This window comes from Streptomyces sp. KMM 9044, assembly GCF_024701375.2.
Taxonomy (GTDB): Bacteria; Actinomycetota; Actinomycetes; order Streptomycetales; family Streptomycetaceae; genus Streptomyces.
The window spans coordinates 6,544,645-6,775,330 of sequence record NZ_CP113910.1; the positions used below are offsets into that span (position 1 = coordinate 6,544,645).

Genomic DNA, 230,686 nt, shown 5'->3' on the forward strand with positions numbered 1-230,686 from the left:
GGGGCCTCGGCCGGGCCGCCGCCCTGGAGCACCCCAAGCGATGGGGCGGCCTCGTCGACCTGCCCGTGAGCGGCCCGGACCGCGGCGTCGACCTGCTGCTCGATGTCATCGCCGCGGGCACGCAGGAGGACCAGGTGGCCCTGCGGGGCGGCACGGCGTACGGCCGCAGGCTCGTGCAAGCGGCTACCGGTGGCAAGGCGGCCGTACGGGACTGGAAACCGCGCGGCACCGTCCTCGTCACCGGAGGCACCGGCGCGCTCGGCGCCCACGTGGCCCGCTGGCTGGCCGCGCGTGGCGCCGAACACCTCGTCCTCACCGGTCGGCGCGGCGAGGGCCGGCACCTCGACGACCTGCGGCGCGAACTCACGCCATACGGCACCCGGCTCACCGTGGCCGCCTGCGACACCGCCGACCGCGAGGCAGTCGCCGACCTGGTCACCCGCCTTGCCGACGAGGGTGGCCCCGTGCGCTCCGTCGTGCACGCGGCAGGGGTGAGCGTCCTCGGCCCGGTCGCGGAGACCGACGTCGAGGACCTCTCCGCGACCCTCTCCGGCAAGGTCCTCGGAGCCGACCACCTCGACGACGTACTGGACGCCGCCCAACTGGACGCCGTCGTCTACTTCTCGTCGATCTCCGGCACGTGGGGAGTCGCCGACCACGCCGCCTACGGCGCGGCCAACGCGATCCTGGACGCCCGCGCCGAACGCCGCCGCGCCGACGGCGCCCCCGTGCTCTCCGTCGCCTGGGGCCCCTGGGCGGGCGGCGGCATGATCGCCGAGGCCGTCCAGGACGACCTGCGCCGCCGGGGCGTTCCCGTCATCGAACCGGCCGCCGCGATCACCGGCCTGCAGCAGGCGCTCGACCACGACGACACGGCCGTCGCAGTCGCCGACGTCGACTGGCGCCGGTTCGCCGAGGTCTTCACCTCCGTGCGCGGCAGCGCCCTGCTCACCGAACTGTCCGGCCTCCGCCCCGCGACGCCGGACGCGGAGACCGGCCGGGACGGGAACGACGGTACCTCCGCCGCGCTGCGCGAGATCGGCGGCCTCGAACCGGCACGCCGCACCGCCGCCCTGCGCACCCTGGTCAGCACACATGCGGCCGCCGCGCTGGGACACGCCGACGCCGGAGTGGTCAGCGCCGAGGCCGCCTTCAAGGAACTGGGCTTCGACTCCCTCACCGCCGTCGCCCTCCGCGACCGGCTGCAACGGGCCACCGGCCTGAAACTCCCCACCACCGTCGTCTTCGACCACCCCAGTATCTCCGCCCTCGCCGTCCACCTCGACGACCGCGCGTTCGGCGGTGGGCAAGGGGACCACCCGGCCGCGGCACTCACGGCGGACAGCTTCCGCGCGCCCGGCAGCGGTAACGCCCCCGAGGACGACGCGATCGCGATCGTCTCGATGGGCTGTCGCTTCCCCGGCGGCGTCCGTACCCCCGAGGACTTCTGGCGCTTGGTCACCGACGGCGTGGACGCCATCACCCCGCTGCCCACCGACCGCGGTTGGGACCTCGACGCGCTCTACGACCCGGACCCCGACCGGGCCGGCACCAGCTACGTCCGTGACAGCGGCTTCCTGGCGGGTGCGGCCGGGTTCGACGCCGGGTTCTTCGGTATCTCGCCGCGTGAGGCGATCGCGATGGACCCGCAGCAGCGCCTCCTGCTGGAGACCACCTGGGAGACCCTGGAACGCGCGGGCATCGACCCGAAAGGCCTGCGGGGCAGCGACACCGGTGTCTACGTCGGTCTCACCGACCAGGAGTACGCCACTCGGTTGCGCGCCGCGTCGGGCGACAACGAGGGATACCTCGCCACCGGCGCGGCAGCGAGCGTGGCGTCCGGGCGCATCGCCTATGTCCTGGGCCTGGAGGGTCCGGCGGTCACCGTCGACACGGCCTGTTCCTCGTCCCTGGTCGCCCTGCACCTCGCGGTCCGCGCCCTGCGAGCCGGTGAGTGCCGCCTCGCGGTGGCTGGCGCCGCCACCGTGATGTCGGGACCGGGCGCGTTCGTCGCCTTCAGCCGTCAGCGGGCCCTCGCCCCGGACGGCCGCTGCAAGCCCTTCGCGGCCGACGCGGACGGCTTCGCCCTCTCCGAGGGCGTGGGTGTGCTGTTGCTGGAGCGGTTGTCGGATGCGCGGGCCAAGGGTCATCAGGTGTTGGCGGTGGTGCGTGGTTCGGCGATCAATCAGGACGGTGCGTCGAACGGTTTGACGGCTCCGAACGGTCCTTCGCAGCAGCGGGTGATTCGGGCGGCGTTGGCTGATGCGGGGTTGTCGGGTGCGGATGTGGATGTGGTGGAGGCGCACGGTACGGGGACGAAGTTGGGTGACCCGATCGAGGCGCAGGCGCTGCTGGCGACCTATGGGCAGGAGCGGGCCGGGGACCGGCCGCTGTGGCTTGGGTCGGTGAAGTCCAACATCGGTCATACACAGGCCGCTTCGGGTATGGCCGGTGTCATCAAGATGGTCCAGGCGATGCGACACGGCACCCTGCCCAAGTCCCTGAGAGCGGACCGCCCTTCCCCGATCGTGGACTGGTCGTCGGGTGCGGTGGAGTTGTTGGAACAGGCACGGGAGTGGGGGGAGAGCGACGGTCGGCCGCGCCGGGCGGGGGTGTCGTCGTTCGGTATCAGCGGTACCAACGCTCACGTCGTCCTGGAAGGGGTGGCCGAGCCCTCCGTTGTCGCGGAGAGGTCCGGGAGCGTCGCAGTCGTCCCGCCTTGGCTTCTTTCCGCCCGGACTCCGGCCGCGCTGGCGGAACAGGAGTCCAGGCTCGTGGAGTTCGCCGCGGCCGGCTCTCTCGATCCGGTGGATGTGGCGTGGTCGTTGTGGCGGTCCCGGTCGGTGTTCGAGTGCCGGTCGGTGATGGTGGCGGGTGAGCCGGTGTCGTCCGGGGCGGCGCTGAGTGCGGCTGCTTCCACGGTGTTTGTGTTTCCGGGGCAGGGGTCGCAGTGGGTGGGGATGGCGGTGGGGTTGTTGGATGCTTCGCCGGTGTTCGCGGCTCGGTTCGTGGAGTGTGGGGCTGCTCTGGAGGGGTTTGTCGAGTGGTCGTTGGTGGATGTGGTGCGGGGGGTGGAGGGTGCGCCCGGGTTGGACCGGGTGGATGTGGTGCAGCCGGTGTTGTGGGCGGTGATGGTGTCGTTGGCTGCGTTGTGGGAGTCGTTCGGGGTGCGGCCGGCTGCGGTGGTGGGGCATTCGCAGGGGAGATTGCTGCCGCGGTGGTGGCGGGTGCGTTGTCGTTGGTTGATGGTGCGCGGGTGGTGGCGTTGCGGTCGCGGGCGATTGTGGCGTTGGCGGGTCGTGGGGGGATGGTGTCGGTCGGCCTTGATGCTGAGGGTGCGGCTGGGCTGGCGGGGCGGTGGCCGGGTCGGGTGTCGGTGGCTGCGGTGAACGGGCCTGCCTCCACTGTGGTGTCGGGTGATGCGGGCGCGCTGGACGAGCTGGTGGTGTTCGCGGAATCGGCGGGTGTCCGGGTGCGGCGGATCGAGGTGGATTATGCGTCGCATTCGGCTCATGTGGAGTTGATCGAGGGGGAGTTGGCGGAGGTTCTGGCGCCGGTGGTGGCGTTGGAGCCGGTGGTGCCGTTCCTGTCGACGGTGACGGGCGAGTGGATCGATTCGGCGGAGACCGATGCCGGGTACTGGTACCGGAACCTGCGGCAGACGGTGTGTCTGGAGCCGGCGGTGGCCAGGCTCCTCGCGGAGGGGCACGGCGCTTTCCTGGAGATGAGTCCCCACCCGGTGCTGACGGTGCCGGTGACCGAGACCGTCGAAGCGGCCGGCGCGGATGCCGTGGTGGTGGGTTCACTGCGCCGGGGTGAGGGCGGCCTGGAGCGCTTCTCTCTCTCCCTGGCGGAGGCGTGGGCGCATGGTGTGTCCGTGGACTGGACGCCGGCCTTCGAGGGGCTGTCCCCGCGCCGGGTGGATCTGCCGACCTACGCCTTCCAGCGCAGCCGTTACTGGCTGGACGTACCCAAGGCCAAGGCCAAGGCCGAGGCGGTGACGGATCCGGTGGAGGACGAGTTCTGGCGGACCGTCGAGGAAGGCGATCTGAAGGAGCTGGCCGGCACCCTGGGCATCGAGGACGGGCTGGAGACCGTGATCCCTGCCCTGGCCGCCTGGCGGAACACACGCCGAGAACGGAGCACCCTGGACGACTGGCGTTACCGCGTCGCATGGCGGCCGTACACGGCTCCCGAGGGCGGTGCCCTGGACGGCGAGTGGCTGCTCGTCGTGCCCGAGGCGCTGACCGGCGACGACGTCACGGCGCGGACGCGACGCGTCCTTGAGGAGTCGGGAGCGGGTGTCGTACCGGTCGTCGTGCCGGAGCAGGCGGACCGGGCGGTCCTCGCCGAACTCCTGGACGCCGCCGCAAGCGCGGGAGCCCCGCCCGCAGGTGTGCTGTCGCTGCTGGCCCTGGACGACGAACCGGACAAGCGCAGCGCCGGTGTTTCCTCCGGACTGCTGGCATCCATGGCGTTGAGCCAGGCGCTCACCGACACCGCGCTCCCCGCCGGACTGTGGACGCTGACGCGCGGAGCCGTCGCGGTCGACGACGAGGCCGTACGGGACGGTCATGAGGCGCCGAACAGCGGCCAGGCCGCAGTGTGGGGCCTGCTCCGGGTGGCCGCGCTGGACGACCCCGAGCGCTCCGGCGGGCTGGTCGACCTCCCCGCGGACGGTTCGGCCGAACTGCTGTCGCACCTGCCCGCACTGCTGGCGGCGGGCCACACGACCGGTGGGGACAGCGAGTTCGCGCTCCGGGCCGGTCCCGTGGGCGTGCGTGTCCGAAGGATGGTGCGCTCGCCCCTCGCCGGCGCGGGCTCCGTCGTCCCACCGGTGTGGAGGCCCCGCGGCACCGTCCTCGTCACCGGCGGCACCGGCGCGCTCGGCGCCCACGTGGCCCGGGAACTCGCCTGTGAGGGCGCGGAGCACCTGGTACTGACCAGCCGGCGCGGCCCGGACGCACCCGGCGCGGCGGAGGTGGAGCGCGAACTCACCGGCCTCGGCTGCCGGGTGACCGTCGCAGCCTGTGACGTCGCCGACCGTGACGCGCTCGCCGCGCTCCTGGAGAGCATCCCCGCCGATGCTCCGCTGACCGCGGTCGTCCACACCGCGGGCGCCGTCGACCAGGCGCGGCCGCTCACCCGAGTCGACGTCGAAGAGGCCCTCGACCTGATGGACGCCAAGGTCGTCGGCGCCGAGAACCTGCACGAACTGCTGGCAGGTCGTCCCCTGGACGCCTTCGTGCTCTTCTCCTCCGGCGCCGGCGTGTGGGGCAACGGCGGCCAGGCCCCGTACGCGGCCGCCAACGCCCACCTCGACGCCCTCGCCGAACGGCGCCGCGCCGCGGGCCTGCCCGCCACCTCGATCGCCTGGGGTGCCTGGGCGGGCGGCGGCATGGTCGACGCCGAGGTGGGGGAGCAACTGCTGCGACGCGGCGTGCCCGCGATGGAACCGCGGCTCGCCGTGCGTGCCCTGCGGGAGTCGGTGGCGGCGGGTGACACGGCCGTCGTGGTGGCGGACATCCGCTGGGACCGGTTCGTGCCCGCGTACTGCGCCCACGGACACCGCCCCCTCATCGACGAGATTCCCGACGTGGAAGCCATGCTGACCACGCGTCAGGCCGAGGACGCCGCCGTGGAGAGCCGGGACGGGGCCATGACGGCACTCCGCGGTGAACTGGCCGCGCTGCCCGAGGCCAAGCGCAGGCGCAGGCTGACCGACCTGATCCGCACCCACGTCACAGCGGTCCTCGGCGCCGGGGCCGGCGACGGCGTCAAACCCGGCCGGGCATTCCGCGACATGGGCTTCGACTCGCTCACCGCCGTTGAACTCCGCAATCGGCTCGGGGCCGCGCTCGGCACCGGACTCTCCGTCACGCTCGTGTTCGACCACCCCACGCCGAACGCGCTCGCCGACCACCTGGGCGCCGAGCTCTTCCCCGCGGACACAGACGTAGGCGCCCTCGACCCCCGGCTGAGGGAGATCGAGGCGGCCCACCGCGCCACCACCGACCCGGCCGCCCGGCAGGAGCTCACCGATGCTCTGCGCGGCCTGCTCGACACCTGGGCGCCACCCACCGACGAGCCCGTCCACACGGTCGTCGACGAGGAGCTGGTCGGTGCCTCCGACCAGGACATGTTCGACCTGATCGACAAGGAACTCGGGATCTCCTGAGCGGTCCCCCCGACACGACTTCCCGATTCTCGAAGGGCTGACTGGCATGGGCAACACGGGTAACACTGGCAATGCGGGCAACATGGGCAATCCTGGCAACGTGGGCACGACCGAGGACCAGCTCCGCGACTACCTCAAGCGCGTCACCACGGACCTGCGCAAGACCCGCAGCAGGCTCACCGACCTGGAGTCGCGGGCGCACGAGCCCATCGCCATCGTGGCCACCGCCTGCCGCATGCCCGGCGCAGTGCGCACCCCGGAGGACCTGTGGCAGGTCGTCGCCGACGGCGTCGACACGGTCTCCGACCTGCCGTCCGACCGCGGCTGGGACATCGAGGCGGTCTACGACCCCGACCCCGACCGCGTCGGCACCAGCTACGTCCGTCAAGGCGCCTTCCTGCACGACGCGGCCGAGTTCGACGCCGGGTTCTTCGAGATATCGCCGCGTGAGGCGACCGCGATGGACCCGCAGCAGCGTCTCCTCCTGGAGACCACCTGGGAGGCGTTCGAGCGGGCCGGCATCAACCCGACGGACCTGCGCGGCAGCGACACCGGCGTCTTCGTCGGCGCCAGCAACCAGGCGTACGCCATCGACGGCACCAACGCTCCCGAAGGCGTCGAGGGCCACCTGCTCACCGGCGGGTCCGCGGCCGTCCTCTCCGGCCGCATCGCCTACAGTTTCGGCTTCGAGGGCCCGGCCGTCAGCCTCGACACCATGTGCTCCTCCTCCCTGGTCGCCCTCCACCTGGCGGTACGGGCCCTGCGTTCCGGCGAATGCTCGATGGCCGTCGCGGGCGGCGCCACCGTCATGGCGACCATGCGCAACTTCGTCGAGTTCAGCCGGCAGCGCGGTCTGGCCGAGGACGGCCGCTGCAAGCCCTTCGCCGCCGGAGCCGACGGCACCGGCTGGGGCGAGGGTGTGGGTGTGCTGCTGTTGGAGCGGTTGTCGGATGCGCGGGCCAAGGGTCATCAGGTGTTGGCGGTGGTGCGTGGTTCGGCGATCAATCAGGACGGTGCGTCGAACGGTTTGACGGCTCCGAACGGTCCTTCGCAGCAGCGGGTGATTCGGGCGGCGTTGGCTGATGCGGGGTTGTCGGGTGCGGATGTGGATGTGGTGGAGGCGCACGGTACGGGGACGAAGTTGGGTGACCCGATCGAGGCGCAGGCGCTGCTGGCGACCTACGGGCAGGAACGCCACGGCGACGATCCGCTCTGGATCGGCTCCCTCAAGTCCAACATCGGCCACACACAGGCCGCATCCGGTGTCGCGGGCGTGATCAAGATGGTCGAGTCGCTCCGGCGCGGCACCGTCCCCCAGTCGCTCCACGGCGAGGAACTCACCCCGCACGTCGACTGGTCCTCCGGCACCCTGCGCCTGCTGACCGAGGCCGTCGACTGGCCCGAGACCGGGCGGCCCCGCCGCGCCGGCGTCTCCTCCTTCGGCGGCAGCGGCACCAACGCCCATGTCGTCCTCGAACAGGCACCGGCTCCCGAACCCGCAGTCGAGAAGGAGGAAGCGTCCGACGCCGTCCTGCCCTGGGTGCTGTCGGCCCGCTCGCAGGCCGCGCTGAAGGAGCAGGCACGGCGACTGGCCGACCGTGTCGAGTCCGCCGATCTGTCCCCCGCGGACATCGCACACTCCCTGCTGGCCGGTCGTGCCGCGCTGGAGGAGCGGGCCGTCGTCGTCGGCTCCGACCGCAACACACTGCTGAACGGTCTGCATGCCCTGGCCCGCGGTGAACAGCCCGCGACTGTCGCCCGCGGCCTCACCGAGAGCCCCGGTGATGTGGTGGATGCGGTGTTTGTGTTTCCGGGGCAGGGGTCGCAGTGGGTGGGGATGGCGGTGGGGTTGTTGGATGCTTCGCCGGTGTTCGCGGCTCGGTTCGTGGAGTGTGGGGCTGCTCTGGAGGGGTTTGTCGAGTGGTCGTTGGTGGATGTGGTGCGGGGGGTGGAGGGTGCGCCCGGGTTGGACCGGGTGGATGTGGTGCAGCCGGTGTTGTGGGCGGTGATGGTGTCGTTGGCTGCGTTGTGGGAGTCGTTCGGGGTGCGGCCGGCTGCGGTGGTGGGGCATTCGCAGGGGGAGATTGCTGCCGCGGTGGTGGCGGGTGCGTTGTCGTTGGTTGATGGTGCGCGGGTGGTGGCGTTGCGGTCGCGGGCGATTGTGGCGTTGGCGGGTCGTGGGGGGATGGTGTCGGTCGGCCTTGATGCTGAGGGTGCGGCTGGGCTGGCGGGGCGGTGGCCGGGTCGGGTGTCGGTGGCTGCGGTGAACGGGCCTGCCTCCACTGTGGTGTCGGGTGATGCGGGCGCGCTGGACGAGCTGGTGGTGTTCGCGGAATCGGCGGGTGTCCGGGTGCGGCGGATCGAGGTGGATTATGCGTCGCATTCGGCTCATGTGGAGTTGATCGAGGGGGAGTTGGCGGAGGTTCTGGCGCCGGTGGTGGCGTTGGAGCCGGTGGTGCCGTTCCTGTCGACGGTGACGGGCGAGTGGATCGATTCGGCGGAGACCGATGCCGGGTACTGGTACCGGAACCTGCGGCAGACGGTGTGTCTGGAGCCGGCGGTGGCCAGGCTCCTCGCGGAGGGGCACGGCGCTTTCCTGGAGATGAGTCCCCACCCGGTGCTGACGGTGCCGGTGACCGAGACCGTCGAAGCGGCCGGCGCGGATGCCGTGGTGGTGGGTTCACTGCGCCGGGGTGAGGGCGGCCTGGAGCGCTTCTCTCTCTCCCTGGCGGAGGCGTGGGCGCATGGTGTGTCCGTGGACTGGACGCCGGCCTTTGAAGGGCTGTCCCCGCGCCGGGTGGATCTGCCGACCTACGCCTTCCAGCGCAGCCGTTACTGGCTGGACGTACCCAAGGCCAAGGCCAAGGCCGAGGCGGTGACGGATCCGGTGGAGGACGAGTTCTGGCGGACCGTCGAGGAAGGCGATGCCGACGGACTCGCCCAGGCTCTCGGCCTGAACACCACCGACGGCCTCGGCGACATCATTCCCGCGCTCTCCGCATGGCACCAGGGGCGGCGGGGCCGCGCCCGGCTCGACAGCTGGCGCTATCGGGTCGTGTGGCGGCCGTACGAACTGCCCGGGACAGCCACGCTCGACGGCACCTGGCTGCTCGCCGTACCCGAAGAACACCTGACGTCCGCGCTGGTCACCGATGTCACCCATGCCCTGGACCGCGCGGGCGCGACCACCGTTGTCCTCGGCATGGCCGCGGACGACCTGGACCGCGGGCGGATCGCCGCACGGCTGGCCGACACCGAGTCCGCCTCCGTGCGGGGCGTCGTCTCCCTGCTGGCCCTCGACGAGCGCCCGGCCCCGGCCCACTCCGGCGCGACCGTGGGCATGGTCTCCTCACTGCTCCTGATCCAGGGTCTGCTGGACGCCGGCATCGAGGCCAGGACGTGGTTCCTGACCAGCGGCGCCGCCACCACCGGCAGCGGTGGTGACACCGTCGCCCACCCCTTGCAGGGTGCTCTCTGGGGACTCGGCCGGGTGATGGCCCTGGAACAGCCCCGGCACTGGGGCGGACTCGTCGACCTCCCCGGCGAACTGGACGACGACAGCGCACGCGGGCTCATCGCCGTCCTCGCCGCCCGGGGCGACGAGGACCAGATCGCCCTGCGCGGCCGGAACGCCCACATCCGCAGGCTGGTCCGCGCGCCCCTCGCCGGCCGCGCCGCGCCGCGCACCTGGCGCACCAGCGGCGCCGCGCTCGTCACCGGAGGCACCGGCGGACTCGGCGCCCACACCGCCCGGCTGCTCGCCCGCAACGGCGCCGAGCACCTGGTGCTGACCAGCCGGCACGGCGCCGAAGCACCCGGCGCGGCGGAGCTGGAGCGCGAACTCACCGGCCTCGGCTGCCGGGTCACCATCGCCGCCTGCGACGTCGCCGACCGGGAGGCACTGCGCCTCCTCGTCGAACAGGCCGAGTCCGACGGGCCCGCCATCCGCACGGTCGTGCACACCGCGGGTGTCGGCATGCTCGCCCCTCTCGCCGAAACCGACCTCGACTTCTTCGCCGAGGGTGCCCGCGCCAAGCTGCTCGGGGCGGCCAACCTCGACGAGATCTTCGACCACGACCGGCTGGACGCCTTCGTCCTGTACTCGTCCGTCGCCGGTACCTGGGGCAGCGGCGACCACGGCGCCTACTCCGCGTCCAACGCCTACGTCGACGCCCTCGCCGAGCACCGCAGAGCCCGTGGCCTGACCGGTACGTCCCTGGCATGGGGCATCTGGAGCCCCGAAGGCGGCGGCATGGCCGTCAACGTCGTACGTGAGCAGCTGCGCTGGCGCGGCATCCCCTTCATGGACGCCGAACTCGCCGTCGCCGGCCTCCAGCAGGCGCTCGACCACGACGAGACCTTCCTCGCCGTCGCCGACATCGACTGGGAGCGCTTCGTCCCCGTCTTCACCGCGGCGCACCCCCGGCCGCTGCTGCACGAGGTCCCCGAGGTCGCCGAGGCGATGAAGGTCGACGAGGCCGTCCTCGACCGGGCCGCCGACCGCCGCGGCGGACTGCGCGCGGAACTCGCCGCCCTGCCGGCCGCCGAACGCGACCGCGCCCTGGCCGACGTGGTACGCGGCCAGGTCGCCGCCGTCCTCGGCCACAGCGACAGCAACGACATCCCCCCCACCCGGGCCTTCCGCGAACTGGGCTTCGACTCCCTCACCGCGGTCGAACTGCGCAACCGGCTCAACGAGGCGACGGGGCTGGCCCTGCCCGCCACCATCGTCTTCGACCACCCCAACATCCGCGACCTCGTACGCCACCTGCGCGGCCTGCTCGTCGACGACTCCGCCGACGAGCAGGCCGCCGTACTCCCGGCCACCGCGGCGGACCGACGGGCGCACGAGGACGAGCCGATCGCGATCGTCTCCATGGGCTGCCGCTTCCCCGGCGGAGCGCACTCGCCCGACGACTTCTGGCGGCTCGTCCTGGACGAGACCGACGCCATATCGTCGCTCCCTGCCGACCGCGGCTGGGACCTCGACGCGCTCTACGACCCCGACCCCGACCGGGCCGGCACCAGCTATGTCCGCGAGGGCGGGTTCCTGCACGACGCGGCCGAGTTCGACGCCGGGTTCTTCGGTATCTCGCCGCGTGAGGCGATCGCGATGGACCCGCAGCAGCGGCTCCTGCTGGAGACCACCTGGGAGACCCTGGAACGCGCGGGCATCGCGCCCGACAGCCTGCACGGCAGCGACACCGGAGTCTTCGTCGGCGTCTCCCACCAGGGCTACGGTGCGACCGGCGACGTACCGGACGGCCTCGAAGGCCATCTGATCACCGGCACCGTCACCAGCATCGCCTCCGGCCGTATCTCCTACACGCTCGGCCTGGAAGGCCCCGCCGTGACCATGGACACCGGCTGCTCCTCCGCACTCGTCGCCATGCACCTGGCCATGCGCTCCCTGCGGTCCGGGGAGTGCTCCCTCGCCCTGACCGGCGGCGCCGCCGTCATGGGCGAGCCGATCGGGCTGGTCGGCTTCAGCCGCCAGCGCGGTCTCGCGATGGACGGCCGCTGCAAGGCGTTCGGCGCGGGTGCCGACGGCATGGGCATGGCCGAGGGTGTGGGTGTGCTGTTGCTGGAGCGGTTGTCGGATGCGCGGGCCAAGGGTCATCAGGTGTTGGCGGTGGTGCGTGGTTCGGCGATCAATCAGGACGGTGCCTCCAACGGTCTCACCGCCCCCAACGGCCGCTCCCAGCAGCGGGTGATTCGGGCGGCGTTGGCTGATGCGGGGTTGTCGGGTGCGGATGTGGATGTGGTGGAGGCGCACGGTACGGGGACGAAGTTGGGTGACCCGATCGAGGCGCAGGCGCTGCTGGCGACCTACGGGCAGGAGCGGGCCGGGGACCGGCCGCTGTGGCTTGGGTCGGTGAAGTCCAACATCGGTCACACGCAGGCCGCTTCGGGTATGGCCGGTGTCATCAAGATGGTCCAGGCGATGCGACACGGCACCCTGCCCAAGTCCCTGCACGCGGCCGAGGTCTCCCCGATCGTCGACTGGCCCGCCGGTCAGGTCGCGGTCCTCACCGAGGCCCGTCCATGGGAGCGGGACGACAGGCGCCGCGCCGGCGTCTCCTCCTTCGGCGTGAGCGGCACCAACGCCCACATCATCCTCGAAGAGGACGGTCCGCTCCCCGTGGAGGAACCGGCGCGGACCGCCGGTGACCGCCTGGGCGCGGTGGCTCCCTGGCTGGTCTCCGCCCGCTCGGAGAAAGCCCTGCGCGCCCAGGCCGCGCAGTTGCTGACCCACCTGGAGAGCACGGGCGACGACCTGGTCGACATCGCCCACTCGCTGCTGACCGGTCGTGCCGCGCTGGAGGAGCGGGCCGTCGTCGTCGGCTCCGACCGCGAGAGCCTCGCCGCCTCGCTGCGCGCCCTGGCGGCCGGAACCGCCGACACGAACCTGACCCGAGGCACCGCGCAGCGCGTCGGTGACGCCGTCGACACGGTGTTTGTGTTTCCGGGGCAGGGGTCGCAGTGGGTGGGGATGGCGGTGGGGTTGTTGGATGCTTCGCCGGTGTTCGCGGCTCGGTTCGTGGAGTGTGGGGCTGCTCTGGAGGGGTTTGTCGAGTGGTCGTTGGTGGATGTGGTGCGGGGGGTGGAGGGTGCGCCCGGGTTGGACCGGGTGGATGTGGTGCAGCCGGTGTTGTGGGCGGTGATGGTGTCGTTGGCTGCGTTGTGGGAGTCGTTCGGGGTGCGGCCGGCTGCGGTGGTGGGGCATTCGCAGGGGGAGATTGCTGCCGCGGTGGTGGCGGGTGCGTTGTCGTTGGTTGATGGTGCGCGGGTGGTGGCGTTGCGGTCGCGGGCGATTGTGGCGTTGGCGGGTCGTGGGGGGATGGTGTCGGTCGGCCTTGATGCTGAGGGTGCGGCTGGGCTGGCGGGGCGGTGGCCGGGTCGGGTGTCGGTGGCTGCGGTGAACGGGCCTGCCTCCACTGTGGTGTCGGGTGATGCGGGCGCGCTGGACGAGCTGGTGGTGTTCGCGGAATCGGCGGGTGTCCGGGTGCGGCGGATCGAGGTGGATTATGCGTCGCATTCGGCTCATGTGGAGTTGATCGAGGGGGAGTTGGCGGAGGTTCTGGCGCCGGTGGTGGCGTTGGAGCCGGTGGTGCCGTTCCTGTCGACGGTGACGGGCGAGTGGATCGATTCGGCGGAGACCGATGCCGGGTACTGGTACCGGAACCTGCGGCAGACGGTGCGTCTGGAGCCGGCAGTACGGCGGTTGGCGGAGTCGGGCCATGGTGCGTTTGTGGAGATGAGTCCGCATCCGGTGCTGACGGTGCCGGTGACCGAGACCGTCGAAGCGGCCGGCGCGGATGCCGTGGTGGTGGGTTCACTGCGCCGGGGTGAGGGCGGTCTCGACCGGTTCTGCCTCTCGTTGGGCGAGGCGTGGACGCGGGGAGTGTCCGTGGACTGGGCGCCGGTCTTCGAGGGGCTGTCCCCGCGCCGCGTGGATCTGCCGACGTATGCCTTCCAGCGCAGCCGCTACTGGCTCGAGCCCACGGCCCGGGAGACCGTCGTCGACGGGAACCCGGGTGTGCTCGACGACGGCTTCTGGAACAGCGTCGAGAGCCACGACCTGGACTCCCTCGCCGAGAGCCTCGGCATGGAGGACGTGCGGTCGCTGGCCGAGGTCGTGCCCGCGTTGTCGTCGTGGCGGCGCGACCGGATCAACCGCTCCACCCTGGACGCCTGGCGCTACCGGGTCGCCTGGCGGCCCAACACCGGGCGAGCCGCACGGGCCGCAGACCTCACGGGCACCTGGCTGGTCGTCGTCCCCGCGGGACACGAGTCCGACCCCCTCGTCCGACAGGTGTCCGCGGCCCTCGACGAGCGGTCGGCCGGAGCACGCCTCCTCGTCGCCGGGGGGCCCGCCGCCGAGCGCGACCGTATGGCCGACTTGATCCGGCAGCAGACCGACGGCACCGAGATCGGCGGAGTACTCTCGCTGCTCGCCCTGGACGAGTCCCCCTGGTCCGCGGAAGGCGTCCTGCCCACCGGCCTGGTGCTGACCGCCTCCCTGCTCCAGGCGCTCGGCGACGTCCGGCTCGACGCGCCCGTCTGGTGCGCCACGCGCGGTGCCGTCTCCGTCCACCGCCGCGAGCGGCTGAACCACCCGCTCCAGGCGATGACCTTGGGTCTCGGCCGCATCGCGGCCCTGGAGTACCCTCAGCGCTGGGGCGGCCTGATCGACCTGCCCGACACACTCGACGACCGTGCCGCCTCCCGGCTGGTCGACGGGCTGTCCGGGACCATGGAGGAGGACCACCTCGCGGTGCGCGGATCGGGCATCTTCGCCCGGAGGCTGGTGCGCGCCGGTGAGGGACCGCGCCCCGAGGGCCGGTGGCAGCCGTCCGGCACCGTCCTCGTCACCGGAGGCACCGGCGGGCTCGGCCGCCACGTCGCCCGCTGGCTGGCCCGCGGCGGCGCCGAGCACCTGGTGCTCGCCTCACGGCGCGGCCCGGCCGCCCCCGGCGCCGACGAACTCGTCGCGGAACTGGCCGAACTGGGCACCCCCGCGACGGTGGTCGCCTGCGACGTCGCCGACACCGACGCGGTACGGCGGCTCGTCGACGACCTGCCCGGCGGCGGCACCCTCACCGCGGTCGTGCACACCGCGGGCGTCATCGACGACGGTGTCATCGACGCGCTCACTCCACAGCGCGCCCACGGCGTCATGCGCCCCAAGGCCGATGCCGCACTCGCTCTCGACGCCGCCACCCGCCACCTCGACCTGGACGCGTTCGTGCTGTTCTCGTCCATGGCCGGCACCCTCGGCGGCCCCGGACAGGGCAGCTACGCCGCAGCCAACGCCTTCCTCGACGCCCTGGCCGCCCGCCGCCGGGCCGAGGGACTGCCCGCCACCTCCGTCGGCTGGGGTACGTGGGCGGGCGGCGGCATGGTCGGGGAGGAGGTCGCCGAGCGGCTCCGCCGCGACGGCGTGCCCCCCATGGACCCCGACCTGGCCATCGCCTCCCTGCAGAAGGCCCTCGACCAGGACGAGGAGTTCCTGATCGTCGCCGACGTCGACTGGAAGCTCATCACGGTCCGCGCGTTCGCCGCGCTGCGCGAGGTCTCCGAGGCCCGCAAGGCCGTCGCGACGGGCGGCGACGAGAAGAAGGAGGCCGACAACGCCGACGGGCCGCCCCTCGTGCGCCGGCTGGCCGCGCTGGCCCCCGCCGAGCGCCGCGCCGCGCTGCTCGCCGAGGTACGCGCGCAGGCCGCCGCCGTCCTCGGGCACGCCGACCCCGACGCCGTCCCCGACGGGCGTGCCTTCCGGGACCTCGGCTTCGACTCGCTGACCGCGGTCGAACTACGCAACCGGTTCTCCGAGGCCACCGGGCTGCGACTGCCGGTCACCCTCGCCTTCGACCACCCCTCCGCGAACGCCCTCGCCACCCATCTGGACCAGGAGCTGTTCGCCGCCGACGCGACCACCGAACCCCTGCCGCAGCTGCCGACGGCCGCCGTCGACGACGACCCCGTCGTCATCGTCGGCATGAGCTGCCGCTTCCCCGGCGACGTCACCTCCCCGGAAGACCTGTGGCGACTGGTCGCCGAGGGCACCGACGCCATCACCCCCTTCCCCGCCGACCGCGGCTGGAACGTCGACCACCTCTACGACCCCGACCCCGACCGCACCGGCCACTCGTACACCCGGCACGGCGGATTCCTGCACGACGCGGCCGAGTTCGACCCCGCGTTCTTCGGGATCGCGCCCCGCGAGGCCGTCGCCATCGACCCGCAGCACCGGCTGCTCCTCGAGACTTCCTGGGAAGCGTTCGAACGCGCCGGGATCGAACCCGACCGGATGCGCGGCGCCCGGGCGGGAGTGTTCATCGGCTCCAACTACAACGACTACGGCAGCCGAGCCCGCCGAGCCCCCGAGGGACTGGAGGGCTACCTCGCCACCGGCAGCGCCGGCAGCGTCGCCTCCGGCCGTATCGCCTACACCTTCGGCCTGGAGGGGCCGGCCGTCACCGTCGACACCGCCTGCTCCTCCTCCCTGGTCGCCCTGCACCTCGCCGCGCAGGCACTGCGGTCCGGAGAGTGTGAACTCGCCCTGGCCGGCGGCGTCACCGTGATCTCCACCCCCGACACCTTCGTCGAGTTCAGCAGGCAGCGCGCCCTGTCGCCCGACGGACGCTGCAAGCCGTTCTCCGCCGAGGCGGACGGCGCCGGCTGGGCCGAAGGCGTCGGCCTGCTCCTGCTGGAGCGCCTCTCCGACGCCCGCCGCCACGGGCACCCCGTGCTCGCCACCGTCGCCGCGACCGCCGTCAACCAGGACGGCGCCTCCAACGGCCTGACCGCGCCCAGCGGACCGGCCCAGCAGCGCGTCATCCGGCAGGCGCTGGCCTCCGCCGGGCTCTCTCCCAAGGACGTGGACGCCGTGGAGGCGCACGGCACCGGCACCACCCTCGGCGACCCCATCGAGGCCCAGGCCCTGCTCGCCGTCTACGGCCAGGACCGGCCCGCCGAACGCCCGCTGTGGCTGGGCGCGCTGAAGTCCAACATCGGCCACACCCAGGCCGCGTCCGGCGTCGCGGGCGTGATCAAGATGGTGATGGCGATGCGGCACGGCGTGCTGCCGCGCACCCTGCACGCCGAGGACCCCTCCCCGCACATCGACTGGTCCTCCGGCGCCGTACGCCTGCTGCACGAGGAGCGTGACTGGACGCCCGGTGACACCCCGCGCCGCGCGGGCGTCTCCGCCTTCGGCGTCTCCGGAACCAACGCCCACGTCATCCTCCAGGAACCGGACAGCCCCGCGCCCACGGAGCCGCGCCCGGCCGGCACAACCTCCGGGGCCCTGCCCTGGCTGCTGTCCGCCCGCGGCACCGCCGCACTGCGCGCCCAGGCCCGCCGCCTCCTCGACCACATCGCCGCCCGCCCGGAGACGGAGCCGGCCGACCTCGCCCTGTCCCTGGCCACCACCCGCGCCCACCACGACGACCGGGCGGGCGTCGTCGCCGACGGCACCGACGCCCTCGCCGAGGCGCTCACCGCCCTCGCCGAGGGACGCGAGAACCCGCTCCTCGTCACCGGCCGGGCCCGCGGCGGCAGGACGGCCTTCCTCTTCTCCGGTCAGGGCGCCCAGCGGGCAGCCGCCGGCCGCGCGCTGTACGAGCGCTACGAGGTGTTCGCCGACGCCCTCGACGAGGTCTGTGCCCACCTCGACGCCCACCTCGACCAGCCGCTGCGGGACGTGATGTTCGCCGAGCCGGGCACCCCGCAGGCCGCCCTGCTCGACCGCACCGCCTACACCCAGGCCGCGCTCTTCGCCGTCCAAGTCGCCCTGTACCGGCTCCTGGAGAGCCTGGACGTACGGCCCGACGCGCTGCTCGGCCACTCCGTGGGCGAGATCGCCGCGGCCCATGTCGCGGGCGTCCTCACCCTGGAGGACGCCTGCCGCCTCGTCGCCGTACGCGGCACCCTGATGGGGGACCTCCCGGCGGGCGGCGCCATGGTGTCCGTCCAGGCCGGCGAGGACGAGGTGACCCCACTGCTCGCCGCCCACGAGGGCCGGGCCGCCGTCGCCGCACTCAACAGCGCGCTCGCCACCGTCCTGTCCGGCGACGAGGACGCCGTCCTCGCGGTCGCCGCCGAACTGGCCGCCCAGGGCCGCAAGACGCACCGCCTCAAGGTCAGCCACGCCTTCCACTCGCACCACATGGACGGCATGCTCGACGTGTTCGCCGCGCACACCGCGGAACTCGGCCACGCGACCCCCGCCGTACCGGTGGTGTCCACCCTCACCGGACGCCCCGTCACCGCCGACGAACCCTTCGACGGCGCCTACTGGGTGCGTCAGGTCCGTGCGGGCGTCCGCTTCCGCGACGGGATCCGCGCCCTGGAGGAACAGGGCATCACCACCTATGTCGAGATCGGACCGGGTGACGTCCTCACCGCGCTCGCCGGCGACTGCGTCGAGGGCGACGCCACCCTCGTGCCGACCCTGAGCCGGGACACCGAGGAAGGAGCGTCACTGACCTCCGCCCTGGCCCGGCTGCACACCCACGGCCACCGCGTCGACTGGGACAGCTGGTTCGCCCCCACCGGAGCCCACCGCACCGACCTGCCCACCTACCCCTTCCAGCGACGCACCTACTGGCTGGAGAGCACCGGCGCCGACACCCTCCGCACCGACCTGGAACAGGTGGGTCACCAGCTGGTGACCGCGGCCGTCCCCCTCGCCGACAGCTCCGGAGTCGTCCTGACCGGAACCGTCTCCGTCCAGGACCGGCCCTGGCTCGCCGACCACGCACTCGCCGGCCGTGTCCTCTTCCCCGGCACCGCCTTCCTCGACCTCGCCATGGAGGCATGCGCCCACGTCGGAGCCGCCCGCATCACCGACCTCACCCTGCAGACCCCGCTGGTCCTCTCCGAGCACGCGGGCGTCCACCTCCAGGTCGCCGTCGGCGCACCCGACGGCGACGGCAACCGAGCCCTGACCGTGCACTCCCGGCCCGCCACCGGCGGCGACACCGCCCAGGACCCCTGGACCCGGCACGCCGCGGGCACCCTCAGCGACACCCCGGCAGCCACCGCCGCACCCCTGGGCGCCGCCTGGCCGCCGCCGGGCGCCACGCCCGTCGACGTGACCGGCCTGTACGAGCGCATCGCCGAGGGCGGCTTCGTCTACGGCCCGGCCTTCCGCGGCCTGCGCGCGGCCTGGCGGGACGGCGACACCGTGTACGCGGAGATCGCCCCCGAGGACGGCGAGCACCTTCAGGGCACCGACCGCTTTCGTGTGCACCCCGCCCTGCTGGACGCGGCCCTGCACACGGTGGCTCTCGCCGCCGCCGGCGACACCGGCACGGTCGTCCCGTTCACCTTCTCGGACGTCACCGTGCACAGCGTCGGATCCACCGCCCTGCGCGTCCGTCTCGTCCCGGCCGCCGAGGAGCACGCCTACCGGGTGACCCTCCTCGACGGAGCCGGAATCCCGGTCGCCGACATCGACACCCTCGCCCTGCGCCCCGTCGACACCAGCGCGCTGCCGGCCGCCCCCGGCCGCGGGGCGCTGCACCGGATCCGCTGGACACCCGTCGCCCTCGGCGCACCCCCCGCCGGACCACGGCACCTCGTCGGCAGCGCCGTCCCGCCCGCCGCACCGGCACTCGCGGACGCCCTCCACCACGCCGACGCCGCCGCGCTCCTGACGGCCGTGGCCGACACGGCCGTACCCCCGACCGTCCTCGCCGCGCTGCCCGACACCGGCGAGGACACCGATCTCGCCGTCGCCGCCCGGCACACCTCCCACCACGCCCTCGGCCTGGTCACGGACTGGCTCGCCCACGACGGCCTCGCCGGCTCCCGGCTGGTGGTGCTCACCCGGCACGCCGTCAGCACCTCACCCGACGACGCGCCGCGCACCGACCCCGCCCAGGCGGCCGTCTGGGGCCTGATCCGCGCGGCACGCGCCGAGAACCCCGGCCGCTTCGCCCTCGTCGACCACGACGGCAGCGCGGCCTCGCTCGCCGTGCTGCCCGCCGTACTGGCCCTGGGCGACAGTGAGATCGCCCTGCGCGAGGGCACCGCACTCACTTCCCGCCTCACCCGCACCACCCCGGCGGACACACCCGTCGGCACCTCGGCGGGCACACCCGGCGACGGCACCGTCCTGGTCACCGGGGCCGGGGGAGTCCTCGGCCGGCGGATCGCCCGCCACCTGGCCACCGTCCACGGCGTCCGCTCCCTGGTGCTGGCCGGGCGACGCGGCGCCGCCGCCGACGGCATGACCGAACTCCACGAGGAACTCACCGGCCACGGCGCACACGTGACCGTCGCGGCCTGTGATGTCGCCGACCGTGCCGCCCTGACCGCGCTGCTCGACGGCATCCCCGCCGACCGTCCGCTGACCGCGGTCGTCCACACGGCCGGCGTCCTCGACGACGGCATCGTGCAGTCCCTCACCCCCGAGCGCGTCGACACGGTACTGCGCGCCAAGGCCGACGCGACCGTGCTGCTGGAACAGCTCACCCGCGACACCGGCGCCGCACTCGTGCTGTTCTCCTCGCTCGCGGGGACACTCGGCGGCGTCGGCCAGGGCAACTACTCGGCGGCCAACGCCTTCCTCGATGCCTTCGCCGCCCGCTGTGCCGCGCACGGACGCCGCGTCCAGTCCCTCGCCTGGGGCCTGTGGGCCGAACGCAGCGGCATGACCGGCAAGCTCGGCGAGGCCGACCTGCGCCGCATCGCCCGCAGCGGACTGCGTCCGATGGACACCGCCGACGCGCTCGCTCTGCTCGACGCCGCACTGCGTTCCCCGGAGCCCTGGTACGCGCCCGCCGACCTCGACCCGGTCGCCCTGCGCGCCTCCGACGGCTCCGTGCCCGACCTGGTCTGCGACCTCGTCGGGGCCCGCACCGGACGCCCCGCCGCCCAGGAGGCCGCCACACCCGCGGCGCCCGCCGAGGGTGAGCTGCGCGCACGCCTCGCCGCACTCGCCCCGGGTTCCCGGCACGACGCCGTCCTGGACGCCGTGCTCGCCCAGGCCGCCCTGGTCATCGGCCACGACAGCCCCGACTCCATCGACCCCGAAGGAGGCTTCCTCGACAGCGGATTCAACTCGCTCACCGCCGTCGAACTCCGCAACCGCATCGGTGCCCTCGCGGGCGTACGACTGCCCGCGACGCTCATGTTCGACCACCCCACGCCGCAGCGGCTCGCCGCGCATCTCCTGGAGCGCATCGCCCCCGCCGACCTGCCCGCCGCGTCCCCGGTACTCGACCAGCTCGACGCCCTGGAGGCCCAGCTCACCGGATCAGCGGTGGACGCGGCCCTCCAGGACAGGCTCCGCAGCCGGCTGCACGGCCTGCTGGCCCGGCTGGACGACGTCCCGGCGCCCACCGCGCCCGCCGACACCGCGGGAACGCCGGCGGCAGGGGCGTCCGCCGACGAAGTCTCCGACGACGAGCTGCGCGCCTTCCTGGAGGGCGACCTCGACGAGGCCTGAACCGACAGGCCGGGCCGTCCGGGCCCTGACACACCGTCAGGACCCGGACGGCCACCACCTCCCACCCACCACCTCCCACCCACCACCTCCCACCCACCACCTCCCACCCACCACCTCCCACCCACCACCTCCCACCCACCACCTCCCACCTGGATGGAACAGTGAAGGCTCTCGTGCTCGCGGGGGGATCCGGTACGCGCCTGCGACCGATCACCCACACCTCCAGCAAACAGCTGGTCCCGGTCTCCAACAAACCGATCCTCTTCTACGGCCTCGAAGCCATCGCCGCCGCGGGCATCACCGACGTCGGCGTCATCGTCGGCAGCACCGCCCCGGAGATCCAGGCCGCCGTCGGCGACGGCTCCGCCTTCGGCCTGGACATCACCTACATCCAGCAGAGCGAACCCCTCGGGCTCGCCCACGCCGTCCTCGTCGCCGAATCCTTCCTCGGCGACGACGACTTCGTCATGTACCTCGGAGACAACTTCGTCCTCGACGGCATCAGCGACGTCGTCGACGAGTTCCGCAAGGACCCGCCCGACGCACAGGTCCTCCTCACCCGCGTCAGTGACCCGACGGCCTTCGGTGTCGCGGTCATCGACGACCAGGGCAACGTCGTCGACCTCGAGGAGAAGCCCCGCGAACCGCGCAGCGACCTCGCCGTCGCCGGCGTGTACCTCTTCACGACCGCCGTCCACGAGGCCGTCCGGGCCATCCGGCCCTCCCCCCTGGGCGAACTCGAGATCACCGACGCCCTCCAGTGGATGATCGACCAGGGCATGACCGTGCGCTCCACGGTCATCACCGGCTACTGGAAGGACACCGGCAACGTCACCGACATGCTGGAGGTCAACCGCACCCTCCTGGAGCGCCTCCAGCCCCGCGTCGACGGCTTCGTGGACGAGGAGAGCGAGATCATCGGACGCGTCCGGATCGAGGCGGGCGCCGAGGTCCACCGCTCCCGCATCGTCGGCCCCGTGATCATCGGCGCCGGGAGCATCGTCACCGACTCCTACATCGGTCCTTCCACGTCGGTCGCGGAGCAGTGCCACATCTCCCACAGCGAGATCGAGTACTCCATCGTGCTGCGAGAGTCGTCCTTCGACCGCATCCGCCGCGTGGCCGCATCCCTCGTCGGACGCAATGTCAAGGTCACCCTGGCACCCCGGCTGCCCGCCACCCACCGCCTCGTCATCGGCGACCACGGGCAGGTCCAGATCTCCTCATGAACCCGATCCGCCTGCTCGTCGTCACCGCCGTCGACGTCGAACGCGACGCCGTCGCGCGCGGCCTCGGCCCCACCGCGCCGGTCCGCTGCCCCGGTCTGCCGGGCCGCGAGATGATCAGGATCAACCACCCCTCGGGCAGCACCGGCCAAGGTGTCGCCTGCGGACCGTCGCCCGTCCGGCACCAGCCGTTGAGCGCGGACCTGGTGGCCGGGGGAGTGGGCCCGGCCGCCGCGGCGGCCGCCACCGACGCGGCTCTCACCGTGGCGGCCGTCCACCGGGACCCGTACCACCTCGTCATCTCCGCCGGCATCGCGGGCGGGTTCGCGCCCGTCGCCGCCCCGGGCTCCGTCGTCGTCGCCGACCGCGTCATCGCCGCCGATCTGGGCTGCGAGACCCCCGACGGGTTCCTGTCCGCCGACAGCCTCGGATTCGGCGTCTGCGAGCACCCGTGCGCGCCGCATCTGGCCGCGGCCGTCGCCCGTGCCCTCGGCGCCGTCCACGCACCCGTGCTGACCGTCTCCACCGTCACGGGAACCGCGGAACGCGCACACGCCCTGCGGCGGCGCCACGCCGCCGCCGCCGAGGCGATGGAGGGCTTCGGCGTCGCCGAGGCCGCCGCCGTCCACGGTGTCCCGCTGCTGGAGATCCGCACCATCTCCAACGCGGTCGGCCCCCGTGACCGCGCGGCCTGGCGCGTTCCCGAAGCCCTCGCCGCCCTCCGGGACGCCTTCGCCGCCCTGACCACCCTGCTCTCCCTCGGCGCCCCGCCCCCGTACACCTGAGCCCGCCAGGGCCCCGGACCTCCGTGCGCGCGATACGGCCGTCCGGGTACCGCCCGACCCCCGTCGCCTCCCGGTCACCGCTCCTGCCTGCGTGAACGGCGACCGAGCAGGATTTCCAAGGGTTTCCCCAGAGAACCCCGCCGGGGGCCGAAAAAGGATCGCGGCCCGGGTCATGCTGTCCCCACCGCACGAGGAGCACACCGCCGGCCGGGCCGCCACCGGGTGCCCGGCCGCTGCACACGGCCCCGCGCGGACACCCGTCCCATCACCGAAACCGCATACCATGGGGGCAGTCCATGACGAAGGAAGCGCAGCTTCGGGACTACCTCAAGCGGGTCACCCTCGATCTCCACAACACCCGCCGCAAGCTGAGGCAGTTGGAGACTCGCGAGCAGGAGCCCGTCGCCATCGTCGGCATGAGCTGCCGTCTGCCCGGCGATGTGCGCACCCCCGACGAGTTCTGGGACCTGCTGGTCTCCGGGACCGACGCGGTGACGGACTGGCCCGCCGACCGCGGCTGGCCCACGGCACCAGGGACACCGGCCGGCACCGGGGGCGGGCGCCACCGCGGCGGCTTCGTGCACGACGCGGACCGCTTCGACCCCGCCTTCTTCGGGATCTCCCCGCGCGAGGCCCTCGCCATGGACCCCCAGCAGCGCCTGCTGCTCGAAGTGGTCTGGGAGGCCTTCGAACGCGCCGGTATCGACCCCCTCACGCTGCGCGGCAGCCGCTCCGGCGTCTTCGTCGGATGCAGCGACCAGGGCCACACCTCCGGCCTGCGCGACGTGCCCGACGACGTCCGGGGCCACCTGCTCACCGGCAACTCCATGTCCGTCCTCTCCGGCCGCGTCGCCTACGCCCTCGGCCTGGAGGGCCCCGCCGTCACCGTCGACACCGCCTGTTCCTCCTCCCTCGTCGCCCTGCACCTGGCCGCCCAGTCGCTGCGCTCCGGCGAGTGCTCCCTCGCGGTCGTCGGCGGCGTCACCGTCATGTCCAGCCCCGGCGCCTTCATCGAGTTCGACCGGCAGGGCGGCCTCGCCGGCGACGGCCGCTGCAAGGCGTTCGCCGACGACGCCGACGGCACCGGCTGGTCCGAGGGCGCCGGAACGATCGTCGTCGAACGGCTCTCCGACGCCCGCCGCAACGGCCACCGGGTACTCGCCGTCCTGCGCGGCAGCGCCGTCAACCAAGACGGTGCCTCCAACGGACTCACCGCCCCCAACGGACAGTCCCAGCAACGCGTCATTCTCGCCGCGCTCGCCAACGCCTCACTCGCCCCGCAGGACGTGGACGCCGTCGAGGCGCACGGCACCGGCACCAGCCTCGGTGACCCCATCGAGGCCCAGGCGCTCCTCGCCACCTACGGTCAGGGCCGTCCCGACGACCGTCCGCTGCTGCTCGGCTCCGCCAAGTCCAACATCGGCCACACCCAGGCGGCTGCGGGCGTCGTCGGTGTCATCAAGTCCGTCCTCGCCCTGCGCCACGGCGTCCTGCCGTCCACCCTGCACGCCGAACGCCCCTCCACCCACGTCGACTGGAGTGCCGGTCACGTCCGGCTGCTCACCGAGGCCGTCGACTGGCCCGGCTCCGACCACCCGCGCCGTGTCGGCGTCTCTGCCTTCGGTGTCTCCGGCACCAACGCCCACGCCATCATCGAACAGGCCCCCGAACCCGCCGGTGACGAGCCCGTCCCGGATGAGGCGCCGCGTGCCGCCCTCCCTGTGCTGCCCTGGCTCCTGTCCGCCCGCGACGAGGACTCCCTGCGAGCCCAGGCACACCGCCTGACCGCTCATGTGACCGAACACCCGGACACTGACCCCTACGACCTGGCCGCCTCCCTGGCCACCACCCGCACCGCCCACCCCCACCGCGCCGCCCTTCTCGGCGCCGACCGTGCCGAACTCGTCGCCGCGCTGGCCGCGTTGGCGGACGGCGACTCCGCCGCCCAGGTCACCACCGGTACCGCGGGTGAGGGCCGGACGGCGTTCCTGTTCTCGGGTCAGGGTGCGCAGCGTGCGGGGATGGGGCGGGAGTTGTACGAGGCGTTCCCCGTCTTCGCGGATGCTTTCGATGCGGTGTGCGCGCGTGTCGGCTCCGAGTTGCGGGATGTGGTGTTCGGTGATGACGCGGGGTTGTTGAATCGTACGGAGTGGACGCAGCCCGCGTTGTTCGCGGTCGAGGTGGCACTGTTCCGGCTGGTCGAGTCGTTCGGGGTGCGTGCGGATTTCGTCATCGGTCATTCGGTCGGTGAGATTGCCGCGGCGCATGTGGCGGGGGTGTTGTCGCTGGAGGACGCGTGCGCCTTGGTCACCGCAAGGGGCCGGCTGATGCAGGAACTGCCCTCCGGCGGGGCGATGGTGGCGGTGGAGGCCACCGAGGACGAGGTTCTCCCCTTGCTGGACCCGGCGCAGGTGTCGGTCGCGGCGGTGAACGGTCCGCGGTCGGTGGTGATCGCCGGTGTCGAGGCCGCCGTGAGCGAGGCCGCCGGGGTACTGAAGGCGCGGGGCCGACGTACCTCCCGCCTCCGGGTCTCGCACGCGTTCCACTCGCCGTTGATGGAGCCGATGCTCGGCGCGTTCCGTGAGGTGGCGGAGCGGATCACCTATGGAGCACCCGTCATCTCCGTCGTGTCGAATGTGACCGGACGTGTGGCCACCGACGGTGACCTGACGTCGGCCGAGTACTGGGTGCGTCACGTTCGTCAGGCGGTCCGGTTCGCCGACGGTGTGAGTGCTCTGGCGGCCGAGGGCGTGACGCGGTTCCTGGAGATCGGCCCCGACGGCACTCTCACCGCCCTCGCCCAGAACTGCCTGTCGGACGGGCTGTTCGTCCCGCTGCTCCGCAAGGACGGTACGGAGAGCGGGACCCTGGTGACGGCCCTCGCGCGCCTGCATCTGGGAGGTGGGGCGGTGGACTGGTCCGCCTTCCTCCCCGGGGCCCGCCCCGTCGAACTGCCCACCTACGCCTTCCGACGCGACCGCTACTGGTTGGAGCGCTCCTACGCGGAGGACGGCTCGGCCGTCGACGCCTCTGGTCCGTACCACCGCGCCGTCTGGCGCCCTGTCGTCGGCCTGCCCGAGGCGGCCCGGCTGTCCGGGCGCTGGCTCGTCCTGCGTCCCGTCTCCCTGCACGGCGACGACGGATGGGACGGCGCGCTGACGGCCGCCCTGCTCGACGCGGGCGCCGAGCTGGTCACGGTCGATCACCACCCTGGCGACGCCCGTGCCGAGTTCGCCCGGCGTATCGCCGCCACGGCCGGCGACGCCCCGCTCGCCGGCGTTCTCTCCCTGCTCGCACTGAATGGGCGAGAGGGCAGGGACGTGCCCGACGGCGTCGCCTCCACCGCCGCGCTCGTGCAGGCCCTCGGTGACGCCGGTGTCACGGCCCCGCTCTGGACACTCACCTGCGGAGCCGTCACCGCTGCGGAGGGCGATTCGGCGCCGGACCCGGACCAGGCCGCTGTCTGGGGCCTCGGCAGGGTCGCCGCTCTGGAGCACCCCGACCGCTGGGGCGGCCTGATCGACCTGCCGCACGCGCTTGACCGGCGGTCCACCACACGTCTCGTCAGCCTGCTCGCCGACGGCGCGACGGGCGGTCCGCGCGAGGACCAGGCCGCCGTCCGTGCCGGTGGACTCCTCGGCCGCCGCCTCGTTCCCGCGCCTGTGCAGTCCGAGGCGGCCTGGCGGCCCGCCGGAACGGTCCTGGTGACCGGCGGCACCGGTGCTCTCGGCGCCCGGGTGGCCCGCTGGGCGGCCCGGAACGGCGCCGCCCACCTGCTCCTGGTGAGCCGCACCGGTGCCCAGGACCCGGGCGCCGACGCCCTGCACGCCGAACTCCGCGAACTCGGCGCCCAAGTCACCTTCGGCGCACTCGACCTGACCGACCGTGAGGCGCTGCGGGCACTGCTCGACGCTCACCCGGTGGACGCCGTGGTCCACACGGCCGGAGTACTGCAGGACGGGGTCCTCGACGGGCTCACCCCGCGTGCGCTGCGCACCGTCTTCGCGGCGAAGGCCGCTGGGGCACGGAACCTGGACGAGCTGACCCGGGACCGTGACCTCTCCGCCTTCGTCCTGTTCTCCTCCTTCGCCGGCACCGTCGGCTCCGCCGGACAGGCCAACTACGCCGCCGCCAACGCCGTCCTCGATGCCCTCGCCGAGCGGCGCCGGGGCGAGGGGCTGCCGGCCACGTCGATCGCGTGGGGCCCGTGGGCGGGCGGCGGCATGGCAGCCGACACCGACGCCGAGGGCCGCCAGCAGCGCGGCGGCGTCGGCCTCCTCGACCCCGAGCAGGCGCTCGACGCGCTCGAGGCCTGCGCCACGGACGGTCCGGCCGCGGTCCTCGTCGCCGACATCGACTGGGCACGCTTCGGTCCCGCCTTCACCGCCGTCCGCCCCAGCCCGCTGCTCGCCGAGGTCTACCACGCTCCGGAAGCTCCTCGGACCACGGCCACAGCCACCACCGGACTGCGGGTCCGCCTGGCCGGCCTCACCCCCGAGGCCCGACAGCGTGAACTGCTCACCGAGGTCCGCACCCGGGCCGCCGCCGCACTCGGCTACGACGGTCCCGGGCAGGTGGGTGCTGAGCGGGCGTTCCGTGATCTGGGTGTGGATTCGTTGATCGCGGTGGAGTTGCGCAACGTCCTGGCGGCTGCCACAGGTGTCACTCTTCCGACGACGGTGGTCTTCGACCATCCCACTCCGCTGGCGCTGGCGGAGTTCTTGTACGGGGAGTTGTTCGGTGCGGACGGTGCCGCTGCGGCGGTGTCGGACGTGGCGGCCGTGGCGGTGCTGGACGAGCCGGTGGCGATCGTCGGTATGGCGTGTCGTTTCCCGGGTGGTGTGGAGTCGCCCGAGGATCTGTGGGCGATGCTGGCGGACGGCCGGGACGGCATCGGTGACTTCCCCACCGACCGTGGCTGGAACCTCGACCTCCTCTTCGCCCCGGATCCTGACAACCCCTACGCCAGCCACACCGCGCGAGGCGGCTTCCTCGACGGTGTCGGTGGTTTTGATGCGGAGTTCTTCGGGGTGTCGCCGCGTGAGGCGTTGGCGATGGATCCGCAGCAGCGGTTGTTGTTGGAGGCGTCGTGGCAGGCCGTGGAGCGGGCGGGTGTCGATCCTCGGTCGTTGCGTGGTTCGCGGGTGGGTGTGTTCGCGGGGACGAACGGTCAGGACTATCCGGCGTTGTTGAGCGTGTCGGAGGGCGACTTCGGCGGATACGTGGGCACCGGCAATGCGGCGAGTGTGGCCTCGGGCCGGGTGTCGTACGTGCTGGGCCTGGAGGGTCCGGCGGTGACCGTCGACACCGCGTGTTCGTCATCGCTGGTCGCCCTGCATCTTGCGGTGCAGTCGCTGCGCAGCGGGGAGTGCGATCTGGCATTGGCCGGGGGTGTGACGGTGATGTCGACCCCGGGTGCTTTCGTGGAGTTCAGTCGTCAGGGGGGTCTGGCGGGTGACGGTCGGTGCAAGGCGTTCGCGGATGCGGCGGACGGGACGGGGTGGGGTGAGGGTGCGGGTGTGCTGCTGGTGGAGCGGTTGTCGGATGCGCGCCGTCATGGGCGTCGGGTTCTTGCGGTGGTGCGTGGTTCGGCGGTCAATCAGGACGGTGCGTCGAACGGGCTGACGGCGCCGAACGGTCCGGCTCAGCAGCGGGTGATTCGTGCTGCGTTGGCGGGTGCGGGGGTGTCGGCGTCCGAGGTTGATGTGGTGGAGGCGCACGGTACGGGGACGCGGTTGGGTGATCCGATCGAGGCGCAGGCGTTGCTGGCGACGTACGGCCGGGAGCGGGTCGAGGGCCGGCCGTTGTGGCTGGGTTCGGTGAAGTCGAATGTGGGTCATACGCAGGCGGCTGCGGGTGTGGCCGGTGTGATCAAGATGGTTGAGGCGCTGCGGCACGGTGTGCTGCCGGCGACGTTGCATGCGGATGAGCCGTCGTCGCAAGTGGACTGGTCGTCGGGTGGGGTGCAGCTGCTGACCGGGCAGCGGCCGTGGCCCGAGGTGGAGCGTGCGCGTCGTGCGGGTGTGTCGTCGTTCGGTCTGAGCGGTACCAACGCCCACGTCATCCTCGAAGAGGCGCCTGCCGAGAGCGTCGAGCCGACAGAGCCGACAGAGAACGCCGGGCTGCCCGTGATCCCGTGGGTGCTGTCCGGTCGCAGCGCCGAGGCCCTGCGTTCCCAGGCCGCCCGCCTGTTGGACGTCGTAAGGTCCGCGCCCGAGGCCGACCCCATGGAGATCGCCTCGGCGCTCGCCACCACGCGCACCGCGTTCGAACACCGGGCCGTCGTCCGGGGCCGTGACCGTACCGAACTCGTCGCCGCGCTCGCCGCGTTGGCGGACGGCGAGCGGACCCCTCATGCCGTGAGCGGGATCGCGAGCGAGGGCCGGACGGCGTTCCTGTTCTCCGGTCAGGGTGCGCAGCGGCCCGGGATGGGCCGGGAGCTGTACGAGGCGTTCCCCGTTTTCGCGGAGGCCTTCGACGAGGTGTGCGCGCATGTCGGTTCCGGGTTGCGGGATGTGGTTCTCGGCGATGACGCGGAGCGGTTGAACCGCACCGAGTGGGCGCAGCCGGCGCTGTTCGCGATCGAGGTCGCTCTGTTCCGGCTGGTGGAGTCCTTCGGGGTGCGTGCGGACTTCGTGGTGGGGCATTCGATCGGTGAGATCGCCGCCGCGCAGGTGGCGGGGGTGTTGTCGCTGGAGGACGCGTGCGCCCTGGTGGTGGCGCGTGGCCGGCTGATGCAGGAACTGCCGTCGGGTGGGGTGATGGTGGCGGTGGAGGCCACCGAGGACGAGGTCGTCCCGCTGCTGGATGCGGCGCGGGTCTCGGTCGCGGCGGTGAACGGGCCGAGGGCGGTGGTGATCGCCGGAGTCGAGGCGGCCGTGAACGAGGTCGCCGAGGTGCTGAAGGCGCGGGGCCGACGTGTCTCGCGTCTGCGGGTGTCGCACGCGTTCCATTCCCCGCTGATGGAGCCGATGCTCGACGCCTTCCGTGAGGTGGCGGAGCGGATCACCTACGGAAGACCCGCCATCCCCGTCGTGTCGAACGTGACCGGACGCCTCGCCGCCGAGGGGGAGTTGGCGTCGGCCGAGTACTGGGTGCGGCATGTCCGTCAGGCGGTCCGTTTCGCCGACGGAGTGAGCGCCCTGGCGGCCGAGGGCGTGACCCGTTTCCTGGAGATCGGCCCCGACGGCACCCTCACCGCCCTCACCCGGACCGTGCTCGGTGACGTCGACGACGCGGTCTGCGTACCCGTCCAGCGCAAGGACCGGCCCGAGGCCGACGCGCTGACCGCCGCGCTGGCCGCACTGCACGCCGCCGGAGTACCGGTCGGCTGGAACACGGTGCTCGGCGCGGTGCGGCCCGCCTTCCCGCTTCCCACCTACGCCTTCCAGCGCACCTGGTACTGGCCCGAGCCACGGCGTGGTGTGACGGGGACGGGTACCGGTACGGCCTCCGTGGCGACGGCCGGGGAGGCCGCGTTCTGGCAGGCCGTGGACCGTGGTGACGCCGAAGAGCTGGCCGGCGTGCTGGACCTCGACGGCACCGAACTGGAGAGCGTCGTGCCCGCGTTGTCCGCGTGGCGGCGTGCCGAGGCGGAGCGGACCACCGCGGACGCCTGGCGCTATCGGGTCCGCTGGGAGCGGCTCGCACCGGCCGAGACCCGCACGGCCGACGGGCGGTGGCTGCTGCTGCAGGCCGACGCCGACGCCGGCTCCGTCCTCTCCGGCATCGAGGAGTTCCTGCCGGGACTCGAACGCGTGATCTGCACCGACCTCGGGCGCGCCGCCCTGGGCGAGGTGTTCGCCGCGGCCGTCGCCGACGGCGCGCCGATCGCCGGCGTGCTGTCCTGCCTGCCCGGTGTGAAGAGCGCCCTCACCCTCGTGCAGGCGTACGGCGACGCGGCGGTCGCCGCGCCGCTGTGGCTCGTGACCAGCGGTGCCGTCGCCGTGGGCGGCGGCACCGAGGCCGCCGTCGATCCACGACGGGCCGCCGTATGGGGACTGGGCCGGGTCGCCGCGCTCGAACACCCCGACGTGTGGGGCGGACTGCTCGACCTGCCCGTCCGGCCGGACCGACGCACCCTCGCGCGGACCGTCGCCGTGCTCGCCGCCGGCGACGAGGACCAGGTCGCCGTACGCGGAACCGACGCGTACGCCCGCCGTCTGACGCCCGCTCCCGCCCTCGGCGCCACCGGCGTGTGGGCGGCTCCGGAGCGCGTCCTGATCACGGGTGGCACCGGTGCTCTCGGGGCCCGCGTCGCCCACTGGGCCGTCGCCCGCGGTGCCCGGGAGCTGGTGCTGACCAGCCGTCGGGGTGCGGACGCGCCCGGCGCGGACGACCTGCGGGGCGAACTCGCCGGGCTGGGCGCACGGGTGACCGTCGCCGCCTGCGACATGGGGGACCGGGACACCGTGGCGCGGCTGCTGGCCGCACACCCCGTCGACGCCGTCGTGCACTGCGCGGGTGTCCTCGACGACGACGTGATCGCCTCGTACTCGCCCGACCGGCTCGCCGCCGTGCTGCGCGCCAAGGCGGACGCCGCCGACCACCTGGACGAACTGACCCGCGACAGCGGCCTGTCGGCGTTCGTGGTGTTCTCCTCCATCGCCGGCGTGTGGGGCAGCGGAGGGCAGGCCGGCTACGCCGCCGCCAACGCCCACCTGGACGCGCTCGTCGAGCGTCGGCGCGCTCGCGGCCTGACCGCCACCTCCGTCGCCTGGGGCCCGTGGGGCGGCACCGGCATGGCCGCCGACGAGGCCGCCCAGCACCTGCTGAACCGCCGCGGCCTGCGCCCGGTCGACCCCGACGCCGCGCTGACCGCGCTCGACCGTGCCCTGACCGCCCAGGACACCACCGTCGTCGTGGCCGACGTCGACTGGGCACTGTTCGCGTCCGCGTTCACCACCGGACGCCCCAGCCCCCTGCTCGCCGCCCTGCCCGGGGCGGCCGTCGAAGCGGCGGCCGACACCGCCGTCGACGCGGCCGGTGCCGCGCTGCGGGACAGGCTCGCCCCGCTCTCCACCGAGGAGCGCGAAGCCGACCTGCTCGACCTGGTGCGCCGCAGGGCCGCCGCCGCGCTCGGCCACACCGACCCGGCCGCCGTCGCCGTCGGCCGGGCCTTCCGCGAGATGGGCTTCGACTCGCTGACCGCGGTCGAACTGCGCAACGCCCTCACGGCCGAGACCGGCATCACCCTGCCCAGCACCCTCGTCTTCGACCACCCCACGCCGCTCGCCGTCGCCGCCCGCCTGCGGGACGAGCTGTACGGGGCCGAGCGGGAGCGGCAGGAAGCCCCGGTGCGGGCGACCGACACCGACCCCGTCGTCATCGTCGGCATGGGATGCCGGCTGCCCGGCGGCATCGACGGCCCGGACCAGTTGTGGGATCTCCTCGCGGCCGGCGGTGACGCCGTCGGAGCCTTCCCCGAGGACCGCGGCTGGGACCTGACGGGCCTGCTGGAGGCCAGCGACACCCTCTCCGGGGGCTTCCTGGCGCGGGCGTCCGCGTTCGACGCCGCGTTCTTCGGGATCAGCCCCCGCGAGGCCCGGGCCCTCGACCCGCAGCAGCGGCTCGTCCTGGAGACCTCCTGGGAGGCCCTGGAACACTCCGGGATCGCCCCCACCGCGCTGAAGGGCTCCCGCACCGGCGTCTTCGTCGGAGCCGGCAGCTCCGGCTACGCCACCGGTCTGACCGAGATTCCCGAGGGGCTCGGGGGACATCTGCTGACCGGTCAGGCGGGCAGCGTGATCTCCGGCCGGATCGCCTACTCCCTAGGCCTGGAAGGCCCGGCCGTCACCGTCGACACCGCCTGTTCCTCCTCCCTGGTGGCCCTGCACCTGGCCGCGCAGTCGCTGCGCGGCGGCGAGTGCGACCTGGCGCTCGTGGGCGGCGTCACCGTCATGGCGGACCCGGGCGCCTTCGTCGAGTTCAGCCTTCAGGGCGGCCTCGCGCCCGACGGCCGCTGCAAGGCGTTCTCCGACGACGCCGACGGCACCGGCTGGGCTGAGGGCGTCGGCGTACTCGTCGTGGAGCGGCTCTCCGACGCCCGCCGAGCCGGTCACCGCGTGCTGGCCGTGGTGGAGGGCACGGCCGTCAACCAGGACGGCGCCTCCAACGGCCTGACCGCCCCCAACGGCCCCTCCCAGCAGCGTGTCATCCGGCAGGCGCTGGCCTTCGCAGGGCTCTCCCCCCGGGACGTCGACGTGGTGGAGGCGCACGGCACCGGCACCACCCTCGGCGACCCCGTCGAGGCGCAGGCGCTGCTCGCGGCATACGGTCAGGAGCGGCCCGAGGACCGGCCGCTGTGGCTCGGCTCGGTCAAGTCCAACCTGGGGCACACCCAGGCCGCGGCCGGAGCCGTCGGCATCATCAAGATGATCCTCGCCCTGCGCAACGACACCCTTCCGCGCACCCTGCACGCCGGGCAGCCCTCGTCCCGCGTCGACTGGGACAGCGGGCGGATCCGACTGCTGCACGAGGCCGTCGCCTGGCCCGCCGGTGAGAACGTCCGCCGCGCCGGGGTCTCCGCGTTCGGCGTCTCCGGCACCAACGCCCACGTCATCCTCGCCGAACCGCCCGCGACGCCGGACGCGTCCACCACGCCCACCCGCGGACGCGGGGACACCGACCGCGCCGCCCTGCCCTGGCTGCTCGCCGCGCGCAGCGCGCCCGCCCTGCGCGACCAGGCCGGCCGGCTCCTCGCCCACCTCGAACAGCACAGCGGCCTGGACGCCGCCGACGTCGCGCACGCTCTCGCGTTCACCCGCGCCCAGCTGGAGCACCGCACCGCCGTCACCGGCACCGGCCGCGACGCCCTGCTGGCCGGACTCCGCGCGCTCGCCGACGGCCGGACACACCCCGCCGTCGTCACCGGAAGCACCCTCACCACGGGCGGGACCGCGTTCCTGTTCGCCGGCCAGGGCACCCAGCGTCCCGGCATGGGCCACGGCCTGTACCAGGCGTTCCCCGCGTATGCCGACGCCTTCGACGCCGTCTGCGGCCACTTCGAGGGACTGCTGCCGCGCCCGCTCGCCGAGGTCGTGCACGGGGACGACGCCGACGCCCTGAACCACACCGAGTACGCCCAGCCCGCCCTGTTCGCCGCCGAGGTCGCCCTCTTCCGGCTCCTGGAGTCGTTCGGGGTGCGCCCCACCCACCTGCTCGGCCACTCCGTCGGCGAGATCGCCGCCGCCCACGTGGCCGGGGTGCTCACCCTGCCCGACGCCTGCCGCCTGGTCGCCGCCCGCGGCCGGCTGATGCAGAACCTGCCCGAGGGCGGCGCGATGATCGCCCTGCAGGCGGCCGAGGACGAAGTGCTGCCGCTGCTCGCCGGACGCGGGGACGTCCTCGGCGTGGCCGCCGTCAACGGCCCCCGCTCCGTGGTCGTCTCCGGTGACGAGGACGCCGCGCTCGCTGTCGCCGCGCACTTCGCCGCACAGGGCCGCAAGACCACCCGTCTGCGGGTCAGCCACGCCTTCCACTCCCCGCGCATGGAGCCGATGCTCGACGACTTCCGGGCCGTCGCCGTCGCCGTCGAGTACGCCGAGCCGCGCATCCCGGTCGTCTCCGACCTCACCGGCCGCCTCGCCGGGCCCGGCGACCTCACCGACCCGGAATACTGGGTACGGCACGTGCGGCACGCCGTACGGTTCGCCGACGGCGTCACCGCTCTGGAGGAACGCGGCGTCGTCCGCCTCCTCGAACTCGGCCCCGACACCACCCTGACCGCCCTCGCCCAGGGCGGCTGGCAGGGCACCGCCCCGCTCGCCGTGCCCACCCTGCGCGACGACCGCGACGACCGCGACGAGGCGGAGACGCTGCTGGCCGCCGTCGGCGCCCTGCACGCCCACGGCGCACCCGTCGACTGGCACGCCGTGCTCGCCACCACCGCACCCGGCGCCCGCCCTGTGGACCTGCCCACGTACGCCTTCCAGCACCACCCCTACTGGATCGAGACCACCCCCTCCGCGGGTGATCCGGCCGCCGCCGGACTCATCGCCGCCGGTCATCCGCTGCTCGGCGCGGTCGTCCCGTCCGCCGTCGACGACACCCTGCTGCTCACCGGTCGCCTCACCGCCCGCACCACGGGCTGGCTCGCCGCGCACCGCCTCGGCGGCACGGCCGTCGTCCCGAGCACCGCCTTCCTCGAACTCGCCCTCGCCGCCGGCGCACACGCCGGCCGCCCGCAGATCCGCGAACTCGTCCTGGAACGCCCGCTGGCCCTGCCCGAGTACGACGGAGTCGCCCTGCAACTGCGCGTCGAGGCACCCGACGCCCGCGGCGACCGTGCCTTCGCCGTGCACGCACGCCCCACGGCCGACGCCGGCGCCGAGTGGACCCGGCACGCCGCCGGCGTCCTCACCGCCGAGACCGGACCGGACCCGGCCCACGACCTCGCGGCCTGGCCGCCGCCGGGTGCGGAGGAACTCGCCACCGACGGCCTCTACGTTCGCCTGCGTGAGGCCGGACTCGACTACGGGCCCGTCTTCCAGGGCTTTGTGGCCGCCTGGCGGGACGACACCGCCGTGTACGCCGAGGTCGCGCTCCCCGAGTCCGCCTCCGCCGACGCCGCCCGCCACGACCTGCACCCGGCGCTCCTGGACGCCGCCCTGCACCCGCTGGGCCTCGGCGCGTTCGACGGCCTCGGCGATGGGCGCATGCTGTTCTCCGCCGGCCAGGTCCGGCTGTTCGCCACCGGCGCCACCACCCTGCGCGTCCGTCTGGAGCGCACCGGCCCCGACACCCTCGCCCTCACCGCCGCCGACGCGGTCGGCGAACCCGTCCTGGCCATCGGCTCCCTGCTGCTGCGCCCGGTGCCCCGCGCATCCCTCACGCCCGCCACCGCACCGGTGCCCGGCGGGGAGAGCGCCCCGGCCACCGAGCAGGTCCGCCGCCGCGCCGCCCGCACCCAGCCGCCCGGCAGCCTCCTGGAACGCCTGGCCGGCCGGCCCGCCGCCGAACGCGAACGCTCCCTGCTCACCACCGTCCGCGACCGTGTCGCCGCCGTGCTCGGACACGCCGGCCCCGACGACGTCGAACCGGCCCGGCCCTTCACCGACCTCGGCCTCACCTCGCTGACCGCGGTCGAACTGCGCAACGGGCTCAGTGCCGCCCTCGGCGTCACCCTGCCCGCCACCCTCGTCTTCGACCACCCGACCCCGGCCGTACTCGCCCGGCACCTCGCCGACGACCTGTTCGGCACCGCCGGCGACGGCACCCCCGTCGCCGCCCGCCGCGCCGTCGACGACGACCCGATCGCCATCGTCGGTATGGCCTGCCGCTACCCTGGCGGCATTGCCGGACCCGAGGACCTGTGGGACCTGGTACGCGCCGGAGCCGACGGCATCTCGCCGCTGCCCACCGACCGCAACTGGAGCCCCGAGCGGCTCTACCACCCCGACCCCGACCATCCCGGCACCGTCTACACCCGGGAAGGCGGCTTCCTGCACGACGCCAGCCGCTTCGACCCCGCGTTCTTCAGCATCTCGCCCCGCGAGGCCCTCGCCATGGACCCCCAGCAGCGCCTGCTCCTGGAGGTCTCCTGGGAGGCCCTGGAACGCGCGGGTGTCGACCCGGCCGTGGCCCGCGGCTCCGCCACGGGCGTCTTCGCCGGCGTCACCTACCAGGACTACGTGACGATCCTCGCGGCCTCCGACGACAACTTCGAGGGCTACGTCGGCACCGGCAACTCGCCCAGCGTCCTGTCCGGCCGCATCTCCTACGCGCTCGGCCTGGAGGGCCCGGCCGTCTCCGTCGACACCGCCTGCTCCTCCTCCCTCGTCGCCCTGCACCTCGCCGCGCAGTCCCTGCGCCAGGGCGAGTGCGACCTCGCCCTGGCCGGCGGAGTCACCGTGATGTCGACGCCGGGCTCCCTCATCGAGTTCAGCCGGCAGCGCGCCCTCGCCGAGGACGGCCGCTGCAAGCCCTTTTCCGCGGACGCCGACGGCGCCAGCTGGGCCGAGGGCGTCGGTGTGATCGTCCTCGAACGGCTCTCCGACGCCCGCCGGGGCGGCCACCAGGTACTCGCCGTCATCCGCGGCTCCGCCCTCAACCAGGACGGCGCCTCCAACGGACTGACCGCCCCCAACGGCCCCTCCCAGCAGCGCGTCATCCGGCAGGCCCTCGCCACCGCCGGACTCGCCCCGCAGGACGTGGACGTCGTCGAGGCGCACGGCACCGGCACCACCCTCGGCGACCCCATCGAGGCCCAGGCCCTCCTCGCCGCCTACGGCCAGGACCGCGCCGAGGACCGGCCGCTGTGGCTCGGCTCCCTGAAGTCCAACATCGGGCACAGCCAGGCCGCCGCCGGCGTCGGCGGCGTCATCAAGATGGTGATGGCCCTGCGCGAAGGCGTCCTGCCCCGCACCCTGTACGCCGACAACCCCACCCCGCACGTCGACTGGACCGCCGGACATGTCCGCCTGCTCACCGAGGAACGCCCCTGGCCCGACACCGGCCGCGCACACCGCGCCGGAGTCTCCTCCTTCGGCATGAGCGGAACCAACGCCCACGTCATCGTCGAACAGGCCCCCGACATCCCCGACCGGACCGCCACGCGGGCCGCGCTGCCCGCCGTACCCGTGCTGCTCTCCGCCCGCACCCCCGCCGCGCTGCGCGCCCAGGCCGCCCGGCTCCGCGCCCACCTGCGCGCCCGGCCCGGCACCCCGCTCACCGACCTCGCCTACACCCTCGCGGTCGGCCGGGCCGCCCTCACCCACCGGGCCGCCTTCCTCGCCGACGACGTCCCCCGCCTCGACGAGGCCCTGGCCGCGCTCGCCGCCGACGGACCGCTCACCGCGCCCGCCCTGGTCGCCGACGCCGTGCCGGGCGGCGCCGAACCTGTCCTCGTCTTCCCCGGACAGGGCGCCCAGTGGGCCGGCATGGCCCGCGAACTCCTCGCGGGGTCACCCGTGTTCGCCGACTGGATCGACCGCTGCGAACGGGCACTCGCCCCGCACGTCGACTGGTCGCTGACCGCCGTGCTGCGCGGCGACGCCGACGCCGCCGACCTCGCCCGCGTCGACGTCGTACAGCCCGCCCTGTGGGCCGTCATGGTCGCCACCGCCGCCCTGTGGCGCGCCCACGGCGTACGCCCGGCGGCCGTCGTCGGCCACTCCCAGGGCGAGATCGCCGCCGCCTGCGCCGCCGGAGCTCTCAGCCTGGACGACGGCGCCCGCGTCGTCGCCCTGCGCAGCCGCGCCATCACCCGCATCGCCGGAACCGGCGGCATGATGTCCGTGCCGCTGTCCGCCGAGGACACCCGCGCCCGCATGGAGCCCTGGGCGGACCGCCTGGCCGTCGCCGCCGTCAACGGGCCCGCCACCGTCGTCGTCTCCGGCGAGGCCGAGGCCCTGGACGAACTGCACGCCGCCCTCACCGCGGACGGCGTCCGCGCCCGCAAGGTCGACGTCGACTACGGGTCGCACTCCGCGCAGGTCGAGGCCATCCGGGACACCGTCCTCGACGCCCTGGACGGCATCACCCCGCGCGACGCGGAGATCCCCTTCCGCTCCTCCCTCACCGGCGACTGGCAGGACACCACCGGGCTCGACGCCACCTACTGGTACACCAACCTGCGGGAGACCGTCCGCTTCGAGGAGGCCGTACAAGGCCTGATCGCCGCCGGGCACCGCACCTTCATCGAGGTCGGCCCGCACCCCGTGCTCGCCGTCGGGCTGCGCGACACCCTCGACGCGGCCGGTGTGGACGGTGCCGTCCTCGGTTCCCTCCGCCGCGACCAGGGCGACCTCGGTCAGTTCCTCACCGCGCTCGCCGAAGCCCACGCGCACGGCGTCGACGTCGACTTCGAGACCGTCTTCGGCGGCACCGGCGCCGTCCGCACCGACCTGCCCACCTACCCGTTCGAGCACCAGCGTTACTGGCCCACCCTCCGCGAGACCGCCGCGGCCGGTCACGCCGACGGCGCGCCCGACGCGGACTCCGTCGAGGCCCGTTTCTGGGAGACCGTCGAGCAGGAGGACCTGCAGAGCCTCAGCGACGCCCTCGACCTGGCCGCCGACGCCCCCCTCAGCAGCGTCCTGCCCGCCCTGTCGAACTGGCGGCGCACCCAGCGCGAACGCGCCACCACCGACGCGTGGCGCTACCGCGTCTCGTTCAGCCCCCTCACCCCGGGCCCGGCCACCCTCACCGGCACCTGGCTGCTCCTCGCCCCCGCCGACACCACCGGGCACGCCCGCATCGCCGACGCCGTCGCCGACGCACTCTCCGCGGGCGGCGCACGCACCGTCCGGCTGATCACCGTGCCCGACGGTGTCCCCGACCGGGCCGCCCTCGCCGGCCTGCTCACCACCGCCGAGGACGCCGCACGCCCCGCCGGTGTGCTCTCCCTCCTCGCCCTGGACACCCGCGCCCACCCCGACCACCCGGCCGTCCCCGTCGGGCTCGCCGGCACCCTCGCCCTGGTCCAGGCCCTCGGTGACCTCGGCATCGACGCCCCCCTGTGGTGCGCCACCCGCGGCGCCGTCGCCGTCTCCGGCGCCGACCCCGCGCCGGACCCCGCCCAGGCCCTCGTCTGGGGCTTCGGCCGGGTCGCCGCCCTGGAGCACTCCGACCGCTGGGGCGGCCTCATCGACCTGCCCGCCGACCTCGACGCCCGCAGCGCCACCCGCCTCGCCACCGTTCTCGCCGACCCCGGCCACGAGGACCAGATCGCGCTGCGCGCCACCGGCGCCCACGGCCGCCGCCTGGTCCACGCCCCCGGCGCCGACGTCCCCGCCGAGCCTTGGCGTCCCCGCGGCACGGTCCTCGTCACCGGTGGCACCGGCGCCCTCGGCGGCCACGTCGCCCGCTGGCTCGCCGACCGCGGCGCCACCCACCTGGTGCTGGCCGGCCGCCGCGGCGCCGACGCGCCCGGCGCCACCGGCCTGCGCGACGAACTGGCCGCCCGCGGCGTCGACGTCACCCTCGCCGCCTGCGACGTGTCCGACCGCGCCGCCCTCGCCGGGCTGCTCGCGGACGTGCCCGCCGACCGGCCCCTCGACGCGGTGTTCCACGCGGCCGGGTCCCTCGACGACGGCGTGATCGACTCGCTCACTCCCGGCCGCATGGACCCCGTCCTGCGTGGCAAGGCCACCGCCGCCCGTGCCCTGCACGAGCTGACCCGTGACCTCGACCTCTCCGCCTTCGTGCTGTTCTCCTCCACGGCGGGCGTCCTCAGCGGCGCGGGCCTCGGCAACTACGCCCCCGGCAACGCCTACCTCGACGCCCTCGCCGCCGAGCGCCGAGCCGCCGGACTGCCCGCCACCGCCGTCTCCTGGGGACTGTGGGCCGACGGCGGCATGGTCGGCGACGCGGCCGGCGACCGCATGCGGCGCCACGGAGTCCACCCCATGGACACCGCCGCCGCCTGCGAGGCCCTCGGCCACGCCCTCGACCTCGGCGACACCCACGTCGTCGTCACCGACCTGCGCTGGGACACCTACGCCCCGTCCTTCACCGCGCCCCGTCCCAGCCACCTGCTGGACGAACTGCCCGCCGCCCGCCGGGCGCTGGACACGGCGCGCCAGGACAGCGCACCCGCCACCGCCGACGCCTCCTCGCTCCACACCCACCTGGCCGCCCTGCCCGACTACGAACGGACCGGAGCCGTCCTGGAGATCGTGCGCGGCCATGTCGCGGGCGTCCTCGGCTACCCCGCCGCCGACGCCGTCGAACCGGAACGCCCCTTCACCGACCTGGGCATCGACTCGCTCAGCGCCGTCGAACTGCGCAACGGCATGAACCGCATCACCGGCCTGCGCCTGCCCAGCACCCTCGTCTTCGACCACCCGAACTGCCGCGCCCTCGCCGACTTCCTGCTGGCCGAGGTCGCCGCCGACACCGTGCCCGCCACCCCGGACGACACCCCACGCCGCTCCGCCGCCATCGACGACGACGTCGCCATCGTCGCCATGGGCTGCCGCTTCCCCGGCGACATCCGCACCCCCGAACAACTGTGGCGGATGCTCCTGGAAGGCGAGGAGGGCCTGGTGCCCTTCCCCCAGGACCGCGGCTGGGACCTCGACGCCCTGTACGACCCCGACCCCGGCAAGGTCGGCACCGTCTACACCCGGACCGGTGGATTCCTCAGTGACGCGGGCGGGTTCGACCCGGCGTTCTTCAACATCTCGCCCCGCGAAGCCGTCGCCATGGATCCGCAGCAGCGTCTGCTGCTGGAGATGGCCTGGGAGACGTTCGAGCGGGCGGGCATCGACCCGAGTGCGCTGCGCGGCAGCCGCACCGGAGTCTTCGCCGGCACCAACGGGCAGGACTACACCGGCATGCTCGCCGCCTCCGGCGAGGACTTCGAGGGCTACATGCTGACCGGCAACGCCGCCAGCGTCGTCTCCGGCCGGTTGTCGTACACCTTCGGTCTGGAAGGACCGGCGGTCACCGTCGACACGGCCTGCTCCGCCTCCCTGGTGGCCCTCCACCTGGCCGCGCAGTCGCTGCGCAGCGGCGAGTGCGACCTCGCCCTCGCCGGCGGTGTCACCGTCATGGCCTCACCCGGTCTGTTCGTGGACTTCAGTCGTCAGCGGGGTCTGGCGGCGGACGGTCGGTGCAAGGCGTTCGCTGATGCGGCGGACGGGACGGGGTTCTCGGAGGGTGGTGGTCTGCTGCTGGTGGAGCGGTTGTCGGACGCGCGGCGTCTTGGGCATCCGGTGCTGGCGGTGGTGCGTGGTTCGGCGGTGAATCAGGACGGTGCGTCCAACGGTTTGAGTGCGCCGAACGGTCCGGCTCAGCAGCGGGTGATCCGTGCGGCTCTGGTGGATGCGGGGGTGTCGGCGTCCGAGGTTGATGTGGTGGAGGCGCACGGGACCGGTACCACGCTGGGTGATCCGATCGAGGCGCAGGCGTTGTTGGCCACGTACGGCCGGGAGCGGGATGCCGAGAGGCCGTTGTGGCTGGGGTCGGTGAAGTCGAATGTGGGTCATACGCAGGCGGGTGCGGGTGTCGCGGGTGTGATGAAGATGGTGCTGGCGATGCGGCACGGGGTGTTGCCTGCGACGTTGCATGTGGATGCGCCGTCGTCGCATGTCGACTGGTCGTCGGGTGGGGTGGAGTTGCTGACCCGGGCGCGTGAGTGGCCGGAGTCGGTGGAGCGTCCGCGTCGTGCGGGTGTGTCGTCGTTCGGTATCAGTGGGACGAACGCGCATGTGGTGCTGGAGTCCGTCCCCGGAGAGCCGGTGGCGGAGGAGTCGCGCGGGGTGCCGGGTGGTGGTCCGGTGCCGTGGGTGGTCAGTGCCCGCAGCCGGGACGCCCTGCGCGCCCAGGCCGCACAACTCCTCGACCACATCGGTGAGTTCACCGACTTCACCCCCGCGGACCTCGGCCTCTCCCTCACCGCGACCCGCGCCGCGTTCGAGCACCGAGCCGTCGTACTCGGCGCCGACCGCGCCGCGCTGACCGACGGGCTGCGGCTGGTCGCCACGGGCGAGACCGGCCCGCACACGATCACCGGCGTCCAACGCGGTGAAGGGAAGACCGCCTTCCTCTTCTCCGGTCAGGGGGCCCAGCGCCCGGGGATGGGCCGTGGCCTGTACGAGGCCTTCCCCGTCTTCGCGGACGCCTTCGACGCGGTCTGCGCCCATCTCGGCGACGACCTGCGCGGCCTCGTGTTCGGCGACGACGCCGAGCGGCTGAACCGCACCGAGCACGCCCAGCCCGCCCTCTTCGCCTTCGAGGTCGCCCTCTACCGTCTGCTGGAATCCTGGGGCCTACGGCCCGACTTCGTCGCCGGGCACTCCGTCGGCGAGATCGCCGCCGCCCACATCGCCGGCGTGTTCTCCCTGGACGACGCCTGCGCCCTGGTCGCCGCCCGCGGCCGACTGATGCAGGAACTGCCGCCCGGCGGCGCCATGTTCGCCGTGGAGGCGGCCGAGGACGACGTACGGCCGCTGCTGGAGGGCCACCCGGACGCGGGCATCGCCGCCGTCAACGGGCCCCGCTCCGTGGTGGTCTCCGGCGCCGAGGACGTGGTCGCCGGCATCGCCGCGCGGCTCGCCGCCGACGGGCGCCGCACCACCAGGCTGCGGGTCAGCCACGCCTTCCACTCACCGCTCATGGAACCCATGCTCGACGCCTTCCGCGAGGTCGCCGCGAGCATCTCCTACGCTCCGCCGCGCATGGCCGTCGTCTCCGACGTCACCGGCTGCGGCGCCGCCCCCGGCGAACTGGAGGACCCGGAGTACTGGGTGCGGCACGTGCGGGAGGCGGTCCGCTTCGCGGACGGCGTCGGCTGGCTCGCCGCGCACGGCGTCAGCCGGTTCGTGGAGGTCGGCCCCGACGGCACCCTGACCGCCATGGCGCAGAGCTGCCCGACGGACGACGAGAACACCCTGTTCGTGCCGTCGCTGCGCAAGGACCGCGACGAGCGCGAGACGCTCCTGGACGCCGTCGCCCGAGCCTTCGCCCACGGCATGTCCGTGGAGTGGCCCCGCCTCTTCGACGGCACCGGCGCCCGCACCGCCCAGCTGCCCACCTATCCCTTCCAGCGCCGCCGGTACTGGCCGAAGCCGCCCGTGCTGCTCGGCGACGTCACCGCCGCGGGCCTCGGCACCAGCGGTCACCCGCTGCTCGGCGCGGCCGTGGAACTGGCCGACGGCGCCACCCACGTGTTCACCGGCCGGTTCTCGCTGGGTTCCCACTCCTGGCTGAAGGACCACGCCCTCACCAGCACCGCCCTGTTCCCGGCGACCGGCTTCCTCGACCTGGCCCTGCACGCGGGCGCCCGCACCGGCTGCGAGCAGGTCGCCGAGCTGACGATCCTGGCCCCGCTCACCCTGCCCGCGCACGGCGGGGTGCAGGTCCAGGTCCGCGTCGAGGAACCCGACGCCACCGGGGCCCGCCCGCTGACCGTGCACGGCCGCCCCGACGACGCCGAACCCGGCACCCCGTGGACCCTGCACGTCGGCGGTCTGCTCACGGCCGCCGACGAAACGGCGGCCACCCCCTACGACTTCACCGCCTGGCCGCCCGAGGGCGGCGAGGAAGTGCCGCTCGACGGTTTCTACGAGGCGTTCGCCGACCGCGGCCACCTCTACGGCCCGCTGTTCCAGGGACTGACCCGGGTCTGGACACGTGGCGAGGAAGTCTTCGCCGAGGTCGAGCTGCCTGCCGACGCCGCCCCCGCGGCCGACGCCTTCGACCTGCACCCGGCACTGCTCGACGCCGCCCTGCACGCGGTGATGTTCGTGCCGATGAAGGACGCCGGACGGCTGCCCTTCTCCTGGAGCGACGTGCGCCTCGACGCCGTCGGGGCGTCCGCGCTGCGGCTGCGGATGGTCCAGGAGGGCCCGGAGGCCGTCGGCCTCGCCCTCGCCGACCAGGCGGGCCGGCCGGTCGCCTCCGTCGGCTCGCTCACCCTGCGCGAACTCAGCGGCGACCTCGCCGGCTCCACCTTCGGCGCGCCCGGCACCCGGGGCCTGTACGAACTGGACTGGCTGCCGGTCACCCCCGGCGGCACCGGCACGCCCGCCCCGTCGACGGTGACGGTCGTCGGCGCGGACGAGGCCGACGAACTGGCCGCCGCCCTGCGCGCCGCCGGGCACACCGCGCGGTCCGTGCCCGGCCTGGACGCCCTGGCGGACGCCGACGAGGTGCCCGACACCCTCCTGTACGCCGTGCCGCTCGTGGCCGCGACGGGCGAGGGGACCCTGGGCGGCACCCTCGCCGACGCGGCCCGAACCACCGCCGGCGAGGTGCTGGCCCTCCTCCAGCGGTGGCTGGACGACCCGGCGTTCGCGCACGCCCGGCTCGCCGTCGTGACACGCGGCGCCGTCCCGGTCGGCCCCCGGCCGGCGGACCCGGCGCAGGCGGCGGTCTGGGGCCTGGTGCGGGCCGCCCGCACCGAGAACCCCGGCCGGTTCGTCCTCGCCGACACCGACGGCACCGACGCCTCCACGGCGGCGCTGCCCGCCGCACTCGACGACACCGCGTTCGAACTCGCCGTACAGGACGGCACGGTGACCGTGCCGCACATCGTGCCGCTCGACGCCGGCCGGGCCCTCGCCGCGCCGGCCGGCACGGACACCTGGCGGCTCGCGGTGGAGAGGCAGGGCACGCTGGAGGGGCTGCGGCTCGCGCCCTGCCCGGAGGTCACCGCCCCGCTCGCCCCGAACGAGGTGCGCCTCTCCCTGCGCGCGGCCGGCGTCAACTTCCGCGACGTCCTCACCACGCTCGGCATGTACCCCGGTGACGCCACCGGGATCGGCCTGGAGGGCGCGGGCGTCGTCACCGAGGTCGGCGCCGACGTCACCGGCCTCGCCCCCGGCGACCGGGTGATGGGCATGTTCGCCGGAGCCTTCGGGCCCGTCGCCGTCGCCGACGCCCGCATGGTCGCGCGGATCCCGAAGGGCTGGAGCTTCGCGGAGGCCGCCACCGTCCCGATCGTGTACCTCACCGCGTACTACGCGCTGGTCGACCTCGGCGGGCTGAAGCCCGGCGAGAACGTCCTCGTGCACGCCGCGGCCGGAGGCGTCGGATCGGCCGCCGTACAGCTCGCCCGCCACCTCGGCGCCGAGGTCCACGGGACCGCGTCGCCCGCCAAGTGGGGCGCACTGCGGGCCGCGGGTCTCGACGACGACCGCCTCGCCTCCTCCCGCGACCTCGGCTTCGAGCAACGGCTGCGCGAGGCGACCGCGGGCCGCGGCTTCGACGTCGTCCTCGACTCCCTGGCCCGGGAGTTCGTGGACGCCTCGCTGCGGCTGCTGCCGCGCGGCGGCCGGTTCCTGGAGATGGGCAAGACCGACGTCCGCGACCCCGCCCGGGTCGCCGCCGAGCACCCGGGCGTCGACTACCGCGCCTTCGACCTGGTCGAGGCCGGGCCCGACCGGATCGGCGAGATGCTCGCCGTCCTCGTGGACCTCTTCGAACGCGGCGTCCTCAAGCCGCTGCCGATGGCCGTGTGGGACGTGCGCCGCGCACCCGAGGCGTTCCGCTTCCTCAGCCAGGCCCGGCACATCGGCAAGGTCGTCCTGACCCTGCCGGCCGCGCCGGACCCCGCGGGCACCGTGCTGCTCACCGGCGGGCTCGGCGGGCTCGGCCGGATCACCGCCCGCCATCTCGTCGCCGAGCACGGCGTACGGCATCTGCTGATCGCCGGGCGGCGTGGCCCCGACACGCCGCAGGCGGCCGCACTGCGCGCCGAACTCGCCGCCCTGGGCGCCGAGGTCACCGTCGCCGCCTGCGACATCGCCGACCCCACCGCGCTCGCCTCGCTCCTCGCGGGCATCCCCGCCGACCGGCCGCTGACCGCCGTGGTGCACTCCGCCGGCGTCCTCGCGGACGGTGTGCTGTCCTCGATGTCACCCCAGCGGCTCGCCGAGGCGTTGCGGCCGAAGGCCGACGCGGTGGCCGCCCTGCACGACCTCACCCGCGACCTCGACCTCGCCCGGTTCGTGGTCTTCTCCTCGGTCGCCGGAACCTTCGGCGGCGCCGGACAGGCCAACTACTCGGCCGCCAACGCGTTCCTGGACGCCTTCGCCCACCACCGGCGCGCCCAGGGCCTGCCCGCGGTGTCCCTCGCCTGGGGCACCTGGCTGCCGGACGCCGGCATGACCGGGGAACTCAGCGATGCCGACCGCGAACGCCACGCCCGTACCGGCATGGTGCCGCTCGACGCCGGCCAGGGCATGCGCCTGCTGGACGCCGCCGCGGACTCCGACCGGGCCGCGCTGCTGCCGATGGACATCGACCCGGCCGCCCTGCGCGAACACCACGACGTCCTGCCGGTGCTGCTGCGCGGCCTGGTACGCACCCCCGCCCGACGCCGGGCCGGCACCGCCGCGGGACCGGCGCCCTCCGCGACGGCACCGCAGCCGCTCGCCCAACGGCTGGCACCGTTGTCCGCCGCCGATCGCGAGTACCTGCTCCTGGACGTGGTCGCCGAACAGGCCGCGGCCGTCCTCGGACACGGCTCGGCCGCCGACATCGACCCCGAGCAGACCTTCAAGGAACTCGGCTTCGACTCCCTGACCGCGGTCGAGCTGCGCAACCGGCTCGGCGCGGCCACCGGCCTGCGGCTGCCCGCCACCCTGGTCTTCGACTACCCGACCGCCCTCGCCCAGGTCCGGTACCTGCTGGGCGAGCTGTCCCTGCCGGAACCTCCCGGCGCCACGCAGTCCCTGCTCGGCGAGATGGACCGCCTGGAGAGCGCACTGCTCGGCTCGGACGTGGCCGGCGAGGACCGGGAGAAGGTCTCCGCCCGGCTGCGTGAGCTGCTCTCCCGCTGGCAGGGCGAGCCCGTCGCCCCGGCCGGCACCCCCGCTGGACAGGCCGACACCCTCGCAGGACAGGACGACGAGGAACTGGCCCTGGCCGAGACCGCGGGCGACCTCTTCGACCTGATCGACCGAGAGCTGGGGGACGCGTGAGCACCCCGCCGGTCCCGCACGCACCCGACGCCCCGGCTCGCCCGGTTCAAGGAAGTGACACACGTGGCTGACGACGACAAGTACGTGGAATACCTCAAGCGGGTCACGGGCGAACTCCGGCAGACCCGCCGCAAGCTGCGCGAGGTCGAGGACCGGGGCCGTGAGCCGATCGCCATCGTCGCGATGAGCTGCCGTTTCCCCGGCGGCATCCGCACCCCCGAGGATCTGTGGCGCCTCGTCGACGAGGGCGGCGACGCCATCGGCGCACTGCCCGACGACCGCGGCTGGGACATCGAGGACCGCTACGATCCCGACCCCGACCGACCCGGCACCTTCTCCACCCGAGAGGGCGGCTTCCTGCACGACGCAGCCTCCTTCGACGCCGCCTTCTTCGGCATGAGCCCCCGCGAGGCACTGGCCACCGACCCGCAGCAGCGGATCCTGCTGGAGGCCTCCTGGGAACTCCTGGAGCGCGCCGGGATCCGCCCGCAGACCCTGCGCGGCAGCGCCACCGGCGTGTTCGTCGGCGCCGCCACCGCCGGCTACGGGCAGGGCCCGGTCGAGATCCCCGAGGATCTGCACGGCCTGATGCTCGCCGGGAACGCGACCTCCGTCGCCTCCGGCCGCATCTCCTACGTCCTCGGCCTCGAAGGCCCCACCGTCACCGTCGACACCGCCTGTTCGTCCTCCCTGGTCGCCCTGCACTGGGCGGTGCAGGCGCTGCGCGCCGGGGAGTGCGACCTCGCGATGGCGGGCGGCGTCGCCGTCATGGCCACCCCCGGCCTGCTGTTCGAGTTCAGCCGCCAGCGCGGGCTCGCCCCCGACGGCCGCTGCAAGGCCTTCGCGGACGCCGCCGACGGCACCGGCTGGTCCGAGGGCGTCGGCCTGCTCCTGGTCGAACGCCTCTCCGACGCCCGCCGCAACGGGCACCCGGTCCTCGCCGTGGTCCGCGGCTCCGCCGTCAACTCCGACGGCGCCTCCAACGGGCTGACCGCACCCAACGGGCCCGCCCAGCAGCGCGTCATCGAACAGGCCCTCGCGAACGCCGGTATCACCGCCGCCGACGTCGACGCCGTCGAGGCCCACGGCACCGGCACCACCCTCGGCGACCCCATCGAGGCCCAGGCGTTGCTCGCCACCTACGGCCGCGCCAAGGACACCGAGCGGCCCCTGTTCCTCGGCTCCCTGAAGTCCAACCTCGGTCATACCCAGGCCGCCGCCGGAGTCGCGGGCGTCATCAAGACGGTGATGGCGCTCCAGCACGGCCGACTGCCCCTCACCCTGCACGTGGACAAGCCGTCCACGCACGTCGACTGGGACGCCGGTCACGTACGGCTGCTCACCGAGCCCGTCGACTGGCCCCTCACCCCCGGACGCCCGCGCCGCGCGGCCGTGTCCTCCTTCGGCATCAGCGGCACCAACGCGCACACCGTCCTGGAGGCCGCCCCCGAGGAGCCGGAAGAGGAGGCCCAGGAGACCGGGACGGCCCCCGCGGCCGCCGTACGGCTGCCCCTCGCCCCGTGGCTGCTGTCCGCGCGCGGCGCCGAGGCCCTGCGCGGCCAGGCGGCCCGCCTGCTCGACCACACCGACGCCCACCCCGGCGACGACCCGCACGTCACCGCCCGTGCTCTCGCCGCGACCCGGCAGTCCTTCGAGCACCGCGCCGTCGTCCTCGCCGAGGACACGACCACAGCCCGCGACGCCCTGCGGGCCCTCGCCGCGGGAGAGGAACACCCCGCCGTCGTCACCGGCCGCACCCTGCGCGGCGCGACCGCCTTCCTCTTCCCCGGGCAGGGCGCCCAGCGGCCCGGCATGGGCCGCGACCTGTACGCCGCGTTCCCCGCGTACGCCCGCGCCTTCGACCAGGTCTGCGCCCACCTCGACCCCGAACTCGGACTGTCCCCCAAGTCCCCCAAGTCCCCCAAGTCCCTCAAGTCCCTCAAGAACACGGTCCTCGGCGCCCCGGACGACGAGGCACTGCGGGGGACAGGCCTCGCCCAGCCGGCGCTGTTCGCGGTCGAGGTCGCCCTCTTCCGCCTCCTGGAGTCGTGGGGCATCGCCCCCAAGTACGTCCTCGGGCACTCCCTGGGCGAACTGTCCGCCGCGCACGTCGCCGGAGTGTGGTCGCTGCCCGACGCCTGCCGTCTGGTGGCCGCCCGCGGCCGGCTCATGCAGGCCCTGCCCGAGGGCGGCGCCATGGTCTCCGTGGAGGCCGCCGAGGACGAGGTGACCGCGCTGCTCGCCGGGCACGCCGACGCCGTGTCGGTCGCCGCCGTCAACGGCCCGCGCGCCACCGTCATCTCCGGCGACACCACCGCCGTCGAGGCCGTCGCCGCCGAACTCGCCGCCCGCGGCCGGACCACCCGCAGGCTGCGCGTCTCGCACGCCTTCCACTCGGCGCGCATGGACGCCGCCCTGGACGACTTCCGTACCGTCGCCGAGAGCGTCACCGCGCATCCGCCGCGCCTCACCCTCGTCTCCAACCTCACCGGCGGCCCCGCCACCGCCGAGGAACTGGCCTCCGCCGACTACTGGGTGCGCCACCTGCGCCACACGGTCCGCTTCGCCGACGGCGTCGGCTGGCTCGCCGCCCACGGCGTCACCCGCTACCTCGAACTCGGCCCCGACGCCACCCTCACCGCGCTCACCCGCTCCTGCCTGCCCGACGACACCACCGACCGGGTCTGCGTGCCGCTGCTGCGCAAGGACCGTCCCGAACGCGACACCCTGCTCGCCGCCGTCGCCGCCGCCCACGCGCACGGCGTCCGCGTCGACCTCGACGCGCTGTTGGGCGGCGACCCGGCCGACCCGCGCATCGCCCTGCCCACCTACGCCTTCACCCGGGACCGCTACTGGCTGCCGCCCGCCCTCACCACCGCCGACGTCACCGGCGCCGGCCTGACCGGAACCGGGCACCCGCTGCTCGGCGCCGTTGTCCGCGTCGCCGACGACGACCGGGTGCTGCTCACCGGCCGCCTGTCCACCCGCGCCCAGCCCTGGCTCGCCGACCACACCGTGTCCGGAACCGTCCTGCTGCCCGGTACGGCGTTCGTCGAACTCGTCCTGCGCGCCGGCGACGAGGTCGGCTGCGGCCTCCTCGACGACCTCACCCTGGAAGCCCCGCTGGTGCTCCCGGACACCGCCGGTGTCCAGCTCCAGATCGCCCTCGGCACCCCCGACCCCACGGGCCACCGCCCCGTCACCGTGCACTCCCGTCCCGACGCCGACGACGACTCCCCGTGGACCCGGCACGCCACCGCCGTCCTCGCCCCGGCACCCGCCGCCACCGAGGCCGAGCCGGCCGCATGGCCGCCCGCCGACGCCCGGCCCGTCCCCCTGGACGGCTTCTACCAGGCACTCGCCGACCAGGGCTACCAGTACGGGCCCGTCTTCCAGGGCCTGCGCGCCGCCTGGCAGTCCGGTGACATCCGGTACGCCGAGGTCGCCCTCCCCGAGGACCAGCACCGCGACGCCGCCCGCTACGGACTGCACCCCGCACTCCTCGACGCCGCCCTGCACGTCCAGCTCGCCGGCGGTGGCGACGACGCCGGTGAACCGGGCGCCGTGGGCCTGCCGTTCGCGTTCAGCGGCGTCACCCTGCACGCCGTCGGCGCCACCGGCCTGCGGGTCCGCCTGGAGACCGGCACCTCGGGCGCCGTACGTCTGCACCTCGCCGACGGCACCGGACGCCCCGTCGCCACCGTCGACTCCCTCGTCAGCCGCCCGGTCGCCGTCGGCGCCCTCGACACCGCACGTCCCGCCGACGGCGCCCTGTACGCGGTGCGCTGGACCGCCGCCGAACTCCCGGCCACGCCGGGGACCGACGGCTGGCGCCTGGCCGGGGACGCCCCGGCGGGCCTGCTTCCCTCCTGGCCGCGGCTCGACGCCGACGAGGACTCCTGCGCCGCCGCCGTCCTGCCGTACGCCTCCCGCCCCGACGAGACCCCCGCCGGCATCGCCGCCCGCGCCCTCACCGCCCTGCAGACACTGCCGGCCGACCCGCGCACCGGCGGTGCTCCGATCGTCGTCGTCACACGCGGCGCCGTCGCCGCCGACGACGGTGAGGACGTCACCGACCTCGCCGCCGCCGCCGTGTGGGGCCTGGTCCGCGCCGCACAGACCGAGAACCCCGGCCGTCTCGTCCTCGCCGACCTCGACGACACCGACGCGTCCCGCGCCGCGCTCACCGCCGCCGTCGCCACCGGCGCACCCCAGTTCGCGCTGCGCGAGGGCAGGCTGCTGACCCCGGCGCTGGTCCGCACGCCCGCCGCCGACGCCGCACCCGCCTGGGACGCCGACGGCACGGCCTTGGTCACCGGCGGCACCGGCGCGCTCGGCGCCCTCGTCGCCCGCCACCTCGTCACCGCCCACGGCGTACGCTCCCTGCTGCTGCTCTCCCGCAGCGGCCCCGACGCCCCGGGCGCCCGCGACCTCGCCGACGAACTCACCGCCCACGGCGCCGTCGTCCGCGTCGAGGCGTGCGACGCCGCCGACCCCGACGCCCTCGCCGCCGCCCTGGCCGCGCTGCCCGCCGACCGGCCGCTGCGCGCCGTCGTCCACACCGCGGGCGTCCTCGACGACGGCGTCCTCGGCTCACTCACCCCCGACCGGCTCGCCCCCGTGCTGCGTGCCAAGGCGGACACCGCGCTCGCCCTGCACACGGCGACCCGCCACGCCGACCTCACCGCCTTCGTCCTGTTCTCCTCCGCCTCCGGCCTCCTCGGCGGAGCCGGACAGGCCAACTACGCCGCCGCCAACACCGTGCTGGACGCCCTCGCCCACCACCGCCGGGCGACCGGCCTGCCCGCCACCTCCCTGGCCTGGACCCTGTGGGACCACGACAGCGGCATGACCGGCGGGCTCGGCGAGGACGACCGGCGCCGCATCGCGGCCTCCGGGCTGCCCGCCCTCGCCCCCGACCGGGCTCTGCGCCTCCTCGACGAGGCCGTCACCACCGGCGAACCCCTCCTCGCGCCGCTGCGCACCGATGCCGCCGCGCTGCGCTCCGCCGCCGCGACCGGACGCCTGCCCGCCCTGCTGCACGGCCTCGTCCCGGCACCCGCCCGCCGCGCCGCCCGCTCCGCCGACGCCGACTCCTCCGCGCTCGGCCGCAGCCTGGCCGGACTGTCCGGACCCGATCAGGAACGGCTGCTCTCGGACCTGGTGCGCCGCCACGCCGCCGTCGCCCTCGGCCACGGCTCGGCCGGCGCGGTCGACGGCGAACAGTCCTTCAAGGACCTCGGCTTCGACTCGCTCACCTCCGTCGACCTGCGCAACCGCCTCAGCGCCGAGACCGGCCTGCGGCTGCCCGCCACGCTCGTCTTCGACCACCCCCGCCCCAGCGTCCTCGCCCGCCACCTGGCCCGGGAACTCGCGGGCACCACCGAGCAGTCGGCCCCCAGCACGGTCGCCGCGGCCGACGACGACCCGGTCGTCATCGTCGGCATGGCCTGCCAGTACCCCGGCGGTGTCAACTCGCCGGAGGACCTGTGGCGGTTCGTCTCCGAAGGCGGTGACGCCATCGGAGCCTTCCCCACCGACCGCGGCTGGGACCTGGACCGGCTGCCGGGCCTGCAAGCCGGATTCCTGCACGGAGCCACCCACTTCGACGCCGCCCTCTTCGGCATCGCACCCCGCGAGGCCCTCGCCATGGACCCCCAGCAGCGACTGCTCCTGGAGACCTCCTGGGAGGTCCTCGAACACGCCGGGATCGACCCGCTGTCCCTGCGCGGCAGCCGCACCGGCGTCTACGTCGGTGCGATGGGCTCCGGCTACGCCTCCGGACTCTCCGACATCCCCGAAGGCATGGAGGGCTACATCGGACTCGGCGTCTCCGGCAGCGTCATCTCCGGCCGGGTCGCCTACACCTTCGGTCTGGAGGGGCCGACCATGACGGTCGACACCGCCTGCTCCTCAGCCCTGGTCGCCCTGCACCTCGCCGCCCACGCCCTGCGCCAGGGCGAATGCACCATGGCCCTGGCCGGCGGGGTCACCGTCATGGCCACACCCGGCACCTACACCGAGTTCACCGCCCAGAACGGCCTGGCCGCCGACGGCCGCTGCAAGGCCTTCGCCGCCTCCGCCGACGGCACCAGCTTCTCCGAGGGCGTCGGCATGCTCCTGCTGGAACGCCTCTCCGACGCCCGCCGCCACGGTCACCGGGTACTGGCCGTGGTCCGTGGCTCCGCCACCAACCAGGACGGCGCCTCCAACGGCCTGACCGCCCCCAACGGCCCCTCCCAGGAACGTGTCATCCGCCAGGCGCTCGCCTCGGCCGGGCTCTCCCCGGCCGACGTCGACGCCGTCGAGGCGCACGGCACCGGCACCACCCTCGGCGACCCCATCGAGGCCCAGGCCCTCTTCGCCACGTACGGCCGCGAACGGCCCGAGGGGCAGCCCCTGCTGCTGGGCTCCGCCAAGTCCAACTTCGGGCACACCCAGGCCGCCGCGGGCGCCGCCGGCGTCATCAAGATGGTCATGGCCATGCGCCACGGCGAGCTGCCGCCCACCCTGCACGTCGACGAACCCTCCCCGCACATCGACTGGTCCGGCGGAACCATCGACCTGCTCACCGAGGCCCGCCCCTGGCCCGCCCAGGAGGGCCGGCCGCACCGTGCGGGCGTGTCGTCCTTCGGCATCAGCGGCAGCAACGCCCACCTCGTCCTGGAGGAGGCGCCCGCCCCCGAGCCGGCCCCCGGCCGGCCGGCACCATCCTTGCTGCCGCGCGTCCACCCCGTCTCGGGGCACACCCCCGAGGCGCTGCGCGCCCAGGCCGCCCGGCTGCGCACCCACCTGCTGAACCACGACGACGACCCCCGCGACATCGCCCACACCCTCACCGCCGCCCGCCACCCGCACCCGCACCGCGCCGCCGTCGTCGCCACCGACCGCGAGGAACTCCTCACCGGTCTCGCCGCCGTCGCCTCCGGCGAAGGCGCCGCGCACGTGGTCACCGGCACTGCCGACGGCGGCCGCCTCGCCGTCCTGTTCAGCGGCCAGGGCGCCCAGCACCCCGGCATGGGCCGCGACCTGTACGCCGCCCACCCCGTGTTCGCCGAGACGTTCGACACCGTCTGCGCCGAACTCGACCGTCACCTCGACGGACCGCCGCTGCGCGACGTGGTCCTCGCCGCCGAGGGCAGCGACGAGGCCGCGCTCCTGGACCGCACCGCCCACACCCAGGCCGCCCTGTTCGCGTTCGGCACCGCCGCCCACGCCCTGGCGACGTCCTGGGGCATCCGCGCCGACGTGTTCGCCGGACACTCCATCGGAGAGGTGACCGCCGCGCACGCCGCCGGGGTCTTCGACCTCGACGACGCCTGCGCCCTCGTCGCCGGCCGCGGCCGGCTCATGCAGAACCTGCCCGAGGGCGGCGCCATGGCAGCCCTGGAAGCCACCGAGGCAGAGGCCCTGCCGCTGTTGGAGGGCCGCGCCGACCGCGTCGCGATCGCCGCGGTCAACGGACCGGTCTCGGTGGTCGTCTCCGGCGAGGAGAAGGACGTGGAGGAGATCGCCGCCGAGTTCACCGCGCGCGGACGCAGAACCCGACGCCTGCGGGTCAGCCACGCCTTCCACTCGCCCCTGATGGACGCCATGCTCGACGACTTCCGCGCCGTCGCCGCCCGGGTCCGCTACACCGTCCCCGCCGTGCCCGTCGTGTCCGACCTGACCGGCGCCCTTGCCACCGGCGACGACCTGATCACCCCCGACTACTGGGTCCGTCACGTCCGCCAGGCCGTCCGCTTCGCCGACGCGGTCCGCGCACTGGAGACCGACGGCGTCACCCACTGCCTCGAACTGGGCCCCGACGCCACCCTCACCACCCTCGTCCAGGACGGCATCACCGACCCGGCGACGATGACCGCCGTCCCCCTGCTGCGCCGCGGCGTGCCCGAGAACCGCGCCGCGCTGCTCGCGGCCGCCACCCTGCACGCCCACGGACACGGGAAGGCGCCCGCCGCCCAGGACGACGCCGAAGCCCGGCCCGTGGCCCTGCCGACGTACGCCTTCCAGCGCGAGCGCTTCTGGCTGGAGCCGTCCGCGCCGCCCGCCGCGCGCACCCACGACAGCGCGTTCTGGGAACTCGTCGAGGCCGCCGACCCCATGGCCCTCGCCGCGCGGCTCCACGTCGACACCGACGCCCCGCTCAGCGCCGTCCTGCCCGCCCTCGCCGCCTGGCGCGACGAGGACCGCAAGGACGCGGAGATCGGGCGCTGGGAGCACCGCGCGGTGTGGCGGCCCGCCGCCGACGGCAGCGCCGCCACCCTCACCGGTACCTGGGTCCTCACCGTCCCCGACCGCGTCCACGGCGGCCCCTGGGCGACCTCCGTCGCCGAGGCACTCACCTCGCACGGCGCCCACGTCCACGTCCTGCCCGTCGACTGCGCCACCGCCGACCGCGCCCTCCTGGCCTCCGCCCTCACCGCCCTGCGGCAGGACGACGGGCCGGCCTGGACGGGCGTGCTGTCCCTGCTCGCCGCCGACACCGCACCGCTGCCCGGCCACCGGGCGGTCCCGGCCGGCCTCGCCGCGACCGCCGCCCTCGTCCAGGCCCTCGCCGACGGCGCCGCGGGCACGGACCCGGTCCGCCTGTGGGCGCTCACCGCGGGCGCGGTAGGAGTCCTCGGGAGCGAGGCGCCCGCCGAACCCGAGCAGGCAGCCGTGTGGGGCCTGGGCCGCACCGCGGCCCTCGAACACCCCCAGCTGTGGGGCGGACTGGTGGACCTGCCCGGCGGCACCGGCACCGAGGTCACCGCCGACATCGCCCGCCGCCTCGCCGCGGCCCTCACCGACGGCGCCGAGGACCAGATCGCCGTCCGCCCCTCGGCCACCTTCCTGCGCCGCCTCGAACACGCACCGGCCGGCGCGCCCGCACCGACCACCCCCGACTGGACCGGGACCGTCCTGCTCACCGGCGCCACCGGAGCGCTCGGCCTGCGCACCGCCACCTGGCTCGCGGCCCGGGGCACCGCACGCATCGTCGCCGTCAGCCGCTCCGGGCCCGGCTCCGAAGGCGCCGCCCGCCTTCAGGAAACCCTCGCCGGCACCGGTACCGAACTCGTCCTCGCCGCCTGCGACACCGCCGACCGGGACGCGCTCGCCGCGCTGCTCGCCGAACACCCCGTCGACGCCGTCGTGCACACCGCGGGCGTCCTCGACGACCGGCTCATCGACGGCATGGACCCCGCCGCCCTGGACCGCGTCCTGCGGCCCAAGCTGGCCGCCGCCCGCAACCTGGACGAGCTGACCCGCGACCGCGACCTCACCGCGTTCGTCCTGTACTCGTCGGTCTCCGGCACCCTCGGCACCATCGGCCAGGCCAACTACGCGGCGGCCAACGCCTACCTGGACGCCCTCGCCGAACAGCGCAGGGCCGCCGGACTGCCCGCCACCTCGCTGGCCTGGGGACCCTGGGCCGGAGGAGGCATGGCCACCGCCGTCGCCGACAGCGAGGCGCGGATGCGCCGCAGCGGCGTCAACCCGCTCGAACCCGAGCGGGCGGCCGACGCCCTCGGCCGGGCCGCCGCGCGGGCCGACGCCGTCCTCGCCGTCGCCGACATCGACTGGGCCCGCTTCGCGCCCGGGTTCACCACCTCCCGGCCCAGTCCGCTGCTCGCCGAACTCCCCGAGGTCCGCGACCTGCCGGCCCAGCGCCCGGACACCACCGCGGCAGCCCCGCACGCCCTGCGCGAGCGGCTCGCCGGGCAGTCCGCCGCCGAGCGCGACCGCACCCTCACCGCCCTGGTACGCACCGAGGCCGCTGCCGTCCTCGGCCACACCGGTACTGACCGCGTCGGCGCCTCGACGGCCTTCAACGCCCTCGGCTTCGACTCCCTCATGGCCGTCGAGCTGCGCAACCGGATCGGCGCCGCCACCGGCCTGGCCCTGCCCGCCACCCTCCTGTTCGACCAGCCGAACGCCACCGCGCTCGCCGCATACCTGCGCGGTCGGCTCACCGACGACACCGACGCCGCCGGAGCCGTCCTCGCCGGACTGGACTCCCTGGCGACGCTCCTGGCCGCCCTGCCCCAGGACGACACCCGACGCGACCGCATCGGCTCCCGCCTGCAGTCCCTGCTCGGGCACTTCACCGGCAGTACCACCACCACCGCCGTCACCACGGCCGGCACCGGTGACGACATCGGCGACCGGATCCGGTCCGCGGACGCGGACGAGATCTTCAGCTTCATCGAGAACGACCTCGGCATCTCCTGATGGCACGGCCACGGGACCTGAGAACGGGTGAAACCATGAGCGATGAGGACAAGCTCCTCGGCTACCTGAAAAAGGTCACGGCCGATCTCCACCAGACGCGCCAGCGCCTGGCCGCGGCCGAGGCCCAGCAGCACGAATCCATAGCGATCGTCGCGCTGGGCTGCCGTTTTCCCGGCGGTGTGAGCGACCCCGACGACCTGTGGCGGCTGCTCGACGAGGGTGCCGACGCCATGACGGAATGGCCGCGCGACCGCGGCTGGGACACCGACGCGCTGTACGACCCGACGCCCGGCACTCCGGGCCGCAGCTACACCCGCGTCGGCGGATTCGTCGACCGGGTCGCCGACTTCGACGCCGGCTTCTTCGGCATCTCCCCCCGCGAGGCCGTCGGCACCGACCCGCAGCAGCGGCTCCTGCTGGAGATCTGCTGGGAAGCCCTGGAACGCGCCGGGATCGACCCGCTCGCCCTGCGCGGCAGCCGTACCGGCGTGTTCGCCGGTACCAACCTCCAGGACTACACCACCCTGCTCAGCCTCTCCGACAACGCGGGGGACGACGGCGTCGGCAACTCCGCCAGCGTCCTGTCCGGCCGCGTCTCGTACACCCTCGGCCTGGAGGGCCCGGCCGTCTCCGTCGACACCGCCTGCTCCTCCTCCCTGGTCACCCTGCACCTGGCCGCGCAGGCGCTGCGCGCGGGCGAGTGCGACCTCGCACTCGCCGGGGGCGTCACCGTCATGTCGACGCCCACGGTCTTCCTGGAGTTCAGCCGCCAGCGCGGTCTGGCCGCCGACGGCCGCTGCCGCGCCTTCGCGGACTCCGCCGACGGCACCGCCTGGGGCGAGGGCGCCGGAGTCCTCGTCGTCGAACGGCTCTCCGACGCCCGCCGCCACGGTCACCCCGTCCTCGCCGTGCTGCGCGGCTCCGCCGTCAACCAGGACGGCGCCTCCAACGGCCTGACCGCCCCCAACGGCCCCTCCCAGGAACGCGTCATCTGGCAGGCGCTCAACTCCGCGAAGCTCGCCCCCGCCGACGTGGACGCCGTCGAGGCGCACGGCACCGGCACCCGCCTCGGTGACCCGATCGAGGCGCAGGCCCTGCTCGCGACGTACGGTCAGGACCGGCCCGCGGACCGGCCGCTGCTGCTCGGCTCGGTGAAGTCGAACATCGGCCACACCCAGGCCGCCGCCGGTGTCGCCGGCGTCATCAAGATGATCCTGGCCCTGCGCGCCGGACGCCTGCCCGCCACCCTCCACGTCGACCGGCCCAGCCGCCATGTCGACTGGTCCGCCGGCCACGTCGAACTGCTCACCGAGGCCCGCCCCTGGCCCGCCCCCGGCGACCGTCCGCGCCGCGCGGGCGTGTCCTCCTTCGGCGTCAGCGGCACCAACGCCCACGTCATCCTCGAACAGGCCCCGCCGGCCGACCCGGACGACACCGCCACATCCGCCGACGACGCCCCCCGCGCCCGCGCCTTCACCGTCTCCGGCCGTACCGCCGCCGCCCTGCGCGACCAGGCCGCCCGGCTCGACGCCCGGCTGCGCACCGCCCCGGACGGCGCCGTCCGCCCCGCCGACCTGGCCTGGTCCCTCGCCGCCACCCGGCCCGCACTCGAACACCGCGCCGTGGTCGTCGCCGCCGATCACGGGACACTCCTGCGCGGCCTGACCGCGCTGGCCGACGGCGCCCCCGACCCCGCCGTGGTACGGGGCGTCGCCGACACCGACGGCGACCCGGTCTTCCTCTTCCCCGGTCACGGCCCGCAATGGGAGGGCATGGCAGTCGAACTCCACTCCTTCGACGCCCGGTTCCGCGCCTTCTTCGACGAAGCGGCCGCCGCCGTCGAGGAGTACACCGACTTCCGCGTCCTGGACGTCCTGCGCCGCGCCCCCGGTGCGCCGCCGCTGGACCGTCTCGACGTCGTCCAGCCCGCCCTGTTCGTCACCTGCGTCGCCCTCGCCCGACTGTGGATGGCGTGTGGAGTCCGCCCCGCCGCGGTCGCCGGGCAGAGCCTGGGAGAGGTCGCCGCCGCCCACATCGCGGGGGCCCTCACCCTTCAGGACGCCGCTCGCGTCATCGGCGTCCGCTCGCGTGAACTCATGGCCCTCGCCGGCCGCGGCGGCATGGTCGCCGTTCCGCTGCCGCTCGCCGAGGTCGAGCGGCTCATCGCCCCGTACGACGGCCGGATCTGCGTCGGCGGCGTCACCGGTCCCCGCTCCGTCACCGTCGCCGGCGACACCGAGTCCCTCGCCGCGCTTCTCGCCCGCCTCACCGGCGACGGCATCCAGGCCCGCCGCGTCCCGATGGACTACGCCTCCCACTGCCCCCAGGTCGAGGAGGTCCGCGACGCGCTGCTCGCCGGATTCGCACCGCTCCGCCCGCGCCCTGCAGAGATCCCCTTCCACTCCACCGTCACCGGCGCCCGCATCGAGGACACCACCACCCTCGACGCCTCCTACTGGTACGACAACGCCCGTCGCACCGTTCGCCTCGAACCCGCCGTGCGCGCCCTCGCCGACGCCGGACACCGCGTCTTCGTCGAGGTGGGCCCGCACCCCGTGGTCACCTCGGCCGTCGGCGACATCCTCGACGACCTCGACATCACCGACGGCGTCGTCCTCGGCACCCTGCGCCGCTCCGACGGAGGCACGCAGCGGTTCCTCACCTCCGTGGCCGCCCTCGCCGTACGCGGTGGATCCCCGGACTTCGGCGCCGTCCACGACGAGCCCGCCCGCCGCGCCGACCTGCCCGTCTACGCCTTCCAACGCCGCCGGTACTGGCCCGCCTTCACCCCCGCGGAGAGCGTCGGCCCGGCCGACGCCATCGCGGACACCCCCTTCTGGCAGGCCGTCGACTCGGGTGACGTCACCACCCTCGCCACCGCGCTGGCCCTTGACGAGGGCACCGTCGCCACGCTGGCTTCCGCCCTCGCCGGCTACCGGCGGCGCAGCGAGGAACGCGGCACCGCCGACCGCTGGCGCTACCGGATCACCTGGCACCCGATCGAGGACAGAACCGTCCCCGCCCTCACGGGCCGCTGGGTCCTCGCCGTCCCCGGCGGCCAGGAGGACGGCACCGAGGCAACCGCCGTCCAGGCCGCCCTGACACGCGCGGGCGCCACCTGCGTCCCCGTGGTCGTCGACGCCACGGCCGGCCGCGCCGCCCTCGCCACCGCCCTGGGCGGGGCCGTCGCCGGAGCCCGCGGCCTCGTCTCCCTCCTCGCCCGGGACGGCACACCCCACCCGGCACACCCCCTGCTGCCCACCGGGTTCGCCGTCACCGTCGCCCTCGTCCAGGCGCTGGACGACCTCGACGCCCGCCTGCCGGTGTGGTTCCTCACTCGGGGCGCCGTGGCCGTCTCCGGCGCCGACCCCGCGCCGGACCCCGCCCAGGCCCTCGTCCAGGGCTTCGGACGCGTCGTCGCCCTGGAACAGGCCGACCTGTGGGGAGGCCTGGTCGACCTGCCCGAGCGGCTCGACGCGCGCACCGCCGACCGCGTCGTCGCGGTCCTCGCCGGAACCGACCACGAGGACCAGGTCGCCGTGCGTGCCACCGGGGCACTCGGCCGCCGTCTGGAGCGCGCCGCCGTCGGCGGCCTGCCCGGCCGCCGCCGCTGGGACCCGCGGGGCACCGTCCTCGTCACCGGTGGTACCGGCGCCCTCGGCGCCCACGTCGCACGCTGGCTCGCCCGCACCGGCGCTGCACACCTCCTCCTCGTCAGCCGTTCGGGGCCCGACGCCGAAGGGGCCGCCGCCCTGCTCGCCGACCTGACCGCCGCCGGGGCCCACGCCGACATCGTCGCCTGCGACGTCGCCGACCCCACCGACCTCGCCGCCCTCCTCGCGTCCATCCCCGAGGAACGGCCCCTCACCGCCGTCTTCCACACTGCCGCGGTCCTCGACGACGGCGTCATCGGCTCCCTCACCCCCGAGCGCCTCGCCGAGGTCCTGCGGGTCAAGGTGGGCGGAGCACTCAACCTCGACGCCGCCACCGCGCACCTCGACCTGTCCGCGTTCGTCTTGTTCTCCTCCTCCTCGGGCGTGTTCGGCAGCCCCGGCCACGGCAACTACGCCCCCGGCAACGCCTACCTCGACGCCCTCGCCGAGGACCGCAGGCTGCGCGGCCTGCCCGCCACCGCCGTCGCCTGGAGCGGCTGGGCCGACGGCGGCATGGCCTCCGGCGCCGTCGGCGAACGCCTCCAGCGCCACGGCGTACGCCTGATGGACCCCGCCGTCGCCGTCACCGCCCTGCAGGCCGCCCTCGACCAGGACGACACCGCGCTCGTGGTCACCGACATCGACTGGGAGGTGTTCGGCGCCGAACTCGACAAGGGCCGCCCGCGCCGCCTCTACGCCGGCCTCCCGGAGATCGAGCTGCTGCGCGCCCGGCGCCCCGCCCCCGCCCCCGCCCCGAGCAGCTCCGACGGCGGCAACGAACTCCTCACCCGGCTGGCCGCGCTCACCGACTCCGACCGCCGCCACGCCCTGCTCGAACTGGTCCGCGCGCACATCGCGTACATCCTCAACCACCCCAGCCCCGACGACGTCGAACCCGCCCGCGCCTTCCGCGAACTCGGCTTCGACTCCCTCACCGCCGTCGAACTGCGCAACACCCTCGGCGAGGCGACCGGCATGCGGCTGCCGAGCACCCTCGTCTACGACTATCCGACCCCCGCCGCGCTCGCCGAGCACCTCGGCGGGCTGCTCGCCCCGGCCACACCGGCCGCATCCGGCGGCGCCGTCGCCGTGGCGCGCGGCGAGAGGGCCGAGGACCCCGTCGTGATCGTCGGGATGGCCTGCCGCTTCCCGGGCGACGCCGACACCCCCGAGCGGTTCTGGCGGCTCCTGGCCGACGGCACCGACGCGATGGGCCCCTTCCCGCAGGACCGCGACTGGGACCTGGACGCCCTGTACGACCCCGAGCCCGGCAAGGCCGGCCGTACCTCCACCCTCGTCGGCGGATTCCTCGACGGCTTCGCCGACTTCGACCCGGGTGTCTTCACCATCTCGCCGCGCGAGGCACTGGCCATGGATCCGCAGCAGCGTCTGCTGCTGGAGATGGCCTGGGAGACGTTCGAGCGGGCGGGCATCGATCCGCGTGCGCTGCGCGGCAGCCGCACCGGAGTCTTCGCCGGCACCAACTACCAGGACTACACCTCCCGCCCGATCGACCCGGGTGACGAGGCCGGCGCCCACCTGGGCACCGGCACCTCCGCCAGCGTCCTGTCGGGCCGGTTGTCGTACACCTTCGGTCTGGAAGGACCGGCGGTCACCGTCGACACGGCCTGTTCCTCCTCCCTGGTGGCCCTGCATCTTGCCGCGCAGTCGCTGCGCAGCGGCGAGTGCGACATGGCGCTCGCCGGTGGTGTGACGGTGATGTCGACCCCCGGTCTGTTCGTGGACTTCAGTCGTCAGCGGGGTCTGGCGGCGGACGGTCGGTGCAAGGCGTTCGCCGATGCGGCGGACGGGACGGGGTTCTCGGAGGGTGGTGGTCTGCTGCTGGTGGAGCGGTTGTCGGACGCGCGGCGTCTTGGGCATCCGGTGCTGGCGGTGGTGCGTGGTTCGGCGGTGAATCAGGACGGTGCGTCCAACGGTTTGAGTGCGCCGAACGGTCCGGCTCAGCAGCGGGTGATCCGTGCGGCTCTGGTGGATGCGGGGGTGTCGGCGTCCGAGGTTGATGTGGTGGAGGCGCACGGGACCGGTACCACGCTGGGTGATCCGATCGAGGCGCAGGCGTTGTTGGCCACGTACGGCCGGGAGCGGGATGCCGAGAGGCCGTTGTGGCTGGGGTCGGTGAAGTCGAATGTGGGTCATACGCAGGCGGGTGCGGGTGTCGCGGGTGTGATGAAGATGGTGCTGGCGATGCGGCACGGGGTGTTGCCTGCGACGTTGCATGTGGATGCGCCGTCGTCGCATGTCGACTGGTCGTCGGGTGGGGTGGAGTTGCTGACCCGGGCGCGTGAGTGGCCGGAGTCGGTGGAGCGTCCGCGTCGTGCGGGTGTGTCGTCGTTCGGTATCAGTGGGACGAACGCGCATGTGGTGCTGGAGTCCGTCCCCGGAGAGCCGGTGACCGGAGAGCCGGTGGCGGAGGAGTCGCGCGGGGTGCCGGGTGGTGGTCCGGTGCCGTGGGTGGTCAGTGCCCGCAGCCGGGACGCCCTGCGCGCCCAGGCCGCACAACTCCTCGACCATGTGACCGGGCACCCCGGTGTTCCGCTCGCCGACACGGCCCTGGCCCTGGCGACCACCCGTACCCCGTTCTCCCACCGGGCCGTCCTCGTCGGCGCCGACCGGGACGCACTCGCCGCCCAACTGCGGGCGCTGGCAGACGGAGCGCCGCTGCCCGGCACGGTCACCGGCACCGCCCGAACCGGCGGCAGGACCGCGTTCCTGTTCACCGGACAGGGCGCCCAACGGCCGGGAATGGGCCGCGAACTGCACGCGGCCCACCCGGTGTTCGCCGAAACCTTCGACGCCGTGTGCGAGCGCGTCCCCGGACTGCGCGAGGTGGTCCTCGGCGACGACGCCGAGCGGCTGAACCGCACCGAGCACGCCCAGCCCGCCCTCTTCGCCTTCGAGGTCGCCCTCTACCGTCTGCTGGAATCCTGGGGCCTACGGCCCGACTTCGTCGCCGGGCACTCCGTCGGCGAGATCGCCGCCGCCCACATCGCCGGCGTGTTCTCCCTGGACGACGCCTGCGCCCTGGTCGCCGCCCGCGGCCGACTGATGCAGGCGCTTCCGGCCGGTGGCGCGATGGCGTCGGTCTCGGCCACCGAGGAGGAGGTGCTGCCGCTGCTCGCCGGACGCGAGCACGAACTCGGTATCGCCGCCCTCAACGGGCCCGCCGCGACCGTGGTCTCCGGCACCGAGACCGCCGTAGCCGAGATCTGCGACCACTTCGCGACATCCGCCAGACGCGTCACCCGGCTGCGGGTCAGCCACGCATTCCACTCACCGCTGATGGACCCGGTGCTCGACGACTTCCGAACCGTCGCCACCGCGATCTCCTACGCCGAGCCCCGTGTGCCCGTGGTCTCCGCCCTGACCGGCGAGCCCGCGACGCCCGGCCTGCTCACCGACCCCGAGTACTGGGTCCGGCACGTGCGCGAACCGGTCCGCTTCCACGACTGCGTGACGCGGCTCCACGGTCTCGGAGCCCGCCGGTTCCTGGAAACCGGACCCGACGGTCCCCTCAGCACGCTGGCCGAGACGGTCCTCGCCGAGACGGCGCCGGACACCGCGGACGAGGCGCTGTTCGTCGCGGCCGTCCTGCGCGACAAGCCCGAGACGGACCGTCTGCTCATGGCCGTCGGGGCGCTCTTCGCGCACGGCGCCGAACCCGACTGGACCGCACTGCTGCCGGGCGCCCGCACCGTGCCGCTGCCCACCTACGCCTTCCAGCGGCAGCGGTTCTGGCTGCCGACCGTGGCCCCCGCGGGCGACCCCGCCGGTGCCGGCCTGCGCGGCGCGGACCACCCGTTCCTCGGCGCCGAGGTCACCCGCGCGGGCTCCGACGACCTGCTGTTCACCGGGCGTCTGTCCCTGCGCAGCCATCCCTGGCTCGCCGACCACACCGTTCTCGGCCAGGCCATCCTGCCCGCCACCGGCTACCTCGACCTCGCCGTGCACGTCGGCGACCGCGCCGACTGCGGCCACCTGAGCGAACTCACCCTGCTCAGCCCGCTCGTCGTCCCCGCCGAGGGCACCGTCGACCTCCAGGTCACCGTCGACGCCGCCGACGAGACCGGGCAGCGCGCCTTCGCCGTGTGGTCCGCGCCCGCCGGGAACGACGGCGACTGGCAGCGGCACGCCCAGGGCACCCTGGCCCCACGTCCCCCGTCCGCCCCCGCCGACGACCTGGCCGCCTGGCCGCCGCCCGGCGCCGAGCAGGTCCCCGGCCAGGACCCCTACGTGGCGTTCGCCGCCGCCGGGTTCGCCTACGGGCCCAGCTTCCAGGGCCTCGGCACCGTGTGGGAGCGCGGCGACGAGGTGTACGCCGAGGCCGCGCTGCCCGAGCCGTACCGGGAGGACGCCGCGCGGTACGCCCTGCACCCGGCGCTGCTCGACGCCGCGGTCCAGGCGCTCCTGGTCCGTCGCCCAGGCCTCCGGGGCGACGACGAGGCGACGGCGCCCATGCTGCCGTTCGCCTGGACCGGACTGACCCTGCATGCCACCGGTGCGACCACGCTGCGGGTGCGGCTCACCCCGGCGGGCCACGACCACGGCTACCGGGTTCTTGTCACCGACACCGCCGGGCAGCCCGTCGCCACCGCCGACGCGATCACCCTGCGCACCGTGTCCGCCGCACCCGGCACCGGGGCCGGCCGACCCGAACTGCTGCGCCTGGACTGGCAGGAAACCCTCGCGGCCCCCGAGCCGCCGCTCCCGCAGACGACGCGCTGGATCGTGTTCGGCACCGGCGACGACCGGGTGGCCGCCGCACTCGACGCGGCCGGCGTCCACCTGGAGACCTACGCCGACCTGGAAGCCCTCGGCAAGGCCGTCGACACCGGCATGACCATGCCCGACGTGGTCCTCGTGGCTCCCGCGCCGTACCGCACGGGCGGCCCCGGCATGCCCGAGACGGTCCGCGGCCACCTGACCCGTGCCCACGACCTGATGTGCGGCTGGCTGGCCGACGACCGGTTCACCGACTCACGGCTGGTGTTCGTCACCCGGAGCGCGGTGAACGCGGGCCCTGACACCGGGACCCCGGACGTCGCGGGCGCCGCCCTGTGGGGCATGGTCCGCTCCGGCCAGGCCGAACATCCGGGCCGCTTCCAGCTGGTGGACCTGCCCGGTGACGCCGAGGACGCCGACGGTACGGCCCTGTTCGCCGCCGTCGCCCGCACACGCCCGCACAGCGCGGTCCGTGACGGCCGTGTCCTGCACCCCGACGCCACACCCGCCGCCACCGGCGCGGGCACCCCGGACCTCGCCGCGGGTACGGTGCTCGTCACCGGCGCCACCGGCACCCTCGGCCGGTCCGTCGCCCGCCACCTCGTCACCCGGCACGGCGTACGGTCCCTCCTGCTGGTGTCACGGCGCGGTCCCGCCGCCGACGGCGCCGACACCCTCGTCGCCGAACTCACCGCACTGGGCGCCCAGGTGTCCCTGGAGACCTGCGACGTCGCCGAACGCGCCGACGTGGAGCGCCTGCTGACACGGCTGCCCGCCGACGCACGGCTGACCGGCGTCGTCCACGCGGCCGGGGTCGCCGACGACGCCGTCCTCACCGCTCTCGACGGCGGCCGCTTCGACACCGTGCTGCGGCCCAAGGCCGACGGGGCCTGGCACCTGCACGACCTCACCGCCCGCCTCGACCCGGCCGCGTTCGTGCTGTTCTCCTCCGCCGCGGGCACCTTCGGCGCCCCCGGCCAGTCCAACTACGCCGCCGCGAACGCCTTCCTCGACGGTCTCGCCGCGCTCAGGCACTCCCGCGGCCTGCCGGCCACGTCGGTCGCCTGGGGCCTGTGGGACGACGACAGCGGCATCACCGCCCGCCTGTCCCACGCCGACCGGAGCCGCCTGGCCCGCGGCGGTCTGCGCCCCCTGGCCACCGAGGACGCGCTAGGCCTCCTCGACGAGGTCCTGTGCGCCACCGAACCGGCGGTGATCGCCGTCGCCACCGGCTCCGGCCGGGCCGGAGTGCGGGCGCTGCTGAGGCCGGCCGCCCCGGCAGCGGCCCGGCGGACCGCCGCCGGCTCCTCGGGACCGGCGGCCGCCGTGTCACTCCTCGCCGGCCGCGGCCCCGAGGAGGGCCGAGCCCTGATGCTCGGCATGGTGCGCGACCTCGCCGCCACCGTCCTCGGACACGCCACCGCCGACGAGGTGGAGGCCGACCGGCTCTTCACCGAGCAGGGCTTCGACTCCCTCACCGTCGTCGAACTGCGCAACCACCTCGCCACCGCGACCGGTCTGAAGCTGGCCCCGACCCTGCTGTTCGACCACGCCACCCCGGAGGCCCTCGCCACCCACCTGCACCGGAGGCTGGGCGAGCAGCCGTCCCAGGACTCGGGCACGGCCCGGACGGCGATCGCCGGGCCCGAGGCACGGGCCGAGGACACCCTCGGCGGCCTGTTCAAGAAGGCATGCCTGGACGGCCGCGTCGACGACGGCTTCACGCTGCTCCACGCCGCTGCGGGACTGCGGCCCACCTTCACCTCACCGGAGGAGCTCGACACCCTCCCCGGCGCGATCCGTCTCGCCACCGGTGACGCCACCGCGCCGCTGGTCTGCTTCAGCTCCTACGTCGCCCTCGCCGGAGTCCACCAGTACGCCCGGTTCGCCTCCGGCTTCCGCGGCCGACGCGACGTGTGGGCGCTGCCCACGCAGGGCTTCGGCACCGGGGAGGCGCTGCCCGTCACCTTCGACGCCGTCGCCGACCTGCACGCGGACGTCGTGGACCGCACCGTCGGCGACGCCCCGGCGGTCCTGCTCGGCTCGTCCTCCGGCGGCATCCTCGCCCTCTCCGCCGCCCGGCGGATGCAGGAGCGCGGGTCCGCGCCGGCCGCCGTGGTCCTGCTGGACACCTACATGCCGCGCGCGGACTCCCCGTTCCTGCGCTTCTCCCAGCAGATGCTGGGCGGCATGTTCGAGCGGGAGTCGATGTTCGCCCACATGGACTCCGACCGGCTCACCGCGATGAGCTGGTACGTGGCGATGATCGGTGAGTGGGAGCCGGGCCCCCTGGACTGCCCCGTCCTGCTGGTGCGTTCCAGTGAACCCCCGGTGCCCGCGGAACCCGGAACGTCGATGCGGCCCGAGGAGTGGCAGACGTCCTGGGACCGGGCCCAGACCGTCCTGGACGTCCCCGGCAACCACTTCACCATGATGGAGACCTACGCCCGCTCCACCGCCGAAGCCACCGACGACTGGCTCACCGACCGCGGCGTCTGACCCACGCCTGCCCCACGCCAAGGGCCCGCCTCTTCCTGACAGAGGGCGGGCCCTTGGCTCTGCGTGTGGTTCTGGGTGCGCACGGCAGGCTGGCAGCACATGGTCAGACGGTTCACCCGGTGTCCGCCACGACACCCGAGCGCGACATCGGTCGGGTACAGCACCGGTCGGGTACGGCACCGATCGGTGCCGTACCCGACCGGGTGGCCTGGAAGTGCGGGCCCGCCTCAGTCGGCGAGCAGTTCGTTCCTCAGGCGGCGGGCCAGCTCCTCCGGTGTCGAGAAGTCGAAGATCACCGACGTCGGCAGGGAGAGCCCGGTCGTGGACTCCAGCGCGTTGCGCGCGGTCAACGCGGTCAGCGAGTCGAACCCGAGGTCGCGGATCCGTCCCGTGTCCGGGACCTGCCCGGCCGAGGCGAGTCCGAGGGCCGTCGCGAAGTGTCCGCGCACCAGGCGCAGCAGGGTCTCCTGCTGCTCGGTGCCGGTGAGGGCCGCCAGCCGGTGGCGCAGCCCGCCCGGATCGGTGACCGTGTCGCGCGCCGGACGCAGGCCGACGCCACCCGCCAGGCCGCGCAGCAGCGCGGCAGTGGCGCCGAGCGGCCCCGCGCCCCGCGGCGCGGACAGGTCGGGGCGGCCGGCGGTGAGCGCGGCCCGTCCGGTGGCGACGGCCGAGGCGAACAGGTCCGCCGCCTCGTCCGAGGCACCGGCGGGTCCGCGCACCGACACGGCCGCCACGCCGGCCCGCCGCAGGGCGCGGGCCCCCACGTCGAACACCGCGGCCACGGCCGAGTCGACCAGCCCCGCCGAGGCGGGTGCGGGTGTCGCGAGCACGACGGAGGCGACGCCCCGCCCGGCCGCCGACCGGACCAGCTCCAGCGCCGGGCCGACCACGGGACGCAGCGCGGCGTCCACCTCGGCCCGTGTCCCGGTCGTCGTTCCGTCGGTGGCCACGGCCGCGGTGAACAGCACCGTGCGGGGGGCGCCGTCGAACAGGGCCCGCACCGCACCGGCGGGGTCCACCGGGTCCCAGCGCACCAGCTCCGCCGTGCCCGCGGACGCCGGCAGTCGGTCGGCGGCGTTCTTGGCGAACGGGCCCGTCAGCAGCGGTCCGTGTGTCCCCGGTCCGGCCCCGTGCCCGGTCCGTGCCAGGAACGCCTCGGCCGGACCGTGTCTGTCGCTCCCGGCGAACAGCGCGGTCCGCCCGGGGGAAGACACCTCCGGGGAACTCACCGGGACACGGGCCGCGCGCGGGGCCCGGACCTCCCCGCCACGGAGCATCAGCCGTGGTTCGCCGCAGGTCACGGCGGACTCCACGCGCTGCCAGGAAGGCCCCACGGCGTCCGTCTCGACCAGCACGAAACGGCCCGGCGCCCGGTCCTGCGCGGCTCCGACCAGACCCCACACGGCTGCCGCGCCCACGTCCGGCGAACTGTCGTCGCCGGTGGCGACCGCGCCCCGGGTGACGACGACCAGCAGGCTTCGCGCGAGCCGGGGATCGGTGAGGTGCCGTACCCATTGCAGGGCCTCGAAGACCGCCGCGCGCACCGCGTCGGCCGGGTCCGTGTCCCGCGGTCTCGGGGGACCGGCGGAGACGAGCAGCACGTCCGGGACGGGAGCGCCCTCCTCGACCGCCCGTATCAGCGACGGCAGGTCGGGCGGGGCCTCGCAGTGACGCCCCGCCGACAACAGGCCCGCACGGACACCGAGCGGATCGGGGCCGACGACCGCCCACCGGTCGGAGCGGTCCGCCCGCAGCGGCGGGTCGCACAGGGCCCAGGTCTCCTCGAACAGGCCGTCCTGTTGGGCCGCCGAAGCGGCCCGCACGGCACGCTTCTCCCACGGCGCGCATGTCACCGACCGAGCGGTCAGTACCGGATCCCCGGCACCGTCGGCCGCGGTCACGTCCCAGGTGCCGTCCGCCGACTGTCGCAGACCCACTCGCAGCACGGACGCGCCCACGGCGTACAGCGACACATCGCGCCAGCGCACCGCCACCACGTCCGCGGCGTCCTCCCGTGTGTCCTCCCCTGTGCCCTGCGCCGTCTGCCGCACGGCGCAGGCCAGTGCCGTGTCCAGCAGCGCCGGGTGCGGGGCGAACCGGGCCTGTGCCGTCGTCCGGTCCGGCAGCGCCACCTCGACGAAGACCTCGTCGCCGCGCCGCCACACCCCACGCGGCGTCCGCGCGGTGTCCGGTCGGCCGGCACCGGTGCCCCCGCCCGTCCGACGGGCGCCCTGCGGCGGCCACACCGTCCAACCCGTGTCCGGCTCCGGCCCGGCGACGGGTGCCACCGACGCCACCGCGTGCCGGGTCCACGGGCGTCGTGCCGCGTCGCACGCGTCCCGGCGCCCGTGCACCGTCACTTCTCGTACGCCGTGGGAGTCGGGGGCACCGACCCCCACCCTCAGCTGCACGCCCTCGTCCCGCGGCAGCACCAGCGGCTCGTCCGCGGTCAGCTCCAGCACCCGGGCGCAGCCCGCCCGGCCCGCCGCGTGCAGCACCAGGTCCAGCAGGACGGCCCCGGCGACCACCGTCGTGCCTTCGACGCGCCGCAGGAGCGAGGGATCGGACCCGGTCACGGTGATCCGTCCGGTGAACGCCAGCTCGTCCCGTCCGGGCAGTTCGACCGTGGCGGACAGCAGGGGGTGCCCGGCGTCCTGAAGCCCCATATCGCCGGCGCCGCGGTACCGGGCCGGTTCCCCGGCCGTCCGTCGGGACCCGCGCCACAACAACCGGGCCGGCAGATCGGCCAGCAGTCCGCGGGCGATCTCCCCGGCCGGGTCGCGGGGCACCTCGGCGATCTCGTGGATCTCGTCCGGCAGCTTGTACGGCGGCAACCGCCGCCGGCAGGCGGCCAGCACCGTCTCCACATCGATTCCGCCCGACTCCGGCACCGGCAGCACGTACGCCACCGGTATCTCGCCGAGAGCCTCGTCGGGGGCGCCCGCCACGGCCGCGTCCGCGACCCCGGGCGCCTGGACCAGCGCCTGTTCGACCTCGCGGGGGTGAAGGTGCTCGCCTCCGCGGGTGATGAGTTCCGTGAGCCGGCCCGTGATCGTCAGGTGCCCGTCCGCGTCCTGCCGGCCGAGGTCACCCGTGCGGTACCAGCCCTCAGCCAGCACGGCCGCGGTCTCCTCCAACCGCCCGTGGTAGCCCAGCATCAGCCCCGGACCGGACACCCGGATCTCGCCCTCGGCGCCCCGCTCCACCTCCTCGCCGGTGCGCGCGTCCGTCAGCCGAAGTGTCAGCCCGGGCAGTGGCACCCCGCACGAGCCCGGCACGTGCGGGCCCTGCGGCAGGTTCGTGGTGATCGCACCGCCGGTCTCCGCCGAGCCGTAACCGTCCAGCAACGCGACGCCGAAGACGGACCGGAACTCCTCGTGCAGGGGCTGCGGGCACGACGACCCCGCGACCAGGCACACCCGCGGCCGTGGCGGTCGCGCCGCCCCGGACCGCGCCAGCTCGACCATCCGGCGGTACATCGCCGGCGCGCCCACGAGGAAGGTGGCGTCCTCCTCGCGTACGCGGTGCAGCACCTCCTCGGCGTCCGGGCCGTCGGTGAGGCAGGCCGTGGCGCCGACCGCGACGACGCCGAGCACGCACACGTTGTGCGCCACGACGTGGGACAGCGGCATCGGGCACACCAGCCGGTCCTGCGGCGACATGCCCAGCAGGGGAGCGCCGCAGGAGGCCGTCGTCCACAGCGACGTCCGCTGGGTGGCCACGACTCCCTTGGGATGTACGGTCGTTCCGGACGTGTACAGCAACCAGGCGGGCTCGTCGAGCCCCAGGTCGTCCCGGGGCGGGTCGCGCAGCGACCACGTCGACGCCAGTTCCTCCCAGCGCGGCAGCTCGGCGTCGACGGCCGCAGCGAACCCCGGTTCGGAGTCGTCCCCGACCAGGATCACCGTGATCCCCGGTCGGTCCGCGAGCACCCGGCGCACCTGTGGCAGCCGTACCGCATCCGTGATCACCACCTGGGCCGCGCAGTCGTCCAGCACCCACGCGAGTCCCGGGCCGGTCGTCAGCGGGTCCAGCGGTACACCGACGGCACCGGCCCGGGTGACGGCGAGACAGCTCTCAACCGCTTCCACCCGGTTCGGCAGGCAGATCACCGCCGACGCGCCCCGCGCGAGCCCGAGGCCCACCAGATGGCCGGCGACCCGTGCGGTACGCCGTTCCAGCACGGCCCAGGTCACCGAGCGGCGGGCGTCCTTGAACGCGGTCCGCTCCGGCTGCCGGGCGGCGTGTTCGGCGAGCAGTTCGTGCAGCGGGCGGATCAGCTCCGCCCGGAGCGCCGCGTCCGCGGTCACGAGATCCCCTCACGCACCCATCGCGCGGTAGCGTCGCACGGCCAGCGCGCGTCCCACCACCGCGATCAGCACGGACCAGGCCAACGACACCAGCACCGGATGCTGCGTCGGCCAGGCGCCCGTGGCCGTGAGTCCCGGGTTTCCGAACAGCTCGCGTGCCGCTTGCACCGTCGCGCTCAGCGGGTTCCACTCCGCGGCCCAGCGCAGCACCGTCGGGAGCGTCGAGGGCGCCACGAACGCGTTCGACAGGAACGTCATCGGGAACAGCCACAGGAAGTTGCCGCTGGCCGCGGCCTCCGGGGCGCGCACGGTCAGCCCGATGACGACGCCCACCCACGACAGCGCGTATCCCATGAGCAGGAGCAGGGCGAAGCCCGCGGCGGCCCGCAGCACCCCGTGGTGGATGCGCCAGCCGACCAGCAGCGCGCAGAGGATCATCACGGCGACCATGACGGTGTTCTGCACGAGGTCCGCGAGGGTGCGGCCGGTGAGCAGCGCGCCGCGCGCCATGGGCAGGGAGCGGAACCGGTCCACCATGCCGCTCTGTACGTCGTTGGCCAGGCTGATACTGCTGTTGCTGGCCGTGGAGAAGGCGATGGTCTGTGCGAAGAAGCCCGGCATCATGTACTCGCGGTAGGCCGCCGGACCGTCCGCTCCGGGCAGGGCGAAGGACCCCGCGAAGATGTACGCGAAGAGCAGCACGAACACGATGGGCTGCACCAGGCTGAGGACGAGCACCTCGGGTATCCGCAGCGTCCGGACCACGTTGCGCCGCGTCACGACCAGGACGTCACGCACGGACTTGGCGGCCGTGCCCGGCTTCAGCTCGGGTACGGCCGACGCCGTTGCCGACACTGTCATCACTCCTTCTCGCTCGGCGCGCCGACGACGAGCGCCGCGCGCCTGGTGTCCCGACGGGTGTCCTCGGTGAGGGCGAGGAAGACCTCGTCCAGCGTGGGACGGCGCAGCGCGATGTCGGTGATCTCGATCCCGTCGCCGTCCAGCGCGGCGACGGCCTCCGTCAGCAGTCGTACGCCGCCGTCGACGGGCACGGAGACCGTGCTCCGAGGCCGGTCCACGTCCGGGGCACGGATGCCGAACCGGGCCAGCATGGCCGCGGCGGTGTCGAGCTGTCCGAGTCGGGAGACCGTCACCTCGATGCGCTGTCCGCCCGCCTGCGCCTTCAGCTCGCGCGGTGTGCCCCGGGCCACGATCCGCCCGTGGTCGACGACCGCGATGTCCCTGGCCAGCCGGTCGGCCTCCTCCAGGTACTGGGTGGTCAGCAGCAGTGTGGTGCCCTGCCCGACGAGGTCCTCGATGGCGTCCCACAGCATCAGTCGGCTGGTCGGGTCCAGCCCGACCGACGGTTCGTCGAGGAACATCACCGACGGTCGTACGACGAGGGCGCCGGCCAGGTCGAGACGCCGCCGCATCCCGCCCGAGTACGTGCTCGACACCCGGTCGGCCGCGGCGGTCAGGTCGAACTGGTCCAGCAGTTCGTCGGTCCGCAGGCGGGCCGTCCGGGACCGCAGACCGTACAGTTCGCCGATCATGCGGAGGTTCTCCCGGCCCGTCAGCCGGTCGTCCACGGCCGCGAACTGGCCCGAGAGCCCGATCGACAGCCGGACCCGGTCCGGCTCGCGCACCACGTCGTGGCCGGCCACGGTGGCCGTGCCCGAGTCCGGGCGCAGCAGGGTGGTGAGCAGCCGTACCGTGGTGGTCTTGCCCGCTCCGTTGGGGCCGAGCAGTCCCAGCACGCCGCCTTCCGGCACATCCAGGTCTACTCCGTCAACGGCCCGGATCTCACCGAAGGTCTTCACCAGACCCGTGGCGTGAATGGCGCCCGCCATGGGCTCTCTCCGTCCTTGTGCAGGGATGGGGGTGGCAGTGCGTGCGGGGCTGGGCGCGTGTGTCCGGGGCACCGGCCCGCGCGAGCCCCGGACACACGGGCCGGGGCTCAGGTCGCGGCGATCAGCTTCAGCTCGGGGTGCGCGGTGCCGCCCGCGATCGCCGTGGACGAGATGTGCGAGACGATGCGCTCGTCGACCGGGTCGTTCGCCGGGTCGTCGTGCACCAGCAGGTGCTCGTACGTCGTGGCACGCTGCGCCGGAACCCGGTCCGCCCCCCGGATCAGGGTGATCAGTTCGCCAAGGTTGGAGCGGTGCTTGGCGCCGGCGGAGGAGACGACGTTCTCCTCCAGCATGATCGAGCCGAGGTCGTCCGCGCCGTAGTGCAGGGAGAGCTGGCCGATCTCCTTGCCGGTGGTCAGCCAGGAGCCCTGGATGTGGGCGATGTTGTCCATGAAGAGCCGCGCGATGGCGATCATGCGCAGGTACTCGAAGAGCGTGGCCTGCGTACGGCCCTTCAGGTGGTTGTTCTCGGGCTGGTAGGTGTACGGGATGAAGGCGCGGAAGCCGCCGGTGCGGTCCTGGACGTCACGGATCATCCGCAGGTGCTCGATGCGCTCGGCGTTGGTCTCGCCGGTGCCCATGAGCATCGTGGACGTGGACTCCACGCCCAGCCCGTGCGCGATCTCCATGATCTCCAGCCAGCGCTCACCGGACTCCTTGAGCGGGGCGATGGCCTTGCGGGGGCGCGCGGGGAGCAGCTCGGCGCCGGCGCCGGCGAAGGAGTCGAGACCGGCCGAGTGGATCCGGGTGATCGCCTCCTCCACGCCCACCTTGGAGATCCTGGCCATGTGCTCGACCTCGGACGCGCCCAGGGAGTGGATGACCAGCTGCGGGAAGGCCTTCTTGATGGCCGCGAAGTGGGTCTCGTAGTACTCCACCCCGTAGTCCGGGTGGTGCCCGCCCTGGAACATGATCTGGGTGCCGCCCAGCTCGACGGTCTCCGCGCAGCGGCGCAGGATGTCGTCGAGGTCGCGGGTCCAGCCCTTGTCCTTGTCCTTCGGCGGGGCGTAGAACGCGCAGAACTTGCACGCCGTGACGCACACGTTCGTGTAGTTGATGTTCCGCTCGATGATGTACGTCGCGATGTGCTCGGTCCCGGCGTACCTACGGCGGCGTACGGCGTCGGCGGCGGCGCCGAGCGCGTGCAGGGGTGCGTCGCGGTAGAGGTCGAGCGCCTCCTCGGGGGTGATCCGCCCACCCTCGGCGGCACGGTCGAGGACGGGCTGGAGCGGGGACTTCGGAGGTCGGGACATGGTGGCCGGGCCTTTCGGTGACGGGGTACGGATCAGGAGGGGCTGAGCAGCCGGACGGCGACGTCGGGCGGGAAGCCCTCGGCCCCGCCGCCCACCCGGCGCGCGAACTCGGCGATGCCGGCGAGCTGCGCCTCGCCGAGTCTGAAGTCGAGGGCCGTGGTGTAGTAGCGCTCCAGCGTCGCGGCATCGAACTCCTCCCACTGGGCGGCTTGTTCGCACACCTTGGACACCTCCGTCATCGACAGGTCGCGCGAGGCCAGCAGATCGGCGTGGACCCGGCGCGCCAGCTCCGGCTCGTGGGCCAGGAAGTCACGGCGCGCGGCGAACACCGCGAACACGAAGGGCAGTCCCGTCCAGTCCTTCCACATCCGGCCCAGGTCGTGCACCTGCAGACCCATCCGGGGTGCCTCGTACAGGGCCGCGCGCAGGGCGGCGTCACCGATGACCACCGCGGCCTTCGCCTCGGCCATCATGGTGCGCAGATCGGGCGGGCAGACGTGGTACTCGGGGTGCACACCGACGCGCTCGGCGAGGAGCAGCTGTGCCAGCCGCACCGACGTACGGCTGGTGGAACCCAGCGCGACGGGCTGACCGTCCAGCTGCTCCAGCGGCACCTGGCTGATGATCAGACAGGACATGACGTCGCCGTCGCTGCCGACGGCGATGTCCGGCAGGGCCACCAGGTCGTCCGCGTGCCGCAGGTACTCCAGCAGGCTGATCGGCCCCATGTCGAGGTCACCGGCGGCGAGCGCGTCGTTGAGACCGTCCGGCGTGTCGGTGCGCAGGTCCATGTCGAGGAGGCTGCCGGTGCGGGCCAACCCCCAGAACAGCGGGAGGCAGTTGAGGAACTGGATGTGGCCCACCCGGGGACGGCGTCGGCGCGCCGACGCCGACTGCGCGTTCATGGGTGCGAGTTGCTCGGTCATCGTGCACAACTCCCGGAACGAGTCGAGGGGGAAGACGGGTCAGGCCCGGCGGGCCGTCGCGGCGAAGTGCTCGTGGAGCACGGCGAGCACCTCGGCGGGACGCTCCGAGAGGAAGAAGTGTCCGCCGGAGAAGACCCGCAGGTCCGACCCGGCCTCGGTGTGCTCGCTCCAGGCACCGGCCTCCTCCAGCGACGTGCGCGGGTCGGCGTCGCCGGTGAGGACGGTCACCGGGCAGCGCACCACCGCACCGGGAGTGCAGCGGTAGGTCTCCACGGCCCGGTAGTCGCTGCGGATGGCGGGCAGCACCATGCGCAGCAGTTCCTCGTCCTGGAGGACCTGGGCGTCGGTGCCGGACAGCCTGCGCAGCTCGGCGATCACCCCGTCGTCGTCGAGGGTGTGCACGTGCTCGTCGCGGGTGCGGGACGGGGCGCGGCGCCCGGAGGCGAACAGCTGGACGGGGCCCCGCCCGAGGCGCTCCAGGCGGCGCGCCACCTCGAAGGCCACCAGCGCGCCCATGCTGTGCCCGAAGAACGTCAGCGGACGGTCGTCGGCCCAGCCCGTCAAGGCCGAGGCGACCTGGTCGGCGAGGTCGGCGACCGAGGCGGGACCCGGTTCATGCCGTCGGTCCTGACGGCCGGGGTACTGGATGGCGGCGACATCGACACCGGGGCTGAGCGCGGTGGCGACCGGCACGTAGAAGCTGGCCGAGCCACCCGCGTGCGGGAAGCACACCAGCCGATCGGCGGCGTCGGGAGAGGGCCGGAACCTGCGGATCCACAGGTCGTCGGCGGTGGGGGAACTCATGGGACGTGCGTGTCCTTCCCAGGGGGCGAGGTGCTGTGACCCGGCCGCAGGCCGGACGGGGGCGGCCGGGAGAGCGCGGAGCGGAGGGGGACGTCACCGGGGCGACGAGCCGATCGCCACGGTGACCTGTCCGGGAGGGCCGGCGTCAGTCGTCGGCCACGGGCCCGTACACCTCGACCCCGTCGGAGACACGGCGCACGTGAATGCACTCGCCGGGGCACTCCTTGACCGAGTCGACCACGTCGGCGAGCACCTCCACGGGGATCAGGGCCGTCGCGCCCGGCGCCAGGAGCAGCTCGTCCTCGTCGTCCTTGACGTAGGCGAGCCCGTCGGTGTCCAGCTCGAACACCTCGGGCGCGTACTGGGCGCAGATTCCGTCACCGGTACACAGGCCCTGGTCGATCCAGACTTCCAGGTCCTCGTCGTTCGTCGTCTGCGTGGACATAAACACCTGCCTGGCGGGTCGTCATGATGCGGACACGGTGCGCGCACCACGGTTGAACGGCGGCGCGCGCACCGTGTACACGAGGGGAGTCGTGCACGTCGTGCACGAGGGGAGTCGTGCACGACGTGCACGAAAGGGTTCCCGGCCTCGGGGCCTGCCGGGGTCAGACGCGCATCGGCTGCGGAGACTCCCGGCGCGCAGGGTCGGGGCGGTCGTACTCCCGGATGATCTCGTACCGGGTGTTCCGCTCCACCGGGCGGAAGCCGGCGTCGCGGATGAGGTCCAACAGGTCCTCGCGGGTCAGCTTGTTCGGCGTGCCGTAGTTGTCCGCGTCGTGGGTGATCTTGTACTCGACGACCGAGCCGTCCATGTCGTCCGCGCCGTGCTGAAGGGCCAGCTGGGCGGTCTGGACACCGTGCATGACCCAGAACACCTTGACGTGCGGGACGTTGTCGAAGAGCAGCCGGGAGACGGCGAACGTCTTCAGGGCCTCGGCGCCGGTCGCCATCTGCGTCCGTGCCTGCAGCCGGTTGCGGATCTTGCCGTCCTTCATGTCCACGAAGTCGTGCTGGTAACGCAGCGGGATGAAGACCTGGAAGCCGCCCGTCTCGTCCTGCAGCTCACGCAGCCGCAGCACGTGGTCCACCCGGTGCCGGCGTTCCTCGATGTGGCCGTAGAGCATGGTGCACGGGGTCTTGAGACCCTTCTCGTGCGCCAGGCGGTGGATACGGGACCAGTCCTCCCAGTGGGTGCGGTGGTCCACGATGTGCTGCCGGACCTCCCAGTCGAAGATCTCGGCGCCACCGCCGGTGAGCGACTCCAGACCGGCGTCGATCAGTTCGTCCAGGATCTCCGAGGCGGTCAGTCCGGAGATCGTCTCGAAGTGGTGGATCTCCGTCGCCGTGAACGCCTTCAGGCCGACGTTCGGCAGCGCCTTCTTCAGCTCCCGCAGCGAACGCGGGTAGTACCGCCACGGCAGATTCGGGTGCAGACCGTTGACGATGTGCAGTTCGGAGAGGTGCTCGTTCTCCATCGCCTTGGCCAGCCGGACGGCCTCCTCGATGCGCATCGTGTACGCGTCCTGCTCGCCCGGCTTGCGCTGGAACGAGCAGTACGCGCAGGACGCGGTGCACACGTTCGTCATGTTGAGGTGACGGTTGACGTTGAAGTGGACCACGTCACCGTTCTTGCGGGTGCGCACCTCGTGTGCCAGACCGCCCAGCCATGCCAGGTCGTCCGACTCGTACAATGCGATGCCGTCCTCGCGGGACAGCCGCTCACCGGAGAAGACCTTCTCCTCCAGCTCGCGCTTGAGCCCAGCGTCCATGGCCGGGAACCTCCTCGTTCAGTGCCTGGCGGCACACGTGGTGAGTGTGAGCACGCGATGCGGCCCGACTCGTCGACACGCCCCGGGACGTATCAGCTTGGGAAGAACAACGGACCGCCCGTTCCGCCCGGGCGGAACGGAACGGAGCCGCACCACGCGAACGGCTTCCGCTGAAGCGGCCGGCCACAACAGACCCGGGGGAACCGGCCAACGATCCGGGACCCACGGGCCCTGGCCGGGAACGGCGGGCACCGACGCCGCGTCGGTGGGGCCTGCCCATCCTCGCGGAGGGCGGTCTGGGGAAAACCCCACATCCGCAACGGGTTTGCTGAGGGCTTCCGCCGCCGCCCGCCGACGAAGAAGGTAGCGCCCGCCCATGACGACACCACTGACCCTCGCGCACTCGCCGTGCCCCAACGACACGTTCGTCTTCCACGCCTGGACCGAGGGACTGCTTCCCGGCGCCCCGGACGTGCGGCTCACCTTCGCCGACATCGACGTCACCAACGGCCTCGCCCGACGCGGCGAACTCGACGTCCTCAAAGTCTCCTACGGCGTGCTGCCGCACATCCTCGACGACTACGTGCTGCTGCCGAGCGGCGGCGCCCTCGGCCACGGCTGCGGCCCGCTCGTCCTGACCGCCCGACCGGGCGAACCCGCCGCCCTCTCCGGGGCCCGCGTGGCGGTGCCCAGCACCACCTCCACGGCCTACCTGCTGTTCCGGCTGTGGGCGGCCGATGCCGTGCCCGGCGGCATCGGTGAGACCGTCGTCCTGCCCTTCCACGAGATCATGCCCGCCGTCCGCGACGGCCTCGTGGATGCCGGACTCGTCATCCACGAGGCACGCTTCACCTATGACCGCTACGGCCTGCACTGCACGGCCGACATGGGTGACGAGTGGGAGAAGCACACCGGCCTGCCCATCCCTCTCGGTGCCATCGTCGCCCGCCGCTCCCTCGGCGAACCCCTGCTGAGCCGCCTCACCGACACCGTCCGCGCCTCCACCCGCGCCGCCTGGGACGACCCGGCCGCGTCCCGCGCCTACGTCCTGCGGCACGCGCAGGAAATGGAACCGGCCGTCGTCGACCAGCACATCGCCCTGTACGTCAACGAGTTCACGGACCGGCTCGGCGAGGAAGGACTACACGCCGTACGCACCCTCCTCGACCAGTCGGCCGAGCTCGGCCTGATGCCCCGCGTCCGCGCCGATGCACTGGACCCGACCCGCCGCCTGTGAGCGGCGCTCCGCGGGAACAGCCTCAAAGGGCCTGCCGCCTCCAAGTCCTGCCACAACGCTAGAAGTTCTCTTAGAGCCCTCGGTCGGCACCCCGAGAACGGGCGGAACCCCTCCCATAATCGGCCCCTGGGGCAGACCCGGGACCGGTGAGGCCTGCCCTGCCCCACGAGGGCGTCGGGCGGCGCGCCCGCCCCTCACCGGCCCCCGCGCCCCTCGGTGCTGGGGCCGACACCATGCCCCGTGCCCCACCGGCGAGCCAGCGTGCCCGCCGCCGAAGGGAGACCGATCCGTGAGCGAGGACAGGCTGCACGACTTCCTGACCCGAGTCTCCAGCGACCTCCAGCGCACCCGCACCAGGCTGCGCCAGGTCGAGGGCAGGGCCACGGAACCGATCGCCGTGGTTTCCATGAGCTGCCGCTATCCCGGCGGGGTGCGCACCCCCGAGGACCTGTGGCAGCTCGTCGACAGCGGCACCGACGGCATCTCCACGTTCCCGGACGACCGAGGCTGGGACCTCGACGCCCTCTACGATCCCGACCCCGAACACCCCGGCACCGTCTACACCCGGGAAGGCGGCTTCCTCCACGACGCCGCCGACTTCGACCCCGCCTTCTTCGGCATGTCACCCCGCGAGGCTCTCGCCACCGACCCGCAGCAGCGCATCCTCCTCGAAATCGTCTGGGAGAGCCTCGAACGCGCCGGACTGCGCCCCGCCGACCTGCGGGGCAGCTCCACCGGCGTCTTCGCCGGGGTCATGTACAACGACTACGCCACCCGTTTCCCCGAGCCGCCCCCCGGCGTCGAGGGCCACCTCGGCAACGGCAGCGCGGCGAGCATCGCCTCCGGCCGCATCTCCTACACCTTCGGCTTCGAGGGCCCCGCCCTGACCGTCGACACCGCCTGCTCCTCCTCCCTCGTCGCCCTGCACCTCGCCGTGCAGTCCCTGCGCCAGGGCGAGTGCGACCTCGCCCTGGCCGGCGGTGTCGCCTTCATGTCGACTCCGGTCACCTTCCTGGAGTTCAGCCGTCAGCGCGGACTCTCGCCCGACGGGCGCTGCAAGTCCTTCGCCGACGCCACCGACGGGACCGGCTGGGGCGAGGGAGCGGGTGTCCTGCTGCTCGAACGCCTCTCCGACGCCCGCCGCAACGGCCACCAGGTGCTCGCCGTGGTCCGCGGCTCGGCCGTCAACCAGGACGGCGCGAGCAGCGGTCTCACGGCCCCCAACGGCCCCTCCCAGCAGCGCGTCATCCGGCAGGCGCTGGCCTCCGCCGGGCTCTCCCCGCAGGACGTGGACGCCGTCGAGGCGCACGGCACCGGCACTGCCCTCGGCGACCCCATCGAGGCCCAGGCCCTCCTCGCCGCCTACGGCCAGGACCGCCCCGCCGAACGCCCGCTGTGGCTCGGCTCGCTCAAGTCCAACATCGGGCACACCCAGGCCGCCGCCGGCGTCGGCGGCGTCATCAAGACCGTCATGGCCCTGCGCCACGGCGTCCTCCCGCGCACCCTGCACGTCGACGCGCCCACCACCGAGGTCGACTGGACCGAGGGCAACGTACGTCTCCTCACCGAACCCGTCTCCTGGCCGCACACCGACCGGCCCCGGCGCGCCGGAGTGTCCGCGTTCGGAGTCTCCGGCACCAACGCCCACGTCATCCTGGAAGAGGCCCCGCCCGCCGACCCGCAGACCGGGGAGACGCACGAGGCGGCCCCCGCCCCCGAGCGCCCGGTGCCGGCGGTGATCCCGTGGATCCTCTCCGCCCGCACCACCGACGCCCTCAAGGCCCAGGCAGCCGCCCTGCTCACCCACCTCGACGGCCACCCGCACACCGACGACCTGGCCGTCGCCCGCACCCTCGCCGACCGACGCTCTCTCTTCGAACAGCGGGCCGTCGTCCTCGGCACCGGCCGCGACACCCTCGCCGCAGGCCTGCGGACCCTCGCCGAGGGCCGCGTGTCCCAGGACGTCGTCACCGCCACAGCCAGGCGGGGCGGCAAAACGGCGTTCTTGTTCTCGGGGCAGGGTGCGCAGCGGCCGGGGATGGGCCGGGAGTTGTATGAGGCGTTTCCTGTCTTTGCGGATGCTTTCGACGGGGTGTGTGGGTTTGTCGGTTCCGGGTTGCGGGATGTGGTGTTCGGCGGGGGTGCCGGGCGGTTGGGTCGTACGGAGTGGACGCAGCCGGCGTTGTTCGCGGTCGAGGTGGCTCTGTTCCGGTTGGTGGAGTCGTTCGGGGTGCGTGCGGATTTCGTCATCGGTCATTCGGTCGGTGAGATTGCCGCGGCGCATGTGGCGGGGGTGTTGTCGCTGGAGGATGCGTGTGCTCTGGTGGTGGCGCGTGGCCGGTTGATGCAGGAGTTGCCCTCGGGTGGGGCGATGGTGGCGGTGGAGGCGGCCGAGGACGAGGTTGTCCCGTTGCTGGACGCGGCGTTGGTGTCGGTCGCGGCGGTGAACGGTCCGCGGTCGGTGGTGATCGCCGGTGTCGAGGCGGCTGTCACGGAGGTTGCGGAGAAGCTGAAGGCGCGGGGTCGGCGCACGTCCCGTCTGCGGGTGTCGCACGCGTTCCACTCGCCGTTGATGGAGCCGATGCTCGGCGCGTTCCGTGAGGTGGCGGAGCGGATCGGCTACGGAACCCCTGTCATTCCCGTGGTGTCGAACGTGACCGGACGTGTGGCCGTTGAGGGGGAGTTGGGGTCGGCCGAGTACTGGGTGCGTCATGTCCGTCAGGCGGTCCGGTTCGCCGACGGTGTGAGTGCTCTGGCGGCCGAGGGCGTGACGCGGTTCCTGGAGATCGGCCCCGACGGCACTCTCACCGCCCTCGCCCAGAACTGCGTACCCGACGCGCCGAACCTGCTCTTCGTTCCCGCCCAGCGCAAGGACCGCGACGAACCGACGGTGGTGATCGCCGCGCTGGCCGCGCTGCACACCACGGGCAGGACCGTCGACTGGGACGTTCTTCTGCCCGGCTCCCAAGCGTTGGTCGATCTTCCGACCTATCCGTTCCAGCGGCAGCGCTACTGGCTGGATCCGGTGGCGGACCGTTTCGGACACCGTGGGGAGCACCCGCTGCTGTCCTCCGGGATCGGTGTCGCCGATTCCACCACCGTGGTGGCGACAGGGCTTCTGTCCGGGCGCACGCAGCCCTGGCTCGGCGACCTCGCCACCGGCGGCGGCACCATCGTGGCTCCGTCCGTCCTCACCGATCTGGCCCTGCACACCGGACGCAGCCTCGGAGCGCATCACCTCACCGAGCTGCATGTCGACGAGCCGCTGCGGCTTCCCGCGACCGGTGAGACCGAGGTGCAGACCGTCACCGAAGCGGCCGACGGCGACCGACGCCGGACCTTCGCTCTGTACGCACGCCCCTACGACCCGGACGCCGACCTCTCCGACGATGCCCGGCCCTGGACCCGGCACGCTCACGGCACTCTGGCCGTGGGCCCCGTCGACCCCACTTTTGCGGACACGGACGAGGTCGGGGCCTGGCCCCCGCCCGGCGCGACGCCTGCCGACCCGGACGAGCTGTACGACGCCCTCCACGTCCCGGTGGACGAGGCCGGGCGGGTCGTGACATCCGTGTGGCGCCTGGGCGACGAGGTGTTCGCCGAAGCCGCCCTCCCCGAGACGATGACGGCCGAGGCGGCCGGTTTCGTCGTGCACCCCGCACTTCTGGACGGCGCCCTCCTGACGCTCCGCGCGCTCGGCCGGCCCGTTCCGCATCTCGTGTCCTGGTCCGACCTCACCCTCCACGCGAGTGCCGCGACAGCGGTCCGCCTGCACGTCGTCCCGCTCTCGCCGACGGAATGCGCGCTCCGTATACTGGACGTCACCGGTGCTCCCGTACTCACCGCGCGAAGCGTCGCCGTCCTGCCGTTCGACCACGAGCAACTCCCCGGGAGCGTGCGGAAAAGCGGCAGCGACCTGTACACGGTCACCTGGATCCCGGCCGACGCCCCCTCACTCCCCGAACCGGCCTCGACGACCCGCCACACCGGCCCCGACGGCCTCATCGCCGCCTCGACCGCCTCGGACACCCCTTACCCCGAGCTGGTCGTCGTCCCCTGGCAGACGCCCGCGTCCGACCCGGAGACCGCTCTCGTGCCCGGCGTCCACGACGCCACAGCGCGTGCCCTCACCCTGTTCCGGCACTGGCTCACCGACACGCACGCGGCCGGCTCCCGCCTCCTGCTGCTCACCCGGGGAGCGGTGGCCGCACACGCCGGCGAGACCGTGACCGACCTGTCGGCCGCGGCGGTCCGGGGACTGCTGAAGTCCGCCGCATCGGAGAACCCCGGGCGGTTCCTGCTCCTCGACACCGACGTCACCCCCACCGACGGCCAGCTCGCGGACGCCGTACGGCGCGGCCACGACGAACTCGTCCTCCGAGATGGGAAGTTTTTCGCTCCTTCACTCAGCCGAGTGAGGGACACCCCACCGCACCCGGCTGCCATGGTCTTCCCCACGGACCGGACCGTCCTCGTCACCGGCGGCACGGGGGCAGTGGGTTCCGCCGTCGTCCGTCATCTCGTCACCCGGCACGGCGTCCGCCATCTGCTTCTCGTCACCCGGCGCGGTCCGCAGACCCCGGGTGCCGCCGAGCTGGTCGACGAACTCGCCGCCCACGGTGCCCGGACCACCGTCGTGAGCTGTGACGCCGCCGACCGAGACGCCCTTGCCGATGTCATCGACGCCCTGCCGCCGGAGTATCCGATCGGCGCCGTGGTCCATGCCGCCGGAGTCCTCGACGACGGCGTCATCACCTCCCTCACCCCCGTGCATCTGACCCGGGTGCTGCGGCCCAAGGCCGACGCCGCGGTCAACCTGCACGAACTCACCCGTGACCTCGGTCTGTCGGCGTTCGTCATGTTCTCCTCGGCCGCCGCCACGCTCTCCAGCCCCGGACAGGGCAACTACGTCGCCGCGAACGCGTTCCTCGACGCCTACGCCGCCCGCCTGCGCGCCGACGGCCACCCGGCGGTGTCCATCGCCTGGGGCCTGTGGGAGACCGACAGCGCCATGACCCGCGGGCTCGCCGACGCCACGCACAGGCGTGCCGCCCGCAGCGGCGTGGACGCCCTGCCCACCGGTGACGCCCTCGTCCTCTTCGACCGTGCCCTGACCCACACCGAGGGCACCCCGCTTCCGCTCTGCCTGGACCGCACCGCACTGCGCCGCGCCGCCGACCGACTGCCCCCGCTGCTGCGTTCCCTGACCGGCCGCCCGGCCCTGCGCGAGGCCGCGGCGCGGCCGGCCGCCGGCGCTGCCTCGCCGCTCGGCCTGTCCCATCTGCCCGAGTCCCGGCGGCGGGACGCGGTCGCCGATCTCGTACGGACCACCCTGGCCGCCGTGCTCGGACACGCGCCGGAGACGCCGATCCGTCCCGACCTCCCGTTCACACAGCTGGGCCTCGATTCCCTGACGGCGCTCGAACTGCGCAACTCGCTCTCCCACGCGACCGGCACCACCCTGCCGGCGACCCTCGTCTTCGACCACCCCACCCCCGAAGCCGTGATGGATCTCCTCCTGGCCGGCCTGGCTCCTGTGGAGCGGGCCGGCGATCCCCTGTCCGCCTCCACCACGCCCCACAGCGCCGAGAGTGCCGCGCTCGCTGACGACCCCATCGCCATCATCGGCATGGGCTGCCGCTTCCCGGGCGGCGTCGAAACCCCCGAACAGTTCTGGGACCTCCTCCTGCAAGGCGAGGACGCCATCGGCGACTTCCCTGCGGACCGCGGCTGGGACAACCTCACCGCCCTCGCCGTTTCGGACAGCACCGGCCCCGGCACATCGACGTTCACCCGTCGTGGTGGCTTCCTGTCCGGTGTGGGTGGTTTTGATGCGGAGTTCTTCGGGGTGTCGCCGCGTGAGGCGTTGGCGATGGATCCGCAGCAGCGGTTGTTGTTGGAGGTGTGCTGGGAGGCGGTGGAGCGGGCGGGTGTTGATCCTCGGTCGTTGCGTGGTTCGCGGGTGGGTGTGTTCGCGGGGACGAACGGTCAGGACTATCCGGCGTTGTTGAGTGTGTCGGAGGGTGACTTCGGCGGTTACGTGGGCACCGGCAATGCGGCGAGTGTGGTGTCGGGGCGGGTGTCGTACGTCCTGGGGCTGGAGGGTCCCGCGGTGACGGTCGACACCGCGTGTTCGTCGTCGCTCGTGGCGTTGCATCTGGCCGCACAGTCGCTTCGGTCGGGGGAGTGCCACATGGCCCTCGTCTCGGGCGTCACGGTCATGTCCACACCAGCTGCTTTTGCCGAGTTCAGTCGTCAGGGGGGTCTGGCGGGTGACGGTCGGTGCAAGGCGTTCGCGGATGCGGCGGACGGGACGGGGTGGGGTGAGGGTGCGGGTGTGCTGCTGGTGGAGCGGTTGTCGGATGCGCGCCGTCATGGGCGTCGGGTTCTTGCGGTGGTGCGTGGTTCGGCGGTCAATCAGGACGGTGCGTCGAACGGGCTGACGGCGCCGAACGGTCCGGCTCAGCAGCGGGTGATTCGTGCTGCGTTGGCGGGTGCGGGGGTGTCGGCGTCCGAGGTTGATGTGGTGGAGGCGCACGGTACGGGGACGCGGTTGGGTGATCCGATCGAGGCGCAGGCGTTGCTGGCGACGTACGGCCGGGAGCGGGTCGAGGGCCGGCCGTTGTGGCTGGGTTCGGTGAAGTCGAATGTGGGTCATACGCAGGCGGCTGCGGGTGTGGCCGGTGTGATCAAGATGGTGCTGGCGTTGCGGCACGGGGTGGTGCCGGCGACGTTGCATGCGGATGAGCCGTCGTCGCATGTGGACTGGTCGTCGGGTGCGGTGGAGTTGCTGACGGAGGCGCGTCGGTGGCCGGAGTCGGTGGAGCGTGTGCGTCGTGCGGGTGTGTCGTCGTTCGGTCTGAGCGGTACCAACGCCCACGTCATCCTCGAAGAGGCGCCGGTGCAGAGCGTCGCCGAGCAGGTGGAGTCCGCAGTGCCGCCGGTGGTTCCGTGGGTGCTGTCCGGTCGCAGCGCCGAGGCCCTGCGCTCCCAGGCCGCCCGCCTGCATGCCTACGCGCAGACGAACCCGGAGTTCGACCCCGCCGCCGTGGCGGCCGCCCTGGTCACGACCCGGACGCCCTTCGAGAACCGGGCAGTTGTCCGAGGGCATGACCGTGCCGGACTTCTGGCGGGCCTCGACCGCCTGGCCCAGGGCGAGCCCGCTGCGAATGTCGTCGAAGGGTCGGCTCCGGGCTTCGGCAAAACGGCGTTCTTGTTCTCGGGGCAGGGTGCGCAGCGGCCGGGGATGGGTCGGGAGTTGTATGAGGCGTTTCCTGTCTTTGCGGATGCTTTCGACGCGGTGTGTGGGTTTGTCGGTTCCGGGTTGCGGGATGTGGTGTTCGGCGGGGGTGCCGGGCGGTTGGGTCGTACGGAGTGGACGCAGCCGGCGTTGTTCGCGGTCGAGGTGGCTCTGTTCCGGTTGGTGGAGTCGTTCGGGGTGCGTGCGGATTTCGTCATCGGTCATTCGGTCGGTGAGATTGCCGCGGCGCATGTGGCGGGGGTGTTGTCGCTGGAGGATGCGTGTGCTCTGGTGGTGGCGCGTGGCCGGTTGATGCAGGAGTTGCCCTCGGGTGGGGCGATGGTGGCGGTGGAGGCGGCCGAGGACGAGGTTGTCCCGTTGCTGGACGCGGCGTTGGTGTCGGTCGCGGCGGTGAACGGTCCGCGGTCGGTGGTGATCGCCGGTGTCGAGGCGGCTGTCACGGAGGTTGCGGAGAAGCTGAAGGCGCGGGGTCGGCGCACGTCCCGTCTGCGGGTGTCGCACGCGTTCCACTCGCCGTTGATGGAGCCGATGCTCGGCGCGTTCCGTGAGGTGGCGGAGCGGATCGGCTACGGAACCCCTGTCATTCCCGTGGTGTCGAACGTGACCGGACGCCTCGCCACCGACGGTGACCTGACGTCGGCCGAGTACTGGGTGCGTCATGTCCGTCAGGCGGTCCGGTTCGCCGACGGTGTGAGTGCTCTGGCGGCCGAGGGCGTGACGCGGTTCCTGGAGATCGGCCCCGACGGCACTCTCACCGCCCTCGCCCGGGACTGCGTACCGGACCACACCGACGACGCGCTCTTCGTCCCGCTGCTCCGCAAGGACCGAGACGAAGTGGACTCCGTCGTCAGCTGTGTCGCCGCCGGGTTCACGGTGGGCGTACCCGTCGACTGGGCCGCCATGATCGGCACGCGTCCCATGGCCGAAGTCGACCTGCCCACGTATGCCTTCCAGCGCGAGCGGTTCTGGCCACAGACGAAGCGCGGTGCGCAGGACTTCGCATCGTGGGAGCCGACGGAACCGGAAGAGGCGCGCGAGCTGGCGAACGCGCTGGACATCAGTGAAGACGTCGTCCAGGACGTCCTGTCAGGGCTTTCCGTCCGGCGTCGGGAACGGACGGTGCGGGCCGAGGTCGACGGCTGGCGGTATCGCGTCGGCTGGGAGGCGGTGTCCCCTGCTCCCGGATCTGTACCTGCCGGGCGGTGGCTCGTGCTGCACCCGGCCGGAGGCTTGACGCGGCTCGACACCGTCACCGCAGCCCTGCCCGACGCCCTGGTCCTGCCCGTCCCCGATCAGCACGACCGGGTGGAGCTCGCCCGAGCCATCCGCGCCGCTCTCACAGGAGTGGACGCCGCCGGAGTGGTCGTCCTGCCCGACACCGTCGCGCAGGCGCTCATCGCCACACAGGCACTGGGTGACGCCGAGATCGGCGGGCCCGTGTGGTGGATCACCCGTGGAGCAGTCGCACAGCACGACGACGACGGCTCCCCGCATCCGGAGCAGGCCGCCGTCTGGGGGCTCGGACGGGTGATGGCGCTGGAGCACCCCGACCGTTGGGGCGGCATGATCGACCTGCAGCAGAACCCGGACCGGGACGTGGCCGGCCTGGTCGCGGCGGCACTGGCCTCCGCGACGGAGGACCAGCTCGCGTTGCGCGACGACTGTGCCTTCGCCCGGCGCCTGCGACAGGATCCGGCGCCTCGGGCCGCCACCGGTCAGGGTTGGAAGCCCTCCGGACGAGTCCTGGTCACCGGGGGCACGGGAGCCCTCGGCGCCCACGTGGCACGCTGGCTCGCCCGAAACGGCGCGAGCGAACTGGTTCTCACCGGCCGTCGAGGACCCGAGGCTCCCGGAGCCACCGAACTCGCGTCAGAAATACGGGAGTTGGGGGCGCGTGAGGTGAGTGTCGAGGTCTGCGACATGGCCGACCGGGCATCGGTCGCCGCGCTCCTCTCCCGGCACCGCGTCGACGCCGTCTTCCACGTGGCCGGTGTCCCGGACCACAAGCCCTTCGACGAGATCGACAACGCCTATCTGGCTGCGGTGTTGGGGGCGAAGGGGTGGGGTGCGGTGTATCTGGACGAGTTGACGCGGGGCTGGGATCTGGATGCGTTTGTGGTGTTTTCCTCTATTGCGGGTGTGTGGGGGAGTGGGGGCAGGGGGCGTATGCGGCGGCGAACGCGTGGGCTGATGCGGTGGTGGAGGCTCGGTGTGGTCGTGGGTTGGTGGGGGCTTCGGTGGGGTGGGGGCCGTGGTCGGGTGGGGGGATGGTGTCGGATGTGGGTGCGGTGGAGTTGGGGCGTCGTGGGTTGCGGGTGATGGATCCGGGGTGTGCTCTGGTGGGGTTGGGGAGTGTGTTGGAGGGTGGTGGTGGTGCGGTGGTGGTGGCTGATGTGGAATGGGAGCGGTTCGTTCCCGCGTTCACCAGTCGTCGTCCCAGCCCCCTGCTGAGCAGCCTCCCCGGCCTCAACGGCACCGAGACCGACTCCGCCGGTGAGAAGACGACGGGGGACGCCCGCGCCGCCCTGACCGCCCGCCTCGCGGGCCGGCCCGAGACGGAACGCCGCCGGGCTCTGCGGGAACTGGTCTGTGAGCGGGCCACCCTCGTGCTGGGTCGCACCGCCGACGCCTCCATGGACGTCAACCGTGCCTTCCGGGACGTCGGGTTCGACTCCCTCACCGCTGTGGAACTCCGCAACCGGCTCAACGCCGAGACCGGTCTGCGACTGCCGTCCACCCTCGTCTTCGACCATCCGACACCGCGCCACCTCGCCGACCACCTGCACGACGAACTCTTCGCAGGGCCGGAAGCCGCGCCGGGTGGGTCCGCAACACCCGCCGGGTCCTACGGCAGCGACGAAGCGCGTTTCCGCAGCACCCTCGCCGCCATCCCGTTCTCCCAGTGGCAGCAGAGCGGTCTGCTCACGGCGGTGCTGACACTGGCGGAGTCCGACGCGTCCGGCACGCCCGAGGACGACGGGGACTCTGCCCACGGTGCGATCGGCGAGATGGATGTCGACGCACTCGTACAACTGGCCCTGGGCGACTCCACTTCCTGAGGCACCGTCCCACCCCCTCCTTCTCCCCGGCCGCCCGCGTACGGGCCCACGAACCAGTGGAGCTGAGCATGTCCACCTCCGAAGAGCGTGTCGTCGCCGCGCTGCGCGCGTCCCTGACCGAGAACGAGCGCCTGCGCCGGCACAACGACGAACTCGTGCGGACGGCGACCGAACCGATTGCCATCATCGGCATGGCCTGTCGCTTTCCCGGCGACGTCACCACCCCGGAACAGCTGTGGGACCTGGTCGCGGCCGGCGCCGACGCCGTCACGCCCTTCCCTGCGGATCGAGGCTGGGACACGACCGGTGACGCGTCCACGGCCACCACACACCAGGGCGGATTCGTCACCACGGCCGCCGATTTCGACGCGGGCTTCTTCGGGGTGTCGCCGCGTGAGGCGCTGGCGATGGACCCCCAACAGCGCCTGATCCTGGAAACGTCCTGGGAGGCCCTGGAACACGCGGGCCTGGCTCCCACCTCCGTGCGCGGCAGCCGCACCGGCGTCTACGTCGGCTGCAGCAACCAGAACTACGGCGCCGTCTCCGGCGACGACCTGCCCGAAGGCATCGGGGGCCATCTGCTCACCGGCAACGCGGCGAGTGTGGTGTCGGGGCGGGTGTCGTACGTCCTGGGGGTGGAGGGTCCCGCGGTGACGGTCGACACCGCCTGCTCGTCCTCGCTGGTGGCCCTGCATCTGGCCGTACAGGCCCTGCGAGCCGGAGAGTGCGACCTCGCCCTCGCCGGCGGCGTCACGGTCATGTCCACACCAGCTGCTTTTGCCGAGTTCAGTCGTCAGGGGGGTCTGGCGGGTGACGGTCGGTGCAAGGCGTTCGCGGATGCGGCGGACGGGACGGGGTGGGGTGAGGGTGCGGGTGTGCTGCTGGTGGAGCGGTTGTCGGATGCGCGCCGTCATGGGCGTCGGGTTCTTGCGGTGGTGCGTGGTTCGGCGGTCAATCAGGACGGTGCGTCGAACGGGCTGACGGCGCCGAACGGTCCGGCTCAGCAGCGGGTGATTCGTGCTGCGTTGGCGGGTGCGGGGGTGTCGGCGTCCGAGGTTGATGTGGTGGAGGCGCACGGTACGGGGACGCGGTTGGGTGATCCGATCGAGGCGCAGGCGTTGCTGGCGACGTACGGCCGGGAGCGGGTCGAGGGCCGGCCGTTGTGGCTGGGTTCGGTGAAGTCGAATGTGGGTCATACGCAGGCGGCTGCGGGTGTGGCCGGTGTGATCAAGATGGTGCTGGCGTTGCGGCACGGTGTGGTGCCGGCGACGTTGCATGTGGATGCGCCGTCGTCGCAGGTCGACTGGGCGTCGGGCTCGGTACGACTGCCGACCGAACAGCAGCCATGGCCCGACACCGGCCGTCCGCGCGTGGCAGGTGTCTCGGCCTTCGGGGTCAGTGGCACCAACGCCCACGCGATCCTGGAACAATCCCCCCTTCCGGAAGTGCCAGATGAGCCTCTGGTCGCTCCCGCGGATTCCGCACCCCTCGTATGGCCGTTGTCCGGCCGCACCGAGGACGCCCTGCGTGCCCAAGCCCGCGCCCTTGCGGCCTTCGCCGACCGACACCCCGAGGCCGCCCCGAACCGGACCGGTCTCGCCCTCGCGACGACACGCACACACTTCGAGCATCGGGCGGTCGTTGTCACTGACGATCCCACTCGCCTCACCGAAGCACTGAACGGTCTCGCCGACAGCGTCACCTCGGCAGACACCATGGTCGGCCAGGACCGCGGAGAGTCACGACAAGCGTTCTTGTTCTCGGGGCAGGGTGCGCAGCGGCCGGGGATGGGCCGGGAGTTGTATGAGGCGTTTCCTGTCTTTGCGGATGCTTTCGACGCGGTGTGTGGGTTTGTCGGTTCCGGGTTGCGGGATGTGGTGTTCGGCGGGGGTGCCGGGCGGTTGGGTCGTACGGAGTGGACGCAGCCGGCGTTGTTCGCGGTCGAGGTGGCTCTGTTCCGGTTGGTGGAGTCGTTCGGGGTGCGTGCGGATTTCGTCATCGGTCATTCGGTCGGTGAGATTGCCGCGGCGCATGTGGCGGGGGTGTTGTCGCTGGAGGATGCGTGTGCTCTGGTGGTGGCGCGTGGCCGGTTGATGCAGGAGTTGCCCTCGGGTGGGGCGATGGTGGCGGTGGAGGCGGCCGAGGACGAGGTTGTCCCGTTGCTGGACGCGGCGTTGGTGTCGGTCGCGGCGGTGAACGGTCCGCGGTCGGTGGTGATCGCCGGTGTCGAGGCGGCTGTCACGGAGGTTGCGGAGAAGCTGAAGGCGCGGGGTCGGCGCACGTCCCGTCTGCGGGTGTCGCACGCGTTCCACTCGCCGTTGATGGAGCCGATGCTCGGCGCGTTCCGTGAGGTGGCGGAGCGGATCGGCTACGGAACCCCTGTCATTCCCGTGGTGTCGAACGTGACCGGACGCCTCGCCACCGACGGTGACCTGACGTCGGCCGAGTACTGGGTGCGTCATGTCCGTCAGGCGGTCCGGTTCGCCGACGGTGTGAGTGCTCTGGCGGCCGAGGGCGTGACGCGGTTCCTGGAGATCGGCCCCGACGGCACTCTCACCGCCCTCGCCCGGGACTGCGTACCGGACCACACCGACGACGCGCTCTTCGTCCCGCTGCTCCGCAAGGATGCCTCCGAGCACACGGCCGTGCTGCGGGCGATGGCCCGCTTCCACGTCGACGGCGGAGAGGTCGACTGGAATGTCCTGCTCGGCAGCGGCGACGGTGCCCCGGCGGTGGACCTGCCCACCTACCCGTTCCAACGCCAACGCTACTGGCTCGCCCCGAACCAGTCGGCGCCCGGTGTCCCGGCCGGCCCCGCGCACGCCTCCGCGGTGATCGACGACGCATTCTGGGCCGCTGTCGAGTGCGAGGACCTTCCCGCGCTGGCGGCGGATCTCGACCTCGCACCGGACATCCTCGGCCCGGTGGTTCCGGCCCTCTCGAAGTGGTACAGGCAGCGACAGGACCAGGCCATGGTCGACGCGCTGCGGTACGAGGTGTCCTGGAAGCCTCTGACCAGGGACGACGAGATCACCCCTGCCGCCGGTGCCTCTCGCACCGGGAACTGGACCGTCCTGGTACCGGCCGACCTGGACGTCGCCTCGCACGGCGCGGTGAACAGCCTCGTCGCGGGCCTCCGCAAACAGGGACTCACCCCGCACGTCGTCGAGGCGGATCTCGTGGACCCGGAGGCGCTCCGACTCGCTCTTGGCGAGACCGGCGCCTCGGACGGCACACGGGCGGCGGACGGGATCCTGTCGTTGCTGAGCCTCGACGAGTCCGCCGATCCGGTCGTGGGGACAATCGCCGCGCTCCGCTCGCTCGCAGAGCCCGAACCTCTCGGTACACGACTCTGGGTCCTCACCCACGGGGCCGTCGCCGTCGGAGGTCCTGATCGTGTCACCCGCACCTCACACAGCGCCGTATGGGGACTGGGCCGCGTCGCGGCTCTGGAACACCCGGACATCTGGGGCGGGTTGATCGATCTGCCCGCGCAGGTGGACGACCGCGTGAGCGCACGTCTCGCCGTCGCACTCACCCGCCTCGGGCCGGATGAGGATCAACTCGCCATCCGGACTCACGGCCTCTTCGGCCGCCGACTGTCCCAGGCCGCGCCACTGCCGCAGCTCACGGCCGACGGCTGGGAGCCGCGCGGTACGGTGCTGATCACCGGCGGAACCGGCGCTCTTGGCTCACATGTGGCCCGCTGGGTGGTGGCGCGCGGCGCCCGTGACCTGCTCCTGGTGAGCCGCAGCGGCGAAGCGGCCCCCGGCGTCGCCGAACTGCGCGCGGAACTGCAGGAGGCGGGGGCCCAGGTCACCCTGGCAGCCCTGGACGTCTCCGAACGCGACGACCTCGCCGCGCTCTTGGCCGAACATCCTGTCGACGCGGTGTTCCATACGGCCGGCGTTCTGGACGACGGCACGCTGCTCACGACGGATGCCGGTCGTGTCGAGCGGGTCATGGGCCCCAAGGCCACGGCGGCCCTTCTGCTGGACGAGCTGACCCGGGACCGCGACCTCTCGGCGTTCGTCCTCTTCTCCTCCCTGGCCGGAACGCTGGGCAGCCCGGGACAGGGCGCCTACGCCGCCGCCAACGCCGTCCTCGACGCCCTCGCCGAGCGGCGCCGGGGTGAGGGTCTGCCCGCCACGTCGATCGCGTGGGGCCCGTGGGCGGGCGATGGTATGGCCGCCGATTCCGGGGGCCGACGTCGTGGCGAGGGCGCCGTGACCGCGCTCGCCCCGGGGTTCGCCCTGTCCGCGCTGGGCGCGGCTCTCGACGGCGACATCACCACCCAACTGGTCGTGGACGCCGACTGGAACCGTTTCATCCCGGCGTTCACCACGACTCGCCCCAGCGCACTCCTCACCCCCATGGCCCCGCCTCCTGCCGCCGGCCCCGCGCCCGGTGGCAGCGCGCACACCGGTGCGGCCGGGGACGACCTGCGCTCCCGCGCCGCGGGCCTGTCGAGCGAGGCCGGGCAACGCCTCGTACTCGACGAGGTGCAGAAGCTCGCGGCGATGATGCTGGGGCATACAGGTCCCGGGCAGGTGGGTGCTGAGCGGGCGTTCCGTGATCTGGGTGTGGATTCGTTGATCGCGGTGGAGTTGCGCAACGTCCTGGCGGTTGTTGCGGGTGTGGCTCTTCCTGCGACGGTGGTGTTCGATCATCCGACTCCACGGGCGCTGGCGGAGTTCTTGTACGGGGAGTTGTTCGGTGCGGACGGTGCCGCTGCGGCGGTGTCGGACGTGGCGGCCGTGACGGTGCTGGACGAGCCGGTGGCGATCGTCGGAATGGCGTGTCGTTTCCCGGGTGATGTGGAGTCCCCGGAGGATCTGTGGGACATGCTGGTGGATGGCCGAGACGGCATCGCCGACTTCCCTACCGACCGAGGCTGGGCCGCCATCGAGCACGTGTACGACCGCTACGCACAGGGTGACGGCGGAACCACGGAGTTCACCCGTCGTGGTGGCTTCCTGTCCGGTGTGGGTGGTTTTGATGCGGAGTTCTTCGGGGTGTCGCCGCGTGAGGCGTTGGCGATGGATCCGCAGCAGCGGTTGTTGTTGGAGGTGTGCTGGGAGGCGGTGGAGCGGGCGGGTGTTGATCCTCGGTCGTTGCGTGGTTCGCGGGTGGGTGTGTTCGCGGGGACGAACGGTCAGGACTATCCGGCGTTGTTGAGTGTGTCGGAGGGTGACTTCGGCGGTTACGTGGGCACCGGCAATGCGGCGAGTGTGGTGTCGGGGCGGGTGTCGTACGTCCTGGGGCTGGAGGGTCCCGCGGTGACGGTCGACACCGCGTGTTCGTCGTCGCTCGTGGCGTTGCATCTGGCCGCACAGTCGCTTCGGTCGGGGGAGTGCGATCTGGCGTTGGCCGGGGGTGTGACGGTGATGTCGACGCCAGGTGCTTTCGTGGAGTTCGCGCGTCAGGGGGGTCTGGCGGGTGACGGTCGGTGCAAGGCGTTCGCGGATGCGGCGGACGGGACGGGGTGGGGTGAGGGTGCGGGTGTGCTGCTGGTGGAGCGGTTGTCGGATGCGCGCCGTCATGGGCGTCGGGTTCTTGCGGTGGTGCGTGGTTCGGCGGTCAATCAGGACGGTGCGTCGAACGGGCTGACGGCGCCGAACGGTCCGGCTCAGCAGCGGGTGATTCGTGCTGCGTTGGCGGGTGCGGGGGTGTCGGCGTCCGAGGTTGATGTGGTGGAGGCGCACGGTACGGGGACGCGGTTGGGTGATCCGATCGAGGCGCAGGCGTTGCTGGCGACGTACGGCCGGGAGCGGGTCGAGGGCCGGCCGTTGTGGCTGGGTTCGGTGAAGTCGAATGTGGGTCATACGCAGGCGGCTGCGGGTGTGGCCGGTGTGATCAAGATGGTGCTGGCGTTGCGGCACGGGGTGGTGCCGGCGACGTTGCATGTGGGGGAGCCGTCGTCGCATGTGGACTGGTCGTCGGGTGCGGTGGAGTTGCTGACGGAGGCGCGTCGGTGGCCGGAGTCGGTGGAGCGTGTGCGTCGTGCGGGTGTGTCGTCGTTCGGTCTGAGCGGTACCAACGCCCACGTCATCCTCGAAGAGGCGCCTGCGGATCCGGCTCCTGAAGAGTCCGGGACAGGTGACGGAGCCGTGCTGCCCTGGCTTGTGAGCGCCCGGAGCGCCGAGGCCCAGCGGGCTCAGGCTGGACGGCTGCTCACCGTACTCAGGGAGCGCCACGACTCTGCTTCTGTGGGACTGGCCCGGGCACTCGCGTCCACCCGTACTTCGTTCGAGCGGCGAGCCGTCGTACTCGCTTCCACACAGGAGGAGTTCGTCGAGGAACTGCAAGCCCTGCACCTGGGCGAGACCGGCCTGCGCACGGTCACGGGCGTTACCCGGGAGGGCGGCAAAACGGCGTTCTTGTTCTCGGGGCAGGGTGCGCAGCGGCCGGGGATGGGCCGGGAGTTGTATGAGGCGTTTCCTGTCTTTGCGGATGCTTTCGACGGGGTGTGTGGGTTTGTCGGTTCCGGGTTGCGGGATGTGGTGTTCGGCGGGGGTGCCGGGCGGTTGGGTCGTACGGAGTGGACGCAGCCGGCGTTGTTCGCGGTCGAGGTGGCTCTGTTCCGGTTGGTGGAGTCGTTCGGGGTGCGTGCGGATTTCGTCATCGGTCATTCGGTCGGTGAGATTGCCGCCGCGCATGTGGCGGGGGTGTTGTCGCTGGAGGATGCGTGTGCTCTGGTGGTGGCGCGTGGCCGGTTGATGCAGGAGTTGCCCTCGGGTGGGGCGATGGTGGCGGTGGAGGCGGCCGAGGACGAGGTTGTCCCGTTGCTGGACGCGGCATTGGTGTCGGTCGCGGCGGTGAACGGTCCGCGGTCGGTGGTGATCGCCGGTGTCGAGGCGGCTGTCACGGAGGTTGCGGAGAAGCTGAAGGCGCGGGGTCGGCGCACGTCCCGTCTGCGGGTGTCGCACGCGTTCCACTCGCCGTTGATGGAGCCGATGCTCGGCGCGTTCCGTGAGGTGGCGGAGCGGATCGGCTACGGAACCCCTGTCATTCCCGTGGTGTCGAACGTGACCGGACGCCTCGCCACCGACGGTGACCTGACGTCGGCCGAGTACTGGGTGCGTCATGTCCGTCAGGCGGTCCGGTTCGCCGACGGTGTGAGTGCTCTGGCGGCCGAGGGCGTGACGCGGTTCCTGGAGATCGGCCCCGACGGCACTCTCACCGCCCTCGCCCGGGACTGCGTACCGGACCACACCGACGACGCGCTCTTCGTCCCGCTGCTCCGCAAGGATGCCTCCGAGCACACGGCCGTGCTGCGGGCGATGGCCCGCTTCCACGTCGACGGCGGAGAGGTCGACTGGAATGTCCTGCTCGGCAGCGGCGACGGTGCCCCGGCGGTGGACCTGCCCACCTACCCGTTCCAACGCCAACGCTACTGGCCAACGGCCACCGAGCAGGGTGCGGCGCCGGCGTACCCGTCGCTCTCCGAGTGCGATGCCTCCTTCTGGGCGGTCGTCGAGGAGGGAGCGCCGGAGCTGGCGGACACGCTCGGGGTCTCGCAGGAGGCGATGAACGCCGTTCTTCCCGCGCTGACTGCATTGCGCCGCGAGCAGCTGGAACGCGCCGAGGTCGAGGGCTGGTGTTATCGCGTCGACTGGGAACCAGTGGTTGTGCCGGACGAAAGACCCGTCACCGGACGGTGGTTGCTCCTACAGAAGCCCGATGACATGCCGCTCGCGGGGCTCGAACAGTTCGTTCCGGGGCTGGAGCGGCTGACTTGCGACGCCTTGGACCGCAAGGGGCTCGCCCGTCTCCTGGAGCAGGCCGTCGAAGGTGAGGAGCCGGCCGGCGTGCTCTCCTGCCTGTCCCTGCCCTCGCCCGGGGGCGGCCGGCCCGCGTCGGAGGCCGGCCGCGCCGTGGAGAACGTGATGGCGCTGGTTCAGGCGCTCGGCGACGGCGGGGCAGCCGCACCGCTGTGGGTCGTCACGCATGCGGGGTTCGGGCCCGGCCGCGCGCCCGACGAACCGGCGCAGGCCGCCGTCTGGGGGTTCGGCCGGGTGGCGGCGCTGGAGTGCCCCGACCGCTGGGGCGGTCTGGTCGATGTGCCGCCGCATCCGGCTCCCGATGAACTCGGCTCCCTGGCCTCGGTGTTGTCCCACGCGGGCGAGGACCAGGTGTCCGTGCGCGGTGCGGCGACATACGCCCGCCGTCTCCGCCCGGCCCCGTTGCCCGCCTCGGCTCCGACCGCCACCCGGGACACGGACCACAGGATCCCGCAGCGGCTCCTGGTCACCGGTGGCACCGGTGCGCTCGGGGTACGCGTCGCCGAATGGTTCGCCGGGCGCGGGAGCACGCAGCTCGTGCTGACGAGCCGGAGCGGCCCGGACGCCCCCGGCGTGGCCGACACGGTCGCCCGGCTACGGGCGGCGGGCGCGGAGCGGGTGGAGGTCGTCGCGTGCGACGTCGCCGACAGGCTCCAGGTCGCCGCGCTGCTCGACGCGCACCCCGTCGACGGGATCGCGCACGCGGCCGGCATCCTCGACGTCGACCCGATCGACGCCACGACCCCCGACGATGTGAATCGCGTGTTGGGGGCGAAGGGGTGGGGTGCGGTGTATCTGGACGAGTTGACGCGGGGCTGGGATCTGGATGCGTTTGTGGTGTTTTCCTCTATTGCGGGTGTGTGGGGGAGTGGGGGCAGGGGGCGTATGCGGCGGCGAACGCGTGGGCTGATGCGGTGGTGGAGGCTCGGTGTGGTCGTGGGTTGGTGGGGGCTTCGGTGGGGTGGGGGCCGTGGTCGGGTGGGGGGATGGTGTCGGATGTGGGTGCGGTGGAGTTGGGGCGTCGTGGGTTGCGGGTGATGGATCCGGGGTGTGCTCTGGTGGGGTTGGGGAGTGTGTTGGAGGGTGGTGGTGGTGCGGTGGTGGTGGCTGATGTGGAATGGGAGCGGTTCGTTCCCGCGTTCACCAGTCGTCGTCCCAGCCCCCTGCTGACCAGCCTCCCCCAGGCGGCGGAAGCGCTGGCCGCGCTCGACAGGCCGGGCCCCGGCACGCCACATGAGGCGCACGGTTCCGGCGGGGTGCCTTCCGCCCTCGTCGAGCACCTCGCCACCCTGTCGCCCCAGGGGCGCACCACCGCGCTCCTGGACCACGTGCGAAGGGCCGCGGCCAGGGCCCTCGGGTATGCCGAGACCACCGCCGTCGCCCCCGACCGCGCCTTCCGCGACATGGGGTTCGACTCGCTCACGGGAGTAGAACTGCGCAACGCCCTCCTGGCCGACACCGGTCTGCGGCTGCCCGCGACGCTGGTGTTCGACTATCCGACCCCGGCCGTGCTCGCCCGGTATCTCGACGGCGCGCTGGCGGGAGAAACCGGCTCCGTCACGACCATGCTCGCCCAGGTGGAGAGCAGCATCGCCCGCATCATGAAGACCAATCCGGACCAGGACGTACGGACCTTGCTGGGGACCCGGCTCAGGGCTTTCCTCAGCGAGATGGAGGACACCGGCGCCGTCGACGGTGACGACGCGGGCGGCCCGGCTCTCGGCGCCCGGTTGGACGACGCCAGTGACGAGGAACTGTTCGACCTCATCAGCCGCGAGCTGGAGCAGTAATGGCGCGAGCCGACGCCGGGAAGCCGTGAGTGGCAGGTTTCCCGGCAGTCGCGGCCGAAGGACCTGGTGATATGAGTCAGCGGCCGCGCCGGAAGAGGTGCGGCCGCTGGACAGATGTGGTGGATGCCACGGCGGACCTGCTGCCGCCGGGAGCGTGTCGTGCGTGTTCTTCGCGCGGTGGGGAGTCGCCTACTTGATGAATTCCGGCAACACCCGCGGCGGCCACTGGCCCACCGTCAGCATGCCCACGGAGTGGGCGCGCGCCACGAGGGCGGCCCGGTTCGGTGCCTTGAGCTTCCGCAGCATGAGGCCGACGTGGTACTCGACACCTTGCCGGCTGAGGTAGAGCCGGGCGGCGAGCTGCACCGTGGAGGCGCCACTGGCGACCCCTTCAAGGACCCGCGCGTCCAGCTTGCTGAGCAGTGCCTCCCGGGAGCCGACGACGGCCTCGGGCTCGCTGCCGGTCGTGCCCTCGTCGGGCCGCACCTGCACGACGATCCCCGCGAGGTGCCCCGTGGTGTTCTGCACGGCGATGCCGGTCAGCTCGCCGGAGAAGGCCCGGCCCGAACAACCCATACCGACCATGCGCTCGGCGAAGCGGTTGGAGCGTCCCTCCGAGAGGCGGTTGAAGTGCCGGTTGAGCAGCGAGGGAGAGCTGGGGTGCAGCAGCTCGTAGAGATTCCGTCCACAGGTGTCGGCCGGGCTGCGGCCGAACTGGCGGGAAAAGGCGGGCTCCGCTGCCACGATGTGCATAGCGGTATCGATCTGTGCCGTGTATACGCGGCGGCTGTCCTCTCCGCGTGGGCGCACATCGTGCGGAGGCCGGTTGGGGGCTAGGCCAGGTTGCGATTCCGCCGTTCTGTCCCTGTTGTGCGAGGTGCCTTCTATTCGCGTGGTCAATGCGCCGCACCGTCTTTCTGCATTCCGATGTGGGGGTTCGCTCCGAAGGGTCTGAGCAGAGATGGTCAATGTTGGATCGATATCTGGCCTATCTGGGTCGATCCTGATCGCACCTGATCAATTGTGGTCGAGCCTAAGGATGCGTCTGCGGAGGGTCAAGCAAACTTTTGCGTGACTGCAAAACATTGTGGTTCGGTGGTTCGGTGGTGCGGTGGGCGGGTCGATATTCGGCCACGGTTGGCGTTTATCGCTGCTGTCCGTTTGTGAGGGGGTTCACAGTGGCTGGTCGTCCCCGAGGACCTTGAGTGCCTTAATGAGGTCGGAACGTCCAGAAATATCAAGTTTCCGATAGGATCGGGTCAGATGTTTCTCCACCATGCGTGACGACGTGCCCAGCCGACTGGAGATCTCGGAGTTGCTGAGGCCGGCCGCGGCCAGCTCCGCGACCTTTCGTTCGGACGGCGTGAGCCGATGCCCCGCCTGTTCGGTGCCCTTCGAGCCGCCGCCCGTCAACTGCTCGCGAATGCTCCTCGCGAGACTGTGGACTCCGTATTCGGCGGCCAGCTCCTGTGCCCGTTTCAGGGCGGCGGTCCGCCTGGTGCGACCCGTTTCCCCATGGGTCCCCAGCGCGTACAGCGCACGACACAGCTCGTAGCCGTTGCTGCCCTTCTCCAGGACCGCGACGGCCTCTTCGAGGCACTCGAAGCTCTCCTGGCCGACGGTGATCCTGCCCAGGACCACGAGAGAGCGGCCGACACCGGCGGGCGCCCCCCAGGCGCGGGATCGGTCCACGTCCGTCCGGGCCACGGCCAGGGCTTCGTCATGTTCGCCCAGCCGGTGGTGCATGAGTGCGGTGCGGGACGGCCACGGCAGGACGATCGGGTTGCTCCAACCGATCTGCTCCGTGCGCAGGCCTGCAATCCGGTAGTGGTAGAGCGCGCCGCGGGGCTCGTTGCGCCGGGCGGCCAGGGAGCCGCGGGCCATGTGCAGCAGCGCCGTCAGGTACTGGTTCTCGGCGTCCAGCCGGTGATGTGTCAGAAGCCGCTTTGCCAGCTCCGGCTGGCCGGTGGCGAGCGCGACCCTCGCGAGAGCCCCCACGCACATGGTGGGCAGACCACTGGTCTCGGGCCCCGCGAGGGCGTCGGCCCGCAGCACCTTGTCCCCGGCGTCGGCCGGATGCCCGTCGGCCAGCGCGACCACGGCCTGTTCGCACCGGATGACGGCCTGCTCGACGTCACCGCCCCGGCGCTGAGCCAGCCGGTACGCCTCGTGCAGCCAGCCGGCCGTGCCCTCCGTCCGTCCGGCCGCGGCCAGAACGGTCACCGCCAGCGGGATGGTGGAGTGGACGTGCTCGGGTGCGGGCGGTTCCTGTTCCAGGAGCCGGGCGGCAAGGCCCGCCAACCGGTCGGCGGGGGCGGCGTTGGCGAGGAAGGCTATGTACATCAGGGAGGTGACCAGCTCTCTTTCTCCTCTGGTGCCCAGCCGGGGAGACGGCCCGAGGTCGCGGAACCTGCGCAGCGCCCGCGTGATGTGCGCGGGGTCCTGCGCCGAGAGGATGTGCTCGTGTGCCTCCAGGCGCAACATCAGTTCCTGCTCCACCCAGTCGTCGCTGTGGCAGCGGCTCAAGGTGTCGGCGACCTCGGCCCGGACGTCGTCGATACGGAAGGTCGGCGGGTCCATCTGCAGTGGCCCCAGCCGTGCCACCGCGTCAGCACGCTCCATAACCGATTCGAGCAGGGGTACGGCCTCCACGATGTGCCGCACCGAGGCGGCGGTGGTGAAAGCGCGTTCGGCTGTCGCCAGGTCGACGAGCAGCCGGGCTCGGTCGCGCCCGGAGAGCGAGCCGTCCAGCAGAGCGCGTCGCAGATATCGGGCCGAGTCCCGCGGCGAGCCGCGACGCAGGGCGCTGTCCGCGGCGGTCCGCAGGATCCGCACCGCCCGTTGGCCCCGCAGGTTGCTTGCCGCCATCAACTGTTCCGCGGCGAGTTCGGCCGGATGGCCGGTGCGGTGCAGCAGTTCGGCAGCCGCCTTGCGCATCGCGGTGCGTTTCTGGGGCGGCATGTGCTCTTCGAGCAGGTCCCGCAGCACGGTCCCCGAGGTGAGTCTGCAGGAGTGCGGATCCACGAGACTGGCGAGCCGTAACACGTCGATCGCCTCCGCCTCCTGTGCCTCGTCGACTGCGGCGAGGCATGCCACGAACCGCGAGTCCGCGACTGCGCCGAGCACGGTCAGCGCGTACGCCGCCCGCCGTACGTGATCCGGCTGCGACCGCAGGAACGCGGCCAGGCGCTGTCGTATGCGTTCTGGGCGCAGGGCGGCGACGATGGCGGCGTGCGCCGAGGTGGGACGCAGCCCCAGGTACAGCGCCTCGTCCAGCAACGCCCGCAGCAACAGGGGATTGCCGCCGGAACGCGTGGCCACCGTCTCCACGAACGCCGCGTCGGCCGCGCCCCCGAAGCCCTCCTCCACCAGCGGGCGCACGCTGTCGCGGCCGAGCGCCGACAGCTCCACTGTCCGGTCGGCGGCCTCGTCCGCGGACGGGGGAGAGTCCTTGGCGGGCGTGAGCAGTTGTCGAACGTGCTGCCGGGTGCCACCCACGTCGCCCGGCAGCACGGAGAAGACGAAGAGGATCCGCTGCTGCCGACGCCGCGCCAGGGATACGGCCAGTGCCTGGAGCGACTCCGTGTCCGCCCACTGGAGGTCGTCCACCATGAGCACCACCGGCCGGTCCGCGGACATGGAGTCCAGTAACGCCGCCAGCCACCGGGGCGCCTGCCGCCGACACGGCGCGGAACACGAGAGAACCGCCGAGAGCATACGGTCGGAGTCCGCCGACAGGCCGGACGGGATCGAGGACGACGCGCCCTCGGGCAATGAGGCGGCCGCGTCCCGCAGCCAGCGGTCGCTGCCCTCGCCCGGTCCCAGCGCCGAGTCCACCAACTGCCGGACCACCCCGAGTCCGAAGCCTTCCTCGGCCTCCGAGGCCTGGGCCCTGAGCAGCAGTGCCCCCTGCTCACCCGCGAGCGCCGCCAGGGCCTCCAGAAACGACGATCTGCCCACGCCCAGAGGGCCGCGTACGACCAGGAGTGAACCCCGCCCGCTCCTGGCCCGGAGGAGAGCCTCGGTGGCCTGCGCCAGCTCCGACTCGCGTTCCCAAAGCATCGTGCTGCTCCTCGGAATCGCCCATGCAGAAGAAATCCGGAATTGTCCGGGGGGGATGACCCACTTGTCCTTGAAATCTTGAGCGTCAGCAGATCATGGGGAGGGGGGTGTCAGCAAGGGAAAACGGACAGACGATCAATCGTGATTCGAAAATACCACTGTGTGTCAATTTGGGGGTGAGAGTCCAAAAACGATCGGCGTGACGGCCGGCCGGGAAGGTGGTAGGTTCGCTTTTGTGTCCTGGAGGGCCTTCCCTCTCGCATGCCCCAGAAGAACGCGAGGAATGGGCCAGTGCATCGCGCGTAGACCCGCCCCGCAATGAACTGGAGGGGTTGAATCGTTTCGGGGTGTCGGTGGCTGCGGCGATCCCGTGGGTCGACACCAATTCATCTGGTAGCCCACTACCTGACGAAAAATGCGACAGCGGCTGCAACGGATACTGGACGGCTGAGGCGCGGACAACGGGATGACCGTCAGGTGCCTCGGCCTGGATGGTGCTACCGCTCGTGGACGGCGGCCCCGTCCATTTCCGACATCTCCAGGGCGGTGCGCAGTTCCCGCCTCCCCGACAGACCCAGCTTGCGGTACGCCGAGGTGAGATGGGCCTCGACCGTCCGCTGCGTCACGAACAGTCTCTCCGCGATCCACGCGTTGGACCTGCCGTCCGCCGCGAGGCGGGCCACCTGTGACTCGCTCTGTGTCAGCGTGTCCAGCCCCCGGGAAACCGGCTGGCGCGGCCGGGCGCCGGTGGCGAGCAGAGCGCGGTGGGCGTCGGCGTGCAGGGATCGGGCGCCGATGGCGTACGACTCCTCCCAGCCCTGGCGCGCTACCTCGCGGGCGGCCTTCCGGTATCCGAGCCGGTGGAGTGCCACTCCCCGGGCGACCCGTACCCGCGCCCGCAGCAGTGCCGCCCGGGTGCCCACGAGTACCTGCTCCGCTTCCTCCAGCAGGGGCGGCCGCTCGTCCTCGGACACGGCCGCTGCCCACAGACCGAGCCCCGCCCCGAGGACGCACGGCAGGTCCGCGGACCGGGCCGTGGCGACGGCCTCCTCGGCCAGTGAGAGGGCCGCGTGACTGTCGCCCAGGGCCAGATGAGCGTGCCCCGCCCAGTACCACCACGACGAGACGGACGGGTTGGTGCGCTGCCACGCCGTCTGCCTGCGTCCGCACTCCAGGAGATCCTCCAGGGCCTGCTTCGGTTCCTGGCGCACCAGGTGCAGTCGGCCCCGGGCGCAGAGGAGTTCGTTCCACTGCCAGGAGTCCGGAAGCGGGTCGTGCAACTCCGCCTCCAGAGAGGTGAACTCCGCCGGATCTCCGACGTCGACAAGGGTGTGGAACCGGACGGCCAGCGACAGCGCCCGTTGTGGGCTGCCGAGCTCGACCGTGGAGTTCCCGAGGGCGCTGGCGGTGGTGCGCAGTGCCGCGTCGAGAGAGCCGAGCCGCAGGTGGGCTTCCGCGCTGAGCGTGAGCAGATCGGGACAGGTACGGTCGAGCGGCGCGTCGGTGGCCTCGATCAGTTGCCGGCAGACGAGTTCGGCCTCATGCGGCCGATCCGCGTAGAGGAGCACGGCGGCGGCGCAGGCGAGGTGGTCGGGGGCGTCCGTGGCCGGTGTGCCGTGGCGGCACACCGTGCGGGCCGCGGCGAGCGAGTCCGCGACACGGTTCGCACGTGTCACCGAGAGGAGGGCGCGGGCCACGAGGAGGGCGCGCTCGTCGGGCGTTTCGCCGGGCAGCGAGAGGTCGAAGGACGCGGTGCCGAGCAGCTCGGCGATGGAGGCCCGGTTGGCGGTGGCCGCCAGCAGCACCTGGGCCTCCAGCAGATGAGGGGCACTGGAGGCGGAAAGGGACGCCGCCGCGTCGGAACGGTACTGGGCGAGCAGCTCCAGCGCGCGGGCCACCTGTCCCTGCCGGGTCAGCGTCCCCGTGAGCGCGCCGAGCGTCCGCAGCCGCAGATCGGAGTAGGGGGCCGACTCCAGCGCCGACGTCAGGTGGCGGATGCTTGCCTCCGGGTCCACCCACGTCTCCGCCAGGCCCAGTTCGGTCAGCAGGCCCGGGTCGCAGTCGCTCTCGGTGCCCTCCGGCACGCACGCCCGCAGCAGCTCCACCGCTCGCTCCGGCGAGAGGTGGAGCATCGCCTCCCGGGCCGCCTCCCGCAGCACGACCCGCGCCCACGGCTCGGCCGCTGTCGTCGGCGCCCGGCGCAGATGCTCGGCGACGTCCGCGGCGCTCTCCCCGCCGTCGTGCAGCAGCCGGGCGGCCCGGCCGTGCGCGGCGGCGCGTTCCTCGTCCGACATGTCGGCGAGCACCGCGTTGCGTATGAGGGCGTGAGCGAAGTACCAGTTCGTGCTGTCGGCCGCGGTGATCAGCCCGAGGGAGATCAGGACGAGCAGTGAGCGGTCGAAGACGGAGTTGTCCAGATGGGCCAGCCGTGCGCATGTCTCCAGGGAGGCGCCGTCGCCGAGCACGGCCAGTGCCCGCGCTCCCTGGACGGTCGCCTCCGGCTGCCGGTGCAGCAGCCTGGTCACCCGCAGCCGCACGGCGGGAACGTCCTGCTCATCCACCGGCGTGAAATAGTCGGCGGTGAGCGGGAGTTCCTCGTTCCGCAGCTCCATGAGGAACTGCGTCACCGTCAGCGGGTTTCCGTTCGTGGCGGCCAGACACGCGTCCTGGAACGCGAGGCACGTCTCCGCCCCGATGAGCTGCCGGGTGAGCAGACCGACACCGTCGCGGGTGAGCGGGCGGAGCCGCAGGACCTGGCACAGCGGGGACGCGGCCACCTCGTCGAGTGCCGGGACGTCGGTTCCGCCGCGCCGGGCGAGCACCAGGAACACCGGCAGTCCGGCCAGCCGACGGGCGGTGTGCGCGAGGAACCGCAGCGACGCGTGGTCGGCGTCGTCCGCGTCGTCGACGACGATCAGCAACGGTCCGCGAGAGGCCGCGGACCGGACACACCCGTGCAGTTCGGTCAGGACGCTGAAGGACGGGTTGCCCGTATCCAGGTCGTACCACGCCAGCGAGGGCGAGCCGGTCTCGATGTCCCAGCCACTGGGTATGCCGGGCCGAGGAGCCACGGGCAACCCGGCGGGTCCGCCGTCATGCAGCTCGGCGAGCAGGGCGAGCGCGGTGCTCAGGGGCAGGCGATGCCCCTCCCGCCCCGCCCGGGTCCGCACGACGCGCAGATCCAGGGAGCGGGCCTGCGCTGCCAGCCCGCACAGCAGAGTCGTCTTGCCGATGCCGTCCGGGCCTTCGAGGATCACCAGGGCGGGGGCGCCCGCCGCGGTTCGCCGGGCGAGCTCACCGAGGACAGTGAGCTCGCGCTCGCGCTCCACCGGCTTCGGGCGGGATCCGTGCGGCCGTGCCTCCGGAGAACCGCTCGCGCACGCAGTGGTCATCAAGCGTGTCCCTCTCTCCCGGGGTGCCGCCGACGCCACCGGGACATCTGCGCCCAAACCTCGGACACCGTCCATGGGGACCACGGGTGGTGTCCGGCCAAATACTGTCCGGCCAAATACTGTCCGGCCAAGGTCATCTTTGCCTATACGGGCCTAGCAGATCTCCTAGAGTCTCGTGATTCCGTCGGCGTTACGTGATCTTGTGTGGCAGGGTCTCTCGGTGTGGAGCTCTCCGTGGAACAGGCCGCAGAGTTGCGGGAGTTGGTGAACAGTCGGGATGTACCCGCCGACATGGCGACGCGGGGCCGGATCGTGCTGTGGTCGGGCGAAGGCCGTCGACGCAAGGACATTGCCGAGCCGCTTGGCGTATCGCTGCCGACGGTGGACCGCTGGAAGCGGCGTTATGCCGAAGTCGGACTGGCCGGGCTGGAAGGCGACCGGCCCGGCGGGGCCCGGGAACAGGTGCCGGCGCGGGTGCGGGCCCGTGTGATCGCGTTGACCCGCATGACGCCGCCGGATGGCACGGGGCTTTCGCACTGGTCCACACGCGAGTTGGCAATATCTGAAGCGGACCGAGGGCATCTGCGTGTCCTGGCACTACATCGCGCGGATCTGGCGCGAGGAGCATCTCAAGCCGCACCGGAACGGCACCTTCAAGATCTCGAAGGACCCCGCGTTCGCGGAGAGGGTCGCCGACGTGATCGGCCTCTATCTTGCCCCACCTGGTGGCGCGGTGGTCCTCTCGATCGACGAGAAGACGCAGATCCAGGCGCTGGACCGGACCCAGCCGGTGCTGCCGGTCGCCTTCGCGGCGAGCGAGAAGCGCACCGCCGACTACGTCCGTCACGGCACCACGAACCTGTTCGCCGCCCTGAACGTGACCACCGGCGAAGTGATCGGCGAGTGCGGGCCGACCCGGAACGGCAAGGACTTCCTGGCCTTCTTGAAGAAGGCCGTCAGACCGCACGCCGAGAAGGACATCCATGTCGTCCTGGACAACCTCTCGACGCACACCACCCCGGAAGTCAAGGAGTGGCTGGCCAAGAACCCGCACGTCCACTTCCATTTCACTCCCGTCGGGTCCTCGTGGCTCAATCAGATCGAGATCTGGTTCGGAATCCTGACCCGGCAGTCCATCCGCCGAGGCACCTTCTCCAGCGTCAACGTCCTGATCAAGCAGATCCGCGACTACATCAACTCCTGGAACGAGAGCGCGAAACCGTTCACATGGACCGCGACCGCCGGCGAGGTCCTCGCGAAGGTCGAACTCGTCGCGACCAACGTGAAGAAACTCGTCAATAACAACTCGAACTGACATGAACAGGATCACGAGACACTAGTTCCGATAAATGGGAGGTACTTGAACTCTTTATAATTCCTCCGTGCAGCCTCCATGAGCGGCCCTGTCGCTCGTGCCGCGGTGGGCAGCCGCGCAAGGCCGCACCGATGTGAGGACCTCCGCTCCGTGTGTGACGCGGTGATCTCTTCTCGGCCGCCTCAGTCCCAGGCCACCGGCAGCCTGTCGACGCCGTAGTGCACGGCGCGGTCGCGCAGCGGCACCTCCTGGGCCGGCGTCGCCAGCCGCAGCGTCGGGAACCGCTCGAAGAGGCCGCGCAGCCCGATGCGCAGACTGGTCCGGGCCAGATGCTGGCCCAGGCACTGGTGGGCGCCGAAGCCCAGCGCCAGGTGCTTGCGGGGGACACGGGTGACGTCCAACTGATCCGGGGAGCTGAAGACCTCCGGGTCACGGTTGGCGGCGGGCAGGGACAGCACCACGGTCTGGCCCGCCTTGATCGTGGTGCCGCCGATCTCCACGTCCTCCAGCGCACACCGGCTCGACCCCATATGGGAGATCGTCAGATAGCGCAGCAGCTCGTCCACCGCACCCGTCTCGTACAGCTCCGGCCGCTCGCGCAGCAGCGCCAGCTGGTCCGGGTGCTCCAGCAGAGCGAACGTGCTCAGGGAGAGCATGTTCGGTGTGGTGTCGAGCGAGCCGCCCAGGGTGAGAACCCCCAGGTTGACCAGTTCGTCCTCGGTCAGCTCGCCGGTCGCCGCCAGCCGCCCGAAGAAGTCCTCGCCCCGTTCGGCCATCCGCTCCCTCACCATCGGCCGGATGAGCCCGTCCATCGACTCCAGGTGATGGATGAACTCCTCCAGCGTGTAGGTGAGCGTCATCAGTGCCGAGAGGTGCTCCTGGATGCCGTCCATCAGCTCCGGGGAGACGCCCATCAGCGAGCACACCGAGCGCAGGCTGGCCTTCTCCGCGAAGTCGGTCAGCAGATCGGCGGGTGAGCCCGCGGCCGCCATCTCCTCCAGCGTCTCGTCGACGATGCGCTTCAGGTGGGGCTCGTACTGCTGGATGCGCCGCAGCGTGAAGTGACCCGCCAGCAGCCGCCGGTACCTGGTGTGTTCCGGGGCGTCCATCTTCGCGAACGACCCGGGGAGCGAGGGCTGCGGCGCGTACTCGGTCATCGGGAACGGCGGCGCGACCACGTGCGCGAGCAGTTCGTTGCGGTGGCTGAACCGGTCGTCGGCGAGGATCTGCCGGACCAGGTCGTGCCGCGTCACCAGCCAGCCGGAGGTGTCCTTCGGTGCCACCTGGAACGTGACGGGACTGACCGGCTGCTCGGCGCGCAACCGGGCGTACTCGGCGGGCGGGTCGAACGGGCACTTCCCCCGCTCCGAGGGAATCACGGGAGGCTCGGGCCTGGTCTTCATGAGGTCACTCCATAGGGCGGCGCGAAGCGAGAGACGAGTCGGGAAGGGACGACGGACGCGGACGCCTCAGGTGCGTTCTACGAGCAGCGGCAGATGCCGTGCGCCGAAGACGTTGGTGCCGTGCCAGGCGAGCCGCGCTTCGGGGTCCACGGTGATGCGGGCGTACCGGTCCAGCAGGGCCTCCAGCGCGATCCGGCCCTCCAGCCGGGCCAGCGGGGCCCCGATGCAGTAGTGGATGCCGTGCCCGAACGCGGCCTGGCGGGCGTTGGCGCGGTGAGTGCGGAACTCGTCCGCCTGTTCGAAGACCTGCTCGTCGCGGTTGGCCGAGAGCAGCCACAGGTACAGCAGAGAGTCCGTGCCGACGTCCAGACCGGCGATGTTCGTCTCGGCCGTGGTGACCCGTTCGATCCGGGTGAACGGCGGGCGCAGGCGCAGCGCCTCCTCGATCACCGCGGGCACCAGCGAGCGGTCCGCCCGCACCCGCGCGAACAGATCCGGATCCCGGTCCAGACAGATCAGCGCGTTGCCCAGGAGCACCGACGTGGTGATGTGCCCGGCCAGCAGCAGCAGGGTCGCGAAGCTCGCGATGTCCTCGTCGTCGAGCCGCTCACCGTCGACCTCGGCGCCGACCAGGGTGCTCAGCAGGTTCCCGTCCGGCTCCTTGCGCAGGGCCTCGATGAAGCCCTGGAGGTAGGCGGAGATGGTGACCGCGGTCTCCTCCATCCGGCGCACACTCTCCGGGTCTTCCGGATCGGTGGACAGCAGCTGGTCCGCCCAGCCCTGGAAGCGGTCCCGGTCCTCGACCGGCACCCCCAGCATGCGTGCGATGACCGTCACCGGCAACGGGTTGGCGAGCGTGTCCACCAGGTCGAAGGCGCCCTCGGGAGCGGCGTCCAGCAGTTCGCCGGTCAGATCGGTGATCCACGGTTCGAGACCGGAGATCAGCCCCGGGGTGAACGCCCGGCTCACCAGACGGCGCATCTTGCCGTGCAGGGGCGGATCGAGCAGCAGCAGCGTGCCGCGCGGGGCCTGCTTCTCGCCGCCCGACAGCCGGCCCACCGTGTCCGAGGAGAACGTCGCCGGATCGGCGAGGATCCGCTGCACGTCCGCGTGCCGGAAGACATGAACCCTGCCGGCGCCGTCCCGCCACGCCGGCTGCTCCTCGCGCATCCGCGCCGCCCACGCCAGCAGCGTGGCGCCACCGTCCGGCGCCACGGCCGGCTCACGCTCGGTCCAGGAACCGGCCTCGGGTGTCGGGTCGAGCACGTCCGAGGTGCCTTGCTGCGCCACCCGGATTCCCCTTTCGCAGATGTCGTACGACGGTTCCGGACGGCGCCGTGCCACTGCGGCGGCGCCGTCGCCTTCCGTCCGCCGATCACTCCAGCACGGCGGCCCCGTGGCGGACCAGGGAAGGCCGTGCAATCTAGGGATTCACCGAGTACCGGCCGCCGCGGTCGATCGCCGGGCCGCCGCGCCGGTGCCGAATCTCTAGAGGAAATCCCAGACAGCGGTCTCCCGGCGGCCGAACCCCCGCTCCCGCACCGCAAGATGGGCTCGCCCCGGCATCCCACCGGACCGGCACGCACGCAGGAGGCCTCCCATGGACATCGCGATCGACCACGACAGGTGCATCGGCGCCGGTCAGTGCACCCTCATCGCCCCCGAGGTCTTCGACCAGCGCGACGACGGACTGGTGCTGTTGCTGGTCGAGCGCCCGGACGACGCTGGGCTCGACGCCGCCCGGGAGGCCGTCGAGTGCTGCCCGATGAGTGCCCTTTCCGTGGGCGAGGACCGTAGGCCCCCGGCCTGAGCGCCGTCCCGGGCCGCCCCCTGAGGAGGAGATCAACCGATGCGCGTCCTGTTCGCCGGCCTGCCGGAGAAGTCGCACGTCCTCACCATGGTTCCGCTCGCCTGGGCTCTGACGGCCGCCGGGCACGAGGTGCTGATGGCCAACGCGCCGTCCCTGACCGACGCCATCACCGGCGCCGGACTGGTGGCCGCCCCGGTCGGCAGCGACCACTACCTGCACCGCGACATGGCCGTCGCACGCGACTCGCAGGACGCGGACGTCGCCAACTGGAGCCGTCTCGGCTACGGCGACGTCGACCACGCGAGCCTGCTCGCCCGCTACAGGATCAGCGTCCCGTACGGGTTCGCCCGCTACAACGACCCGATCCTCGACGACCTCGTCGGCCTCGCCCGTGACTGGCGGCCCGACCTCGTCGTCCGCGACCCCATCGCCTACGCGGGCGGTATCGCCGCCCGCGCCTGCGGCGCCGCCCACGCCCGTCTGCTGTGGTGCGCCGACGTCTACGGCCAGGCCCGCGCCACGTTCGTCGAACTCGCCGAGGACATGCCCGAGGACCAGCGCGCCGATCCGCTCACCGACTGGATCGACGAACGCGGAAGCGCCTACGGCGTGCGCTGCGACGAGGAACTCCTCAACGGACAGTTCACCATCGACACGCTGCCCCCGAGCCTGCGCCCTCCCTCCGACCTGCGCCGGCTCTCCATGCGGTACGTGCCCTACAACGGCGCGTCCGTGCAGTGGCCCTGGCTGCGCGAGAAGCCCAAGCGGCCCCGGGTGTGCGTCACTCTGGGCCGTACCAACACTGAGGCCTACGGCGGCGACTACGTGGCCGTGGCCGACATCCTGCGAGCCCTGTCCCGGCTCGACGCCGACATCGTCGCCGCCCTCATGCCCGAACAGGCCGAGAAACTCGGTGACCTGCCCCCCAACGTCCGGGCCGTCGGCGGCCTCGCCCTCAGCACCCTGCTCCCCAGCTGCACCGCCGTCGTCCACCACGGGGGCTGGGGCACCTTCTCCACCGCCCTGGTCAACGCCGTGCCGCAGCTCGCCCTGTCCACCCTGGTGGCCGACCAGGAACTACGCGGCCGGACACTGCAGGACAGCGGGGCCGGACTCCACGTGCACCACACCGACGCCGACGCCGACCGGGTCGCGGACCTCACCCGGCGCCTCCTGGAGGACCCCTCCTACGCCGCCGAGGCACGCCGTCTGCGCGACGAGTCGGCCGCCATGCCCACGCCACACGACCTCGTCCGGGAACTGGAACGCCTCACCGCAGCCGGCTGAATCCCCCGGTGCCGGCCCGACCCCCATTCGCCCACCCTGAGGAAGGAGGACGGCGCACCCCTCGGCACGCCCTGAGACGCGCCGCACCCAGATGAGTCAGACGCGCATTCTGGTGACCGGCGGTGCCGGCTTCATCGGATCCCACTACGTCCGGACCCTGCTCGGACCCCTCGGCCCCGACGACGTCACCGTCACCGTCCTCGACTCCTTCACCTACGCCGCCAGTCTCGCCAACCTCGACCCCGTCGCGGACAGCGACCGCTACCGGCTCGTCGTCGGCGACATCTGCGACAGCGCTCTCGTCGACAGCCTGATGGCCGAGCACGACCAGGTGGTGCACTTCGCCGCCGAGTCCCACGTGGACCGCTCCCTGGCCAGCGCCACCGAGTTCGTGCGCACCAACGTGCTCGGCACCCAGACCCTGCTGGACGCGGCCCTGCGCCACGGCACCGACCGGTTCGTGCACATCTCCACCGACGAGGTCTACGGCTCCATCCCCGAGGGCTCCTGCTCCGAGGAACAGCCCCTGCACCCCAACTCCCCGTACGCCGCGTCCAAGGCAGCCAGTGACCTGGTCGCCCTGTCCTACCACCGCTCGCACGGCCTGGACGTACGCGTCACCCGTTGCTCCAACAACTACGGGCACCACCAGTTCCCGGAGAAGATCATCCCGTTGTTCGTCACCAGGCTCCTCGCCGGTGACCGGGTTCCCCTCTACGGCGACGGCCTGAACGTGCGCGACTGGCTTCACATCGACGACCACGTCCGCGCCGTCGAACTGGTCCGCACGGGCGGCAGGGCCGGCGAGATCTACAACATCGGCGGCGGCACCGAACTCGACAACCGCAGCCTCACCGAACTCCTCCTCGAGGCCTGCGACGTCGGCTGGGACAGGGTGGAGTACGTCATCGACCGCAAGGGCCACGACCGCCGTTACTCCGTGGACTGGCGCAAGGCCCACGTCGAATTCGGGTACAAACCGCAGAAGGACTTCACCGAGGGCCTCGCCGAGACCGTCGCCTGGTACCGGGACAACCCGCAGGTTCCGGCAGACGCCGCCCGTCCCGATCCGCGGAACGGGACCGCCCCGTGCTGACATGGCGCACCCTCGGCTCCGTGCGGGCATCGGCCGACGGCCACGACGTCACCCCGTCGGCGCCGAAGGTGCGCCAGGTGCTGGCCCTGCTGCTCGCTCGACGCAACACCGTCGTACCGCTCGACGCCCTCACGGCCGAACTCTGGCCGGGCCGCCCGCCCCGCAGCGCCACCGCGACCGTGCAGACCTACGCCTACCAGCTGCGCAAGGCGCTGCACGGCGGCGACGGACCCGGCTCGGGCGAGGAGGGGCCACTGGTCACCCACGCCCACGGCTACCTGCTGCAGGTCGGGCCCGGGGAGTGCGACGCGGAGGAGTTCGCGCTCCTCACCGGCCGGGCCCGGGCCGCACTCGCCGACGACGACCCACCGGGCGCCGCCGCGCTGGTCGAGCGGGCCCTGCTGCTGTGGGACGGACCGCCCTTCGCGGACGTCCCACAGGGCCCGGCGCTGCACGGACACGTCCTGCGCCTCGAAGAACTCCACCTTCAGGCCGAGGAGTTGCGCGTCGCGGTCGGCCTGCGCCTCGGCCGGCACCGTGAGCTCGTCGGTGAGCTCAAGGAACTCGCCTGGGCCCACCCGCTGCACGAGTGGTTCCAGGGCAGCCTCATCATCGCCCTGGAACGGTGTGGCAGGCGCAGCGAGGCGCTGGACGTGTACCAGCGGCTGCGCGCGATGCTCCGGGACGAACTGGGCCTCGATCCCTCGCCCGGTCTCCAGAACCTGCGCCAGCACGTGCTGACCGATCGTGTCAGCACGGCCGACCTGGACCTCCTGCCGGGCTGATACCGCCCGCCGGGGCAGCCGGTTCCGCTCAGGTCCGCCGTCGGTCGACGGCGGATCCGCCGTGGTGCTCCACGGCTGCCCGCCACAGGTCCGCCACCATGTCGCGGGGCGTGCACCTCGGCTCCCAGCCGAGCACCGTGCGTGCGGCCGACACGTCCACGGCCATCCAGTCCGTGTCCGTCAGCGGACGCGGCCCCGTGACGGAACCCTCCACCAGCCGGGCCGGCCGCCCGCTGAGCGTGATCAGCAGGTCCACCATGTCCCGGACGTGCTGCGAGGCCCCGCTCGCGATGTTCAGCACGTGCCCGCCGGCGCCGGGGACGCACAGCGCGGCCACGACGGCCCGCGAGACATCCTGGGCGTCCACGAAGTCGCGGACGCTGCGCAGCGGTGACACCCGCACCTGCGCGGGCCGTCCGTCCGCGGCGTCGTCGAGCAGCTGGGCGGCCACCTGTCCGAGGAGGCTGCCGCGCGGGGTACCCGCGCCGATCACGTTCGACAACCGCAGTACCACCGCGTCCACGGTGCCCTGCTCGACGGCCCGCAGTACCGCGCGGCTGCCCTGCAGCTTCGTGCGTCCGTAGTCCGTCGTCGGTTCCTCCGGCGAGGACTCGTTGAGCCACACCCCGTTGGGCTGCGGCGTGTACTCGTGCACGGAACCCAGCTGCACCAACCGCGGCCGGGGCTCGGCGACGGCGAGAGCCGAGAGCAGCCTGTCCACCAGCAGCCGGTTGTTGCGGCGCATCCCGTCGGCGGTGGGGGACCAGACGTCGCCGGCGGCGTTGACGACGGCCACCGGCCGTTCCGCGTCGATCAGTTCGGTCAGGGCCCCCGGCCCGTCGGCGACCAGGTCCATGGGGTGCAAGGCCCAGGACGCGGGTGTCTTTCGCGGATGACGGGACACGGCGAGAATCTCGTGCCCGGCACGCTCCAGCGCGGCCCCCACCTGGCGGCCCACGAATCCGGTCGCTCCGAGGAGTACCACCCGGCCGGTCCCCGTGTCCGGGCCGTCCGGCCGTTCCAGCGCACCGATCTCCGCCATGCCACCGCTCCTTCCGGGCCCGCTGCCCGCACGTCTGTCGGCCTCTTCGCCCGCACGAGGGTCGGCCTCTCAGGCCATGCGACGCGGGCACACGGACCTCACACGCCCACTGAAGCAGCCGTGGATCGAGGACTCCTCCAGGCTCCGTCGACTCCATCCGCCCACCGCCGGAACTCGACCGGTTCTCGATCACGACGTTCTACGATGTGATCATCATGAAGGTTCGAGAGATGGCTGTGCCGGACGCCTACCACATCACGCCGCATCAGTTCCTGGATGAACGCGGCAGCTTCTACGAGTCGTTCCGGCACGACCGGCTGGCCGAGCAGATCGGCCGCCCCGTGCCGGTGGCGCAGGTGAACTACTCGGTCTCGCGCCGCCGCACCCTGCGCACCCTGCGCGGGCTGCACGGCATGCTCCTGCCGCCGGGCTAGGCCAAAGTGGTGTGCGTGGTGCGCGGCGCCGTCCTCGACATCGTCGTGGACCTGAGGGTCGGATCCCCGACCTGGGGCGTGCACGAGGCGAACTGGATGTCCGCGGAGTCGGGCGAAGCGCTCTTCGTCGCCGAGGGCCTGGTGCACGGCTTCCTCGCCCTCACCGACGACACCTGCGTGTCGTATCTGTGCTCCACCGAGTTCGTGCCCGGCACCCAGGTGGACATCGACCCCCTCGACCCCGAGCTCGCCCTGCCCTGGCGCCTGACGGAGATGCCCCTGATGTCGGTGAAGGACTCGTCGGCGATCACCGTCGCCCAGGCCAGGGACACCGGACTCCTGGCCGACTACGAGGACTGTCTGACGCACTACGCGGCGCTCCGCGAGGCCGCCTGCTGACCAGCGCCGCGCCGGGAACTCCCGCAGCCGCGGGCGGCGCCCGCCCACCCGACCTCCAGGAGAGCCGATGCCGTCCAGTACACCCGAGCCCGCCCAGCACTACGCCATGCTGCTGTTCGGGGACTTCGGCCACATCGCTCCCACCCTGGGCGTGACCCGCGAACTCCTCGCCCGGGGCCACCGCGTCACCTACGTCGTCGACGAGACCTTCGCCGCGGTGGTCGAGGAGAGCGGCGCCCGCGCCGTCACCTACGCCTCCGCGCGCGGCGACTTCTACCGCGCCGCCGACCCGAGCCCCGACCGGCTCGCCCGCGACGGCTACAACCTCCTCCTCGACACCATCCGCACCGTGTTCCCCCTCGCCCAGGACGCTCTGGCCGCCGATCTGCCGGACGTCGTGCTCTACGACTTCGAGACGGTCGCCGCCGGCCGGGCCGCCGCCCGCGTCCTCGGCGCCGTACCGGTGCAGGTCTGCCCGAGCCACGCGGCCAACGAGACGTTCTCGCTGCGCGCCCAGATGTGGGACCCCGGGCATCCACTGATGGCCCGAGGTGCCGAGGTGATCATCGAGTTCATGGGCAAGCACGGCATCGGCCTGGATGAGATGGGCCGCTACGGCGCCGAGTGGGACGAGCGCAACCTGGTGTTCCTGCCACGCGCCTTCCAGATCGAGGGCGACAGCTTCGACGAACGGTTCGCCTTCGTCGGCCCCACCTTCACCGAACCCGCCCAGGACCTGTGGTCCCCGCCCGCCGACGGACGCCGCACCGCCCTCGTCTCGCTGGGCACGGAGTCCGGGGACCGCGGCGGCTTCTTCCGGCTGTGCGCGGAGGCGTTCGACCCCGCCGACTGGCACGTGGTGATGACACTCGGCCGTGGTAGCGACCCCTCGCTCCTCGGACCGCTGCCCGCCCACGTCGAGACACACCCCTGGCTGCCGCATCCCGCCGTGCTGCCGCATGCCGACGTGTTCGTCTGCCACGCCGGGATGGGCAGCCTCATGGAGGCACTGTTCTACGGCACTCCCGTGGTGGCAGTGCCCCGCGCCCACGAACTCGCTCTCAGTGCCGGGCGGTTGGAGCAGTGCGGAGTGGGCCGCAGCCTGCCCAGGGCCGGACTGACCGCCCAGGTCCTCGCGGAGTCGGTGGCCACGCTGCTCACCGACCCCGAGGGGCCGGCCGCCCGCGCCCGGATGCGGCAGGGCGTGCGCACGGCGGGCGGTGCCGTCCGAGCCGCTGATCTGCTGGAGGCCTGGGCCGCCGCCCGCCCCGTGCCCGCGGCCGGCTGAACGTCCCGCGGTCGCCGAACGGGGCCCGGGGCCGTGTGGGACGCACCAACAGCGTCCTGCACGGCCCCGGGCCCCGTTCGCGTGCTCAGTGGGGCAGCGTCACGTACTCGATCACCGTGTCGATGCTGTGGTCGATCATCTCGTCGGTGAGCCCCGGGTACACCCCGATCCAGAAGGTCCGCTCGGTCGTGATGTCGCTGTTGGTGAGCGGCCCGCTCACGCGGAACTCGCGTCCCTCGTAGGCGGGGTGGCGGGTGAGGTTGCCGGCGAAGAAGCGCCGGGTGGCCACCTTGCTGGTCTCCAGGTGGTCGATGAGCGCGCCCGGCGCGAACGGCGCGTCCGGCCGGACCGTGATGGCGAAGCCGAACCAGCTCGGGTCACTGCCCGGCGTCGCCTCCGGAAGCAGCAGGTGCGGCAGCCCGTCCAGGCCCTCCCGCAGCCGGGCCCAGTTGTGCCGGCGAGCTGTGCCGAACTCGTCGATCCGGCTCAGCTGCTGAAGCCCGAGCGCTGCGGAGATGTCCGTCGACTTCAGGTTGTAGCCCACGTGGGAGAAGATGTACTTGTGGTCGTAGCCCTCCGGCAGCGACCCCATCTGGTGCTCGAAGCGCTTGAAGCAGCGGTTGTCCTCGCCCGGCTCGCACCAGCAGTCGCGACCCCAGTCGCGCATCGACTCCACGATCCGGGCCAGAATCAGGTTGTCCGTCACCACGCAGCCGCCCTCGCCCATCGTGATGTGGTGGGCAGGGTAGAAGCTCTCCGTCGCGAGATCTCCGAAGGTCCCGGTCAGCTGCCCCTGGTAGGTGCTGCCCAGGGCGTCGCAGTTGTCCTCGATGAGGAACAGGTCGCGGTCCTCGGCGAGTTGGGCGATCTCCCGCACCTGGAAGGGGTTGCCCAGCGCGTGCGCCATCATGATCGCCCGGGTGCGCGGGCCGATCGCCTGCTCCACCCGCTCCAGTGAGGCGTTGTAGGTGTGCAGTTCGACGTCGACGAAGACGGGTGTCAGACCGTTCTGCAGGATCGGGTTGACCGTCGTGGGAAATCCGGCGGCGACCGTCACCACCTCGTCGCCCGGCTTCAGCCGGTCCTCACCCAGTTGCGGCGAGGTCAGACTGCTCAGCGCCAGCAGGTTCGCCGACGAGCCGGAGTTGGTCAGATGGGCCTTGCGCAGACCGAAGTACTTGGCCAGGGACCGCTCCAGCCTGCGCGAGCTGACGCCCGCGGCTATCCGCATGTCGAGCGCCGCTTCCACGAGCGCCACCCGGTCGTCCTCGGTGAGTACCGCACCCGAGGCCAGCACCGCGGTGACACCCGGCACGAACCCCGACGAGACGGTGGAGCGGTGGTACTCACGCACCAGGTCGAGGATCTCGGTCTTGTCGTTCCCCATCGGCTGATGGCCTCCTGTGTGTGCCGGTGGGGACGAGACGGACGGCCGGCTTGCAGTCGAAGCGGGTCCCCACGCCCGTATCGATCGATCGGGGGAACCCCAGACCAGCACGTATGCCCGGCCGCTGGCCAGGAAGGCCGGGCAACTCTAGGGATCCACCAAAAGCATGGGGGGTCCTCGGCATCCCTCGCCGAGGCATCCCCGCGCAGGGTCTAGGGATTTCATCACTGCCGGTCCCGCACGCTGGAAACGACCGGCCGCGGGCCCCGCAGACACTTCTGGAGACGCGTGATGAGACATGGCCCATCGGGCGCCCCCGAGCGCACGGTCGTCCTGCGCGGCCAAGGCCCGTCCGGCGCGCGGGTCCGGCTGGGCGTCCACGACCTGGTGAACGGCACCTTCGCCACGCTGTGGACCTTCTACTACCGGCAGACGCTGGACGACGGCGCCCTCCAGGACTCCCTGCGACGCACCCTCGCCCACTATCCGCTGCTCACCGGCCGCCTCGAACGGGATGCGGACGGCGGCCTCAGCATCGTGTGCAGCGACGCCGGCGCGCTCTTCGAGGTGTCCCGCTCCGACCACGCCATGCAGGACCACGGGCCCGACCGACCCGTCGGACAGGACCTGCGCCGTTACGTCCGCTCCGTCAACCCCTTCCGCGTCGTCGGCCACAACACTCCGCTGCTCACCGTCAAGGTCACCCACATGCGCGGCGGAGGTTCTGTCCTCGGCGTCTCCATCAACCACAGCATCGTCGACGGCGGCGGGACCTTCGGCTTCCTGCTCCACTGGTCCCGCGTCCACGCGGGTCAGGACCAGGCCGCACCGCCGTACGACCGCCACTTCCTCGACGGCCTCGCCGAAGAAGCGCATCCCGCGCCGGATGATCCCCAGTACGCCGTGGTCACCCGCCGGAAGAAGTTCGGCTTCTTCTGGACGGTCAACGCCCACGCCCGTCATGTACGCACACTCACCGTCAGGTTCCCGGTCCGGGACGTACTGGCACTGCGGGAGGCGGCACGGGACGGGCAGGACCGGGACCGGGCGCCCGCCTCCAGCGGTGATGCTCTCGGCGCCCATCTGTGGCGGGTCCTCGGCGCTCTGCGTGACCGGGCTCCGGACGCCGAGGAACGCCTGGGGGTCGTGGTCGGCCTGCGGCAAACGCTCAAGGAGCGCCTGCCGGACGGCTACGGAGGCAACGCCGTGTCCAACACCACGGCCGTGCTCCCGGCTCGCGAGCTGCGCGAGGAACCCCTCGCCCACGCCGCCCAGGCGGTGCGGGACGCCGTGGATCGCGTCACCCTGGCCCGGGTGTGCCAGGAGACGGCGTTCCTGGACGCCCAGCGCCGGGCCGGACGCTCCCGACGCGTGCTCAGCCGGATGACGCTGGACGCCTTCGAGGGCACGGTCGCCCTGAACAACATGAGCCGGCTTCCGGTCTACGCCGTCGAGTTCGGCACCGGACGACCCTTCTGGTTCGAGTATCCGGCGAGCCTCATTCCCTGGACCGTCCTCGTCACGCCCACCCCGGACGACGACTACAGCCGCGATGTCCACCTCAGCGTTCCCCGCGACGCCGCGGACGCCCTGCGCGGCCCTGAGTGGTCCGCGCGTCTGCGCGACCCCGCCGGCTGCCTCGACCTTCCCTGACTACGGGCCCCGTTCCTCCACCGTTTCCCTGCGTGGCGTCGGCTCTCTATGCCCCCGCGGCCTTGCGTAGTTCCGCCACGCGATCGGTCCGCTCCCACGTGAAGTCGGGCAGTTCACGGCCGAAGTGGCCGTACGCGGCGGTCTGGGCGTAGATCGGCCGCCGGTGCCGTCACCGCGAGCGCGGTGGGGGCGATCATGCCCTTGCGGTCGTGCGCCCGGACGTGGAAGACCACGGCGCCGCAGAAGTACAGGAACACCCCCGCGCCGGCGGTCACCGCCAGAGGCGGCAGGGGCAGCCCGACGAGCAGGCCGGCCGCTCCGGCGATCTCCAGCAGCGGCAGCCGCGGCAGGGTCTGCGCAGGTCCTCGACCAGGTGCCGGGCCAGGCGGAGTTGGGTATGGGCTGCGATGACGAGCCAGGTCCAGCGGTCCGCGGCAGCCGGCTCACGAAGCTTGGGTGTGGTCCAGCCCAGAGTCTGCTTGAGCATGCGGAAGGTGTGCTCCAGGTCGAATCTGCGCAGGAAGGCCTGCCAGAGGCGGTCCACATCTGCGGCGCTGGCGCCGGTGGCGGACCACCACAGCCAGATCGGCTTGGGATTGCGGTCGCCGCGCAGGTGGTCGACCTGCAGACGGATGACGGTGCCTTCGATGACCGGCAGCTGGGCGAGGTGGCCGGCCCAGGCCGAGCGCCGGGTCAGCAGCGGGTGCAGGCGGTCCCAGGCGGTAGCGAGGGCCTGTCCGTAGTGCATGGTGTCGCTCACCGTGGTGCGGGACGGGACAGGATGGGTGCTCGGATCCTCGAAGCCGAACCCCTCTCCATGCCGGGGCTTGCGTCCGCGCTTGCCCGCGGGCTGGGGCGGCGGCGGAAAGAACAGGACGCGGTCAGAACGCATCCGGCCCAGCACTTCCACGGGCAGATCGGCCAGCAGAAAGGCCAGACGGTCTCGCACGGTCGGGCGCCCACGTCCGCAAGATCGCCCACGATCTACGACTGGACCGCAGCTGGCGCGGCGGCCGCAGTAGCCGGATGCAGCTGCTATAAGGGCCGAGGCATCGCGGGCCGGAAGGAGCGTGGCTGCTGGACGGGCGCCTTCGGCGACGCTATACGGGCGGGGAACTCAGTTCTCGTACTCGTCCGGGTCGAAACTGTCGTACGGATCTTCCTGTACGGATCCTGCTTCGCCGTACTCCTTCTCGTACGCGTTCTCGGCCGCGGCCCGGCGCGCCATGGCATCGGACCATGCGCGGGCCCAGATGCGCAGGTCGGCGATGGTTTGTTCGTCGAGTCCGTACGCGGCGAACTCGGTGTCGTCGATCCAGTCGGCGCCGACCAGGCGGGCCTGGAGTTCGGCGGGGCCGAAGAGGGTGTCGGGGCGGGCGTGGCGACGGCCGAATTCTTCCAGGTCGGCGGTGGTCCAGCGGTGGGAGGCGGCGTAGACGTCGATGAGGTCGCGGGCGGCGCCGCGTTCGGCGATGGCTCGGACCTTGGTGCCGATGACGTCCTGCTCGGACAGGACGGGACCGTAGGAGGTCGGGACGGTGGGGTGCCAGAAGACCTCCTTGAGGATGTCGACCTCGCACTCCTGACCGCTGTCGGGATCGGTGACCAGGAAGCGGGCGGAGAGCGGGGAAACCTCGATGGTCTCGGCCCGTCATCCGAGCCGGGTCAGACCGTCGACCAGGTAGTGGGCGATGTCGGCCATGGGGGCAGGGTTCTGGGTGGCGACGTCCAGATCCTGGCTGGGGCGGTCGACGAGCTGGTGCGCCTGGACGGCGTAGCCGCCGGTCAGCACCAGCGGGTAGGGCGAACCGAGGGCGAGGACGTCTTCGAGGAGCCGGGCGTGCAGCTCCGGCATCGGTGGTTTCTTCACGCGGCGGTGGCCTGGCCGGCTTCACGCAGCTCGGGGAAGGCGCCCTCCCAGGCGTCGCGGACGGCGGTGCCGATCAGGGTGCGCAGAGTCGGCCATAGCTCGATCAGCAGGTCGGCGTTGAGGAAGCGGCACAGGTCCTCGCGCATGCCCTCGGACAGCACCGTGCGGTACAGGCTCATCCGTAGCCGCGGCCGGTCCAGGTCGAAGGAGCGCAGCCCGGACCAGGCCACCGTCAGCGGCAGCTCGACCACGCCGTGCACCGGTCCGCGCAGCTCGTCCAGGGAGCCGGGCAGCCGCCGGACGAACTTGATTCGGTACGGGTCGGCGACGCCCGGGGCGAGTGCGACGGCTTCGGGGAGCGACATGGCGTCGATTATCCCCGATCGACGCCCGTTGGCAGGAACGGTCTGACATCCAGGCCCAGATTGCTCGGGGATTTGGTGAAGCGTGCGCAGGCTTCACCGCGAGCCTGGCCCCTGGACCCGGGGGCTTGGGGCGGCGGAGGCCAACCTCCGTGGCCGTGCGTCAAGGCGCGCTCTGCCCTGACGGTCGCCCTGGCGCCGGGGCGCCGCTGGACGTGACCGAACCGGCCGCGGCGGACGCCGGAAGCGCGCCTCGTCCGGCTCATCCTCACGGCCGCCGCCGCGCTGGACGACCTCACCGGCGATGCCTGGGACACGGTGGATGACCGGCTGCGTTTCTCTCGTGGCGAGGGTTGCGGCCTGGGCCGGACATGAACCTCAGCTGACCCGCCCCACCCGGGGTACGGAAGGGCCCGCACGGCAAGCGTCGGCAAGCCGTGCGGGCCCTTCCGCGTCATCCCCTGCTTCGCGGACGCACACGTCCTAGTGGGGTGTATCCCGCCTCCCCGGATGGGAGATGAGTGGGAGACAAGTGGGAGATGATCATGGCGTGGTGCTGCAATCAGGCGCTAGAAAATGCTCGATAGCGCTACCTGCGCGGCCCTGGTTCAGCCCGCCGACTCGGCCGCGTGCGGGCTCAGGGCACCCACGCCGACCAGGACGATGATGACGATGCCGAGCACGATGCGGTAGTAGACGAACGGCATGAAGCTCCTGGTCGAGATGAACTTCATGAACGAAACTATGTCGACGTGTCCTGAGCGGCTTTGACCTGCTGGTTTCCACCATTTTCAAGATCGAACGGTAGAGCGGTGGGAGATGGCGCCTTTCCAGTGCCCTCCCTCGCCGACCACGAACGGCGCAGCCACCTGCTTTGCAGCGGATCGGCAATCTCCAGCTCCATGGCAGGGCAACGTGCGAGTGGAGACCATCCACGCCGGCGATCTCGCGGCCCCTGCGGGTCTCCACGGCGATGCGACTGTGTCGATCTTCGTCCAGCCACTCCTTGCCGCCGTGACGAAGCAGGTACAGCCGCTTTCCGGTGTTCGTGGTCGCGGGGAACCGGCCCCTGCCCCGCGGCCAAACTGTCCGACAAGGCACTGGCCGCAGTGCGCGCCCCGGTCGCTCACCAGTCCGGATGAGATTTTCGGCAAGGGCAGGACGCGTGAGGCCGACTGGGACGACAACGGTGCCCCGGATGAGCTGATCGGCACGCGAAGAGCTGTGCCGCGGTGACCCGCATGCCCTGGCGGTCGCCGGAGGCGCTCCAGCGGTCACCGCACTCCAGCGGGCGCTGGCCGCGGTTCTGCGTCTGCCCGCCGGGTGATCCCCGCACCGGGGCACCGCTGCTCTGGCACTCGTGCCCGTACGGGGCGGTGTAGCCGGTGGTCGGGTGCACGGTCGCCTCAGGTCGTCGGTACCGTCGGCTAGCGTGCGCGGTATGCGCTACTTCAATACGGCCGGGCCGTGCGTCCCCACGCGTCACTACATGGTGTCGGCCCAGGAGCGGCTGCCCAGGGCCCGCGGGTACATCGAGCAGGGTCAGTACTTCGTGGTGCACGCGCCACGGCAGACCGGGAAGACGACGGTGCTGGCGGCGATGGCCCGGGAACTGACGGCCTCGGGCCGGTACGCGGCGCTGCACTTCTCGTGCGAGAGCGCGGAGGTGGCCGGTGAGGACTACGGCCAGGCCGAGCTGCTGGTGCTGGAGGCGATTCGGCGGTCCGCGGAGTCCGCCGGGCTTGCTGATGAGCTCGCGCCCTGCGTCTCCTGGCCCGACGCGGTGCCCGGGTCCCGGCTCACGCGGGGGCTGGCTGAGTGGGTGCGGAGCTGTCCGCGTCCGCTGGTGCTGTTCTTCGACGAGATCGACGCGCTGCGGGGGGAGAGCCTGCGCAGTGTGCTGCGTCAGTTGCGCGATGGCTTCACTGTCAGCCGTGGCGGGTTCCCGCATGCGGTGGTGCTGTGCGGGCTGCGGGATGTGCGTGACTACAAGGCGGCCTCGGGCGGGGATCCGGGGCGCCTTGGTACGTCGAGTCCTTTCAACATCAAGGTGGCGTCGCTGCGGTTGGGCGACTTCGCCGAGGCCGAGGTCGCCGAGCTGTACGGGCAGCACTCCACGCAGACGGGGCAGGATTTCACGGTGGATGCGCTGGAGCGTGCCTTCAGCTTTACCCAGGGACAGCCGTGGCTGGTCAACGCGCTGGCCCGGGAGGTCGTCGAGGAGATGGGGGTGCCGTCGGACACGCCGATCACGGCCGAGCACATGGAGGAGGCGAAGGAGCGGCTGATCCTGGCGCGTGCGACGCATCTGGACTCGCTGGCCGCCAGGTTGGGCGAGGACCGGGTGCGGCGGGTGATCCAGCCGGTGATCGCGGGCGAGCTGCTCCTGCCGACGGACACGTACGACGACGATCTGGCATACGTGCGCGACCTGGGGCTGGTCGCTCCGGACGCGCCGGTGCGGGTGGCCAATCCGATCTACCAGGAGGTCATCGTCCGGGTCCTGGGAAACAACACGGAGAGCCAGGTCGTCGACGCCCCGAGCAGCTTCCGGCTCCCGGACGGCCGGATCGACATGGACAAGCTGCTGTGCTCCTTCGCCGAGTTCTGGCGGGAGAACGGCGAGATCCTGGCCACCGCCTCGACCTACCCGGAGGCCGCAGCACAGCTGGTGATGATGGCCTACCTGCACCGGATCGTGAACGGGGCGGGTTTCATCGACCGGGAGTACGGGGTCGGCCGGCGGCGCGTGGACCTGCTGGTCCGTCAGCCGTACACCGCTGCCGACGGTTCTCGGGCGGTGCAGCGCGAGGCGCTGGAGCTGAAGGTGTGGCGCCAGGGCCGCACCGACCCCCTCGCCGAGGGGCTGGCACAGCTGGACGACTACCTGGACCGCATGGAGCTGTCCACGGGCACCCTCGTCGTCTTCGACACCCGCCCGCAGGCAGCCCCGGTCCACGAGCGCACCGCCTTCTCGCAGCAGACCACGCCCTCCGGACGCACCGTCACCCTGCTACGTGCCTGACGGCCGGGAGACCCCAGCCAGGAGCGCCCCCGGATCTTCCTCCCGTGGCCGTGTTCCCGGAGCAGCACGGGTTCGGTGCGGGAGCCGAGACCTTCGGCGCCCTGCACCGGCCGGGGCGCCGTCCGGGGTTCGCCTTCGAGCTCGGCTACGAGGTCCATGACAGGACGGTCCGGGTGGTTCAGACCTCCCCGCTAGCTCTCCCGAGCTGACCATGAGTACCTCATTGGGCCGGCCGGTCCGTGCGGCCCGCGCGATGTGGGCGCAGCATCTGCCCGATCACGTCTTCGGCTACCAGGCCCATGCCCCCTGGACCAGCGAGTTCGAGCAGCACCGCCGCTTCGCCGCCCGTCGCATCGTGCCAAGGCGTCTCGCCTGACGATGTCAGGCAGGGGGCGCAAGGCAAGCAGCTCTGTAAGTGCGCTCCCCATCTCGACGATCGACCGGCTGTGAGTTCGGGTCTGACTCAAGCATCAAGGAAGGCTGAGATCTGACTTCGGACCGCATCCGGAGGCCGAATCTGGCGCACGCACTCCGCGGCCTCCACTGGACTTCCGAATACGTTCCGAATACTATGGATCCATGACCATCGCAGCAGACCTCCCCGCGGCGACTCGGCGCTCCTCGGACCTGAGTAAGCGCTCCGCCGAGGTCTTCGCCGAGGCCGAGGACCACCCCGTGACGGTGACCCGGCGCGACGGCGAGGCTCTGGTCCTGATGTCACAGCGCGAGGCCGAGGGCCGTGCCCGCTTGCTGAACTTTGCCGCGCAGCTCATCACCGTCACCCTCGACGACCGCGGCTCGCTCGCCGAGCGGATGTCCAAGGCCTTCCCTTGGATGCTCGCGCTGTCGCCGGCCGACCGGGAGTCCTGCGCGCAGGACCTCGTCGATGCGGCGCGCGCGTCGTTCGCCACCGACCAGCCGCACCTCGCGATCGCAGAGCTGACCTCCTGGAAGGAGACGGCCACGGCCGTCGCGGCCGGGCTCAGCAGCGGCAGCGCCGGTCTGGAGTGGCTCGACGACGATGAGACCGTGGAGCGTCCCTAACCGTGGCGGCCGCCAGGAAGGGCGAGCTGGTTCCTCGCCCTCCGAAGAAGATCGAGTACGAGATCCGCTTCGCCACAGCCGACGCGCAGAAGGGTTGGCGCGACCTCGTCGCGACGATCCGCAACCCCATGACGGAGACCTGGGACTTCCTCACGCGGACGCCACTGTCCACGACGCCGACGAACTATCGGCTCAAGGGTGAGCTCGGCGTCATCGGGCGTGGCGGCGCGACCCATGAGCGGTGGCAGCACACACCGACTGCGAAGGGCACCGCGCGCATCTGGTTCTACGTCCACGAGCGCACGGTCTTCCTGGAGCAGGTGCACACGAGCCACCCGAACGAGACGAAGTAGGCCAGCTTCGCAGCGTCGCGCATCGTCGGTGAGCGCGCATCTGAGTGGGATGATCGCTGTGTGACTGCCGCGGCTGGGCACTTTGAATTCACCCGAGGGTGGCGCGGCCTTGGGAAGGGGCGACTCGACCTCCCGATCACTCCGCGGATGGGAAGCCTCTGCGTGAAGCGGCTTCGCCAGCTTGAGATCTTGAGATACGGAGCGGGCGAGAACAGCGCCAGCCTGTGCCGTTCGGAAAGCCGTCGTCGCAGGTGGCATCGGTGACGGGTCATCGGCTGGCAGCATGTCCGGGTGATCATGTCCTTGCTGTACAAGGTGACCCGAAAGTTGCTCTGCTTCCCCTCGATGCTGCTCCGCGGGGATGCGGCGAGATGGGCGCTTGGGGGCGACGACCGGTTGGCCGCGACTCCCAGCGTGTCTCGGAGCCCTGTGTCAACATCCGCTTGGTTGGTGGTGCCCGGCCCGTACGATGGCGGTATCTCGGGATGAGCAGGGAGGTGCGATGACCGCGATGTATCCGGAGTATGCGCAGTGGCTGCGCCAGGTGCGCAGCTCGATGAAGCTGCCCAAGGCGGTCAAGCTGCTGTTCGACCAGGGGCGCCTGTACATGTCGCCGGTGACGGAGGCGCACAGCGAGGCGGATGATTCGATCCGGTTGCAGCTGGCGGAGCAGTTGGGAGGGGAGTCCGGTCTGCACGTCACGCGGGACAAGGGCGTACTGCCGGAGAGGGACGGTTACACGCCCGAGCCCGATGTGCTGGTGGTCGACGCAGGTGCGCTTGGTCCGGGTGATGCCTTCGTCGACCAGAAGCATGTTCACTTCGTGGCCGAGAGCGTGTCCCGCTCGACGGTCGGGCAGGACTATGGGCGCAAGCTCAACCAGTATGCGGCGCGCGGGATTCCCACGTACCTGATCGTCGATGTGTTGACCGGGGAGTGTGTGCTCTACCAGGCGCCGAAGGGCGACGAGTACACCTCGGCGGTGCCCTACCGGTTCGGTGAGGAGATCGATTTTTCCCTCGCGGGAGTTGCGGTGACAGTGCGCACCGACTTCAAGAAGATCCGCTGAAGCCGCTTCTTCCCGGCCTTGATCCGGTGCGGTTCCCCGGCCCTGCTGGTTGGCTGGGGCCGCCGGCCCCGGCACCGCGCCGGTGTCACGTATCCCACGCTCCTCCGTTCGGCGGACCGGGCGGTTTCCGTAGCGTCCACTCGCGCTGTCCGATCGCATGCCCGGGAACCCGTGGCAAGCTGCCCCCGCCCCCAAGGCCACCGCTCGTATCTCGACCTCGCTGGTCGTGTGCGGTGGCGCTGAGTATGACTTCGATGGTGTGGGTGCGGTCCGGTACGAACTCCGGTCCGGGCGGCGTGCCAACGGCGCCGGTGCAGAGGGAGCCGTGAGCGCCGCGGCGACGACTTCGTGAGGCCCGCACACCATCCCACCTCACCTGCACGCTTCACGATGCATGGGCCGCACTGCTGGCTCGACGCACCGACACTCGCTGACAGTGGGGTGGCCCGGCCGAGCCTGCCGCCGGGCCACCCCGCGGCAACTGATCCGTCCGCCCCGGGTAGAGCCCAGAGTCCCGGCGTCGCATACTCAGGTTCACCAGTCGGGGCGAGCGATATCGGGGGAATAGTGCACGGTCGGAACAACCCCCTCCCGCCAGTATTGCTCGACTTTCGTCGTTCTGACCAACTGCCATGCCAAGTCTGCGCTGGCTGCGGCTGCCCGGGGTGTGTCAATTTAACGGCTGGTCTTGGTTGTTGAGGTTCAGTTGTTGGCCGGGGTGAGCCGCAGGGCCCCGGCGAGTGTCGGGAACATCCTGTTCTGGGGTGTTGATCTGGAGGGTGGGCCCGGGAAGCAGGTGAACACGGCACCTGTGGATCATGGAGTTCTCTACGCTTCAAGATCCACGAAGGTGCCGTGTTCGTTCCTCCATCATCCCCTGTCGCTGCCCCCGCTTGCGCGGTGCCCCGCCTGGAAGCCCTCGGCGAGGGAGCCGCCAAGGACCAAGTCCACTGCCTGGTCGCCGAGTTCGAGTCGGTCACCGATCCGAGAGGGGCGCGCGGGGTGCGCTACCGGCTCTCCTCGCTGCTGGCCCTGATGGTCTGCGCTATGACCCCGTCCGGACACGACTCGATCACCGCGGCGGCGGAGTGGTGCCGACGCGCGACGCCGGAGGAACTGGCCGCCTTCGGCCTGCCCTACCATCCGCTCCTCGGCCGCTACCGGGTGCCGAGTGAGAAGACTCTGCGCAGTGTCCTGGGACGCCTGGATCCCGGCGAGATCAGCGCGGCGGCCTATGGCTACCTTCGGCCCTTGCTGTCCCCACGGCCCCGCCGGCCGGAACCGGTCATGCCCGACGGCGGCACCGAGCGTGAACAGCGCCGGGCCCACCGGACAGCCGCCCACGCCGATCCGGTACGCATCCGGCGGCGGGCGATCGCGGTGGACGGCAAGTGCCTGCGCGGCGCCCGCCGCCCGGACGGCAGCCGGGTCTTCGTCCTGTCCGCCGTCCGTCACGGCGACGGCGTCACGCTCGCCTCCCGCGAGATCGGCGCGAAGACCAACGAAATCCCCGAGTTCGCCCCTCTCCTCGACGGAATCGACGACGCAGATCTCGCGGGGACGATCGTCACCGCCGATGCACTCCATGCCCCACGCGACCACGCCACCTACCTGCACGAACGCGGCGCTCACTACCTGCTGACCATCAAGAACAACCAACGCGCACAAGCCCGTCAGCTCCACGCCCTGCCCTGGAAGAAGATCCCCGTGATCCACCGTGACGACGCCCGGGGCCACGGCCGACACGAGCAGCGGCTCGTGCAGGTCGTCACCGTCGACGGCCTGCTCTTCCCGCACGCGGCCCAGGTCCTGCGCATCCAGCGCAGACGCCGCCTCTACGGCGCGAAGAAGTGGTCCAGCGAGACCGTCTACGCCATCACCGACCTGCCCGCCGAGGAAGCGAACGCCGCCGAGATCGCGTCCTGGGCTCGCGGGCACTGGACCGTGGAAAACACCGTCCACTGGTGCCGCGATGTCACCTTCAACGAGGACAAGTCCCAGGTCAGGACCCACAACGCGCCCGCCGTACTCGCAGCCCTCCGCGACCTGATCCGCAGCACACTCAAGCTCGCGGGTTACATCAACACCGCCGCCGGACGACGAGCCCACACCGAACGCCCCCGCGTCCTCGCCCTCTACGGCATCACATGATCAAACCGGACGATCCAGGCACTCGCCGGGGCCCTGGGGTCTCGGCCGAGCCGATCCCGAGTTTCTGGGCGACCGCCCTCAAGGCGGCCGACTCGTTCGGATAGTCATTACGGACCTCGGCGACCATACGGACCGCTCGTTTGCGCAGCTCAGGGGGATAGGAGGAGGGGCGTGCCATGACTCAATCCTTACATGGAATCGAGTCTCCACCGAACCCGGAACGGTTCACACACCGTAGAGGCGGTCCGCCTGCAAGAACCCGCCGACCATATGCGCCCTCTATTCACCTCATCGAGTTATTTACGTTGATTCCTCCACCTATCTGCTGATTGGTGCCCTGATGATGTCCGACGAGAGAACCCCGTTTCCTGGGGTCCTCCATGGACGAAAGGACATACGCATGCGAGGCAAGCAGGCGATCGGTGCGGGCATTCTGACGCTGGCCCTGGTATCCGGAGCCGGGTGGGCGGCCCAGGCCACCCCCAGTGAGTCCGCCACCGGCCAGGCCACAGCGGCCAAGGCACCGGCACGGGCCGCGGCCGTGGACGGCTATCAGATCGTCCGGCTCCCCAACGCCGACGTGCCCAACTTCCAGCGCCGGACCGTCTACTGCCCGGCGGGTAAGCAGGTCATCGGCGGCGGCGCCGAAGCCCAGGGCAACGGCGCAATCCTGGTCGGCAGTTTCCCCACGGACGACGGTCGCGGCTGGATCGCACTCGGCCGCCAGGACGGCTACTCCACCGTCGGCATCAGTGTGTACGCGATCTGCGCCAACCCCTGACCGGCAGACCCTGAGAAGCCATCCGCTTACCACTCGGCAGACTTGACCAGTCGAGCACGGTTCCTGATCGGGTGATCTCTCGGAGGCCAGGGCATAACGGCAGGGCCTCCTGGTAGCTCGGGGTTGCGATCCCAACCAGGCAGCACCACAGGGCCCCGGCGTTTGCCCGGATCGCCCCGGCCTGGGCCGGTTGATCATGCTGGCGGGCCCCGGAAGCAGATGAACACGGCACCTGTGGATCATGGAGTTCTCTACGCTGCAAGATCCACGAAGGTGCCGTGTTCGTTCCTCCATCATCCCCTGCCGTCGTTCCCGTCTCTCCGGCGCCCCGCCTGGAGGCCCTCGGCTCGGATGCTGCGCGAGGCCAAGTCCGCGGCCCGGTTGCCGAGTTCGAGCCGGTCACCGATCCTCGCGGGGCGTGCGGGGTGCGCTACCGGGTCTCCTCGCTGCTGGCCCTGGTGGTCTGTGCGATGACCCCGGCGGGCCATGACTCCATCACCGCGGCGGCGGAGTGGTGCCGACGTGCGACGCCGGAGGAACTGGCCGCTTTCGGTCTGCCCTACCATCCGTTGCGCGGCCGCTACCGGATCCCGAGCGAGAAAACCTTGCGCACCGTTCTGGGGCGGCTCGATCCCGGTGAGGTCAGCGCGGCCGGCTACGACCACCTGCGGCCCCTGCTGTCCCACTCTCCCGAGCCGCTCATGCCCGACGGCGGCATCGAACGCGAACAGCGCCGCGCCCACCGGGCGGCCGCCCGCGCCGAACCGGTGCGCTCCCGGCGCCGGGCGATCGCGGTGGACGGCAAGTGCCTGCGCGGCGCGAGGCGCCCGGACGGCAGCCGGGTCTTCGTGCTCTCCGCCGTCCGGCACGGCGACGGCATCACCCTCGCCTCCCGCGAGATCGGCGCGAAGACCAACGAGATCCCCGAGTTCCAACCCCTCCTCGACCAGATCGACGACGCGGACCTCCAGGGGGCGGTCGTGACCGCCGATGCCCTCCACGCCCCACGCGACCACGCCACCTACCTGCACGAACGCGGCGCGCACCACCTGCTGACCATCAAGAACAACCAGCGCGGCCAAGCCCGTCAACTCCACTCCCTGCCCTGGAAGAAGATCCCCGTCATCCACCGCGACGACGCCCGCGGCCACGGCCGCCACGAACAGCGTCTCGTCCAGGCCGTCACCGTCAACGGCCTGCTCTTCCCCCACGCGGCCCAGGTCCTGCGCATCCAGCGCAGACGCCGTCTCTACAGGGGCGAAGAAGTGGTCCAGCGAGACCGTCTACGCCATCACCGACCTGCCCGCCGAGGAGGCGAGTGCCGCCGAGATCGCGTCCTGGGCTCGCGGGCACTGGACGGTGGAGAACACCGTCCACTGGTGTCGGGATGTGACCTTCAACGAGGACAAGTCCCAGGTCAGGACCCACAACACGCCCTCGGTCCTCGCCGCCGTCCGCGACCTGGTCCGCGGTGCGCTCAAGCTTGCCGGGTACGTCAACACCGCCGCCGGACGCCGAGCCCACACCGAACGCACCCTCGTCCTCAGCCTCTACGGCATCACATGATCAAACCGGACGACCCGGGCAAACGCCGGGGCCCTGGGGTCGGGGGTGTGGTGGTGTCGCCCAGGGCCAGTGTGGCCGTCGGTGTGCTCGGGGTGTAGGTCGGTCAGCCGAGTGCGGGTGGGCGGTGGACGGCCACGAACAGGCCCTGGTAAGCGTCACGCCGGGGCCAGTTGACGGGCAGGTGGGCGGTCAGCTTGATCCTCGCGGTGCGGGCCAGGCGGGCGGGGACGTGGGCGAGGTGGGCGCGGAGGGTGGCGGTGGTGGCCTTGGCGTGGAAGACGGAGGTCAGGGAGCCGGCGGCCCGCAGCAGGTTGTGCGACATCGTCCACAGGGTCAGCCAGGCGGCGTTCGCCTGGAAGTGACCGGAGGGCAGGTGGGCGGGGGCGGAGGATTTTCCGTCGGCGATCGCCTGCTCGACGATCGCGTGCTGCCGGTGGTGCAGTTCTGCTTCCAGCATGCCGAAAGGGCTGTCGGCGAAGATGGGGTGGTAGCGCCAGGAGTCGAACAACTCGCCCTGCCCGGAAGGTGTGTGGGGGTTCAGGCGTCGTACCTTGCGCACGATGAGGCGGGCTGTGACCTGTTCGTTCTTCCTGCGGCCGGTGAACGTGGTGTACTCGATCTCGGCGACCTCGGCATCCGAGATCATCTCGCCGGTGTCGGGATCCACGAAGGCGTCGGGGTATCGGATCGGTGTCCAGGCGTCGTCGTCGATGCGGCCGATCGCGGTGGCGTTGGACGGGTTCATGCCCGTGGTCAGGGAGAAGTGGGCGCCGGCGGTGCGGCAGGCGGCGGCCACATCGGCGGTGTAGAACTTGCTGTCCGCGCGGACCATCCGGATGCCCGTCCCGCCGGACTCGCGGGCGATGGTCAGGGCCTGGGCCACGAAGCTCTTCGCGCCGCGGACGTCTGCGGCCTTGCCGCGGCGCAGGCGGACCGCGCCGATCACGGGCCGGGCGAGCGGGGTGGACAAGGTGGCCACGATGGGGTGCAGGGTGCGTTGTCCCTTGAGGCGGCCGTGCTCGGCGCCCTGCTTCGCGTAGCCGTGGACCCGGCGGTGGGTGGGGTCGATGTCGATGAACATGAGCTCGCCCGCGCCGGGCAGCAGCGGGGTGTGCCGGGCCGGGGAGGCCAGAAACTCGCGGTGAACCCGGTTGAGTTGCTGGTTGTGGCCATGGGTGAAGGGCCGCGGGAAGGTGCCGGGGGTCGACGGGGCGCGTATGCCGGTGAAGGCCCTCGCCATCGCGCCGTGCCGCAGCCGGTCGGCATCATCGATGGAGTCGGCACCGGCGCACATCGCGCCCAGCAGCGACATCACCTTGGCCGCCGCGTGCGCGCCACCGCTGTTGTCGGCGCCCTCGATGCGAACGCCGGCAGCGAGCTCGGGCAGCCCGGCCCGCTCGGCGAGCGCGACCAGCGGCGGCAGCCCCGCGTCAGCGATCAGATTCGGCTCGTCGAAGAGCGCGGAGACATGGACGGCGGCATGGGAAGATCGCATCTTGGAAGAGCCTTGTCATCGTGCGTGCTGGAAGCCTCAAGAACTCCCATCATTGCAGCTCACAAGGCTCTTCCTCGTTCCCGGAGAAGTTGTCCACAGATGTCAGCCGGTGGATCCGGGATCAGAACCCCAGGCTGAACGACGACGGACTCGAGTTCTACTACCGGGACTTCTACGACGGTCTCGGCGAAGAGAACATGAACAAAATCTTCGCGACAAAGCGCGCCGGGCACGACGGGCGGACCCGCATGGTCGCCGCCCACGTCAAGCCCAAGCAGTGGCTCGACGTCGGCACGGGACACGGGCACTTCCTGGCCGACGCCAAGAGGATGCTGCCGGACATCGAGTTCGACGGGCTCGACCGGACCGACGGAGTGCTGATAGCCCAGCAGAAGTGCAGGCTCCGCAAGGCGTACCAGGGCAGCTTCGTCGACCTGGCCCCCGGGTTCGCCGCCGAGTACGACGTGATCAGCATGTACCACTACCTGGAACACACCGCGGACCCCAAGGCGGAGATGGCCGCCGCGGCGGCGGCCCTGCCCTCGGGCGGGTACCTGGCCATCGAGCTGCCCGACCCGGAGTGCGCCTGGGCCAAGCTCCTCGGCAAGTGGTGGATCTCCTGGCTGCAGCCCCAGCACCTGCACATGATCCCGATCGCGAACCTGCGCGCCGAGCTGAAGTCCCTGGGGCTGACCGTCGTCTCCGAGCAGCGGGCCGAACCGCACAACGGGCAGGACGTCGTCAGTGCCGCGGTCCTGGCGATCAATGCCGGGCTGATCGGCGGGGAGGACCTGGCGTGGCGACCGGCCCCACCGACCCGCGCCCGTGCGCTGCTGCGCAAGATCACCTTCAACGCGAGCGTGCCGGTGCTGGCGCTGGCCTATCTGGTGGACCGGGTCTCCGCGGCGGTCGGAGGCGGTCGCGGTCTGTCGAACACGTACCGGGTGCTCGCCCGCAAGGCATCCTGACGGGGCGAGGGGTGGCCGGGCGGCCGGCCACCCTCGCCCCTCCGTACGCTCACCCAGTGTGCCGAACCTGTCACCCGGCATGTCGACCGCGTCGAGTCCAAGCCGGTGACCAGCAGCTTTCCGATTTCGCCGGGTGCGGGCTTGACCTTGACACCGTGACAACCTTTCTACTGTGGTGCAGGAGGTGGTCCCGATCAACACGACCAACGTGACCGCGCAGCACACCCGCTTGATCAACGCTCTGGGTGCCGGGGACTCTTCGGTCCGGCTTCAGGCGGCCCTGGCGGCCGGCTCGAACCCCGACCCCGTCTTCCTGGAGACCCTCGTCGAGCGGTGCGCGGTCGAGCCCGACTTCTTCGTGCGAGACATGCTCTCCTGGGCGCTGATCCGCCTCTCGCCGGAGATCACCCTGCCCCGCATCCGCAAGGAGCTGGACTCCGAGCGCAATCAGGCCCGCAGTCAGGCGCTGCACACGCTGTCCAAGATCAACGACAAGAGCACATGGGCCTGGATCACCCGCGACATGCCGCGCGACGCCGACGACGAGGTCGCACGGACCGCGTGGCGCGTGGCGGTCGTCCTCGTACCGGAGGACGAGAGGAAGGCCCTGGCCGAGGAGTTGGTCCTGCAACTCGGCCGCGGCGACCGCAGCGTGCAGCTGAGCTTGAGCCGGGCCTTCGTCGACCTCGGTGAGGTGATCAAGCCCGTCCTGGAGAAGGCCGCAACCCACCCGGACCCGGACGTGGCGGCGCACGCCCGTGCCACCGAACTGCTCCGCAAGAACCCGGAGACCGGCTTCGACGCGGCGATCGAAGAGGCGAAGCGCATGGTCAGGCTCGGCCCGGACCGCGCGGCCGAGGCCGAGGCGGCCATCCGGGCGGGGGAGACCCCGGAGTCCGCGGCGGCGGCCGAGCAGACCGAGCCGGCCGAGCAGACCCGGGCCGCCGAGTCCGCTGAGAACTAGGTCCTGTCTGAGATTCAGATCATGAGTTAGGTGGATCGCCTGCGCGCGGAGGCTCGGTCTTGATAGGTCATGAGTCATGGCGCGAGGCGATCTCACCGATGAGCAGTGGTCCCTGGTTGAACCCCATCTCCCGTATGCCGCGGTCGGGCCCATCCCTGATCTGCGAAAGTACTTCAACGCGGCGATGTGGCGGTTCCGCACCGGGGCTCCCTGGCGTGATCTGCCGACCGAGTTTGGGCCCTGGCAGAGTGCGTACGACCGCTTCCGGATCTGGGCGAAGCGGGGCATCTTCCAGCAGGTGATGGAAGCGATGATCGCCGAGGCTGCCGCCCGTGACCAGGTTGACATGGGTCTGGTCAGCGTGGACTCGGCAACCTCCCGCGCTCACCACCATGCCGCCGGGATGGTCCTCGATCCCGAGCAGCCGGCGGCCCTTGAGGCCGCCGCCGAAGCGGAAAAGGGGGCGGCAAGGAGGGACAACAGCCGCAGGACGGACAAGGTGATGCCCAAGGCGAAGACGAGGCACGCACCGAGCGGCGACGGATCCGCAGACGGCGCCGGGCCCGGTTGAAAGCCGCTGAACTGGGACGTTCCCGAGGCGGGCTGACCAGCAAGATCCATGTTGCGGCCGATCGCCGGTGCCGGCCGCTGGTGTTCGTCCTCACCCCTGGACAGGCGGGTGACAGCCCGCAGTTCACCGCGGTCCTCAAGCGGATTAAGGTCCGCGGCCCCGTCGGACGCCCCCGGACCCGGCCGGACGCCGTGGCCGGGGACAAGGCGTACTCCTCCCGGAAGAACCGCCGCTACCTACGCATACGCGGGATCAAGGCGGTCATTCCGGAGAAGGCCGACCAAGCCGCGAACCGCAAGAAGCGCGGCAGCGCCGGCGGCCGACCCATCTCCCACGACGCCGAGCTGTACAAGGACCGCAACACCGTGGAGCGCTGTATCAACCGGCTCCGCAACTGGCGTGGCATCGCCACCCGCTATGACAAAACCCCGCAGAGCTACGAAGCCGGACTCCATCTCTGCGGCGCGATGCTCTGGATCCGCAGCATCACACCGCACTCATGATCCGAATCCCAGACAGGACCTAGGCGCGAAGAACACGCCCGCGCGGCGTCCGAAGTCCCGACCGCTGCCGTCGGCATGCCCAGCCAGCCATGCGGAATGATAGATAACTGGTATCATTGACTCATGCTGTATAGGACTCCCACCCTCGACGCTTCAGACCTCAAGGTCCTGCACGAGGTGGACGGCCTGCGCGTGCAACTGCGTGACGCGGTGCAGCAGGCGCCGATGAAGTGGACGCAGGATCTGCGCAAGGCGCTGACCGCGAGCGCGATCGCGGCGTCGAACACGATCGAGGGCTATCAAGTCGACGCGAAGGACGTCGCGGACCTGATGGACGGCGAGCGTGAGGTCGACGCCAGCGAAGAGAACAAGGCGGAGACCCTCGCATACCAGCAGGCGATGACGTACATCCAGTCACTCCACGACGTCACCGACTTCCGGTACAGCAAGGAGTTGCTCAACGCGCTGCACTGGATGCTCCAGGGCCACCACCACCCGCTGCGCACCGCCGGGCAGTGGCGCAAGACGTCGATCCGGATCACCGCGCCCGGCGACGAGCTCGCCACCGACTACGACGGCCCCGACCAAGAGCTCGTGCCGGGCCTGATGGCCGAGCTCGTGGACTGGCTCAACGACGGCGACACCGAAGGGCACGTCCTGATCCGTGCGGCGATGGCCCACCTGAACCTCGTGAAGATCCACCCATGGTCCGACGGGAACGGCCGTATGTCCCGCTCCCTGCAGACCCTGCTGATCGCCCGCGGCGGTGTCCTCGCGCCCGAGTTCTCCTCGATCGAGGAGTGGCTCGGGATGCCCGGCAACACCTGGGAGTACTACAAGGTGCTGCGGGAGGTCGGCGGGCCGGTGTACTCGCCCGAACGCGACACCCTGCCCTGGATCAAGTTCAACCTGCGCGCCTACCACGAGCAGGCCCAGCGAGTGCAGCACCGGGTCGACCGCTCGAACCGGGTCTGGATCGAGCTGATGGAGCACGCCGAGGGGCACGGGATCAGCGAGCGGCAGGTCACGGCCCTCCACGAGGTGGCCATGGTCGGCCGGGTACGCCGCTCACGCTACGAGCGGCAGGAAGCGATCAACACCCAGCAGGCCACGCGGGACCTGCAGGCGTTGACAAAGGCCGGCGTGCTGACCGCGATCGGACAGACAAAAGGTCGCCACTACGTCGCGGGCCCCCGCTTCCCGGGGAACGTCATGGCGACCGCCCGACGCCCGCACCGCATCATCAACCCCTACGCGAACACCTAGAAGACTCATGAAGATCTTGCTGAGGGGGCGTCCGGCCGTAGGCCGGGCGGCCCCTCGGTCTATGCGGTGGCCGGGTTGATCGTCCAGGTTCCGTTGGTTCGGGTGAGTCCGAGGTTGATCAGTCGGCGGAGGTTGAGGGCGGCTGCTCGGGTGTGGAGCCAGGTGTCGTTCTTGATGGTGCCGCGGTAGCGGAGTTTGCGGTTGCCGTGCTGGACGAGCCAGGCGACGGCGCGTTCGACCGGTGGTCTGAAGCGGCGGTAGTCGGCCTGCCAGTCGGGATCGGTGGCGGCCTGGTGGCGGGCAGCGGCGAGCAGGTCGTGGTGCGGGCGGATGGTCAGGGGGCTTCACCCCGGATCGTAGACACCTTGGACACTGGACCTTGAGGGTCCAGAGGAAGAGATGTCACTGATGGTGATGAAGGTGTACTCGGCGGAGTTCAAGACGGATGCTGTCGCGCTGTACCTGTCGGACCCGAAGAATACGTTCGAGGGCGTGGGCAAGGACCTGGGGATCAGCCGGGAGACGCTGCGCAACTGGGTGCGCACCGAGCGGGGCCGCAAGGGCCACACGGCGGGCACCAGCGGCTCGCCGCGGGCGGCACAGACTGCCGAGGTAACCTCCGACGATGTGCTGATAGAAGAGAACAAGCAGCTCAGGGCCCGGATCAGGGAGCTGGAAACCGAACGGGAGATCCTGCGGAGGGCCGCGAAGTATTTCGTCGGCGAGACCAACTGGTGAGCCGTTTCCAGTTCGTTGATGATCATCGAGGCGCGTTCGGCGTCAAACGGCTGTGCCGGGTCCTGGAGGTCTCCAGGTCCGGGTTCTACCGGTGGCTGAAGGCCGCCCCGGCCCGCCTGGCGCGAGCCCGGGACGATGCCCGCCTCGCGCGGCGGATCCGGGAGATCCACAAGGAGTCCGACGGCACCTACGGCATCCCGCGCATCACCGCCGAGCTGAAGGCCGCCGGGAGCGACGTCAACCACAAGCGCGTCGAGCGGGTGATGCGCCGCATCGGCCTCCAGGGCGTGCACCTGCGCAAGAAGGTCCGCACCACGATCCCCGAGCCGGAAGCGGCCCCGGTGCCGGACCTGCTGCGGCGCGACTTCACCGCCGACGAACCGAACACCGGGTACGTCGGCGACATCACGTATCTGCCCATCGGCGATGGTCAATTCCTCTATCTCGCAACGGTGTTGGACCTGCATTCCAGGCGGCTCGCGGGCTGGTCGATCGCCGACCACATGCGCACCGAGCTGGTCACCGACGCGCTCGAAGCCGCCGCCCGCACCCGGGGCGGCAGCCTCGACGGGGCGGTCTTCCACAGCGACAACGGCGCGCAATACGCGTCGAAGGAGTTCGCGAAGGTGTGCCGCCGGCTCGGTGTGACCCGCTCGCGCGGCGCGGTCGGCACCAGCGCGGACAACGCCGCCGCGGAGAGCTTCAACGCAACCCTGAAAAGAGAGACCCTGCAAGGGAAGAGGCACTGGTCAGGAGCACGCGAGGCCCGCCTCGCGGTGTTCCGGTGGGTCACCCGCTACAACACGCGACGCAGGCACTCGGGGCTTGGCTACATCAGCCCGATCGCCTTCGAACAGCGATCAGCTACGCTGGCCTCTGCCGCATAGCAAACGGTGTCCACGCTTCAGGGGAAGCCCCCCTGGACGAACTGCGCAGGGCCCTGGCCTGATGAATGAGGTGCCTGCCGGCTGGAGGATCGTCCGGCTGGCCGACGTGCTGAGCGAACCAATGGTCAACGGCCGGTCCCCGCGCCCCGGCGAGGGCGGACTGCCCGTACTGCGCATGCCGGCGCTGCGGGCAGCGACCGTGGACTTCACCCAGTCCAAGAGCAGCGACCGCAGACGACGGCGGCCGTCGGCCGCGGCGGGCAGTGTGTTCGATGCCGACGAGGAAGTCGGCGGGGATCTTGCCGCGGTGGACTGGGCCGGGACTCACCTCGGGCCGCAGAGTCTGCAGCTGGACCGGGCGAAAACCACCTTCTTCTCCAGCATCAGCCACGAGTTCCGGACCCCGCTCACCCTGATCATGGGGCCGGTGGAAGAGCTCCGCACGCGGTTCGACGGGGGCGACTCCCGGGCGCCCGACGAACTGGAGGCCTTCCACCGCAACGGCCTCCGACCGGGCAAGCTCGTCAACAGCCTGCTGGACTTCTCCGACTCTGCTGCTCAATTCGGCGAGCGATCACGTGCCATGCTTTCAGGGCTCGGCCGCGCCCGGCCTGCCTGCATCTGCGACGCGCTCTGAAGGCCGTATCGGCACGGCGTCATCACGCCGGGTAATTGCGCAGCAGAGTCTTCTCCCGTATCAAAGTCGGCCGGATACAGGCCAGATACGAGCCGGTTGACCTGTCGGCGGTCACCGCCGAGTTGGCCAGTGTCTTCCGCTCCGCGGTGGCCAGGGCCGGTCTTGCCTTCGAGGTCGACTGCCCCTCGCTGGACCAGCCGGTGCACATGGATCGGAGCATGTGGGAGAAGGTCGTCCTCAACCTGCTCAGCAACGCGCTGAAGTTCACCTTCGAGGGTTCCGTCCGCGTCTCGGTCCGCGCCGATGGCGGTCATGCGGTGCTCACGGTCGCCGACACCGGCATCGGGGTGCCCGCCGAGGAGATGCCCAGGCTGTTCGAACGCTTCCACCGGATCGAGACCGCCCGCTCCCGGTCCAACGAGGGCAGCGGTATCGGCCTGGCTCTGGTCAGGGAGCTCGTGGGACTGCACGGCGGCTGTCCCGGATACCCCATCAGGGCAGTGGCGCCCCGGCTGGCCGCGTGTCTTGCCCCTCGAGGTGGTGAAGGGCGGTGTCGAGAAGCTGTTCGAGGGCGGCCGCGGTGTCGTCTGGCAGCCGGTCGTGCAGCCTGGAGTGCTCGGCCGTGGCCGCCGCCAGCACTGACCGCGCGAGCGCCTCGCCCTCGGAGGTGAGCTGCACCCACGTGCTACGGCCGTCGTGGACGTCCGCCTCCCGGTTGACGTACCCCGCTTGTGCCAGCCGGAGGATGACGTTGCTGGTGCCGCCGGAGGACAGCCCGCAGGTCGTGGAGAGGCTGGTCGGCCTCAGCCGGTGGTCCGGGGTGCCGAAGAGGGTCAGCAGCACGTCCGCGTCGGCTGTTGTCAGGCCGGCGTCGGATGCGGCATGGCGGGTGGCCGCGTTCACCACCTGCGCCAGGCGGGCAGCCTTCTGGGCCAGCCGGGTCAGCGGAATCACGTGTCCGGCCGGGGCGGTGTTGTCCATCTCTCTCCTTCCGTGCCACGAAACAGCGCAGTCGCGCGTGCGCACCGCACCGACTCACTACAGCACCGCGCCGCCAGGGTGGAACGGCGGTCGGCCACTGGCACGGCTCCGGCGAACGGGAGGCAGGGCTGCCGGACGCGTCGGCACGGCGCACGACGGGCGTGCCGCGAGCTGTCGAGCGCACATCCGCCCGCGAGCGGGACGGCCGAGCCGCGCAACGACCGATTGATGGTCGTCGCATCCCGAGATATTGTCTCACTGGAAAGCTTTATCAAAAGGCTTTGACGGGGGAGGGAAGGGGCATGGCTTTACCGGAGGACCTTCGCCGGCTGGACGAGCATGCGCAGTTGTACCTCTTATGCGGCGGGCATTTGACCCGCAATGGGTTACTCTACGGGGCTGTCGAGAGCAACGAGGACGTCGACGGACGACTGGGAGCCATCGTCGCCGCCGCCTTCGACCGGGCCCTGGACGAGGCCGACCGGCCGGACTCCGACCCCGCCGAGCGCGGACCTCGGCACGAAGTGCCGGTGCTCGTCACCAACCTGACCGCCGCCCTGCAGGAAACGACCATGGGCTCGCGCTTCCCGAGCGGTTTCGTCCTGGACCAGGGCAGTGAGTCGAGAGACCGGTTCCGGGCCGCGGAGCTGCAGCTGCGCGGCAGGACGAGGACCGCCGAGTCAGACATACTGCCTGCCATCGAGCCCGAGTTGCAGGGCCCGACCGTCGAGCTGTGGGATCCTCGGCTCGGCGCCGGCGGCTCGGAAGGCGGCGCCGCTGCCGCTGTGGCGGCCGGCCTGGGGCCCGTGGCACACGCCTACGGCGCCGACGGCCTCCTCCCCGTCCCCGCCTCCACCTGCGCCTTGTTCGGGCTCACGCCTCCCGCGCCCGCACCCCGCTGGGTCATGCCGTGGGCGACCTGGCGCGAAGCAGCCGGACGGCCGGGGCGCCCCCACCCTACGGCGCTGCGTCGGCTGCACCTGCGCATGAGGCCAGACGTTCTTCGACCGCTGTCCCGGCACGACCATCGAGCAGGCCTGCAAGAAACGCAGGGGCTTCTCGGCGGACCGCGGTCGCATCATCGGGATCGGGTCCCTGGCCGGCCCCGGCGGCACCGGGCAGGGAATGGTGTGGCTCATGCCGGTCGGCGCCTGGGGGATGCAGATGCAGTACCTCCTGTGCACGGTCACGTCCCGGCTGCGCGTCCTGGCCGCACGAGCCGCTGCATCGGCTCGACATTGAGTGCACCCTGCTCGGCGACGTCGGCCCCGAGTGCCAGTACCAGTACCGGGCAGAACGCGCGGCGTGGGGCACGTACGACGGCCAGTCCCCCGGGGCCGGGTTCATCGAACCGCGGATCGCGGCCCCGCCGCTCGGTGGGCGGGCCGCGTGGTAAGCCCTCTTCCAGCCCGTGGGGGAGCTGCTCACCGGTACCGCGGCCCCGCAGGAGGCGGTCAGCCGTGCGAGCCGTTGCACGCGTGCTCCTCCGCCACGCGGAATCCGACCGCACGCCGGCCCAGGTCCCCGACGCCGACGGCGGCTCCGCCTCCTTCTGAGACAACTACCGCCGGCCCGGTGCCGGGCATCCTCGTCGCCCGCATCGCAGGGGAGACCGAGCCCTGCGGACCGGTCGGCAGCAGCTGAGCTGCGCCGGCCCGCCGCCGCCGAGTGTCCGAGAAACACGTAACCGGTGGGCGACTGAGCGTTTCGCGCTGTTGCCCACCGTACGACGCCGCGGCCGTCGCACCCCATGAGCGCCAGACGGGCGGCCCGGTACGAGCTGTCAGGAAAGGTCACGCAGACCATGAACACGGTCAGGTCCACGAGGGTGCCCGGCAAGGCGAGTCATCCTGAACCGCTGTCGGCGCCGCGGCTCACCGCAGTGCGTCTCGTGCCCGTCGCGGCGCTGCGGGAGGGCGACTCCCCGCGCGCCTGCACCGACAACCCCGAGCACCTGCAGATGCTCGCCGCGGCGGAGAGCTCGTTGCCCCCGATCGTCGTGCACCGCGCCACCATGCGCGTCATCGACGGCATGCACCGTCTCAGGGCTGCGGTGCTGCGCGGACGGACCGAGATCGAGGTCCAGTTCTTCGACGGCAGCGAGGAGGACGCCTTCGTGTTCGCCGTCGAGAGCAACACCCGGCACGGGCTTGCGCTGACGTTCGCCGAGCGCTCCGCCGCCGCCGTCCGCATCCTGCGCTCGCACCCCCACTGGGCGGACCGGGCGATCGCCTCGGTGACGGGGCTCTCCGCCCACACGGTGACCGGTTTGCGGCGTGGCGGAGCTGTCGACCGGGAGGCGTCACCGCCGGTTCGGCTCGGCCGGGACGGCCGTGTGCGTCCTCTGAACACGGCGCATGGCCGACGCGAGGCGGGACGGCTGCTGATGTCCTCCCCGGACGTGTCCTTGCGGGAGATCGCCCGGCGGACCGGGATCTCCCCGGCCACGGTCCGGGACGTACGCGACAGGGTGCTGCGTGGCTTGGATCCGGTGCCGGAGCGGATGCGCGCCGACGCGCGCCCGGTCCGCCCGGCACCTCGGCAGCTCCCGCAGCGGGAGACGCCGGCCCGTGGCGCGGCGCCGGCCCCGGACCGGGATCTGACGGCCGTCTACCAGAACCTGTGCCAGGACCCGGCCCTGCGGCACAGTGAGAAGGGCCGTCTGCTGCTGCGCCTGCTGAGCGCCCTGGCACTGCCCGTCACGGAGTGGCGGAGCATCGCCGATGAGGTGCCCGCGCACCGGGCCGGGGCGGTGGCCGACCTCGCCACGGAGTACGCCAGGCTCTGGCGGGAGTTCGCGGACCGCGCCCGGGCGGGCGCCCCGGACTCGCCGGCCGCTCAGTAGCCCACGGCGCGGATGCGCGGACCGTACGGCGCCGCGTCGAGCCAGTGGCCGGCGCGCGACCAGAGGGGGGATGCGGTCGCCGCAGCCCACTGGAGCCAGCGTTGCCCGCGCCGGGCCGCCAGCAGGTGTTCGAGGGCCGCGCCCGCCGCGTGTACGTTGGCCTCCGCTGCCGCGCGCCGGACCCGTGCGTACTGCTCGACGCTGCCCGCGCGCACCGCGCGCGCGGCGGCGACGGCGTCGCTGATGCCGGAGTTCATGCCGCGTGCGCCGAACGGCGGCAGCAGGTGGGCGGCCTCGCCCGCCAGGAGGATGCGCCGGTGGGCGTCGGTGAAGCGGGCCGCGAGGCGCTGCTGGAAGCGGTAGACCGAAGACCAGGTGATCCGCGGGTCGGGGACCTCGGGAAGCACCCGGGGCAGCCACAGGTGCGCCTGGGCGACGAGCTGCCGGCCGTCATCCCCGTGAAGGCACTGGACGTCGACGCGCCACCCGCCCCGGAACGGCACGAGGAGGACGTTGCGCCCTCCGACGCCAGGGTGTCGGTAGTGGAACACCCGCTCGGCGAGGTCCGGCCGGATGCTGTCGGCGACGTCGACGACGACGAACTCGGTCGTCGAGGTCGAGCCCTCCAGGGCGATGCCCGCCTGCGTGCGCAGCCTGGACCGGGCCCCGTCCGCCGCGATGACATGACCGACGTCGTGGGTCGCGCCGCATTCCGTCCGCAGCCGGACCCCGTCCGGCGTGCTCTCCACGTCGCGTACGAGATCGCCCCAGACCGACCGGATGCCCGCCGCGTCGCAGGCTCGGCGCAGCAGGTCCTCGACCACGGTCTGCGGCAGGCTGGTGAACGGCACGGCCGCGGTGGCGCCGTAGGAGTGGACGTGGACCTGACGGCCGGCCCACAGGGTTCGTTTGGTGCGCCACACCAGCCCTTGGGCGCAGACCCTGTCACCCAGGCCGCGGCTGATGCGGTCGAAATGGTCGAGCGTGGCGCGGTGCACGAAGATTGCCCGGCTGCCGGGGCGCACGGCGGTGCGCGGCTGCGCTTCCAGCAGGACGGGGTCCAGACCGAGGGAGTGGGCGGCGAGCGCGGCGGTCAGGCCGACGGGCCCGGCGCCGACTACGGCGACGGCGCTCATGACGCCGTCCTCAGCCGCCGCCGTCCCACGGCGGGGGCGCTGCCGGGCCCCTGCCCCGGCGACACGCCGACGGGGTTGAACGCCTCCGCCACGTGGAGGGGGAACTCGCCGTCCGGAGGCAGCAGATGGCTCCCGGCCACGGCGGGGAGGACGCCGCGGCGTCCGGGGCGCTCGGACCGCCGGGCAGTCGGCTGGGTCCGGCGGTGCGGGACGCCGCTCGCGGCGACGGACCGGCCCGGCGGAACAAGGCGGCTGGTGACGGCGGCGAGCGGCCCGTCGTTGCGCGGGAGCCGACCGATCACCACCGTGCGGGGTACCACCGTGCCCTCTGGCGCCGCCGGCTCGGTGCGGATGAGCCACGGCGGAGCCGGCGTCGGATGCAGCAGCCGGTGACCGCCGATACGGAGGGACGCCGGCGTCCGGGGCGGCACCTGCAGGCGCAGCGGGTGCCCATGGTGGTGCTCGGGGAGATCCGCCGTCATCCCCCGGTCGGGGTGCAGCCGGCGCGTCAGGGCGGCGGCGCAGTTGCGCGCGGGGACTGCGCGCAACTGCGGGCAGCCGACCGGCTGTTCCAGGTGAGCGGGCATGGCGTGAGATCTCTTCCGTCGGGAAGCGGAAGCGGGAAGCGGGAGGCCGAGGCCGCTCCGCGAGGGGCCTCGGCCACAGGAGGTGTCAGGAGGAGGGGCTGTAGTTGCCCGGGGCGCGCCGCTGGGCGATCGCGAGCCGGTTGTAACTGTTGATCGCCACGATGACGAACAGCAGGTGGGAGAGCTGCTCGTTGCCGAAGACCTTCTGTGTGCGCTGGAAGACGTCGTCCGGGATGTGACCGTCGTGGACGAGCGTGACGGCCTCGGTGAACTCCAGGGCGGCGCGCTCGCGTTCGGTGAAGAAGGGCGTCTCCTCCCACGCGCTGAGGGCGTAGATGCGCTGCTCCGTCTCGCCGGCGTTGCGCGCGTCGATGCTGTGCATGTCGATGCAGAAGGCGCAACCGTTGATCTGCGACGCGCGAATGCGGACGAGCTCGAGCAGCGCACTCTCCAGACCGGCCTGCTGGGCGGACTGAGCGGCCGTGGAGGCCAGGCGGTGCATGGCGGAGTAGGTGCGCTCGGAATGCGCGTTGCAATCCAGGCGCTGGCTGTTCTCGGTGGTCATAGCCGGGATCGTAGGAGCGGCTGTGATCGGGTGGCCAGTGCTCGCCTCCTGCAGTTGAACAGTCGGTTGTTCGCCATTTGACGCTTGACAGAAAGGTGTCTCACAGAAAAGGTAAATCGCGAGCAGGGCGGGGAGGCAGAACGCTGGCACGCCGCTTGCCTGTCTCAAGGGTCCGCTGCGCCCGCTCCCGGTTCCGCTGCGCCCGCCGGCAGGGCGATTCCCCCGACATCACCGACTCGTACCTCCTGTATCCGGCGCCGCGCCGCGCCCAGTACCCGTACGCCCGGCGCCTGGTGGCGCCGACCTGACGAAATGGCTGGACGTACATGACTGACCTGGCAAACGACCAGGGCTTGATCAAGTTCCGTGACTAGCTGTTTCTCAACCGTCGGGTGTTCGATGGGGTCCCGTACGGTGTCCTGGATCAGGTGACGGAGTCCGGGAGTGGGCATGAGGACGGGGCCCTGTTCATAGCGTGTCGGTTGTCTAAGCCAGCCACGCGAGGAACAAAGCCCCGTCATGCAGAACGCTACCGTCGTCCTGTCCGATCGTCCGTTGCCCGACCTGCGGTTCGCCGCGGAGTGTGACTGCCTCGCTCACTTGTACGGCAATGCCGGGGACCGGCCGCTGCGGGCCCGCGTCTACGCGACCGATCTGACGGACGAGGAATGGCAGATCGTCCGGCGGGTGATGCCTGTGCCGGGCTGGCTATGTGGCCGCGGGGGCAACCCGGAGGGTTTCTGCCACCGCGAAATGATCGATGCGGTGCGGTACTTCGTCGACAACGGCATCAAGTGGAGGGCGATGCCGGCCGACTTCCCGCCCTGGTCGGCCGTCTACGCATTCCAGCATCGCTGGCACACGGACGAGCTCCTGGACGTACTGCACGAGAGGCTGCGGGAGCAGGTACGCATCGTGGAAGGGCGGGACGATCCCGAGCCGAGTGCGGCGATCGTCGATTCCCAGTCCCTGCGCGGCGCCTCCACCCTGACCGGGGAGCGGCGCGGGTACGACGGGGCGAAGAAGGTGTCGGGTTCCAAGCGTCACATCGCCGTGGACTGTCTGGGTCTGCTGCTGGTGGTGATGGTCACCGCCGCGGACCTGCAGGACCGCGACGCGGGTGTGGCCCTCCTGGAACGGGTGCGTTCCCTTTTCACGCGGGTGCGTCTGGTGTGGGCCGACAGCGGCTATGCGGCGCCCTGGTGGATTGGGCCCTGCACGCCCTCGGCATGAAGGTCGAGGTGTCCCGCCGCGACGACAGAGCTGGCTTCGTGGTGATCCCGAGACGTTGGGTGGTCGAGCGCACGTTCGCCTGGCTGGTGAACTGCCGTCGCCTGGTGCGTGATTACGAGCGCACCGCCGCCGCCCACGAGAGCTACGTGAGGTGGGCCATGGTCACCCTCATGACCCGCCGCCTGGCCGCCGCGGACCACGAGGCGGCCGCCGGACGGGCCCGGCCGGTGTGAGCGCCCGTCATCCTGCCGCGGTGAACTCCCGGCCGTCGGCGCTGGTCAGCCAGTCCCGCTGGACGAGCCGCTTGAGCTGACAGCGCACACCCTCCTGCCGACTGCGGCCGGCCCCCTCACCGAACAATGCCTGGGCCACCTCCCGAGCCCGCACCGGTTCCCGCGCTTCCCTCACGAACTCGACGATCTTCGAGTAGAGGCCGGGCAGCCTGCTGGGATCGGAGTCCTCCTGCCGTTGCGGCACATACCGCGACTCACCTCCGGCTCCGGTTCCAGCGTCGGCACCTGCGCCGGCAGGGCTCTCCACCTCCGCGTCGGCCGGCGCCTCCCTGTTGTCGGACGGGCTGCGGGAAACAGCAGCCTCACCGGCATCACCGCGCAGTTCCTGTTCGACCTCGTCCCAGATCTCGCTGCCGATACGCCGGCGGGCGATCTCCCTGTCCACCTGGGCCGCTTCCTCCTCCAGAGCGGTGATCCGCTGCCGGAGCCCGACGGCACGGGCTTCGAAGGCGCGCAGTCGGCGCGTCATGACAGCGGCGGGCGTGGGCACAGCAGAACCTCCGGGCTCGGCAACGAAGACACCACCACCCTGCACACCCGCCCACGAAGATCACAAACCGCAAACATGCAGCTCAGACACCTGATCGGTTGAGAAACAGCTAGGTCCTGTCTGGGATTCCGATCATGAGTGCGGTGTGATGCTGCGGATCCAGAGCATCGCGCCGCAGAGATGGAGTCCGGCTTCGTAGCTCTGCGGGGTTTTGTCATAGCGGGTGGCGATGCCACGCCAGTTGCGGAGCCGGTTGATACAGCGCTCCACGGTGTTGCGGTCCTTGTACAGCTCGGCGTCGTGGGAGATGGGTCGGCCGCCGGCGCTGCCGCGCTTCTTGCGGTTCGCGGCTTGGTCGGCCTTCTCCGGAATGACCGCCTTGATCCCGCGTATGCGTAGGTAGCGGCGGTTCTTCCGGGAGGAGTACGCGGGGCTTGACCCCGGATCGTGGACACCGTTTGCTATGCAGCAGTGGCCAGCGTAATCGATCGTTGTTCGTAGGTGATCGGGCTGATCTGGCCGAGTGCGGAGTGTCTTCTTTTCGTGTTGTAGCGAGTGACCCACCGGAACACCGCGAGGCGGGCCTCGCGCGCCCCTGACCAGCGTTTCCTTCTCTGCAAGGTCTCCCGTTTCAGGCTTGCGTTGAAGGATTCGGCGGCGGCGTTGGTGTGTCCAGAAGGTGATTGTGAGGTTCTGATGTAGAAGACGGGAACGAACAGTTGCCATGCTGTTGTGGAGATGAAGGTAGGTCCTTCGGCATCGGCATGCAGGTGCAGGTGTCAAACCACCATGAGCTGCTGCGGTGAATGAGCCGTGGTGGTGAGCGTCATGGAAAAGCCGTACTAAATATGGCAGGTGTGGGCTGAGAAGGCGAACGCAAGTGAACCGCCGATGACGTGTCGTAAAGCTTAGACGACATCAAAACCAGGGCCTCAATGCTGTCCTGGGACAAGCCAGACGGGAACCTGTTTACTGGTCTGGCGGTGTCCGGCATGAAGGTGGCGCGAGCTCAGTCTGGGCTTCACAACGGAACTGGAGAACTCCTCGACGCGAAACCGCGATCCATGGGTTGACGTGGCTCGCGAGAGGGAGAGGCGCAAGTGGCGAAGAGTCATGAGGGCCGGAGTACCGGTCGCGCGTCGGGAGGGCGGAACGTCCCGTAGTAGTGATGAAACCTCCGTAATAGGGGTGGAGCGAAGGGGACGTGTTGTTGGGTGTCGATCGGCGATCAACCAGCGATGGGAGGAATCGGATGGTCGAGACAAGGCCAGCGGACAAGCCGTTTGATATTCCGAGGCGGCTGGTCTGGAACGCATACCTGAAGGTCAAGGCCAACAGGGGAGCGGCTGGGGTGGATGGGCAGTCTTTAGCGGAGTTTGAGCAGGATGAGAAGAACAACCTGTACAAGCTGTGGAACCGGCTGTCCTCGGGAAGCTACTTCCCTCCACCCGTGAGAGCGGTTGATATTCCCAAAGCCGGCGGTGGGATTCGGAGCCTTGGGGTTCCGACCGTGGCCGACAGGATCGCCCAGACGGTAGTGGCTATGACATTGGAGCCTGAGGTGGAGCAGATCTTCCATCAGGACTCGTATGGCTACCGCCCGAGGCGGTCCGCGCTGGATGCGGTGGAGACGTGCAAGCAGCGGTGCTGGAGGCATCCTTGGGTGATCGACCTTGACATCCAGGGCTTCTTCGACAACGTGCCGCACGGCCCCATCAACGCGGCAGTGGAAAGGCATACCAATCTTCCGTGGGTTCTGCTGTATGTGAAACGGTGGCTAGTCGCCCCCGTACAACAGCCCGACGGAACGCTCGTCAGGCGGGAAAAGGGGACTCCCCAAGGGTCTGCTATTTCACCATTGTTGTCGAATCTGTTCATGCACTGAGTCTTTCCCGGTAAGCGCCCGTCGCTCGCTGTGATCGCGAAGCTGACGCTGCGGCCCGTGCGGTCCCCAAGTCGGGGCAGACGTAAGGCCCCTGGTAGAAACGATCTTGCGACAAATTGTTCTGACCGAGGGGCCTCACGTGTCGACCAGTGTCACATATACCGCGGTGCTCGATGTGAAGCGGTCCACCGCCGAGCACCTGGCCCGGTTGCTGCGCGATCACCGCATCGCGGCCGGAACCCGCAAGGGCAGGCGTGCGCTGGGCTGCTTCCGCCAGGCGGTGTTCGTCCTGCGCTGGTTCATCGACGGCACCCGCCTTTCCCAACTTGCCTGCGACAACGGCCTGTCGGCCTCCACCGCCTACCGCTACCTCCACGAGGGGCTGACTGTTCTGGCGGCTGGGGCACCGGACCTCGCGACCGCGCTGGAGCGCGCGAAGGCGGCCGGGCTGACGCACCTGAACCTGGACGGCACCGTCATCCGCACCGACCGCGTCGCCGCCCCCGGCCCCAACGGCGCAGACCTCTGGTGGTCCGGCAAACACAAGCACCATGGAGGGAACGTGCAGGTCATCGCCACCCCGGACGGCTGGCCGATCTGGGTCTCACCGGTCCGCCCGGGCAGGGAGCACGACACCACCTGCGCCCGCCACCACGGCCTGGTCGACGCCCTCAACCGGATCGCCGCCGAACTGGACATGCCGACCCTCGTCGACCTCGGCTACGAGAACGCCGGCGACGGCTTCCGCCACCCGCACAAGAAGCCCGCCGGAGGCGAGCTGACCGAGGCCCAGCAGACCTACAACAAGGTCATCCGCGGCATCCACGGCGTCTGCGAGCGCGCCAACTCCCTGCTCAAGACCACCTTCAAGGCCCTACGCCGGGTCAGCCTCGACCCCAGCCGCATCACGAAGATCGCCGCAGCAGCCCTCGTCCTGCTCCAGTTCGAATACGACCGCACCATCTGAACGATCACACAACGTCATGATTCATTACTGGGAAAGGCTCACTGGTCGACACGTGAGGCCCCTCGGTCAGAACAATTTGTCGCAAGATCGTTTCTACCAGGGGCCTTACGTCTGCCCCGACTTGGGGACCGCACGGGCCGCAGCGTCAGCTTCGCGATCACAGCGAGCGACGGGCGCTTACCGGGAAAGACTCACTGTGCCAGTGAGAAGCAGGCGATTTTCGTCCGCGACATCATCGAGGGCAGGCTGCTGCAGTTCGGATTACGTCTCCATCCGGAGAAAACCAGGGTGGTGTACTGCAAACAGGAAGGTCGTGAACGGGAGTTCCCGGTCACGAAGTTCACGTTTCTGGGGTATACCTTCCGTCCTCGGGCTGCCCGCTTGCGGGATGGGAGGCTGAAGACCGGCTTCCTTCCCGCAGTGAGCGAAACAGCCATGAAGTCCATGGCGAGGACTATCCGGAGCTGGCGACTGGGGCGCTGTACCGAGCTGAGCTTTCAGGAGATCGCCGCGATGATCAACCCCGTCGTGGCGGGATGGATCAACTACTATGGGCGCTTCTACAAGTCCAGGTTGATCAGGTTTCTGGAACAGCAGATCAATCCGTTCCTGGTGAAATGGGCCCGGAGGAAGTACAAACGGTATCGTCGTGCTTCAAGAAAGGCCCGGAGAAGGCTGGCTGAGATTGCCTCAGCATTCCCGGGCATGTTCGCTCACTGGAAGCATGGCGCGTTGCCCACTGGTTCAACAATGGGAGCCGTGTGAGTCGCGAGGTTCACGCACGGTTCTGAGAGCGGCGGTGGGTGAAATTCCCGCCGCCGACTCACCTCCGCCGAGGTTCCGACCGCCCCACGTGATCTGGTCACGCCGAGTTCGCGGCACACGTTCGCGAACTCCTTCGACGCATACTGGGCGCCGTTGTCGCTGTGGAATATCGCCCCGTCAAGAGTTCCGCCGCGGGTACGGGCCGCAGCCCGGAGCGCATCGGTGACCAGCTCGGTGCGCATGTGGTCGGCGATCGACCAGCCCGCCAGCCGTTTCGAGCAAAGGTCCAACACCGTTGCCAAATACAGGAATTGGCCGTCGCCGATGGGCAGGTAAGTGATGTCGCCGACGTACCTGGTGTTCGGCTCGCTCGCGGTGAAGTCACGCCGCAGTAGATCGGGCACCGGCGTCGCGGACGGCTCGGGGACGGTAGTGCGGACCTTCTTACGCAGATGCACGCCCTGCAGGCCGATCCGGGCCATCACACGCGCGACCCGCTTGTGGTTCACCTCGATCCCGGCGTCCCACAACTCGGCCGTGATCCGCGGGACGCCGTAGGTACCGTCGGACTCCTTGTGGATCTCCCGGATCCGCCGGGCCAGGCGGGCGTCGGACCGCGCCCGCTCGATGCGGGCCGGGGCGCCCTTCAGCCACCGGTAGAACCCGGACCGGGAGACCTCCAGGACCCGGCACAGCCGCTTGACGCCGAACGCGCCGCGATGATCATCAACGAACTGGAAACGGCTCACCAGTTGGTCTCGCCGGCGAAATACTTCGCGGCCCTCCGCAGGATCTCCCGCTCGGTCTCCAGCTCCCTGATCCGAGCCCTGAGCTGCTTGTTCTCCTCTTTCAGCACATCGTCGGAGGGTACATCAACGGCCTGTACCGCCCGCGGCGAGCGACTCGCGGCCGCCGCACGGCCCTGCCGGGTGCGCTCGACCCGCACCCAATTCCGCAGCGTCTCCCGGCTGACGCCCAGGTCCTTGCTCACGCCCTCGAACGTGTTCTTCGGGTCCGACAGGTACAGCGCGACAGCATCCGTCTTGAACTCCGCCGAGTACACCTTCATCACCATCAGTGACATCTCTTCCTCTGGACCCTCAAGGTCCAGTGTCCAAGGTGTCTACGATCCGGGGTGAAGCCCCGCGCTAGGGTTTCCGGGACAGAGGAAATGGCACACTGCCGACCAGGGGAACGAAACACCATGGGACACGGAGCACGCAAGCAACTGGCGAAGCTGCTCGATGCCTCGGAGCGATGCGGGGACTTCAGCACCCGCATCGAGATGTCCGCCCGCGCGCTGCGGATCGAGGTCGACGGCGTCGGGGCGCTGCCCCTGCCGTTGCGCGCTCCGGTCACCAAGAAGCTGATCGCGCAGGCCCGGCAGGCCCGCTTCGGCCGCGGTGAGCAGACCCTGGCCGACACCAGCGTGCGCGATACCTGGGAGATCACCCCGGACCGGATCACCCTGGGCGGCCCCGACTGGGACCGCACCCTGAGCGGCGTCCTCGACGGCGTCCGTACCGCGCTCGGTCTGCCGCCCACCACCGTCCTGCGGGCCGAACCGCACGCGCTGCTCGTCTACGGCAAAGGCCAGTTCTTCCTGCCGCACCAGGACTCCGAGAAGGACGACTCCATGGTGGGCACCCTGGTGGTCTCGCTGCCCTCGCACCACACCGGCGGCGAACTCGTCGTCTCCCACGCCGGCCGGAGCGTCGTCCACCAGGCGTCCCGGGAGAAGCTGACCTTCGCTGCCTTCTACGCGGACTGCCTGCACGAGGTCAAGTCCGTCAAGTCCGGCTACCGCGTCACCCTCACCATGAACCTCCTCGCCGAACGCACCCGCCCGGCCGGCGAGGACGGCGGTGGCCCGGCCGCCGACCTGGCCCACTGCCTGACCGAACACTTCACCGAGCCGGCCGAAGAGCGCTACGCCTACGGCCGCCAGAAAACGGCGCCCCCGAACCGCCTCGTGTACCTTCTCGACCACGAGTACACCCAGCGTGGCCTGGACTGGGACCGCCTCAAGGGTGCCGACGCCACGCGTGCCACCCGGCTCCGCCAGGCCGCCGGGCAGGCAGGCTGCGAGGCGGTCCTCGCATTGGCCGAGGTGAAGGAGACTTGGGACGCCGTACCGCCCTACGACCGCTACGACTACTACGGCGATGTCGAGCACTTCGACGGCTGCGAGGACGAGGAGTGCGAGGGTGAGTGCCTCCTCGACCCCGACGGGGAGCCCGGGTCCGAGCGCCGCCGCAGTGGCGACTTCTCCGACTACGAGCTGGGCGACCTGATCGACGACGAGATCACCCTCGACTGGTGGACCCGCCCCGACGGCGCCGACGGTGAGCAGATCTCCCTGCCCGTCTCTTACGCCGAGGTGTGCGCCACCACCGAGAACAAGGGCCTCACGCCCTACCAGTCCGAGTACGAGGGCTACATGGGCAACTACGGCAACACCCTGGACCGCTGGTACCGGCGGGCCGCAGTGGTGCTCTGGCCCCGGCAACGCTCGTTCGCGGCACGCGCCGAGGCCGGCTCCGAGGGAGCCCTGCGAGAACTCCAGGGCCACCTGGACACCGGGGAGTTGGAGCTGGCGCGTACGCTCGCCCGGTCGCTCGCCCCGATCTGGAAGCATCGCGGTTCGGGTGAAGCGGCCGCTCCACTCTTCACTGCCGCCCTGCACGTCGCGGTGGGACTGGAGGAAGCGGACACCGCCGCGATGCTCCTTGCGCCCTTCGGGGTGGAGACCCTGGGCGAGCGACACGTCCCCGATCTCGCGGAAGCTGCCGCACGGTACGGGCGGACGTGGTCGCGCGAGGCCGTCGGCAGCTGGTTCGGCCCGGTCGCCGCGTACACCGGGGCGGATCGCGCAGCGTGGCTCGAGTCTCTGCCCGGCCTCTGTGCCGCGCTGCGGACCGCTGACGGTGACGCGGTGGCGGCACCGCTGGTGGAGGGCGTGTGGCAAGCGGCCGAGCAGCAGCTCACCGGCTGGCTCGACGTGGGCCGCGAGGCGGAGCGCCGCGCGGGCATGGAACGGCTGGGAGCTCCCTTGGCCCGCATCCTGCAGGCGTGCGACCCGAAAACCGCCGACACGATCGTCACCGCGCTGCGCGGCCTGCCGGACACCGCCCTGGAATGCCTGCTCCCGGCCCTGCGCACCGCGGCCCACCGACCGACGACCGTACGAGACGGGGCACCCGCGGCCCACGCCTTCCAGACGCTCGCCGACCACTGCGAGGCCCGGCTCACCGCGGCCGTCACTCGCCCCGTACGCGCGGCGGACGACTGGTCACTCACCCCGGCCGGTACCTGCCGGTCCGGCTGCGGCCTCTGCCCCGACCTCGACGCCTTCCTCACCTCCCGCACCCGTCGGGTCATGGATTGGCCGCTCGCGAAGGACCGGCGCCGCCACATCCACAGCCGTATCGATCTGGCCGGCCTGCCCGTGTCCCACACCACCCGGCGTCAGGGACGCCCCTACACCCTGGTCCTGACCAAGACGAACGCGGTGTTCACCCGTGAGCAAGCGGCCCGCATCCGCGCCGAGACCGACCTGGCGTGGCTGCGGGAGAAATGGCCCCGGCCCCGCGGCTGAAAGGGGACAGACAAGCCCCGCGGCTCGCGCGCCTGGAACGGCAGTCCGCACCCGGGACGCGGATGCCGCGATCAGCGGCGACATGGGCGCCATCGCCACCGCCGTGTACGGCGCGCTGGGCACCGGCCCGCGCGGTGAGGTGGCTGAGATCACGCACACGTGGGAGGACGTGGAGGCGCGCCTCGGCCGGCTCATCCTCACTGCCGCCGCCGCACTGGACGACCTCACCGGCGATGCCTGGGACACGGTGGATGAGCGGCTGCGTTTCCTCGTGGCGAGGGTCGCGGCCTAGGCCGGACATGAACCCCAGCTGACCCGCTCCACCCTCCGTACGGAAGGGCCCACACGGACGTGCGGGCCCTTCCGCGTCATCCCCTACTTTGCGGACGCACACGCCCTAAGAGGGCGTATCCCGCCTCCCCGGTGGGAGATGAGTGGGAGACAAGTGGGAGATGATCATGGCGTGGCGCTGCAATCAGGCGCCAGGAAATGCTAGATAGCGCTACCTGCGCGGCCCTGGTTCAGCCGCCGGATTCGCCCGCGTGCGGGCTCAGGACCCCCATGCTGACCAGCACAATCACCACCACACCGAGGGCGATGCGGTAGTACACGAACGGCATGAACGACTTGGTGCTGATGAATTTCATGAACCACGCGATCACCGCGTAACCGACCGCGAAGGCGACGACCGTCGCGAAGATCGTCGGGCCCCAGGTGACATGACCGCCCTCGGTGGCGTCCTTCAGTTCGAAGAGACCGGAGGCGAGCACGGCGGGAATCGCGAGCAGGAAGGAGTAGCGGGCCGCTGCTTCGCGCTTGTAGCCCATGAACAGACCGCCGCTGATGGTCGCGCCGGAGCGGGAGACGCCCGGAATGAGCGCCAGGGCCTGGCAGAACCCGTAGATCAGGCCGTCCTTGACGGTCAGGTTGTCGAGCGACTTGAGCTGCTTGGGGGTGCGGTGCCGGCCGCCCTGCTCGTCCCGCGCCGCAAGCCGGTCGGCGACACCGAGGACGATGCCCATGCCGATCAGCATCGCCGCGGTGAGCCGCAGGTCGCGGAACGGCCCCTCGATCTGGTCCTTCAGTGTCAGGCCGAGGATTCCGATCGGGAGCGAGCCGACGATGACGAGCCAGCCCATCCGCGCGTCGGGGTCCCGGCGCAGCTCCTTGTTGGTGAGCGAGCGGGTCCAGGCCGACAGAATCCGCGCGATGTCCTTGCGGAAGTAGATCAGCACGGCGGCTTCGGTACCGATCTGGGTGATCGCGGTGAACGCAGCGCCCGGGTCCTCCCAGCCGGAGAAGGCCGCGGTCAGCCGCAGATGCGCGCTGGAGGAGACGGGGAGGAACTCGGTCAGCCCTTGGACGAGTCCGAGGATGAGGGATTCAAACCAAGACATGAGGCAGTGGTGTCCAAATGCCGATCGCGGAAGAGGAGGACGGGCACGCCGAAGTGCCGTGTGCAGTGATCGACGATCACGCGTGCCGAGTGCGAACAGTAGCGCCCCAAGATGACGGCTTTGACGCCAGGGGCCGGGCGGAGGACCGGCCCGGCGCCTGGCACCGTCTCACCGTGCCCGCAGTTGGTGCCGCTTGCGCCACGCCACCACCGCGCCCAGCAGACCCGGCACGGCGATGCAGGCCAGCGCGATCAGGAAGGCCGGGGACGTCGGCGTCGAGGCGCGGGCCCCGGCGACGACGTAGGCGGCGGTGTTCGGGACCGAGCCGAGCCCCGTCGCCAGCAGGAAGGGCAGCAGACCCATCCGCGAGACGGCGGCGCAGTAGTTCGACGCGGCGAACGGCACCCCCGGGAACAGCCGTGCCGCCAGTATCGAGCGGAAGCCGTGCCGGCTCAGCTGGTTGTCCGCCGCCTTCAGACAGCGCCCTCGCAGCAGCGGACGCAGCGCGTCCTGGCCCAGCGCCCGCCCGAGGCAGAACGCCAGCCCGGCACCGAGCACCGTGCCACCCAGCGCGGCGCCGAGCCCCAACTGGCTGCCGAACAACGCGCCCGCCGCGAGGTTCAGGATCGGGCGCGGTACGAACGCCACCGTGCACACCCCGTAGGCCACGGTGTACGCCACGACCGCCGCGGCGCCGCCGAGCTGCGGCGGCAGGCCGTCGGTCAGCAGTCTCTGCGGCTCCAGGAGCAGCATGGCCGAGGCCGCGGAGGCGAGCAGCACGACCAGCAGGGACAGGCGCGCCCAGGGGGACAGCAGGACTCTGGCGCAGCGGGCGGTGAGGCCCGCCGAGGATGCCGCCGCGGGGACGACGGTGGTGAGCTGTGCGACGGAGGCCCGGGGAGAGGCTGTGGCGGTGCCCCCAGAGCGGTTGGTGGCATCGAGCATCCGGCGACACTAACCGACGAATGTGACCGAACGCCGTAGCGTGCGTCTCATACGTGCCACAGCGGCCGGAACACCCGGCGTGCGACCATCGCGTGTGACGGCCCGCCCGCGTACCGCGGAAAACCGTTCGACGCCGGGCGCCGTGGTCGCCAGAATCGACGACATGCTCCGGCACGCCTTCCTCCTTGCAGCATCCGCCACCGCGGATGCCCCGAAGGCTGCCGTCCGTGTTCCTGCAGTTCCTGCAGCCGCTGGTGCAGCCGCTGTCGACGGAGCCCGAAGCTGACCCTCCCCGGAACGTCCGGCGGACCCCCAGGGGGAGGGTCGGCAGGTTCCTCGGGGTCCCCGTCCCGGCCGCGTGCCCATCCCGCCGCGCCGGGGCCGATCACGCCTCATCACGGAGAGACTCCGAGGTACCGCCATGTCCAAAACGGCGTACGTCCGCACCAAACCGCATCTGAACATCGGCACGATGGGTCATGTCGACCACGGCAAAACCACGTTGACCGCCGCCATCACCAAGGTCCTGTCGGGGCGCGGCTCCGCCGGCTTCGTGCCGTTCGACCGCATCGACCGGGCTCCCGAGGAGGCGGCGCGCGGCATCACCATCAACATCGCACACGTCGAGTACGAGACCGACACCCGGCACTACGCGCACGTCGACATGCCCGGCCACGCCGACTACGTCAAGAACATGGTCACCGGCGCCACGCAACTCGACGGGGCGATCCTCGTGGTCTCCGCGCTCGACGGGATCATGCCGCAGACCGCCGAACACGTACTGCTCGCCCGGCAGGTGGGCGTCGACCACATCGTCGTCGCCCTCAACAAGGCCGACGCGGGCGACGAGGAGCTGACCGACCTGGTAGAGCTGGAGATCCGCGAACTGCTCTCCGCGCACGGCTACGGCGGTGGCTCCGCGCCCGTCGTACGGGTCTCGGGACTGAAGGCGCTCGAGGGCGCCCCGCGCTGGACGGCGTCGATCGACGCCCTGCTCGACGCGGTGGACACCTATGTGCCCATGCCCGAGCGCTACCTGGACGCGCCGTTCCTGCTGCCGGTGGAGAACGTGCTCACCATCACCGGCCGGGGCACCGTGGTCACCGGCGCGGTGGAACGCGGCACGGTCCGTCCCGGCGACCGCGTCGAGGTACTCGGTGCCGGGGTGGAGTCCGTGGTGACCGGACTTGAGACGTTCGGCAAACCGATGGAGGAGGCGCAGGCCGGGGACAACGTGGCGCTCCTCCTGCGCGGGGTGCCGCGGGACGCGGTGCGACGCGGACATGTGGTGGCCGCGCCGGGCAGCGTGGTGCCGAGCCGGAGGTTCACGGCGCGGGTGTACGTGCTGTCGGCCCGTGAGGGCGGCCGTACGACTCCGGTGTCGACCGGCTACCAGCCGCAGTTCTACATCCGCACCGCGGACGTCGTCGGCAACGTCGACCTCGGGGAGACGGCGGTCGCGCGGCCCGGCGACACGGTCACGATGACCGTGGAGCTGGGGCGCGAGATGCCCCTGGAGCCCGGGCTCGGTTTCGCTGTCCGTGAGGGCGGGCGGACCGTCGGGGCCGGCACGGTGACGGCGGTCGCCCGAGTCCTCAGCCCCGAGTCCTGAGTTCCGGCCTGGGCCCAGGGCCCGGGCCGGTCCTGGGGCGCACGACCGGGCGCCCGCACCCGCGTGGGGCGGGCGCCCGGTCGTGCGACGGCACAATGGGACGATGAACGAGCCGATGCCCGTCACCCGCGCCGTCGGTCACGGCACCGCGAAGCTGATGCCCGACGTCGACCGGGAACGGGCGTGGTTGCTGACGGTCGACGGGGCACCGCAGTCCTACGTCGACCTGGACGAGCCGGCCCATCTGGAGTTCGAGTACACCCGGCGGCTCGGGCATGTGCTGGACATCCTCGCCGAGCAGGGGCACCCGCTGGACGCGCTGCACCTCGGCGGCGGTGCGCTCACCCTGCCCCGCTACCTGGCCGCGACCCGCCCCGGTTCCCGGCAGGACGTCGTCGAGTTCGACCGGGAACTGCTGGACCTGGTCGCCGAGCAGTTGCCGCTGCCCGAGGGAGCGGAGATCACGCTGCACGCCGCGGACGCCCGCGCATGGCTGGAGACCGCTCCCGACGCCTCCGCGGACGTCCTCGTCGTCGACGTCTTCGGCGGCTCACGCGTCCCGGCGCACCTGACCTCCGTCGCGTACGTCCGTGAGGCCGCCCGCGTCCTGCGGGCCGGCGGTGTCTACCTCGGCAACCTCGCCGACGCGGCACCTTTCGCCTTCCTGCGTTCCCAACTGGCCACGCTGGGGACGGTGTTCGAGGAGCTGGCGCTGATCGCCGAGCCGGGAGTGCTGCGGGGGCGCCGTTTCGGCAACGCCGTCCTCGCCGCAGCACACCGCCCCCTCGACCTTGCCGCCCTGGCCCGGCGCACCGCGGCAGACGCCTTCCCGGCCCGCGTCGAGCACGGTGCGGTCCTGCGGGACTTCACCGGCGGGGCACGGCCGGTGCGGGACGAGGACGCCGTACCGTCACCCGAGCCCCCCGACGGGGCGTTCGGCATCGGCTGAGCCGTTCGCGCTTTGACCTGCCGATATGGCTCCGCTCTGGCTGGATCGCAACCGGTCGTGGGAACACGGTGGGAACACGAGGGGATACTGTCCGTCCATGGCGAGTGTCATTGGGCGGAGAAACAAGGCCGGGGAGATCGTCAGCTACCAGGTCAAGTGGCGGGCCGGTGGCAAGCGGACCGGCGACTGGCAGACCGAGCGCTTCACTGACGAGGTGTCGGCCGAGGTCTTCAAAGATGCCGTCGACGAGGCCGGTCAGAACTGGCCCCCCGGCTGGGTGAAGGGCAAGGGCTATGTTGACCCGGAGGCCGCCGACAAGTCGAGTTACCGATTCGAGAACTGGGCCCGGCGGTCCATCGCGAACCGCACGGCAGGCGACTACTACAAGCGCCAGCGCCTCAGGTCCCTGGAGATGTACATCTTCCCCACCTTCGGCCACTGCGACATTCGGTCCACCGAGCACTTCAGCAAGGCGACGGTCGGCGCGTGGATCAACACGATGCGGCAGACGAAGGTCCGGCGCGGGGGCGGCAAGCCGAAGGACATGTCCCCGGAAACCCTGCGGGGACTGCACAAACTGCTTTCGTCGGTCCTGAAAGAGGCCGTGGTCGCCGAGCCGCCCCTCCGAAACCGCAACCCCTGTGATCTGACCCGGCTCCCGAAGGACGACGATCACGGCATCGGGGACGCTGACGGCGATGACCAGATGGAGTTCATGACCCCCAACGAGGTCGCCGGCCTGGTCGCTTGCTTCCCCCGCGCCTCGGACCGGATGCTCGTACGGGCCGCGTACGGCACCGGGCTCCGGTGGGGCGAGATCACGGCCCTGGCCACCCGGCATGTACGCAGCCCGGTACGGGACAAGTATGAGGTGCGCGTGCCCCGGGCGTGGAAGCGGAGGACGCCGTCGGACTTCTACCTCGGTCCGCCGAAGACGAGGTCAAGTCGGCGAACGGTCGAGATCACGGCCGGCCTGTGGCGGGAACTCCAAGAGTTCGGGCTTGCCGAGGCGGAGAAGGACGAGCTCGTGTTCTGCGGCCAGGACGGCGAGCGGACCAAGTACGCGACTTTCTGGGAGCGTTGGAACCGGGCGGTCGCCAAGGCCAAGAAGCAGGGTCTGTTGCCCGAGTGGAAGTTCCCGACCTTCCACGATCTGCGGCACTCGCATGTCGCTGTGCTGTTGTCGGACGGACACAGCTTGACCTACGTGCAGCGACGCCTGGGCCATGAGTCGATCAAGACGACCAGCGACCGATACGGGCACCTGCTGGAGACGGCGCACACGGCTGCTCTGTTGACCCTCGACCGGGTCATGGGGATTACGTCTCCGGTCAGCGCTCAATCGGCGGAGACCGACCGTGGGGCCGAAGGGCGGCGGGCTGTGTATGTCGCGCACGTCGGACTCCGACAGCTCGGGTTCTGGCAGGCCGAGCACGCCGAGGAGCTGGCGGAGCGGTGGGCGCGCGAGCGTGGCGGCGCCGTCCGCGTCGAGCGGATGAGCGCGGACTGGTGGATTCGGTCCATGTGCGGGCAGGTCGGCTCCGACAACGGGCTCAAGGCCGTGCGGGAGGAGCTGCCGGGGCGGGCGTTCGTGTGGTCAGTGGGGCCGGCGCTGTACGACGTGGACGGTACGGAGTGCACGCGGAACCCGGGGGCGCACCAGCCGGCCGGGCGGTGGGTGTGGGAGTTCGAGGAGGACTACACCGATGAGCCGTCTCATTCCGTGACCGAGTGGCGGCCGGGCCGGGAGGCGCTAACGGAGGCGCGGGCGTGGGGCTTGGACCAGGAGGCCGTCCAGGCGGCCTACGCGGTTGCTCGGGCGGACGCGGTGCGTACGTGCGGGTTCCATTCGGAGCGCGGCGTGGGGGAGAAACAGACGGTGTCCTGACGGCAGTTACGCGTAAGGCCCAGGCGATTTCTCGCCGGGGCCTTTCTGTTCGCCGGGCCGGTGCTAGGCCGTGTATCGAAAGTGGATCATGCGCATAGCGGAGCCTGTCAATTTTGGTGAGTCAGGATTTTGCGGCTATCCCTGAGCTGGGATCTCTGCGTCGGGGTGACGCGGGTCGGTCGGCTTGTTGATCCAGACGGTGCCGGGGAGTTTCGGGGGTTCGGGGGCCTTGCGGACGAAGCGTTCGGGGTGCCGGTCGTAGACGGAGGCCAGGACGTCGGCACGCATCTCGCGGAGTTGGTCGGCGAGACCGAAGTGGACGTCGAAAGGCGTGTGCATGCTGATCCCCGAGTGTCGGTGCGCCAGGTTGTACCAGTCGAAGAAGTCTTCGCACCAGGCGCGGGCGTCCTCGATGCACCCGAACCGGTCCGGATAGTTATGGCGGTATTTGAGGGTTTTGTACTGGCTCTCGCTGAAGGGATTGTCGTTCGAGGTTTTCGGGCGCGAGTGCGACTTGGTGACGCCGAGGTTGGACATCATCTGTGCGACGTTCTCGGCGACCATGGGCGAGCCGCGGTCGGAGTGGATCGTCAACTGCCCTTCTCCGATGGTGTACTTGGCGATGCTGGAGGACAGGAACTGCTCGGCCAGCTCCTTGTTCTCGTGACCGGCGAGCATCCAGCCCACCGTGTAGCGGCTGTAGATGTCCACGATCGTGTAGAGGCAGTAGTAGCTGCCCTTGACCGGACCCTTCAGCTTCGATATGTCCCACGACCAGACCCTGTTCGGGCCCTCGGCGACCAACTCCGGTTTCTTGCGCGGCGGGTGGGTTGCCTGCCGGCGCCGTTCGCGGACCTCGCCGTGCCCGCGCAGCAGCCGGTACATCGTCGACTCCGAGCACAGATAGATGCCCCTGTCCAGCAGGACCGCGTAGATCTCGCCGGGCGCCATGTCCGCGAACTCCTCACTGTGCAGCACGTCAAGCACCTCCTCCCGCTCGGCCGCCGACAGCGAACGCGGGTGCGGCCGACGCTCGGCACGCGGCCGCACCGGCGCCGGGGACCGGCGATGATGCCGGTAGTACGTCGCCCGACTCACCCCGAGCGCGGCACATGCCCGCACCCGGCCGACCACACCTGCCAGCTCCTCCAACGCCGCAACCCTGGCCCGCGCGAAACCGGCCCGCACCTCCTCGGCTCCGGCTCCGGCTCCGGCTCCGGCTCCGGCTCCGGCAGGATCTTGGCCGACCGTCACTCCGGCGCCTGCCGCCGGGTCCAACTCCTCGCTGGAGATGGCTATTTCGTCTCGCCCGTGCTCGTCGCACCGCCAGTGGCGAACTGGTCCAGCAGTGCCGAGAGTTTTGACTGGACCTCGATCACCGTCTGGGCCTTGCCCAGCTCGTTCTCCAGCCGGGCGACCTTCGCCTCCAGGCGGGCGATCTCCTTGTCCCGCGGATCGGCCTTCGGCCGCCCCGCCGGCGCGGCGAGCGCGGCCTTCGCGCCCGCGTCCCGCTGCTCCCGCCAGTTCGCGATCAGCGACGAGTACAAACCCTCCCGGCGCAGCAGGGCTCCCTTGCCCTTCCAGGGCTTGATCAAGTTCCGTGAGTGCCGGGGTTGTTGGTAATGCCCAGGATGGCGAGTGCTCGTTCGGGTTCGTGGCGGATGGCGCGGGTGGTCTTGGCGATGTTGTCGGCTCCGAGGAGCTTCAGGGTGCCGATGGCGAGGTTGCGGAAGGTGGCCATGGCGCGGGGCGCGTTGCCGGCGTGGACGGTCGAGGCGTCCTCGGCGAAGGTGACATCTCGGATGTAGTGGGAGGAATTCTCGATTCCCCAGTGCCCGCGAATGGCGGCGGCGAGGTCGGCGGGGCTGGTCTGGTGGATATCCAGGCTGGTGACGGCGTACACGCTCTCGCGGCTCTCGGGCTTGTCGGTGGGCTTGCGGCGGCGGTGGACGCGGATGGCAAGGCGGGCGTGCGGGAAGGCGATCCCGCCGAGGCTGTCGGCGATGGAACAGGTCTTGATCGAGCGGGACTCGCGCCGTCCGTGGGCGGCGCGGGAGGCGGTGTGCTGGACGCTGATCGATGCCCGGGGCAGGGCGGCGAGCTGGGCGTACGCGGTGGGCTGGTTGGTCTTGATGACCGCGATGCAGTGAGCCTTCTTCGTCTCGACCAGCCAGGTGATGTTGGCCTTCACCGAGTGCAGTGCATCGAAGGTGACCACGGCGTCAGCGAGGTGGAGCGGTGCCAGCAGGGGCTTGAAATGCCGCGTCTCGTTGGTCTTCGCACCGACCTCGACCTGTGCGAGTGTGGCGACGGGGTGGTGCGTGACCGCCGAGAGCAGGTGCCGGCGCGGCGCATCGAGGCGGACCGAGCCCCTCGGCGCCTTGCCGTCCACGGCGATGACCCGCCGCCGTCGGACAGTCGGCGTATCCACGCACGCGGACTTGCGGTGCTGGTCAGCGAGGTAGGCGCCCACAGCCTGGTCCAAGGCGTCGCCGTCGAGCGCCATGAGGACGCGTCCGATGGTGACCGGTTTCGGGCCGCGCCGCCAGCCGAGCGGGTGACGGCGGATCCCGAGGGTTGCCAGCAGGGTGTTCGTGGCCCGCTCGGCGAACTCGGCGATCTCCTCCAGGCTCTTCGCGCCGGACACGGCCGCGCAGGCACACACGAGCAGGACCGATACCAGTGAGTACCAGCGGCCCCGGCGTGAACGCGGATCGGGCACCGACTCGAGGTAGGGGCGCAGGTCAGCGATCCGGTCCGCATCCAGCGGACCCAGCTTCTCCAGCACGGCAGGGATAGGGGAAGATGCAACGGCAGGCACGGGACATCCTCGTGATCATCTGGCTTAGTCACCACAATGATCACGAACCCCCGTGCCTGCACTGCTACCCGCCTCTACCAGCCCTGATCGTCAACCACCCTCGCATCCAGGGAACTTGACGGAGCCCTGCCACGCCATGCCCGGCATCGCCCGCCTGCACAACATCACCCTCGCCGGATGACGGAGAAACGGCAGGTCATCCCGCCCGTCAGAGATCATTTACGGGACAACGCTTAGCGGTAGCCGTCCGCTGACGTTGCCGTCAGCGTTGCCGTCAAACGCCCCGCGAGGGGCCGTCGGAGCTGGAGGAGTTATGCATCGCGTCAATTTCGTTGCGAAGCTGCTCCAGCTCCTCTTCGCTGGGGTCGAAGGGCGCAGAGCAGGTCTTCAGAACCTCAAGCTTCTGGCTGACTTCCCATTCATCCCACGTTTCCAACGATGAAGCGTACCGGGCGATCACGCCCCTCTCGTACTCTCTCGTGGACCACCTTCGCCAGGATTCCCATCGCGCCACCCTACGCGAATCCCCGATTCGCTCACTTTCCATGATGATCGAATCGACAATCCGGCGATGTGCTGCCGCAAGCCTAGGGCTACCGAAATACGGCTCGGGAGGTTCCTCGTCCTCGAACTTCAAGCGCACCAGCGCTGAAGCCAGCGTCTCCAGCTCCTCAAGGGCTAGCTCTACCTGCATAAACCTCTCCTAGAAGGCCACTGAAAATCTTGTGGAGGGGCTGTTCGGCCGCAGGCCGGGCGGCCCTTCTTCGTCATGGGGTGGTTGGGGCGAGGTGCCAGGTGCCGCTGGTTCGGGTGAGTCCCAGGTTGATCAGTCGGCGGAGGTTGAGGGCGGCGGCGCGGTGGTGGAGCGCGATGTTGTTGGCGATCACGCCTCGGTAGCGGACGCGGCGGTGGCCGTGGGCGACGAGCCAGGCGATGGCGCGTTCGACCGGGGGCCGCCAGCGGCGGTATTCGTCCTGCCAGGCGGTGTCGGTGGTGGCCTGGTGCCGGGCGGCGGTCAGCAGCCCGTGCTGGGGGTGGACATTGACGACCCGTCCGGCCTTCGAGGTCGTGCAGCGTTCCCGCAGCGGGCAGCCGGTGCACAGCCGTTTGAACTGGGCGGTGCGGGCGCCGTCGGCCTTGGGGCGGCCCAGATTCGCGGTCTGTCCCGCCGGGCAGGTCACGGTGGCGGCGCCGGTGTCGACGTGGAAGTCGTCGATGGTGAAGCCGCCGGGGACGGCCTGCCGCAGCGGCGGCGGTTTGATCACCAGGACGTGGCCCTGGGCGGTCAGCTGTTCGCGCAGGCTGCCGGTGCCGTAGGCGGAGTCGCCGAGCACGGTCAGCGTCTCGCCTTCGCTGTGGTCTTCGTCGGCCAGCAGGTCCAGCGCGACGGCGGCCTCGTGGTTGTCCGGACCGTAGCCGCCGGTCAGCGCCACGGCGGTGAACAGTCCGGCCTCCGGCTCGAAGGACACGTGCCCGCGGTAGCCCTCCTGGTGGCGGGTGCGGTTCTTGTGGATGTGCCGGGCATCGGCATCGACGGTGGACACCGTCCGGTCGGGCACGGTGCGCCGGGCGATGCGCCAGCGTCCGTCGCGGCCGTCGGAGTCCTCGGCCGGCTCCACGTCCTGGCCGGCGACCAGGGCGAGCAGGCCCACCGCGTTCGCGGCCCGCTCGCCCAGCTCGCGGTCGGGCAGCCGGCCGAGCAGGTTGAGTGCGTCGGACACCAGCGCGTCGACCAGCGCGGCGCGGGCGGCCTCGTCATTCCAGGCGATCTTGGGTTTGCCGGGGTCGGTGTAGTCGTGCGCGGTGCACCACCGGCCGGCGATCTCGCCGGCGCCGGGGACCTCGCGGATCACCCGGCGGATCGCGGACACCAGCTGGGTGACGGTGTCCTGGGTGGCCACCGCATAGTCCAGGACCGTGGAATCCAGCGCCCGGCGCTGCTTTCCCTTGAGCACGCCGGTGGCCGCCACCACCTCCCTGACCTTGGTGAAGATCCGCATCGGGTCGGCCGAGCGCGCAAGTCGGCGCCGGAAGTAGGTCAGCAGCGAGGGATCGAAGGCGGTGTCGTACAGGCCCAGCCCGCAGGCGGCCTTCCAGCGCAGGTCACAGCGCAGTTCCTGAACCGTCTCGAAGTCCGACAGCCCGGTCAGGCTCTGCAGTACCACCGTCGCGGCCAGCACCTGCGGCGGCAGGGACGGCCGCCCGTTGGCCGACGGATACATGTCCGCGAAGAACTCCGAGGGAAAGAGCGCCTCACGGTGCTCGGCCAGGAACGCGAACACGCTTCCCGCCGGGATCAACTCCCGGCAGGTCTCCCACACATCCGGCCCGACCGACTCACCGGCCCATTCCCCCTGCATGCCACAAGACTGGCCCCGGACCTACCGGTCCGGGGCCAGAACGCAAAAGATTTTCAGTGGCCTTCTAGCCAAACAGGTTCGGGCCCAGGGCTCCGTCAAGTTCCCTGGATGCGAGGGTGGTTGACGATCAGGGCTGGTAGAGGCGGGTAGCAGTGCAGGCACGGGGGTTCGTGATCATTGTGGTGACTAAGCCAGATGATCACGAGGATGTCCCGTGCCTGCCGTTGCATCTTCCCCTATCCCTGCCGTGCTGGAGACACGGCCCCGGCGTAGTTCTCCCTTGAGTTGTTCTGCCCCGGTTTGATGTGGCTGGTTGCAGGACGAGCGCGACTTCTGATGATCTTTCAGGTCTCTACGCCAAAAGATCGTCACAGGAGTCGCGCTCGTGCCCGTATCTTCGCCGATCCCCCCTGCCGTTGGCCAACTCGCCGACCTCGCCCTGTGGGAGGCCGAGCTCGCCACCGGCCCTGCGGCAGTGGAGTCCAAGCTGGTCAGCAGGTTGCGGCAGGTCCCGGACCTGCGCGCGAAGCGTGGCCGACGCCACGCCCTCGCGGTGATCCTGACACTGACCGCGTGCGCGACGCTGGTGATCGGCGGCGACTCGATCGCCGCGATCTGGCAGTGGGCGACCCGTGCCCCGCAAGCGAAACTGGCCCGCATCGGTGCCCGGTACGACCCGCTGGCCGGCCGCTACCTCGTGCCGAGCGAGCGCACCTTCCGGCGAGTGCTCGCCCATCTGGACGCCGACGCCCTGGACGCCGTGACCTGCGAATACACCACAGACCTCGCGCGCGGCACCGTCCCCGCGCCCGAGATCCCCGCCACCCCGGGACCGGTGGAACGCGAACAGCGCCGCGCCGCTCAACGCTCAGCCGAGCACCCGGTGCCGGACGGGCTGCTGCCGACCGCCGCCCTGGACGGCAAGGCCCTGGCCGGCGCCCGCACCGAGAGCGGACGGGTCTTCCTGGTCGGCGCGATCGACCACACCAGCGGCGCGGTCCTGGGCCAGAGGCAGGTCCCCGACAAGCGCGGCGAGGGCGAGGCCGCACGGGCCCTGCTCACCCGACTCGACCTGCCCGGAAGGGTGTTCACCCTGGACGCGCTGCACACCACGAAGAAGACCGCCCGCCTGATCACAGGCCCTCTCCACAGCCACTACGTCCTGATCCTCAAGGGCAACCAGCCCCTCGCCCACGCCGCCGCCCAGGCGCTGCTGACCGGCGCGGACGCCGACTTCACCGAGACCACCGCGATCGACGACGACCGCGGCCACGGCCGCACCGAACGCCGCACCCTGCGCACCGCACCCGCCGACGACACCCTGTTCCCCGGCGCATCCCAGGTCTTCCGCCTCCGCCGCGACACCGGCAACCTCGACGACGAATGGACCAGCAAGGAGATCGTCTTCGGCGTCACCAGCCTGCCGCCCGACCTCGCCGGCCCCGCTCACCTCAACCACTACGAGAGAACCCACTGGACTGTGGAAAACAAGATCCACTGGGTGCGGGACGTCACCTTCCGAGAAGACAACTCCCAGGTCAGGACCGGTACAGCACCCCGAGCCCTGGCCGGCTTCCGCAACCTGGCGATCAGCACCATCCGCCTCGCCGGACGCGCCAACATCGCCCACGCCCGCCGCGACCTCCTCCGCCACGAAGACGCCTTCGCCGTCTACGGCATCTGACCAACCACCACGGGACCGGACATCACACAACTACGCCGGGGCCGTGGTGCTGGAGAAGCTGGGTCCGCTGGATGCGGACCGGATCGCTGACCTGCGCCCCCAGGGCCCCGGCGAGTGCCTGGATCGTCCGGTTTGATCATGTGATGCCGTAGAGGGCGAGGGCGCGGGGGCGTTCGGTGTGGGCTCGTCGTCCGGCGGCGGTGTTGATGTAACCCGCGAGCTTGAGTGTGCTGCGGATCAGGTCGCGGAGGGCTGCGAGTACGGCGGGCGTGTTGTGGGTCCTGACCTGAGACTTGTCCTCGTTGAAGGTGACATCGCGGCACCAGTAAACGGTGTTTTCCACGGTCCAGTGCCCGCGAGCCCAGGACGCGATCTCGGCGGCGTTCGCTTCCTCGGCGGGCAGGTCGGTGATCGCGTAGACGGTCTCGCTGGACCACTTCTTCGCCCCTGTAGAGGCGGCGTCTGCGCTGGATGCGCAGGACCTGGGCCGCGTGCGGGAAGAGCAGGCCGTCGACGGTGACGACCTGCACGAGCCGCTGCTCGTGTCGGCCGTGGCCCCGGGCGTCGTCACGGTGGATCACGGGGATCTCCTTCCAGGGCAGGGCGTGGAGCTGACGGGCTTGTGCGCGTTGGTTGTTCTTGATGGTCAGCAGGTAGTGCGCGCCGCGTTCGTGCAGGTAGGTGGCGTGGTCGCGTGGGGCATGGAGTGCATCGGCGGTGACGATCGTCCCCGCGAGATCTGCGTCGTCGATTCCGTCGAGGAGAGGGGCGAACTCGGGGATTTCGTTGGTCTTCGCGCCGATCTCGCGGGAGGCGAGCGTGACGCCGTCGCCGTGGCGGACGGCGGACAGGACGAAGACCCGGCTGCCGTCCGGGCGGCGGGCGCCGCGCAGGCACTTGCCGTCCACCGCGATCGCCCGCCGCCGGATGCGTACCGGATCGGCGTGGGCGGCTGTCCGGTGGGCCCGGCGCTGTTCACGCTCGGTGCCGCCGTCGGGCATGACCGGTTCCGGCCGGCGGGGCCGTGGGGACAGCAAGGGCCGAAGGTAGCCATAGGCCGCCGCGCTGATCTCGCCGGGATCCAGGCGTCCCAGGACGCTGCGCAGAGTCTTCTCGCTCGGCACCCGGTAGCGGCCGAGGAGCGGATGGTAGGGCAGGCCGAAGGCAGCCAGTTCCTCCGGCGTCGCGCGTCGGCACCACTTCGCCGCCGCGGTGATCGAGTCGTGTCCGGACGGGGTCATAGCGCAGACCATCAGGGCCAGCAGCGAGGAGAGCCGGTAGCGCACCCCGCGCGCCCCTCTCGGATCGGTGACCGACTCGAACTCGACGATCAGGTCACGGACTTGGTCCTTGGCGGCTCCCTCGCCGAGGGCTTCCAGGCGGGGCACCGCGCAAGCGGGGGCAGCGACAGGGGATGATGGAGGAACGAACACGGCACCTTCGTGGATCTTGAAGCGGAGAGAACTCCATGATCCACAGGTGCCGTGTTCACCTGCTTCCCGGGCCCACCCTCCAGATCAACACCCCAGAACAGGATGTTCCCGACACTCGCCGGGGCCCTGCCTGCGCCCCTACCTCGAGTCGGTGCCCGATCCGCGTTCACGCCGGGGCCGCTGGTACTCACTGGTATCGGTCCTGCTCGTGTGTGCCTGCGCGGCCGTGTCCGGCGCGAAGAGCCTGGAGGAGATCGCCGAGTTCGCCGAGCGGGCCACGAACACCCTGCTGGCAACCCTCGGGATCCGCCGTCACCCGCTCGGCTGGCGGCGCGGCCCGAAACCGGTCACCATCGGACGCGTCCTCATGGCGCTCGACGGCGACGCCTTGGACCAGGCTGTGGGCGCCTACCTCGCTGACCAGCACCGCAAGTCCGCGTGCGTGGATACGCCGACTGTCCGACGGCGGCGGGTCATCGCCGTGGACGGCAAGGCGCCGAGGGGCTCGGTCCGCCTCGATGCGCCGCGCCGGCACCTGCTCTCGGCGGTCACGCACCACCCCGTCGCCACACTCGCACAGGTCGAGGTCGGTGCGAAGACCAACGAGACGCGGCATTTCAAGCCCCTGCTGGCACCGCTCCACCTCGCTGACGCCGTGGTCACCTTCGATGCACTGCACTCGGTGAAGGCCAACATCACCTGGCTGGTCGAGACGAAGAAGGCTCACTGCATCGCGGTCATCAAGACCAACCAGCCCACCGCGTACGCCCAGCTCGCCGCCCTGCCCCGGGCATCGATCAGCGTCCAGCACACCGCCTCCCGCGCCGCCCACGGACGGCGCGAGTCCCGCTCGATCAAGACCTGTTCCATCGCCGACAGCCTCGGCGGGATCGCCTTCCCGCACGCCCGCCTTGCCATCCGCGTCCACCGCCGCCGCAAGCCCACCGACAAGCCCGAGAGCCGCGAGAGCGTGTACGCCGTCACCAGCCTGGATATCCACCAGACCAGCCCCGCCGACCTCGCCGCCGCCATTCGCGGGCACTGGGGAATCGAGAATTCCTCCCACTACATCCGAGATGTCACCTTCGCCGAGGACGCCTCGACCGTCCACGCCGGCAACGCGCCCCGCGCCATGGCCACCTTCCGCAACCTCGCCATCGGCACCCTGAAGCTCCTCGGAGCCGACAACATCGCCAAGACCACCCGCGCCATCCGCCACGAACCCGAACGAGCACTCGCCATCCTGGGCATTACCAACAACCCCGGCACTCACGGAACTTGATCAAGCCCTGGCCCTTCTTGTCGAGTGTCTCGTACTCGGCGAGGATCCTCGCCTTGTACTCCGCGGAATACCGGCGCGGACCGGCTGAACGGGGCTCTACCTGCGGATCAGGGGTCCCGTGGTCGTTGATGCTGGCCACTTGGGCACTACTCCTTCTCCACCCTCAACCTCGTGTATTCAGCTACGAGGGCCGTCCGTCAGTGATGTGACGCCCTGATAGCGGAAGGGTGCCCCTGACCTGCGATGATCTGAACTTCCTAGATCAAGAACGTCGCAGAGTGGGGGCACCCAACAGGTGCAGGCTACCGAATGGGATCGTCGGCTCGTTGTGCGGGCCGACGGCAAGAACCTGGTCGGGCATGCGGGCGTGGTGCTGCTGCACCGGATCGCGGACCGGGTCGGGCTGACCCGCGCCCTGGCCGCCGCGCTGCCCCGCGGCGTCGGGCCGGGGTGGCGGGATCGCGGGATGGCCCTGGTCCAGCTGGCCTGCGCGATCGTCCTCGGCGCGAGGAATGTCCTGCAGGCCGAGCAACTGCAGCAGCACTGGAGGCCGTTCTTCCCCCGTCCGGTCTCGGACAGCACCCTGTGGCGCACGCTGGAAGCCATCGACGGCCCTGTCGGAGCCCGGGTGGAGCGCGTGCGCGCCGTGATACGGCGTGGGGTGTGGACGCTGCTCGCCCTGCGGCCCGGTGGGTTCCCGTGGATCTCGGTATGCGGGCGCACGCTCACCAACTGGTACGTCCTGGATCTCGATGCCACCTTGGTGACCTGCACCAGCAAGAAGGACGGCGCGGCCGGCACGTTCAAGGGCGGCTACGGACATCACCCGCTGGGCGCCTGGCTGGCCAATACCCGCGAGTGCGTGACCATGCTGCTACGGCCGGGCAACGCGGCGTCCAACGACGTCGCCGACCACAAGACGGTGCTGGCCGCCGCGCTGCGGCAACTCCGCTGCCGCTGTGGTCGAAGCTGCTGGTGAGGATCGACGGCGCGGCCTTCAGCCACGGCCTCCTTGAGCATCTGCAGGCGCTGACCACCAGCCGCCGCCGAGTGCGCTGGGTGACCGGCTGGGCCATCAATACCGCCGACGAGGCCGCGATCGCACTGCTGCCCGCGGACGTGTGGAACGACGCGCTGCGGCAGGACGGCGAGGTCCACGAGATCAAGGGCCCGGACGGACAGAAGGTCACCTACCAGGTCGCCGAGCTGACCGGGGTGCGCGACCTGAGCGGCTGGCCCGAGGGGATGCGGCTGATCGTGCGCCGGGTCAAGCCCTCGCGCCGCGATCTGAAGAAGCTGACCGCGTTCGAGCAGCGCACCGGCTGGCGTTACCAGATCGTCGCCACGAACATCCCCGCCCACCAGGGGCTTTCCGGGGTGTCCGGCTCCGGGCAGGTGTGGTTCGTCGATGCTCTCTACCGTGATCATGCCGAGGTCGAGGATCGTGTCAAGGCGATCAAGCGGATCGGCCTCGGGCTGCTGCCCTCGAAGTCCTGGCAGCTGAACGCCGCCTGGGTGCTGGCTGCCACTATCGCCGCGGACCTCGACGCATGGACCAGGCTCCTTCTCCTGCATGACGAGCCCGAACTCGCCGCCGCCGAACCGGAGACGATCCGCAGGAGGCTCTACCACCTGCCCGCCCGGCTCACCGCCCACGCACGCAGACGCACCCTCCACCTCGACCGCACCTGGCCCTGGGCGCCGGCGTTCGCCACCGCCTGGCAGCGGGCCACCCAGCTTCCGGCCCACACCTGACGGTCGGCCCCGCCCCGACGACAGCGGAGAGGAGAGGACCCGCAGCACCCTCGGGCCCGTGGAACCCGACGCCCCGCAGCGTCACGCGACGGCCCGTCCTCGAACGGCAGGGGACATTACGGGCAAACCGCCGAACCGACCGACGTCACACCGCAAGTGAAGAATCGAGGTCAATACATCGAATCATCCAGTATGCCTGACCCGCCCAAGAATGACAGAGAGGGGTCAACTTCTTCTGGGCAGTTGGCCAGAAAGCGCTTGGTCAAGATCATCTCATTCACCATACGATCACGGTGCGAACAATCGTTCGCCACTGGCGACTGGACTTATGTCCTCGGTGTAACCCGACGTGAAGGATTCATGGTGCAGAGACTCACCGTCACCCGTGCTCTGGTAGGCAAGACCGTGGCAGCCCTCGCGCTCGCTGGGGCTGGTGCGCTGCTGGCGGCGCCGGGCGCCTCGGCGACCAACGGCAACACGGTCAACAACTGTTTCGGCGCGTACTACACCACCTCGTGGCACCAGTACTGTCACACCGGCGGTGCCGCTGCGATCGGGCAGTGAGCCCTTCCCAGTAATGGATCATGACGTTGCGTGATCGTTCAGATGGTGCGGTCGTATTCGAGTTGGAGCAGGACGAGGGCTGCTGCGGCGATCTTCGTGATACGGCTGGGGTCGAGGCTGACCCTGCGCAGGGCCTTGAAGGTCGTCTTGAGCAGGGAGTTGGCGCGCTCGCAGACGCCGTGGATGCCGCGGATGACCTTGTTGTACGTCTGTTGCTCCTCGGTCAGCTCGCCTCCGGCGGGCTTCTTGAAGGGATGGCGGAAGCCGTCGCCGGCGTTCTCGTAGCCGAGGTCGACCAGGGTCGGCATGTCCAGTTCGGCCGCGATGCGGTTGAGTGCCTCGACCAGCCCGTGGTGGCGGGCGCAGGTGGTGTCGTGTTCCCGGCCCGGCCGTACGGGCGAGACCCAGATCGGCCAGCCGTCCGGGGTGGCGATGACCTGCACGTTCCCGCCATGGTGCTTGTGTTTTCCGGACCACCAGAGGTCTGCGCCGTTGGGGCCCGGGGCGGCGACGCGGTCCGTGCGGATGACCGTACCGTCGAGGTTCAGATGCGTCAGCCCGGCTGCCTTCGCACGCTCCAGCGCGGTGGACAGGTCCGGTGCGCCGGCGGCCAGGACGGCCAGTCCCTCGTGGAGATAGCGGTATGCGGTGGAGACCGACAGGCCGTTGTCGCGGGCGAGTTGGGCCAGCCGGGTGCCGTCGAGGAACCAACGCAGCACGAGCACGGCCTGCTTGAAGCAGCCCAGCGCGCGTCGCCCCTTGCGGGTCCTGGCCACGATTCGGTGGTCGCGCAGGAGACCGGCCAGGTGCTCGGCGGTGGACCGCCTCACATCGAGCACGGCGGTGTATGTGACACTGGTCGGCACGTGAGGCCCCTCGGTCGGATCTTTCTGTCGCAAGATGTTCCTACCAGGGGCCTTACGCCTGCCCGGACTTGGGGGATACCGCGGACCGCGCGACGCGCCTCCCGCTCACGGACGGTGGCCGACGGTTACTGGGAACAGCTCAGTACATATCCAAGGCCGACTGTGACCTTTCGGGCGATAAAAGCATCAACGTGTGGCGACACAAGGGGGACCGTTCGAAGGCTCCCGGTGAAGACTGCCTCTTTAAGGTGGAATACGTCGAGACCGTCTTCAAGTAGTCCATCGTGATGTGATGTGGGGCCCGGCGTGCTGCGCCGGGCCCCACATGACAAGGAAGGGAATCGGTCATCACAGTCCGTGTGAGAGGTCTGCGGCAGGGGTACGGTCGCAGGGTTGTGGTCAAAAATATGGACCTCGACATCGGTCGAGGTGTGACGGGGCTGCTCGGCCCCAACGGTGCCGGGAAGTCCACACTGTTGCGGACTCTCGCGACTGCTGCGCCACCTCAGGCGGGAACACTCGAGGTGAATGGCGTTTCAGTGGATGGTGAGCGCAGCGCGCGAGCGGCACGGTCAGGCATCGGCTACCTGCCGCAGGGCTTCGGCTTCGACCCGGGGATGCGCCTGCTGGATTTCGTCGTTTACGGCGCCTGGGTGCGCGGCATACGCAAGGAGACGCTGCGCTCCAAGGCTGTGGAAGCACTGCAGAAGGTGGACCTGGCAGAAGCGCATCGAATGCGCATGAAGCAGCTCTCGGGCGGGCAGCGGCAGCGCGCCGGCATTGCATGGGCAATCGTTGGGGAACCCGCTCTTGTCATCCTCGATGAGCCGACGGTCGGTCTCGACCCACGGCAGCGGCTTCACTTCCGCAAGATCCTCAGAGGATTGTCGGACGCCGCGGTCATCCTCAGCACCCACCTGATCGATGACGTGGATGCTGTGTGCGACCGGGTGCTGGTCCTCCAGAGTGGTGAGCTCCGGTATGACGGGAAGACCGCCGACCTCGTCCAACTTGCGTCCGACGGCATGCCGGGGGACACGCCGCTCGAGCGTGCCTACATGTCCCTGCTGCCGAAGGAGGACCGGGACCTGTGAGCATGCTTCTTCTGCACCTGCGGAGCTCCGTACTGCGCTGGTGGATTCTTCCGCTACTGCTTCTGGACCTGGCAGTGCTGTTCCTGAGGACGGATTACTGGATCGGGGTATGGCCCGAGACCGGCGCAGCGGCCCAGATGCCGGCGTACTTCCTGTCCCTTGCGGCGACCAGCGCCGCAGCCTGGATATCCGGCGCTCGCGCCCGTCGGAACCTGGATGAGCAGCTGTCCGTGTCTCACATCAATCCGCTGCGGATCGAAGCGTGGCAACTGGTCTCCGTGCTGGTGATCGTCTTCGTCCCTTACCTGGTAGGAGCAGCTGCTGCAGCTGCCGTGACCCTTCCACAAGGCGCTCCAGGCATCGGGCAGTTCTTCGCCTACGTCGCGCTGGGTGCTGCAGGGCTCATCCTGTCCATCGGTTGGGGATGGATGCTGGGGAGGATTCTGTCCGGGCGGTTTGCCGCATTGGTGGCGCTGCTGAGTTGGTTGATCGCGGGGTTCGCCCTTGGGGATACGACTGGCCTTCTGGAAGTCAGCGGCCCACCGACCAAGGAAGTCTCCGTATATGTGGTAGCTCTGCGATGCATCTTGGCCATGGTGTTCTGCGCGTGTCTGCTAGCACTTCCCTCTCGTGTCACTCGAGCCACTATGCGTCGGCCCCTTCCCCTGGCTGTGGTATCGGTGGTGACACTGGGCATGGTCACAATGTTGCTGGGCGCGCAGCCCGTCAGCGAGCGAGCCGTACCCCGGTCCGCGCCGTGCATCCAGGGCAAGGTGCAAGTCTGCTACTGGCCAGAGCACGAAAAGTACGTACCGCTCATGGAGAAGATCGCAACCCGGGCCGAGACTCTGCCCGCCACCTTCGTTCTCCCCAAGCGCCTGAACGAATACGGTCTCGAACGACACGATGTCAGGGTGAACGGCGTGCTCCACCGGCAAGTCGGTGGCGACTTCACCATCGCTGAGGGCAGCATCTGGTCACTTGCCTTCGACTTCTCCATCGCAATCTCTAGCGAAACACTCAAGGAGTGCAACTGGGATCGGGCACGAGCAGCGCAAGACGACCGCAAGATTACTTCCGTCGAGCACTGGTTGGAGGTGTGGCTGGCAGGCGGCGGCAGCCCCAACTATCAACTCGAGGGCAACGCCCCTATTGCTAAGGCGCGAGCCGTTGGTGCGCGGATAGCAGAAACCAAGTCGGAGAAGGAACAGTTCGCCTGGGCCTCGGAAGAGTTGGACGAGTTTCGTGCAAACTACTGCTGACCCTGGGCCCAAAGAGTCGGCGGTGAGCGGGGGCATCACCTCGTACCTTCGTCTGCGACGAGTCCTTGCAATTGTTCTGGCTGCCATTGTGGTGGGGCTGGTCGCGGCCAGTCTCGGAGAGTGGGCTGCTCCCGTGCCCACTGCCAGTGGGACTGCTGCGACGCAGCCCCGTCTGTGGCGCTTTCTCGCTCTGGCCGCTGGCACGCTGCCCGTACTTATCCTGCACAGCCCTCTGTCAGCACTTGAGCAGATTCCACTAGCCCGATTCCATCGTGTGCAATGGGCGGCCCTCAGTGCGGTGGCTGCGGCATGCTGGACAGCATTCCTCCTGCTTGCCGCGCTGACCCTCCCCGTGGACACCGTGGCACTCATGGCCCGCGCGCTACCAGGGTGGGCCGGTCTCGCCCTGCTTGCCGGGCGAATCAGCAGTTGGCGGACCGCCTGGATCGGACCACTGGCCGTGCTGTGCCCACTGATCTACTGGGGTACCCCGGGACACCAGGACGACCACCCTTGGTGGGAATTTACTTCTCGCCCCATCGATGACGTGTCAGCACTAACTGTGAGCCTTGCCATCGGCGCAGTCGGCCTGACCGCGCTGGCCGCCACGCCGTGGCGCACACGCCGGTTCATCTGGAACGCCAGGACGTAGAGAGTGGTTTTATCGACGAAAATGAAGGGGCCGACGAACGCCGATTTAGATCACGTCACCGCACTACGCTCGCCCCGCGACTCCAGAGCGGGACCACAGACCACCGGCGACGAGCGACGGTGCCACACACGTGACCCCCCTGCCGACCCGAACTAGTACTGCAACGGTATGTGACGGGACGGACACTGATCGCACAACGTTCTAATCTTTGTTCGAGGTGGCGAGAAGTTGCTACCAGAACGGGAAGATCATGACGACTGCACCCCCGCTCACCGAGGACGACCCGTCGGTGGCGATGTGTTCCAGCGACCAGGTAGGCCGATGCACGGTGTGCCATCGACGCACGCACCGGTACGGGCGCGGCGGGAACCCACTGTGCTCGTACTGCTTCACCGCACAGTCGGCCAAATGGGGTTCTGCTGTGAAGCACACGCGACTGTAGGCGCTCTGTCTGTGGCTGGCGGGTCAGCCCTGCGGGTACTGTCCGCCGGGGCTGAGGGGCCGTTAGTCTCCCGGCCATGACTGACTACGTGCAGGTCTCGACCGCTACGCCCGCCCGTGAGCAAGCCGTCAGCTTGGCCCAAGGGGCAGTCAAGGCGCGGCTCGCTGCGGGCTCGCAGATCATCGGCCCCGTCACGTCGGTGTTCTGGCACCTCGGAGAGTTCGGCGAAGGCGAGGAGTGGCGGCTGCTCCTCACGACGACCAGCGAGCGGTACCCGGAGTTGGAGCGGTACCTCCTCGACGCGCACCCGTGGGACAACCCTGAGCTGATCGCCACGCCGATCACGGGGGCGGCCCGCTGCCTGGAGTGGATCAAGGGCAGCGTGAGCCCCGCGTCGTCTTAGACGGCGGCTCTCTCCAGCAGGTGACGGACGGCCGGAACGTCCCGGTGCTGGCCCAGCTGCGCCAGTACCGGGGTGAGTCGTTGACGGGGGCGTACAGAGGCCACGCCGCTGGACAGCTCCAGCGCTCGGCCGGTCACCGCGGCAGCCTCCTCGATTTCCCCGGCCGTGAGGTAGGCGTCCGCGAGCCACGAGAGGTAGAGCGCCTTGTCTCGGGCGTGGGCATCGTCGTACCGGCCCAGGGCCTTCGTGAGGACAGGGACGGCTCGAAGGGGGCGGCGTAGCTCTGTCCAGCAGCGGCCGGTCATGATGTCCAGCTCTGTCCGGTCGACCCAGGCGGCCCAATCCGGCTGCTGTTCGCCGTGCTGCTGCTCGTCCAGGGCGGTGTGCGCGGCGGCGAGGGCTCGTTCCGTGTCGGCTGGCCGGTTGGCGACGGCGCATGCCCAGGCCATCCGCTCGTACAGGAGAGCCCGGACGCTGGCAGGCGCGCTGTCGGTGATGGCGGCGCAGCTGTGGGCGGCCATCACGGCGGCCTCGTCGCGGTCAGCGGTCTGGTAGGCGAGGAACGCGAAGCCGTTGCCGAGGAGGTCACCGTCGTCGGCCTCGCGGGCTGCCGCCAGGCTCTCCTCGTACAGGCTGCCGGCCTCGGCCGGGCGGCCCCCGTCGAACGCGGCCCATCCGGCTTGCTGGGCTTGCTCGGCGAGGAGGGACAGCAGGCTGCGGCGGGTGTCGGGGGTGGTGCTGGCGGTGCGGAGCAGGCTCTTGGTGGACTGGTATTCGCTGAGGTAGACGCGGTAGGTGTCGCCGCCGCCGAGGATGTCGTCGAGGCGGCGCAGCCGCGCGGTGCGGGCGCGGAGCTGGGCGACGTCCCCGGAGCCGATGTGGTCGGGTGCAGGGGCTTGGTGGAGGGCAGGTAAGGCGGCGGCCAGGCCGGCGGAAGCAGCGGCTTGTAGGACGGTTCGGCGGCGCACGTTGGTTCCGATCTCTCTGCTGTGTGTGTCCGCAGGAAGGCCGGCCTCCCATGGGCGGCGAGCCAGACCGACCATGTGCCCTGGGACGCGTAGCGCGTCCGCGATCTGTACGACTTTGTCGAAGGTCGTGATTCGGCCGGTGCCTCGAGCGAGGCTGCCTACCCGTTCCGGCTTGATGTCGCACTCGGCGGCGATCCGCGAGTAGCTGATCCCGGCCCGTTCACGGGCGAGCCGGAACACTGTTCCGAAGTCGTGGGCAGCCAGGGAGCGTTGCATCTCCTCCTCTTCGAGGAGGTCGAGGGGGAGTGCGGTTGGGGGTTGGTAGATCATGCGGCACTTCCTGCTCGCCTGAGTCTGCGGGATGACTGCTTGAGGTGTGTACCCATCATGGGGATACCCGGCTGCGGGATGCGCGACATCCGCTGAAAAATCACCCTGGGCGTGAAAAGCCCCGGGACCGTGGTGTCGGTCTCCGGGGCGACGACTGCCAAGGAGTCGCCATATGGGTGAGCGTACCCAACTCGCAGCAGATCAAGAGGCGTTGGAGAGATTGGAGCAGGCGGATACTGGGCTGCCTGCGCGCCAGGAGCTGGAGGCGGGCGAGGTACCCAGCAACGACAGTCGGGTCGTGGAGGAGCCCGCCGTGGTGGCGCTCCTGGAGCGACAACTTGCGGCCGCCCGCTGGCTCCTCGGCGCCGCTGAGGACCGGGACCTGGCCCGCACGCAGTGGGAGAAGGCCGACGGCGTGGCGCTCCTGGCGTGCGGCGGCACCCTCGGCGCCGTACGGGTCCCGGCCTGCCTGGTGTGGGCAGCGGCCGGGACGGAGGACCTGGAGGAGGTGGACGCCTTCCTCCGCCGGTGGTTCATCCGCGGCGCGGTGTTCATGGACCTCCACTCCCTCCTGTACTACGTCCTGGTGCCCGGGGCGACCGCCGCAGAGTGGACGGACGGGGAGTTCCCCGGAGTCGAATACCTCGGCCGGGACCACTACCTGGGCGTGCCCGCGGTCCGTCTCACGGAGGCGCGCGGGCGCTCGTACTGGTGCGTCCCCATGGACGGCCCCGGTGACCTCTGTTACATGGGCGAGGTCCTGCAACTCCTCAAGCAAGGCCAGGCGGCCCGTCAGAAGACGCCGTGAGGCCGGACAGCCCGGGGGCAGGTCCTCTACGCCATGGCCCTGGCCGCCCTCATGGGCGCCCTGGTAGTCGGCATCGCCTCCCGGTAGCCCGGCCCCGCACCAAGACCGGCACGGCCGCCCTGTACCCCGGCGGCCGTGCCCTCCAGCCCGCCCCCGACCCGATGCCCCTCCCGGGCCGCGGGTGGCCCCATGGCCCGGCACACCCGCTCCTCAACGCTGGGTGTGCCGGGTCTCCAACCCCGTCCACGCACAGGAAGGCTCATCGTGCTCCCTTCGGCCCCGCCTGGCGTCGTCCCGTACGTCACCGCGCGCAGCGAGGAACGGCTCCTGCCGTGCCCGCTCATCCGCCGCCGCGTGGGGGACGGGATCGCGTACACGGACGAGACAGCGTACGACCGGGACAGCTTCGGTGCTCCGTGGGTGAGGCCCCAGCTCCTCCCCAAGCGCCGGCGCGGGGAGCCGCGACTCAAGGACATCCACCCGTACCGGCAGCGCCGGGCGATGGCTCACATGCTGTGCCAGGTCTGCGCCCGCGCGCCAGAGGACCCGGACGGGCCGCAACTCTTCCTCTTGCGGGACACCAACGGCCCGATCCGGGAGGAGGAGCGGACCGCGTCCCCGCCCGTGTGCGTGCCGTGTGCGGGTATCGCCGTCCAGGAGTGCCACGCCCTTCGGGGCGGCCGGTGGGTGGCGGCGTGGGCGAGGCACGCACCGGCGTGGGGCGTGTACGGCACGATCCATGACCCGGTGTCCCTCCAGCCGCTCCCCGGCCGGTACATGGAGCTGGTGGAGTACGGCTCCCCCTGGCGGCCTGGACGATGGCGGCGCGCCTGGTGGTCGAGCTCCACGGTGTGACGCCGGCCGACCTGGAGCGGGAGTGGGCGGTCCTCGGGCGGGATCGCCTGGAGGAGGAATTCGCGCGGGTCGCGGAGCGAATAGCCGCCTGACCCTATAGACCCCCGCCCCGGGGTCGGCTTCACACCGAGACCGGAGGTTCAAGGCGGCCGGACGTCCGCACCTATCAGGGGCGCCCGTGCTGGCCCTGGGGCGGGTTTTTGGAGGCCGGATAGCGCGGCAGGCCAGCCCTGTACGTGACCGTCCTCCGTGTCCTACCACTCATCCCCATCGGGAGGAATCCATGCAGTCCAAGACTCCGAACACCTCGGCGGCACCGCAGGACGGCGACGAGCTTACCAGGCCCGTGGTGGTCGCCGTGGACGTGGAGGACGAGGAGTAACCGCTCCTCAAATGTGACCGGGCGTCCCTCCCCTCGGGCCTTGAAGGGTCCGAGGGGAGGGGCGCCGCCCTCGCTCCAGTGACCTCTAAGGGGCTTCATGATTCACGTGTTCGTCGGGCCGACGCTGCCACGGTCCGAACCGGTGCTGACCGCGCCGGGTGTCCGGGTGTGGCCGCCGGTGGTGCATGGCGATCTTTTCCAGGTGACCATCCGTAAGGGCGACACGGCGGTGATCATCGACGGGGTGTATCACCAGGCGCCTGCGCTGCGGCATAAGGAGATTCTGGCCGCGATGGGCCGGGGAGTCCGGGTGATCGGGGCGGCGAGCATCGGCGCGCTACGGGCAGCCGAGCTGGCGCCGTTCGGGATGCTCGGGGTCGGCAGCGTCTTCACGGCCTACGCCCGTGGAGACATCGACGGTGACGACGAGGTGGCGGTCGGGCAGGCACCTGACGGCGAGTGGGCCGCGCTGTCCTGGCCGTTGGTCAACCTCCGGCACGTCGTGCAGCTTGCCCAGTTGGCCGGGCTGCTCGATGGCGAGCGGGCCTCCGCCTTGCTGGCTGATCTCCGCGCGGTCTACTACCCGCAGCGCACCACGGGCGCGGTGCACGCCGTCTGCCGCCGCCGTGGTGAGCACGAGTTCGCCGGGTGGCTGGCCGAGCAACGGGAGCGTGATCCGGGCTTTGGCGACGTCAAGCGCGCCGATGCTCTCGCCGCTGTGCGCACCGCCCTGGACGGCTGGACGCCCCGGGCAGAGGCCCGACTTGCGCCTGGCACCTGGGAGTCGCCCTACTTCTGGCAGTGGTCCAACGCGTTCGCCTGCAGCCGTATCGACGGGCGAACGCTGTTCACCCGGGACCGCCTCCTCTATCAGCAGGTGTGCGGCCCGACGTTCCCGCAGACGTGGATGGCCTACCTGACGTGTCGCTCCCTGCTCCCGCCTGGCGGAGGCTGCGGCCGGCCGCTGGAGGAGCGACTGGCCGAGATCACCGGGGACCTGGCCGCCCATCAGGTGTTCCACCCGACGCTGGATTTACGGGATGAGACGGCCGTGAGCCTGCTGTTGGCCGACGAGACCCGCGAGGACCAGCAAGCGGTCGCCCGGTACGCCGATGCCCTCACTGCCGCCCGCCGGAGCCGGCCCGGGTTCTCCACCGCGGCGGTACGTGACGACCTCACGCTCCGGATGCTCCTGGAAGCGTGGCGGTGCCCTGAGGACCGCCTCGACGAGGAGGCGTCCGCCCGTGGGCTGGTCTGCGCGGCGCGCGCCGCGCAGGCGGCGAAACGGATGGTGCCCGGATTCCTGGCCGAGCAGAAGGAGGCGGCCCACAGTGTGCGGTGACGGCTTGGTGGAGCTGCCGGGCACGGTACGCGCTCGGTCCCCTGAGGAGACGTGGCAATTGGTGGCCGGGCGGCTGCCCGCGTTCGGTATCACCCGGGTCGCCCGGCTGACCGGCCTGGACTGCATCGGGCTGCCGGTGTGGACGGCGATCCGGCCCGCCTCCCGGACCCTGAGCACATCCCAGGGCAAGGGCGCCACAGACCTCCTTGCGCGGCTGTCGGCCGTGCTGGAGGCGATCGAGTTGTGGCACGTGGAACAGCCGCTCCCCATCGTGGCGTACGGCCCGGCGGAGGAGGTGGCCCCCGGCTGCCCGGTGGCCGCGCTGCCGCTGACCGTCCCCTACGAGGAGTGCGCCCTTGCCCGGGTGGTGTGGGAGTGGACACCCGGCACCGGCCTGGTGAGCGGGGCGAAAACGCTCCTGCCCGTGGACCTGGTCCGCCGGCGGGCGCAGCGCCCCGAGTGGTGCCCGGATCTCCTGCGCGCGACCAGTACCGGCCTGGCCTGCGGCAACACGAGGGGCGAGGCACTGTTGCACGCCTTGCTCGAGGTCGTGGAGCGGGACGTCCTCTACCGGGACGGGCAGTCCGGCGGGCAGCAGCGGACGCTGATCGACCCCAGGACGGTCGAGGACCCCTACGGCCGGGAGATCGTCGACCGGCTGACGGCCGCGGGGATAGCGGTGGAACTGGCCCTCGTTGACGGCCCGTACGGGCTGCCGGTGTGCCTGGCCTACCTGTGGTCGGAGGACCTCCCGGTCGTGTTCGCTGGTGGAGGCTGCCACACCACCCCGGTCATCGCGATGACCCGGGCGGTGACCGAGGCCGCCCAGTCGCGGCTGACGGCCATCGCCGGGACCCGGGACGACCTCGCCAGCGATCCCGCCCCGCTCGACGTCCTGTCCTTCCGCCCGGCACGGACCGAGGGGCTTGCCCCGTGGCCGGAGGCGATGGCCCGGTTCTCCTCGGTACGAGGAGGCTTCGCCGACCAAGCCGGGCAGGTGGCGCGGCTGGTCGAGGACGTCACCGGTCATGAGCCGGTGGCCCTGGACCTGTCCGACGAGGGCGATCCCATCCACGCCGTCCAGGTGATTTGTCCCGGCACCCGCTCGCGGATCAGGAGGGCGATGCCCCGATGACACACCCCACCACCACCCACGACACCGCGCCGCCTGTGTCCACGGCCGCCGCCCAGTTCGACGCGTTCCACGCCGCACGGGCGCGCACCACGCTGGTCGCCAGCCTCTACGCCGCGGCGCTCGGGGAGGACTACCCGGCAGAGGTCGCCGCCTCCAGCTCCTGTGACTGGCCCCTCCTCGGGCTGATGACGGCCCGGCTGCGGATGCGGCCCGGTCAGCTCCTCGTGGACGCGGGATGCGGCACCGGCGGCATCGGGCTGTGGCTGGCCCGGGCCCTCTCCGCCCGCCTGCTCGGCTTCGACCTCTCGAGCGTCGCCGTCGCTCAGGCCCGCGGCCGCAGCGGGCAGTTCCTCCCCACCGGGCGGGCCGCCTTCCGCGTCGCCGGGCTGGAGGCCACTGGGCTACCGGACGGCTGCGCTCACGGCGTGGTCTGCGTGGATGCCCTCAGCCGCGCTGCGGACCGGGGCCAGGCCGTGCGTGAACTCGGCCGGATCCTGGCGCCCGGTGCCCGGCTGGTCCTCACCCGGGCACTGCGGCGCGGGGCCGAACCCGTCTGGGAGGAGCAGGCCCGCGTCGCCGGGCTCATCGTGGAGCACGTCGACGAGCGGCCCGACGAGCCCGATATGTGGGGGCGGCTCTACCGGCAGTGGATCAGCCACGCCGACGAGCTACGGCGCGACCTCGGCGACGTCCAGGCGGAGCGCATGCTCGGCGAGGCCCACCGGATACTGCCCGCGCTCCCCGGCCGCCGCGCGGTCCTCCTGACCCTCCGACGGCCCGCAACCTCACCGGCCGAGCCCGGCGCGATCGATATGATGACCCGGCCCGGTCGGCGCCCCGACGACGGCCCCGCCCCCAGTGAGAGGACCACCCGATGAGCCAGCCCCGCGCCCGTGCGGCGGTGTTCTCGGCCGGCTCCTGGGGCACCGCCGTCGCCAAGATCATGGCCGACGCCGGCACCGACGTGATCGTGCACGCCCGCCGCAGCGAGATCGCCGACGCGATCAACACCCGCCGCCGCAATCCGGGCTACTTCCCAGATGTCGACCTGCCCGCCTCCCTGACCGCGACGACCGATCCGGCTGCAGCGCTGGAGGGCGCCGACTACGTCGTGCTGTCCATCCCCGCCCAGTCCCTGCGGGCCAACCTTGCTGACTGGGCACCGCACATCCCCAGCCATGCCGTGATCGTGTCGCTGATGAAGGGCATCGAGACGGACACCGGGTGGCGAGCGAGCCAGGTCATCGCGCAGGTGACCGGCGTTCCCGCCGACCGGATCGCGGTGCTGTCCGGGCCGAACCTCGCCCGCGAGATCATGGAAGGCCAGCCCGCCGCCGCGACCATCGCCTGCCCCGACGAGGACGCCGCGCGCCGCTTCCAGAAGGCCTGTCACGCCTCGTACTTCCGCCCGTACACCAGCACCGACGTGATCGGCTGCGAGATGGGCGGTGCGGTGAAGAACGTCATCGCCCTCGCGGTCGGTATCGCCGTCGGCATGGGCCTGGGCGACAACGCCACCGCGGTGCTCATCACCCGCGGCCTGGCGGAGACCACCCGCCTCGCGGTCCGCATGGGCGCCCACCCTGCAACGCTGGCCGGACTCTCCGGCCTGGGCGACCTGGTGGCCACCTGCTCGTCCCCGCTGTCCCGGAACCGCACCTTCGGCACCCGCCTCGGTCAGGGCATGACCATCGCGGAGGCGACGGCCGCCACCCGGCAGACCACCGAGGGCGTGAAGTCCGCCACCGCGATCCTCGACCTGGCCCACGTCCACGATGTGGAGATGCCTATCACCGAGGTGATGGCCGCCCTGCTGCAAGAGAAGATCAGCCTCGACGAGGCGGCGGCCGCGCTGATGCAGCGGCCTCCCAAGCCTGAGCGCTGACCCCGGAGCGGCCCCGCCTGCGGGCCACTCGCCCATACCTTCACCCTCCCTGTTCTCGGAGGCTTCCTCATGCACGGTTTCGTGCTGCCCGCTGTCCAGGCCGCCGTCACGGTCGCCCTGGTCGTGTGGATGGTCACCGGCTTCACACCACTACCCGGCCGCTGGATGCGCTGGAAGATGTTCTGCCGGGCCACGTTCACGATCATCACGCTCACCGGCACCACCAAGGACGGCCGTACCGAGCCGGTGAACGTCTACGACTGGTTATCTCCGGGCTCGTTCATCCTCGGCCCGCCGCAGCTCCAGACGATCGTCAACCACCTAGTGGCGTCCGGCCGTTACGCCAGGGTCGACGGCCACGGCCGCGTGCTGTCCGCGCACGGCGAGCAGCCCGTCGAGGTCAGGAACAGCCGTGTGGTTCTTTGACGCCCTCGCCTCCGGGTTCCAGCACCCCACCGACCCCGCGCGCTTGCAGGCCTTCCGGATCGTGTTCGGGGCCGTGATCACCGCGAGGTTCGCGCTCTCCTTCGGTCAGGGCGGCTGGGACCGCCTCACCCCCGGCTCGCTCAGTGCCCACGTGGCCGAACAGCGCTTCGGCCCGGCGCGCGCCCGGCTGCTGGTCGCGGTCTACCGGCCTGCGCTGATCGTCCGCACCGCCGCGGCTGTCGCCCTGGCCGTCGGCGTCGCCCCCCGCCTGGCGCTGCTGCTGGTCCTGGCCGGGGCCGCGATGGAGTTGCTCTACCTCAAGAGCCCGAACGCCGTCCGCTACACCCTGCTCACGGGGGCCTGCCTGCTGCTCGCCGGGGACCTCGGCACCGGCCTGCACATCGCGCATGGCTCCAGCACGGCGAACACGTGGGCGCAGGTCCTCATGGTCGTGGTCACCACGGACATCTATTGGAACTCTGCTTGGCAGAAACTCCGGTCCCCGCAGTTCTGCAGCGGGCTGTACCTCGCGCAGTGGGTGCACGTCTACAGCCAGGTGCGCGAGCGGCTCCCCTATCGCCGCCAGTACGCCGTCCCCGGCATCGTCCGCCGCTACATGGGCAACCTCACCGACCGCGACGTCCGCCTGTGGCGGCTCGTCTCGGCAGTCGTCATCGCCTTGGAGATCGCACTACCGCCGGCGCTGCTCGTTGAGCAGACGATGCCGTACGCCGTCGCCGCCGGCATCGGGATGCACGTCGCCTTTACGTGCCTGAAGCCTCGTCAACTCATCACGTTCTCAGGCCTCACAGTCGGCACGTACCTGGGCTTCGCTGCATGAGGCGCGGCACCCGTGAGTGAACGGCAGTGGGCCCGGCCTCCGCGGGTGGGGAGAGACCCGGCAGTGGGAGGCCGCCCATGCCAAGCTGCGCGCCGCGTATCCGGCGGTGCGTGGCGTTCCGTTGTAACCGATTCCCGGAAGGAATGGATCATGGCTGCTCACGCCGTACGCCTGGAGAGCGCCGGCACGTCCGTGACCGTCGTCTCGCCCGAGCGGGCCGTCACCGACTGGTCGGCCCGGTACTTCGGCTCGTGGTGGAAGGCGGCCGAGGTGCCGGCGGAGGGTGTCTGCGCCGGGCCCCTGGTCACCGCGACCGTGGACGGCGACCGGTACGACGACGTGTCGTTCGCGGTGACGCAGGCCCCCCACACGAGCACCGCCTACGCGCGGGCTCAACTCCTCGTCGCCCGTGATGTTTCCTCGGGTGTCATCCGGGCCGTCGGGCCGGAGCAGGGCCTCGTCTACCGGTCCGAGCCGGGCACGGGACGGCTGGACGTCATCGGTCGCGACACCGAGGGCGTCGCCACGGCGACCGCGCGCCTGGCCCGCGAGGTGATGCGCGGTCAGCTACTGCGGGACGGGTGGGCGGTGCTGCACGCCTCGGCTGTCGTGACCGAGGACGGCCGCACCGTGTTGACGTTCGGCAGCAAGGGCGCGGGGAAGACGACCACGGCGCTCGCCCTGGTGGCCCGTCACGGGCTCGGGCTGCTCGCGAACGACCGCGTGTTCGTCCGGCCCAACGACCGCGGAGGAGTGGATGTCCTGCCGTGGCCGGCGGCCGCCGCGGTCGGTCTCGGTCTGATGGAGGCCCTCGGCTGGTTCAGGATCGCCCGCGCGGGGCTGGAGTGCGGCGACGCGCTCCACCCGACGCAGGATGAGCGAGTCACTCAGGCGCTCCTCGCGGGGGAGCGCACGCCGTTGTGGGAGCGCGGCAAGGAGCTGAAGGCGCAGGTGTTCCCGCACCAGTTCACGAGCTGGTTCGGGGTGCCCCTGGCGACCGAGGGCGAGGCCGCGGCCCTGGTGTTCCCCCGCATCGAGGCCGACGCGGCCCCGGCCGAGGAGGACACCAGCCGCACCCTGAACGAGGCGGACTTCATGAGCGGGGCGACCGAGGACCGGTACCCGGACGTGCTCGGTCTGGTGGGGGTGGACGGGGGCGGGGCCGAGGCGTCCCGCCGGGAGGCCGCCCAGCGGCTGGCCGCGCTGCCTCACCACGGTGTGGTTCTCGGCCACGACATCGGCGCGAATGCCGAGTTCCTGGCCAAGACGCTCGGGCTCTGACCCGCTGAAGGGGAGGGCCCGCCCGCCGGGCCCTCCCGAGGCGGGCAGCTGCCTTCCGGCTCCTGACGGGCGGGTGACACCGCAGGCCCTGGTGAGTTCGCGCCGGGGCCTGCGGCGTGCGCGCGGCGTGGGTAGCGTGCGGTCATGCGCTTTCACTGGGGCTGGATCGAGCCCGTGATGCTCGTGCCGTACGTGCCCACCCTCGGCCCCGCGCGCTGAGGGGACCCGCTCCACGACCTCCTGGAGGCCGTGGTCGAGAACGCCAGCACCGGCCGCTTCCTCCCGCATGACAAGGACCGCCGCTGGGGCGGGAGCAAGGCCGAGCGTGTCTTGGTCGATGCCATCGAACACGACCAGCATCGGACGCTCATTCCCACCTTCACCGAGCGCGGCGGTGGTGTCGTCAAGGTTCACGTCTACGGGGCCACCCTGTCGGCCGGCGCGGACCTGGCACGTAAGCTCGCACCCCTTCACGGCGCCGCCCGGGCCCGGGTCGTCTGGTTCCTCGGGCCTGACCAGCCCGACGCGTACGCCCGGGGAACTCGAGTTCAGCTCAAGGACTTCGAGAGCGGGCCCGGGGCCGCGCCCGGCGTGCCGGTCCAGGAGTACAAGGAGCTGCCCGAAGAGGCCGGGTTCGAGGTGTTCGCCACGGCGATGGTCGAGGGCGGTTTCGCGTTCCTGTACGACCGGATGCGGGCCAGCGCTGTCGGCCCTGTCCTCACCGTGCTGCACGACGGCCGCGTGGTCGGCGCTATCGGGCCCATGGAGACCATGGCCGACGCCGGAGGCCGGGCACGACTACTGCCCCAGTACTTCGGCGTCCTGCCCTTCCACCGCGGGCGCGGCTACGGACGGGCCCTGTGGCGCGCAGCGATGCACTGGGGCCACCAGCACGGCGCGGCGTACCAACTCCTGCAGACCGAGGTGGGAGGAGCCTCGGATTGGCTGTGCATTGCGGAAGGACTGTCGTCCCTGGGGTTCGTCAACCAGGCCGACGTGTGAGCCCGGGTGATCATTTGGAAGACGTCGGGCGGGCTTCCCGGGCCCGGCCGCCCCCTGAGGAAAGGACCCCGCAGTGAGCCAGCACCATTCCGTCCGTGCGGCAGTGTTCTCGGCCGGGTCCTGGGGCACCGCCGTGGGGAAGATCATGGCGGACGCCGGCACGAGCGTGATCATGCATGCCCGGCGCCGTGAGATCGCAGACGCGATCAACTCGGCGCACGTGAATCCTGGGTACTTCCCGGACGTCGAGCTGCCCGCCGTCCTGGCTGCGACGACCGACCCGGCCGCCGCGCTCGCTGAGGTGCCCCGGAGTTTCCGGACAGGGACCCAATAGGGTTGTTCTGTCAAGGAAATGAGGAAGTTCGAAGTGGCGCCACCCAGCAAGTACACCCCGGAGTTTCGTGAGGAAGCCGTCCAGATGGCACTCCGGTCCAGCAAGACCATCTCGGAGACGGCCCGCGAGCTCGAATTGAACTCGGAGGCACTCCGGGGCTGGGTGAAGAAACACCAGAAACGGAACGAGCCAGCTGCCGGTGCACCGTTGACGGGTCTTCGAATTTAGTCGGGGAGGGCCGCCCGTGACCTGTACCGCCGGTTGCCGAGAGTGACCGTCGTGGGTGCGTGAGGGGTGAACGCAGACCGCCCGCGCTGCTTGTGGATCATGACTGGTGTCTAGACAGCCGATCTTCAAACAGACACGGGCGGCATGGGCCACGATACCGGCGCGACGGCGCTGTTCGATCTGGAGGGGGTCGCGGTGGCCGAGGTCGTCCGCGACGAGGACGGGATACGTACGGTGCGTCTGGTGACCACGGACCCGGCGGCGCGGGCCTGCCCGGCGTGTGGGACCTTCGCCACCCGGGTCAAGGAACGGGCCGTGACGCGGCCTCGTGACCTCGCCCATGGCGGTGGCGCGGTACGGATCCGCTGGCACAAACGGCGCTGGCAGTGTCGTGAAGATGCCTGTGAGCGGGGCTCGTTCACCGAACAGATTCCCCAGATACCCGCACGGATGCGGCTCACCGAGCGGCTGCGGACCGCGTGCGGGCAGGCCGTGGCCGACGGCGGACGCACCGTGGTGCAGACCGGCCGCGACCTGGGGCCGTCCTGGCCGGTCGTCATGCGCGCCACCCGCACCTACGCCGAGCGCCACCTGCCCGCCGCACTGCCGACGACCGAGGCGATCGGGATCGACGAGACGAGGCGGGGCAAGCCGGTATGGAAGCAGAACCCGGACACGGAGAAGTGGGAGCTGGTCGCGGATGCCTGGCACATCGGCTTCGTCGACGCGATCGGCGGACGCGGCCTGTTCGGCCAGGTCGAGGGCCGCAACGCGGACTCGGTCGCCGACTGGCTCAGCGCCCAGCCCGCCGCCTGGCGCGAACACGTGCGCTACGTCGCCATCGACCTGTGCGCCACCTTCCGCGCCGCAATCCACCGCGCCCTGCCCCACGCCACCGTCGTCATCGACTGCTTCCACATCGTGCAACTCGCCCAGCGCCACCTCGCCGACCTGCGCCGACGCCTCACCTGGAAACAGCACGGCCGCCGGGCCCGCAAGGGAGACAGCGTCTACACCGTCCGCAAACTCCTGCGCCGCAACAAGGAAGACCTCACCGGAGAACAACTCGCCCTGCTCAAGGTCGAGTTGGAGTACATGGGCACCTACGGCCGTCAGATCTACGCGGCCTGGCAGGCCAAGGAACTCCTGCGTGACCTCCTCGGCCTGGCCGTCCACCGCACCCACGTCACCCCCGACCGCTCCGCGATCTCCGCAGCCCGCCACCGCTTCAACGCCCACGTCGCCGACCACGCCCACCTGCCCGAACTCGTCACCCTCGCCGAAACCGTCGATCAGTGGTGGAACGGCATCGAGGCATACGTCCTGACCGGGATCACGAACGCCGCCAGCGAGGGCAACAACCGCGTCATCAAGCTCGACGCGCGATGCGCCTTCGGCTATCGCAACCGCGCCAACCAACGCCTACGGTCACTCTGCGCGACCACGAGACGAGCCCGCCGCGAGGGGGTCCCCGACTAACTTCGAAGACCCCCGTTGACGCTCGATGAGCGGGCGCGCTTGAAGGAACAGGACCGGCGCATCCGTGAACTGGAGGCGGAAGTCTCCTTCTTGAAAAAAGCCGCAGCGTACTTCGCGAAGGATCCCCGGTAGCGAGCAAGTACGAGTTCATCGAAACGATGCGGCTCGGCACAGCGGAGTGCGCGTATTCCGTCGAGTTCATGTGTGAACGGCTCGGCGTGTCCAAGTCTGGCTATTACGAATGGCGGAACCGTCCCAATTCTGCGACGGTCCAGCGGCGCGAGGAACTGAAACTGCTCATCAAGAAGGCATTCGACATGTCCGACAGCGCCTACGGCTACCGGCGCATCCACGCCCAGCTCGCCCGCTGGGGCCACACCGCCGGCCTGGAGCTGATCCGTATGCTGATGCGTGAACTGGGCCTGGTGCCCTGCCAGCCGAAGCCGAAGCGGTGGTCGCTCACCAAGGCCGCCGCGGGCGCCGTGCCGGATCTCGTCGGCCGCAACTTCACCGCCGACGCCCCCGGCGAGAAACTCGTCGGCGACATCACTTACATCAAGACCGGAGAAGGGTGGCTGTATCTCGCGACCGTCATCGACTGCTGCACGAAGGAAGTCATCGGCTACGCGATGGACGACCACTATCAAACTCCCCTCATGTCCCAGGCAATTCGCAACGCGGCACGGAACAGGAAACTCGCCGACGGCGCGATATTTCACTCCGATCGCGGGTCGAACTACATGTCAGCAGAGTTCGCGGCGACGCTGAAGCGGTTCAGGATCCGCAGATCTTCCGGGCGTACCGGGGTCTGCTTCGACAACGCCATGGCCGAATCGTTCTTCGGGGCCTTGAAGAACGAGCGGGTTTCCCGCGTGACTTACCTGGCCCGAGAGGCCGCCCGACAGGACATCACTCGATACATCGAACTCTGGTACAATCACAAGCGCCTCCACTCGGCTGTTGGTTACCGCCCGCCGCGAGAAGTCCACGCCGAATACACGGAGTTGCACATAGCCGCGTGAAATAGACGGTCAGCTCACTGTCCGGAAAACGCGAGGCCCCTCAGTGAACCCTTCTCGGTAACGTCTCGTGACGGTTTGTGATCTTCGTTCAGGTGGTGCGGCCGTGTTCCATCTGGAGCAGGACGAGGGCGGCTCGGGCGATCCGGGTGATGCTGCCAGGGTCGAGGCTGACCCGGCGCAGAGCCTTGAACGTGACTTTGAGCAGGGCATTGACTCTGTTGCTCAATTGCGGAGAGTGACGCCGACCTGTCGACGGGGCGCGTGGAACGGGCCTCGCGAGGAGGCGGTCCGGCCCCTCTCGGATGCGGTGCGTGACCATCCCCCGAATTGAGCAGCAGAGTCGGCATTGACTCTGCTGCGCAATTACCCGGCGTGATGACGCCGTGCCGATACGGCCTTCAGAGCGCGTCGCAGATGCAGGCAGGCCGGGCGCGGCCGAGCCCTGAAAGCATGGCACGTGATCGCTCGCCGAATTGAGCAGCAGAGTCGGCATTCGCGCGCTCGGCGACGCCGTGGATGCCACGGATCACCTTGTTGAACGTCTGCTGTTCGAGGTCGAGTTCGCCGCCCTGCGGCTTCTTGGCCGGGTGGCGGAAGCCGTCGCCGGCGTTCTCGTAGCCGAGATCGGTCAGAGTCGGGATGTCCAGAGTGGCGGCGAGCCGGTTCAGCGCGCCGATCAGGCCGTGGGTGCGCGCGCAGGTGGTGTCGTGCTCGCGGCCGGGGCGGACCGGGGACACCCAGAGCGGCCAGCCGTCCGGGGCGGAGATGACCTGCACATTCCCGCCATGATGCTTGTGCTTCCCGGACCACCAGAGATCTGCCCCGTTGGGACCGGGGGCGGCGACGCGGTCGGTGCGGATGACAGTGCCGTCCAGGTTGAGGTGGGTGTACCCGGCGGCCGCCGCCCGCTCCAGTGCGGTGGCCAGGTCCGGGGCGTGGTCGGCGAGCACGGTCAGCCCCTCGTGGAGATAGCGGTAGGCGGTCGGCACCGAGATCCGGCTGTCCCGGGCGAGTTGGGCCAGCCGGGTTCCGTCGACGAACCACCGCAGGACGAGGATCCCCTGCTTGAAGACGCCCAGGGCGCGGGTGTTCTTGCGGGTGCCGAGCCGGTCGCGGTGCTCGCGCAGGAGCCGGGCCAGGGTCTCGGCGGTCTCCCTGCCGACATCGAGCACGGCGGTGTAGGTGATACTGGTCAACGTGTGAAGCCTCTGGCCGTACGGAACTTGATTTTCGCAGACCTGTTCCTACCAGGGGCTTCACCCATATCTGACAGCGGGGCACTCGACGCGGTCCGGCTCACCCCGCACGCGGTCACGCACTGCAACCGTCACGTTGCCGAGAAGACCTCAGTGTCGGCTGACCCCTTGCCGGCGACCGGGGCCGCCCCGGTGACAGGCACCGTCCGGCGCCGCAGACGGCGTACGTCCGGCACGCACAGCACCGCCGCCGTGACCACGACGACCAGCGCGGCGCAGCCCCACAGCGCCTCCGTACGGCCGAACGCGGTCTCGGCGGGACCCGCCAGCGCCATCGTGGCCGGCACCAGGGCGACGGACCCGAACCAGTCGTAGGCCGACACCCGGGACAGTTTCTCCTCCGGGATCTCCTGATGAAGCGCCGTCATCCAGGAGACCCCGAACACCTCGACGGTCACCCCGGTCACGCACATCACCGCGCACAGCACCGCCACCGGTACCGGCACGGCCAGCGCTGCGGACGGCAGGGCCAGCGGGAACACGCACAGGGTGCCGACGAACAGCAGTCGGCGCGGTTTCCAGCGGGTCATCAGCAGCGCGCCCAGCACCGTGCCCGCCCCGAAGAAGGCCAGAGCCAGACCCCAGGGCGCCGCGCCGCCCAGATGATCCCGGGCGACGAGCGGACCGTAGACCGCGTCGGCGGCGCCGACCACGGCGTTGGCGACGGAGAACTGGATGACGATGCCCCACAGCCATGGCCGGCCGGCGAACTCCCGCCAGCCGTCCCGGAGGTCGGCGAGCAGACCGCCGCCCGGGGCGCGCGGGGGTATGTGCTTCACGTCGAGGAAGGCCCGCAGGGCCGCCGCGGCCGCGAAGGCCGCCGCGTCCGCCGCGAGCACCCAGCCCGGTCCCATCGCCGCGATCATGAGGCCGCCGAGGGCGGCACCGCCGAGTGTCGCGCCCTGCATCGCCATCCGGAACACCGCGAACGCCCGGCCGGCCTGCTCGCCCTCGACAGAGGAGAGCAGCATGCCCTCGGCGGCCGGCCCGAAGAACGCCTGGCCGACTCCGCCGAGTGCGCTGAGCAGCATCATCTGCCACAGGTGTGCCTCGCCTGCCAGGACCAGCACCGCGAACGCGGCCTGCGAGAGACAGTTGAGGACATTGGCTGCGACCATCACATGGTGGCGCGGCAGCCGGTCCGCGACGGCGCCGCCGATCAACAGGAACAGCACCAGCGGCAGGGTGCGGGCGGCGGCCACCAGGCCCACGTCGCCGCCGTCCCCGCCCGCGCCCAGCACCGCGAACGCGGAGGCGATCAGCGCGCCGTGACTGCCCAGGCTCGTCACCACGGCGGACGCGGTCAGCAGTGTGTAGTTGCGGCCCGCCCAGGCGGGACGGCGGGGGGAGGAGTCCTCGGCTCCCCTGCCCGCTACGACTCGGTCGGAGCTTCCTCGGTGAGGCGGACCGTGCTGAGGATCTTCTGCACGGTCTCCTCCGGGATCTCGTCGTCGACACCCTTGGCGCCGTACAGGTTCCAGGTGACGAAGTCCCCGGCACTGTTCTTGAACCCGAAGGTGATCGCCTTGCCCTCGCTGTCGCACTTGCCGTTCTGGGGCGTGTCCTGCGAGTGCGCCGTGGCGACACTGCCCTTGAGGCCCGAAGCGGTCGTGTACGCCTTCGGTTTCTCGAACTTCACGCTCTTCTTGTCGGGCTGCGTGTAGCCGCCGTAGATCCACCACGGCACACGGGTTTCCGCGGCCTGGTCCGAGGTCTTGGCGCCGTTCTCGCCGCGGGTGCCGGCGGTGACGAGGGCGGTGTCGTCCTCGCGGCCGTCCTTGTCGTCGTCGCTCGTGCACCACTTGGACTTCAGATAGGCCGGGGCAGTGACGGTGGTGCGGTCCAGCTCACCGTCCTTCTCCTCCCATTCGAAGCCCACGCTGGTGCCGGGGTCCTCGATCTCCCAGTCGGCGGGGACGTCGAACTTGGTACCGAAGCGCGTGTTCGTGACCACCTGCCAGCCCGGAACCGTCGCCTTCTCGTCGTCACCGCCCCGTGGGTTGTCGTCCGAGGAGCCGGAGTCGGAGGCGGAGTCGCTCGGCTCCGTGGAGAGCTCCTCGGAGGCACTCACGGACGGCTTCGCGTCCTTCTTGTCGGCGGTGTCGTCCTTGTCGCCGCCCAGCACCAGGAAGCCGGTGACACCGGCGGCCACGACCACGGCCGCCGCGGCCACGGCGGCCACGATCTTCGTCTGTTTCCCGCCGCCCCCGCCCTGCGGCGGCGTGGGCATGCCCACGGTGTCCGGCGTCCCCCACTGCTGCGGCTGCTGCGCGTAAGGGTTCGGCTGCTGGGCACCGGGCTGCTGATACGGATTCGGCTGTTGGTACCCCGGCTGCCGGTACGGATTGCTCGACTGCGGGTTCTGCTCGCCCCCGGGCGGCTGGTTTCCTGGCCACATGGTGGGCCACCCTAGCCCGGGCAGTGACACGATTCGGTCACTGCCCATTGACAGGGACGTAGCAACCGAGAGCCGGAAGTGGTCCGGGGGCAACCCGGAGCGACCGCACGCCGTCGGGGCACCGGCGCGGTCGCGCATCCCCCGGTCCGGCCTGGCCAGCCACTCCTACTCGTGAGTAACATGTGGTCATGAGTGACGACCGGATGACCATCGGCGAGATGCTCGCCGCCACGGTGCCCATGGCCCGCACCCTCAACCTCGAGTTCCTGGAGACCACTTCGGAACGGGCCGTGGTCTCCCTGCCGGACCAGGACGACTACCACAACCACGTGGGCGGCCCGCATGCCGGCGCGATGTTCACCCTGGGGGAGTCGGCGAGCGGCGCCATCGTGCTCGCCGCGTTCGGGGAGCAACTGGCGCGGGCGGTGCCGCTCGCGGTCCGCGCAGAGATCGCCTACCGGAAGCTGGCGATGGGCCCCGTCACTGCCACCGCGACCCTGGGCCGGCCGGCCGCCGAGGTGGTGGCCGAGCTGGACGAAGGCCGGCGCCCCGAGTTCCCGGTGTCGATCGAGATCCGGCGCGAGGACGGTGCGGTGACCGCTGAGATGACGGTCGTCTGGACCCTGCGTCCGGGCGGCTGACATCTGCCGGCGGTGGCCTGCCGCCCTGGGCCGCGGGCCCCGGTGTCCGGTTCAGACGCTGCTGCCCGCCCCGTAGGGACCGTACAGGTCCAGCAGCCGGACGCGGGCGGAGTGCAGCCGGTGAGCGACCACATGGCCCACCCACTGGGCGATGTCCCGTCCGAGGTCCGGCTCGTCCTCGCCCATCGCGCGGACGGCCGCGGCGTCGAACTCGTAGGTCCGTACCGGGGTGGCCGCCTCCGCGCCCAGATGCCAGACGTGCGGACTGTACAGCCAGGACCAGCCGACGAGTTCGTTGTGCCCGAGACGTTCGATGACGGCGGCGCGGCGGCCGGGGACATGCATGTCGAGCTCGACGGTACCGGTACGGATGACCCAGAACCGGTCCGCGCGGCCACCCTCCTCGAACAGCCGGGTCCCCTGCGGGAAGGACACCTCGCGGGCGGTCTCCAGGAGCTTCGCCCGGTGCTCGGCGGGCAGGGCGAGCGGCATGCCGGGGGACGGGGGAGCGAACATCGCGGCCTCCCTTACGGGATGAGGGATACGAGATACGGGGTGGGGCGGGCTGCCGGTGCGGTGTGCGGGGTGGTTCCGGTACGGTTCCAGCCTCCTGCGGAGCCGCCGCCGGGGCCATGGGCCGTACGGCCCTGATCGAAGGCGTCCGGCCTCACCGCACCGGTGCCCCTGCACAGGGGCGGGACCGTCGGCCGGGTACCGGGACGTAACGCCGGTGCTCCGGGGCGGGACCTTCGGCCCTCGTGGGGACCTGTGGCCCCTGCCGGCCGCCGCCCGGCCCACCGATACTGAAGGTGGTCTCAGCGACAGCGGCACCGGTCCGACCAGCAGGTCGGCCCGTTCCGGCAGCAGGAGGTACACGTCATGCCCCGCACCATCACCATCGGTTTCGACGGTTCTGCGGAGAGCAGGGCCGCCGCCGAGTGGGCGGCCCGCGAGGCGAAGCTGCGCGGTCTGCCGCTCCGGCTGTTCGAGGTCCGAGAGCCCCCTCCGGAGCCTGTCGCCCAGGCGCCGCTCGCCGGCGCGGAGGCCGGTCGGCAGGGGAGGAGGGGAGGCGAGGCGGAGGCGCTCCCGGCCGACGGCTGGGGGACCACGCCGGGTGAGGCCGCGGCCGGTCTGCGGCTGCGCCACCCCGGGGTCGAGGTCACCACGGAACAGGTCACCGGCCGGCCCCACGAGGTGCTGACCGAGGCTGCGGAGGACGCCGAACTGCTCGTGCTGGGCTCCCGCGGGATGAGCGGCTTCGCCGGATTCCTGGTCGGTTCCGTCGGTCTCGCCGTCGTGGCCCGTACCGAACGGCCCGTCGTCCTGGTCCGTGCCGGGGAGCAGGCCGCCGACGAGCACGAGCCGGATCCCACGGGCATCCCGTCCGCCGCGACCCGCTACCGGCCGGTCCTGCTCGGCGTGGACGCCGACCGGCCCGACGCCGCGGTGATCCGCTTCGCTTTCGCCGAGGCAGCCCGGCGGGGCACCGGACTGCGCGTCCTGCACGGCTGGAACCTGCCGTCGTACTACGTCCACGGACTGCCGGCCGACCCGCACGCGTACCAGGTGATCGCAGAGGAACGGGCCGCGGCGCTCGCGAAGCTGCTCCGCCCCTGGAGAGCGGAGTTCGAGGACGTCGACGTCGTGGAGGAGTCCTTCGGCGGCAGCCCGTCCACCCGGCTCATCGACGCATCACGGGAGGCCTCGCTCGTCGTGGTCGGGCGACGTGTGAGCCACAATCCGTTCGGGATCCGCACCGGGCCGATCACCCACGCGGTACTGCACCACTCCGCGGCACCGGTCGCGGTCGTCGCGCACGACTGAACCGGCCGTCCGGAGGAAGAGCACGGGACGGAGCGGGGAGCCGGGGACGGCGAGGAGCGGAGTGCCCCCTGCCAGGATTACGCCATATGCCCGCGTTCGGCCGCCCGGAGGATGAGGCGGACGGAAACTGGTACTCCCCACCCCGAGCCCCACCCCTGATCCCGCGATCACCCCGTCGATCACCCACGGAGCCAGCCATGCCCGAGGACCAGGACACCCGGACCGCACCGACCGACGAGGAGCTGCGTACGCTGGACGCCCACTGGCGCGCCGCCAACTACCTGGCGGCGGGACAGATCTACCTGCTGGCGAACCCGCTGCTCACCGAGCCCCTCAGGGCCGAGCACATCAAGCCGAGGCTGCTCGGGCACTGGGGCACCTCGCCCGGACTGAACCTGGTGTACACCCACCTGAACCGGGTGATCGGCGCACGCGGGCTGGACGCGCTGTGCGTCTGGGGACCGGGCCACGGCGGCCCCTCGGTGCTGGCCAACTCCTGGCTGGAGGGCAGTTACAGCGAGAGGTACCCGGACGTCGGCCGCGACGCCCCGGGCATGGCACGGCTCTTCCGGCAGTTCTCCTTCCCCGGCGGCGTCCCCAGCCACGTCGCCCCGGAGGTCCCCGGATCGATCCACGAGGGCGGCGAACTCGGCTACTCCCTCGCCCACGCCTACGGCGCCGCATTCGACAACCCGGACCTGCTGGTCGCCTGCGTGATCGGCGACGGCGAGGCGGAGACCGGGCCGCTGGCCGCGTCCTGGCACTCCAACAAGTTCCTCGACCCGGTCCACGACGGCGCCGTCCTGCCGATCCTGCACCTCAACGGCTACAAGATCGCCAATCCGACCGTGCTGTCCCGCATCCCCGAGGCCGAACTCGACGCGCTGCTGCGCGGCTACGGCCACGAGCCGATCCACGTGGCCGGCGACGACCCCGTCCTCGTCCACCGGGCGATGGCCCAGGCACTGGACACCGCGCTGGACCGCATCGCGGCGGCGCAGCGCGCCGCCCGCGAGGGCGGCGCGACCGAGCGGATGTCCTGGCCGGTGATCGTGCTGCGCACTCCCAAGGGCTGGACCGGTCCGGCCGAGGTGGACGGCGTACCCGTGGAGAACACCTGGCGCTCCCACCAGGTGCCGCTGCCTGCGGTCCGCGAGAAGCCGGAGCACCTGCACCAGTTGGAGGCCTGGCTGCGGTCGTACCGGCCCGAGGAACTGTTCGACGCCGAGGGCCGGCCCGTCGCGGACGTCCTCGCCTGTGTCCCCGAGGGTGCCCAAAGGCTCGGGGCCACCCCGCATGCCAACGGCGGGTTGCTCGTCCGCGACCTGCCGATGCCGGACCTCGACGACTTCGCCGCCCCCGTCGACAAGCCCGGCGTGACCCTCCACGAACCCACCCGCGTCCTCGGCGGCCTCCTGAGGCAGGTCATGAAGGAGACCGCCGGCCGGCGGGACTTCCGTCTCGTCGGCCCCGACGAGACGGCGTCCAACCGACTGCAGGCCGTCTACGACGTCAGCGGCAAGGCCTGGCAGGCCGGCACCCTCGACGTCGACGAGCACCTCGACCCGCACGGCCGCGTGATGGAGATCCTCTCCGAACACCTCTGCCAGGGCTGGCTCGAGGGCTATCTGCTCACCGGACGGCACGGGCTCTTCTCCAGCTACGAGGCGTTCGTGCACATCGTCGACTCGATGGTCAACCAGCACATCAAGTGGCTGAGGACCTCCCGCGAACTGCCGTGGCGCGCCCCCATCGCCTCCCTCAACTACCTGCTCACCTCGCACGTGTGGCGCCAGGACCACAACGGCTTCTCCCACCAGGACCCCGGCTTCGTCGACCACGTGCTCAACAAGAGCCCCGAGGTCGTCCGGGTCTACCTGCCGCCGGACACCAACACCCTGCTGTCGGTCGCGGACCACGCGCTGCGCAGCCGGGACTACGTCAACGTCGTCGTGGCCGGCAAGCAGCCGTGCTTCGACTGGCTGTCCATGGACGAGGCCCGCGTCCACTGCGCACGCGGCGCCGGAGTCTGGGACTGGGCCGGTACCGAGAACGGCGGCACACCCGACGTGGTGCTGGGCTGTGCCGGGGACGTGCCCACCCAGGAGGTGCTGGCCGCGGCACAGCTGCTGCGCCGCCACCTGCCGGACCTGGCGGTCCGCGTCGTCAACGTCGTCGACCTCACCCGGCTGCTGCCCCACGGGGAACACCCGCACGGCATGACCGACTTCGAGTACGACGGCCTGTTCACCACCGACAAGCCGGTCATCTTCGCCTACCACGGCTACCCGTGGCTGATCCATCGCCTCGCCTACCGGCGCACCGGGCACGAGCACCTGCACGTCCGTGGCTACAAGGAGTCCGGGACGACCACCACGCCGTTCGACATGGTGGTCCGCAACGACCTCGACCGCTACCGGCTGGTCATGGACGTCATCGGCCGCGTCCCGGGCCTCGCGGTCCGCGCCGCCGCCGTACGCCAGCGGATGGCCGACGTCCGCACCCGGCACCACGACTGGATCCGCGCACACGGCACCGACCTGCCCGAGGTCGCCGAGTGGAGCTGGAACGCCTGAGCGCCGTCACCCACGACCGGTCCGGACAGGCCCTACGGCACACCGTGCACGTCGCGGTGCGCCTTCGCCAGCCCCGCGTACATCGTTCCGTTGAGCGCCAGCCCCGCGCGCTCCTCCTCCGTCAGCTCCCGCCGGACCTTCGCCGGGACCCCCGCGACCAGCGAGCCCGGCGGCACCTCCATACCCTGCGGCACCAGCGCCTGCGCGGCCACCAGGGAACCGGCGCCGATCACCGCGCCGTTGAGCACCGTGGCCCCCACGCCGATCAGGCAGTCGTCCCCGACCGTCGCCCCGTGCACCACGGCGTTGTGCCCGACGGAGACGCGTTCGCCGACCGTGACGGGGAAGCCGGGATCGGCGTGCAGCGTGCAGTTGTCCTGGACGTTGCTGCTCGCGCCGACCGCGATCGCCTCCACGTCGCCGCGCAGGACCGCGCCGTACCAGACGCTCGCGCCCGCCCCCAGCGTCACGCCCCCGATCACCGTGGCCGTCGGTGCCACGAAGGCGGTCGGGTCCACCTGGGGTTCTCTGCCGCCGATACCGGTGATCAGCGCCTTGTGCGTCATCGTCGCCTCGCCTCCTGGTCGGGTGATGACAGGCACCGTACGCCAGAGGCGTGGGGTGAAGATCACAGGGCGCACGGCGCATGGGCGTCATGCCCGGCGACTACGGTGGGCAGGTGCCGAAAATCAGGAACACGTTCTCGTCCTGGTCGCGCCGCCTCGCGCAGCGCGCGGTCCACGCGGGCTGGTCCTGGGTGCAGCACACGGGTTCGGTGACCGCCGAGCACCCCGGCCGTTTCCACTTCGGCGCGATGGGAACAGGTACCAGGCTCGCCTTCCCGCTCGGCACCGTCTTCGGCGAACCCTGGATCCGGCTCGGCGCGCACTGCATCATCGGCGAACAGGTCACCCTGACCGCCGGTCTGATGCCCGGCCTGGAGCTGGGTCCCGACCCGATCCTGCGCCTGGGCGACGGCGTCGTGCTCGGCCGCGGCAGCCATGTCATCGCCGACACCACCGTCACCATCGGCAGCGACTGCTACTTCGGGCCGTACGTCTACATCACGTCCACCAACCACTCCTACGACGATCCGCACGAGCCCATCGGCAAGCAGTGGCCGCGGATGGACCCGGTGGAGATCGGCCCCGGCTGCTGGATCGGCACCGGGGCGGTGATCCTCCCCGGTGCGCGGATCGGGCGGAACGTAGTGGTGGCCGCGGGCGCGGTGGTGCGGGGCACGGTTCCCGACCACGCCGTGGTCGCGGGCGCCCCGGCCCGGGTCGTACGCCGCTGGACCACCGAGGAGGGCTGGCAGCCGCCGCTGCGCACGCCGGCGCCGGTGCCGATCCCGGAGGGCGTCACACCGGAGCAGTTGCGGGCGTTGTCGGAGCTGGACGAGGAGGGTGTGGCCCGGCTCGCCGAGCTGGAACCCGGGAGCTGAGACCCTCACCTCCCGAAGACGCGGGACGGGCGGCTCCTGCCGGGCGAGTGCGGGGACCCCGCCCGCACCAGCGCTCCCGACGGCCGCCGGAACACCCCGCCGACGGCCGCCGCACGGCTGTTACGGTGCCGTCATGCGCGCGCCCATCGGCACCTTCGACCACGCCACCCCCGCCCCCGAATGCCTCGGCCGGCTCACCGCGCCGGTCGCCGCTGCCGTCCGTGCCTGGAGCGGCAGTGTCCCCGCCGAGCAGATCCTCTACGTCGACACGGACCCGCGCTGGGCCGACACCGCCGTCTTCGTCGAGCACTACGGCCAGGACCTGCTCGAGCGCTCGGCGAACTGCGTGGTCGTGGCGGGCAAGCGGGGCGGCGGGAGCACCCTCGCCGCCTGTGTCGTCCCCTCCACGGCCCGGGCCGACGTCAACGGCATCGTGCGCCGTCAACTCGGTTCTCGCAAGGCGTCGTTCGCCCCGATGGACACGGCGACGGGGGAGAGCGGCATGGAGTACGGCGGCATCACCCCGATCGGACTGCCCGCCGACTGGCCGGTACTCGTGGACGCGGCCGTCGTCGACCTGCCGTACGTGCTCGTCGGCAGCGGGCGCCGGCGGGGCAAACTCCTGGTGCCGGGCAAGGCCTTCGCCGAACTGCCGGGCGCGATCGTGCTGGAGGGGCTGGGAGCGGCCTGAGTTCCGGTCGCTCACGGAGACGGTCCCGGTACGGCCGAGCCGTCTCGCCCGTACCGGTCATGCCACCGAGTGGTGGGCCAGGGGCAGGTGCGGGTCGTGCTCGCCCGGGGCGGGCTCCGGGTCGGCGTGGACCAGGGCCGCGGCCAGCCGGGGTACCGCGTGCAGCAGGGCGTGCTCGGCGTCGACCGCGACGCGGTGGGCTTCCCGCACGGTCGCCCCGCCGTCCACCACGACCGCCACCTCGGCCCGCAGCCGGTGACCGATCCAGCGCAGCCGCAGCTCACCCACCCCGCGCACATCGGGCACCTCCCTCAGCGCCTGCTCGGCCCGGTCCACGAGCGCGGGGTCGACGGCGTCCATCACCCGCCGGAACACCTCCCGCGCCGCGTTCCACAGCACCAGGACGATCGCCGCCGTGATCGCCAGCCCCACGACCGGGTCCGCGAGCTGCCACCCCAGGGCCGCCCCGCCGGCGCCCAGCAGGACGGCGAGTGAGGTGAACCCGTCCGTCCGGGCGTGCAGTCCGTCGGCGACCAGCGCGGCCGAGCCGATGGCCCGGCCGACCCGGATGCGGTAGCGGGCCACCCACTCGTTGCCCGCGAAGCCGACGAGAGCTGCGACGGCGACCACCGGGACGTGGTTCACCGGACGCGGGTCGAGGAGCCGGTCCACCGCCGTCCAGCCCGCGAAGGCCGCGGAGGCGGCGATCGTCAGCACGATCACGATGCCCGCCAGGTCCTCGGCCCGGCCGTATCCGTAGGTGAAACGACGGGTGGCGGCCCGCCGGCCCAGCACGAAGGCGACCCCGAGCGGTACGGCGGTCAGCGCGTCCGCGGTGTTGTGGACCGTGTCGCCGAGCAGCGCGACCGAGCCCGAGACAGCCACCACGACCGCCTGTGCCAGTGCCGTCGCACCGAGCACCGCCAGCGAGACCCACAGCGCCCGCAGACCGCGGGCCGAGGACTCGAGGGCGGAGTCGAGCTTGTCCGCGGTCTCGTGGGAGTGCGGGGTGAGCAGATGACGGAGACGGTGGCCTCGGCTGGGGCCGTGCCGATGTCCGCGCTCGTGGTCCTGGCCGTGCTCGTGCCGGTCGCTCACGTGGGTCCCCTTCCGGTACGCGAGGTGGACGGGCTGTCGCCCACGGGGCCATTATGTGCGTATGAGCGCACGCATGCACCTGTCGCCTGCGCACGATGCGCACCCACACACGCCCGGCGGTGAGCAGTTCGCGCTCGCCGCGGAATTCCTGGCCCTGCTCGGCGACCGCACCCGGCTGGCCCTGCTGCACGCGCTGACCGGCGGCGAGGCCGACGTCAGCGCGCTCACGGAGGTGTGCGGGGCGGCGCGGCCCGCGGTCAGCCAGCATCTGGCGCGGCTGCGCCTCGCGGGTCTTGTGAGCACGCGCAAGGAGGGCCGCAGAGTGATCTACTCACTGCGTGACGGACATCTGCGGCGGCTGGTGGACGAGGCTCTGAACGTCGCCGACCACCGGCTGAGCGACCGGCCTCCGCACGACTGAGGCAGTCGGGGAGGCGCTCCCTGCTCCCCCGGCCGGCACATGACGGCCGTGCCCGGGTCCTGCTCGGCGAAGGCGGCGGCGCGGGACGTGAACAGACGCAGCAGCCGGGCCGGCATGGTGCCCGAGCGGAACGGTTCGCCCGCCGCGGCACCGTGGCGGAGTTCGGAGAGCCACTGCGAGAACCCCTGGTATCCCCGCACGCGCCGCAGGCAGTCCTGCGCGTAGCCGGCCGGCGCGTCACCGAGCAGGAAGGCCCCGTCGAAGCGGAACCTGCACGCGGAGTGCGACTCGGCCCGCTCCAGCAGGCTCCGTGCGGGACCACGCCGCTCCAGCCCGCGCACCGCCCCCTTCCTCGATCACCCCGGCCCGGGGCCGCCACTCGATGAACTCCCTCGACCCGGCCTCCGGGACCAGGCACTCCCCACCGGCCGCCCGCAGGATGCTGCCGGCGGTCAGCCCGGCCGGACCGGCACCCGGACGAAGATCGGAAGCCGTTGTGGAGCAAGGGAGCCGTAATCGCCGCGGCAGGGTGAGGACTGCGTCATCCGGTCGTTGCGGCGGCAGCGCGCCCTGCTGACGCGGGGACGCCGTGGTCGTGCTTTCGGCCTGGAGGCCGGTGAGATCAGCCCTGACCCAGCCGCGGTATCTCGATCGCGGGGCAGCGGTCCATCACCATCTCCAGGCCCGCCGCGCGGGCCCGCTCGTAGGCCGCCTCGTCGACGACGTCCAACTGGAACCAGATCGCCCTGGCGCCCTTGGCAACCGCCTCGTCCGCGACCGCCCCGGCCAGTTCGCTGTTCACGAACACGTCCACGACGTCCACCTCGAAGGGGATGTCCGCCAGCGAGGCGTACCCCTGCTCGCCCTGCACCGTCTCGGCCTTCGGATGCACCGGCACCACACGTTTGCCGAAACGCTGCAGCACCTGGGCGACGCCGTACGCCGCGCGCTGCCGGTTCGACGACAGGCCCACCACGGCCCAGGTGTCGCCGAGCCCGGTGAGGATCCTGCGGACCGTTGCCTCGTCGCCGTACACCGTGGGCCTCCTGGGGGCGTAGCCGTAGTGGTCGTCAGGGAGCTGTCCTACGGGCAACGAACCGGAGTCCGGGGTGATTCCCAAGGACTTGGGGAACGTCCCGGAGCCACGGCGTCCCCCGAAAAGAGTGCGAGATGACTGCGCGGGCCCGCTTGTGCGCCTACGCTCGCCTCGTGCTGCGCATCACCGACGCCCGGACCGGCGAACTCGTGGACGCCACCCCCGCCCGGCGGGGCCTCACCCGCGTCGAGGCCCACACGCGTGGGTTGGATCCGACGAACCTGCGCGTGCTGCTCGTCGCCGACCTGCTCGTGCGCGCCCTGGAACTCGGCGGCACCCCGGTGTGGGCGCTGCTCGACGGCGAACGGGACCTGCCCGAACTGCGTGCCGCGGGCGCCGCCCTCGGCGTACGGCCCTTCGAGGACGGCCGGGACGCCGGTACGGGACTGGGGGAGGCCCAGGTCCTGCACGTGGTGAGCGAGGGCGGCGCGGCACCCGACGGAGTGCGTGTCGTCGTCGCCCCCGTCCACCAGGAAGGGCTGGGTGACGCGCCGGACGGCGCCGATCGCGCCGATTCCAGCGACGTCCCCGGCCCCGCCCGTCTCACCGCCCCGGACGACCCCACCGAGCCGACGGTCCTGCGGCTCGCCCTGCTCGCGCGTCCCCGGAGCAGTCCGCTGCGGCTCGACCTCGCCGCCCTGGACGAGGCCGCGGGCACCCTCGGGCGCTGGCGCGGTGCGGTCGCCGCCTGGGCGCACCGGCCCTCGCGGCCCATCCCCGACACGGTGCGGGTGGCCCTGCGCACCGCCTGGGAGGACGACCTGGACGCGGCCGGCGTGCTCCGCCTGCTCCGCGCGGTGGAGCAGGACGCGGAGGTGCCGGACGGTGCCCGCTTCGAGACGTACGCCTACGCCGACCGGCTGCTCGGCCTCGACCTCACCCGGGACCTGGGATCCCCGGCATGACCGGGAACCCAGGCGGGACCGGGGCCGCGGGAGGCACCGGGTCCACCGGGACGGGGCCGTCGCGCCGGCTGGTCGTGCTGCGGCACGCCAAGTCCGCCTGGCCCGAGGGCGTACCCGACCACGACCGTCCGCTCGCCGCGCGCGGCGAGCGCGACGCGCCCGCCGCCGGGCGCGCGATCGCCGGGACCGTCGGCACGCCCGGCCTCGTCCTGTGCTCCACCGCCGTACGCGCGCGCCGGACCTGGGAGCCGGTGGCGGCCCAGTGGGACACACCCCCGCCGGTCCGGCACGAGCCGCGGCTCTACGCCGCCGGTGTTCCCGACCTGCTGGCGGCGGTGCGCGAGGTGCCCGCCGAAGTCGGCACCCTGCTGCTGATCGGCCACGACCCGGGCCTGGCCGACCTCGTCCTGACGCTGGTCGGCGACGGTGTGGGCGACACGCTCGACCGGGTCCGCGCCAAGTTCCCGACCTCCGCGGTCGCGGTGCTGTCCTGGCGCGGCGCCGCCTGGACGGACCTCGCCCCCGGCACCGCCCTGCTGACCGCAATGACCGTGCCCCGGGGCAACGCGCGGCAGGCCTTTCGGCACGCCCGGCCGTCAGCCCCGCCTGTACCGGTCCGCCCCCGCCCGCCCGTCCCGCGCCTGCCGCCCGTGACGTCCCGCCCGGACGGCTGCGCATAGGGTGGCCGGATGCAGGACGAGTACCGCACCGTCACCCGCGCCGGTGTGCACGAGACCGAGATCAACCGCTCCCGCTTCCTGTGCGCGCTCGCCCCGGCGGCCACCGAGCGGGAGGCGCAGGAGTTCGTCGCCGCCGTCCGCAAGGAGCACTCCGACGCCACCCACAACTGCTGGGCCTACGTCATCGGCGCGGACGCCTCCGTCCAGAAAGCGAGCGACGACGGCGAACCCGGCGGCACCGCGGGCGTCCCCATGCTCCAGATGCTGCTGCGCCGCGACATGCGGTACGTCGTCGCCGTCGTCACCCGCTACTACGGCGGGGTCAAACTCGGCGCGGGCGGGCTCATCCGCGCCTACGGCGGGGCTGTCGGCGAGGCGCTGGACAGTGTCGGCACGCTCACCCGGCGCCGGTTCCGGCTGGCCGCGGTGACCGTCGACCACCAGCGGGCCGGCAAGGTCCAGAACGACCTGCGCTCCACGGGACGCGAGGTGCGGGACGTGCGCTACGGCGAGGAGGTCACGATCGAGATCGCCCTCCCGGACGCCGATGTGGACGCCTTCCGGTCCTGGCTCGCGGACGCGACCGCCGGGACCGCCCGCTTCGAACCAGGCGGTGAGACGTACGGCGACGTGTGACGACCGCAACCGCGCGCCCCGTCGGCTCATGACGCCGCAGTGGGTGCTCTGCCCGTACAACGGGCTCAAGCGGCCCCGGTCGTGACGGGGCGATACGGGAGTTTCCGGCTGTGATGTCGGACCCGGCCGTTACTCTCGGGGATCATGAGACTGCTGCACACTTCCGACTGGCACCTCGGCCGGTCGTTCCACCGGGTCGGCATGCTCGGTGCCCAGGCCGAGTTCATCGGCCACCTGGTCGCGACCGTGCGTGAGCACGCCGTCGACGCGGTGGTCGTGTCGGGAGACGTGTACGACCGGGCCGTGCCGCCGCTCGCCGCGGTGGAGCTGTTCGACGACGCCCTGCACCGCCTCGCCGACCTGGGCGTGCCGACGGTGATGATCTCCGGCAACCACGACTCGGCCCGCCGCCTCGGCGTCGGTGCCGGACTCATCGGGCGCGCGGGTATCCATCTGCGGACCGACTCCTCGGCGAGCGCTACCCCCGTGATGCTGTCCGACACCCACGGGGAGGTCGCTTTCTACGGAGTGCCCTATCTGGAACCGGCGCTCGTCAAGGACGAGTTCGGGCTGGAGAAGGCGGGGCACGAGACGGTGCTCGCCGCCGCCATGGACCGGATCCGCGCCGACCTCGCCGCCCGCCCGCACGTCACCCGTTCGGTCGTCCTCGCGCACGCCTTCGTCACCGGCGGGGCACCGAGCGACAGTGAGCGGGACATCACCGTGGGCGGGGTCGCCGCAGTACCCGCCGGAGTGTTCGACGGCGTCGACTACGTGGCGCTCGGGCACCTGCACGGCTGCCAGACCCTCACCGAGCGCGTGCGCTACTCCGGCTCCCCGCTTCCGTACTCCTTCTCCGAGGCGGACCACCGCAAGAGCATGTGGCTCGTCGACCTGGCCGCCGACGGCGGTCTCACCGCCGAGCGGGTCGACTGCCCGGTGCCGCGCGCCCTCGCCCGGATCCGCGGCACCCTGGAGGAACTGCTCGCCGACCCCGGGCTCGAACCGCACACCGAGGCGTGGGTCGAGGCCACCCTCACCGACCCGGTCCGCCCGGCCGACCCGATGGCCAGGCTCGGCGAACGCTTCCCGCACGTCCTCAGCCTCGTCTTCGAACCCGACCGCGCGCCCGACGACCCGGCGGTCTCCTACGCCCGACGCCTCGCCGGCCGTGACGACCAGCAGATCGCGGAGGACTTCGTCGCCCATGTGCGCGGCACCGGCCCCGACGAGCGGGAGAGGGCCGTCCTGCGGGACGCCGTCGACGCCGCCCGCGCCGACCAGGCCGTACGGGAGGCGGCGCGGTGAGGCTGCACCGGCTCGACATCACCGCCTTCGGGCCCTTCGGCGGCTCGCTCACCGTCGATTTCGACGAGCTGTCCGCCGCGGGCCTCTTCCTGCTGCACGGCCCCACCGGCGCCGGCAAGACCTCGATACTCGACGCCGTCTGCTACGCGCTGTACGGCTCCGTCCCCGGGGCCCGGCAGAGCGGACAGGGCATGACCCTGCGCAGCGACCACGCCGCCCCCGCCACCCGCACCGAGGTCACGCTCGACCTCACCGTTGTCGGACGCCGGCTCGAAGTCACCCGGCAACCGCCCTGGCAGCGCCCGAAGAAGCGCGGCACCGGCACCACCCTCGACAAGGCGCAGACCTGGCTGCGCGAGTACGACCCGGCGGCCCGGTCCTGGAAGGACCTCAGCCGCTCCCACCAGGAGATCGGCGAGGAGATCGCCCAGCTCCTCGGCATGAGCCGGGAGCAGTTCTGCCAGGTCGTCCTCCTGCCCCAGGGCGACTTCGCGCGGTTCCTGCGCGCCGACGCCGAGGCCCGCGGCAAGCTTCTCGGCCGGCTCTTCGACACCCGCCGCTTCGCCGATGTGGAAAAGCACCTCGCCGAGCGCCGCCGCGCCACCGAGTCCCAGGTACGGGACGGCGACGCGGACCTGCTCGCCGAAGCGCACCGGATGCAGCAGGCAGCGGGCGAGGCCATGCCCCTCGACGACCTCGCGCCGGGCGAACCGGGACTGGCCGAGAGCGTGCTGACCGCGGCCGCCGTCGCCCGCAGCACCGCCCGCGAACAGCTCGCCGTCGCCCGCTGCCGGCTCACCGCGGCCGAATCCGCCCAGGCCACCGCCGACCGGTCACTGGACGGCGTACGCGAACGGGACCGGCTGCAGCGGCGGTTCGCCGAGGCACGGGAGAGCGCGGCTCGGCTGGCGGAGGGGGACGGAGCCCGGCAGGAGGCGCAGACCCGCCTGGACCGCTCCCGCAAAGCCGAGGCGGTCGCCCCCGCCCTGGAACTGCGGGAGTCCGCCGACGCCGAACACCGGGACGAGGCCGCCGTCGAGGCGCGCACGCGTGCCCTGCTCCCCGTGGCCCACCAGGAGGCGGGCGCGGCCGGACTCGCCGCCGCCGCACGCCGGGCCGCCGAGGAACTGGGTGGCCTCGAGTCGGCCCGCCGCGCCGAGCGACGGCTCGCCGAACTCCTCGACGAGCGGGCCGGCCTGGACCGCCAGGAGCGCGCCGACGACGAGGCGCTGGACGAGTCGGACGCCTGGCTCACCGGCTGGGCAGAGACCCGGGCCGGGCTTCAGGCCCGCATCGAGTCCGCGCAGGAGGCCGCGACCAGGGCCGGCGAACTCGCGGTGCAGCGCGACCCCGCGCACAGGCGGCTCAACGCCGCACGGCTGCGGGACCAGCTGGCCGGGGACACCGACCGCGCCGCCGAGCAGGCCCGAAAGGCCCGGGAGCAGGCACTCGCGGCCAAGCAGCACTGGCTCGACCTCAAGGAACAGCGGCTGGCCGGCATCGCCGCCGAACTCGCCGCGGGCCTTACCGACGGCGCGCCCTGCGCGGTCTGCGGGGCCACCGAGCACCCCGCCCCCGCCCGCAAGGACGCCGGTCATGTCGACCGCGAGGCGGAGGAGCGCGCCCTCACCGCCCACCAGAGCGCGGAGGAACGCCGAGCCGACGACGAACGGCGCCTCGGCGTCGTCCGCGAGGCGCTGGCCGCTGCCGGAGCGGAGGCGGGGGACACACCGACCGGCCGACTCGTCCACGAGGTGGAGGAACTGGAGGCGCAGTACGCGCGTGCGCGGGACGCGGCCTCCGTACTGCACTCCGCGCAGGAACGGCTGCGGCAGGCGGAGCACGAGCACGAGCGGCGGGTCACCGCACAGCGTGAGGCGGCGGTCCGGACGGCTGCGCGGGTGGGCGTTCGCGAGCGCCTGGACCGGGAACAGGCAGCGCTGGAGGAGGAGTTGACCACGACGCGGGGTGCCGCGGACAGCGTGGCCGTGCGTGCCGCCCAACTGGAGCGCACCGCGGCACGGTTCACCGAGGCCGCCGAGGCCGCCCGGCTCGCCGACGGCGCCGCGCAGCGGCTCAAGCACGCCGATGCCAGGCTCGCGGACGCCGCCTTCCGGGCAGGGTTCGACACCCCGCGGGCGGCGGCCGAGGCACTCCTCGACCCCGCCGACCACCGAGCGCTGCAGCACCGCCTGGAGGTCCGGCAGCAGCAGGAGGCCGCCGTCCGCGCGGTGCTCGCCGAGCCCGAAACCGCGGCTGCCGCCCAGCAGCCCCCCGCAGACCTCGCCGCCGCGCAGCGCGCCGCCGAGGCCGCGGGCCGCAGGGTGCGCGAGGCGGCCTCCGCCCGCGACGCCGCCGCCCGTCGCTGCGTCGAACTCGACCGGCTCTCCGCGCGGGCCACCGCCTCGGCGCGGCGGCTGGCACCGCTGCGCGAGGAGCATGACCGGGCGGCCCGCATGGCGGGCCTCACCGCGGGCACCTCCGCGGACAACGAACGCAGGATGCGCCTGGAGTCCTACGTCCTGGCCGCCCGCCTGGAACAGGTGGCCGCCGCGGCGACCGCACGGCTGCGCCGCATGTCGTCCGGCCGCTACACCCTGGTGCACTCCGACGACCGCACCGGCCGCGGCCGCAGCGGCCTCGGCCTGCACGTCGTGGACGCGTGGACCGGCCGGGAGCGGGACACCGCGACCCTCTCGGGCGGCGAGACCTTCTTCGCCTCGCTCGCCCTCGCGCTCGGTCTCGCCGACGTCGTCACCGACGAGGCCGGCGGGGTCCGGCTGGACACCCTCTTCATCGACGAGGGCTTCGGCAGCCTCGACGACCAGACCCTCGACGAGGTGCTGGACGTCCTGGACTCCCTGCGGGAGCGCGACCGCAGCGTGGGCATCGTCAGCCACGTCGCCGACCTGCGCCGGCGCATCCACGCCCAACTCGCTGTGGTGAAGGGCCGCTCGGGCTCGACGGTACGGACGCACGGAGTGGGCTGACCCAGGCCCCGGCCGCTGCGGGGCGGGGGCGGGGCCGCGATGTCGGCGTGCGCCGGAACCTGTGCCTCGCCGTCACTGCCGACCATGCCCCACTTCCACCCCCACCCCGCACCCGAAGCACTCCGCCGTGCCCCCTGCCCCCACGCGGCCGGACCACGCTGGTCACCGGGGCGCCGGCGGGCTCACAGGGCCGACAGTTCGTCCACCAGGTCGTCCAGGCCCAGCGAACCCTGGGACAGTGCCGCCATGTGCCACGCCTTGAGGTCGAAGGCGTCGCCGTGCCGTTTACGGGCGTTCTCCCGGCCCAGCAGCCAGGCCCGCTCGCCGAGCTTGTAGCCGATGGCCTGGCCGGGGATCGTCAGATAGCGGGTCAGCTCGCTCTCCACGAAGTCCGCCGGACGGCTGCTGTGCGCCCCGAAGAACTCCTCGGCCAGTTCCGGCGTCCAGCGCTCGCCCGGGTGGAACGGCGAGTCCGCGGGAATCTCCAGCTCCAGGTGCATGCCGATGTCGACGACGACCCGGGCGGCCCGCATCATCTGCGCGTCCAGGTAACCGAGCCGCTCCTCCGCGTCCGTGAGGAAACCGAGTTCGTCCATCAGCCGCTCCGCGTACAGCGCCCAGCCCTCCGCGTTGGCACTGACCATGCCGACGGAGGCCTGGTACCGGGACAGGTCCTCGGCGACGTGCGCCCACTGCGCCAGTTGGAGGTGATGGCCGGGCACGCCCTCGTGGTACCAGGTCGACACCAGGTCGTAGACGGGGAAGCGGGTCAGCCCCATGGCCGGCAGCCAGGTACGGCCCGGCCGGGAGAAGTCCTCCGACGGGGGCGTGTAGTACGGTGCCGCCGCGCTGCCCGGCGGGGCGATCCTCGACTCCACCTTCCGCACCCGCTCGGCGAGTTCGAAGTGGGTGCCGTCGAGCGAGTCGATCGCCTTGTCCATCAGGCCCTGCAGCCACTCACGAACCTGGTCGACCCCCTCGATGTGCCGGCCGTGCTCGTCGAGGTGCGCCAGCGCCACCCACGGCGTCCCGGCACCCGGCAGGACCTTCTCGGCCTCCTTCTTCATCTCACCGAGCAGCCGGTGGTACTCGGCCCAGCCGTAGGCGTACGCCTCGTCCAGATCGAGGTCGGTGCCGTTGTAGTAGCGGGACCAGCGGGCGTAACGCTCCCGGCCGACGGTGTTCGGCGCGTCCCCGACCGTCGGCGCGTACACGTCGCGCATCCAGTCCCGCAGCTCCACCACGGCCGCGGTGGCCGCCCCGGCCGCCGCGTCCAGCTCCGCGCGCAGGGCGTTTGGACCGTCCGCGGCGAAGTCCTCGAACCAGCCGCGGCCCTCGCCGGTGTCCGACCACTCGGTGAGCTGCCCGACGAACGTGGCGGTCGGCCGCGGGGCCGCGTACAGCTTGCGTTCCAGTCCGAGCGCGAGGGACTCCCGGTAGCCCGCCAGCGCGGTCGGCACGGCGCGCAGCCGCTCGGCGACCGCGGCCCAGTCCTCCTCGGTCCGCGTCGGCGTCACGGTGAACACCTCACGCACCGAGTGGGCGACCGTGCCCAGGTTGCCGACCGAACGCAGGCCCTCGTCGGCCTCGTGCACGGCGATCTCCGCGGTGAGCCGCTCCCGCAGCAGCCGGGCGCAGCGGCGCTCGATGCCGCTGTCCGCGCCGGGCCTGGTCTCGGCCTCGGCGAGCCGGGCGAGCGTGGCCCGCTGGAGCTCCGCGAGCGCCGCCTGGCCCGCGGGGGAGAGATCGGGCAGGCGGCTGGAACTCTCCTGCACGCCGAGGTACGTACCGGTGACCGGGTCGAGGGTGATGAGGTCGCCGACGTAGGCGTCGGCGATCTCGCGGGGCAGCGGGTTGTTGGTCTCAGACATGACGACCATCCTGGTACGCGGCCTGCCGGACGTCACCCGGATTGAGCCGAGGGCGAAGACGGCAGCAGGGGACCACAGTCCCACTGCTGGAAGATCAGCCGCGTCTCCACGCGTGCCACCTCCCGCCGCGACGTGAACTCGTCCAGCACCAGTCGCTGCAGATCCGTCATGTCCGCGACCGCGACATGGATCAGGTAGTCGTCCGGCCCGGTCAGGTGGAAGAAGGTCAATGACTCCGGCAGCGCCCGGATCCGCTCCACGAACGGCCCCACCAGCTCCCGCCGGTGCGGCCTGACCTGCACCGACAGTAGCGCCTGGAGCCCTCGCCCCAGCTTGGCCGGGTCCAGCTTCAGCCGATGCCCGAGGATCACGCCCGAGCGCCGCAGCCGGGTCACCCGGTCCAGACAGGTCGACGGCGCGACCCCCACCTGCGCGGCGAGGTCCCGGTACGTCGTCCGGGCGTCGTTCTGCAACAGCCGCAGCAGATGAAGATCCACCGGATCCAGTACGACAGACTCGGTCATCGGCCGAACGTAACACGGAGATCGGCTCCCATGACCCGTCTGGTGTTCACCCTTCGGGGTATGGACGTACGCATGGGCACGCGCAGCACCACGAGAGCACTCGCCACCGAGGCCGTGCACGCCGGCCGGGACGACCTCGCCCGGCAGGGGCTGCACGCCCCGCCGATCGACCTGTCCACCACCTACCCCGCCCACGACAGCCGTGGTGAGGCCGCCCGGATCGACGCCTTCGCCGCCACCGGCGCGGAACCGGACGGCCCGCCCGTCTACGGGCGGCTCGGCAACCCGACCGTCGCCCGCTTCGAGACAGCCCTCGCCCGCCTGGAGGGCACCGAGGCCGCCGTCGCGTTCGCCAGCGGCATGGCCGCGCTCAGCGCCGTCCTGCTGGTGCGCGGCTCCATGGGCCTGCGCCACGTCGTCGCCGTGCGCCCCCTGTACGGATGCAGCGACCACTTGCTGACCGCAGGGCTGCTCGGCTCCGAGGTGACCTGGACCGACCCGGCCGGGGTCGCCGACGCGCTGCGACCCGACACCGGTCTGGTGCTGGTGGAGTCACCGGCCAATCCGACTCTGACGGAGGTGGATCTGCGGGCACTCGCCCGGGACTGCGGCTCCGTGCCGCTGCTCGTCGACAACACCTTCGCCACTCCCGTCCTCCAGCGTCCGGCCGGAGACGGGGCGCGGCTGGTGCTGCACAGCGCCACCAAGTACCTCGGCGGGCACGGAGACGTCCTGGCCGGGGTGGTGGCCTGCGACGAGGAGTCCGCGGGGCGGCTGCGCCAGATACGGTTCGCCACCGGTGGGGTGCTGCATCCACTGGCCGGCTACCTGCTGCTGCGGGGCCTGTCGACGTTGCCGGTACGGGTCCGGGCCGCCTCCGCCAACGCCGCCGAACTCGCCGGCCGGCTCACCGCAGACCCGCGCGTGGCCCGCGTGCACTACCCGCGCATCGGCGGTGCGATGGTCTCCTTCGAGGTGCACGGGGACCCGCACGCGGTGATCGGCGGCGTACGGCTGATCACCCCGGCGGTCAGCCTCGGCAGCGTGGACTCCCTCATCCAGCACCCGGCGTCCATCAGCCACCGCATCGTCGACGCCGACGACCGCAGGGCCGCGGGAGTCGGAGACCGGCTGCTGCGGCTCTCCGTCGGCCTGGAGGACGTCGACGACCTGTGGGCCGACCTGGACGGGGCGCTCGGCTGAGGCATCGCGCACGCACGCGGTACGACGACGGAGCGGCCCGGCGGAATCCGCCGGGCCGCTCCGTCCGCATGTCCGGTGCGCTCGGGGTGCGCCTGCGGACCGTGCGCCGGGCCCGAGCCTCAGGCCCGGGTCCCAGGCCCGTGTGCCCGGTCGGCGCGTTCCCCGGCGCGGTGGCCTACGACCGGCGGCCGATCCTGGAACCGCCGTGATCCTGCGCGCGGTGCTCCTCCTGCGCGCGGCGGGCAGGCCGCCGGTCCAGGCGGGCTGTGATGACCAGGGTGCCCTCCTCGATCTGGTAGTCGAGGGGGAGCTCCAGGCCGCGCATCGCGGCGACCATGCCGGTGTTGGACGCCTGCGTCACCGCGTAGACGTGGGCGCAGCCCGCTTCGCCGGCCATCTCCACCAACCGGGCGAGCAGCTTGCCGCCGATGCCCCGGCGCTGCCAGGCGTCCTCGATGAGCAGGGCCACCTCGGTCTCGTCGCCGTCCCACAGCAGATGGCCGAGGCCGACGATCTGCCCCGAGGCGGTCCGTACTGCGAGCGTGCGGCCGAAGCGCGGGCTCAGCAGGTGGTTCAGGTAGCGGTCCACGTCGCCGACCGGCCCGTGGTAGCGCAGGCGCAGCGTCTCGGGCGAGCACCGCTCGTGCATCGCCCGGCCCGCCTCCAGGTCGCCGGTGTCCGCCCGGCGCACGGTGATGTCGCTGCCCTCGGGCAGCGTGAGGACGTCCTGGCCGCGCGGGACCCGGGGGCCGAGCCGGGCGTCCAGCTCCACCAGGGCCCTGGCCCGCGCGAACTCGGTGGGCGTGAAGGGCAGATACGGCCGCTCCACGGTGATCACGCCGCCCTCGGGGGCGCGCAGCCGCATCACGGTGTCCTCCAGGGTCCCCTCGACCGGCACACCCTCCGGCGCCCGCCGGCCGGCACCCGGCGAGGCGGGCAGCGAACGGATCGTGCACCGACCCAGCAACTGTCTCAATGCCAGTGGGAGTTCCGCGGCGTCCAGTGCCGTACGCGCGGCGAGGGCCAGCATCCGGGTCGGGGCGTCCACCAGGTCGTGGGCGTCGGCCCGCTCGATCCAGGTGTCGGTGCCCCCGGCGCTCGCCACCGCCGTCGTGAGGCCGGTGCCGGGCAGGTCGGCGGGCGCCCGCAGCAGGAACTCGTCGACCGTGGCCCGGCCCAGCGGGTGAGTCTGCAGGCTCAGGATGTCGACCCTCTCCCCGGCCAGCGCCGTGCACAGTGCGGCCAGTGCGCCCGGTTCGTCCCGCACCGTCGTCCGCATCCGCCACAGCGTGCTCCGGGCCGGGGCGCTGGGCACGGCCCCGTCGGCGGACGACAGGGCCGACCGCCCGTCCTGCTGCTCGGAGGCCGGGAGCCGGTCGCCGTCGGTATCGGATGCGGGGGGCGCGTGACCGTGGCGGCGTGCCCGCCAACTGTGGAACGCCGCCGTGAACCGTGAGGTCGGCTCGCCTCTCGTCCGGCCCTGAGGGGGACGGCCGTGCCGGTCTCGCGCCACATCTGACATGTCTCGACTCATGCAACCACTGTGAAGGAAGTGTGTTTCGTGATCACTAACGCGTCATGGCTGGCGAGTAAAGAGTTTTTGTGGTAGCTATAATTTCTTTGTCGGCTTTCCGGCTGGCTGGCTGCCCGCCGTCCGGCTACTGACCGACCAGACCCGGCTGCAACCGCTTCGTGTACAGCACGGTGCCGTCCTGCTCCCGCATCCGTACGGTCAGCTCTCCGCTGCCGCCGTCGATGTCGACCTCGCCGAAGAACTGGTAACCGCCGGCGGGCGAGACGTTCGCCACGGCCGGCGCCTTCACGAACACCCGCTCCGGACCGAAGGTGCCGTCGAGCGCGCTCGCAGGGAAGGCGCCCGCGTTCAACGGCCCGGAGACGAACTCCCAGAACGGCTCGAAATCCCCGAACGCGGCCCGCGCGGGCTGGTAGTGCTGGGCCGAGGTGTGGTGCACGTCGGCCGTCAGCCACACCGTGCCGGTGATCCGCCGGTGCTTGATGAACCGCAGCAGCTCGGCGATCTGCAGCTCGCGCCCCAGCGGTGCCCCCGGGTCGCCCTGGGCCACCGCCTCGACGTGCTGGGCGCCCTCGCTCGTGTCGGACACGATCAGGCCGATCGGCATGTCCGCGGCGATCACCTTCCACACCGCCCGCGACCGCGCCAGCCCCCGCTTGAGCCACTCCAACTGCTCCCGCCCGAGGATCCCCTGCGGGTCCACGGTCTGGTCACCGGGGGAGTTGGCGTTGCGGTACGTCCGCATGTCCAGCACGAACACGTCGAGCAGCGGCCCCTGCCGCAGCACCCGGTGGACCCGGCCCTCGCGCGCGCCCGGCCGCAGCGTGGACACCGGGAAGTACTCGCTGAAGGCATGCCGCGCCCGTGCCGCCAGTACGTCGACACTCTTCTCCGTGTACCGGCCGTCCGTGTCCGTGATCAGCTGGCCCGGGTACCAGTTGTTGCGCACCTCGTGGTCGTCCCACTGCACGATGGACGGGACCTGGGCGTTGAACCGGCGGAAGTGCTCGTCCAGCAGGTTGTAACGGAAGGTGCCGCGGAACTCGGCCAGGGTCTCGGCGACCTCGGACTTCTCCTCCGTGGTGATGTTCCGCCAGACACTGCCGTCCGGCAGTGCGGCGGTCGCCGGGATCGGCCCGTCGGCGTAGATGGTGTCGCCGCTGAACAGGAAGAAGTCGGGGTCGGTCCGGGCCATCGCCTCGAAGATCCGGTAGCCGCCGAACCCGGGGTTGATGCCCCAGCCCTGCCCCGCCAGGTCGCCCGACCACACGAACCGCACGCCCTCGCGTCGCGCGGACACGGTCCGGAACGTACCGGTGACCGGCTCGCCACAACGGCGCGGGTCGTCCGGGTCGGAGAGCCGCACCCGGTAGTGGATCTGCTCACCCGCCGGCAGCCCGTGCAGCCGGGTCGTCCCGGTGAAGTCCGTGCCGGGGCCGAGCAGCGGGCCGTGCAGGCGGCGCGGGCGGCGGAACGACTCGGTCGCCGATGTCTCGACGATCATCCGGGCCGGGCGGTCGGAGCGCACCCACACCAGCCCGGAGTCGCGCGTCACGTCGCCCGTCTGCACACCCCACTTCGCCTCGGGGCGCCCGGACCGGGCGAAGGCGGGCGCCGACCCGACGGCGGCGGGCAGGGCCAGGGCCGCCGAGGCCGCGAGCGAGCCGCGCAGGACGGCGCGACGACCGGGGAGCGAGCGGGGTGACATGAATGCGCCTCCAGGGGGGCGGGAGATCCGGCCGGTGTGCGCTGCCACAAGTACTCGGGCGGCACGGCCCGCACGCAAATCCCAAGTGAACAACTCCCCGCGGAGCCGGGGTGTCGGCACGCCGTCAGCGCCGCGTACCGTCCCCGTTCAGCGGCTGCCGTCGAGCAGGACGCGGGCGACCAGGGCGGGGTCGTCGTTCATCGGGACATGGCCGCAGCCGGGCAGCCGGACCAGCCGCGCTCCAGGGATCGTCTGTTTGGCCCGGACCCCCTGGCGCGGGAGGAGCAGCCGGTCACGGGCGCCCCAGGCGACCGTGACCGGGATGCCGGGCACGTCGTCGGTGAACCGTACGCCGGTGCCCGCCCGGAGCGTCTCGGTGAAGCCGGTGGCCCCGGCGAGCGCGCAGGTCTCGGCGACCACCGCTTCGGGGGAGCGGCGGCCCGGACGGGCGTAGACGGTGCTGGTCAGCGCCGCGCGCCCGGCCGCCGAGCGGGCGAGCCGCTCGACCAGGGGCAGCGGCATGCGCTCCGCGATCCGCCGCATGCCGATCAGCACGCCGAAGGCGTACCGGCGCTCCGCCGGGGTCCAGAACCCGGCCGGGGACAGTGCGGTGACGGACCGTACGCGCTTCTCACGGCCGAGCTCCAGGGCCAGCAGACCGCCGAGCGAGTTGCCCGCGACATGGGGCCGGTCGAGTCCCAGCTTCCCGCACAGGGCGACGAGGGCGGCGTTCATGGTGGGCAGGCCGTGGGTGAGGCCACCCGGCAGCGCCGGGGAGGCGCCGAAACCGGGCAGGTCCACGGCGATCACCTCGCGCTCGGTGGCGAGAACGTCCACGACCGGGTCCCAGGCCTGGCGGTGATGACCTATGCCGTGCAGCAGGAGCAGCGGTTCGCCGCGGCCCACACGCGCGTAGGACAGGGTCACGGTCTGCGGGCCGTGCGCAGAGGCGACCCCGAAGGAGACGGTCGCGGACATGAAGGTGCTCCTCGTCTGGGACTCGCGGTGGGACGCCGCCCGATGCCGTGGACAGCTTGTCAGCAATCACTACCGACGGGTAGCCCCCGGCGCCCGCTCCCGGACTCCCGCTCCGCGCGGCGTCCGAATCCGCCTGGACACCGCCGCACGGGTCGGCTGGGATGCAGGGGTGAGCGCCGACAGCGCCGACAGCACCAACTCTGTTGCTCAATTGCGGAGAGTGACGCCGGGCTGTCGACGGGGCGCAGGGAACGGGTCTCGCGAGGAGGCGGTCCGGCCCCGGCCCCTCTCGGATGCGGTGCGCGACCATCCCCCGAATTGAGCAGCAGAGTCGACACCGTGACCAAAGCCTTCGAAGAGCACCGCCCCGTCCTTCTGGGGGTCGCCTATCGCATGCTCGGCCGGGTGACCGGCGCCGAGGACGTCGTCCAGGAGGCGTGGCGGCGCTGGGCGGGCGGCGACCGGTCCGAGGTGCGCGAGCCGCGTGCCCACCTGGTGCGCGTCGCCACCCGCCTCGCCCTCGACCGGCTGCGTCAGATCAAGGCGCGGGGCAAGACGTACATCGGCCCGTGGCTGCCCGAGCCGTACGTCACCGACTTCGGTGACACCGCTTTCGACACCGCCGAGCGGGTGGTGCTCGCCGACTCGGTCTCCCTCGCCGCCCTCGTCGTCGTGGAGTCGCTGTCCCCGCTGGAGTGCGCGGTGTTCGTCCTGCGGGAGGCGTTCGGGTACCCCTACTCCGACATCGCCGAGGGGCGGGTCCAGACGGTCTACATCATCCGCAACCCCGACAAGCTGCGCGCGCTGGAGGCCGCCGAGTAGGGGCCGGCCACCCGCGCACGGGACCCGCGCCGTCCGGCCGTGGGTCCCGTCGTCATGTCCGATTGGTATTGACCAAGGGTGAGGGTCACCATATGGTCGCAGAGAAGTGAAACAACCTTTAATAAACAAGGGCGTTAAAACGCCACCGGACCCGGCGATCGCGGAGGACAGGGTGGGGACCACGCAGTTGGAACCGGTGCCGGAACCGAAGTACTGGCATCTCAGGACCGTGCTCAGCGAGGCCCTCGACTCGGAGTTCGCGGTGGGCGAGATCCTGCCCAACGAGCGCGATCTGGCCGCTCGCTTCGGCGTCGCCCGTGCCACGCTCCGTCAGGCACTGGAGCAGCTGGAGCTGGAAGGCAGGCTGCAGCGCCGCCGGGGCGTGGGCACCACCGTCGCTCCGCCGCGCATGGGTGTGTCCCTCGGCACGGCGCAGCACGCCTGGCCGGGCGGGTCCGACGACGCCTGGCGGGCCGCGGACTGCACGCTCGAAGCACCGCCCGCGGCTGTCGCCGACACCCTGGTGACAGGCCGTGACGAGGCCGTGCACACCGTGCGGCGGTCCCGGGTCTCACAGGGGCAGCCCGTTGCCGCCGAGCTTCTGTACATCCCCGCCTCCTCGGTGCCCGACCTCTCCGCCATCGACGCCCCATCGGGGGCGGCCCGCGCGCGTGCGGTGCTGCGCGAACTGCAGCACCTGGAACTGGAGCGGCACGAGAACGCGGTGGAACTCGGCTCCGCACGCGCGAACGACGCCAAGGAACTGGACCGCCTGCCGGGCGCGCCCGTCCTCGTCGTCACCACCCGCTTCATCGCACGGGGCCGCGTCGCCGCGCTCTCCGTGGCCACCTACCGCGCGGACACCTGCCGGCTGACCTTCGGCGACTTCGGAGGTGTGGAGATCCACCACGGCCCCGAGCGCCGCGCCTCCTGAGCTTCGGCGTCTTCGGGCGCCGACGGCGGGTCACGGGACGTGTGCTGCCGGCGGGGCGAGCGCCGAGGGCCGGGGGCGAGGGCCGGCGACGGGGCACACCGGCCCCGACGGTGCCAGGCCCGCCCGGGACGCGTGGCGCCACGTGGGCGGTGCGCCGCCTACCGGCGGGCCGTCACCGTGCCCTCCACCGCGAAGAGTTGCTCCTCCACATGGTCCAGGGCGAGACGCACCGCGCCCGTCGCCACCGCCGCCTCCCCGAGGCGGGACAGGGCGACTCTCGGCGGACGCAGGCAGTAGCGGGCCAGCTCGCGTCGCAACGGTTCCAGTACGCCGTCCAGTCCGGCCGCCCAGCCGCCGATCACGACGAGTTCCGGGTCCAGGGCCAGCACCAGCGCGGCCACGTCGTGGACCAGCCGCTGGATGAAGCGGTCCATGGCCGCGAGAGCCCGTTTGTCGCCCTCGCGGGCCTGGGCGAAGACCTCGGCCACCGCTTGTTCGTCGAGCGGATGTAACGGCTCGTCCGTGGTCGACAGCAGCTTCTCGGGGGTCGCCTCGCGGCCCAGCAGATGCAGCGCGCCGATCTCACCGGCCGCCCCGCCGTACCCCCGGTGCAGCCGCCCCCCGATCAGTGAACCGGCGCCCGGACTCAGTCCCGCCAGCACGAACACCACGTCGTCGGTCCCGGTGGCGACGCCCTTCCAATGCTCGGCCACGACTGCCGCGTTGGCGTCGTTCTCGACCAGCACCGGACAGTTGAAGGACCGGCTCAGCCGCTCGCCCAGATCCAGCCCCGTCCACCCGGGCAGCGCCGTGCCCAGCCGTACGGTGCCGTCCGCCTCGACGATCCCGGGCGTCCCCACACCCACGGCCCGCAGCGAGTCGCGCGGTACGCCGGCCCGGCGCAGCAGCTCGGCGACGGCGGCGCGCAGCCGTTCCAGCCGCTCGTCGGCACCGGCGCTCTCCCCGACGTCCTTGGAGTGGGCGCCGATCATCCGGCCGTCCAGGTCGGCCAGCAGCGCCGCCACCCGGTGCGGCCCGATCTCCAGGCCCAGCAGATGGCCGGCCTCCGCCCGGAACCGGAACCTCCGCGCCGGCCGCCCCTGGCGCCGCGCCGCCCCCTCCTCCGTTGCCTTCTCCACGACGAGGCCCGCCTCGATCAGCCCCTCGACAACGCCCTCGACGGTGGGCCGCGACAGCCCCGTCACCCTGGTGACCTCGGTCAGCGTCGCGCAGTCCGTGGCCCGCAGTGCGTGCAGCACCACCGCGGAGTTGATCCTCCGCAGCAGCGAGGGATCCCCGCCGGTCAGCCGACTCACCGTCCGTCCTCCCAGCTCGTGCGCGTGTGGGGCGGATCGTACTCGGCGCGGTGGGCCCCGGTGACCACCGGGCACGACCACCTCCGGCCCACGACCGGAGCCCGCCGCAGCCCGCCCGGCCGTTCACACGCCCCGTCCCGGACAATCCGTCCCACGCAGGTCGGCTCCGACGCGCCCGCCTCACCCGGACGCCGTCCGTGGGCGGGGGTGTGTCAATTTAACGGCTGGTCTTGGTTGTTGAGGTTCAGTTGTTGGCCGGGGTGAGCCGGCCCTCGAAAGCGGTCTGGAAGGCGTTGAGTGGCGCCTTCCAGCGCATGGTCCACCGCTTGCGGCCCTTGCCGCCCGGGTCCAGGCTCATCAGCGCCGTGTAGACGCACTTGAGGGCCGCGGCCCCGTCGGGGAAGGGGAAGTGGCCGCGGGCGCGGACGGCCTTGCGGATGCGGGCGTTGACGGACTCGATCGCGTTCGTCGAGCAGATCACCCTCGCGGATCTCGACGTCGAAGGAGAGGAAGGGGACGAACTCGGCCCAGGCGTTCTCCCAGAGCCGGATGACCGCCGGATACTTCTTGCCCCAGGCTTCCTGGAACTCGCTGAACCGCCCGGTCGCGGCGGCCTCGCTCGGGGCCGTGTGGACGGGCTTGAGCGCCCTGGCCATCCTGTCCCGGTCCTGACGGGCCGCATGCCGGAAGCTGTTCCTCAGCAGGTGAACGACGCAAGTCCGGACAACCGCTCGAGGCCGGAGTGTCTCCACGGCCTCGGGCAGGCCCTTCAGCCCGTCGCAGACCAGCATCAGGACGTCGTCAACACCCCTGTCCTCGAGGTCCGTGAACACGCTCAGCCAGCACTTCGCGCCCTCGCCTCCGTCACCGGCCCAGATCCCCAGGATGCCCCGGTGCCCCTCGGCCGTGACCACCATCACAACGTAGATCGGACGGTTCGCCACCTGCCCGTCCCGGATCCTCACGTCGATCGCGTCCACGAACAGCACCGGACAGACGCGGTCCGGCGGCCGGTTGGACCATTCCGCCATCCCGTCCACCACCTTGCCCGTGATCGTGGAAACCGTGGCCTTGGACACGCTCGCGCCGTAGACCTCGGCCAGGTGCGCGGAGATCTCACCGCGCGTCAGCCCCTTCACGGACAAAGACAACACCGTCCCGCCCACGCCGGACAGGCACCGCTGCCGCTTCTTGACGATGGCCGGCCCGAACGCCCCCGCCACATCCCGGGAAACCTCCACCCCGACCGGACCGACATCGGTCGGCACCGTCTTCACCCGGGCCCCGCTGCGGGAGTTGCCGCCGCCCCGGCCCCCGGCGTCGTGCTTCTCGTGGCCGAGGCGATCGGTGATCCCGCCCTCCCCCAGAGCGGACTCCAGGACCCGCTCGGTCAACTGCTGGAGCAGCCCGCCCTCCCCAGCCGACTGCAGCCCCTCGCTGCGGGCCCGGTCCACGAGCATCGCAACCAACTGCTCATCACTCGCCGGCACGGCCACCACCGGCTCGCTGCCCGGTATCCGCTCGATGGTGATGTCGCCCATCTGGCGTCTCCTCGATCATCGGATCCGCCGTTCATTGAACACTCCCGGTACCGGCGTAGAACTTCAGGACATCTTCGGGGATCTCGACGATCGCTTCGCCCTCGGGGACCGGGCCGAGGTCGGCGAGTGTCTGAGGGTCGGTCACGACCCCCCCTTGGGCGATGTAGGTCTTACGGTCGGTGCGGTCGGTCGCGAAGAGCGTCGGCGACTGGCCCACCTGCGATTCCGGGTCCTTGCCGAGGAACTGAGCGCGCATGGCTCTCCTTGCTCGAATGGACGAGAAACTTTCTCGGTGCCATCGCGCCGACCTTCCCGAGGGGTGGTCAAGGGGGCGACGAGTGCACGCCCAACCGTCAGCCAGGGGTGAGGCTAGCTCCGCGTAGATCATCCCTGGGACGTCAGGGGGGAAGCGGGGTGATCGACCGCTGCACTGCTGCAAGATCATCTGTTTGGATCGGTCGCACTTCCCTGCGGCCTTGCAGGCTGCGCCTGACGCTCGGGGTCGGCGTGGCGTGGGCCCTGAGCTGCACAAACGCCCCTGTCGAAAGATCGACTAGGAGTGTCCGGCCCGGATGTCGGGCGGCGAAGTGGATCATGGTCGAGGGGTAGTTGTAACCGCATTGAGACCGCTCGGGTTCGGCAGGACCCACCCACGCGTGTCGCCGATCGTCCGTGCCTGCGGCCCCACCTTCGCCCCGCGGTCGTCGAACGCGACCCGGTATGCGGTGACCTCCAGGACGGCCAGCCACCGCGGACGGAGCCGAGCCACCTTCAGGGCGAGCAGCCGCTTTCCCTCCCGGTACTCCCCGACGCTCACCTCGTCGGCCCGCGCGGTCGCCCGCGTCACGACATTGGTGATGCCGAGCCCGTACGACAGCAGCTCCTCCTGCTCGGACGGCGCCGGCAGCCTCGGCGTGAAGCCGGAGCGGTGCAGGGCCGGTCAGAAGCGGTTGCCGGGGCGGGCGAAGTCGTGGCCCGTCGCGGCCGTCATCAGGCCCGGGTTGATGCCGCAGAACAGCACGTGCAGGCCGTCCGCGGCCACGTCCGGCACCAGCCGGTCGCGGGCGGCCCGCAACTCCTCCGGGGTGAAGCGCGTCAGAGGATCGCCCCCGGGGTGTACCCGGCGGCCTCCGGGTGCCGCTTGACGATCTCGTCGATACGGCCCACGACTGCGGCGACCTGGGCGCTCGCGGCACCCGTGAAGGACAGCTTGTCCGCCATCAGCGCGTCCAGCGCGGGCCGGTCGAGCGGGATCCGCTCGTCGGCCGCGAGCTTGTCGAGCAGGTCGTTGCGCTCGGCGCCCTGCTCCCGCATCGCGAGGGCCGTGGCGACGGCGTTCTCCTTGATCGCCTCGTGCGCGGCCTCACGGCCGACACCCGCGCGCACCGCACCCATCAGCACCTTGGTGGTGGCCAGGAACGGCAGGTAGCGGTCCAGTTCCCGGGCGACGACCGCCGGGAACGCACCGAACTCGTCGAGCACCGTCAGGAACGTCTCCAGCAGTCCGTCGAGCGCGAAGAACGCGTCGGGAAGCGCCACCCGGCGCACCACCGAGCAGGACACGTCGCCCTCGTTCCACTGGTCGCCCGCCAGTTCCCCGGTCATCGATGCGTAACCGCGCAGGATCACCATCAGGCCGTTGACGCGTTCGCAGGAACGGGTGTTCATCTTGTGCGGCATCGCCGACGAGCCGACCTGGCCCGGCTTGAAGCCCTCGGTGACCAGCTCGTGCCCGGCCATCAGCCGGACCGTCTTCGCCAGCGACGAGGGTGCCGCCGCCAGTTGCACCAGCGCGGTCACCACCTCGTAGTCCAGCGACCGCGGGTAGACCTGGCCGACCGAGATGAACGCCTCGGCGAAGCCCAGGTGCCCGGCGACCCGCCGCTCCAGCTCCGCGAGCCGGTCCGCGTCGCCGCCCAGCAGGTCCAGCATGTCCTGCGCCGTACCGACCGGGCCCTTGATGCCCCGCAGCGGATAGCGGCCCAGCAGCTCCTCCAGCCGGCCGTACGCGACGAGCAGTTCGTCGGCGGCGGTGGCGAAACGCTTGCCGAGGGTGGTGGCCTGGGCCGCCACGTTGTGCGAGCGGCCGGCCATGACCAGCTCGCCGTACTCACCGGCCAGCTTGCCGAGCCGGGCCAGCACCGCCACCGTACGGCCGCGCATCAGCTCCAGCGACAGCCGGACCTGCAGCTGCTCCACGTTCTCGGTGAGGTCGCGGGAGGTCATTCCCTTGTGCACGTGCTCATGCCCGGCGAGGTCGTTGAACTCCTCGATCCGCGCCTTCACATCGTGTCGGGTGACCCTCTCGCGCTCCGCGACAGAGGCCAGGTCGACCTGGTCGAGGACCCGCTCGTAGTCGGCGATCGCCGACTCCGGCACCTCGACGCCGAGGTCCTTCTGCGCCCGCAGCACGGCGAGCCAGAGCTGCCGCTCGAGCCTCACCTTCTGCTCGGGGGACCAGAGCGTGGCGAGTTCGGCGGAGGCGTAACGTCCGGCGAGGACGTTCGGGATACGGGGCTTGGCGGGCTCAGCAGTCACGTGCACGGAGTTTACTGGTGATTCGTGCAGGCCGGTGTCACGGGGTGATCTGGAGGAAGCTACGGGGCGAGGCGGCGGCCCGCCGTCACCGCAGGTCGTACGGCAGCAGCTCGGGGCGCTTCGGCGGGAGGCCGTCGCCCGAGGAACGGCCGGTGAGGCGGCGGCCGATCCACGGCAGCAGGTACCGCCGGGCGAACCGGGCGTCCGCGGCCCGCCGCTCCGTCCAGCCGGGCGGCAGCGAGGCCGGCGGAGGCAGCTGCCACTCGGGATCCTCGGGCGGGTAGCCCAGGGCCTGCCACACGGCTTCCGCGACCCTGCGGTGCCCGTCTCCGGTCAGATGCAG

Annotated in this window: 122 protein-coding genes and 27 pseudogenes (2 of these 149 running past the window's edge); 88 read left to right on the forward strand and 61 right to left on the reverse strand. The window is 71.7% G+C overall.

Features of this window, described 5'->3' with window-relative positions; all coding sequences use genetic code 11:
• The 8 genes and pseudogenes from HUV60_RS29535 to HUV60_RS29570 form a co-directional block, all read left to right on the forward strand.
• Window positions 1-5,542: pseudogene (locus tag HUV60_RS29535) on the forward strand (type I polyketide synthase); its annotated part reaches 4,768 nt to the left of the window's first position; the annotation flags it as partial.
• A 195-nt stretch (window positions 5,543-5,737) separates the two neighbouring features.
• A pseudogene (locus tag HUV60_RS29540) lies at window positions 5,738-6,178 on the forward strand (phosphopantetheine-binding protein); the annotation flags it as partial.
• Between the two features lie 82 nt (window positions 6,179-6,260).
• Window positions 6,261-21,140, forward strand: a complete 14,880-nt coding sequence (locus HUV60_RS29545) for a type I polyketide synthase (protein WP_443047557.1) — start codon at window positions 6,261-6,263, stop codon at window positions 21,138-21,140.
• Window positions 21,141-21,301: 161 nt separating this feature from the next.
• Window positions 21,302-22,369, forward strand: coding sequence for a glucose-1-phosphate thymidylyltransferase (locus HUV60_RS29550; protein ID WP_257851404.1), 1,068 nt, complete (start codon window positions 21,302-21,304; stop codon window positions 22,367-22,369).
• A gap of 5 nt (window positions 22,370-22,374) precedes the next feature.
• Entirely contained in the window at window positions 22,375-23,151 is a 777-nt protein-coding gene (locus HUV60_RS29555; RefSeq protein WP_257851789.1) for a futalosine hydrolase, read from the forward strand.
• A gap of 296 nt (window positions 23,152-23,447) precedes the next feature.
• Complete coding sequence (locus HUV60_RS29560) at window positions 23,448-47,522, forward strand: type I polyketide synthase (protein ID WP_269441251.1); 24,075 nt, start codon at window positions 23,448-23,450, stop codon at window positions 47,520-47,522.
• A 63-nt stretch (window positions 47,523-47,585) separates the two neighbouring features.
• The gene (locus tag HUV60_RS29565; RefSeq protein ID WP_257851403.1) at window positions 47,586-57,737 is read left to right on the forward strand and encodes a type I polyketide synthase; all 10,152 of its coding nucleotides are present in this window, start codon (window positions 47,586-47,588) and stop codon (window positions 57,735-57,737) included.
• 35 nt (window positions 57,738-57,772) lie between these two features.
• A complete protein-coding gene (locus HUV60_RS29570; protein WP_269441252.1) occupies window positions 57,773-68,629 on the forward strand; it encodes a type I polyketide synthase in 10,857 nt (3,618 codons plus the stop codon).
• Between the two features lie 227 nt (window positions 68,630-68,856).
• On the opposite strand, the gene HUV60_RS29575 is transcribed toward HUV60_RS29570, so the two are convergent.
• From HUV60_RS29575 to mqnE, 8 genes are all read right to left on the reverse strand, one after another.
• On the reverse strand, window positions 68,857-72,939 hold the full coding sequence (locus HUV60_RS29575; protein ID WP_257851402.1) for an AMP-binding protein: 4,083 nt from the start codon (window positions 72,937-72,939) through the stop codon (window positions 68,857-68,859).
• Window positions 72,940-72,948: 9 nt separating this feature from the next.
• The gene (locus tag HUV60_RS29580; RefSeq protein ID WP_257851401.1) at window positions 72,949-73,800 is read right to left on the reverse strand and encodes an ABC transporter permease; all 852 of its coding nucleotides are present in this window, start codon (window positions 73,798-73,800) and stop codon (window positions 72,949-72,951) included.
• Window positions 73,800-74,789, reverse strand: a complete 990-nt coding sequence (locus HUV60_RS29585) for an ATP-binding cassette domain-containing protein (protein WP_257851400.1) — start codon at window positions 74,787-74,789, stop codon at window positions 73,800-73,802. The genes HUV60_RS29580 and HUV60_RS29585 overlap by 1 nt, the downstream gene beginning before the upstream one ends.
• A 107-nt stretch (window positions 74,790-74,896) precedes the next feature.
• Window positions 74,897-76,102 carry a cyclic dehypoxanthinyl futalosine synthase gene (mqnC, locus tag HUV60_RS29590; RefSeq protein WP_257851399.1) on the reverse strand — a complete coding sequence of 402 codons (1,206 nt, stop codon included), beginning with the start codon at window positions 76,100-76,102 and terminating at the stop codon, window positions 74,897-74,899.
• Window positions 76,103-76,134: 32 nt separating this feature from the next.
• Window positions 76,135-77,028, reverse strand: coding sequence for a menaquinone biosynthetic enzyme MqnA/MqnD family protein (locus HUV60_RS29595; protein WP_257851397.1), 894 nt, complete (start codon window positions 77,026-77,028; stop codon window positions 76,135-76,137).
• Window positions 77,029-77,067: 39 nt separating this feature from the next.
• Window positions 77,068-77,832, reverse strand: a complete 765-nt coding sequence (locus tag HUV60_RS29600; RefSeq protein WP_257851396.1) for a thioesterase II family protein — start codon at window positions 77,830-77,832, stop codon at window positions 77,068-77,070.
• A gap of 145 nt (window positions 77,833-77,977) precedes the next feature.
• Window positions 77,978-78,277 (reverse strand): ferredoxin, encoded by a 300-nt coding sequence (locus HUV60_RS29605; RefSeq protein WP_257851394.1) that lies wholly within the window; start codon window positions 78,275-78,277, stop codon window positions 77,978-77,980.
• Window positions 78,278-78,440: 163 nt separating this feature from the next.
• A complete protein-coding gene (gene mqnE, locus HUV60_RS29610) occupies window positions 78,441-79,604 on the reverse strand; it encodes an aminofutalosine synthase MqnE (RefSeq protein WP_257851392.1) in 1,164 nt (387 codons plus the stop codon).
• Between the two features lie 376 nt (window positions 79,605-79,980).
• On the opposite strand from mqnE, the gene HUV60_RS29615 reads away from it, so the two are divergent.
• From HUV60_RS29615 to HUV60_RS29635, 6 genes and pseudogenes are all read left to right on the forward strand, one after another.
• A complete protein-coding gene (locus HUV60_RS29615) occupies window positions 79,981-80,841 on the forward strand; it encodes a 1,4-dihydroxy-6-naphthoate synthase (RefSeq protein ID WP_257851390.1) in 861 nt (286 codons plus the stop codon).
• Window positions 80,813-90,300, forward strand: a pseudogene (locus HUV60_RS29620) (type I polyketide synthase); the annotation flags it as partial. The gene HUV60_RS29615 and the pseudogene HUV60_RS29620, both read left to right, overlap by 29 nt.
• Window positions 90,301-90,441: 141 nt before the next feature.
• Window positions 90,442-91,161 (forward strand): acyl carrier protein, encoded by a 720-nt coding sequence (locus HUV60_RS29625; protein WP_269441254.1) that lies wholly within the window; start codon window positions 90,442-90,444, stop codon window positions 91,159-91,161.
• A 68-nt stretch (window positions 91,162-91,229) separates the two neighbouring features.
• Window positions 91,230-91,280, forward strand: a pseudogene (locus HUV60_RS34115) (hypothetical protein); the annotation flags it as partial.
• Window positions 91,281-91,316: 36 nt separating this feature from the next.
• Window positions 91,317-99,983 (forward strand): type I polyketide synthase, encoded by an 8,667-nt coding sequence (locus HUV60_RS29630; RefSeq protein ID WP_443047558.1) that lies wholly within the window; start codon window positions 91,317-91,319, stop codon window positions 99,981-99,983.
• Between the two features lie 20 nt (window positions 99,984-100,003).
• Window positions 100,004-100,735, forward strand: coding sequence for a phosphopantetheine-binding protein (locus tag HUV60_RS29635; RefSeq protein WP_269441256.1), 732 nt, complete (start codon window positions 100,004-100,006; stop codon window positions 100,733-100,735).
• Between the two features lie 189 nt (window positions 100,736-100,924).
• On the opposite strand, the gene HUV60_RS29640 is transcribed toward HUV60_RS29635, so the two are convergent.
• The 3 genes from HUV60_RS29640 to HUV60_RS29650 all read right to left on the reverse strand — a co-directional run bounded on the left by HUV60_RS29640 (window position 100,925) and on the right by HUV60_RS29650 (window position 108,189).
• On the reverse strand, window positions 100,925-101,545 hold the full coding sequence (locus tag HUV60_RS29640; protein WP_257851385.1) for a helix-turn-helix transcriptional regulator: 621 nt from the start codon (window positions 101,543-101,545) through the stop codon (window positions 100,925-100,927).
• Between the two features lie 363 nt (window positions 101,546-101,908).
• Window positions 101,909-104,797 (reverse strand): helix-turn-helix transcriptional regulator, encoded by a 2,889-nt coding sequence (locus HUV60_RS29645; RefSeq protein WP_257851384.1) that lies wholly within the window; start codon window positions 104,795-104,797, stop codon window positions 101,909-101,911.
• 497 nt (window positions 104,798-105,294) lie between these two features.
• Window positions 105,295-108,189 carry a LuxR family transcriptional regulator gene (locus HUV60_RS29650; RefSeq protein WP_257851383.1) on the reverse strand — a complete coding sequence of 965 codons (2,895 nt, stop codon included), beginning with the start codon at window positions 108,187-108,189 and terminating at the stop codon, window positions 105,295-105,297.
• Between the two features lie 291 nt (window positions 108,190-108,480).
• Between HUV60_RS29650 and HUV60_RS34120 the strand changes: the two are divergent.
• Window positions 108,481-108,735: pseudogene (locus tag HUV60_RS34120) on the forward strand (helix-turn-helix domain-containing protein); the annotation flags it as partial.
• Window positions 108,707-109,504 carry an IS630 family transposase gene (locus HUV60_RS29655; RefSeq protein ID WP_443047449.1) on the forward strand — a complete coding sequence of 266 codons (798 nt, stop codon included), beginning with the start codon at window positions 108,707-108,709 and terminating at the stop codon, window positions 109,502-109,504. The pseudogene HUV60_RS34120 and the gene HUV60_RS29655, both read left to right, overlap by 29 nt.
• A 182-nt stretch (window positions 109,505-109,686) precedes the next feature.
• On the opposite strand, the gene HUV60_RS29660 is transcribed toward HUV60_RS29655, so the two are convergent.
• On the reverse strand, window positions 109,687-110,907 hold the full coding sequence (locus HUV60_RS29660) for a cytochrome P450 (RefSeq protein WP_257851380.1): 1,221 nt from the start codon (window positions 110,905-110,907) through the stop codon (window positions 109,687-109,689).
• A gap of 66 nt (window positions 110,908-110,973) precedes the next feature.
• Window positions 110,974-112,197, reverse strand: coding sequence for a cytochrome P450 (locus HUV60_RS29665; RefSeq protein WP_257851379.1), 1,224 nt, complete (start codon window positions 112,195-112,197; stop codon window positions 110,974-110,976).
• A gap of 310 nt (window positions 112,198-112,507) precedes the next feature.
• On the opposite strand from HUV60_RS29665, the gene HUV60_RS29670 reads away from it, so the two are divergent.
• From HUV60_RS29670 to HUV60_RS29685, 4 genes are all read left to right on the forward strand, one after another.
• Entirely contained in the window at window positions 112,508-112,717 is a 210-nt protein-coding gene (locus HUV60_RS29670; RefSeq protein ID WP_257851374.1) for a ferredoxin, read from the forward strand.
• A gap of 39 nt (window positions 112,718-112,756) precedes the next feature.
• Window positions 112,757-114,004 carry an activator-dependent family glycosyltransferase gene (locus tag HUV60_RS29675; RefSeq protein ID WP_257851372.1) on the forward strand — a complete coding sequence of 416 codons (1,248 nt, stop codon included), beginning with the start codon at window positions 112,757-112,759 and terminating at the stop codon, window positions 114,002-114,004.
• 91 nt (window positions 114,005-114,095) lie between these two features.
• Window positions 114,096-115,100: a dTDP-glucose 4,6-dehydratase gene (gene rfbB / locus HUV60_RS29680; protein ID WP_257851371.1), complete on the forward strand. Its 1,005-nt coding sequence runs from the start codon at window positions 114,096-114,098 to the stop codon at window positions 115,098-115,100.
• Entirely contained in the window at window positions 115,094-115,885 is a 792-nt protein-coding gene (locus tag HUV60_RS29685; RefSeq protein ID WP_257851370.1) for an AfsR/SARP family transcriptional regulator, read from the forward strand. Before rfbB ends, HUV60_RS29685 begins: the two co-directional genes overlap by 7 nt.
• Window positions 115,886-115,913: 28 nt before the next feature.
• Here the strand turns inward: HUV60_RS29685 and HUV60_RS29690 are convergent, their stop codons facing one another.
• Window positions 115,914-116,927, reverse strand: a complete 1,014-nt coding sequence (locus HUV60_RS29690; RefSeq protein WP_257851369.1) for an NAD-dependent epimerase/dehydratase family protein — start codon at window positions 116,925-116,927, stop codon at window positions 115,914-115,916.
• A gap of 230 nt (window positions 116,928-117,157) precedes the next feature.
• Between HUV60_RS29690 and HUV60_RS29695 the strand changes: the two are divergent.
• Window positions 117,158-117,760, forward strand: a pseudogene (locus tag HUV60_RS29695) (dTDP-4-dehydrorhamnose 3,5-epimerase family protein).
• Window positions 117,761-117,827: 67 nt separating this feature from the next.
• On the forward strand, window positions 117,828-119,048 hold the full coding sequence (locus HUV60_RS29700) for a macrolide family glycosyltransferase (RefSeq protein WP_257851368.1): 1,221 nt from the start codon (window positions 117,828-117,830) through the stop codon (window positions 119,046-119,048).
• Window positions 119,049-119,133: 85 nt separating this feature from the next.
• Here the strand turns inward: HUV60_RS29700 and rfbH are convergent, their stop codons facing one another.
• Window positions 119,134-120,435: a lipopolysaccharide biosynthesis protein RfbH gene (gene rfbH / locus HUV60_RS29705; protein ID WP_257851366.1), complete on the reverse strand. Its 1,302-nt coding sequence runs from the start codon at window positions 120,433-120,435 to the stop codon at window positions 119,134-119,136.
• Between the two features lie 291 nt (window positions 120,436-120,726).
• Between rfbH and HUV60_RS29710 the strand changes: the two genes are divergently transcribed.
• Window positions 120,727-122,088: an acyltransferase gene (locus HUV60_RS29710; RefSeq protein WP_257851362.1), complete on the forward strand. Its 1,362-nt coding sequence runs from the start codon at window positions 120,727-120,729 to the stop codon at window positions 122,086-122,088.
• 113 nt (window positions 122,089-122,201) lie between these two features.
• On the opposite strand, the gene HUV60_RS33680 is transcribed toward HUV60_RS29710, so the two are convergent.
• The 5 genes and pseudogenes from HUV60_RS33680 to HUV60_RS29735 all read right to left on the reverse strand — a co-directional run.
• Window positions 122,202-122,513: a DoxX family protein gene (locus tag HUV60_RS33680; RefSeq protein ID WP_331462057.1), complete on the reverse strand. Its 312-nt coding sequence runs from the start codon at window positions 122,511-122,513 to the stop codon at window positions 122,202-122,204.
• A pseudogene (locus tag HUV60_RS29720) lies at window positions 122,399-123,028 on the reverse strand (transposase); the annotation flags it as partial. The pseudogene HUV60_RS29720 and the gene HUV60_RS33680, both read right to left, overlap by 115 nt.
• 177 nt (window positions 123,029-123,205) lie before the next feature.
• A pseudogene (locus tag HUV60_RS29725) lies at window positions 123,206-123,943 on the reverse strand (nucleotidyl transferase AbiEii/AbiGii toxin family protein).
• Between the two features lie 11 nt (window positions 123,944-123,954).
• The gene (locus HUV60_RS29730; RefSeq protein ID WP_250293842.1) at window positions 123,955-124,323 is read right to left on the reverse strand and encodes a hypothetical protein; all 369 of its coding nucleotides are present in this window, start codon (window positions 124,321-124,323) and stop codon (window positions 123,955-123,957) included.
• A 605-nt stretch (window positions 124,324-124,928) separates the two neighbouring features.
• Window positions 124,929-125,066: pseudogene (locus HUV60_RS29735) on the reverse strand (undecaprenyl-diphosphatase); the annotation flags it as partial.
• 695 nt (window positions 125,067-125,761) lie between these two features.
• Between HUV60_RS29735 and HUV60_RS29740 the strand changes: the two are divergent.
• From HUV60_RS29740 to HUV60_RS29770, 7 genes are all read left to right on the forward strand, one after another.
• Window positions 125,762-127,345, forward strand: coding sequence for an ATP-binding protein (locus HUV60_RS29740; protein ID WP_257851361.1), 1,584 nt, complete (start codon window positions 125,762-125,764; stop codon window positions 127,343-127,345).
• Window positions 127,346-127,389: 44 nt separating this feature from the next.
• Window positions 127,390-127,554 carry a hypothetical protein gene (locus HUV60_RS29745; protein ID WP_257851360.1) on the forward strand — a complete coding sequence of 55 codons (165 nt, stop codon included), beginning with the start codon at window positions 127,390-127,392 and terminating at the stop codon, window positions 127,552-127,554.
• A gap of 2 nt (window positions 127,555-127,556) precedes the next feature.
• The gene (locus HUV60_RS29750) at window positions 127,557-127,721 is read left to right on the forward strand and encodes a hypothetical protein (protein WP_257851359.1); all 165 of its coding nucleotides are present in this window, start codon (window positions 127,557-127,559) and stop codon (window positions 127,719-127,721) included.
• A gap of 203 nt (window positions 127,722-127,924) precedes the next feature.
• The gene (locus HUV60_RS29755; RefSeq protein WP_257851358.1) at window positions 127,925-128,389 is read left to right on the forward strand and encodes a prevent-host-death protein; all 465 of its coding nucleotides are present in this window, start codon (window positions 127,925-127,927) and stop codon (window positions 128,387-128,389) included.
• A gap of 2 nt (window positions 128,390-128,391) precedes the next feature.
• Window positions 128,392-128,742, forward strand: coding sequence for a hypothetical protein (locus HUV60_RS29760; protein ID WP_257851357.1), 351 nt, complete (start codon window positions 128,392-128,394; stop codon window positions 128,740-128,742).
• A gap of 502 nt (window positions 128,743-129,244) precedes the next feature.
• Window positions 129,245-129,811: a Uma2 family endonuclease gene (locus HUV60_RS29765; protein WP_257851356.1), complete on the forward strand. Its 567-nt coding sequence runs from the start codon at window positions 129,245-129,247 to the stop codon at window positions 129,809-129,811.
• An 855-nt stretch (window positions 129,812-130,666) separates the two neighbouring features.
• Entirely contained in the window at window positions 130,667-131,962 is a 1,296-nt protein-coding gene (locus HUV60_RS29770; protein ID WP_257851355.1) for an ISAs1 family transposase, read from the forward strand.
• Window positions 131,963-131,999: 37 nt separating this feature from the next.
• On the opposite strand, the pseudogene HUV60_RS29775 reads toward HUV60_RS29770, so the two are convergent.
• Window positions 132,000-132,140: pseudogene (locus HUV60_RS29775) on the reverse strand (IS3-like element ISMyma3 family transposase); the annotation flags it as partial.
• A 222-nt stretch (window positions 132,141-132,362) separates the two neighbouring features.
• Between HUV60_RS29775 and HUV60_RS29780 the strand changes: the two are divergent.
• Window positions 132,363-132,743 carry a hypothetical protein gene (locus HUV60_RS29780; RefSeq protein ID WP_042169753.1) on the forward strand — a complete coding sequence of 127 codons (381 nt, stop codon included), beginning with the start codon at window positions 132,363-132,365 and terminating at the stop codon, window positions 132,741-132,743.
• Between the two features lie 278 nt (window positions 132,744-133,021).
• Window positions 133,022-134,309: pseudogene (locus HUV60_RS29785) on the forward strand (ISAs1 family transposase).
• A 103-nt stretch (window positions 134,310-134,412) separates the two neighbouring features.
• Here the strand turns inward: HUV60_RS29785 and HUV60_RS29790 are convergent.
• Window positions 134,413-135,804, reverse strand: coding sequence for an IS1380 family transposase (locus HUV60_RS29790; protein WP_257851354.1), 1,392 nt, complete (start codon window positions 135,802-135,804; stop codon window positions 134,413-134,415).
• A gap of 89 nt (window positions 135,805-135,893) precedes the next feature.
• Between HUV60_RS29790 and HUV60_RS29795 the strand changes: the two genes are divergently transcribed.
• From HUV60_RS29795 to HUV60_RS29810, 4 genes and pseudogenes are all read left to right on the forward strand, one after another.
• Entirely contained in the window at window positions 135,894-136,772 is an 879-nt protein-coding gene (locus tag HUV60_RS29795) for a class I SAM-dependent methyltransferase (RefSeq protein WP_257851353.1), read from the forward strand.
• Window positions 136,773-136,947: 175 nt separating this feature from the next.
• Window positions 136,948-137,736 (forward strand): HEAT repeat domain-containing protein, encoded by a 789-nt coding sequence (locus tag HUV60_RS29800; RefSeq protein WP_257851781.1) that lies wholly within the window; start codon window positions 136,948-136,950, stop codon window positions 137,734-137,736.
• 76 nt (window positions 137,737-137,812) lie between these two features.
• Window positions 137,813-138,810 (forward strand): annotated as a pseudogene (locus tag HUV60_RS29805) (IS5 family transposase).
• A 123-nt stretch (window positions 138,811-138,933) separates the two neighbouring features.
• On the forward strand, window positions 138,934-140,076 hold the full coding sequence (locus HUV60_RS29810; RefSeq protein ID WP_257851352.1) for a Fic family protein: 1,143 nt from the start codon (window positions 138,934-138,936) through the stop codon (window positions 140,074-140,076).
• Between the two features lie 59 nt (window positions 140,077-140,135).
• On the opposite strand, the pseudogene HUV60_RS29815 reads toward HUV60_RS29810, so the two are convergent.
• A pseudogene (locus HUV60_RS29815) lies at window positions 140,136-140,414 on the reverse strand (transposase); the annotation flags it as partial.
• Window positions 140,415-140,484: 70 nt separating this feature from the next.
• Between HUV60_RS29815 and HUV60_RS29820 the strand changes: the two are divergent.
• The 3 genes and pseudogenes from HUV60_RS29820 to HUV60_RS29830 form a co-directional block, all read left to right on the forward strand.
• Window positions 140,485-141,701, forward strand: a protein-coding gene (locus HUV60_RS29820; protein ID WP_269441289.1) for an IS3 family transposase whose coding sequence is annotated in 2 segments (ribosomal slippage) — window positions 140,485-140,794 and window positions 140,794-141,701 — 1,218 coding nt in all. Because the reading frame shifts where the segments join, the coding sequence is not laid out codon by codon here.
• Window positions 141,702-142,047: 346 nt separating this feature from the next.
• Window positions 142,048-142,242, forward strand: a pseudogene (locus HUV60_RS34125) (histidine kinase dimerization/phospho-acceptor domain-containing protein); the annotation flags it as partial.
• A gap of 146 nt (window positions 142,243-142,388) precedes the next feature.
• Window positions 142,389-142,814, forward strand: a pseudogene (locus tag HUV60_RS29830) (sensor histidine kinase); the annotation flags it as partial.
• A gap of 16 nt (window positions 142,815-142,830) precedes the next feature.
• Here the strand turns inward: HUV60_RS29830 and HUV60_RS29835 are convergent.
• Window positions 142,831-143,319 carry a MarR family winged helix-turn-helix transcriptional regulator gene (locus HUV60_RS29835; protein ID WP_257851349.1) on the reverse strand — a complete coding sequence of 163 codons (489 nt, stop codon included), beginning with the start codon at window positions 143,317-143,319 and terminating at the stop codon, window positions 142,831-142,833.
• Window positions 143,320-143,621: 302 nt separating this feature from the next.
• On the opposite strand from HUV60_RS29835, the gene HUV60_RS29840 reads away from it, so the two are divergent.
• Together HUV60_RS29840 and HUV60_RS29845 are read left to right on the forward strand one after the other, a co-directional pair.
• Window positions 143,622-144,875, forward strand: coding sequence for an amidase family protein (locus HUV60_RS29840; protein WP_257851347.1), 1,254 nt, complete (start codon window positions 143,622-143,624; stop codon window positions 144,873-144,875).
• A 248-nt stretch (window positions 144,876-145,123) separates the two neighbouring features.
• Window positions 145,124-146,164, forward strand: a complete 1,041-nt coding sequence (locus tag HUV60_RS29845) for a ParB and winged helix-turn-helix domain-containing protein (protein ID WP_257851346.1) — start codon at window positions 145,124-145,126, stop codon at window positions 146,162-146,164.
• Here the strand turns inward: HUV60_RS29845 and HUV60_RS29850 are convergent.
• The 3 genes from HUV60_RS29850 to HUV60_RS29860 form a co-directional block, all read right to left on the reverse strand.
• Window positions 146,158-147,300, reverse strand: coding sequence for an FAD-dependent monooxygenase (locus HUV60_RS29850; RefSeq protein WP_257851344.1), 1,143 nt, complete (start codon window positions 147,298-147,300; stop codon window positions 146,158-146,160). The genes HUV60_RS29845 and HUV60_RS29850 overlap by 7 nt on opposite strands.
• A complete protein-coding gene (locus tag HUV60_RS29855; protein ID WP_257851341.1) occupies window positions 147,297-147,887 on the reverse strand; it encodes a hypothetical protein in 591 nt (196 codons plus the stop codon). Before HUV60_RS29855 ends, HUV60_RS29850 begins: the two co-directional genes overlap by 4 nt.
• An 85-nt stretch (window positions 147,888-147,972) precedes the next feature.
• Complete coding sequence (locus tag HUV60_RS29860) at window positions 147,973-148,452, reverse strand: carboxymuconolactone decarboxylase family protein (protein ID WP_257851339.1); 480 nt, start codon at window positions 148,450-148,452, stop codon at window positions 147,973-147,975.
• Window positions 148,453-148,607: 155 nt separating this feature from the next.
• On the opposite strand from HUV60_RS29860, the gene HUV60_RS29865 reads away from it, so the two are divergent.
• The 3 genes from HUV60_RS29865 to HUV60_RS29875 all read left to right on the forward strand — a co-directional run bounded on the left by HUV60_RS29865 (window position 148,608) and on the right by HUV60_RS29875 (window position 149,918).
• Complete coding sequence (locus tag HUV60_RS29865; protein WP_257851338.1) at window positions 148,608-148,760, forward strand: hypothetical protein; 153 nt, start codon at window positions 148,608-148,610, stop codon at window positions 148,758-148,760.
• 211 nt (window positions 148,761-148,971) lie between these two features.
• A complete protein-coding gene (locus HUV60_RS29870; RefSeq protein WP_257851337.1) occupies window positions 148,972-149,685 on the forward strand; it encodes an IS5 family transposase in 714 nt (237 codons plus the stop codon).
• Entirely contained in the window at window positions 149,682-149,918 is a 237-nt protein-coding gene (locus tag HUV60_RS29875) for a transposase (protein ID WP_257851336.1), read from the forward strand. The genes HUV60_RS29870 and HUV60_RS29875 overlap by 4 nt, the downstream gene beginning before the upstream one ends.
• A gap of 7 nt (window positions 149,919-149,925) precedes the next feature.
• On the opposite strand, the gene HUV60_RS29880 is transcribed toward HUV60_RS29875, so the two are convergent.
• The 3 genes and pseudogenes from HUV60_RS29880 to HUV60_RS29890 form a co-directional block, all read right to left on the reverse strand.
• Window positions 149,926-150,468 (reverse strand): hypothetical protein, encoded by a 543-nt coding sequence (locus HUV60_RS29880; RefSeq protein ID WP_257851335.1) that lies wholly within the window; start codon window positions 150,466-150,468, stop codon window positions 149,926-149,928.
• A 132-nt stretch (window positions 150,469-150,600) separates the two neighbouring features.
• Window positions 150,601-150,897 (reverse strand): annotated as a pseudogene (locus HUV60_RS29885) (IS5/IS1182 family transposase); the annotation flags it as partial.
• A gap of 32 nt (window positions 150,898-150,929) precedes the next feature.
• Window positions 150,930-151,133, reverse strand: a pseudogene (locus HUV60_RS29890) (integrase core domain-containing protein); the annotation flags it as partial.
• 587 nt (window positions 151,134-151,720) lie between these two features.
• On the opposite strand from HUV60_RS29890, the gene HUV60_RS29895 reads away from it, so the two are divergent.
• The 3 genes from HUV60_RS29895 to HUV60_RS29905 all read left to right on the forward strand — a co-directional run bounded on the left by HUV60_RS29895 (window position 151,721) and on the right by HUV60_RS29905 (window position 154,085).
• Window positions 151,721-152,353 carry a reverse transcriptase domain-containing protein gene (locus HUV60_RS29895; RefSeq protein WP_257851333.1) on the forward strand — a complete coding sequence of 211 codons (633 nt, stop codon included), beginning with the start codon at window positions 151,721-151,723 and terminating at the stop codon, window positions 152,351-152,353.
• Window positions 152,354-152,492: 139 nt separating this feature from the next.
• Window positions 152,493-153,320 carry an HARBI1 family protein gene (locus HUV60_RS29900; protein ID WP_257851331.1) on the forward strand — a complete coding sequence of 276 codons (828 nt, stop codon included), beginning with the start codon at window positions 152,493-152,495 and terminating at the stop codon, window positions 153,318-153,320.
• Between the two features lie 288 nt (window positions 153,321-153,608).
• Window positions 153,609-154,085 (forward strand): group II intron maturase-specific domain-containing protein, encoded by a 477-nt coding sequence (locus HUV60_RS29905; RefSeq protein ID WP_257851329.1) that lies wholly within the window; start codon window positions 153,609-153,611, stop codon window positions 154,083-154,085.
• Between the two features lie 62 nt (window positions 154,086-154,147).
• Here HUV60_RS29905 and HUV60_RS29910 read toward each other — a convergent pair.
• Window positions 154,148-155,160, reverse strand: a pseudogene (locus HUV60_RS29910) (IS3 family transposase); the annotation flags it as partial.
• Between the two features lie 129 nt (window positions 155,161-155,289).
• Between HUV60_RS29910 and HUV60_RS29915 the strand changes: the two are divergent.
• Together HUV60_RS29915 and HUV60_RS29920 are read left to right on the forward strand one after the other, a co-directional pair.
• Window positions 155,290-157,683, forward strand: a complete 2,394-nt coding sequence (locus tag HUV60_RS29915) for a 2OG-Fe(II) oxygenase (RefSeq protein ID WP_257851328.1) — start codon at window positions 155,290-155,292, stop codon at window positions 157,681-157,683.
• An 82-nt stretch (window positions 157,684-157,765) separates the two neighbouring features.
• Window positions 157,766-157,975 (forward strand): hypothetical protein, encoded by a 210-nt coding sequence (locus HUV60_RS29920; protein WP_257851327.1) that lies wholly within the window; start codon window positions 157,766-157,768, stop codon window positions 157,973-157,975.
• Between the two features lie 229 nt (window positions 157,976-158,204).
• Here the strand turns inward: HUV60_RS29920 and HUV60_RS29925 are convergent, their stop codons facing one another.
• The gene (locus HUV60_RS29925) at window positions 158,205-159,080 is read right to left on the reverse strand and encodes an undecaprenyl-diphosphate phosphatase (RefSeq protein ID WP_257851326.1); all 876 of its coding nucleotides are present in this window, start codon (window positions 159,078-159,080) and stop codon (window positions 158,205-158,207) included.
• Window positions 159,081-159,248: 168 nt separating this feature from the next.
• Window positions 159,249-160,025, reverse strand: coding sequence for a TVP38/TMEM64 family protein (locus HUV60_RS29930; RefSeq protein ID WP_257851325.1), 777 nt, complete (start codon window positions 160,023-160,025; stop codon window positions 159,249-159,251).
• A 421-nt stretch (window positions 160,026-160,446) separates the two neighbouring features.
• On the opposite strand from HUV60_RS29930, the gene tuf reads away from it, so the two are divergent.
• From tuf to HUV60_RS29945, 3 genes are all read left to right on the forward strand, one after another.
• On the forward strand, window positions 160,447-161,637 hold the full coding sequence (gene tuf / locus HUV60_RS29935; protein ID WP_257851324.1) for an elongation factor Tu: 1,191 nt from the start codon (window positions 160,447-160,449) through the stop codon (window positions 161,635-161,637).
• A gap of 103 nt (window positions 161,638-161,740) precedes the next feature.
• Entirely contained in the window at window positions 161,741-162,586 is an 846-nt protein-coding gene (locus tag HUV60_RS29940; protein ID WP_257851323.1) for a spermidine synthase, read from the forward strand.
• 97 nt (window positions 162,587-162,683) lie between these two features.
• Window positions 162,684-164,474: a tyrosine-type recombinase/integrase gene (locus tag HUV60_RS29945; RefSeq protein ID WP_257851322.1), complete on the forward strand. Its 1,791-nt coding sequence runs from the start codon at window positions 162,684-162,686 to the stop codon at window positions 164,472-164,474.
• Between the two features lie 135 nt (window positions 164,475-164,609).
• On the opposite strand, the gene HUV60_RS29950 is transcribed toward HUV60_RS29945, so the two are convergent.
• The 5 genes from HUV60_RS29950 to HUV60_RS29970 form a co-directional block, all read right to left on the reverse strand.
• Complete coding sequence (locus HUV60_RS29950; RefSeq protein WP_331462058.1) at window positions 164,610-165,662, reverse strand: IS3 family transposase; 1,053 nt, start codon at window positions 165,660-165,662, stop codon at window positions 164,610-164,612.
• A gap of 107 nt (window positions 165,663-165,769) precedes the next feature.
• Window positions 165,770-166,069, reverse strand: a complete 300-nt coding sequence (locus tag HUV60_RS29955; protein WP_257851321.1) for a hypothetical protein — start codon at window positions 166,067-166,069, stop codon at window positions 165,770-165,772.
• Window positions 166,066-167,262 (reverse strand): ISAs1 family transposase, encoded by a 1,197-nt coding sequence (locus HUV60_RS29960; RefSeq protein ID WP_257851320.1) that lies wholly within the window; start codon window positions 167,260-167,262, stop codon window positions 166,066-166,068. The genes HUV60_RS29955 and HUV60_RS29960 overlap by 4 nt, the downstream gene beginning before the upstream one ends.
• Window positions 167,263-167,569: 307 nt before the next feature.
• Window positions 167,570-167,989: a hypothetical protein gene (locus HUV60_RS29965; RefSeq protein ID WP_257851319.1), complete on the reverse strand. Its 420-nt coding sequence runs from the start codon at window positions 167,987-167,989 to the stop codon at window positions 167,570-167,572.
• A 73-nt stretch (window positions 167,990-168,062) separates the two neighbouring features.
• Window positions 168,063-169,655: an IS1182 family transposase gene (locus HUV60_RS29970; RefSeq protein ID WP_269441258.1), complete on the reverse strand. Its 1,593-nt coding sequence runs from the start codon at window positions 169,653-169,655 to the stop codon at window positions 168,063-168,065.
• A gap of 385 nt (window positions 169,656-170,040) precedes the next feature.
• Between HUV60_RS29970 and HUV60_RS29975 the strand changes: the two genes are divergently transcribed.
• Window positions 170,041-171,339 carry an ISAs1 family transposase gene (locus tag HUV60_RS29975; RefSeq protein ID WP_269441097.1) on the forward strand — a complete coding sequence of 433 codons (1,299 nt, stop codon included), beginning with the start codon at window positions 170,041-170,043 and terminating at the stop codon, window positions 171,337-171,339.
• Between the two features lie 136 nt (window positions 171,340-171,475).
• Here the strand turns inward: HUV60_RS29975 and HUV60_RS29980 are convergent.
• Window positions 171,476-172,772 (reverse strand): annotated as a pseudogene (locus HUV60_RS29980) (ISAs1 family transposase).
• Window positions 172,773-172,923: 151 nt separating this feature from the next.
• Here HUV60_RS29980 and HUV60_RS29985 point away from each other — a divergent pair.
• From HUV60_RS29985 to HUV60_RS30000, 4 genes are all read left to right on the forward strand, one after another.
• Window positions 172,924-174,054 (forward strand): ISAs1 family transposase, encoded by a 1,131-nt coding sequence (locus tag HUV60_RS29985; RefSeq protein WP_257851317.1) that lies wholly within the window; start codon window positions 172,924-172,926, stop codon window positions 174,052-174,054.
• Window positions 174,055-174,349: 295 nt separating this feature from the next.
• Window positions 174,350-175,033 (forward strand): transposase, encoded by a 684-nt coding sequence (locus HUV60_RS29990; RefSeq protein WP_269441099.1) that lies wholly within the window; start codon window positions 174,350-174,352, stop codon window positions 175,031-175,033.
• Window positions 175,030-175,809, forward strand: a complete 780-nt coding sequence (locus HUV60_RS29995; RefSeq protein WP_257853091.1) for a transposase — start codon at window positions 175,030-175,032, stop codon at window positions 175,807-175,809. Before HUV60_RS29990 ends, HUV60_RS29995 begins: the two co-directional genes overlap by 4 nt.
• 360 nt (window positions 175,810-176,169) lie before the next feature.
• The gene (locus HUV60_RS30000) at window positions 176,170-176,373 is read left to right on the forward strand and encodes a hypothetical protein (protein ID WP_257851316.1); all 204 of its coding nucleotides are present in this window, start codon (window positions 176,170-176,172) and stop codon (window positions 176,371-176,373) included.
• 38 nt (window positions 176,374-176,411) lie between these two features.
• Here HUV60_RS30000 and HUV60_RS30005 read toward each other — a convergent pair whose 3' ends face one another.
• Entirely contained in the window at window positions 176,412-177,239 is an 828-nt protein-coding gene (locus HUV60_RS30005) for an HARBI1 family protein (protein WP_257851315.1), read from the reverse strand.
• 407 nt (window positions 177,240-177,646) lie between these two features.
• Here HUV60_RS30005 and HUV60_RS30010 point away from each other — a divergent pair, with 407 nt between their 5' ends.
• From HUV60_RS30010 to cutA, 3 genes are all read left to right on the forward strand, one after another.
• Window positions 177,647-178,333 carry an ATP-binding cassette domain-containing protein gene (locus tag HUV60_RS30010; protein WP_257851314.1) on the forward strand — a complete coding sequence of 229 codons (687 nt, stop codon included), beginning with the start codon at window positions 177,647-177,649 and terminating at the stop codon, window positions 178,331-178,333.
• Window positions 178,330-179,595, forward strand: a complete 1,266-nt coding sequence (locus HUV60_RS30015; RefSeq protein WP_257851313.1) for a hypothetical protein — start codon at window positions 178,330-178,332, stop codon at window positions 179,593-179,595. The genes HUV60_RS30010 and HUV60_RS30015 overlap by 4 nt, the downstream gene beginning before the upstream one ends.
• Window positions 179,596-180,765: 1,170 nt before the next feature.
• Entirely contained in the window at window positions 180,766-181,092 is a 327-nt protein-coding gene (gene cutA, locus HUV60_RS30020) for a divalent-cation tolerance protein CutA (RefSeq protein WP_257851312.1), read from the forward strand.
• Here the strand turns inward: cutA and HUV60_RS30025 are convergent.
• Window positions 181,089-182,390, reverse strand: a complete 1,302-nt coding sequence (locus tag HUV60_RS30025; RefSeq protein ID WP_269441259.1) for a helix-turn-helix domain-containing protein — start codon at window positions 182,388-182,390, stop codon at window positions 181,089-181,091. The two genes, cutA and HUV60_RS30025, sit on opposite strands and share 4 nt — an antisense overlap.
• A gap of 172 nt (window positions 182,391-182,562) precedes the next feature.
• Here HUV60_RS30025 and HUV60_RS30030 point away from each other — a divergent pair, with 172 nt between their 5' ends.
• The 14 genes and pseudogenes from HUV60_RS30030 to HUV60_RS30090 all read left to right on the forward strand — a co-directional run.
• Window positions 182,563-183,198, forward strand: coding sequence for a hypothetical protein (locus HUV60_RS30030; protein ID WP_257851311.1), 636 nt, complete (start codon window positions 182,563-182,565; stop codon window positions 183,196-183,198).
• Window positions 183,199-183,462: 264 nt separating this feature from the next.
• A complete protein-coding gene (locus HUV60_RS30035; protein ID WP_257851310.1) occupies window positions 183,463-184,053 on the forward strand; it encodes a hypothetical protein in 591 nt (196 codons plus the stop codon).
• A 584-nt stretch (window positions 184,054-184,637) separates the two neighbouring features.
• On the forward strand, window positions 184,638-185,777 hold the full coding sequence (locus HUV60_RS30040; protein WP_257851309.1) for a TfuA domain-containing protein: 1,140 nt from the start codon (window positions 184,638-184,640) through the stop codon (window positions 185,775-185,777).
• 4 nt (window positions 185,778-185,781) lie between these two features.
• Complete coding sequence (locus tag HUV60_RS30045; protein WP_269441290.1) at window positions 185,782-186,912, forward strand: YcaO-like family protein; 1,131 nt, start codon at window positions 185,782-185,784, stop codon at window positions 186,910-186,912.
• Entirely contained in the window at window positions 186,909-187,790 is an 882-nt protein-coding gene (locus HUV60_RS30050; protein ID WP_257851307.1) for a class I SAM-dependent methyltransferase, read from the forward strand. Before HUV60_RS30045 ends, HUV60_RS30050 begins: the two co-directional genes overlap by 4 nt.
• Entirely contained in the window at window positions 187,787-188,797 is a 1,011-nt protein-coding gene (locus HUV60_RS30055; protein WP_257851306.1) for an NAD(P)H-dependent glycerol-3-phosphate dehydrogenase, read from the forward strand. Before HUV60_RS30050 ends, HUV60_RS30055 begins: the two co-directional genes overlap by 4 nt.
• Window positions 188,798-188,866: 69 nt before the next feature.
• A complete protein-coding gene (locus HUV60_RS30060) occupies window positions 188,867-189,223 on the forward strand; it encodes a hypothetical protein (RefSeq protein ID WP_257851305.1) in 357 nt (118 codons plus the stop codon).
• Window positions 189,210-190,064 (forward strand): hypothetical protein, encoded by an 855-nt coding sequence (locus HUV60_RS30065; RefSeq protein ID WP_257851304.1) that lies wholly within the window; start codon window positions 189,210-189,212, stop codon window positions 190,062-190,064. Before HUV60_RS30060 ends, HUV60_RS30065 begins: the two co-directional genes overlap by 14 nt.
• 150 nt (window positions 190,065-190,214) lie before the next feature.
• Window positions 190,215-191,345 (forward strand): hypothetical protein, encoded by a 1,131-nt coding sequence (locus HUV60_RS30070; RefSeq protein ID WP_257851303.1) that lies wholly within the window; start codon window positions 190,215-190,217, stop codon window positions 191,343-191,345.
• A gap of 249 nt (window positions 191,346-191,594) precedes the next feature.
• Window positions 191,595-192,347 (forward strand): GNAT family N-acetyltransferase, encoded by a 753-nt coding sequence (locus tag HUV60_RS30075; RefSeq protein ID WP_331462028.1) that lies wholly within the window; start codon window positions 191,595-191,597, stop codon window positions 192,345-192,347.
• A gap of 145 nt (window positions 192,348-192,492) precedes the next feature.
• Window positions 192,493-192,642, forward strand: a pseudogene (locus tag HUV60_RS30080) (NAD(P)H-dependent glycerol-3-phosphate dehydrogenase); the annotation flags it as partial.
• A gap of 123 nt (window positions 192,643-192,765) precedes the next feature.
• Entirely contained in the window at window positions 192,766-192,909 is a 144-nt protein-coding gene (locus HUV60_RS34130) for a transposase (protein ID WP_443047559.1), read from the forward strand.
• Window positions 192,910-193,053: 144 nt separating this feature from the next.
• Window positions 193,054-194,388 carry an ISL3 family transposase gene (locus HUV60_RS30085; protein ID WP_257849233.1) on the forward strand — a complete coding sequence of 445 codons (1,335 nt, stop codon included), beginning with the start codon at window positions 193,054-193,056 and terminating at the stop codon, window positions 194,386-194,388.
• Window positions 194,389-194,486: 98 nt separating this feature from the next.
• Window positions 194,487-195,410: pseudogene (locus tag HUV60_RS30090) on the forward strand (IS3 family transposase); the annotation flags it as partial.
• 88 nt (window positions 195,411-195,498) lie between these two features.
• On the opposite strand, the pseudogene HUV60_RS30095 reads toward HUV60_RS30090, so the two are convergent.
• The 4 genes and pseudogenes from HUV60_RS30095 to HUV60_RS30110 all read right to left on the reverse strand — a co-directional run.
• Window positions 195,499-195,633, reverse strand: a pseudogene (locus HUV60_RS30095) (IS5/IS1182 family transposase); the annotation flags it as partial.
• Between the two features lie 175 nt (window positions 195,634-195,808).
• Window positions 195,809-196,606 (reverse strand): HARBI1 family protein, encoded by a 798-nt coding sequence (locus tag HUV60_RS30100; protein ID WP_443047451.1) that lies wholly within the window; start codon window positions 196,604-196,606, stop codon window positions 195,809-195,811.
• Between the two features lie 131 nt (window positions 196,607-196,737).
• A complete protein-coding gene (locus HUV60_RS30105) occupies window positions 196,738-197,976 on the reverse strand; it encodes an MFS transporter (RefSeq protein ID WP_257851775.1) in 1,239 nt (412 codons plus the stop codon).
• Between the two features lie 62 nt (window positions 197,977-198,038).
• The gene (locus HUV60_RS30110; RefSeq protein ID WP_257851301.1) at window positions 198,039-199,064 is read right to left on the reverse strand and encodes a hypothetical protein; all 1,026 of its coding nucleotides are present in this window, start codon (window positions 199,062-199,064) and stop codon (window positions 198,039-198,041) included.
• A gap of 188 nt (window positions 199,065-199,252) precedes the next feature.
• On the opposite strand from HUV60_RS30110, the gene HUV60_RS30115 reads away from it, so the two are divergent.
• Window positions 199,253-199,705: a DUF4442 domain-containing protein gene (locus HUV60_RS30115; protein ID WP_257851300.1), complete on the forward strand. Its 453-nt coding sequence runs from the start codon at window positions 199,253-199,255 to the stop codon at window positions 199,703-199,705.
• A 51-nt stretch (window positions 199,706-199,756) separates the two neighbouring features.
• On the opposite strand, the gene HUV60_RS30120 is transcribed toward HUV60_RS30115, so the two are convergent.
• Complete coding sequence (locus HUV60_RS30120; RefSeq protein WP_257851299.1) at window positions 199,757-200,221, reverse strand: Crp/Fnr family transcriptional regulator; 465 nt, start codon at window positions 200,219-200,221, stop codon at window positions 199,757-199,759.
• A gap of 363 nt (window positions 200,222-200,584) precedes the next feature.
• Between HUV60_RS30120 and HUV60_RS30125 the strand changes: the two genes are divergently transcribed.
• The gene (locus tag HUV60_RS30125; RefSeq protein WP_257851298.1) at window positions 200,585-201,529 is read left to right on the forward strand and encodes a universal stress protein; all 945 of its coding nucleotides are present in this window, start codon (window positions 200,585-200,587) and stop codon (window positions 201,527-201,529) included.
• A 197-nt stretch (window positions 201,530-201,726) separates the two neighbouring features.
• Window positions 201,727-204,105, forward strand: coding sequence for a phosphoketolase family protein (locus tag HUV60_RS30130; protein WP_257851297.1), 2,379 nt, complete (start codon window positions 201,727-201,729; stop codon window positions 204,103-204,105).
• Between the two features lie 32 nt (window positions 204,106-204,137).
• Here the strand turns inward: HUV60_RS30130 and HUV60_RS30135 are convergent, their stop codons facing one another.
• The gene (locus tag HUV60_RS30135) at window positions 204,138-204,671 is read right to left on the reverse strand and encodes a gamma carbonic anhydrase family protein (protein WP_257851296.1); all 534 of its coding nucleotides are present in this window, start codon (window positions 204,669-204,671) and stop codon (window positions 204,138-204,140) included.
• Between the two features lie 113 nt (window positions 204,672-204,784).
• On the opposite strand from HUV60_RS30135, the gene HUV60_RS30140 reads away from it, so the two are divergent.
• Both HUV60_RS30140 and HUV60_RS30145 read left to right on the forward strand, forming a co-directional pair.
• A complete protein-coding gene (locus tag HUV60_RS30140; protein ID WP_257851295.1) occupies window positions 204,785-205,549 on the forward strand; it encodes an acyltransferase in 765 nt (254 codons plus the stop codon).
• Window positions 205,550-205,682: 133 nt separating this feature from the next.
• Window positions 205,683-206,240: a YbaK/EbsC family protein gene (locus HUV60_RS30145; RefSeq protein WP_257851294.1), complete on the forward strand. Its 558-nt coding sequence runs from the start codon at window positions 205,683-205,685 to the stop codon at window positions 206,238-206,240.
• A gap of 57 nt (window positions 206,241-206,297) precedes the next feature.
• Here HUV60_RS30145 and HUV60_RS30150 read toward each other — a convergent pair whose 3' ends face one another.
• Window positions 206,298-207,338, reverse strand: coding sequence for a cation diffusion facilitator family transporter (locus HUV60_RS30150; RefSeq protein WP_257851293.1), 1,041 nt, complete (start codon window positions 207,336-207,338; stop codon window positions 206,298-206,300).
• A gap of 61 nt (window positions 207,339-207,399) precedes the next feature.
• Between HUV60_RS30150 and HUV60_RS30155 the strand changes: the two genes are divergently transcribed.
• Window positions 207,400-207,759 carry an ArsR/SmtB family transcription factor gene (locus HUV60_RS30155; protein WP_257851292.1) on the forward strand — a complete coding sequence of 120 codons (360 nt, stop codon included), beginning with the start codon at window positions 207,400-207,402 and terminating at the stop codon, window positions 207,757-207,759.
• A gap of 254 nt (window positions 207,760-208,013) precedes the next feature.
• Here HUV60_RS30155 and HUV60_RS30160 read toward each other — a convergent pair.
• Window positions 208,014-208,304: pseudogene (locus HUV60_RS30160) on the reverse strand (FAD-dependent monooxygenase); the annotation flags it as partial.
• 77 nt (window positions 208,305-208,381) lie between these two features.
• Window positions 208,382-208,795, reverse strand: coding sequence for a CoA-binding protein (locus HUV60_RS30165; protein WP_257851773.1), 414 nt, complete (start codon window positions 208,793-208,795; stop codon window positions 208,382-208,384).
• A 134-nt stretch (window positions 208,796-208,929) separates the two neighbouring features.
• Here HUV60_RS30165 and HUV60_RS30170 point away from each other — a divergent pair, with 134 nt between their 5' ends.
• The 5 genes and pseudogenes from HUV60_RS30170 (at window position 208,930) to HUV60_RS30190 (ending at window position 215,374) form a co-directional block, all read left to right on the forward strand.
• The gene (locus tag HUV60_RS30170; protein ID WP_257851291.1) at window positions 208,930-209,760 is read left to right on the forward strand and encodes a hypothetical protein; all 831 of its coding nucleotides are present in this window, start codon (window positions 208,930-208,932) and stop codon (window positions 209,758-209,760) included.
• Window positions 209,757-210,326: pseudogene (locus HUV60_RS30175) on the forward strand (SixA phosphatase family protein); the annotation flags it as partial. The gene HUV60_RS30170 and the pseudogene HUV60_RS30175, both read left to right, overlap by 4 nt.
• Window positions 210,327-210,449: 123 nt before the next feature.
• Window positions 210,450-211,076 (forward strand): YigZ family protein, encoded by a 627-nt coding sequence (locus HUV60_RS30180; protein WP_257851290.1) that lies wholly within the window; start codon window positions 210,450-210,452, stop codon window positions 211,074-211,076.
• Window positions 211,077-211,220: 144 nt separating this feature from the next.
• Window positions 211,221-212,384: an exonuclease SbcCD subunit D gene (locus HUV60_RS30185; RefSeq protein WP_257851289.1), complete on the forward strand. Its 1,164-nt coding sequence runs from the start codon at window positions 211,221-211,223 to the stop codon at window positions 212,382-212,384.
• A complete protein-coding gene (locus HUV60_RS30190; RefSeq protein ID WP_257851288.1) occupies window positions 212,381-215,374 on the forward strand; it encodes an AAA family ATPase in 2,994 nt (997 codons plus the stop codon). The genes HUV60_RS30185 and HUV60_RS30190 overlap by 4 nt, the downstream gene beginning before the upstream one ends.
• Before the next feature lie 182 nt (window positions 215,375-215,556).
• Here the strand turns inward: HUV60_RS30190 and HUV60_RS30195 are convergent, their stop codons facing one another.
• Entirely contained in the window at window positions 215,557-217,245 is a 1,689-nt protein-coding gene (locus tag HUV60_RS30195; protein ID WP_257851287.1) for a DUF885 domain-containing protein, read from the reverse strand.
• Window positions 217,246-217,277: 32 nt separating this feature from the next.
• Window positions 217,278-217,769 (reverse strand): Lrp/AsnC family transcriptional regulator, encoded by a 492-nt coding sequence (locus HUV60_RS30200; RefSeq protein WP_257851286.1) that lies wholly within the window; start codon window positions 217,767-217,769, stop codon window positions 217,278-217,280.
• Between the two features lie 30 nt (window positions 217,770-217,799).
• Here HUV60_RS30200 and HUV60_RS30205 point away from each other — a divergent pair, with 30 nt between their 5' ends.
• Window positions 217,800-218,972: a trans-sulfuration enzyme family protein gene (locus HUV60_RS30205; protein WP_443047452.1), complete on the forward strand. Its 1,173-nt coding sequence runs from the start codon at window positions 217,800-217,802 to the stop codon at window positions 218,970-218,972.
• Window positions 218,973-219,147: 175 nt separating this feature from the next.
• Here HUV60_RS30205 and HUV60_RS30210 read toward each other — a convergent pair whose 3' ends face one another.
• The 3 genes from HUV60_RS30210 to HUV60_RS30220 all read right to left on the reverse strand — a co-directional run bounded on the left by HUV60_RS30210 (window position 219,148) and on the right by HUV60_RS30220 (window position 223,192).
• The gene (locus tag HUV60_RS30210) at window positions 219,148-220,506 is read right to left on the reverse strand and encodes a GNAT family N-acetyltransferase (RefSeq protein WP_257851285.1); all 1,359 of its coding nucleotides are present in this window, start codon (window positions 220,504-220,506) and stop codon (window positions 219,148-219,150) included.
• A 124-nt stretch (window positions 220,507-220,630) separates the two neighbouring features.
• Window positions 220,631-222,214: an alkaline phosphatase D family protein gene (locus HUV60_RS30215; protein ID WP_257851284.1), complete on the reverse strand. Its 1,584-nt coding sequence runs from the start codon at window positions 222,212-222,214 to the stop codon at window positions 220,631-220,633.
• A 147-nt stretch (window positions 222,215-222,361) separates the two neighbouring features.
• A complete protein-coding gene (locus tag HUV60_RS30220) occupies window positions 222,362-223,192 on the reverse strand; it encodes an alpha/beta fold hydrolase (RefSeq protein ID WP_257851283.1) in 831 nt (276 codons plus the stop codon).
• A gap of 318 nt (window positions 223,193-223,510) precedes the next feature.
• Here HUV60_RS30220 and HUV60_RS30225 point away from each other — a divergent pair.
• A pseudogene (locus HUV60_RS30225) lies at window positions 223,511-223,942 on the forward strand (sigma factor); the annotation flags it as partial.
• Window positions 223,943-224,186: 244 nt separating this feature from the next.
• Window positions 224,187-224,948, forward strand: a complete 762-nt coding sequence (locus HUV60_RS30230; protein ID WP_257851282.1) for a GntR family transcriptional regulator — start codon at window positions 224,187-224,189, stop codon at window positions 224,946-224,948.
• Between the two features lie 158 nt (window positions 224,949-225,106).
• On the opposite strand, the gene HUV60_RS30235 is transcribed toward HUV60_RS30230, so the two are convergent.
• From HUV60_RS30235 to HUV60_RS30260, 6 genes and pseudogenes are all read right to left on the reverse strand, one after another.
• Window positions 225,107-226,264, reverse strand: a complete 1,158-nt coding sequence (locus tag HUV60_RS30235) for an ROK family transcriptional regulator (protein WP_257851281.1) — start codon at window positions 226,262-226,264, stop codon at window positions 225,107-225,109.
• 244 nt (window positions 226,265-226,508) lie between these two features.
• Window positions 226,509-227,805: pseudogene (locus HUV60_RS30240) on the reverse strand (IS256 family transposase).
• Window positions 227,806-227,836: 31 nt separating this feature from the next.
• Window positions 227,837-228,061 (reverse strand): hypothetical protein, encoded by a 225-nt coding sequence (locus HUV60_RS30245; protein ID WP_257851280.1) that lies wholly within the window; start codon window positions 228,059-228,061, stop codon window positions 227,837-227,839.
• 336 nt (window positions 228,062-228,397) lie between these two features.
• Window positions 228,398-228,856: pseudogene (mug, locus tag HUV60_RS30250) on the reverse strand (G/U mismatch-specific DNA glycosylase).
• A gap of 44 nt (window positions 228,857-228,900) precedes the next feature.
• On the reverse strand, window positions 228,901-230,343 hold the full coding sequence (purB, locus tag HUV60_RS30255) for an adenylosuccinate lyase (protein WP_257851279.1): 1,443 nt from the start codon (window positions 230,341-230,343) through the stop codon (window positions 228,901-228,903).
• A gap of 85 nt (window positions 230,344-230,428) precedes the next feature.
• Window positions 230,429-230,686, reverse strand: the 3' portion of a protein-coding gene (locus HUV60_RS30260; protein ID WP_257851278.1) for an SGNH/GDSL hydrolase family protein. The gene runs 519 nt beyond the window's last position; 258 of the gene's 777 nt are visible here — the last part of the coding sequence; its start codon lies beyond the right edge, outside the window; its stop codon occupies window positions 230,429-230,431.

Excerpts from the sequence above, each read along its gene's own strand:
- HUV60_RS29920 (WP_257851327.1), top strand. The coding sequence starts at position 157,766 with ATGGGCGCCATCGCCACCGCCGTGTACGGCGCGCTGGGCACCGGCCCG.
- tuf (WP_257851324.1), top strand. The coding sequence starts at position 160,447 with ATGTCCAAAACGGCGTACGTCCGCACCAAACCGCATCTGAACATCGGC.
- HUV60_RS29870 (WP_257851337.1), top strand. The coding sequence starts at position 148,972 with ATGCAGAACGCTACCGTCGTCCTGTCCGATCGTCCGTTGCCCGACCTG.
- HUV60_RS30120 (WP_257851299.1), bottom strand. The coding sequence starts at position 200,221 with ATGTTCGCTCCCCCGTCCCCCGGCATGCCGCTCGCCCTGCCCGCCGAG.
- HUV60_RS29730 (WP_250293842.1), bottom strand. The coding sequence starts at position 124,323 with ATGTCGCTCCCCGAAGCCGTCGCACTCGCCCCGGGCGTCGCCGACCCG.
- HUV60_RS29710 (WP_257851362.1), top strand. The coding sequence starts at position 120,727 with ATGAGACATGGCCCATCGGGCGCCCCCGAGCGCACGGTCGTCCTGCGC.
- HUV60_RS29790 (WP_257851354.1), bottom strand. The coding sequence starts at position 135,804 with ATGCGATCTTCCCATGCCGCCGTCCATGTCTCCGCGCTCTTCGACGAG.
- HUV60_RS30210 (WP_257851285.1), bottom strand. The coding sequence starts at position 220,506 with ATGAGTCGAGACATGTCAGATGTGGCGCGAGACCGGCACGGCCGTCCC.
- rfbH (WP_257851366.1), bottom strand. The coding sequence starts at position 120,435 with ATGGGGAACGACAAGACCGAGATCCTCGACCTGGTGCGTGAGTACCAC.
- HUV60_RS30155 (WP_257851292.1), top strand. The coding sequence starts at position 207,400 with ATGAGCGCACGCATGCACCTGTCGCCTGCGCACGATGCGCACCCACAC.
- mqnE (WP_257851392.1), bottom strand. The coding sequence starts at position 79,604 with ATGGACGCTGGGCTCAAGCGCGAGCTGGAGGAGAAGGTCTTCTCCGGT.
- HUV60_RS29600 (WP_257851396.1), bottom strand. The coding sequence starts at position 77,832 with ATGAGTTCCCCCACCGCCGACGACCTGTGGATCCGCAGGTTCCGGCCC.
- HUV60_RS30060 (WP_257851305.1), top strand. The coding sequence starts at position 188,867 with ATGCACGGTTTCGTGCTGCCCGCTGTCCAGGCCGCCGTCACGGTCGCC.
- HUV60_RS29580 (WP_257851401.1), bottom strand. The coding sequence starts at position 73,800 with ATGACAGTGTCGGCAACGGCGTCGGCCGTACCCGAGCTGAAGCCGGGC.
- HUV60_RS30085 (WP_257849233.1), top strand. The coding sequence starts at position 193,054 with ATGGGCCACGATACCGGCGCGACGGCGCTGTTCGATCTGGAGGGGGTC.
- HUV60_RS29750 (WP_257851359.1), top strand. The coding sequence starts at position 127,557 with ATGAGTACCTCATTGGGCCGGCCGGTCCGTGCGGCCCGCGCGATGTGG.
- HUV60_RS30170 (WP_257851291.1), top strand. The coding sequence starts at position 208,930 with ATGACTGCGCGGGCCCGCTTGTGCGCCTACGCTCGCCTCGTGCTGCGC.
- HUV60_RS30010 (WP_257851314.1), top strand. The coding sequence starts at position 177,647 with ATGGACCTCGACATCGGTCGAGGTGTGACGGGGCTGCTCGGCCCCAAC.
- HUV60_RS29645 (WP_257851384.1), bottom strand. The coding sequence starts at position 104,797 with ATGCTTTGGGAACGCGAGTCGGAGCTGGCGCAGGCCACCGAGGCTCTC.
- HUV60_RS29965 (WP_257851319.1), bottom strand. The coding sequence starts at position 167,989 with ATGCAGGTAGAGCTAGCCCTTGAGGAGCTGGAGACGCTGGCTTCAGCG.
- HUV60_RS29570 (WP_269441252.1), top strand. The coding sequence starts at position 57,773 with ATGAGCGATGAGGACAAGCTCCTCGGCTACCTGAAAAAGGTCACGGCC.
- HUV60_RS30245 (WP_257851280.1), bottom strand. The coding sequence starts at position 228,061 with ATGCGCGCTCAGTTCCTCGGCAAGGACCCGGAATCGCAGGTGGGCCAG.
- HUV60_RS29650 (WP_257851383.1), bottom strand. The coding sequence starts at position 108,189 with ATGACCACTGCGTGCGCGAGCGGTTCTCCGGAGGCACGGCCGCACGGA.
- HUV60_RS30070 (WP_257851303.1), top strand. The coding sequence starts at position 190,215 with ATGGCTGCTCACGCCGTACGCCTGGAGAGCGCCGGCACGTCCGTGACC.
- HUV60_RS29615 (WP_257851390.1), top strand. The coding sequence starts at position 79,981 with ATGACGACACCACTGACCCTCGCGCACTCGCCGTGCCCCAACGACACG.
- HUV60_RS30185 (WP_257851289.1), top strand. The coding sequence starts at position 211,221 with ATGAGACTGCTGCACACTTCCGACTGGCACCTCGGCCGGTCGTTCCAC.
- HUV60_RS29780 (WP_042169753.1), top strand. The coding sequence starts at position 132,363 with ATGCGAGGCAAGCAGGCGATCGGTGCGGGCATTCTGACGCTGGCCCTG.
- mqnC (WP_257851399.1), bottom strand. The coding sequence starts at position 76,102 with ATGTCCCGACCTCCGAAGTCCCCGCTCCAGCCCGTCCTCGACCGTGCC.
- HUV60_RS29660 (WP_257851380.1), bottom strand. The coding sequence starts at position 110,907 with ATGAAGACCAGGCCCGAGCCTCCCGTGATTCCCTCGGAGCGGGGGAAG.
- HUV60_RS30125 (WP_257851298.1), top strand. The coding sequence starts at position 200,585 with ATGCCCCGCACCATCACCATCGGTTTCGACGGTTCTGCGGAGAGCAGG.
- HUV60_RS30055 (WP_257851306.1), top strand. The coding sequence starts at position 187,787 with ATGAGCCAGCCCCGCGCCCGTGCGGCGGTGTTCTCGGCCGGCTCCTGG.
- HUV60_RS29755 (WP_257851358.1), top strand. The coding sequence starts at position 127,925 with ATGACCATCGCAGCAGACCTCCCCGCGGCGACTCGGCGCTCCTCGGAC.
- HUV60_RS30000 (WP_257851316.1), top strand. The coding sequence starts at position 176,170 with ATGGTGCAGAGACTCACCGTCACCCGTGCTCTGGTAGGCAAGACCGTG.
- HUV60_RS30135 (WP_257851296.1), bottom strand. The coding sequence starts at position 204,671 with ATGACGCACAAGGCGCTGATCACCGGTATCGGCGGCAGAGAACCCCAG.
- HUV60_RS29605 (WP_257851394.1), bottom strand. The coding sequence starts at position 78,277 with ATGTCCACGCAGACGACGAACGACGAGGACCTGGAAGTCTGGATCGAC.
- HUV60_RS30215 (WP_257851284.1), bottom strand. The coding sequence starts at position 222,214 with ATGTCACCCCGCTCGCTCCCCGGTCGTCGCGCCGTCCTGCGCGGCTCG.
- HUV60_RS29970 (WP_269441258.1), bottom strand. The coding sequence starts at position 169,655 with ATGCAGGGGGAATGGGCCGGTGAGTCGGTCGGGCCGGATGTGTGGGAG.
- HUV60_RS29845 (WP_257851346.1), top strand. The coding sequence starts at position 145,124 with ATGAACACGGTCAGGTCCACGAGGGTGCCCGGCAAGGCGAGTCATCCT.
- HUV60_RS29655 (WP_443047449.1), top strand. The coding sequence starts at position 108,707 with ATGGCACGGGGCTTTCGCACTGGTCCACACGCGAGTTGGCAATATCTG.
- HUV60_RS29545 (WP_443047557.1), top strand. The coding sequence starts at position 6,261 with ATGGGCAATCCTGGCAACGTGGGCACGACCGAGGACCAGCTCCGCGAC.
- HUV60_RS29560 (WP_269441251.1), top strand. The coding sequence starts at position 23,448 with ATGACGAAGGAAGCGCAGCTTCGGGACTACCTCAAGCGGGTCACCCTC.
- HUV60_RS29875 (WP_257851336.1), top strand. The coding sequence starts at position 149,682 with ATGAAGGTCGAGGTGTCCCGCCGCGACGACAGAGCTGGCTTCGTGGTG.
- HUV60_RS29895 (WP_257851333.1), top strand. The coding sequence starts at position 151,721 with ATGGTCGAGACAAGGCCAGCGGACAAGCCGTTTGATATTCCGAGGCGG.
- HUV60_RS29670 (WP_257851374.1), top strand. The coding sequence starts at position 112,508 with ATGGACATCGCGATCGACCACGACAGGTGCATCGGCGCCGGTCAGTGC.
- HUV60_RS29675 (WP_257851372.1), top strand. The coding sequence starts at position 112,757 with ATGCGCGTCCTGTTCGCCGGCCTGCCGGAGAAGTCGCACGTCCTCACC.
- HUV60_RS29690 (WP_257851369.1), bottom strand. The coding sequence starts at position 116,927 with ATGGCGGAGATCGGTGCGCTGGAACGGCCGGACGGCCCGGACACGGGG.
- HUV60_RS29930 (WP_257851325.1), bottom strand. The coding sequence starts at position 160,025 with ATGCTCGATGCCACCAACCGCTCTGGGGGCACCGCCACAGCCTCTCCC.
- HUV60_RS29835 (WP_257851349.1), bottom strand. The coding sequence starts at position 143,319 with ATGGACAACACCGCCCCGGCCGGACACGTGATTCCGCTGACCCGGCTG.
- HUV60_RS30205 (WP_443047452.1), top strand. The coding sequence starts at position 217,800 with ATGACCCGTCTGGTGTTCACCCTTCGGGGTATGGACGTACGCATGGGC.
- HUV60_RS29585 (WP_257851400.1), bottom strand. The coding sequence starts at position 74,789 with ATGGCGGGCGCCATTCACGCCACGGGTCTGGTGAAGACCTTCGGTGAG.
- HUV60_RS30180 (WP_257851290.1), top strand. The coding sequence starts at position 210,450 with ATGCAGGACGAGTACCGCACCGTCACCCGCGCCGGTGTGCACGAGACC.
- HUV60_RS30050 (WP_257851307.1), top strand. The coding sequence starts at position 186,909 with ATGACACACCCCACCACCACCCACGACACCGCGCCGCCTGTGTCCACG.
- HUV60_RS30110 (WP_257851301.1), bottom strand. The coding sequence starts at position 199,064 with ATGTGGCCAGGAAACCAGCCGCCCGGGGGCGAGCAGAACCCGCAGTCG.
- HUV60_RS29945 (WP_257851322.1), top strand. The coding sequence starts at position 162,684 with ATGGCGAGTGTCATTGGGCGGAGAAACAAGGCCGGGGAGATCGTCAGC.
- HUV60_RS29850 (WP_257851344.1), bottom strand. The coding sequence starts at position 147,300 with ATGAGCGCCGTCGCCGTAGTCGGCGCCGGGCCCGTCGGCCTGACCGCC.
- rfbB (WP_257851371.1), top strand. The coding sequence starts at position 114,096 with ATGAGTCAGACGCGCATTCTGGTGACCGGCGGTGCCGGCTTCATCGGA.
- HUV60_RS29840 (WP_257851347.1), top strand. The coding sequence starts at position 143,622 with ATGGCTTTACCGGAGGACCTTCGCCGGCTGGACGAGCATGCGCAGTTG.
- HUV60_RS30145 (WP_257851294.1), top strand. The coding sequence starts at position 205,683 with ATGCGCGCGCCCATCGGCACCTTCGACCACGCCACCCCCGCCCCCGAA.
- HUV60_RS30195 (WP_257851287.1), bottom strand. The coding sequence starts at position 217,245 with ATGTCTGAGACCAACAACCCGCTGCCCCGCGAGATCGCCGACGCCTAC.
- HUV60_RS30130 (WP_257851297.1), top strand. The coding sequence starts at position 201,727 with ATGCCCGAGGACCAGGACACCCGGACCGCACCGACCGACGAGGAGCTG.
- HUV60_RS29595 (WP_257851397.1), bottom strand. The coding sequence starts at position 77,028 with ATGACCGAGCAACTCGCACCCATGAACGCGCAGTCGGCGTCGGCGCGC.
- HUV60_RS29940 (WP_257851323.1), top strand. The coding sequence starts at position 161,741 with ATGAACGAGCCGATGCCCGTCACCCGCGCCGTCGGTCACGGCACCGCG.
- HUV60_RS29925 (WP_257851326.1), bottom strand. The coding sequence starts at position 159,080 with ATGTCTTGGTTTGAATCCCTCATCCTCGGACTCGTCCAAGGGCTGACC.
- cutA (WP_257851312.1), top strand. The coding sequence starts at position 180,766 with ATGACTGACTACGTGCAGGTCTCGACCGCTACGCCCGCCCGTGAGCAA.
- HUV60_RS29700 (WP_257851368.1), top strand. The coding sequence starts at position 117,828 with ATGCCGTCCAGTACACCCGAGCCCGCCCAGCACTACGCCATGCTGCTG.
- HUV60_RS30030 (WP_257851311.1), top strand. The coding sequence starts at position 182,563 with ATGGGTGAGCGTACCCAACTCGCAGCAGATCAAGAGGCGTTGGAGAGA.
- HUV60_RS30220 (WP_257851283.1), bottom strand. The coding sequence starts at position 223,192 with ATGTCCGCGACCGTCTCCTTCGGGGTCGCCTCTGCGCACGGCCCGCAG.
- HUV60_RS29765 (WP_257851356.1), top strand. The coding sequence starts at position 129,245 with ATGACCGCGATGTATCCGGAGTATGCGCAGTGGCTGCGCCAGGTGCGC.
- HUV60_RS34130 (WP_443047559.1), top strand. The coding sequence starts at position 192,766 with ATGGCACTCCGGTCCAGCAAGACCATCTCGGAGACGGCCCGCGAGCTC.
- HUV60_RS30025 (WP_269441259.1), bottom strand. The coding sequence starts at position 182,390 with ATGATCTACCAACCCCCAACCGCACTCCCCCTCGACCTCCTCGAAGAG.
- HUV60_RS29915 (WP_257851328.1), top strand. The coding sequence starts at position 155,290 with ATGGGACACGGAGCACGCAAGCAACTGGCGAAGCTGCTCGATGCCTCG.
- HUV60_RS29855 (WP_257851341.1), bottom strand. The coding sequence starts at position 147,887 with ATGCCCGCTCACCTGGAACAGCCGGTCGGCTGCCCGCAGTTGCGCGCA.
- HUV60_RS30200 (WP_257851286.1), bottom strand. The coding sequence starts at position 217,769 with ATGACCGAGTCTGTCGTACTGGATCCGGTGGATCTTCATCTGCTGCGG.
- HUV60_RS29810 (WP_257851352.1), top strand. The coding sequence starts at position 138,934 with ATGCTGTATAGGACTCCCACCCTCGACGCTTCAGACCTCAAGGTCCTG.
- HUV60_RS29860 (WP_257851339.1), bottom strand. The coding sequence starts at position 148,452 with ATGACCACCGAGAACAGCCAGCGCCTGGATTGCAACGCGCATTCCGAG.
- HUV60_RS30115 (WP_257851300.1), top strand. The coding sequence starts at position 199,253 with ATGAGTGACGACCGGATGACCATCGGCGAGATGCTCGCCGCCACGGTG.
- HUV60_RS29740 (WP_257851361.1), top strand. The coding sequence starts at position 125,762 with ATGCGCTACTTCAATACGGCCGGGCCGTGCGTCCCCACGCGTCACTAC.